The sequence below is a fragment of the Mesorhizobium sp. B1-1-7 genome (assembly GCF_006442705.1).
Taxonomy (GTDB): Bacteria; Pseudomonadota; Alphaproteobacteria; order Rhizobiales; family Rhizobiaceae; genus Mesorhizobium; species Mesorhizobium opportunistum.
The window spans coordinates 55626-275311 of sequence record NZ_VFWQ01000005.1; the positions used below are offsets into that span (position 1 = coordinate 55626).

Sequence of the window (219686 nt, forward strand, 5' to 3'; positions counted from 1 at the left end):
CGGCCATTTGCAGGATCCCACTTCTGGATATCCGGCATTTTAACGATCAAGGGTAAAGGAAAACTCAGCGACCGCGTTCATGCCTGCGGCCGAATTGCGGCGGCGATCCTGCAACAGCCGCGTTTACTGGCAGAACGTGCCGCCATGGCGGCGCGGTTCGAGATCGAGATGGAAATGCAAGGCGTGGTCGGCATCGGCGCCAGGTCCGAGCACGGTCTTGAACGGACCGCAGGCGGCCTTGCGCACGGCGTCGAGGAATTTTGCGTCCTTTTCCGGCGGCGCCGGCCCGACCTCGATCTTCTTGCCGTCCGATAAGGTGAAGCTGGCGATGTCGAGGGCGTTGCCGAAAGCGTGCTCCGAGAGTTTCCTGGTGCCGTTGCGGGGACGGCAGACAAAGGCCGACGCCTGGCTGATCGATTTTAAGTCGGCGCCGAATTCGGCCTTTGCAGCCGGCTGCACGACGTCCGCGGCAAACCGGGCGGCTGCCTCGGCCATCGGGCAGTTGAGCTCGGTGCTGGGGGCAATCGCAATCGACTTGCCCAGGCTCTTCAGCACCAGCGGATAGGGGATCGAGCAGCCGATTTCGGGATTGCTTTCAGCCTTGTGCTCCTCGAATTCGACGCCGAGCGCCTTCAACCGCTCGCGGCAAGCGACTTCCTCCGCCGGCATTTTCGCGTCGGGCAGATCGGCAGAGCGCGGGTCGGGGAGCATCTTCTCGTCGCCGGCATCCGCTGGTTTTTCAGGCGGCGTCGGCGCGACATCAGGCGGCTGAGCCCCTGGTTCGGCGGTGTCGGGCCTTTGTGTCGGGACCGGGACTTCGGCCGGCGGCTCCGGCTCGTTTTCCGTATCGGCGGATGGCTCCGAGGCTGGCGGTCCGGGGTGCGCCTGCTTTTCCTGACGGGACTTATCTTCATTGAACCGACCGGCCGCCCCGGCGGTCTTTGGCACGTCCGCCTTTTGTTCCTCCGTCGTCGCGGCATCGGTCTTCGGCGCGTCCGCGGGACGCGGTTCAGGCACTGGAACATCGGCAGGCGAGGCCTGCCGGTCCTGCGTCTTCCGTTGTGCCTTGTCCGGAGTGATATGGTCCGGGGTGATGTGCCGCTTGCCCCGTGATTTCAGGCGCTGCCTTGCCCGGGGTGCCAGCGGTTGGTCGGCACGCGGTGTCAGCGGCTGCTCCATCCGTGGCGCCGGTCGTCCGTCATGCCTGTGACGATGCTTGGCGTCGGCCGGGGTCACGAGCAAGGTGGCGGCCATCAACGACAACGCCAGTCTGCGAAACAGGGAAAAGCTCAGCGTTGCCATCGCTTCGAAACGGCGCCGGCATGCCGAAGTTGCCTGGAAGGCGCTTTCCCCCGATCACAATCGGTAACCGCGCCGTTACGCGCCAATTGCTTCGAGGCCTTCCTCCAGCCAATCGGCGAGCAGCGGCATGCCGAGCAAGTATTTCGCCGTGCGCCTGTTGGCGCGTTCGCGCGCCGCCGTCACGGCATCGGACCATTCCGCCGCGTCATAGTCGCCGCGGCCGACCCAGGCCAGTGCGATCAGTTCGGCCGCCTCGTCGACATTGAGGTCGTTGATCAGCTCGCGAAATTCCTCTTCGGTCAGGTTCTCCGAACTTTCCTCGGCGAGGCCATCATGATGATGATTGTCGTGGGTGCCGCCGTCGAACTCGATCTCGTGCTCGGCGCCGTCGGCGTAATCCTCGTTGACGGCCGCGCTCAGCGCCTTGGCCTTGAGGATGAACAGGCGCACGGTGTCGGGGCCGATCGTAAGGTCCCAGTCCTTTTCAAGCCGCCGCTGCACGGGCCGTCTCCGTCAGTCGTTTGCCCGGATGATAGCGGATTTGCGGCATCCGTCACCTGATGTTCTCCACGCTGATTTTTTCCGGGATGAAACGCGGACCGCCCTGCGTTAGTATTCTATTCTCACCCCTCCAGGAGGCTTCGATGCATAAAAGAGTGCTGATCCAGGCGGCGGGCGCGCTTCTCGCCCTGCAGTTCATGGTCGTTCCGGTGTTCGCCGCCGGAAGTGGTGGCGGCAGCGACGAAACCGTCACCCAATGCAAGAAGGGCATGGTCTGGGACAAGAAGAAGCATAAATGCGTGGCACCCCAGGAAGGCATGCTGGACGACGACAGCATCTATGATGCCGGACATGCGCTGGCGATGGCCGGGCGTTATGACGAGGCGATCGCCGTGCTCAGCCTCGCCGCCAACAAGCAGGATCCGCGCATCCTCAACTATCTCGGCTATTCGCACCGCCATTCCGGACGCGTCACTGTCGGCCTCGGCTACTACGAGGAAGCGCTGCGCATCGACCCGAACTACACACTGGTGCGCGAATATCTCGGCGAGGCACATCTGCAGATTGGCGACCTAGCCGGCGCTCAGCAGCAGCTGGCGGAGATCGAGAAACGCACCGGCAAGGGCTCGCGCGAATACGGCATGCTGGCCGAGCAGATCGACCATTTCATGCGGAGCTGACCACGCTCCAGGCCATTCCTCGAAGCGGCCGCGATCGTTCGCGGCCGCTTTTTTGTTCACCTGTCTCGTTAGAGCAGTTCCTGGAATTGGCTCCGCAGCCTCGGTTGGATGGCAGCCTCGACGATTTTTGAAAAACCCATTTTTTGGGCGTGAAAAACCCGCTGACATTGCTATATTAGAGCAAATTGCGGTGAGACGGTTCCGTTAGCCCGAGGCTGCCGGACCGTTTTCTTTTTGTACCCAACGACAAGGCTTCCCCCGAAACGCGGGGGTGGTGGCAGGAAAGGTGAGGCATGATGAACAAGGTCCCGATGACAGGCGAGGGGTTCGCGTCATTGAAGGAAGAACTGCGTTGGCGCCAGCAGGAAGAGCGGCCGCGCATCATCGAGGCGATCTCCGAAGCGCGCTCGCATGGCGACCTGTCCGAAAATGCCGAATATCATGCCGCAAAAGAGGCACAGAGCCTCAATGAGGGCCGCGTTAACGAGCTCGAGGATTATATCGCGCGGGCCGAGGTGATCGACGTCACCAAGCTCAGCGGCGAAAAAGTCAAGTTCGGCGCCACCGTCGTGCTGGTCGACGAGGACACCGAGGAAAAGAAGACTTATCAGATCGTTGGCGACCAGGAAGCCGACGTGAAGTCCGGCCGCATCTCGATCTCCTCGCCGATCGCGCGCGCGCTGATCGGCAAGGAAGTCGGCGACGCCATCGAGGTCAATGCCCCTGGTGGTGCAAGGGGCTATGAGATCGTCCAGGTGCAGTTCATCTAGGGGATTAGGCGCGCCGCTGATCTATTCAAGCCGAGGTTTGCGCTGCCCCTCATTGCCCTACCGGGCATTTCTCCCCGTATAGGGACGGGGAGAAAGACGCTGTCACGTATGATTTCGCTAATTTCGGGTTGTAGAAATAGGCGCCAGCGTTGCGGCCAGCCCCTTCTCCCCGTCACTATACGGGGAGAAGATGCCGGCAGGCAGATGAGGGGCGGCGCTGGCCTTTTCAATTGAATTGATTTGAAAAAATCAATTCTTACCAGCCAGAGCAGCGCCCCTACGCGCCAAAAGCCTCTCCGCCTCCGCCACCACCTCGCTCGGCGTCAAACGCCCACCTGGCGGCGCCAATAGCGTCGACGCATATGGCCCGCGAGGGCCTGTCAAACCAGGCTCGGTGGCCAAAAAAACCGCGACCGTCGGCAGGCCGAAGGCGCTGGCGAGATGGGTCAGGCCGGTGTCGGCGCCGATGACCAGCGTCGAGCGGCCGAGGATGGCGGCGATGTCGGCGAGCGGCGATTTCGGTACCACGACCGTGGAGGGCACCGCCCTGGCGATCGCTTCGGCCACGGCTTTCTCGCGCTCGTTCGACCAGGTGGTGACCGGTGTCATGCCCCGCTCGACCAGCAGGCGGGCCGTCCCGATCCAGTCTCCGGCCGGCCATTTCTTGTCCTCACGGCTGGTGCCGTGCAGCAGGAAGGCGGTGTTTGCGCCGATGTTGGCTGGGGTGACCGGCGATGGAACGATGCCGGAGTTGAGTGTCGAAAGATCCGGCTGATAGCCGAGCGCCTGCCCGAACAGCCGCCGCGTCCGCTCTATGGCATGCAGGTTGCGCGGCACGCCGTAGGTGACGTCATAGAACAGCGTTGCCGAAGGTTCGCGCGCGCTGGACCGGTCGAAGCCGGCAATCGGTGCGCCCGCCTGCCGGGCCACAAGGGCCGACTTCAACAGGCCCTGTGCATCGATGACGAGGTCGTATCGGCGTTCGCGCAAGGTGCGGCGCAGCGCGGCCGCCTCGCGCCAGGTGGCGCCGTCGAGCAGCGCCTTGCGCCAGCGCCGGATGGCGACCGTGTGGATCCTGCCGATCGCCGGGTGCAACGCCACGATGCCGGCAAACGCCTCTTCGACGCACCAGTCGAAGGACACGTCCGGCCTGGCGAGGCTGGCGTCCTCGACGGCCGGGAAGGTGTGAATGACATCGCCCATCGACGATGTCTTGACGATCAGCACCTTCATGCCGCCGCCGGAAGTTCCAGCAGGCGTTCCGCCGCTGCCGCGACTTGCCCGACTTCCAATGTCTTCAGGCAGTTGAGATGGCCGAGGGGGCAGATCTTCTGGTGGCAGGGCGAGCAGGACAGGCCGAGCCAGACCAGTTCGCGGCGCTCCGCCAGCGGCGGCGTATTTTGCGGCGAGGTCGAGCCATAGACGGCGACGATCGGCGTGCCGACCCCCGCCGCGACATGCATCAGCCCGCTGTCGTTGGACACCGCGAGCCTTGCCGCCGCGATCAGGTCGATGGCGTCTTCCAGCCGCGTCTGGCCGGCGAGGTCGACGACGCCGGGGGCGAGGCTTGCGATCTCCGCCGTCACGTCGCGGTCGTTCTTCGAGCCGAACAGGGCGACCTTGAGACCCTTGCCCATCAAGTCGCGGGCCAGGCCGGCATAGCTTTCGCTCGGCCAGCGCTTGGCCGGTCCGAACTCGGCGCCGGGCATCAGGGCCACGAATTGCTGTGGCGCGAGCCCGAAACGATCGAGCAGGGCGGCCTGGTTGTTGGCGTCGACGGTCAGGTGAGGGGCGCGGAAGGTGCCACCCTGGGCGAGGCCGAAATAGGCCTGCGCGGTGCGCCGTTTCACGGCCTCGGGCAGCGGCACGATGTCGGTCAAAAGGCCATAGCGCATTTCCCTGAGATGGCCGAACCGCCGTGGAATCCGGGCAAAGAAGGGGATCAGCGCCGATTTCCAGCTGCCCGGCAGGATATAGGCCATGTCGTAGCGGCCGCGCAGCAGGCGGCCGAAGCGGCGGCGATGGGTGAATTCGAGCGCGCCGGGCTTCAGCGGAAAGTCGATCTGCTGGCGGATTTCGGGCATGCGCTTGACCAGCGGGGCGGCCCAGGCCGGCGCCAGCACGTCGATCGCGGCGTTGGGGTGCAGCTCCTTCAGCGCCGAGAACAGGCACTGCGCCATCACCATATCGCCCACCCAGCGTGGGCCGATCACGAGGATCGTTGGGCTTTCAGCCATTCGACATAGTCTCTGACGCCAGTTTCGACGCTCCGGAACTGGCCATTGTAACCGGCCGCGCGCAAACGGGACATATCAGCTTGCGTGAAGCTCTGGTAGCTGCCCTTGAGATGGTCGGGAAATTCGATGAACTCGATCTCGCCTTTGCCGAGCGTGTCGATGACGGTTTCGGCGACGGCGCGGAACGGCTGGGCGCGGCCGGTGCCGCAATTGAAGATGCCGCTCGCGCCGCGCTTCCACAGCCACAGATTGACGTCGGCGACATCGCCGACATGGATGAAGTCGCGGCTCTGTTCGCCAGGGCCGAAACTATCGTAGGCGCCGAACAGTTTCGGGTTTTCGCCACGCTCGACCTGGTTGAAGAGATGGAAGGCGACCGAGGCCATGGCGCCCTTGTGCGCCTCGCGCGGCCCGTAGACGTTGAAGTAGCGCAGGCCCGCGACCTGCGAGTGGTCACTGTCAAAGACGGTGCGCCTGACATGGTCGTCGAAGAGTTTCTTGGAATAGGCGTAGACGTTGAGCGGCCGTTCGAGCGTCGGATCCTCGCGGAACTCGGCGCCGCCGCCATATACGGACGCAGAAGAGGCATAGAGGAAGGGCACGCGCAGGGCCTGGCAGGCATGCAGCAGCCGCTTCGAATAAGCAAAATTCACCTCCATCATGAACTTGCCGTTCCACTCGGTGGTGGTCGAGCAGGCGCCTTGGTGGAACACGGCCTCGATACGGCCGAGCGAGCCGGCCTCGATGCGGGGCAGGAAATCGTCCTTGTCGAGATAATCGGCAATGCCAAGATCGGCGAGGTTGGAGATCTTGTGGCCGTCGGTGAGGTCGTCGACGACAAGGATGTCGTCATGTCCCTCGGCATTGAGCGCGGCGACGATGTTGGAGCCGATCATGCCGGCGCCGCCCGTGACGATGATCATGAAGGCCTCTGGTTGCTTGCGATTCCGGTCCTTATAAGGGAGGCCAGCCGGGCTGTCGACAAAGCAGGTGCAGGGCGACGGCAGGCGAGGCGGGTTGACGTCACGGTGGGGCCGCAAAGCTGCCGCTTCTGTTGGTTCGCCTGCCGGACTGGATCACGAAGGAACAAACGAATGCCGTCGACGGAACTGCTCATTGCGTTTTTCGCCACCACGGCGATCTTCGCCTACATCCCTGGTCCGGCCATGCTTTATGCCGCGGCCCAGACGATGGCGCGTGGGCGCTGGTCGGGGCTGACGGCGGCACTCGGCATCCATCTCGGCGGCTATGTGCATGTCTTCGCCGCCGCCGCCGGCCTGTCGGTGCTGTTCCACGCCGTGCCGCCGCTCTACATGGCGGTCAAGCTGGTCGGCGCGCTCTATCTGATCTGGCTCGGTGTCTCGCTGTTCCGCAAGCGCGCGGACGGTGACACGACGCTGCCCGTCATCGAGCGGAAATCGGCGCGGCGTGCCTTTTTCGAAAGCATCACCGTCGAGGTGCTCAACCCGAAGACCGCGATCTTCTTCATGGCCTTCCTGCCGCAGTTCATCGATGCCTCGGCGGCGTTCCCGGTGTGGCTGCAATTCGTCGTGCTCGGCACCATCGTCAACCTGATGTTCTCCTCGGCCGACATCGTCTGCGTCTTCCTGGCCGGTCTCGTCATCGGCCGGCTGCGGCGTTCGAGCCGTGCGCAGCGCCTCATGCAGCGCGCAGGCGGGGCCGTGCTGGTCGGGCTTGGCGTTCACGTTGCCTTGCAGAGGAGCTGAGCGCCCGGACCGTGCCGGTCACGTCCGGCCGTTGCGCTGCATGGATTTGCGGTATATCGGCAGGCATGAACGATCCGGCCCGTAAATTGACAATTTTCAGCACGACAGAGATCGGCCTTTCCCGCGCGTTGCCAGTGACATGATCAAGCACAATCCGCCTTCTCCCGAACCTTTGCACCGTGCGATCGCGCGTTTCGGCGACGTGACCGTGCTGGTGGTCGGCGACCTCATCCTCGACCGCTTCGTCAACGGCGTCATCGAGCGGATCTCGCCGGAGGCGCCGATCCCGGTGCTGCATGGGCGCGGCGAGGTCTTGGCCATGGGCGGTGCCGGCAATGTCGTGGCCAACATCGTCTCGCTCGGCGCGCGGGCCATCCCGGTTTCGGTGATCGGTACCGATGCGGCCGGCGACAGCCTGGTGCGGATGCTCAGCGAGCTTGGCGCCGAGACAGTGGGGCTTTCGCAGCAGCGCGGCCGCATGACCTCGTCGAAGAGCCGCTTCAGCGCGCTCAACCAGCAGGTGCTGCGTTTCGACGAAGAAGAAATCAAGCCGCTCGGCGACGACGAGCGGGCTGGTCTGGTCGGTCATTTCCGGGATGCGCTCAAGCAGGCCGATGTCGTTATCCTGTCCGACTACGGCAAGGGCATCCTGCTCGACGGCGTCGCCGCAGAGCTGATCGCCATCTGCCATGAGGCGGGAAAGCCGGTGCTGGTCGACCCGAAGGGCCGCGACTATGCCCGCTATGCCGGCGCGACCGCCATCACCCCTAACCGCAAGGAGCTTGGCGAGGCCGTCGGCCATGCGGTGTTCGCCGATGACGAGATCGTCGCGGCCGCACGTGAACTGATTTCCGCGCACGGCTTCGATTTCGTCGTCGCCACCCGCAGCGAAAAGGGCATGAGCGTGGTCAGCCCCGACGAGGCGCGCCACATCGCCACCCAGGCGCGCGAAGTGTTCGACGTCTCGGGCGCCGGCGATACGGTGATCGCGACCTTCGCGCTGGCGCTGGCCGCCGGTGCCGATCCGGTCGCGGCGGCCTCGATTGCCAATGCCGCCGGCGGCGTCGTGGTGGGCAAGCGCGGCACCGCGCGGCTGACGGTGGAGGAACTGACCGGCGCGCTGTTCCGCTCGCATGGACCGACCGCCCACAAGGACGCTATCCTCGATGCCGCATCGGCGTCGCGCATGGTCGCGGCCTGGAAGGCGGAGGGACTGAGCGTCGGCTTCACCAATGGCTGCTTCGACATCCTGCATGCTGGCCATGTCAGCCTTTTACATGCCGCCCGCAGCCAGTGCGACCGGCTGGTGCTCGGCCTCAACAGCGATGCCTCGGTGCGGCGGCTGAAAGGGCCGGGGCGCCCGGTCAACGACCAGCATGACCGCGCCTGCGTGCTCGCGGCCCTTGCCTCGGTCGATGCCGTCGTGGTGTTCGAGGAGGACACGCCGCTGGCGCTGATCGAGGCGCTTCTGCCCGACATCCTGGTCAAGGGCGCGGATTATACGATCGACACCGTGGTCGGCGCCGATGTGGTGCAGAAGGCCGGCGGACGCGTGGTGCTGGTCGATCTCGTCGCCGGCAAGAGCACTACGGGCACGATCGGCAAGCTGCGTGCTGGCGCCACCACGAACTGAGGGTTCCATGTCTGAACTGAACGACTACCTGGTCCGCTCGGCGGCTGCGATCACGGCGATGGTCGAGCGCGACCTGACCGGCGAGATGGAGCGCGCGGCGAGCGCCGTGGTGACCGCGCTTTCAGCAGGCAAGGCCTTCCTGATCGCCGGCAATGGCGGCTCGGCCAGCGATGCCATCCACATCGCCGGCGAATTGGTCGGCCGTTTTCTCAAGGAGCGCAAGGCCTACAATGTCATCGCGTTGCCGGCCAACGCCGCGGTGCTGACCGCCTGGGGCAACGACTACGGCTTCGACACGGTGTTTTCGCGCCAGGTCGAGGCGCATGGCGCGGCCGGCGGCGTGCTGCTGGCGATCTCGACCAGCGGCAATTCGCCGAGCATCCTCGCCGCCGCCGAACAGGCGCGGATGATGGACATGACGGTGATCGGCCTGACCGGCGACACCGGCGGCAAGTTGAAGCCGCTGTGCGACATCCTGCTCAACGTGCCCTCGACCTCGACGCCGATCATCCAGCAGGGGCACCTGTGCCTCTACCATCATCTGTGCGAGGTGGTGGAAGCACGCCTGCATAATGGCTGAGGCGGTAGCGTACCCGCTGACCGAACCGGGCCTGTGGGTCGAGCGGATCGGCGACCGGGTCTTCCCGGGACGCCCGCCGGCGCTGTTCCTCGACCGCGACGGCACCATCAACGTCGATACCGATTACCCCAGCAATCCGGCGGAGATCGTGCTGCGCGACGATATCGTGCCGGCGATCGCGGCCGCCAACCGCAACGGGACCCCGGTCGTCGTGGTCACCAACCAGTCCGGCATCGCGCGCGGCTATTTCGACTGGAACGTCTTTGGGGCGGTGAACGGTCGCGTGCTCGACCTGTTGGGCGACCGGGGCGTGTTCGTCGACATGGTGCTTGCCTGCGCCTATCACGAGGCGGGCGTAGGGCCGCTCGCCGTATCGGACCATCCGATGCGCAAGCCCAATCCGGGCATGCTGGTCGAGGCGGGCAAACGCCTCGATCTCGATCTCCAGCGCTCCCTGATCGTCGGCGACAGACTGGGCGACATGCAGGCCGGACGGCGCGCCGGTCTGGCGCAGGGCTGGCTGGTGGACGGCGAGGCGGCGGCTTTGCCCGGCTTCGCCATCAGGCGCTTGCATGACGCCGATGACCTCGGCGGTCTGCTCGCCGCCATTGAAACGCTCTGCCGGGACAACGGGTCCTGATCCAGGCCTGACCGCTCATGCCTGATCGTTGCGCTCCGAGGCTTCGTAGAGCTTGGCCTCGGTGGCGAAGGAATAGATCATCACCGACATCGAGTAGACGAAGCCGTGCCGGCCGCACAGGAAGTAGCGCTTGGCGAGATAGAATTTCAGGAAGTTGCCGAACGGCGACAGCACCAGCCGCACCAGGCCGGGCTTCTTGCCCTTCTCGACCAGCGTCTTGGCCTTGAGGCCGGAGTAGCTGTTGGCCCGGGCAAGATCTTCCTCGACCGAGATCTCGCGGCGATGCAGCAGCACGCCGTTTTCGATCGTGCCGGTTTCGCCGGGCACACGGAAGGATTCATGCACTCGCGCGGTGAGGTCCATGGTGGCGCCCTCGCGCCGGAAAAGCCGCAGCAGCCTGTTGTGCAGCACCCAGCGATGCGCATAGCCGTAGCCCTTCAGCCAATCGCGGCGGCGGATGTACCAGCCGCCGATCTTGGTGTCGGCAGCCTGCGTAGCGGCCACGATCGACTGCCGCAGCTGGTCGTCGACGCGCTCGTCCGGGTCGATCGAAAGACACCATGGCTGGTTGGCATGGTCGAGCGCGAACTGCCGCTGTCGGGGAAAGCCCGGCCAGTCATTGTGCAGCAGCGTTATCGGGTAGCCCTTGACGATATAGCTTTCCACGCATTCGACGGTGCCATCGGTCGAACCGGAATCGACGATGATGATCTCGGCGCAGAAATCGATGCTTTCCAGGCACGGGCCGATCATATCGGCCTCGTTCACGCAGATGATAAGCGCCGAGACCGGGCTTGCAAATCGAGTCATGGTCCCCTTCCCATGGCGGGCCGTCCCCGGAACAACACTGCTTGCGCTCTGTTCGAGCGTCAGTCGAGCGGCGAAGTCCGGCAGGCCGTCCAGCCTTGTACATCAGCGTCTGTCTGATACCAACGGGGCGCCGGTGTGGCGAAGGCAAGGAATTTGCCGGCGGACAGGCCTTCGCCCGGCCTCAGGGGCGCTCGAATGAGACCAAGCCCTCATCCTTGACCCGGCGGATGGTGAGGGCGGTGCGCACCGTGTCGACATTCGGCGTCGAGGTCAGTTCCTCGATGACGAAAGTCTGGAAGGCGCCGAGATCGCTTGCCACGCAATGCAGCAGGAAGTCGGATTCGCCCGAGACCATCCAGGCGTCGCGCACGATCGGCCAGCCGCGCGTGCGCTCGGCAAAGATGCGCAGTTCGGCATCGGCCTGGTGATGCAGCCCGACCAGGCAGAAGGCGACCACGTCGAGGCCGAGCGCCGGGGCGTTGAGCAGAGCGCGGTAGCCTCGGATGATGCCGGCTTCCTCCAGCCGCTTGACCCGGCGCAGGCAGGGCGGCGCCGAAATGCCGACGCGGTTCGATAGTTCGACGTTGGTCATGCGGCCGTCGCCCTGCAATTCGCGCAGGATCTTCCAGTCGATGGCGTCGAGGTCGGCCTTGAGCGGCATTGGAGGTCTCGATGATCAGAGTGGCGCAAGAATCTTTCGCGATTTTGTAATTAAACGACTTTTGTGTCGACGCCAGCCCTCATCAAGGCGATTTTGGAACGGCAACGAAAAGCGGTCATCGTGCGAATATCCACATAGGCCGAAGCTTTCCGGGGACGACGGCCCGTTCGCCTTGCTGGCGTGGTTGGCAACCCTTACATTAAGCGCGACATTCCACGTCTTTTTCCAAGGCAACACTCCATTGTCTGCCCCGCAGAGGCTTCAAATGACCACCAAGCATGCGCCCGTTCTCATCATCGGTTCCGGCCCGGCCGGCTATACGGCGGCGGTCTATGCCGCACGCGCCATGCTGAAGCCGATGCTTGTCGCCGGCCTGCAGCAGGGCGGCCAGCTGATGATCACCACCGATGTCGAGAATTATCCGGGCTTCGCCGACCCCATCCAGGGGCCGTGGCTGATGGAGCAGATGCTCAAGCAGGCCGAGCATGTCGGCACCGACATCATCAACGATATCATCACCGAGGTCGACCTCAACGTGCGGCCGTTCCGCGCCAAGGGCGATTCCGGCACGACCTACACGGCCGACGCGCTGATCATCGCCACCGGTGCGCAAGCCAAGTGGCTGGGCATTCCGAGCGAGCAGGATTTCATGGGCTTCGGCGTCTCGGCCTGTGCCACCTGCGACGGCTTCTTCTATCGCGGCAAGGATGTCGCCGTGGTCGGCGGCGGCAATTCGGCGGTGGAGGAGGCGCTCTATCTGTCGAACCTCGCCAAGAGCGTGACGGTCATCCACAGGCGCAGCGACTTCCGCGCCGAGCGCATCCTGCGCGAGCGGCTGCTGAAGAAGGACAATGTCCGCGTCATCTGGGACACGATCGTCGACGAGGTCACCGGCCGCCCGGGCAAGACGCCGCTGCCGCCGTCGGTCGAAGGGCTGAAGCTCAAGCATGCGGTGACCGGTGCCGAAACGCACCTCAAGGTCGATGGCGTGTTCGTGGCGATCGGCCACGCACCGGCGGTCGAACTGTTCGCCGGCAAGCTGAAGCAGAAGCCGAACGGTTATCTGTGGACCGCGCCGGATTCGACCCGCACCGACGTGCCCGGCGTGTTCGCGGCCGGCGACGTGACCGACGATGTCTATCGCCAAGCGGTGACGGCGGCGGGCCTCGGCTGCATGGCGGCGCTCGAGGCGGAAAAGTATCTGGCCGGTATCGAGGTGCATCGCGAAGCAGCGGAATAGGGGCCGCTGTAAAACTGTTAAAAAAGCGGCTTGGAAACGCCGTGCAAAAGCCTGATTTTTCATTCAGACGCCAAACAGAACGAGGGGTATCATGGCGTTGGACTGGGACAAGCTACGCGTGTTTCACGCAGCGGCGGAAGCGGGGTCGTTTACGCACGCGGCCGAGACATTGCATCTGTCGCAATCGGCGATCTCGCGGCAGGTCAGCGCGCTTGAGCATGATGTCGGCGTGCCGCTGTTCAACCGCCATGCACGCGGCCTGGTGCTGACCGAGCAAGGCGAAATGCTGTTCCGCACGGCGCATGACGTGCTGATGAAGCTCGAGACCATCAAGTCGCGGCTGACCGAGACCAAGGACCGTCCTTCCGGCGTGCTCAGGGTGACGACGACCGTTGGCCTCGGCGCCGGCTGGCTGACCGAGCGGGTGCAGGAATTCATCGAGCTCTATCCCGAAATCAGCCTGCAGCTGATCCTCGCCAACGAGGAGCTCGATCTCACCATGCGCCAGGCCGACTGCGCCATCCGGCTGCGTCAGCCGCAGCAGCCGGACCTGATTCAGCGCCGCCTGTTCACCGTGCATTTCCACCTTTACGCCGCCCCTTCCTATGTCGCCAAGCATGGGAAGCCGGCCTCGGTCGCGGAGCTCAGGACCCATCGCATCGTCACCTTCGGCCTGCCGGTGCCTTCGCATCTGTCGGAGCTGAACTGGCTGGAGACGGTGGGCGATTTCGAGGGCGGCCAGCGTGTGCCTTCCCTGCAGATCAACGATATCCTGTCGATCAAGCGGGCCGTGCAGGGCGGCGCCGGCATCGCCATGCTGCCGGACTATGTGATCAGCAAGGACTCCGGCCTGGTGCAATTGCTGCCGGAGACCGAGGTGCCGTCCTTCGACACCTATTTCGCCTATCCAGACGCGATGAAGAACCAGGCCAAGCTGCACGTGTTCCGCGACTTCATCATCGCCAAGGCCAGAAGCTGGTCTTTTTAGGATAAGCCGATATTCAGGTGAGGCCGGCCTGCGAACGAGAGCTTCCTGCGCTTCCGGTACTCACGGACGGAAAGTCCGCTCCGTTCCGGTTCTCGGAAGCTGCCGTTCTCGGCTCGGCCTCACCTGAATCTCGGCATATCCTCTGCGGCGCTGCGTCCGCAAGCCGCCTCACCCCCGCCAGGGCGTGAGGCGCGGCAGCCAGCCGGGCACGTTGCGGCGGTAGGTCTCGTATTCTGCGCCATAGCGACGGCTGAGCGTCGGCTCCTCGTAGAGCCTGACGAAGGCGCCCATGATGACCGCGCCGACGGCGGCATAGACGACAAGCGTCCAGCTCGAGAACAGCAGCGCCTGGCCGAGGATGATCGACAGCACCGCGACATACATCGGGTTGCGGACGTGGCGGTAGATGCCGCCGATCACCAGCTTTTCGGTCGGCGCGACCGGTGCTGGTGTCCCCAGCCCCTCCAGCGCAAAACGCCCGAAGGCACGCAGCAGCACGGCGGCCGCAGCGACGATCAGAACCCAGCCGGCAAGCACAAAGCCCGGCACAGCGGACCAAGGCAGGCCCCAGCGATCGCTGAGCAGCCACGGAATCAGACCGGCGACCACGCCAGGTGCCGCAATCAGGAAAATAGCGCTGCCGGCAATCGCCGTGAACGTACGCATTGGCTGGCTCCTTCCGATTGCCTTAGAAATGAACGCCTGCTGCTCACTTCCACGTCATTGCGCGGTTTTGGCATTTCGCGGCGAAAACCGATCGCTATTCGCGATTCCGGTGTGACAATGGCCCGATCGCGCGCTGCAATTCGACGATTCCACTGGTCCTATTGGCGTCGGGAGCGGGTTAGACCACAGCCTGCGTCTTTTTGCATGCGTGTGTTGCAAAATAGATGCTTGTTTCTTGGGCATGATGAGTACATATATAGATCATCTCCTGGGTGCGTTCTCCTCCCATTGGCGCCCTCGAGTGTTCCCCTCTGGAGGTTAGCCTTAACAGGCACTTCCATCAAACTCAGCCGGATCTTCATTGATCCGGCTTTTTTGTTGCCCGCATGCCCCCCAGGGCGGCTGAGAATTTCACCTGAATTGCCGCGTAACAGTGTCATGTAACCTCTGGTAACATGACAAGGGCATCCTCCATCTGTTATGTAGACCATAGGACGCGGTGTGGTTCGGACGGGAGATGGGGGCATCACTCGAACGACCCGGGCTCAGGCGGCTACCGCGTCCGAACCTTTTTGCCGAAGCTCGGCGACTGCATATGCGGCGGACCTGCCGTTTCTCCTCCCAAGAAAACGGTCCGCAAAACAAAACGGCGTCCGGCTCCCCGGGCGTCGTTTTTTATTTCCGCCCCCTCGAATTTCGAGGGGGCGTTATATCAGGATGGAAATCACGCGGCCTTGCCGTTGGCATTCATCGCCTCGTCCGCGAGGCGGCCGGTGAGGTCGGCCATGTGGTCGAATACGGCGCGATAGCTGGCAACGCCCGCGGTTGCCGAGCGCAACTCGATGATCAGGTCGCCGATCTCGGCCTGCGGCATGGTCGCCTCGACGACATCCCATCCCGGCCAGTCGGGCCGCGCGTCATAACCGAGGATCTGGCCGCGGCGTTGCGGGATCAGCGCGATGATCTTCGACGTCGCGTCGGACGGGGTGACGATCTCGACCTTCATCACCGGTTCCAGAAGCACCGGCGAGCAAGCGGCCATGCCTTCCTTCATCGCCAGCTTCGCCGCCATCTGGAAGGCCATGTCGGAAGAATCGACCGCATGGTAGGAGCCGTCAGAGAGGTTGACGGCGACATCGACGACGGGGAAGCCGAGCGGGCCGGACTTCAGGTAGTCGCGCACACCGGTCTCCACCGACTGGATGTAGGTCTTCGGCACCACGCCGCCGGTGATGGTGTCAGTGAACTGGAAGCCCGAGCCGCGCGGCAGCGGCTTGATCTCGATCACCACATCGCCGAACTGGCCATGGCCGCCCGACTGCTTCTTGTGGCGGCCGCGCTGCTGCACCGATTTGCGGATCGTCTCGCGATAGGGCACCGCCGGCGCGTGGCCTTCCACCGGAATCTGGTTCTTGCCCTCGAGCCGCTCGCGCACGACGCGCAGATGCATCTCGCCATGGCCGGACAGTACTGTCTCGGCCGAGTCCTGGTTGTGGCGCAGGTTGAGCGAGGGATCCTCCTCGGCCAGGCGCTGGATGGCCGCCGACATCTTCACCTCGTCCTTGCGCTCCTTGGGACGCAGTGCGAAGGCGAAGACCGGTTGCGGCGGTTCGACATCGAACAGCTGCTTGATGCCGCCCTTGGCCGAGGTCAGCGTCTGGCCGGTCTTGACCTCGTCCAGCTTGCCGAGCGCGACCGTGTCGCCGGCCCTGGCGGCGGTGAGCTTGAACTGATCCTTGCCGAGCATCCGATAGATGCCGGAGACCTTGGCGGTGCCGCCGCCGGGCAGCCAGAGTTCGGAGCCGTCGGCGACCTGGCCTGACAGGATGCGCGACACCGACAACTTGCCGCCATGCGGCGTGTGAATGGTCTTCATCACCTGGGCCACGGTGGCGCTGCCATCCGGTGCGCCGAGCCGCTTGCGGGTCGCCTCGATGTCGGGCGCGTCGTGGCGGATCGTCTTCAGCAGGCGGAGCACGCCATTGCCTTTCTCGGCGGTACCGATCAGCACCGGCGTCACCGCGCCGTCGCGCAGATCGGCCGAGAGGTCGTCGAAGATCGCGTCCTTCGGCGGCTCGATCTCCTCGAGCAGCTGTTCCATCAACTGGTCGTCATGGTCGGCGAGCGTCTCCAGCATGGAGAAGCGCGCTTCCAGCTCGCGCGCCTTGTCGTCACCCGGTATCTGAGCCACCTCGCTCTCGGCATATTCGCGGTAGATGTAGGCGCGCTCCAGCGCCAGGTCGATCGAGCCGATGACGACGCCGTCCTTGCGCAGCGGAATCTGGCGCAGCAGGAGCGGTACCGAACTGGCCGGCTGCAACATCTTCAGCGTGTCGCGCACGCCCGATATCGCCTTGTCGACCTTGTTGAGGAACAGGAGGCGCGGCACGCCGAGATCGTCGAGCTTGCGCATGATCAATTGCAGGGCGGGGATCTTCTTTTCATCGGCCTCGGCCACGACCACGGCGAGGTCGCAGGCGGCCAGCACCGGTTCGGCCTCGAAGGAGAATTCGATCGAGCCGGGGCAGTCGACAAAGGTGATCTGCTCGCCCATGAATTCGGTGGTGGCGATCGTCGCCTCGACGCTCATGGCGTGGGCACGCGCCTCCGGCGAATGGTCGGAAACGGTGTTGCCGGAAGAAACGGGATTTTGTCGGGGAATGGCGCCCGTACGGGCCAATATGGCTTCGAGAAGTGTCGTCTTACCGCTTGCGAAGGGACCGACTATGGCAATGCATTTCGGTCCCGTGCGTCGTCCTCCGGCGCGAGTACCCATGACTGACCTCCACTCAGGCGTTTCCCGTAGGACCGACTGGCATGCATGGTTCAGGCGTGGTCAATCGGTCCTGAGCGGCGGCCGGCCTGTTCGACCGTCGCGGGCGGGGTTCTTTTGGTTTCACCACCTGCCCGAAAGCATCGTCCCACTTGTTTGCCGGCAGGGCAAGAAAAATAGGAATCCACTGCTGCGTCAGGCGTCCTTGCGGCGGCGCGGCAAACGGCCGGTTGCGCCTCGGAGGATATCAGCCGAGAATGCATCCGCGTCAAATGAGAGACGGCGTTTGCCGTCGGTCGCTTCACCACCGGTCCTGGGATTAGACGATGAAGATCATTGCTTGCGGCAGCGTACCCACCATCATCGCACCCGAAAAGTACTTCACCGGTCGGGTTCTGCAGACGCCGATCATCGAGAAGGAGGAGCCGGCGCGGCTGAGGGCGACACTGGTCAGCTTCGAGCCGGGTGCGCGCACATACTGGCACACACATCCGCTCGGCCAGACGCTCTACGTCACCTCGGGTGCCGGCCTTGCCCAGACTTGGGGCGGACCGGTCCAGGAGTTCACGGCAGGCGACGTCATCTCGTTCGCGCCCGGCGAGAAACACTGGCATGGCGCGGCGCCGAAATCGGCAATGACGCATATCGCCATGCAGGAAGCGCTCGATGGCGTCCACGCCGACTGGCTGGAAGCGGTGACCACCGAGCAGTATGGCGGCTGAGGCCGAGCCGGGCTCACAAAAAACCCGGCGTGGAGCCGGGTTTCCGTTGGCCGCGATGATGCGTCCGATCAGGTCAGCGATGCCGTGAAGCGCTGGATGCGCGTGCAGGCTTCCTCCAGAAGGGCATCCGAGGTGGCGTAGGAGATGCGGAAGTTCGGGCCGAGGCCGAAGGCCGAGCCGAACACCACCGCCACGCCCTCGGCCTCGAGCAATTCCGAGCAGAAGGTCTCGTCGGTGTCGATCACCTTGCCGGCCTTGGTCTTCTTGCCGATCAGCTGGGCGCAGGACGGATAGACGTAGAAAGCGCCTTCCGGCGACGGGCAAGAAATGCCGCGTGCCTGATTGAGCATCGAGACGACAAGATCGCGCCTGCCCTGGAAGATCGCCTTGTTTTTGGCGATGAAGTCCTGCGGGCCGTTGAGCGCTTCGACCGAGGCCCATTGCGCGATGGTGCAGGCGCCCGATGTCTGCTGGCCCTGGATCATGTCCATCGCCTTGATCAGCTGGACCGGGCCGGCCGCGTAGCCGATGCGCCAGCCGGTCATGGCATAGGCTTTCGATACGCCGTTCATGGTCAGCGTGCGCTCATAGAGCTTCGGCTCGACCTCGGCGAGGGTCTTGAAGACGAAGTCGCCATAGGTCAGGTGCTCGTACATGTCGTCGGTCAGCGTCCAGACATGCGGGTGCTCGAGCAGCACGTCGGCCAGCGCGCGCAGTTCAGCTTCGGTGTAGGCCGCGCCCGACGGGTTCGACGGCGAGTTCATCAACAGCCATTTGGTCTTCGGCGTGATCGCCTTCTCCAGCACTTGCGGGGTCAGCTTGAAGCCGTTTTCGATCGAGGTGTCGGCAAACACCGACGTGCCGCCGCAGATCGCCACCATTTCCGGGTAGCTGACCCAGTAGGGGCGCGGGATGATGACTTCGTCGCCGGGGTTCAGCGTCGCCATGAAAGCGTTGAACAGGATTTGCTTGCCGCCGGTGCCGACGATGGTCTGCTCGGGCTTGTAGTCGAGATTGTTCTCGCGCTTGAACTTTTTCGCGATCGCCTCGCGCAGCGGCACGATGCCCGAAACCGGCGGATACTTGGTCTCGCCACGCCGGATCGCCTCGATCGCCGCATTCTTGATGTTGTCGGGCGTGTCGAAATCCGGTTCGCCGGCGCCGAGGCCGATGATGTCACGGCCGGCATTTTTCAGCTCGCGGGCTTTCTGCGTCACTGCGATGGTGGCGGAAGGCTTCACGCGGGAAAGGGTGTCGGCAAGAAAGGCCATGACCTTTTGTCTCTCCTGAGAGGATCGGCGCGGCCAGGAGCGGCCGCGGCGCTTCTCATGTCGCATCATTCCGCGCAGTGCAAGCTTTCTTGGCTGTGCCAGGTGGGTCGCGCGGTCAATGAGCTGTGATTGGGAGCCATGATCGGGCGCCGTGATCGGCAACAATAAATTTATTAACGGGCGGTAGAGGCTTGCGTGACAGGATCGCAATCCAATTGCGGAGCGAGGAACCGTGTCGCGCAGCGTCGGGCTTGCCCATATCATCCGTCATGATGACGGCACCTCTACCGGTGTCTGGGGCATTTATACGCTGCAAAGTGCCTTCCAGCCGATCTTCGCCTTCAAGGAGGGCAAGCTGTCGGTCACCGCCTTCGAGGGGCTGATCCGGCCGTTTCGCGATGGCGAGCCGCAATCGCCGATGAGCTTCTTTTCGACTTGTCCGGCCGCCGACCGCCTGCATGTCGAAGCGCTTACCAGGACGCTGCATCTCCTGAACGCCGGCGCCTGCCTGCCGCAGGAGGCATCGATCTTCATCAATTTCGACCCGTCGGTGTTCACCGAGCGGGCGATCGCCGACAATGCCTTGCGCGAAATGCGGCTGGTGCTGCACGAGGCCGGCATCGACCCGGGCCGCGTCGTTTGCGAGGTGACGGAACAGAGGTCGGCGTCGCAGGAGACCCTGCACAGCTTCGTGGCGGCGCTCAAGGGCAACGGCTTTCGCATTGCGGTGGACGATTATGGCGCTGATGAGTCCGACATCGGCCGGATCAAGGAATTGAAGCCCGACATCGTCAAGTTCGATGCGCAGTGGATCACGCAGCTGATGGAGTCCGGTGCCGGCTTCGCGCTGCTGACCACGATGGTGAAAAGCTTCGAAGAGCAAGGCATCCGCACCGTGTTCGAGGGCATCGAGGAAAGATGGCAGCTGGAGCTTGCCGAGAAGTCGGGAGCGTCGATGATCCAGGGCTATGTGCTGGCACGGCCCGAGCTGGCACCGACCAGCTTTCGCGTCTTCGGCAAAGTCCCGCCGGAACCCGTCTCCGCCGCCGAGACCGTGCCTGTCGCGTCGCCCGTTCGGCAAACGGCGCGACCGGTCAAAGCCTTCGGGCGCAGGGTCGCGCCATGAGGCCCGAACGGCGCCGCAATGTCGGCGATGCGATCTTCGTCGACGAGGTCGGCATCGAATTCGGCGTTTATGGCGACTTCCGTCTGCGCAGCGCCTATCAGCCGATTTTCGCCCCGCGCGGCGACAGCCTGCACCCGGTGGCGGTCGAAGGCCTGATCGAGCCGCACCGCGCCGGCCGGCCAGGGTCGCCACGGGTGTTCTTTGAAGGCGTTGCCACACCGGACCGGCTGTTTGTCGAGACCATGTGCCGGGTGCTGCATCTTCGGAATTTCCACATTATCGGCGTCGACGGGCTCGATCTGTTCTTCAACTACAATCCGCTGGTCAACGACCATACCGGGCGGGCGCTGGCCGAGATCCGGCTGATGAGCAGGCATCTGGGCGAACTCGGCCTCGCTCCTCGCATGCTGGTCTGCGAAATCACCGAACAGGCGGCGGACGATGCGCTGCTTGCCCGGCTGGCGCGCGAGATGCGGCGCGACGGCATCCGCATCGCCATCGACGATTTCGGCACCGGCCATTCGACCGAGGAGCGGGTGAGCCTGCTCAAGCCCGACATCGTCAAGATCGACGGCGGCTGGTTCGCGCAGTTCTGCCGCCATGCCGCAGCCGAACGCTTCTTCCGCCCGCTGGTATCGAGCCTGCACGACCGCGGCGCCAAGGTCCTGGTCGAAGGCATCGAGCAATCCATCCACCTGCGCGTGGCGCTCGAAGCCGGCGTCGACCTGCTGCAAGGCTTTCTTCTGGCCCGGCCGGCGCTGGCCGGCACCGTCTTCGAGGAAGCGCCGCTCGTGATCGACGCGCTGCTGGGCCTCGACAACAAGGTCGTGCCGCTCTTTGCCAGGACCTTGCATCAGCGGCGCTGATGGTCGCGCCAAAACAAATCATTGGTTGAGGACGCCGCCGCTGCGATAATCGCCTCTGCAAGGCAGCGCTCGGGGAACGGCAATGATACTTTACAGCATGATCGACAGCGGCAACTGCTACAAGCCGCGCCTGCTGATGGCCAAGCTCGGCCTCGGCTTCACCACGGTCGAGGTGAGTTCGCATACGGGCGACACGCGAAAAGCCGATTTCGTCGCCAAGAATCCGAACGCCATGGTGCCGCTGCTCGAACTCGACGATGGCCGGCGGCTGGCCGAGTCCAACGCCATCCTGCTCTACCTCGCCGAAGGCACGCGCTTCCTTCCGGCGGACAAGTATGAGCGCGGGCTCGCCTATCAGTGGCTGTTCTTCGAGCAATACAGCCACGAGCCCTACATCGCCGTGCGCAAGGCGCTGTTGACCTTTCCCGAAAGGGCCGCGGATGCTACGCCCGAACGGCTGGCGGTGACATTGGAGCGCGGCAACAAGGCGCTTGGCGTGATGAACAGATATCTGGAAAACAACGCCTTCTTCGCCGGCAGCGCCTTCAGCGTCGCCGACATCGCGCTCTATGCCTACACGCACACGGCGGAGCAGGGCGGCTTCCAGCTCGACGTCTATCCGGCGGTGGCGGCCTGGCTGAGGCGGGTGGAAGCAGATCCGGGGCATGTGCCGGTCGGGTGGGTGGGGTAGCCTTCTCCTCTTGAAGGAGGGGCTATTTCAACAGATGGTCGTAATCGGCGTGGTGCCGATCCAGAACCAGATCACATCTTCATTGTTGCGTATGGCAACAGCCCGGTAGTTTTCGTCAACTCGCGCCGACCAATAGCGACCGACCTGTTTGAAATGCAGTGAGGGATGAAAAGGATCGCAACGCAGTCGGGCAAAACGCCTGTCCGCCTTTGCTCTGATTGACGATGGCAGTTTTTCATAAGCCTCCCAGAACGATGGAGAGGCGACGTGGTTCACAGAGGCCGCGTCCGACCAGCGCGATGGTCAGCCAGCGCCTGTTCGGCAAGCCTGTCCAAACGGCCCGCCTTCGCGTCGGCTTCCATCTGCCGGTCCCACATATCCGCCTGGAGCGCCTCGAACCAGGCGGCAAACGCCTTCAGTTCCTCGGGGCTCAGTTCGGCGACGGATTTTTCGATCTGCTCAAGTTTGGTCATGGCCGAATGATACCACTAGTGGGCCAAAAGTACCACCGGTGGGACTATTGCGCCGGCTGCGGCACCCAACCCCAGACAGCAAAAAGGCGGGATAAATCCCGCCTTCCGTGCTTGGTAGCCTGATTGGGAGCGTCCAGTCCGGGCTGGCAGCTATCTGCTGATCCAGTCTGTCGGGTCTTTCCGCTCCGGCGCGCTTCTCGCGCGACCGTCAGTACATCCGTGACTTGCCGCGCGCCCCGAGCTCTCGCCCGGCGCGCGCCATTCGCAAAATCAGGCTGCCTTGCTCAGAGATCCAGCGGACGACTTGCCAGTGCGGCGGTCCTGCTCGATCTCGAAGTTGATCTTCTGGCCTTCGACCAGGGTCGACAGGCCAGCACGCTCGACTGCGGAGATGTGGACGAAAACGTCCGCGCCGCCCGCGTCAGGCTGGATGAAGCCGAAGCCCTTGGTGGCGTTGAACCACTTGACCGTTCCAGTTGCCATAAAAATAGTCCTTGCATTTGCTTTGGTTTGACCAGACCGAGGTCCAGCCGGTGTGCATCGAGATTTTGGAGATAGACGTCAGCAAACGCGAAGATCGCGAGGCCCGGATCGATCGGCCGAAATATCAATGGGCCTGATATAGGCTGCTTTCCGACGAAAAACAAGACTGCGTGAAAAAGCCGTGATCGAGGGGCCGCCCAACGGCCGCCCCAATCTGGTGAAACCGTTGCGGCAGATCGCGCTGTCGGAGGATGGGCGGATCGGGGAGAGGATCATGAAAACCATTCTGCTTGCCGCCTGCCTGACGCTGGTGGCCGCCGAGGCGCAGGCGATCTCGCGCTACGACCCGACGCATATGAGCTGCGGCAAGGTCCAGTCGACGATCGCGCGGCAGGGCGCCGTCATCCTGCGCTATCAGTCGGCACGCGTGCCGGGGCTGCCGCTCTACGACCGCTATGTGCAAAGCCAGCAGTTCTGCACCATGGGCGAGGTGAGGACGCGTGCCTATGTGCCGAGCGCCGACACCAAGTCCTGTCCGGTCTACAACTGCAAGCGGCCGGACAATGAAAGGCGTTTCCGGCGGCGATTCTTCCACAACGACTAGGCCGCTCATCGACTGCAGCGGAGGCTTTCTCAGTTGTTCAACCTGCGCCGCTCGGCGGCATGCGCTTTCATTCGCGAATCTGTTCCATGAGCATGGACACGAACCGCGTCACCTTTTGCGGGCGAAAGCGTGCGGCCGGGTAGACCACGTGAATGCCGCCGGAGGGCAGCGCCCAGTCAGACAGCATATGGACGAGACGACCCTGCGATAGATAGTCGGCGATCAGATAGTCCGGCAGAACCGCCAGCCCGCCGCCGGCGAGCGTCGCTTCCAGGACGGCCGGTGTCGAGTTGATGGAGAACGTCTCGCGCATGGTGACCGTCCGCGGCTCGACATCGCCTCGGGTGAAGCTCCAGGTGAACGGCTTGCGAAGGACGGAATTGGCGACGAGCGGCAAGGAAGCAAGATCTTCCGGTTCGTCCACCGTGACCTTGGCGGCAAAATCCCGTGAAGCGACGAGGATCTGCCGGAAGGTGCCGATGCGGCGCGCCTGCAGGCTGGAATCTTCCAGCCAACCGACCCGGATGGACAGGTCCATCTTGCTGCCGATCAAATCAATTATGGCATCGGAAATGAACAGTTCGACGCCGCAGGCTGGAAATTCCTGTCGAAAGCGGGCGGCGATCGGGGCCAGCACGATCGCGCCATAGTCATTGGACGCCGAAACGCGCAGCACACCCGCCACTTCGGTGTTGCCCTCTGCGACCTCGGCGACTGCCTCTTCAACGTCCCGCAGGATCATGACGCAACGTGCATGCAGAAGGCGGCCTGCTTCGGTCGGCTCGAGCCTTCGCGTCGTGCGCACGAGAAGCGTGGTCTGCAGTTCGGCTTCAAGGCGGGCGACCTGTTGGCTGACGACGGCCTTCGTGATGCCAAGCCGCTCGGCTGCCCGGGTAAACGAGCCCGCGTCGATGACGGTGGCAAAATAGGCGAGGCGGTTGAGGTTGATCGGTTCCATGGGACGCCTTCGATTTATTGTAAGCTGATGGCATACAGTCTGTATTATTATAGATAATTTATCAATTAATCCAACGGGGCTACCTTCCGATCTGTCCTTTCATCAGCGGCGGACCCGCGGATGCCACCGCCACCCGATCCCATTCCATTCAAAGGAGCTATTCGATGTTTACGAGGAGACAGATCATGAAGACGTCATTGGCCCTCGGCGCAACCGCCGTCTTCGCATCCGCGGAGCGCGGCCAGGCCGCCGGCAGCAAACTCGACTGGAAACATTTCCCGGCGGGTCCGAACGGCTTCTTCCGCGCGCCGGTGCTGCTGTCTGGACCGAGCGAGGCCCTGTTGATCGATGGCGGCTTCACCTATCCGGACGGCAAAGCGCTCGCCGAGGCCATCAAGGCCACAGGCAAGAAGCTGACCACCATCTATGTCAGCCAGTCCGATCCCGATTATTACTTCGGCCTGAAGCCGGTGCGGGAAGCCTTCCCGGAGGCAAAGGTGATCGCTGCTTCAGCCACGCTCGAAGCCATCAAGGACAGCGTGGAGAAGAAGCTCGCGGTCTGGGGCCCGCAATTGAAGGAAAATGGCCCTCAGGCGCTGACCGACATCGTCTTGCCCGAGGCTTTCGACGGCCCAACGCTCACGATCGACGGCGAGACGATCGAGATCGTCAATGCCGAAGAAGGACTAGCCAATCGCCGGTACCTGTTCGTGCCGTCGCTCAATGCCGTGTTCGGCGGCGTGATGATCTTCGCGGGTGTTCATGTCTGGACCGCCGACACGCAGACCAAGGAAAGCCGTGCCGCCTGGGTCAAGACGCTGGATGCGGTTGCAGCGCGCCACCCCGCCGTCGTGGTGCCGGGCCATATGACCCCCGATGCCGCGACCGGTCCTTCGGCGGTGGAATTCACCAAATCCTATCTCCTCGCCTTCGAGGGCGAGCTGAACAAGGCGGCCGACAGCGCAGCGCTAAAGGCAGCCATGGAGGCCCGCTTTCCAGGTCTCGGCATGGGCGTTGCCCTCGATATCGGATCCAAGGTCGCCAAGGGCGAGATGAAGTGGGGCTGACGTGGCACCGACCCTCGATCTGATCCGCCGGACTATCGAGGGAACTTCCGAGGAGAACGGCGGCGCCCAATGGCCAAGACAGAAGGTGGATTTCAAGCGGGTGATCGCCGACGGCGACCTTGTCATGACGGAGGTCGTCCAGCCGAAGACGGGCGACATGGCGGAGACCGTCATCGTGGATATTTTCCGCGTCGAGGATGGCAAGATCGCCGAGCATTGGGACGTGATGCAGCCGGTGCCGGCCAATCCGGCGAACAAGCGACCGATGTACTGATGCACGGGGTTCTGATCCAGGCCCCTGCCGCCGGTTCAGAAGCCGAACGAGACCTGCGCCGGCGGCGGCGGGCCGACGCGCACGCCTTCCATGGCCAGCATCCTTTCCTTGGTGACCGAGCCGCCGGGTGCCGAGAAGCCGCCGATCTTGCCGCCGGCGGCCAGGATGCGGTGGCAGGGGATGACCAGCGGCACCGGATTGGCGCCAAGGGCAGCACCCGTTTCGCGCGGCAGGCCGGCATGGCCGGCGCGCTTGGCGAGTTCGCCATAGGTGGTGGTTTGCCCATAGCTGAGCTTTCGCGCCGCGTCGTAGATGGCGAGGCGGAAATCGTCGACGCCGTCGAGATCGACGGGTATGCCGGTGAAATCGACGTCCTCGCCTGTGGCATATGCCTTGATCGAAGCGATCAGGTCGACCACCCATGGTGGCTGGGCCGTGGAGGCGGAAACGCCGGGATGGCGCATCAGCCGCCGCTCCACCGCTTCGCGGCTGCGTTCGGGCAGGCAGAGCCGGATCAGGCCCTTTTCGCTCCAGGCGATGCCCATGAAACCGATCACTGTTTCTAACACTGCGTGGCCGGCTGTGATCGAAGATGGCGTTTCCATGATGCGCTCCTTTCCGCAAAGCGGCGAAATCCGGGATTCCTGCCAGTACATATCAGGAACAATATGGCATCACCGCCTGCGTCTCGCCACCCGAAAACCACCTGATGGCCCTGATTGCCGGTGCTGAATCGCTGGTGTAAGGGATTTCTTAACACCCGACGAACCGGACCCGAGCGCGGCTTGCCAGCAAAACTGAACCTTATCGCGATCGGCGTGATCGTCGCCGCTGCCGGCCTTAGCGGTTGCACGTCGACCTCGCAGATGAAGGCCGCGCCATCCCTGACCGAAACCGCTGAAGTTGCCGGCAGCGATGCAGGCTTCACGGTACCGTTGCCGGACAAGGTTTCGGTGCTGCCGCAATCCTCTGGCATCGTGCCCGTCCAGGCGACCGAACTGACGCCTGGCGTGGCCGCGCCGGGTCTCGATCCCGCTGCCGCGGCGACCGCCGCCTTTGCCGGAGCGACGCCAACCGCGCCGGCCATGCCGGCGGTGATGACCGCCAATGCCTGGCAGGCGCCGCCGCCCACCAAGGCGGGGCAAGCGGCCAAGGTGGCCGAGACATACACGACCGCAGGGCTCATCGTGCCCGCAGTCGCCAAGGGTGGCCTGAAAACCATGCCCGGCGTGCAGCAGGTGGCCTATGTCGTGCCGCAGAATCCGGCTGCCCTGGTGCAGTTCCCGTCCGCGCCGGTCGATCCGGCCGCTCCGGCGCAGGAAGAGCACACAGGCATGCGCGGTGACGTCGACCGGCTGATCGTCAAATACGCCGCCCTTTACCAGGTGCCGGTGGATCTGGTTCGCCACGTCGTCAACCGCGAAAGCACCTTCAATCCCAAGGCCTACAACAACGGCCATTGGGGCCTGATGCAGATCAAGCACGCGACGGCCCGCGGCATGGGCTATGACGGACCGGCCAAGGGCCTGTTCGATGCCGAGACCAACCTCAAATACGCGGTCAAATATCTGCGTGGCGCCTGGCTGGTGTCGGACGGCAATGCCAAGAAGGCCGACTGGCTCTACCAGACCGGCTATTATTTCGACGCCAAGCGCAAGGGCCTGCTCGAGGCGACGGGCCTCGGCACCGACCGCAAACGGCAGCGCCTCCAGCCCGACGCCTGAGCGCGATGCCTGAACCGCGCCCGCCGGCCCCTGACGACATCCGGCTGCGCAAGATCCTCGACGAGACGATCGTTGCACCGCACTGGCCGGAGGGTTTTACCATGCGCTCGTTTGAGCCCGGTGACGCGCTGCCCCTGCATGCACTGCTCGGCGACGTATTCGACGACGGCGCCGACGGCCCGTTCGACGAATGGTGGCCGCGCATATCCGGTGATCCCGAATTCGACCCCGCGCTTTGTTTCCTCGTCATCGACGCCAAGGGCCGGCTGGCGGCGGCGGCGCTTTGCTGGACGCGCGCTTTCGTCAAGGATCTCGCCGTCCATCCCGAGGCGCGCGGCAACGGCGTCGGCGAGGCACTGATGCGGCACGTCTTCTCCGCCTTTCGCGATCGCGGCGCCGACCATGTCGACCTCAAGACCAACACGGTCGAGAACGCCGCCGCCGTGCGGCTCTACGAGCGGCTGGGGATGATGCCCATCGCCTGGGAGGGCTAGCTTCCGATCGGCCCGATCGCTGGTTGGCCGCGATGGCCAGGGAACCCAAAGCGTCGCTTTGCATTCATTGAACGGCGGGGCCTGACGAACTGCCGGCGTGTCCGCGTCGCCCTCAGCATGGAGATTCGCCATCGTGAAGCTTTTCCATGCATTTCTGGCGTTGGCGGTCACCGTCATGCTGGGAACGGTCCCAGTGCGTGCCGTCGAATTGTCGATCGTGTCGGGCGACACCGGCAACGGCATCAAGGTGCTGCGCGAGATCCTCGACCGCTACGAGAAAGAAAGCGGCAACAAGGTCTCGATCGTCGTCATGCCGTCGTCCGGGACCGACCAGTTCGGCCAGTACCGGCTGTGGCTTGCCGCTGGAAACAGCGACATCGACATCTACCAGACCGATGTCATCTGGGCGCCGCAGCTCGCCAGCCAGCTCGTGGATTTGACCGCGGCGACGCGCGATGTCGTGGGTGCGCATTTCCCCTCAATCATCCAGTCGCAGACCGTCAACGGCAAGCTCGTCGCCCTGCCGATCTTCACCGATGCCCCGGCGCTCTACTACCGCAAGGATCTCCTCGACAAATACGGCGCCAAGGTGCCGGCCACCTGGAAGGAGCTGGGCGATACCGCGAAGCTGGTGATGGACAAGGAACGTGCCGCCGGCAATCGCGATATCTGGGGTTTCGTCTTCCAGGGCAATGCCTATGAGGGGCTGACCTGCAACGCGCTCGAATGGGTGATGTCGAATGGCGGCGGCCAGATCATCGAGCCGGACGGCACCGTCTCCATCAACAATCCCAAAGCGGCAGCGGCGCTCGACATGACCAAGGGCTGGATCGGCACCATCTCGCCGCCCGGCGTGCTCGCCTACCAGGAAGAGGAATCGCGCGGCGTCTGGCAGACAGGCAACGCGGTGTTCATGCGAAATTGGCCCTATGCCTATGCGCTCGGCAACGGCGAAGGATCGCCGATCAAGGGCAAGTTCGACGTGGCGCCGCTGCCGGCCGGCACGGGCGAAGGCGCCCGGCCGGTCGCGACGCTCGGCGGCTGGAACCTCGCCGTCTCCAAATATTCGAAGCATCCGGACGCGGCGATCGAGCTGGTCAAGTTCATCGCCTCGCCGGCGATGCAGAAATACCGCACGCTGAAGACATCCAACCTGCCGACCATCCAGGCGCTCTATGACGATGCCGACATCGCCAGGGAACAGCCGATCGTTCCGCACTGGAAGCAGATCTTTCTCAATGCGGTGCCGCGTCCCTCGTCCGCGACAGGGATCAAGTACAACGAGGCATCGAGCCAGTTCTGGAATGCCGTTCACAACACGCTGTCGGGCGACGGCGCCGCCGCTGACAATCTGGCCGATCTCGAAGCGACGCTGACCAGGCTGAAGGGCCGCGGCTGGTGAGCGCGGAGCCGGCAGGCGCCAGCCAGGCCGGGCGCCCGCGCTCGCGGCTGATGGCACAGCGCGTTCGCTCGGCGTGGCTTTTCCTGGCGCCGATGCTGCTGGTGCTGGCCGCCGCGGCCGGCTGGCCGCTTGCCCGCACGGTCTATTTCAGCTTCACCGACGCCTCGCTGGCCGATCTCGACGCGCGCCAGTGGGTCGGCTTTGCCAATTATTTCTCGGTGTTCACAATGCCGAGCGGCCGGGTCCTCCATGACGGCCTGCTGGTCGACCCGGTGTGGTGGCGCGCCGTCTGGAACACGGTGCGCTTCGCGGCGATTTCGGTGAGCTGCGAGACGATCCTCGGCATGATCGTAGCGCTGGTGCTCAATGCCGAATTCCCTGGCCGCGGCATCGTCAGGGCGGCGATCCTGATCCCCTGGGCGATCCCGACCATCGTCTCGGCCAAGATGTGGCAGTGGATGCTGAACGACCAGTTCGGCATCATCAATGTCGTGCTCATCAATTTCGGCCTGATCGACGGCAAGATCGCCTGGACGGCCAGTGCCGAAACCGCAATGGCGGCGGTGCTGATCGTCGACGTCTGGAAGTCGACGCCATTCATGACGCTGCTTATCCTGGCCGCATTGCAGATGCTGCCGCGCGAGATCATCGAGGTGGCGAAGCTCGACGGCGCCAATCCATGGCAGATATTCTGGCGGGTGACCTTGCCGCTGATCCGCCCGGCGGTGATGGTGGCCGTCATTTTCCGCGCGCTCGATGCGCTGCGCATCTTCGACCTGATCTATGTGCTGACGCCCAACAATGTGCACACCAAGTCGATGTCGGTGTTCGCCCGCGAGAACCTGTTCGAGTTCGACAAGTTCGCCTATGGCTCGGCCGCCTCGACGCTGCTCTTCCTGATCCTGGCCCTGCTCACCATCGCCACCATCCGGGTCGGCCGCATCAGCCTGGATGGAGGCCGCTGAAATGTGGCTCCTGAAGCGCACGGCTTTTTACCTGCTGGTTGGGGTAATCGTCTTCGTCGCGGTGTTCCCGTTCTACTACGCCATCGTCACCAGCCTGAAATCCGGAACCGAGCTGTTCCAGGCCGACCTCTGGCCAAAGACGTTCAGCCTCGGCAACTACCGCAACGTGCTGACCGAAGGCAGCTTCGCTCGCAACCTGGTGAATTCGCTGGTCGTTTCGGGCGCGGTGGTGGCACTCTCGCTCTTCCTGGGCGTCACCGCGGCCTATGCGCTGGCGCGCGTCCGCTTCCGTGGCCGCTCGGCGCTGCTGTTCGCCATCCTGTCGGTGTCGATGTTTCCGCAGGTGGCGGTGCTGGCCGGGCTGTTCGAACTGGTGCGCCTGTTCGGCCTCTACAATTCGCTGTTCTCGCTGATCTTTTCCTACATGATCTTCACGCTGCCGTTCACCGTCTGGGTGCTCACCGCCTTCGTGCGCGACCTGCCGGTGGAGGTCGAGGAGGCGGCGATCCTCGACGGCGCGACGCCGTGGATCATCATCACGCGGATCTTCCTGCCGCTGATGTGGCCGGCGCTGGCGACCACCGGGCTGCTCGCCTTCATCGGTGCGTGGAACGAATTCCTGTTTGCCCTGACCTTCACCTCCAACAATGCACAGCGCACCGTGCCGGTGGCGATCGCGCTGCTGTCGGGCAATTCGCAGTTCGAGATCCCGTGGGGCAACATCATGGCCGCGTCGGTGATCGTCACCGTGCCGCTGGTGGTGCTGGTGCTGATCTTCCAGCGCAAGATCGTCTCCGGCCTCACCGCCGGCGGGGTCAAGGGGTGAGGAGCGGAAAGGAACTGTCCACCAAGCTGCCAGTCGGCATCTTGCCTGGATGCTTCCGGTTGCTAAGCTTCGTCTGTATGGGGCTTGTTGAAACCGGAGGAAATATGATGCGGCTTCTGCTTTCCAGCACCCTGACCTTGGCCATCGTGATCCTTGCCGCTCCGCTCACTTCCGGCCCGGCTCGTGCCGCCGCCGACTGCGCCAACGCGCAGGACCAGACCACCATGAACCAATGCGCCGGCAAGGACTTCACCGCCGCCGACAAGAAGCTCAACGACGCCTACAGGCAGATCGAAGGCCGGCTGAAGGACAATGCGGCGTCGAAGAAATTGCTGGTCGACGCGCAGCGCGCCTGGGTCGCCTTCCGCGATGCCGAATGCAAGTTCCAGGGCGGTCCGATCGACCAGGCGGGCACCATCTACCCAATGGTCGTCGCCAATTGCCAGACGTCGCTCACCAACGACCGATTGAGCGATTTCAAGACCTATCTCAACTGTCCCGAAGGCGACATCAATTGCCCGGTGCCGACGGCGCAGTAGCGTTCGTCCGCCCTTGCGGGAGAGGTGGTCCGTCGTCGCCACGCAGCGCGCAAAAATGTCGGAACCGATCGCGACGAAACGTCCTTGGGTCGTAGAGCAACCGCGCCGGGATGCCGGCGCGACGACGCAAGGAGCCCACCATGATCACCTTTCCCAACGAATCCGCCAGATACCGCACCGCCCGCGAAAAGCTGTTGAAAAAGGAAATCGAGCTGCGCCGCGCCATGGAAGCCGTGGCCGAGGCACGCCGCGCGCTGCCGCCGGGCGGGCTGATCCGCCAGGACTATGTCTTCGATGCGCTGGGCGCCGATGGCAAGCCGGCCAAGGTCAAACTGTCGGAGCTGTTCGCGCCTGGGAAGGACACCCTCATCCTCTATCAAATGATGTTTCCCCGCCATCCGCAGGAAACGCGCGATGTCGCCACCAGCGGCGGCACGGCCAAGCTCGCCCGGCCGGACCAGCCATGCCCGTCCTGCACGGCGCTGCTCGACCAGTTCGACGGCGCGGTCGGGCACCTCCAGGCCGCCGGCTTCAATTTCGCCGTGGTGGCCAAGACCGGGCTCGAAAACCTCATTACGCTCGGCCGCGACCGTGGCTGGAGGAACATGCGGCTGGTGTCGTCGGCTTCCAACAGCTTCAAGCGTGACTACAACGCCGAGGATGCCGACGGCGCGCAGATCCCGCTGCTCTCGGTGTTCCACCGCGATAATGACGGCATCCGCCATTTCTGGTCGTCCGAGCTCGGCTTCGCGCCGACGGATCCCGGCCAGGACCCGCGCGCTGTCGGTACCTGCGAGATTCTGTGGAACCTGATGGATTTCACGCCCGAGGGCCGGCCGAACTGGCACGAGCAGCTGCAATATGGCGAGGCGTGCTGCCACTGAGCGACGCCCAAGCGCAACTTCACCGCATCTGCCGCGTTGGACCTTCGAGGATTCGAACACGGGAGAAACCAGATGAGACCCCATCTCACTCTTGCCACGCTTGCCCTTCTGGCCGGCACGCCCGCGGCTTTCGCGCAGCAGGCGACGCCTGCCGACGTGCCGCCGGTGTCGGAAAACAAGGTCGACACCGACACTTTTTCCAAAACGCTGGTCAGCGCCAACCGCTTCGAGATCGAGAGCAGCAAGCTGGCCGAGACCAAGGGTGTCGCAGCCGATGTGAAGGATTTTGCCGAACTGATGATCAAGGACCACACCAAGGCCGGCGAGGATTTCAAGGCGGCGCGCGAAAACAGCCAGACCACGGCGTCGGTCACGCCGGAAGGCCCGCCGCTGCTGCCCAAGGACCAGGCGATGCTCGACCAGCTCAAGGCGCTGGACGGCGACGCCTTCCAGGCCAGGTACATCGCCTTGCAGGCGGAGGCGCACAAGCAGGCGGTGGCGATGTTTTCGACCTACGCCCAGTCCGGCGACGACCCGGCGCTGAAGGAGTTCGCCAAGAAGACGCTGCCGACGCTGCAGATGCACGAGAAGCATGTGAAGAACCTGGCGGCGGCGCATTAGGGGTTCGAGGTGGTCGGGGGGTCGGTGAGCAAAGCCAAAGAACGTGAACTGTTCAAAATCGGCGCTCTACGGGCGCGACGGCAGCGCTTCCAGTGGCGAACCCGGTGCCGCAAGTTGGCTCCGCGCCCGTCGCGAATTAAACTGCGGCCATCACCCGAGGAAGCACCCATGCCCAAGATCGACCTCGCCACCGTGCCCGTCCGCCAAGGCTCCGGCTACCCGGCACCCTTCAATGCCCCCTGCGCCACCCGCACGCGCCGTCGCCTGGGCGATGCCGGCGGCCTCACTGATTTCGGCGTCAATTTGATGACGCTTCCGCCCGGCGGCTGGTCGAGCCAGCGCCACTGGCACAGCCATGAGGACGAACTCGTCTACGTGCTGGAAGGGGAACTGACGCTGGTCGAGGATGGCGGCGAGACGCTGCTCAGGGCCGGCGATAGTGCTGCCTTCGCCAAGAACAACGGCAACGGCCACCATATGATCAACCGCTCGGCGACGACGGCTGTTTACCTCGAGGTCGGCTCGCGCAATCCGGACGACGTCATCACCTGCTCCGACATCGACATGATGAGCCCGAGTTCCGACGGACGGTTCCTGCACAAGGATGGGACGCCGTATCCGGGGCAGGGGTGAGCGAGGTGCCGGCCTTTCCTTCTCCCCCTGTGGGAGAAGGTGGATTGCCGCGAAGCGGCAAGATGGATGAGGGGTGCTCCAGCGGAGTGAGGCGTTGGTGTTTTCTGGTTCGATCTCGTAATTGTTTGACGGTATCGCCAAGCTGGAACACCCCTCATCCGACCCGGCGCTGACGCGCCGTGCCACCTTCTCCCACAGGGGGAGAAGGAAAGAACTGCGCTGGTGTTCGGCCGCTAGCGCGATAAGCTCCCGCCAACCCCAGGGAGTATCACCATGAAAAAAGAAATCATCGAAGTACCCGTCATGTCGGACAAGGTGCGCTCGCTCGGCCTGCCCTGTTCGACCGCGGTGAAGGCCAACGGCTTCGTGTTCATCTCGGCGACGCCGCCGGTGGACATGGTGACCGGCGAGATGGTGCGCGGCGACATCGAGGTGCAGACCGAGGCATCGCTGAAGGCGCTGAAACATTGCCTGGAAGCGGCCGGGACTTCGCTGGAAAATGTAGTGATGGTGCGCATCTACGCCGTCAATTCCGGCTTCTACAACGCGATTAATCGGGTCTATGCGCGGTATTTCAGCGTGAACCCGCCGGCGCGGAGCTTTGTGCCGGTGGCGTCCTGGCCGATGGAGTTTGATATCGAGATTGAATGTGTGGCGGTGGGGTAACACGTTGTTTGGCGGCTAAAATTTGTAGTAGTCTCCCGTTGAGGCAAGGGGACCGACCGTGAATCTCATTCAAGAAATCGAAATTGCTTATTTTCGCAGTTTTTATAAAGTCACTCTCTATAGATGCAATCATCTAAATATCATATTTGGGAAAAATGATGTTGGCAAATCGAACATAGTCAGAGCGCTTAATTTGTTTTTTAACAATAAGACCGATCACATAAATGATTACAATTTTAGCATCGACTTTTCGGATCGACGTCTCTTGGAATCTCAAAACTCTGACGACGTAAGAAAATTTATATATGTAAAAATTACGTTTGCAACACCTAAAAACTACCAAAGGTCCCTTGGAAATAGTTTCTATGTAAAAAGGCAGTGGACTGTCTCTCGTGGCGACGATTACCATGAAGAGGTTTCTTCTCATATTCGAGAAAATCAGAGGCACATTGTCACTAGATTCTTAAACCTATTTAGGTTTATTTATATACCAGCGATAAAAGATCCTGCAATATTTAGAAGCCTCCTATTCAATATCTATGAGACTCTGTCTGATTCCGAGGAGTTTGTGTCCACCGTGGGTGATTTCGCAGGCAGGGTTCAAAGTCTAACAAGCAGCCTTTTTTCGGAGTTGCCCAAAGAGATAGCTCATGAGACTAAAATTTCCTCACCTAGCAGAATGGATGAACTATTCCAAACCTTAGATTTTGAAACAATCAGCAATGCGGGAGGGATCTCAAAATCTCTTACAACGCAAAGAGGTGATGGGATCAAGGCTCGGCATATACCTGAGTTGCTTAATTTCATTTCAAAAAAAGATCGTTTTCAATTTCATATTTGGGGGTTTGAGGAGCCGGAAAACTCCTTGGATTTTGTTGCGGCGGAGGCGGAAGCAGTTCGCCTTCTAAAAATTGCCATGGGTGAAGGAGTTCAGATATTTACCACTACGCATAGCCCCTCTTTCTACAATCTTACTTCCGAAAAGATATCTCGATTCTACGTAACAAGAGATTTGCAAGATGGGAGCGCTTCAATCGTGCAAGGTAAGAATCTTGAGCGATTTGATGCGGCAACTGCAATTGGTGAAGGTTTTTACCTTCCCGCCGTTGCCAAAGCTCTTGAGTCATATTCAGCTCAGCAACTAGAAATAATAAAATTTAAAGAAGAAATTGACGTTGTTCGTGGCGAATTGTTCGAGATAAAATCTCCTATTTTGCTTACCGAAGGCAAAACTGACGAAATGATTCTTACGGAGGCTTGGAAGAGGATTCGAAAAACGAGGCAAACGTTTCGAATAAAAAACTGTGATACCAGCGATGGAAGCAGCGGCGGCGCCGCTGGAGCATCTAAATTGTCTCTTTGTCTGAAGGCACTTGCGGCGGATAATCCTCACGTGGTCATTGGCCTATTTGATCGAGATGAGAGCGGGATAAAAGAATGGAAACTAGATAACAACTTTGTGGCGAACGATCTTTTCTCAGGCGCAAAGTCTTCAAAAAATGGGCGGTCGTTCGGACTTCTCCTACCCATTCCTGATTATAGAAGGTCGTGTGCCGCAAACGAAAACCTGCCAATCGAATTCTTGTTTGCGGATGAGTACCTGACAACGGTCGTTGATGGTCGGCGGCTGGTATTAGCCCCGATGACTGCTTCTAGAAGACTAGGAAGTGAAACAGTTCGGGTGGCGCTGGACGGCGGAACAGAGGTTCAGTTAATTGATGAAGGTTCTAAAATGGCGTTTGCCAACACTGTGGTGCCGCAGTTGCCGGATGAAGCGTTTTCTGCATTTGATTTAGTATTCAAAGCGGTAGAGGCAATTATTTCAGGTGCCGAGAATTCGTCGCCTGCTGCGGAATCGCGAACTAAAGTACTCCGTCCAAGGATCAGACTTTAGACCGGACAAAGACGCCAACTTAGTTATCAGCTAATCACTTACGCAAAATACTCCTGCAGCGGCCTGACCTCGAGGCTCCCCGCCTTCAGCGCCGCGATCGCCTCCGCCACGGCCGCGGCGCCTGACAATGTCGTGTAATACGGCACTTTCTGCATCAGCGTTGCTCTGCGCAGCGACTTCGAGTCCGACACCGCCTTCTGGCCGTCCGTGGTGTTGAAGACGATCTGGACCTGGCGGTTGCGGATGGCGTCTTCGATGTGGGGGCGGCCTTCGAGCACCTTGTTGATCTTTTCGGCGACGACGCCGTTTTCGGCGAGGAAGCGTTGCGTGCCCGAGGTCGCCAGCACCTTGAAGCCGAGGCCGGCGAGGCGCTTGACCGCCGGCAGGATGCCTTTCTTGTCCTCGTCGCGCACCGAGACGAACAGCGTGCCGGAGCGGGGCAGGTCGACGCCGGCCCCTAACTGGCTCTTGGCGAAGGCCAGCGCGAAATCACGGTCGAGGCCCATGACCTCGCCGGTGGAGCGCATTTCCGGCCCGAGCAAGATGTCGACGCCGGGGAAGCGGGCGAAGGGGAAGACGGCTTCCTTGACCGCGATGTGCCCGGGGTTCCTGGGATCGGGCATAGCGCCGTAATGGGCGAAGGCGTCTTCCAGGCTCTCGCCCGCCATGATGCGGGCGGCGATTTTCGCGATTGGTCTGCCGATCGTCTTGGCGACGAAGGGCACGGTGCGCGACGCCCGCGGGTTGACCTCCAGCACATAGACCGTGCCGTCCTTGATCGCATACTGCACGTTCATCAACCCGCCGACATTGAGCGCGCGGGCAAGGGCGGCCGTCTGGCGCTCCAGCTCGTCGACCAGTTCGGAAGGCAGCGAATGGACCGGCAGCGAGCAGGCACTGTCGCCCGAATGGATGCCGGCCTCCTCGATGTGCTCCAGAATGCCGGAGACGAAGGTCGCCTTGCCGTCGCAGAGGCAGTCGACATCGACCTCGATGGCGCCGGAGAGATAGGTGTCGAACAGCAGCGGGTTCTTGCCCAGGAGCGTGTTGATCTGGCCGGTCTTGTCGTTGGGGTACTTCTGCTTGATGTCCTCCGGCACCAGGCCGGGCACGGTGTCGAGCAAATAGGATTGCAGCATGCTCTCGTCATGGATGATCTGCATGGCGCGGCCGCCCAGCACATAGGACGGGCGCACCACCAGCGGGAAGCCGAGCTCGCCGGCGACGAGGCGGGCCTGCTCGACCGAATAGGCGATGCCGTTCTTCGGCTGGCTGAGGTTGAGCTTGTGCAGCAGCTTCTGGAAGCGGTCGCGGTCCTCCGCCAGATCGATCATGTCGGGCGAGGTGCCGAGGATCGGGATGCCGGCCTTCTCCAGTGCGTCCGCCAGCTTCAGCGGCGTCTGGCCGCCGAACTGGACGATGACCCCGACCAGCTCGCCAGAGGCCTGTTCGGCGCGCAGGATCTCCAGCACATCCTCGGCCGTCAGCGGCTCGAAGTAGAGCCGGTCCGAGGTGTCGTAGTCGGTCGACACGGTCTCGGGGTTGCAGTTGATCATGATCGCTTCATAGCCGGCGTCGCGCAGCGCGAACGCCGCGTGGCAGCAGCAATAGTCGAACTCGATGCCCTGGCCGATGCGGTTCGGGCCTCCACCGAGGATGACGACTTTCTTTCGCGACGAGACCTGCGCCTCGTTGGCGAGGCTGCCTGCGAACGGCACTTCATAAGTGGAGTACATGTAGGCGGTCGGCGAGGCGAACTCGGCGGCGCAGGTGTCGATGCGTTTATAAACTGGATGAACGTCGAGCTTTTCGCGAATCTTCTGAATCACTTCGGCGTCGGTCTTCGTCAGCGACGCGAGGCGGGCGTCGGAGAAGCCCATCGCCTTCAGCATGCGCAGATTGACGGCGTCCTGCGGGATGCCGTGCTCGCGGATGCGGGCTTCCATGGCCAGGATGCCGGCGATCTGTTCGAGGAACCATGGGTCGATCTTGCACATGGCGTGCACGTCTTCCAGCGAGGTGCCCATGCGGATCGCCTGCGCCACCATGCGCAGCCGGTCCGGCGTTGGGGTGCCCAAGGCGGCGCGGATGGCGTTGCGGTCGTCGACATGGCTGGCAACTGCCGCCCCGTGGCCGAGACCGGGGATCTCGATCTCGTCGAGGCCGGTGAGGCCGGTTTCCAGTCCACGCAGCGCCTTCTGCAGCGATTCCTGGAAGGTGCGGCCGATGGCCATGACTTCGCCGACCGACTTCATGGCGGTCGTCAGCACCGGCTCGGCGCCAGGGAATTTCTCGAAGGCAAAGCGCGGGATCTTGGTCACCACGTAATCGATCGAGGGTTCGAACGAGGCGGGCGTGGCGCCGCCGGTGATGTCGTTCTCCAGCTCGTCCAGCGTGTAGCCGACGGCAAGCTTGGCGGCGATCTTGGCGATCGGGAAGCCGGTCGCCTTGGAGGCCAGCGCGGAGGAGCGCGAGACGCGCGGGTTCATCTCGATCACCACCAGACGGCCGTCGGCCGGGTTGACGGCGAACTGCACGTTGGAGCCGCCGGTCTCGACGCCGATCTCGCGTAGCACCGCGAGCGAGGCGTTGCGCATCATCTGGTATTCCTTGTCGGTCAAGGTCAGCGCCGGGGCGACGGTGATCGAATCGCCCGTGTGCACGCCCATCGGGTCGATGTTCTCGATCGAGCAGACGATGATGCAGTTATCCGCTTTGTCGCGGACGACCTCCATCTCGTACTCCTTCCAGCCGAGCACGCTTTCCTCGATCAGCACTTCGGTGGTCGGCGAGGCGTCGAGGCCGGACTGGACGATGTCGTAGAATTCGGCGCGGTTGTAGGCGATGCCGCCGCCGGTGCCGCCCATGGTGAAGGAGGGGCGGATGATGGCCGGCAGGCCGACATGGTCGAGCGCCTGGGCGGCGATCGCCATGGCGTGGCTGATATAGCGCTGCTTGCGGTCGCCTTCGCCGAGGTTCCAGCGTGTCTCCAGCGCATCGAGCGCGGTATCGAGATCGGCCGGCTTCTCGGCCTTCAGCGCGGCGCGCTCTGCCTCATGCGTCTTGCGGTCGGCGTTCTTGACGTCGGTGGCGTTGGCCAGCATCGACTTCGGCGTTTCCAGGCCGATCTTGCTCATCGCCTCGCGAAACAGCGCGCGATCCTCGGCCTTGTCGATGGCCATGGCGTCGGCGCCGATCATCTCGACATTGTAGCGCTCGAGCACGCCCATGCGGCGCAGCGACAGAGCGGTGTTGAGCGCGGTCTGGCCGCCCATGGTCGGCAGCAGCGCGTCGGGCCGCTCCTTGGCGATGATCTTGGCGACCACTTCCGGCGTGATCGGCTCGATATAGGTGGCGTCGGCCAGTTCCGGATCGGTCATGATGGTGGCCGGGTTGGAATTGACCAGGATGACGCGAAAGCCTTCTTCCTTGAGCGCCTTGCAGGCCTGGGTGCCGGAATAATCGAACTCGCAGGCCTGGCCGATGACGATGGGGCCGGCCCCGATGATCAGGATCGACTTGATGTCAGTGCGTCTTGGCATGGGTTCGGATTCCGTTCGGCGAGCGGCTTACACGAAAAACCGGGACGGGAAGACCCGGCCGGTTGTGCTTGCGATTCTGGTATCAGGCTAGGAGGGCCTTATAGGGAAGAGTTTTGTCGGATGTAACCCCGAAAATGAGGGGAGGGATTAGGCAGTAGGGATTGGGCAGTAGGCCATAGGAAGCGCTGCTGAACGCTTTTCTTCCCATCTAGTCCCTACTGTCTAACCCCTAATCCCCAAACGCAATGGCATCCGTGATCTCGAAACGCTCGGCCTCGCCGATGCGGATCATGTTGAGGCTGCCCTCGCGGGTGAAGCGGAAATTGCCGTCCGCGTCCGAGCCAGCCGGCCGGCCGGCGTCGAAGGCGATGACGCGCGTGCCGCCATCGGGCCAGGTCACGGTCACTTCGGCCTTGTCGGTGCCCTTGTGCACGACGATTGCCGCGCAGCGCGTCATCGGCTGGCCGACCTTGCGGGCGCAGGGAATCTCGATGCCGCCGCCAGAGGCAAGAGGGTCGGGCTGGGGCGGGAGTTCCGCGACGGTCTGCTTATCGACGGGTGCAGCCGCAGCGGGATCGGCAACCGCCCCGGCCGGCGGGGTCTCAGCCGCCAGAGCCAGGCCATAGGCATCCTGCATGGCGGTCTCGGCAACGGATTTCATCGGCGGTTCGGCGGCGTGGGCCTCCTCGCCCAGCCGTGCCGTCAGATCAGGCGCCGGCGGAGGGGCGGCGGCATCGCCGGCAGGCGCGTCCGCCGCCTGGTCCAGATCGGAAACGGTCGCCGGATTGAGAGGCACGAGGTAGCGCGCGGGTGCCCAGCCGGTGGCCTTGGGATTGTCGGACTCGACCTTGCACCAGGGGTGCCCGTCAATGTCGTTGCAGCCGAGGTTGCGTACGCTTGCGCCGCCGGCCAGGCGGGCCTCGGTCTTGCCGATCGGCGATGGCTTGGCGCGGATATTCAGCAGGTCGTCGGGGGCAAGCCCGGTGACGACCGAAATGAAGTCTTCGGCATGGGCAGGGACAACGGCCGGCCACGCCGCGATCAGCAGCGGAGCGGCAATCAGCGCCTGCAAACTTGTTCGGAGCGTAACTGTGCGCCTCATCATTTGGCCGTGCGCCGATATTCAAAACACCATGCCGCGGCAGTCCCGCCGCATGCCCGGCCGGTTTTATAGGGGACGACGGGCCGCCATGTAAGTCCGAAAATTGTGGCAAAGCTGGTGCCGGTCGATCGCTGGGAAGCCGGCCGCGCGGTCTACGGCATGAAGCCGGTGCGCAAGCCGTGGGCCCATTCCGGCCGTCCCGCCTGCTCGGCGTGCCGTGCGGCCGCCTCGTGGTCGTAGTCGACGGCAATGGCCTCGAAACGGTCGGGCAGGCCGGCGCCGCCCAAGGTGACGATGCCGTAGCGGGCGTGCGGCGAGCCCTGCTCGGAGACATGTGCCGGCGGCGTTGAATCGTCATAGGCAGGGCAGCCGATGCTGCCGGGGTTGAAGATGACCGGGCCATCGGGAACACGGACCAACTCGGCGCGGTGGCTGTGGCCGCACAGCGCAATGCGGCAGGCCGGGTCGAGCGCCTTCAGCCGGCGCCGGATCGCCGCCAGCGGCGCGCGCACCAACTGGCCATCGACGATCGCGTCGGTGAGATATTTCTCGTCATGGTCGGGACGGGCGTGGAAGGCGATGACGCCGGGTGCGATCTCCAGGGTGAGGGGTTGCGCGAGAAGCACCGCGCGCTGCGCCTGCGTCAGCCGCTCCTGCGCGTAGACGTCCGAGGGCCACATCTCGTCATTGGCGGGGTCGGCCGCGACGCGGCGATCATGGTTGCCGCGCACCGTCGGCAGGTTCAGCGCCTGCAGCCTTGCAAACGTCTCGCGCGGCCAGAGCGGGCCGGAAACGCTGTCGCCAAGATTGACGGTGAGATCGGCGCCGCCACGCCGCGCCAAATCCTCCAGCACGGCATCCAGCGCCAGTATGTTGCCGTGGATATCGGCGAGGACGGCTATGCGCATGCGGTGGGCTCCCTTGGCGCGGCCCGTTGGAGGCCTTTCCGGCCCTTCTTCGTTATCAAGCCCCCGCCTTCGTTATCAAGCCCCGGTCGTTGTCATCAGGCTCTTGAGATCGTTCGGGACGGGACCACTGGGCAGCCCAGCCGTGGCTATCGCGGAAGCACTGCATTTGCTAGCGTCCACGCCGTCCCGAAGTTCATATGGGAATATCCGCTTAGACAGCCTCGAAAGGCACCAGGCGATGACCCGCGACCGGATGTTCGCCCACCTGCGCGCTGCCAATGACGTCGCGCGCGACGCCGCCGCGCACGGGCACCATCCTTTCGGCTGTGTGCTCGTCGGCCCCGACGATCGCATCCTCATGGGGCAAGGCAACATCAGCACCGTGCGCCACGCCGAAACCGAACTCGCCCGGCGTGCCGCGGACGCCTATCCGCCGGAATTCCTCTGGTCCTGCACGCTGGTCTCGACCGGCGAGCCCTGCGCGATGTGCACCGGAACGCTTTACTGGGCGAATATCGGCCGGCTGGTCTACGGCTTCGAGGAGACCAAGCTTCTGGAGCTGACTGGCGACCATGCCGACAACCCGACGATGAACCTCGCGTCGCGCACGGTCCTTGCCTCCGGGCAGAAGCCGATCGAGGTCCACGGCCCTTTCCCAGAGATGGAGGAGGAGCTTCTCGCGCCGCATATCGGTTTTTGGCAGCGCTAGGGGCGCCAGAACCTTAGATTACGAGTGGCGGGCTATTTCGCGAAATAGAAGTAGAGCGTCGGGCCGAAAGACGCGGTAGGCCCTTCCAAAAAGTTATCTGGCTGCGTGGCATGTTGCACTGACGACTAGCTGTCCAATCGCCATTTGGTCAATTCTATCGGATACAGGCTTCGGGGGTGCCTTCTGCGTCGCCAGATATTAAGAGATGCAATCAGCGCAAAATATCCGAATATTGCAATCAGGGTCCACGCGACGCCAAGGCCGCTCATACAAGCGGCTACAAGAAGCACAGACGCCACCACGGCCACAGCGTAATATAGGATCGACGCCCAGACGTATTTTTCCATTTGAGAGCTACGCATCGATCACTCCTGGCTCGAAAGTCCGATTCCCGAGAATGTGCTGATCGGGCGACGTAGACTTCCACCCAACTTGGCCATTGGTCAGCCATCCGATCGAGTTTTGAGGCTATGCCGGCACTTCGATGTCGGGGCCGCCGACCGCTGGAAGGGCAGAGTTGCCGGCCGCGGCGATGACACTGTCGAGCAGGCCGGGGAAGCGGGCGTCGAGGTCGACGCGGCGCAGCGTGATCATCCGGTTGGTGCCGACCACTTCGGTGCGGGTGACGCCGGCCTCGCGCAATTTGGCGAGGTGATAGCTCAAATTCGTCTTCGAACCGAGATCGAGGAACCGGCTGCAGTTCAGCGGTACGCCTTCCTTGCTGGCGAGATAGCGCACGATGGCAAGCCGCGTCGGGTCGCCGAGCACGCCGAGCACGATGGGCAGGCTGATCTGGTCCGTATTGGGGTGAGGCAGCGTCATGGCTGGAAACCTAAGCGCAGTTCGGGCCGATTTCAACGCATCCGTCCTCGCCTGCCCGTACACACTGTTTCTCCCGTTTCGACCCGTGCTGACCTTTGTACTGACACAGAGCTGTCAGGATGGTTCAGCTATTTTCCCCTGGCTTCATTGACATCATGCCCTGTTATGTACAATTGTTCAATAACTTTTGAACTAAGGACACTTCCCCATGGACAAGCGTCTCTTCTGGCTCGCGCTCGGATCGTTCACGATCTCGACCGAGGGCTTCGTCATTTCCAGCCTTCTGCCCGATATCGCTGGGGATGCAGGCATTTCCATCCCGCTGGCAGGCACATTGATCACTGCCTTCGCGCTCGCCTATGCGATCGGCACGCCGATCCTGGCGACGCTCACCGGCGAATGGGACCGGCGCCGCGTCATCCTGTGGACGCTGGTGTTCTTCGTCGTCGGCAATGTTACCGCCGCCTTGAGCTCGTCCTTCGAAGTGCTGCTCATCGCGCGCATCATCATGGCGCTGTCGTCGGGCCTGTTCGCGGCGACCGCGCAAGGTACGGCGGTGGCGCTGGTCGATGACCACCACCGTGCCCGCGCCATCGCCGTCGTCGTCGGCGGCACCACGGTGGCCGTTGCGCTCGGCGCGCCGCTCGGTGCGCTGGTGGCCACGGTCGCGGGCTGGCGCGGCACGTTCTTTGCCATCGCCGGGCTCGGCGCGTTGGCCGGCGCGATCCTGTGGTATCGGCTGCCGCGCGGGATCGTCGGCACCAAGCTGCCGCTGAAACGGCGGCTGGCGGCGGCACTGCGTCCCGGCGTCATGCCGATCCTGCTGACGACGGTCTTCGCCCTGATCGGCGCCTTCACCGTCTTCGCCTTTATCGCGCCTCTGGCTATCGAAGGTGCTGGGCTCAGCCCGCTGGCGCTGCCCGGCATGCTGCTCGCCTTCGGCGTCGGCGCCGTCATCGGCAACGTCGCCGGCGGCCAGGCCGCCGACCGCTTCGGCGCGACGCGCACCGTTGCCTGGTCGTTGGCACTGAGCGCGGCGATGCTGGTCACCTTCTCGCTGATCCCGACCTTCCTGCCGCACAACATTGCCGGACCGGCGCTGATGGGCATGATGGTGCCGTGGGGCATTGTCGGCTGGGCGTTCCCGCCGGCGCAGGCCAGCCGCATCATCAAGCTGGCGCCAGATGCTGCCCCGATCGTGCTGTCGCTCAATGCCTCGGCGCTCTATCTCGGCGTGGCGCTGGGCGCCGTGGTCGGCGGCGCCGTGCTGCGCTATGGCGTGCCGGCCGACCTCGGCCTGGTCGCGGCTGCATTCCCGATCGTCGGGCTTGGTATCGTGGTGGCCGGCCGGATGCTGGCCAGGCCAGTGGCGATGCCGGCGGAATAAGGTCTGCGAAAAGCCGTCGGCTGCTTCAGGTGGCCGACGGCAGATTGAAATCCAACGCGGCGATGTCATCCAGCACCGCGCGCAGCTTCGCCGCCTGTTCCTTGCCGACCAGATCCTCGAATCGCCGCTGGGCGACTTCCCAAAGCTTCACGGCCTCATCGAGCTTGACAAGGCCCAACGGCGTCAGCCGGACGCGCTTGATGCGGCGGTCATCCTTGTCGGCGAAGGTTTCCAGGAAGCCGTCGCGGATCAGCGGCTTCAGCGTATGGCCGAGCGCCGACAGATCCATGACAAGGGCAGCGGCAAGGGCGCCCATTGCCGGCTCGTTGCCGACATGGATCTGGTAGAGCAGACCCTGCTGAGTTGCCTTGAGGCCCGAAGGGGCCAGTACATCATCATAGAATTGGCCGAGCTTGCGCGTTGCACGCCGCAGCATGGCGTTGTTGCAAAGGTTAAGGCCGGGCAGGGCGTCTTTCGGCATGATAGGTCCTCGCGGCAGAGACATGATGTCCGTCGCAGCCTGACAAATAATCCCCGTTGAGATCATTGACAAGATAGTGGCATATGCCTACTTCGTTGATAGTGGCATATGCCACTATTGAGTTGAGCGACTTTGGTGAAGGCGAGGGCGATTGCCCACGGAGCCCGGCAACACGGGTCGAAACGAACCAATTGGTCGAAACAAGGAGCAGGATAATGAGTGCAGAAAACAACAAGGGCACGGCGGTCGTCACCGGCGCCTCGTCAGGCATCGGCGCCGTCTATGCCGACCGGCTCGCCGGCCAGGGCTACGATCTTGTGCTGGTGGCGCGACGCGCCGACCGGCTGGCAGAACTGGGGGAAAAGCTGCGCCATACCTACGATCGCAAGGTCAGCGTGATCAGCGCCGATCTTGCAAACGACGATGATGTGCGTCGCGTCGAGCAAGCTGTAACAGCCGACGAGAGCATCACACTGCTGGTCAACAATGCCGGCATCGGCGGTCAGGCCGTCGTGGCCACCGCTGACGTCGACGCGGCCGAGCGCATGATCAAGGTCAACACCATCGCCTTGACGCGCCTAACCCGCGCCGTGCTGCCGGGGCTTTTGGCACGCAACCGCGGCGGCATCGTCAACATCGCCTCGGTGCTCGCCTTCGACACCTCCTTCGGCGGCATCTACAGCGGCACCAAAGCCTATGTCGTCAACTTCACCGAAGCCCTGCACCGTGAGGTCGCGGGCACCAATGTGAAGGTGCAGGTGGTGCTGCCGGGCGCGACCCGGACCGATTTCTGGGAACTTGCCGGCACCGATATCGCCAACGTTCCGAAGGAGATCATCATGACCGCCGACGACATGGTCGATGCCGCCCTTGTCGGCCTGGCCAGGGGCGAAGCCGTCACCGTGCCCGCACTTGCCGATACCGCCAAGCTCGACACGTTCCTCGGCGCCCGGCAAGCCTTCTACGGCAGCCTGCATGCAGACAAGCCGGCGGCGCGTTACGGGGTTTGAAGCCAATGCACATACCTTCTGTGACTGGCGTGACCGATCGGCCCGAGGCTTGACTGCCACGTGGTTCCCCCAATCCGTCGCTGCTTCGCAGCGCCACCTTTCCCCCCTCCGGAGGGAAAGGAAGGGCTTTGCTGGACGAGCGTTGACGGCAAAAAGCCTGGCGCCTTTCCTCTACCCCGTGGATCGGGGGAGAGGTGGCTCGGCGAAGCCGAGACGGAGTGGGGGTCGACCAGCTCAGCATAAGCGCTTTGTAGGGGACAAGCCCCAGGTTCTGCAAGGCCGCCGCGCCCTCAAGCCGGCCGCCACATCGGAATGATCGAGGCGGCCAGCACTAGCGCCAGCACGATGTTGAGCGCGCGCCATTGCCATTCGGTCTTGAGCAGCCGGGCCAACACCATGCCGGCGACGCACCAGACGGACAGCGAGATGGCGGCGGCGAGGCCGAAGGTCGAGCCGAGCAGCAAGGCGAGTTGTCCCGGCCCGTCGGCAAGGGCTGCGAAGGAGGCCGCCGCGCCCAGTCCCATCGCCCAGCCCTTGGGGTTCATCCACTGGATGCCGGCGCCGCCAAGAAAGCTGTTCGGCCTGGCCATCGTCACATCGAGATTGGGTGGCCCGGCTCGGCCGATCTTGAGCGCCAGCCACAGCAGATAGAGCGAGCCGATCACCTTCATCGCCAATTGCAGCGAGGGCACGGCAAGCAGCAGGCCGGCAAGGCCGGCGGCCGCGGCCGCAGTCACGGTGGCGAGGCCGGCGGCGCTGCCGATCATCAGCGGAACCGACCGGCGAAAGCCGAACTGCGCGCCCGAGGCGGTCGACAGGGTGGTGGCGATGCCCGGCGTGGCGGTGGCCACGAAGGCAAACAGGATGAGCGGCAGGATCGGCTGGAGCATGGGGCGTCCTTTGTCGGAGGCTCCATGGTAAACTTGAGCCGATATCAGTAAATGCAATGTTTGCGATGCATGACATTAGCGTTTATAATGCACAGATGATCCGCAATCTCGATACCGCGCTGGTGCGCACCTTCGTCACCGTGGCCGACAAGGCGAGCATGACGGCGGCCGCCAACGTGCTGCATCTGACGCAGGGCGCCGTCAGCCAGCAGGTCAAGCGGCTGGAGGAGACGCTCGGCTGCAGCCTCTTCGAGCGCGACCGGCGCGGCCTGCGCCTGACGCGCTCCGGCGAGCGGCTGTTCGACAAGGCCAAGCGCCTGCTCAGCCTCAACGACGAGATTTGGGCCGAGATGGCGGGAAGTGCTGTCGCCGGCCAGGTGCGGCTCGGCGTGCCCTACGATCTCGTCGGCACCTTGCTGGCGCCGGTGCTGAAGGCCTATGCCGAGACCTATCCGCAGGTCGAGATCTCGCTGGTCTGCGCCTCGTCGCCGGAACTGGCCACGGCCCTTGCGGGAGGAACCATCGACCTTGCGGTGATCGAGGAGCGGGTTGGGCCGACGGCCGGCGAATGCCTTGCCGTCGATCGGCTGGTCTGGGTCGGCGCGAAGGGCGGCGTCGCCCGCGCCAAGCGGCCGCTGCCGGTTTCGATCGTCGCCGACACCTGCGCTTTCCGCCCGGCGGTGCTTTCGGCGCTCAACGAACATGGGCTGGAATGGCGCACGGTGTTCGAGAACGGCAACATCGACGCGACGACGGCGACGGTGCGATCGGACCTCGCCGTCACCGCCTGGCTCGCCTCGACCGTGCCTCCGGACCTCGACATCCTGCCGTTCGAGTCGGGGCTGCCGCCGCTGCCGAATTTTGCCATCAACCTGCATCTGCCAAGGCACGGCGTCGGCCCGGCGGCGCAGGAGTTCGCGCGGCACATACGCGACGGGCTGGCCCGGCGGCCGGTTGCGGCTTGAGACCAGGCAGGAGCTTGGGTTCCTCTCCCCCGTCGATCGGGGGAGAGGTGTCGAGCGAAGCTCGACGGAGTGGGGGTCGATCTTTTTTCGCCTGACTGCCGCTGGCCTCAGTCTTCTTGCCCGCCTGATTGTGCCTGTCTTGCGGTGGTGCGTTTCGCGGAGGGCTTCCCCCACTCCGTCGCCGCTTCGCGGCGCCACCTCTCCCCCCTCCGGAGGGAGAGGAAAGGTGCCAAGTTTTGTTACTTCCAGTTCTTCCGCCGCTCGAGCTCCGCGTCGGATGGCTCCCCCGTGACAAACGAGCCGACCTCGATTTCGCCCGCGCGCTCGTAGGTGGCGATGATGACGCCGGTGCTGGTGGCCTGCGACTTGGCAAGCTTGAAGGCGGCCGGCATCGCGTCATCGCCGAACAGGCGCTTGCCCTTGCCCAGCAACAGCGGGAAGATCATCAGCCGGATCTCGTCGATCAGCCCGTTGGCGAGCAGGGTCTGGATCAGATCGGCCGATCCCTGGATGAGCAGGTCCGGTCCATCCTCCTGGCTGAGGCGGCGCACCGTCGCGATGATGTCTTCCCCAAGCGATTGCGTGTTCTGCCAGGTGAGGGTGTCAGGCCGGTGCGTGGCCACATATTTGGTCGCGGGGTTGAAGGCGTCCGCGATCGGGTCTTTCTGATACGGCCAGTACGCGGCGAAGATGTCGTAGGTTCTGCGGCCGAGGAGCAGGGCGAAGGGCTTGGAGAAGAGTTCATCCATCGCCGCGCCCCCCACCTCGTCAAAGTAATGGAAGGTCCAGCCGCCGAAATTGAAGCCGCCGACCGGATCTTCTTCCGGACCGCCAGGCGCTTGCATGACACCGTCGAGGCTGACGAAGGTGGCTGCGATGATCTTTCTCATTCGAATGCTCCCGTTTCTCCAATCCATGCCGTCGTGGCCGGACTCCAGCCCCAAGGACGGGCGATCGGCGGCCAATCCGACAGGGCACGCGAAATTCCTGGCGGCCCTCCGTCATTTCCGGGCGCGCGGTGCCGCTTCGAGACCTTTCGACGAGAACCAGACGTCGCTGAAGATCGCGGTGGCGGTGCGGTCCGGTGTCCTGTCGCTGGTCAGCCAGATCGAGCGGCTGCGCGTCGCCTCGTCGCGGGTCGGAATTTTTGTGGCAAGCTCCGCAACCGAGGCGCCGAAGCATGGGACGAACCAGGAGCGCATGAAGGGATCGCAGGCGAAGCCCCTGTCGGTACGGGTCACCATCACGGCCAGCGGCACGCGCTCGGCCGGGCGCCAGGGAAAGATCATGCGGCCGCCTGGGCGCAACGCCTCCAGCCATCCGGCCGGAGGGGCGACGACGCCGGCATTGACATAGATGATATCGGATGGCGGCAAGGGCGTCGTCACGGCATCGCCATGGACGACGGTCGCGTTGCCACAGGCTTCGAGATTCTTGCGTGCCAGATCGGCCAGCCTGTCGTCGAGTTCGAAAGCGGTGACGGTGCCGCCAGGTGAAGCCAGCCTGGCCAGCAAGGCGGTGTAGTAGCCGGTACCAGCGCCGATATGAGAAACGGCCTCGCCGGGTTTCGGCGCCAGCTTTCCGATCCACATGGCGTGCAGGAACGGCTCGCCATTGTTGATGCCCTTGTCGTCATCGAGCACCACCAGCACGTTCTGGTAGAGGTGCGCCGGGTCGGCGCTCGGCGTCGTGACCTTGCCGTTGCCGGCGATGATCGTCCACGGCCCTGGGCCGAGGAAGGCTTCGCGCGGCACCTCGGCGAACACCTCTTCCAGGCGCGGGTCTGGCGAGGCGGCATTGGCCGCCATCAGCCGCGCGTAGAATTTCCTGATATCCTCGATATTGCTCATGGCAATGCAGAGATAGCGCGGGCCGGCGATCTGTCGCGGATTACATGCTCAGGAACGTGCGAACTGTCGGTGAGACCTCAGCCGACCCCGAACATCGTATCGTAGAGCAGCTTGAAGTTCAGCACCAGGATGATCGCCGCGACCACCCAGGCAAGGGCCGCGACAGCGCGCGGAATGGCAAGGTTGCCCATCTTCTTCTTGTCGGAAACGAACTGCACCAGCGGCACCACCGCGAAGGGCAGCTGCATGGACAGGATCACCTGGCTGAACACCAGCAGCTGGCCGGTGCCCTTTTCGCCGTAGAGCGCGGTGACGACCACCACCGGGATGATGGCGAGGCCGCGGGTCAAAAGCCGGCGCGCCCAGTTGGGGATGCGCAGGCGCAGGAACCCTTCCATGACGATCTGGCCGGCGAGCGTCGCCGTCACCGTCGAGTTCAGGCCCGACGCCAGCAGCGCCACGGCAAACAGGATGGAGGCGATGCCGAGCCCGAGCAGCGGCGACAGCAACTCGAAGGCCTGGCCGATCTCGGCGACGTCGTGGTGGCCGGTGTCGTGAAAGGCGACCGCCGAGACGATCAGGATCGCGGCATTGACGAACAGCGCCAGCATCAGGGCGATGGTGGAATCCGTCGTCGCCCATTTGATGGCGTCGCGCTTGCCGTTTTCGGTGCGCTCATAGGCACGCGTCTGCACGATCGAGGAGTGCAGATAGAGGTTGTGCGGCATCACCGTGGCGCCGATGATGCCGATGGCGATGTAGAGCATCGCAGGATTGGTGACAATTTCGGAGGACGGCACGAACATCGCATGCAGGATCGTGCCGGCCGGCGGCGCGGCGACGAAGATCTGGATGGCGAAGCAGCTGAAGATGATGATCAGCAGTGCAATGACGAAGGCTTCGAGATAGCGGAAGCCCTTGTTCATCAAGAGCAGCACCAGGAAAGCGTCGAGCGCCGTCAGCATAGCGCCGCCGATCAGCGGAATGCCAAACAGTAGCTGCAGCGCGATCGCGGTGCCGATGACTTCGGCGAGGTCGCAGGCGATAATGGCGAGCTCGCAGGCGATCCACAGCACGAAATTGACCGGGCGCGGGTAGTAGGCGCGGCAGGCTTGGGCGAGGTCGCGGCCGGTGGCGATGCCGAGCCTAGCGGCCAGCGCCTGAAGCAGGATCGCCATCAGGTTGGACAGCATGATGATGAACAGAAGCGTGTAGCCGAACTGCGCGCCGCCGGCGAGGTCGGTGGCCCAGTTGCCGGGGTCCATATAGCCGACCGAAACCATGTAGCCGGGGCCCATGAAGGCGAACAGGCGGCGGAACCAGACGCCCGAACTCGGCACAGCGATCGAGGAATTGACCTCGCGCAGGCTGGGCTGGTCGTCCTCGTCGCGCCTGGCGAACCGCCATGCGGAACGGGAGGCTGTGGCTTCTGCTTCTGACATGGAAAGGCTTTCCGACACGTCCGGGAATATCCATAACCTATGCCATGGCTCAACATTATGCAATAGGCTATATTTCATTGTATGTGCTTTTTATCCGATGCCCCGAAGCGCTGGTGACAGACGCAATTGGGAACGCCGGTTGCGCCTGTGGGGGAATGCAAATAAACGGCCTGAAGAATCAGAGCCCGTGCTATAAAGCAGCAACGGCTAAACTCCCGAGGAGGAGCGCGCATTGGCGCTGAAGAACAGACCGGTCCCGCGCGAGCCACTGCCTGACGCCGACGTCCATTCGGAAGGATTCCGGCAGCAGCGCCAAGCGCGCCGCAGCGCGCTGGTCGAGGATTATGTCGAGCTGATCGCCGATCTGATCGAGGACGGCAACGAGGCGCGCCAGGTCGATATCGCCGCACGACTCGGCGTCGCCCAGCCGACGGTGGCCAAGATGCTGACGCGGCTGTGCGCCGACGGGCTGGTGTCGAGAAAACCCTATCGCGGCGTGTTCCTGACAGAGGCCGGCCGCAAGGTCGCCGAGGAAAGCCGCATCCGCCACCAGACAGTGGAAGCTTTCCTGCGCTCGCTCGGCGTCAGCGCGGAGACGGCGCGCATCGATGCCGAAGGCATCGAGCACCATGTCAGCGCCGAGACGCTGGAAGCGTTCCGCAAGGCGATGACGGCGCGCTGAGCCGCGCCAGCTACGCCCGAGCCGCCGGAACCGTCCGATGTCATGCACGTTGCTCCTGGGAGCGCGCGATGTCGCGCGCCAAGGGAGGAAGCGATGGGCATTGAACAGGCACCGACGGCGAAGGGCAAGCAGGCGGCCAGCGGATTGAAGCAGGCGGCTGCGAAGGACGAGCGCAAGACCGAGGCCGAGATCGGTCACCCCCTGAAGAAGGGAGCGGCGCGTTTCGAAGAGCGTTCGAAAAGCTCGGACGGCAAGAGCGCCGGCGCCAAGCAGAAGGGGTAAGTCCGTTGCGCGATGCAGGGTTGGTTCACTCGCGAACATCCTGCACCCAGCTTCTGGGATGGCCGTCGACGCGGAACTGGAAGATGAAATAGGGCGGAATGCAGGTGCCTTCGCCAGGCTTGGCTTCGGCCAGATCGTCATAGCCGGCGGTGCAGATATAGTCCTCGCGGCAGGGATGCGCCTTGTCGCAGGCGCGCAGGCCGGCGGTCTTGGTGAATTCCCTGGTGCAGAATTTGTGGTCCTTGCCCGAGGCGATGCAGTCGTTGAAGCCGGTTTTGGCCAGCCGGCCGCAGGTGGCCTCGTCGGGAAGCTTGTCGCAGGTCGCCTTGCGCAGCATGCCGCCGGGAAAGCCGCCGGTTTTCTGGTCGGGATTGTCGTAGCGTTGACGCGCCGCGCCATAACCGGCGAGCTTCACCACCGGCTTCTTGTCGCGTGCTGGGTCGATGGCGCAAGCCTTGGCGGTGGCCGGCGAGAGACGGCAATACTGGTCGCTGCCCCATGTTGACATCCTGATCTCGCCGAACTCGACTGGGTCGCCGACCGCGGTGCCCTTCTCGCTGACACAGGTGCCGAAACCCGGGTGGATGGCGCTTTCGTGGACGCCGGCGCAGCGCAGGCCGGCGCCGCAGGTCCAGTCCTCGAAGCTTGCGTCCTTACCGCTATAGCAGATCGAGCCCCAGCCATTGTAGAGGTCGGTGCCTTTCAGCGCCTCGGCATATTTCTGGTCGGGACGGGCGGCGAAACCCCTGGTGAAATCCGGATGACCGCCGGCGGCGAACTGCTCGACAATGGCGCAGCGGCGCGGCAGGTCGGCGAAGAAGACGGCCGAGCCAGGCACGAAGACGGCGTTGCGGCGCGGCTCGCTGGCCGGGTCGGCGCCGGTGTAGTGGAAGCCGGCTATACCGTGCGTCTGGTGACAGCCGGTGCAGCTCATCTCGTTCAGCCGCAAGTCGAAGCCGGCCACGGACTTGATGGTGGCGAGCGTGTTGCCCCGAGCGACATAGTCCTTCAGTGCCTGGTCGATATCGGCATCGTCGACCAGCCCATAGGCGATGTTGTTCTGCGAGCGGCTGAGGCCTCCAGGCGCGACCGAAACGGCGCTTTTGGCCAGGAATTTTTCGTCGATGACCAGCCGGCCATGGTCGAGGTCGTAGATGTTGCGATCGGTGAGCAGCCATTTGGCGAAGGCCGGCTTGTCGGCCAGCACCGTCGTCCGGTCGATCTGGTTCTCCATCCTCGATTCGTAGAAGCTCGAGGTCGTCGGATTCCATTTGAAGATCTTCAGGAGATACTCGGCGTGGCCGCCGAAATCGCGCCGCGTCGAGGCCGACAGCCTGAGCACCTGCATGTTGAGTTCGAGCCGCATGATCTGCGAGGAATTGAGCATGGCGCCCGACAGCGGGCCTTCGCCGGAGCGCAGCCAGGCGGCAAGCTGTTCGGGCGGCAGGTCCTTTTGCCCGGCGGCCAGCCAGCGCCGGGCGACGTCGGCGCAGGAAACATCGGTGGTATCAGGCAGATCCTTCGAGGCGCGGGCCTGCGCCTGCTTCGGCTTGGCGTTGAAAACCAGGCTCATGGTCAACGGCAGGCGCGAGGAAATGCGCTGCGCAGTCTTCCCCCCGATTGGCTTGCCCTTGCCCGGCTTTTCCGCAACCGAATAGTGGAAGCGGTAGATCAGCCTGATCTCGCCGCATTCGGTGTGGCCGAGATAGCCGCGGTCCATGCGGTTGACGATGCCGGTCAGTTCGAGCGTAGAGCCGTCGTCGTCGATGTATTTCGGATTGAATTTCTGGCTGGTGTCCTTCGATTTCGCCATGGCGGCGACATAGGGGTCGGGGCTGGTCTTCGGCTCCTCGGCGATCTCAAGCTTGACCGTGTCGCGCACCGTGGCCAGCGCCGGCACCGAAAACAGGCCGCGATTGTCGACCTCGCGGGTGAGGCCGAGTGCCGGTCCGAGCAGGCGGCTGATCGAAAGACCGTCGCGCTCCAGCGCCTGCAAGGTGGCGGGATCGGTGACGGCAACACTGGAATCGAGCGTCACCGCGCCGGCATCCATAACGCCAAGACAGAGCAGGGTCGCGAGCAGCGACAGGAATCGACCGATCGTCTTCACTCTCACGCACCCCTCCGTTGCGGCGATGCTACAGGCCTTCGCCGGTCCCGGCCAGTGCACTGAAGCCGTCACGCGGGCGCTGCCTCGGCCGCTGAGAAATGCTGTGACTTGGCGCAACCATTGGGATATTTGTCTGGTGGGTTGAGCCGGCCGCACCGGAGCAACGAGGACGTTTACATCACGGGGAGTTGCCATGCTCTGGAAAGGCCGTCGTCAGAGTGACAATATCGAGGACGACCGCAGCGGGGGTGGCGGCGGTGGGCTCGGCGGCGGTGGCGGCCAGTTCCGCCTGCCGATCGGCGGCCGTACCGGCGGCGGCGGCAGCATCTTCCTCGTCATCCTGGTGGTGCTGGCCGGATGGTATTTCGGCTTCGATCCTTCAGCGATACTGGGCGGCGGCGACGGTGGGCTGCTGCCCGGCGGCGGTGGCCAGATCACCGACAACAGCGGCGGCCAGGACAGCGGGACCGCCCCTGCCAATGACGAGATGAAGCAGTTCGTGGCGACTGTGCTCGCCGAGACCGAGGATACCTGGACCGGCATCTTCAAGTCGCAAGGGTTGACCTATGAAGACCCGAAGCTGGTGCTGTTTTCCGGCCAGGTGCGTTCGGCCTGCGGCTTTGCCTCGGCGGCTGCCGGACCGTTCTATTGTCCTGGAGACCACAAGGTCTATCTCGACATGACCTTCTTCCAGCAGCTCGACCAGCAATTCGGCGCTTCCGGAGAATTCGCGCGGGCCTATGTGATCGCGCATGAGGTCGGTCACCACGTGCAGAATCTCACCGGCATCATGGGCAAGTTCAACCAGATGCGGCAAGGCATGAGCGAAGCCGATTCCAACCAGCTGTCGGTGCGCATCGAGTTGCAGGCCGACTGCTTCGCCGGTGTCTGGGCGCACTACACCGGGCAGAAGGGCATATTGGAGCAGGGCGATTTCGAAAGCGCGCTCAACGCCGCCAAGCAGATCGGCGACGACACGCTGCAGAAGAAGATGCAAGGCTATGTCGTGCCGGAAAGCTTCAACCACGGCACCTCGCAGCAGCGGCAGACTTGGCTGGCGCGCGGCTACAAGAGCGGCAAGCTTTCGGATTGCAACACAATGAGCGGTGCAATCTGAGCACTCGATTCACGCCGGTAGCCTGACGGCGAACACGCCGTCAGGGGATGTCAGGATCAAACATTCCTGCCTGTTCCCGCATTGTTCCTTTTTACGGTCTCGCCTATAAGGTGCGTCCGCCCAAGCCCCGGGGCGGACAGAGGAGCTTGACCCGTCATGATCGATCCCAAAACCGCCAGGCGGGGCCTGGCGCTCGTTTTCACCACGCTGCTGCTCGACATCATCGGCTTCGGCATGATCATGCCGGTGCTGCCGGCCTATCTCAGGGAATTGACCGGCGTCAGCATCAGCGGCGCGGCGATCGAGGGCGGCTGGCTGTTCTTCGTCTATGCGGCGATGCAGTTCTTCTTCGCGCCGATCATGGGTGGCTTGAGCGATCGGTTCGGACGGCGGCCGATCCTGCTCGCCTCGGTGTTGACCTTCTCGATCGACAACCTGATCTGCGCGGTCGCGTGGTCCTACCCGATGCTGTTCATCGGGCGTGTGCTGGCCGGCATTTCGGGCGCCAGCTATTCAACGACATCGGCTTTCATCGCCGACATATCGAACGATGAGAACCGCGCGAAGAATTTCGGCCTGTTGGGCATCGCCTTCGGCGTCGGTTTCGTCATCGGGCCGGTGCTGGGCGGATTGCTCGGCACGTTCGGACCGCGGGTGCCGTTCTATTTCGCCGCCGGGCTTGCCTTCGTGAACTTCCTGATCGCGATGTTCTTCCTGCCGGAAACGCTGGATGAAAAGCATCGCCGCCGCTTCGAATGGAAACGCGCCAACCCGGTCGGCACGCTGCTGCAGATGCGCCAGTATCATGGCATCGGCTGGATCGGTCTGGTCTTCTTCCTGATGACGCTCGGCCACATGATGTACCCGGCGGTCTGGTCGTTCGTCTCCAATTACCGCTATGGCTGGAGCGAGCAGCAGATCGGCTTCTCGCTCGGCGCCTTCGGGCTGTGCGGCGCGATCATCATGGGCACGGTTCTGCCACGCGTCATCCCCAGGCTCGGCGAGTGGAGGACGGCGGTCATCGGGCTGACATTCACGGCGGCGAGCGCCTTCGGCTACGCCTTCGCCTCGCAGGGGTGGATGGTCTATGCGGTGATCGTCGTCGGCTGCCTGGAAGCGCTGGCTGATCCGCCGCTCCGGAGCCTCGCCGCCGCCAAGGTGCCGCCGTCGGCACAGGGCGAACTGCAGGGCGCGATGACCTCGATCTTCTCGATCACCTCGATCATCACGCCGCTGCTCTATACGGCGATCTTTTCCTGGTTCACCGGGCCAAGCGCGCCGGTGACTTTCGGTGGTGCGCCCTATCTGGTCGGTGCGTGCTTCCTGACGCTGGCGGTCATCGTCTTTGTCACCAAGGTGGCACGGCCGGCGGCGCGCATAAATGTCACCACCGGCGTCGCCGAAGACGGGGCACAGGTATGAGCCATGACAGCCGCATTGCGCTGACAAAGGACGTGTCGCTGTCGCGGCTGGTCTTCGGTGCCTGGCGCCTGCTCAACGGAGCCGTGCGCCCGGATGCCGATCAAGTCGCAAGACTGATCGGCAGCGCCGTCGATCTCGGCCTGACCAGTTTCGACCATGCCGACATCTATGGGCACTACGAGGTCGAGGCAGCGTTCGGCGCCGGGCTGGCGCGCTGGAAAGGCAAGCGCGAGCGGATCGAGTTGATCTCGAAATGCGACATCATGCTGGCGTCCGCCAACAGGCCGCAAAACCGGTTGAAGCACTACGACACCAGCGCCGCGCATATCACAGCCTCGGTCGACCGTTCGCTCACCAATCTCGGCACCGACTATCTCGACCTGTTGCTGCTGCACCGGCCGGATCCGCTGATGGATGCGGACGAGACGGCGGCGGCACTTGCCGCGCTGGCCAAATCAGGCAAGGCGAGGGCGGTCGGCGTGTCCAATTTCACGCCGTCGCAGTTCGACCTGCTGGCATCGCGGCTGCCGTTTCCCTTGGCCACCAACCAGATCGAGATGTCGGTGCTGAAGACGTCGGCGCTGACCGACGGCAGCCTCGACCACGCGCAGCGTCTCGGCTACGCGCCGATGGTCTGGTCGCCGCTCGGCGGCGGCTCGCTGTTCACCGGCAAGGAAGCGCGCGAGGCGCGGGTGCGGGCGGCACTGGCGGCGGTGGCAGCCGAGATCGGCGCCGGCGATCTCGCCGCTGTCGCCATCGCCTGGCTGCTGCGCCATCCCGCCCGGCCAGTGCCCGGTGCTCGGTTCGATGAACCCAGAACGTTTGGCCACGATGGTCAAGGCGCTCGATATCGTGCTCGACCGCCAGCAATGGTTCGCCATATTGGAAGCCAGCGAAGGCCGGCCGGTGGCTTAGGATCGGGTGTTTGGGGAGCGAGGCTGCGAGATGTTTGCGCTGCCCCTCATCCGCCTGCCGGCACCTTCTCCCCGTATAGTGACGGGGAGAAGGGAGATCCGCCGTGACCTCGCCGCCCTCTTTTGCAACGTCGATAATTGGCGAAATGTTGGCGACGCCGTCTTTCTCCCCGTCACTATACGGGGAGAAATGCCCGGCAGGGCAATGACGGGCGCCGTGGCGCCTCTTAAGCCCGCTCGGCCAGCAATTCCTCGCCGCGCTTTTCGCGGATCAGATTGACGAAGCGGCGGAACAGATAGTGCGAGTCCTGCGGGCCGGGCGAGGCCTCGGGGTGATGCTGGACCGAGAACACCGGGCGGCCGGTCAGCGCTATGCCGCAGTTCGAACCGTCGAACAGCGAGACATGGGTCTCCTCGACGCCGGCGGGTAGCGAGTCGGCGTCGACGGCAAAGCCGTGGTTCATCGAGACGATCTCGACCTTGCCGGTGGTGTGGTCCTTGACCGGATGATTGGCGCCGTGGTGGCCCTGGTGCATCTTGGCGGTCCTGCCGCCCAGCGCCAGCGCCAGCATCTGGTGGCCGAGGCAGATGCCGAACACCGGAATGTCGGTCTTGAGCAGATCCTGGATGACCGGCACGGCATAGTCGCCGGTGGCTTCCGGATCGCCGGGGCCGTTGGAGAGGAAGATGCCGTCGGGCTGCATGGCCAGGATCTCTTCCGAGCCGGTGCTGGCCGGAACCACGGTGACCTTGGCGCCGAGGCCGGAAAGCAGGCGAAGGATGTTGCGCTTGACGCCGTAGTCGATGGCGACGACGTGCATGGAGGGCTCGGCCTGTTCGCCAAAGCCTTCGTTCCACACCCAGGGCGTCTCGCGCCAGACCGAGGACTGGCCCGAAGTGACCTCCTTGGCAAGGTCGAGCCCGATCAGACCCGACCAGGCGGCGGCGCGACGCTTCAGGTCTTCGAGGTCGAAGAAGCCGTCAGGCGCGTGCGCGATGACGGCGTTGGGCATGCCCTTTTCGCGGATCAGCGCGGTCAGCGCGCGGGTGTCGATGCCCGAAAGCGCGACGATGCCGCGCTTCTTCAGCCACTGGTCGAGGTGACCGGCGGCGCGGTAGTTGGACGGATTGGTGACGTCGGCCTTGAACACCGCGCCCACGGCGCCGGCGCGTGCGACCGGGTTGAGGTCCTCGATGTCTTCGCCGTTGGTGCCGATGTTGCCGATATGCGGGAAGGTGAAGGTGACGATCTGGCCGGCATAGGACGGGTCGGTGAGGATTTCCTGGTAGCCGGTGAGTGCCGTGTTGAAGCAGACTTCGGCGACAGCCGAGCCGGTGGCGCCAAGGCCGCGACCCTCGATGACGGTGCCGTCGGCCAGCACCAGCAGGGCTGTCGGCTTTTCGGTGGCCCAGGCGGGGGTCGACGTGGGGGTCAACGCGGGCGTCATCTCGGCCATGTCGGCACTCCTATCAGGCCGCGCGCTTGCAACCGGCCCGTTGGGCCATCCGCGCGGCAAACGGCGCGAAGCGGCGAATTCGCGGCTCCCACGCAGTCAGGCTTCAGTTCATGCAAGGCTGAGTACATAGGGGAAGGGAGCAGGGCGGTCAATGATCATGCGAAATGCGGCGGCGATTTATTTCATCAAGCAATATCAGAGGCTTGCCGCGTGATATGAGGGTTTGCCTTGGCTTGTCCCCGGCGCTATTGTCCGCGCCGGCCGAAGGAGAAAGCATGATGCGCGGAAAAATCGCCGAATCCCTGAAGAGCGCGATGAAGGCCCAGGACAAGCACCGGCTGCCGACATTGCGGCTGATCCAGGCCGCCATACACGATCGCGACATCGCCAATCGCGGCGCCGGCAAGGAACCGGCCAGCGACGAGGAGATCCTGCAGATCCTGGCCAAGATGGTGAAGCAGCGCGAGGAATCGGCCAAGGCGTTCGAGGACGGCAAGCGGCCGGAACTGGCGGCGCAGGAGCGCGGCGAGATGGAGATTATCCGCGGCTTCCTGCCGACGCAGCTCGACGATGCGGCGATCGCGGCCGCGGCGCGCGAGGCGATCGCGGCCACGGGTGCCGCCAGCCAGAAGGACATGGGCAAGGTGATCGCCGCGCTGAAGCAGAAATATGCCGGCCAGATGGATTTCGGCAAGGCAAGCGGCATCGTCAAGGGGCTGCTGCAGTAGGGGCGCTGTCCATCATCCACCTCCGGAGCGATTTCAGCCGACCCGACTTGGTCGCCTCCGAACCCATGTCTTGGAGTTGAAACTCGGATACCGCCGAGTCACCAAATGGCGAGCAGCTTTCGGAACGATCCCGTCGCCTTGCCATTATCACCATGAGGACAGGCTCGGATTGGGGATGCCGCAACGGACCACTCAGATGACCCCGCGTCATCTCCTCAGCCTGCGACGCCAACACGAACATGCCGGAGGAAGCGATGACCGGACGCAGAACCCACGATCAGCAGATGCGCATCATTGAAGAGCGGGAAAATACCAAGAACGCCAGCAAGGATTTCGATGCGAAGGCGGACCTGAAACGGCCGCCAGCGGAACGTGAAGCGCTGCGCAAGGGATCGGACATGAGGACCGACACACCTGATCTCGTCGATCCCGACGATCGCAACATCCTTCGCGGCAAAAATCAGGAAAGCGTCCATCACAAGAACCGCAACTAGGCACCGACCCTGCAACATCTTGGCATGAATTGGAGGCAGCCCATGGCCCGCGGTAGCAAGAAGCACATTGGAGCAGGTTCACAGGGAAAGGCGTCTGGCACAGGTGCCATGACTGTAACGCCAAAGGACAAGCTGGAAGAAAACCAGGTCCTTTCCAATCGCGACAAGGCACAGCATTCCCGGGAACGCGGTCTGGACTCCAAACAGGTCGCGACCGAGCAGCGCCAGGACCATGCCGCAAACCGTTTGCGCGACTGACGCCCCGCAGGGCGCCAGTCCCGGGTCGGCTGGTTGGCGAGCCGCCGGATTCGGTGACGCCGCTACTTGGCGCCGACGCTCTCCGGCCAGAGCGCCTGGATTTCCTTCGGCAGCGCGTCCCGCACCTTGGCCGACTGACCAAGGTCGATATGCCGGGTAAGAACCCGGAACACCGAGCGCGCGGCATCTTGGGGATCGACAGGGCGGATCGATTTCAATTCCTCGTCGATATGCTGCGAGAAATCTTCCAGGGAGCGCGTCTTGTCCGGCTCGGCTGCGGGCCGGTAGTGGTCGTAATAAGCACCGCGCACCAAGAGCGGCAGTTCCGCCCCAAGCTTGGCCGCAAGTCCGACCTGCAGCCTGTCCCTTACGGTCCGCAAGACCGCACCCAATATGTGCCAGGCAATCCGCCGATCCGGCCCATGATCTTTCATGATCTCGTCGAGCCAGATGTTCGTTGTCTGTAGCGTCCTGTCGAAAACATCCAAACCGGTAGCGCTCATCGTCGCCTCCTCGTCAAATCATGTCCGGTCCCGAAACGATGCTTGGGGACAATCGTTTCGTTGTCCGTCGATAAAATTGTCTCGGCGGCTCGGCCAGGCTGCTAAGCGGACACCTCGAGCACGATCTTGCCGCGGACATGCTCGTTTTCCAGCCGTTCCTCGGCCGTGGCGACCTCTCCAAGAGGATAGACAGCCTGCACGAAGGGGGTGACCTTGCCAGCGTCGATAAGGCGGCCAATCTCCGCGAGCTGCGCCGCATTCGGCTCGGCCACATAGGAGACGCCACGCGCCCGATGCAAGTTTGCCTTTTCCTGCGAAGGTTGGGAAAGCGTGGAAACGAGTGTCCCGCCTGGCCTGAGCACCTCCCAGGAGCGGTCCTGCGTGTCGCCCGCGATGAGGTCGAACACAAGGTCGACCTCATCGACGACCTCTTCGAAACGCTGGTTCCTGTAGTCGACCGTCTGATCGGCGCCAAGCTCACGGACGAAGACGAGATCCTCGGCCGAAACGGTTGTCGCGACGAACGCACCCGCGGCCTTGGCCAATTGGATCGCTAGATGACCGACGCCGCCGGCGCCGCCATGGATGAGTACCCTTTGGCCGGATTTGAGGCCTCCATGATCGAACAGGCCCTGCCACGCGGTGATGCCCGCAAGCGGCACCGCCGCGGCTTCGACGTGGCTTAGACGATCCGGTTTGGCGGCCGCCTCCGTCGCCTTGACCACGACGTATTCGGCATTGCCGCCCCGGTCCTGACCAAGCATGGCAAATAGCTCGTCGCCCTTCTTCAGCGTGTGCGCCCGCGTGCCGCATATTTCCACCGCGCCGGACACATCGCGCCCGAGCGTGACCGGCAGAGCCTGGTTCCTCGAACCTTCGCGGATCTTGTAGTCGACCGGATTGACGCTCGCTGCGCGGACCTTGAGCAAAACCTCGTCGTCAAGCGGCTGAGGCAAGGGGACTTGTTCGATGGAAAGAACCTCCGGCCCGCCAAAAGCATGGATACGAACTGCTTTCATATCGACACCTTCTCTGTCACGTATGGCTCGGCTGCGGGTTGCCGTTAGAGACGGAGCGGCCGGTTGCGGGCGCTCCGCGCTCATTTACCCATCATCCGCCAGCCGGCGTTTCCAACGTTATCGGCGATGAGCAGGCGTCATCGGCGATGAGCAGAGCGGTCCTGCTAGGCCGCGGACTGCGTCGGAGGATTCTGATGCATCATCCAGAGCTCGATTGCAGCCAGGACCGCGACCAGAACGCCGATTACAACATGCACACTCATAGCCGTGGTAGCCTGGAATCCAAGCACCCAGGGAGACACGAGTACCCAAAGGCCCACAACGAGGTTCAGCCACTCCTCCCAGACAGCAAAGGCGGCGAGGGCGGCGATCGAAAGTACGACGATCACTATTCCGCTGCCCATGGCATTCTGGGACTGCGTTCCCGACGCGAAGGCGAATAGCCAGGGAGACACGAACAGAATTGCTCCTAGGATCAGATTTGCAACGTCACAAAGCTTGGCGTTTGACCACTGGTTCATGACTTTTCTCCATCAAGCGTGCTTTCCACGCTTCCGAAGCTCAGCTGGTCGGCCTTGAGACCGCCGGTCAAATCGGGGCAAGGCTGCAACCAGACTTGCCGGCCTACTAACTGGGCCGGCTCACTAACTGGGCTGGCTTACTAACTGGATTGCAGTCCGTCGGTTCCACTCGACAAATCTGGAGCGCAGCCAGGCGCGTTTCGGCCCGCTGGATCCGTCCGCGAGGCACAAATGCGATCTTGACCTACGCGTGGTGTGTCCGCGTTCTGGCCGACTTCCGCGCCGCCTGCTTCCTGCCGCGGGTGCCCTTGGTGCGCACTGCCTTGCGTGCGGCGGCGGAACGACCGGATGCACCTTTCGTCTCGGCCGCCTTCTCCGCGGCAGCCGAGCGTTCCTCGGCCGTCCGGCGCGAGGCCGCGCGCTTGGCCTGCTGCGACAGCGCCTCGTGCGATGCCGTGTTCTTCGGCTCGCGCTCAAGCACCTTGGAGACCGCTTTCGAGACTCGCGGCCGCCGTTTCGGCTTGCGTTCGCCCTGGCCAGCCTCATACGCATATTCGGCGCTCTTGCGCGTGCTCTCCTTCACCTTGCCCTTTTCGGGCGGGGGCAGGTCCACGCCTGCCCGTCTCGCCTCGGAAAGTCCGATGGCGATAGCCTGCTGCGTCGAGCGTGCGCCATGCTTCCCCTGGCGGACCTTTTCGATTTCGTCCCGCACAAACTCGCCGGCTTGCGTGCTCGGCGACTTGCCCTCGCGCTTGTCCTCTCGGGCCTTCTCCATGATTTTCTTGTCAGGCATTGTCATCTCTCCCAACTGTGGCGTTGCCGTTCGCGCTATGGTGCGCTCGTCTCAGGTGGTCAACGCGGCGAGGATGCAAATGATCCCAATCGCGGCCTATGCCGATAGTCCTTGGGTTGTCGAAGTCAACGAAGAGCGGTCAGGCGCGGTGCGAGGCGATCGCCGACACCGCGCAGAACCAACTCGGTGGTCCTTCGATCAATATACCGCCACGACATTTGGCTCGTTGGCGAGGTCGGTTTTGACGCGTACGATGGTCCCATCTACGCCCGACAACAGCGATCCACATGTGCTGGGATATAGGCTCGCTGTATAAATGAATGTGGTCGAATTGCCTTCGGTCAAGATGTTGCGAAGCTCGAAATCGCTTGATTTGAGATAGCCGTGCACTTTGAAGAACGCTCCACCATTGTCGTGGGCGAAGGTCGATGTGGCCTCTTTGGACAATGTTTCGCTTCTTGATTGATCGCAGGTCATCTTGGGAGCTGGAGAGCCCGCGGGATTGAAGAGAACGTAAAGTACTGAGGCATTCGCAAACAGTGATGCCATCAGAATGATATTTTTCATCATGGCCGATAATCCAGTTCAGCCTGGGCTTTGATACTGCACGGCCCGTCATTAACGACCGGTTTCCACTTGCACCTTTCGCGACTGGTTGGTCGGCATCTCTCCGGCGGGCCTCCGAGGCTCCAACGCGCGGCGTAGTGCCGGCGCTTCCTGCTGGATATGGTCCCACAGGCGGTTCGCGACCGGGCCGTGCGGGCGGTCGCGGCGGCGCGCCACCACCAGCTCATCGGTGCGGCCCGGCATATGCCGGCCGGCTATGGAACGCAGGCGCCCGTCATGCAACTCGTCCTCGATCAGGAAGCGGGGCAGGTGGCCCCAGCCGAGGCCCTGCAGGATGATCTCTTTCTTCATGCCCTGGTCGGCGACGAGGCATTGCGGCGCGCCTTCGATCAGCGAATAGTTTTGTTGTGGCGAATGGCGGGCGCTGTCGCGCATCACGCATTGGGTGAGTGCCTGCATCTGATCGGGAGTGATCGGCTCCTGGATGCGCTGCGGCAGAAAGCCAGGCGCCACCACGGGAATGAAGGGCACCTTGCACAAATCGACCCATTCCACCCGTGCATCGCCCTTATCGACCCAGTGCAGGATCAGATCGGCTTCGTCATCGAAAAGCCGCTCCCACGGACCGCCGACGGCTTCGAAGTGCAGGTGCAGGCGCGTGCCGGGGCACTGGGCGAAGAACCGTCCGAGCATGCCAAGCACCTGCGGGCGCGGGCAGAGGTCGCCGATCACGACATGGATCTCGCTTTCCTCGCCCATCGAGAGCTGGGCGGCGTGGACACGCAGACCTTCCAGTTCGCGCAGCAGCGCTTGCGCGCGGCGGTGGAACGACAGCCCTGCCTCGGTCGGGCGCACGCGATAGCCGCTGCGGTCCAGGAGAACGAGATCAAGCTGCCGTTCGAGCTTGGCGACGGCGGCGAACACCGCCGGATGCGAGCGGTGCAGCAGGGCGGCCGCCGGCTGAAAGCCGCCGGTGCGGATCACGGCATCGAAACATTGCAAGTCGTGCAAGGTGAATTCGGCCATGTCAGCTTTGACTACAGAGATTGTCCTATCTTTGTAATATCACCAAAAGCCGGCCGCAGCTACGCTTAGCCTCATTCAACGTTCCAGAAGGAATTTCATCATGAGTGAGCTGAAGTTCGTGACTGTCGGCGATGGCACGCGCATCGCCTACCGCTTCGACGGCGACGCCGGAAAGCCGGTGCTGATGCTGTCGAACTCAATCGGCACGACGCTGCATATGTGGGACGGGCAGGTCGGCGAGCTGTCCCGGCATTTCCGTGTTCTGCGTTACGATTTTCGCGGCCATGGCGGGTCGAGTGTTCCGATCGGGGCCTATTCGCTCGACCGGCTCGGCCGCGACGTGATCGAGCTGCTCGATGCGCTCGGCCTTGGACGCGTGCATTTCCTCGGCCTGTCGCTGGGTGGCTTCGTCGGGCAATGGCTCGGCGTCCACGCGCCCGAGCGCATCGACCGGCTGATCCTGAGCAACACCTCGTCGCATCTCGGGCCGGCAAGCTATTTCGACGAGCGGATTGTCTCGGTACAGCAGGCGCCCGACATGTCGGAAACCGCCGAAATGTTCCTCAACAACTGGTTCCCCGCCAAGATGGTGGCGGCCAACGAGCCCATCATCGCGGAATTCCGCACCATGCTGCTGACGATCGACCGGCAAGGCCTGGCGGGTCTGTTCGCCGCCGTTCGCGATGCCGACCTTCGCCGCAGCGTGGCGCTGATCAACCGGCCGACGCTGGTGATCGCCGGCGAGCACGACACAGTGACGGCGGCCAGCCACGGCGAACTGATCGCCGCAGCGGTGCCCGGCGCGAAGCTGGTTGTCCTGCCCGCGGTTCACCTGTCGAACGTGGAGTATCCGGCGGAGTTCATAAAAACCGTGCTCGATTTCCTGCGCTGACCGAGAGTCTACTCCCGTGGTCTGCTGTCTGGCGACGTAGTGGTCCTCACGGCTCCTTGCAGATCGGCACTGGTTGCGACGGTGCCGCCGGATGGTCTTTCTTGTATTGCACGATGATCGGCTCGAGGGTTTTGCGCGGCCAGAATTTCGGCGCGCCGATTTCTTTCAGGCAGGAGGCGTTCCAGTAGAGATCTGTGCCGGACAGCGAATGGCTTTTGGCCGATGCTTGCGCGACGGCGGCGATGTCGCGCGATTCCGGATAGATGTATAGCGTCGTCGGGTTGTCCTTGACCATCGAGATGATCTGCCGCGCATCCGAAGGCGACCAGCTGGTGCAGCCATTGCTGCGGCCGCCGGCATAGTCCACCAGCTTGCCGAACGGCACCAGGCCATCGTGGTCGGCATAGGAGCTGTTCGGGCTTTTGCGCATGCACATGCCGCGCAACACTTGCGCGGCATGGCCGCCGATCACGCGCTGCCTGGCGTTGGCGGCTTCGCCTTCGCCATCGAACTGGATGAAGGTGCGCTGGAAGGCCACGTCCTGCTTCGCGCCGGTGCGGTAGTAGCCCTTGAACGAGGTTTTCGCCTCGCGGGTCATGTAGGCTCCGCCGGCGGTCAGTTCCGAATCCATGGCATTGCCGAAGTTCTTCGCGCAGCGCCTGCCATTTGAAAAATCTACCGTGCCTTTCAGGTTGCGGCCGCCACCATGTCCCGACGAGATGGCGTGAAACGACTGGCTGGCTTCGCACACGACATAATACCGGCGCCCCAGCACGCCGTTGCCCAGATCGCCGGGACGCGTGGCGTCCATGGCAAAGTAGCAGGGGTTCCTGACGGCGCCCTGCGCGACCTTCTTGCGGTAAAGCGCGCGCGCCCGCTCCAGGACCACTTGCGAGATCTGGCCATCGCCGTCGCCGACATGAGCCTGCAGCCAGGCCGGAATATCGGATGGTGCGGCGAACGACCGGACGGCCGTCAAAGCGATGACGACAAGCAACAAGCCGGCGACGATACCCAAAGGGACAGATCTCAACCGCACCGGTTCAATTCTCCTGTCGAAGCCTTGCGAATCCTCGCCGCAAGCAGCCGATCATAAAATGCCTCGCGCCAATCGGCGAAACACATCTTGTTTAGCGCTCCGTCAAATAGGCACGAAGGCGGCGCGCAAAACGTCCGTAGGCCGGGATGCTGGCTCAAGGCTTGCGCCGCTCGACTGCGGATCCAGGGATGTGCGCGATTTTCGATCGCTTGGGATTGCGCTATCATCTGATTCTGGCACGGCCCGCGCCTCCTCCCTCCGCCGGGAAAGCATCATTCATGCGGGGCACTCCGATCACCGAACCGACTGTTCGAGCACAAGGCATGAGGAGGGGTTGCGAAAACTGCTCGCACCAGGAGGTTTTGCGATGATCGCGCCCATCTACCATCTGAAGCGTCAAGCCAGGCTGTTGTCGCGCGAGGCAAAAATCCCGCTCCACCAGGCACTTGACCGTATTGCCGCTCGCGAAGGTTTTGCCGGCTGGAGCCTGCTCGCGGCAAAAGCGGCCGAAATCTCGCCCGCCGCCAGGCTGTTTGCGCGGCTGGCGCCCGGCGACCTGGTCCTGGTTGGCGCGCGGCCGGGCCACGGCAAGACCCTGATGAGCCTCGAACTCGCGGCCGAAGCCATGAAGTCAGGCCATCGCAGCGTGTTCTTCACTCTGGAATATACACAAAGCGATGTGCTCGACCGGTTTCGCGCCATCGGCATCGAGCCGCAGCAGTTCGGCGGACTATTCGAGTTCGACAATTCCGATGCCATCAGCGCCGGCTATATCGTCAAAGTGCTGGGATCGGCGCCGCGCGGCACGCTGGCGGTCATTGACTATCTGCAGCTGCTCGACCAGAAGCGGGAGAATCCCGAGCTGATGGACCAGGTTCGCATGCTGAAGGCCTTCGCACGCGACAGCGGCGTGATCCTGGTCTTCATCTCGCAGATCGACCGCTCATACGATCCATCGGCGAAGCCGTTTCCCGATATCGGCGATGTCCGGTTGCCGAACCCGCTGGACCTGTCGCTGTTCAGCAAGGCGTGTTTCCTCAACAAGGGCGAGATCCGCTTCCAGGCGGCTTGAGCGTTCTCCCGGCCACGGTTAGAGAGCATGGATCATGGTCGAGATCGTCAAACCCGCGCTTGAACATCTGCCGTCCTACAAGGCGGCGCTCGAGCGCGGCTGGTCGCCGGACAATGTGCGGCTCTTGCAGGCGACGCGCGAGCAACTTGCGGCGATAGAAGAGGATCCGGTGGCGTTCCTGGCCAGCCTCGACGATCCTGAGGCGAAAGGTGGCCCGGTCACCTTGCCCGACGGGACGAAAGTGCCACGCCTGCCGGGTTTCCGCCGCTGGATCTGGGACGGCGAGGCCTCGGGCTCGATCGGCTTGCGCTGGCAGAAAGGCACGGCGGACCTGCCGCCGCATGTGCTTGGCCATATCGGCTATGCGGTGGTGCCGTGGAAGCGGCGGCGCGGCTACGCGACCGAGGCGCTGCGGCTGATGCTGGACGAGGCGAGGGCGGTTGGCCTGGCTCACGTCGAGATCACCGCCAAGCCGGGCAACCCGGCGTCGCACAAGGTGATCCTGGCCAATGGCGGCAGGCTGGTCGAGCGCTTCTTCGAGGATGCCGCCTATGGCGGGGCGGAGAGTTTGCGGTTCCGGATCAAGCTGTAGCCGGCGCCATCCTCACCCGTGCTCGTCAGCACACGGCGCGTGGTCGGACAGGGCACGGATGGGGTGGGGGTGGTTGAGGCGCTACTCGGCGGCGGCCGTCAGCGGCGGCGTGGCATTGCTGCGCGCTTCCCAAAGATACGAGGCGAGTGCCACGAGCACGGCGACCAGCATCGCGAAAGTGCCAAGCAGCGGCAGGCTGCGATAGCCGAAGCCGCTGTTCAGCATGGCGGCACCCAGCGACGCCGCCAGCGCGATGCCGACATTGAAGCCGGACGGGATCAGCGAGGAGGCAAGGTTCGACGCGTCCGCGGTCCAGGCCAGGATGCGGGTCTGGATCGGCGTGCCGATGGCGAAGTTGAGGCCGCCCCAGATGACGATCGCCACGATCATCGGCAGCGGATAGGGGCTGACGGCATAGATCACCGCCAGCGTCACCGCCTGTAGGCCAAGCATCGTGATCAGCGAGGGCATCAGTTTCCAGTCGGAGAGCTTGCCGCCGAGGAAGACGCCGAGCGTGGCGCCGACGCCGTTGAGCAGCAGCACCCAGGGCACCACATCCTCGTCCAGCCCGGTGATCTCAAGCAATGTCGGGGTGATGTAGGTGAACAGACCGAACTGGCCGATCATCAGCATCAGCATCAGGATCAGCGAGGTCCAGACCTGCTGGCGCGCCAGCACGCGGACCTCGCGGGCAAGGCCGGCATGCTTCGCTTGATATCCCGTGGTGCGCGGCAGAAGGGCGGCCATGGCAAAAGTTGCCGCGACGCCCAGCGCGCACATCACCCAGAAGGTCGCGCGCCAGCCCCAGATGTTGCCGATCGCGGTGCCCGCCGGCACGCCGATGACGTTGGAGACGGTCAGTCCGGACAGGATGACGGCGACCGCCATGCCACGCTGGTCCTCGCGCACAAGGCCGACCGCCACCACCATGGCGACGCCGAAATAGGCGCCATGCGCGACCGCGACGGCAATGCGCAACAAGAGCATCGAGGTGAAGTCCGGCGCCAGCGCGCAGGCCGCCTGGCCGATGGTGAAGACGATGGCGAGGCCGAGCAGCAAGGTCTTGCGCGAGATCGATTTGGTGGCGAGCGCCAGCAGCGGTCCGCCAATGGCGATGCCGCAGGCGTAGCCCGAGACGAGATAACCCGATGTGGGAACCGAAACGCCGAGCCCCTGCGCCACCTGCGGCAGCACGCCGGCAATGACGAATTCGGTGGTGCCGAAGGCGAAAGCGGCGATGAACAGGGCGATGAGTGGAAGCGACATGGGACAAGCCTTGGCTGGAACGGCCTCAAACCACGGATGGGCCTTGCGGGCAATCCAGAAATTGTGGGCGTGGGTTTAGGTTTTCTTCATCGAGTTCCCGCGCGACACGTGCTCGCAATGCCGGCGTGAAGGCGCCGTAATTCTGGTCAGCGCCACCACAATGGCGTGGAATCATTCCGCACTTGCTTGGCACGAATAATTGCTGGTGCACCCTCTAGGTCTCGCAATAGTGCTGGTATATGTTTATCTGTCGATGTTCGTCGTTGCTGAAATTCATTCTATAAGGAGGGGGATGTGTTAAAGATAAAAAATATTTGGAATTTGCGACGCGTTGATATCGAGCGCGTTGCTAATTTTGTTTGGAAGATGGCCGTTGTAGTATTGGTTTTGAGATTTTTAGCCAGTTTGATCGGTGGTCTACGCTGCGCAAGAGCCCGTAATGGATACCCATAAATGGACGGCGTTCAGCGCCTCTATAAGCCAGATATCGGCTGCGATGACACTGCTGCTTCAGTTGGCGGGTGTGCGCTTTGCCATCGAAGTCGGTCTTCGTCTGGCTGGCGATCCGAAACCGTCATCCACCTCCGATTAAACCAGGACCCGCTAGCGATCATCGGTTGCTGAATATTGATGCGTCAGCGGCGAATGGTTTTGAGGATGCGCTAGCGTTTACCGCGAACACAATCACCCCGCCTTCAACCTCGATCCTGTCAGCAGGCCGCGCTCTTCCAGGACGGGATAGGCCATCGACGCCAGCAGCGAGTTGATCTGCTTCAGGTCGCGGATGGTGTCGAGGTGGATCGAGCTGGTTTCGACGCTCTTGGCGGTACCCTCGCGCAGCCGCAGGAAATGGCTGGCGCTCGTTTCCTTCTCGCGGTCACGCAACTGGTCCTTTTCCAGCACCAGCTGACGGGCGGTTTCGGGATCGCGCGACACCAGCACGTTGAAGGCAAGCCGGGCATTGGCCAGCACCGAGCCGTGGAAGGCGCACAATTCGCTCCAGCCTTCGTCGGTGAATTCCAGGCCGCGGTCGAATTTCTTCTTCACATGCACCAGCATGTTGCGCACGATGATGTCGCCGACCTGCTCCAGCTTGACGCAGGCGCCGATCAGTTCCTGGCAGCGCAGCGCCTCGTCCTCGGTCAGCGGATTCTTGGTGACCTTGGCAAGATAGAGCTTTATGGCCGCGTGCTTACGGTCGACGCGGTCGTCGAGCGCGGCCAGCGCCTTGATCTTGTCGGCGTCGGCGCTCTCGTAGAGCTCGATGATGCGTTTGAGCATGATCTCGACCGTCTCGCACACCCGCACCACCTCGCGCGTGGCGTTGGCCAGCGCCTGGCTTGGCACATCGAGCGCGCTTTCGTTGAGCGCGGAAAGCTCGACGACGTCGAGCGAGGCGGCGGGCGCGGCTTTGGTGCCGAGCGCCACGATCTTCTCGGAAGCGCGATAGACGAAACCGGCCAGCGGCAGGCCGGCCAGCAGGATGATCACGTTGAACAGGATGTGGGCGTTGACGATCTGGTCCGACGCCGTCGCGCCGAGGAAGCCGACATGCGGCCTGAAGATCATGAACAGGACCAGCATGACCAGGGAGCCCAGCCCGCGCATCAGGAGATTGCCGATCGGCACGACGCGCACGGCGGGCCCGGCCGAACGGGTCAGCATCGGCGCGATGATCGAGGAACCGAGATTGACGCCAAGGATGAGGACGACGCCGAGTTCGGGGCTGATCAGGCCACGCCCGGCAAGCGTCGCCATCAGCAGGACCGCCGCGATGCTGGACTGGAACAGCCAGGTGATCAGCGCCGCCAGCAGATAGGCGGTGATGGAATCGCTGGAGAAGTAGTTGATGATGACCGGCATGAGCTGGCTGTTGCGCAACGGCTCCGACGCCTGGCCGATCATTTCCAGCGACAGGATCAGAAGGCCGATGCCGACCAGGATGCGGCCGGTCTGGCGCCAGTCGCGCCGCTCGGTGGCCATGAACATCACCGTGCCGGTGATCAGGCAGAGTGGCACCAGCAGCGTCAGATCGAAGGTCAAGAGCTTGACCACGAGCGCAGAGCCGATCTCGGCGCCGCGCACCGCCAATTGGCCCGCGGCACCCGAGACGATGCCGGAACCAGCAAAGGAACCGACCAGCAGGGTGACCGCGGTCGAGCTTTGCAAGGCGATCGCAAGGCCAGTGCCGGCCAGCACCGCCATGATCGGATTGCGCATGGTGGCGCGCAATTTGTGGCGCAGCACATCGCCATAGGCGCGTTCGACGCCGGTCTTGACCATGCGGGTGGCAAACAGCATCAGCGCCACGGCGCCGGCCAGATGCAGAAGGACGACGGAACCGCTCATCGTGGCACCTGCACGCAGGAACGGGCCGCGATGCGGACAGCACGATGGGCAGGGCGGAAAGCTGGGGTACGAATCATGGTCATGGCAGTCACTGATGATAGCAGGGATAATAGCTGGAATATTTTAGCCGGATAATAAAATTTTGTCGATTTCAAGGGCCCACGGGGGCGCGACGGGCCGTGTCGGAAAATGGACGGAGGCGAAATTGGTTGCATTTCCGGGCCACGGGCGGGACGGCAGTTCGGCCAGCTCCGCCGCGCTTTCGGTGCCTGTCTTTGCGGGACTGTTCAACTCACTGTTCTAAGCTAGCGAATTCATTACATAATTGTAATGATGATGTTCAGTTTCAGTTCATCCATTGACCGCTACTCCTCGGGACATCGACAACCCAAGGAGACTTCCCATGAAACGCATTGTCCTTTCCGCGCTTGCTTTCTCGATGTTGGCCGCCACCTCGCTCACCGGCCAGGCCGCGCCGATCAACGCACCGGTCGCGCCGCAGTCGAATTACACCAAGGTCGACTGGCAGAAGCCGACTCACCGGGATGTCAAGAAGCGCGTCATCCAGAAGCGCGTCTTTCAGAAGAAAGTCATCGTGAAGCGGAACAACTGGCGCAATGGCCAGCGATATTCCGGCTGGAGGCAGCACCAGCCGGTTCGCGACTACGGCCGCTACGGCCTGCGCCGCCCGGGTCCCGGCCAGGAATGGATCCGCGTCGGCAACGACTATGTGCTGGTCGGCATCCTCTCCGGCGTCATCTTCGGCGCGCTCGCCGCACACTAAAGCACCCAGCGCTGGACTTGGAAGGCGGCCCGCAACGGCCGCCTTTCTTTTTGCCCTGTGGAAACCGGGTATGGCCCGTATTGGGGGTCGTCGGATTTCGCCGGCATGATTATATGGTGGCGAAACGAGTTCCCTAAATGCGCTTTCCGCCCGCCTTTCTCGATGAGATCCGCGACCGCGTGCCGATTTCACAGGTCGTCGGCCAGCGCGTCGCGTGGGATCGCAAGAAAACCAATACGTCGCGCGGCGACTATTGGGCCTGCTGCCCGTTCCATGGCGAGAAGAGCCCATCCTTCCACTGCGAGGACAAGAAGGGGCGCTACCACTGTTTCGGCTGCTCGGTCTCGGGCGACCATTTCAAGTTCCTCACCGAACTCGAGGGACTGAGCTTTCCCGAAGCGGTCGAGAAGATCGCCGACATGGCCGGCGTGCCGATGCCGGTCCGCGACGAACGGGAAGAACAGCGTGAGAAGGAACGCGCCAGCCTGACCGACGTCATGGAGATGGCGACAGCTTTCTTCCAGGAGCGGCTGCAGGGACCGGAAGGCGCAAAAGCCCGCGCCTATCTGCGCGACCGTGGGCTGACGCCGGCGACGCAACATTCGTTCCGGCTCGGCTTCGCCCCTGACAGCCGCAATGCGCTGAAGGAGCATCTCGCCGCAAAAGGCGTGCCGAAGGCGGACATCGAGGCCTGCGGGCTGGTCCGCCACGGCGACGATATCCCGGTCTCCTATGACTGGTTCCGCGACCGCATCATGTTCCCGATCCCGGATTCGCGCGGCAAGATCATCGCCTTCGGCGGCCGCGCGCTCGCCGCCGACGCGGTGGCCAAATACATGAACTCGCCAGACACCGAGCTCTTCCACAAGGGCAATGTGCTCTACAATTTCGCCCGCGCCCGCCAAGCGATGGCAAAGGGGGCGCTCGCCAAAGGCGGCACGGTCATCGCCGTCGAAGGCTATATGGACGTGATCGCGCTGGCGCAGGCCGGCTTCGAGAATGTCGTGGCGCCGCTCGGCACCGCGCTCACCGAAAACCAGCTCGAACTTCTGTGGCGCATGGCGCCGGAACCGATGCTGTGCTTCGACGGCGACAAGGCCGGGCTGAAGGCCGCATGGCGGGCCGCCGATCTCGCGCTGCCATCGGTGCAGGCCGGTCGCTCGGCGCGCTTCGCTCTGCTGCCGGAGGGCAAGGATCCCGACGACCTGGTCAAGGCCGAAGGGCCGGATGCATTCCGCGCGGTACTGGCCGACGCGCGGCCGCTGGTCGACCTGTTGTGGATGCGCGAGACGGCGGGCGGCGTCTTCGACACGCCGGAGCGGCGGGCCGAACTCGAGAAGACGCTGCGCGAACTGACCAGCCGCATCCGCGACGAAAGCCTGCGCTATCACTACAGCCAAGAGATGCGCGAGCGGGTGCTGAGTTTCTTCGGCTCCCAGCGGGGTGCCCGGCAAAGCCGTCAGGACTGGAAACCCGGGCAGGGCAAGACGGCCGCGCCCGGCGGGCAGTTCGCCAAGGCTGGCAGCGGCCGCATGGCAATCACCGAAAGCCTCGGCCAGTCGGCGCTGGTCAAGCGCGGCGAGGGGATGTCGGTGCGCGAGGCGACGATCATCGTCGCGCTGGTCAACCACCCGCCGCTGATCGACGAGAATTTCGCCCATGTCGAGTTCCTCGACCTTGCCAATGCCGATCTGCAGCGGCTGCATGGTGCCATCCTCGACGCCATGGCGCACGACATGGCCAATGACCGCCAAGCCGTGGTGGCGACGATCGAGCGTGCCGGCTGCGCCGAGATCTGGGAGCGTGCCGTCGGCCTGATCCGGCGGGCGCGGCAATGGCCGGCGCTGGAGACAGCCGCACTCGACGATGCCCGCGACGCTCTGAACCAGGCGTTGCACTTGCAGCGCAGCGCGCGCACCTTACATAAGGAGCTGAAACAGGCGGAGGCGGCGCTCGAAGCGGATCCCTCGGACGAAAACTTCCGCCATCTGATCGAAATTCAGGCGCAATTCAGGGATGTACAAGCGACGGAAGCGCTGATCGAAGGATTCGGCGTCTCGTCGGGCAGGGCCGGGCGAGCCTAAGTGCAGCTGAGTGCAGGAATGAGAGCGCGGCCATGCCTCCTTAGCGGGCGGGGCGCGCTAAGTCGGGTAATTGATTCGCTTTTTTCATGCGAATCATGCGACAGGCGCTTGACCTTCGGACAGAATGGCGGAATCAGGACGATTCGAAACGTTAACCCGCACCCGCATCGACGGGAATGCAGCGATGTGAGGTACTGGTCACTGGACAGGCAGGCCGCCTGCCACAGATATCAGGGTTAATCTGGACTTAATGCATGTCGCCCAAGAGTGGTCGCCCAAGAGTGGAAACCGGTTTTGGGACAACGGCATGCACCAAACAATAGAGTTGATGCGGTTCGTGGCCCGGTGAAGCACGTTTAGAAAAACGAGCGTATCCGATTTGACTGGTCCGACAGCTTACGCGGCCCCGATGTCCGGCCGCTAGGAGAAGATAAAAACTATGGCGACTAAGGAAAAGGAAGAGGTCGAGACCGAACGCGAAGGCGCCACCGATGGCCCTCTGCTCGACCTTTCCGATGATGCTGTCAAGAAGATGATCAAGGCCGCCAAGAAGCGCGGCTATGTCACCATGGACGAGCTGAATTCGGTGCTGCCTTCCGAGGAAGTGACCTCCGAGCAGATCGAGGACACGATGGCGATGCTGTCCGACATGGGCATCAACGTCGTCGAGGATGACGAGCAGGGCGAAGAAGCCGAGGCCGGCGATACCGCGGCCGATGCCGAGGAAGACGCCAACGAGCTGGCCGAGCAGACCGGCACGGCGGTCGCCGCCACCACGACCAAGAAAGAGCCGACCGACCGCACCGACGATCCGGTGCGCATGTACCTGCGCGAGATGGGCTCGGTCGAGCTTCTGTCGCGCGAAGGCGAAATCGCCATCGCAAAGCGCATCGAGGCCGGCCGCGAGACGATGATCGCCGGCCTATGCGAAAGCCCGCTGACCTTCCAGGCTATCATCATCTGGCGTGACGAGCTCAACGAATCCAAGATCCTGCTGCGCGAGATCATCGACCTGGAAGCCACTTATGCCGGTCCCGAAGCCAAGCAGGCTCCGGTGGTCGAACGCATCGAGGAGGCTCCCAAGGCCGAGGAAAAGCCGCGCCGCGGCCGCGACGAGGAAGAAGACATCACCAATGTCGGCGCCGATACGCGCGGCCTGACGGATGACGACGAGGAAGACGAGGACGAGGCGAGCCTGTCGCTGGCGGCGATGGAAGCGGAACTGCGCCCGCAGGTGATGGAGACGCTCGACGTCATCGCCGACACCTACAAGAAGCTGCGCAAGCTGCAGGACCAGCAGGTCGAGAACCGTCTGGCCGCGGCCGGCACGCTGTCGCCCAGCCAGGACCGCCGGCTGAAGGAGCTGAAGGACCAGCTGATCAAGGCGGTGAAGTCGCTGTCGCTCAACACCGCGCGCATCGAGGCGCTGGTCGAGCAGCTCTACGACATCAACAAGCGGCTGGTGCAGAACGAAGGCAAGCTGTTGCGGCTCGCCGAAAGCTACGGTGTGCGCCGCGAGGAGTTCCTGAAGGAATATCAGGGTTCCGAGCTCGACCCGAACTGGACGCGCGCGATCGGCAATCTGACCTCGCGCGGCTGGAAGGAATTCACCAAGAACGAGAAGGATGCGATCAAGGAGCTGCGCGCCGAGATCCAGCATCTGGCCACCGAAACGGCGATCTCGATCCTGGAATTCCGCAAGATCGTCAACCAGGTGCAGAAGGGTGAGCGCGAGGCCGCGATCGCCAAGAAGGAAATGGTCGAGGCCAATCTGCGTCTCGTCATCTCCATCGCCAAGAAATACACCAATCGCGGCCTGCAATTCCTCGACCTTATCCAGGAAGGCAATATCGGCCTGATGAAGGCGGTCGATAAATTCGAATACCGCCGCGGTTACAAGTTCTCGACCTACGCGACATGGTGGATCCGGCAGGCGATCACCCGTTCGATCGCCGACCAGGCGCGCACCATCCGCATCCCGGTGCACATGATCGAGACGATCAACAAGATCGTGCGCACCTCGCGCCAGATGCTGCACGAGATCGGCCGCGAGCCGACGCCGGAGGAACTGGCCGAAAAGCTCGCCATGCCGCTCGAAAAAGTGCGCAAGGTGCTGAAGATCGCCAAGGAGCCGATCTCGCTCGAAACGCCGGTCGGTGACGAGGAGGATTCGCATCTGGGCGATTTCATCGAGGACAAGATGGCGATCCTGCCGATCGACGCGGCGATCCAGGCCAACCTGCGCGAGACCACCACGCGGGTGCTCGCCTCGCTGACGCCGCGCGAGGAGCGTGTGCTCAGAATGCGCTTCGGCATCGGCATGAACACAGACCACACGCTGGAAGAAGTCGGCCAGCAGTTTTCGGTCACCCGCGAGCGCATCCGCCAGATCGAAGCCAAGGCGCTGCGCAAGCTCAAGCATCCGAGCCGGTCGCGCAAGCTGCGCAGCTTCCTCGACAGCTGAGCTGGGAGTCGGGATTTATCTCCGCGAAGAATTGAGGGCGCCGACTGGCGCCCTTTTTCGTTTCAGGCGGTTGCGCATGAAGCCCTCCGGCGGTGGATCGGTCTCGGATGTCAGCCTGGGATTTCCGCCATGGCCGCGAAGGAGATTGCCGCAATCGGGCGGGTTTTTGAACGGGCTTTCCTTGGTCGCCGACGACTGTCGCCTCAAGCCTGCAAATGATGGCATGAATAGGTGCTTGCGGGACGCTCGTTGCGGGAGGATAATTTCGCGTCGGATGCATTTTCTGGGCGACAACCCGGATGCCCGCCCCGGCGAAGCCGCCGTGCTCCGTGGCCCCGGAGGGAGGTGTGCCATGACGACCTACATCATGCTGATGACCTGGACCGAGCAGGGCGCGAAAAACGTTCGCGACTCGCCCAAGCGGCTCGACGCGGCCAGGAAGCAGCTTGGCGAGATGGGCGGATCGTTCAAATCGTTCTACCTGACCATGGGCGAATACGACATGGTGGCGGTGGTCGAAGCGCCCGACGATGCGGTGCTGGCGCGTTTCGCGCTGATGTTGGCGGCGAGCGGCAACATCCGGACGCGAACGCTGAAGGCCTTCCCTGAATTCGCTTATCGCGAGATCATCACTTCGCTTGGATGAAGCGACCGGCAGGGTTTCCGGAAGTCGACAACCGGGTGCCGGCTTGACGGCGCTTTGCCGCAGGACGGGACGCCTCGCCGTGATAGAATGCGGCGAGGGAGATCGCGATGAGCAATTCTTCGATGTTGGCCATCGGCCTTGCCGCGTTGTCCTTGATGCCGATCCATGCCAGCGCCGCCGCGCAAAAACCGGTCGGCATGGCCAATCCAGCATCCGTCCATTGCGGGGAGGTTGGCGGGCGCCTGACAATCAGGAAGGACAAGGCCGGCAACGAATATGGATTCTGCCGCTTGCCCAACGGGCGCCTGTGCGAGGAGTGGGCGCTGTTTCGCGACGACAAATGCGTCGGGCCGAAGGCGGCCATGCGCGGCAAATGACCATGATAGAACCACACCCTTGCTGACCGTCTGGTACAACACGCGCTGCCCGGTCTGCGATGCGGGCATCGTCAGGCAGAAGCGCCGGCTGATCGAAGCGGTCAAGGCCGGCCGGATCGAATTTCGCGACATCAACCTGGAACCGGCGGCGCTCACCGGATTTGGGGCCTCGCTGGAGGACATCCGCCGCCGGTTGCACGCCACCGACGCGGATGGCCGCTTGCTGGTCGGCGCCGATGTGGCGATTGCCGTGTGGCAGGTGACGCCGGGCGAGGGCTGGCTGGCGGGCCTATTCGGCAACCGGTTGACCTTGCCGCTGACGCGGTTTGCCTACGATCGCTTCGCCGACCTGCTCTATGCCTGGAACCGGCGTAACGGCCGCTGGTAGCGGATTTCCCGTCGCCGCCCGGAACGCCGCAGCCCTGACCCGAAGAGATTGGGCTGGCGGCGCATTTAGATACATCGTAAGATATATCTTGACTCCGCAAGGGCGCGAACCTAATTGAGATATATCGTAAGATAGAACTCAAGGAGCAATCAATGCACAAAGACAATCATTTCGGGCGCGGTCATTTCGGCGAACGCATGTTCATGCACATGGCCGGCAAATTTGGTGGCAGAGGGGGCGGCGGCTTTGGCCCGTTCGGCCATGGCGGTCGCGGTGGTGGGCGCGGTGGCCCGGGCGACATGTTCCGCGCCGGGCGCATTCTGGCCGACGGCGACCTCAAGCTGATCACACTGTCGCTGCTGGCCGAGGCGCCGCGCCACGGCTACGACATCATCAAGGCGCTGGAAGAGCGCACCAGCGGCATCTACAGCCCGAGCCCGGGCGTGGTCTATCCGACCCTGACCTTCCTGGAAGAGGCCGGCTATGCCGTCTCGTCGAGCGAAGGCAACAAGAAGGTGTTTTCCATCACCGAGGCCGGGCAGGCGCATCTTGCCGACAACCGCGAGATGATCGACGGCGTGCTCGACCATCTCGAGCGCTTCGGCCGCAAGATGGCCAAGGCGCGCGACTGGTTCGGCTGGGACGACGATGGCGAGGATCGGCGCGGTGGCCGCGGCGGGCGTGGTGAGCGCTCGGAAACGCGTGACGAATTCCGCGCCATCCGCCACCGGCTGCGCGCGGCGCTCGGCGACATCGTCGATGCCCCGGCTGAAAAGCAGGCCGAGGCGATCGCCATTCTCGAAGCCGCCGCGGAAGCGCTGGAAGCGCTGTCGCACAAGTGACGTAATCGGGCGGCATCGGGCGCCGACTGGGCGAGGATTGGGTTCCTCGCCCCCGCAAAGCGGGGGAGAGGTGGCTCGGCGAAGCCGAGACGGAGAGGGGGAGTGGCTCGACCTCTAACGAATTCTGAGGAAACTCGCCCACGCCGCAGCCCCTCTCCGACCGCTTCGCGGCCACCTCTCCCCCATTACATGGGGGCGAGGAAACCAAGTTCTGCAAAGCCCCAAAAAAGCCCGGGTGACCGGGCTTTTTTCTTCAGGTGTGCCGGCATCATTCCTTGCCGACATATTCGCTGATCAGCTTTTCGTTGCGCGCCTTCTCGATCTTGGCGGTCATCTCGGCCGACAGGCGTTCGTCGGTGCGGTACTTGACCAGGTTCACCAGGCTGCCGGTGAGCAGCAGGATGCCCATGGCCCAGTAGCCCTTGGTCGCCAGGTCGACCGGCGCCAGCCAGAGCGACAGGCCGAGCATGAAATAGGCGGCACCGACCGAAGCGGTGTTGAACATGATGTAGGTCTGATTGGCGTTCATTGGTGTTCTCCATTGGTTGGTGATGTCGATGGAACAAGGTCTGGAAGGCTGTTTTTCAGTTGATGGTCTTCAGGCGCTCGAGCACGTCCTTGGCGCGCACCTTCATCGCCGGGCCGTGGCCGGCATCGGCAAGGCGGTCGCGGATCGCTTCGTGACGCAGCTCGCCGTCGATCTCGTCGAGGATGCCGGCCTCCTCGAATGGGTCGCTGCCGGCCTTGATGCGGGCCAGAAGCTCCTCGGCGTCGTTGAGGCTCGCCGACTGACCGATCGACCTGACGAGGCGCGACTGCGCCTTGCGCTCGGCATCGATGGCCCGGGCCGAGATCATGCCCTGGTTGAGGTCGATGATGCGGCGATGCACCCGCTCCACCGAAACGCGCATCCGCAACGTCTTTTCGCCAAGGCTCGGCACGGTGGCGCGGCGGACCTCGCGTTCATTCTCCAGCTCGGCGACGGCCGTGGCACCGCTTTCGGCCAGCCCGTTGTTGCCGGCGGCGAGCGCGCTGATCGTGCGTGTTTCGAGATCGGCGTGGCGGCGGTCGAGCTGGCCGAGACTGGCCTGTTCGGCACGCTGGCGCACGATCAGCGTGGCCAGTGTCTGCTTGGCGGCGGCAAGTCCCGCCTCGGCGTCGCGGATGCGCTGCGCCAGAAGGTCGATGGCGAAGCGATCCTTGAGGCCGTCCTCCGCCCGTGCGCTGGCGCCGTCGAGCAATGTCCTGATCAGGCTAAGCATGGTTCTTCTCCCTTCGAATTTTGGCGTGAACATTGTTCACGAAGCCAGCATAGCAGGAGATGAACATTGTTCAAGGTACTTTTGAACGCTGTTCACGAAATCCCGAATATGGTAAAGGAGGGAAGGTCGGGGGCGAAACAGCATGCCGATCCCGCAAGGCAAGCGCATTCACAAGGACTGAAATGGCACTGGACAAGGAAGAGACGGGCGAGCGGGTGCTGGCCATTGCCGAGGCGCTGCTCAACGAAGGCGGCATGGACAATCTGAAGGCGAGGACCATCGCCGAGCAGGCGGGCATCTCGGTCGGCTCGGTCTACAATCTGTTTTCCGATCTCGACGGTGTGCACCGTGCCGTCAACATGCGGCTGCTCGACCGACTGGGCGCCGCGGGGTCGGCGGCGATGGCCGATCTCGGCAAGCGAGGCATCACCGACGTGCGGCAACGCCTGCTGGCGCTGGCCGGCGCCTATGTGCGCTTTGTCGAGGCGCATCCCGGCAGTTGGCCGGCACTGCTTGCCTTCAACAGGCGTCGCCCGACGCTGACCGAGCCGGATGCCTATGAAGCGCGGCTCGACCAGTTGTTCGAGATCATCTCCGGCGTGCTCACCGGCGGTGACTTGGACCTCGACGACGATACGCGCCGCATTGCCGCGCGCACACTATGGTCAAGCGTGCATGGCATCGTCACCAGCGGCTATGCGGCGAGATCCGTGCGCGGGCAGGCTGACGAGATCGACCGGCAGATCGAGCTTCTGGTCTCCGTCTTCATCAGGGGGCTGGAACGCGGCGGCACATTCGCGCATGCTGGGACAACAGCGTCGTGAATCGCGAACAAGCTGCGGTTTGCAGGGCGAATAAGGAGATTTGAGCGATGTCTTTTCTGAAACGTCTTTTCGGCGGCGGCGGGGGCGAGGCGACCGAGCCCACGAGTGCGGCACCGGCCAAGCAGGTCGAGCACAAGGGTTTCCTGATCAGCGCCACGCCCTACAAGGCCGATGGCCAGTACCAGACCTGCGGCGTCGTCTCCAAGGAGGTCGACGGCGTGGTCAAAGAACACAAGTTCATCCGCGCCGACCGCTTTGCCGGGCTCGACGACGCCGTCGACATTTCGATCAAGAAGGGCATCCAACTGGTCGATGAACAGGGCGAGCGGATTTTCGGATAGGGTGCAGACCGCGGCGTTGCCGTCGGGCCAATCAGGACGGACCTACCAAAATCTAGGCGCTGTGCACTGATGGTCCCATCGGGGTCGGCGGAGCCGCGAATCTGTGCTAAGCCGCCGCCAAACAAACCAGAGGACGACACCCGTGAGCGAACTGACCGTGGCCGAGGCGACCGAAAATATCTATGCCTCGCTGCGGGCGGACAATGCCGAAATCGACGCGCATATCGCGACGCTCAAGGCAGCGCTGACACGAGAGGGGATAAAAGAGGCGGTGTTCGATCCGACCAAGTTGGCGCAAAGCAACCGATCGGGCCGCAAGCTGATGCAAGCTTATTTCAGGCAGCGCGGCGTGAGCGTGAAGTTTTCGGACTAGCCGAACCGCGGGCGGGGCGATCGCCACGGACGATGAGGCCGATGAACGGCCAGTGGCAGTTCGCGTGAGCGTCGAACATCATCACGCCCAGCCAAAACACACACCGGCCGAGGTCTCATCCCGGCCGGTGCGCAATCCAGACGGTTGCTATCCGCGCTTTTCGATGACCGCGTAGAGCACGTTGCGGTTCTCGCCGAAGAAGACCCGCGCCTCGACCGTGTTGCGATCGACGCTGGCGTTGACGACGTTCCACATGTCGACCTCGGAGCGCAGCAGCAGCACCCAGTCCATGAACATTTCCCGGTACCCGGCATCGGGGTTGCCTTCCGCGTAGTTGGCGAACAGGAACGTTCCGTTCGGCTTCAGCATCTGAAGGCAGGTCTTGGTGAGTTTCACGGCGACGTTGTGCTGGAGGTAGTCGTAAAGGCCGGAGGCGTAGATGAAGTCGAACTTGCCCATCTTGTGGCCCCTGGTGAGCACGGTCCGCACCGAGCCGTCGACGGCTTCGATCGCGGTGCCCTGGAAGTCGCGCGCGATCAACCCGACGCTCTGAGGATCCTGATCGAGCGCAACCCAGCGCTTGAGGCGGCCCTCGGCCAGGGCGACGGAGCGATTGGCTTCACGCAAATGACCGGCCGCGATTGCCAAGACCTCGGTCTGCGGTCCGCTCTTGGCTGCAATCTCGTCGACATAGCGGGTCAAGAGATCGCGCCGTTCCCGTGCCGCGACGCATGACGGCACGTCCTGGGTATGGGTGTATAGCGCCTTGCCGATCTCCGAGGCGTTGGCCACGCTCTCGGCCACGTGCGGATCACAATAGATGTAGTCGAGCAACTGCGCGTCGCCGGCATAGCCCCTGGGCTTGTTGAAGGACCACCGCGTCAGCGGGTCCTCGAGAAAATATTCCAGGATCGGATGGTTCTGCGCCACCGGTATCAAGGCTTGCCAGACGTCGGGATGGAGCCTGGAACGCATCGCTTCGAGAAGCGACATCAGACGGCGAATGATCTCGGCAGGATTTTTTCCCTGTTCGATCTGCTGATGCGCCGTGTGGAGAACGAGCGCCAGCTCGACGCGAGCGGTTTCGAACGCTTCGCCATGCTGCTCGGGCCTTCCGCGGCGCAGGCTCCCGGCGATCATTTCGGCAGTAATCAGGCTTTTGCCGTCAAACACAGTTTGCACACCAAGACTCCATAGTTAACAGTCAGTTAACTTATTACGTAGAATGCTTGGTTTGCCAATGTCGGCTCGCGGGCATTTTATAGTTATGATTAATTTCCCGCTAACCATCTTGGGTCGTTGGGTGCCGTCCAAGTCGAATTCCGGGTTTGAGTTAACCGAAACTTGTGCTGCACGATTGCATGATTTTGTGCATCGCAATCGCTGTCGCGTCCTGAGGAGCCGGCCCGCGTGGGGGCAGAAACGAGAAGAGAGGCCGGAACGCTTGACCCCCCTTCCCTGGGGGGGATCGCGAGCGAACGCGTGTCGCCTGGACTGGCCGACATAGCGCATGCGGAGCCGTTCGAACCGCGCTACGAACTGGGCCCCTACGAACTCCGAACCCTCTACCGCACCGAAGCCCAGGCGAAGCGAAGAAAGGAAGCCAGACCGGGGCTTTGGATCGCTGTTGCCATCTACGTCCTGTTCTCCCTAACGGATCTGCTGCTGATCCCGGATGTGGCTGCCCGTACGATCGCGGCGCGCTTCGCGGTTGGCTTGACCGCGCTTCTGATCCTGGAAGGACAGCTTCGCCGGCGAGCCGCGACGGGATGGCTTGACGTGACTTGCGCCGCGGCCATCATCTTTGGCTATGTCGGCTGGTTGTGTCCGGCAGTCATGAGCGCAGACAAGGAGAGCGTCTCTTACTATATGGTCTTCGGCACCATATTCATGATGAGCGCCAATCTATTTTTTACATTCAGGTTCAAGATCTCCATCATAACCTCCACTATAATTTTGTGTATATTGTACGTCGTAAATTATTACATGCCCTCTACACCTGTGTACAAAATGGTATTTGCGACTTTCTACATATCGTGTTTCGCATTCACGTCATATGTGAACTGGAAACTGAATGAGGAGCGCTACAACGTCTTCCTGAACGCGTTGGAAGCCAGAATTCAGCACAAGGAAGCCACCGAACGCGGCAAGGCCCTGCTGAGACTGTCGCGGACCGATCCGCTTACAGGTCTGGAGAACCGGCGGGCGATCGACGAGAAGCTGCGCGACTACTGGAACGACTGGCAAAAGCTTGGCACCGGTTTTGTGGCGATCCTGATCGATGTGGACTTCTTCAAGAAATTCAATGACTGCTATGGCCATCAGGAGGGGGACCGCTGCCTGATCCAAGTCGCCAACGCCCTCAGCGACATGATCAAGCAATATAATGGTTCGATCGGCCGCTATGGCGGCGAAGAATTCATCGTGCTTGCCCGCATGGAGAAGAAAGACCAGGTCGCGGATCTTGCGGAAGCCATCTGCCGCACGGTGGAGAACCTGGCGATTGCCCACGAGTTGCGGCGAGACGGCATCTCGATCGTGACGGCGAGCGTTGGCGCCGCCTTCACCAGGAAGCAGACTGGCGCCAAGCTGGAGAAGATCATCCACGAGGCCGATCGCGCGCTCTATCTGGCAAAGGCCGGCGGTCGAAATTGTGCCCGGCTGTTCGATCCAACGGACCCCCAGAGCAGCGACGAGAGCGAGAACCTCGCGGCCCTGCTGAAGATCGCGATCGGGCAGGATCTCGTTTCACTCGTCTATCAACCAATCAAGGACGTCGCCTCAGGCCGGGTTGAAGCCGTGGAGGCGCTGATGCGCCTCAAGATGCTCGACGGCACATTGGTTCCGCCGAGCCTGTTCATTCCCGTCGCGGAACGGACCGGGTCGATTCTGGAACTCGGACGCTGGGCCATAAGGACGGTATGTGCCGAACTCCTGGCGGACGATCACGTCCGTCTCGTCAGTGTCAACGTCTCTCCGATCCAGCTCAAGACACCTGGCTTCGCCGCGTCCGTCGCGACCATTCTGGGCGAGACCGGCGTGACCGGCAACAGGCTGGCCTTCGAAATCACCGAAGGGCTGGAGATGGAGATGCACTCGGATATCCTCCGCTGCATCAGCGACCTGAAGCTGCTGGGGATCAAGATCTGGCTCGATGACTTCGGTACCGGCTTCGCTGGCCTTTCGTGGCTTCGCCTGATCGATTTCGACACTGTGAAGATCGACCGCTCGTTCCTTCACGACTGCGCCACGCCGAACGGCAAGGCGATGCTGCAGGACATTATTGCCCTGGTGCGAAATCGCGGCCACAAGATCCTGGTCGAGGGCGTGGAAACCGAAGAGCAGATGGCCCTCATGCGTGAGTTCGGCATCGACAAGGTCCAGGGCTTCCATGTCGGCCGTCCCGTCCCCGCCGCAAACGTCCAGGCAAACCGGGCCGTCCAAAGACGGCCATTCACGGTCCTCAAGTCGGCATAACAATGCCATAGGCCCTTGGCGAAGACTGGCTTCGCCAAGCGCCCCGCAACGGTTCCTGTCCGCCCTTCTATGCTGTCCGGAGCTGTCTTTGCGGCAGCGGCGGGAAGGCGATCGCTATGCCCGCGGCACCGAGGCCGATAAGGGCCGAGCCGATGAACAGCCAGTGGTAGTTGGCATAGGCGTCGAACACCATGCCGCCGGCGAGCGGTCCCAGCGCCATGCCGAGGCTGGACAGCATGGTAGCGGCGCCGAACACGGTGCCGAGGATGCGCTGGCCGAAATATTCGCGCGCCAGCACGGCGTAGAGCGGCATGACCCCGCCATAAGTGGCGCCGAAGATGACCGCCAGCATATAGAACTGGTCGAGCTGGCTGATCGAGAGATAGGCGGCAATGACGATCGCCTGGATCACGAGGCCCGCGATCAACACCGGCTTGACGCCGAGCCTGTCGGCCAGCACGCCGTAGAGAAGCCGGCCGCCAAGCCCCGCGAGGCCCTCGACGCTGTAGATCGAGACCGCCGCCATCGGAGCGACGCCGCACAGCATGGCATAGCTTACCATGTGGAAGATCGGGCCGGAGTGCGCGGCACAGCAAGCGAAGAAGGTCAGCCCCAGCACGATGAATTGCGGTGAGCGCAGCGCCTGGCCGACCGTCAGGCCGGCGCCTTCGGCAACCGGCGTGGAGCCGGCGGTGGCCGGGGCGGGTTTTGGCGGCTGGCGCACCAAAAGCACCGCCGGCAACAGCAGCACCCAGGCCATGATGCCGATGTCGAACATGGCGGTGCGCCATTCATAGGCCGAGATCAACCAGCGGGCGAAGGGCGAGATCGTCATCGGTGCGACACCCATGCCGGCCGAGACCAGCGAAACCGCAAGGCCGCGATTGGTCTCGAACCAGCCTGTGGTCAGCGCGATCATCGGCGCGAAGAAGGCGCTCGCCGCGAGACCGACGAGCACGCCATAGGTGATCTGAAAGGCCAGCAGGGAGCCGGCGCGGCTGGCCAGCACCAGCGCCAGTCCGAGCAGCACCGCACCGATCGCCACCACGAGACGGGCGCCGAAGCGGTCCGACATGGCGCCCCAGGCGAAGCCACCAAGGCCCATGACCAGGAAGTTGAGCGTCATGGCGCTCGAAATGCCGGCGCGCGACCAACCGGTGTCGATCGCCATCGGCTCGAGGAAGATCGCCAGCGAAAACATCGTGCCGATGGCGACACAGGACATCAGCGCGCCAGCCGCGACGATGACCCAACGATAGGAAAGGCTCATGTTTCTTCTCCCAGCCGGGAGCAGGATCGATCTTTCGATGCCGCCCGGCAATTCCGGTTGCGTCCGAAGGACGTCCGAGCCGCGATCAAATCGACATTCCAAATGGAATTTTTTCTGGGATCAGGTGATGGGCAGGCTGGGGCGCCTAGAGATGCTGGCGGATGAAGGCTCCCACCATGTCGACGGCTTCGCGCGCTGCCTGCAACTGGGCAAGGTTGGAGGGAAAGACATGCGTCATGCCTTCCCAGATATGCAGCGCCGCCTCGTCACCTGCGTTCGACGCTGCCTCGACAACGCGGCGTGAATCGTCGAGCAGGATCTCGTCATAGCCGACATGGACCAGCAGCGGCGGCAGGCCGCCCAGAGGCTGATAGAGCGGCGAGGCGCGGGGATCGGTAGGATCCGCACCCTTGAGATAAAGGTCGGCCGCTTTTTTCAGCTCGTCGCGTTTCACCAGCGGATCGGATTCTGCTCTCGTCAGCATCGAGCCGCCGGCCAGCGCAAGGTCGGTCCATGGCGACATCAGCGCTGCGCAACGGGGCATGACGCTGGTGCCTTGCCTGGCTTTGGCGGCCACCAGCGCCAGCAAAGACAGAGCAAGGCCACCGCCGGCCGAGTCGCCGGCCATCGCGATCGCCTCGTAGCCCATGTCGCAAAGGCCGTTGAACGCGGCTTGGGCATCCTCGACGGCGGCAGGGAAAACATGCTCCGGCGCCAGCCGGTAGTCGGGAATGAAGGCTGGCGCGCCGGCGCGTTGCACGATCTGGCTGACGAAGTTGCGATGACCGATGGCGGAGCCCAGAACATAGGCGCCGCCGTGCAGGTAGAGGATCGCGGCGTGTGTTGCCTCGGTCTCTGGCCGGCACCACCAGCCCGATACCACTCCGACCGTCGCCCTCTCGAAGCTGACGCCGTCGGCGGCAGGCGTGTGTTGCATCAGGTCTTCGAAAGCCGGGCGCGACACCGGCGAAAACTCAAGCGCGGGCAGCGTGGACAGCATCGTGCGCATCGCCTGCATGACCGCGCGGTCGCGCTCGTCCTCGGGGTGGATTTCAACGCTCATAACGGGCCTGCCCGGATTACGGCTTGAGAAGTTCGGTGCGGAATTGCGGCGCGAGCGCCGCGGCTTTGGCGAGGAAGGCGCCGAATTCCGCCGGGCTGAGTTCCGGGGCGGCGGCAGTGCGACTCTCCACCGGTGTGCCGACTTGGGCGAAAAACTTCTCCTGTCCCGCCGGCGCGCACAGACACAGCATGCGCACGTCCGTGCCCGAGACATTGCGGAAGGAATGCGGCGCGTTGGCAGGGATGTTCACCGTCATGCCTGCCTTGGCCACGCTTTTTTGGCCACGGAAGGTGAATTCGATCTCGCCTTCCAACAGGTGAAACGTCTCCTCGAAATCGTGCCGGTGGGGACCGGGACCGCCGCCGTCGGGAACCTTCATGTCGATGAGGCAGAAGCGCCCAGCCGTCTGCGCGCCGAAAAGCAGGATGGTGTAGGTGTCGCCCACCACCGCCAGATGCTGGAGCGACGGATCGTCGGGATCGACAATCGACAACTGGCGGTTGGGATCGTCGGCAGGGATTGTAAATTCAGGCATGTCTGATCTCCAGGGTCGGCGAGGCTCCCAGCCTTCTGTCAGTGGTAGCTGCTGGCTGGTGCCAAAGCACCAAAAAGCTCGTTCGACCGGCTGGACTCACTGTCCCACGGATGGAACAGTCGCCGGCATGATCGATCTCAACGATTTGCGCGTCTTCGAAAGAGTGGCGGCGACCAGCAGTTTCTCGGCGGCCGGCCGCGCGCTCGGCCTGCCGAAGTCGACGGTCAGCCGCAACATCGCAAGGCTCGAGCAGCAACTGGGTGCGCGGCTGTTCCAGCGTACCACCCGCGCGGTGATCCTGACCTCCGCCGGGGAGGCGTTGCAGGCACGTTGCGTCGACCTGATGGCGCGGATTGACGAGACGGTTGCCTATGTCGAGGGCCTGAGCGGCGAGCCGCGCGGCCTGCTGCGGGTCAGCGCCGGGATCGGCTTCGGCATTAACGTCCTGTCGCGGCACCTGCCCGAATTCCTTGCCCGCTTTCCCCATGTCGACGTGTCGCTCGACCTGACAAGCCGCGACCTCGATCTTGTCGCCGAGCGGGTCGACGTGGCGATCCGGATGGGGCCGCTGCCGGATTCCGCACTGGTGGCGACACGCCTTGGCAGCGTGCGCCGCTGCCTCGCCGCTGCGCCGGACTATCTCAGCCGGCACGGCAAACCGCTGACGCCGGCCGATTTGTCAAAGCATGAATGCATCGAGATGCCCCGCGGCGATGGCCGGATGCGGACCTGGCATTTTTACCGGGGCGGCGAGATGGCCGCGGTCGATGTCCACAACCGGGTCAGCGTCAACGATGCGTTGACCATTCATCAGCTCGTCCGCAACGGCGCGGGTCTGGGCGTGCTTTCCACCTATCTCTGCGTCGACGATTTCGCCGAAGGCCGTCTCGTCCCGCTGCTCGCCGATTGGGACATCGCACCGGTCGAGGTCAATCTCCTCTTCCCGAGCAAGCGCGAGTTGTCGCAAACCGTGCGCAGCTTCGTGGATTTCATGCGCAAGGTTTCAGTCCCCAACGAGCACTGGCAAGGCGGCATCGTCGCGACGGGCTGATGCCGGTATTCTCCCGCCTTGCGGGGCACCTCAGATCGGCAGTTCCAGCGTATATTTGACGGTCTGGCTGGGGACGTCGGTCTTGACGTTCTGGACGCCCTTGATGCGGCTCAGATGCTCCGACTGGAAGCGGCGATAGTCGTCGATGCTGTCCGCCACGATGCGCACCATGGCGTCGCAGTCGCCGAGCATCAGGTAGCATTCCATGACCTGGGGCAGCTTGGCCACTTCGGTGGCGAAATGCTCGATCGTGTCCTCGTCCTGCGCCTTCAGCCAGATGCGGGTGAAGAAGGTGAGGCCCTTGCCGATGCTGGCCGGATTGAGCACGGCGACATAGCGGTCGATGACGCCGGCCTCCTCCAGGAGCTTCACGCGGCGCAGGCAAGGCGAGGGCGACAGGCCGACTTCATTGGCCAGATCGTTGTTGGCCATGCGGCCGTCGCGCTGCAGTGCGCGCAGGATGCGCTTATCGATCTCGTCAAACTTCATGGTGTCGAATTCCATCTTTTTTGGCATCCGTGACATTCAGTGCCAAAAATAGATGGAATGCGACGATGTTCGCAACCAAATTGCGGAGGGATGTGGGTATCGTTGCCCTTGGCATCACGAGAGTTCAAAGGCAGGGAAGCGGCGGCCGCGAGGCCGGCCGACGGCAAGGCATGAGCATTTCCGGGACATGAGCATTTCACAGACAGTCGAAGCGGCGGGCGACGGTTCGGGATCGGAGTTCCGCCGGGGCGTGACATCCTGCGCGCCGGTGCTGCTCGGTACTATTCCCTATGCGCTGGTGCTCGGCGCGCAGGCCACGCAGAAAGGGCTGAGCACGGTCGAGTTGTCCATGATGACGGGGCTGAACTTCGCCGGCGGCTCGGAATTCGCGGCGATTCAGTTGTGGACGTCGCCGCCGCATATCCTGCTCATCGTCGCCATCACCTTCCTGGTCAACAGCCGTCATCTGCTGATGGGAGCGGCGCTGGCGCCGTTCCTGCGCGACCTGCCGCGGCGCAAGGTGTTTCCGGCACTGTTCTTCATGTGTGACGAAAGCTGGGCGCTGGGCTTGACCGATGCCAGACAGCGCACTGCTGCCGGCATCACGCCGGCCTTCAGCCCGCGCTACTACATGGGTGCCGCACTGGCGATGTATCTGACCTGGGTGGCCTTCACCACGCTGGGCGCCTTGCTTGGCCCGATGCTTGGCCATGTCGAGACCTACGGTTTCGACATGGCGTTTCCGGCGGTCTTCCTGGTGCTGATGCGCGGCATGTGGAAGGGAGTGGCGGCGGCACGGCCCTGGCTGGTCAGCCTGGTTGTCGCCGCACTCATCTATCTCTTCGTTCCCGGCGCCTGGTACGTCGCGGCGGGTGCGGTGTCGGGGCTGGTCGCGGCCTGGCTGATGGCAGGTGACGCATGATCGATGGGGCGACCCTTTTGACCATCGTGCTGATGGCCGGCGTCACCTATCTGACGCGGATCGGCGGCTATTTCGTGCTGCGCAACCGCACGCTTGGCGCGCGTGCCACGGCGGTGATGGAGGCGGCACCCGGTTGCGTGCTGATCTCGGTCATCGCGCCGGCGTTCGTGTCGCGAAATCCGGCCGATCTCCTGGCGCTGGCCATCACCTTTGTCGCCGCGACGCGGCTGTCCATGCTGCCGACCGTGCTGATCGGGGTCGCCGCAGCGGGCCTGCTCAGGCATTTCATCGGCTAGAAAAAGCGGTGCGCTCACAGGGTTCGCGGCCACTGTTGGGCGACGTGTATGACGGTCAGTATTTCGACGGCATCTCGGCTTACGCGATAGGGAACGATATAGGGAATATCGACCAAAACGAGTTCTCGCGTCGCCTTGATCCGCCCAACGCGGCCCATGGCAGGCTGTTCGATGAGCAACTCCGCCGCGGACAAGATGCGCGCAATCACACGAGCAGCGGCTTCGGGGTTGTCTTTCTCGATGTGCGCGCCGATTTCATCAAGCCGACGCAGCGCCCGCTTGGTCCAACGGATTGTCTTGCCGCTCATAATCAGCGCGCGGGCTTGATATATTTTCCAATCACGGCCGCGAGTTCTTGGGCATTAGCGAATTCACCGCGCTCGGCCTCGGCCAATCCGGCCTCTATCTCCGCGAGCTGCCACTCCTGTCGGGCTACAAAGTCTTCGATGGCCTGGGCTGCCATATAAGAGCGCGAGCGATCGAGCTTTTCGGCGAGCTGGTCCAGCCTATTTGCCGTGTCATCGGGCAGGCGTACGGTAAAAGCTGTCATGACAACGATCCACCTAGGTTCACACTGATTGTCAGCGAACCAAGGGCGGTTCGTCAAGCCGCGCGCCAAGGGATCGGGCGCTCCGCCCTGTCTAAATCCGAAAAGCGAGCGAGAAGGGCTGCCATTGGACAGCGAGAAAGGGCAGGCGCCAAAGCGTCTGCCCTTCAATTCGAGCCTTCCCTTAGGCGGCTGTCGCGACATCCCGGCTTGCCGCCACCACGGCATCCACCTTGGCGGTCGCCTTGGCCAAAGCGGCCGCCACCGCGTCGGGGCCCATGCTGACTCCTTCGATGCGGATGACATCGACATCGGTCATGCCGAGGAAGCCGAGCACGCCGCGCAGATAGGGAACCGCGTGATCGAACTGCACGGCCGCACCTTCGGAATAGACGCCGCCCGAAGCCAATACGACATAGACCTTCTTGCCGGTGACGAGGCCCTTGGGCCCGTTTTCACCATAGGCGAAGCTCCTGCCGGAGCGGGAAATATGGTCGACCCAGGACTTCAGCGTAGAGGAGATGTTGAAGTTGATGAAGCCGGTGGCCAGGATGACCGTGTCGGCGGCGAACAATTCGTCGAGCACGACGTCGGAGACGCCGACGACCTCGGCCTGGCGCTGGGTGCGGGCTTCAACGGGCGTGTAGATGCCGGTTGCATAGTCCGCATCGATATGCGGCAGCGGGTTGGCGACGAGGTCGCGCACGACAAGCGTGTTCGAGGGATCGGCGGCGACGAGCTTCTCAGCGAATTCGGTGGCGATGCGGGTCGAGTGCGAGGCAGCGCCGCGCGGGCTCGAAGTGACGAGAAGAATGGACATAGCGGGTCTCTCCAGTGGAATGAATTGTCCCGCCACATATGGGGCTATCGATCCATCGGATAAACTGGTATATTTTCTATACGATCCATCAATAAAATAGATATCGTCATGCAACCCAATCCGACACTCGACCAGCTGCAGATCCTTGTCGCCGTAGCCGACACCGGGAGTTTCTCGGCCGCCGGCCGCAAGCTCAACCGGGCTCAATCCGTCATCAGCTATGGCATCGCCAATCTCGAGGCGCAGCTTGGGCTTAAGCTGTTCGAGCGCGAGGGCACGCGCGAGCCGCAACTGACCGAGATCGGCCGGGCGATGCTGGAGGATGCAAGGCGCATGATTGGCGTGCTGCAGCGTATGCGTTCGCGCGCCGACGGCCATCATCACGGGCTGGAAGCCGAGGTGGCGCTCTCGGTCGATGCGTCGTTGCCCTCATCGGTACTGGTGCGGGTGCTGAAGGCGTTCGAGATGCAGTTTCCGACCGTGATGCTGCGCCTGCATATCGGCACGCTCGGCCTGATCCCCGATCATGTGGTCAGCGGACAGGCCGATCTCGGCATTGGCGGCTTGCTGGGCGATGTCGACGTGCATCTGGTGCGTATCGGCTTCATGTCGATCGTGCTGGCCGCAGCCCCCAGCCACCCGCTGGCGCTGCTGCCGAAACCGCTGGCGCTCGAGGATGTGCGTGAACACACCCAGCTTGTCGTGACCGATCAGTCCGAACGCACCAAGGGACGCGATTTCGGGGTCTTCGCCTACCGGACCTGGCGTCTCACGGATATGCGCACCAAACACATGCTGATGCGCGAGGGCCTCGGCTGGGGCGGCCTGCCGCGCTGGCTGATATCAGACGATCTGGCAAGCGGCCGGCTGGTGGAAATCGACCTTGAACCCTTCAGCGAGGTGCGCTCGCCGCTGTTTGCCATGCATCGCAACGACACCAGCCCGAAGCCGGCGGCCGCCTGGCTGATCGAGCGGTTCAAGCGCGGGCTTGGCTGCTTCAACGAGTTCGAGCCGGGTGAGGTGCCCGCGGAAGAGCCGGAAACGTCCAACGCGCAAGGGTGAGCTCGGCGATGGCCGAACGAGGACGTCAGGCCGCAACAAGGCATTGCCGTTCCCTTGTTGGCAGCCGGCTTGGCACCCGGCGCCTCAAATAGATTGCGATCGAACTCTATCTCTGATATAAATGTCGAACGAAATCTAAATTAGAGGTCGACATGAGAGTGAGCCGTGCGCAGGCGGAAGCAAATCGCGAAGCGGTGATCGACGCCGCGAGCCGGCTTTTTCGAGAGCATGGCTTCGATGGCATCGGGCTGAAGGACCTGATGAAGGGCGCCGGCCTCACTCAGGGTGGGTTCTACAAGCAGTTCGAATCCAAGGACGATCTGGCCGCACAAGCATCGAGGCGGGCGATGGAGCACGCGACCCGGAGATGGTCGGCCGCTGCCGCCGCAAGCCCTGACCCGCTCGAGGCTGTGATCGGTTTCTACCTTTCACCCGGACATCGCGAAACGAAGGGCGAGGGTTGTCCATTGGTGGCGCTTGGCTCGGACGCGGCGCGTCAAAGCGAGGAGGTGAGAGAGCCATTCCAGGATGGCATCGCGGCTCACCTCGAGATTCTCGACCAATTGATACCTGGGGCCGAGGGACCGGGAGACCATCGCAAAGCCATGGCGGTGCTGTCGCTCATGGTGGGTGCTGTAACGATCTCCCGCATACTGAAAGATGAGGAGATGTCGCGGCGTTTTCTCAGCGCTGCCGCTGGCGAGGTCAGGCAAATTGCGGCTTCGCGGGAATAGCTCCGCTCCGGTACGCACTGCGCACGTTTGACGACCTCGCGGCGCGCCATTCGCCGAAATGAACAAGCGGTGATCGCGATGTGGTCGCCACGACGCTGTCGCGCGAAGGGGATCCAACAGAATGACAACCGGAGTAAACATGCGTCGTATCGTTATTACAGGCATGGGAGCAGTTAGCCCGCTCGGAGCCAACGTGGCGACTTCCTGGTCCCGCCTCTTGGCTGGTCGCTCGGGCATCCGGAGGCTTGCGGACGATGTTGTGGGAGACCTGCCGGCAAAGATCGGCGCAACGGTTCCCTCCCTGCAGGAAGACCCCGAAGCCGGCTTCGACCCAGACACCGTCCTGGCCCCGAAGGAACAGCGCAGGGCAGACCGCTTCATCCTCTTCGCACTGGCGGCGGCGGAAGAGGCGCTGTCCCAGGCGAAGTGGAAACCAGTCTCGAACGATGACAAGGCCCGTACCGCGACGATCATCGCTTCGGGTGTCGGAGGATTTCCGGCGATAACCGAAGCTGTGAGAACCGTCGATCAGCGCGGTGTTCGGCGTCTGTCGCCATTCACCGTGCCATCGTTCCTGGTGAACATGGCCGCGGGACAGATTTCCATCCGATACGGCTTCAAGGGACCGCTTGGCGCTCCGGTGACGGCGTGCGCGGCCGGCATTCAGGCGATCGGCGACGCGGCGCGTCTTATCCGCGCCAATGAAGCCGATATCGCGGTGTGCGGCGGAACCGAAGCCTGCATGAACGCGGTCAGTCTCGGCGGTTTCGCCGCGGCACGCTCCCTCTCGACATCCTTCAATCACCGTCCCGATCAGGCCTCCCGTCCGTTCGACATGTTGCGTGACGGCTTCGTCATGGGTGAGGGGGCCGGTGTCCTGGTCGTCGAGGCATTGAGCCACGCGCTCGCGCGTGGCGCCAAGCCGCTCGCCGAGCTCGTCGGCTACGGCACGACGGCGGACGCTTATCACATCACATCGGGTCCCGAGGATGGCGACGGTGCGCGCCGAGCCATGGAGATCGCGATCAGCCAAGCGGGCATTTCGGCACGGGACGTCCGCCATCTCAATGCGCACGCGACCTCCACGCCGGTCGGCGATGCCGGGGAGATCGAGGCGATCAAAAGGGTCTTTGGCGCGGATTTCAGCATAGCTGTCAGCGGGACAAAGGCGGCGACCGGACATCTGCTGGGAGCGGCCGGCGGGCTTGGCGCCATCTTCACGATCCTGGCGCTCAGGGATCAGGTCGCACCGCCGACGCTCAATCTGACTGCCCCCGATCCGGCCGGCGACGGGATCGATTTCGTCGCAAACCAAGCCCGGCCAACGGAGATGGACTACGCGATCTGCAATGGCTTCGGCTTTGGAGGGGTCAATGCCAGTGCGTTGTTCCGGCGCTGGACGGACAAGTCATCCAGCGCGAGCGCCGAAGGATCCTCCGGCTCAGATTGCCCCTGACCGCGCCCGCGCATGCCGCATTTCAAGAACACAAATCCAGCTCAAAGAAAGAAGCGAATTCCATGAACAAGATCAATCCCGGCGTCGCCCTGGTGACAGGGGCATCTTCCGGCATCGGCCGCGCTACGGCTGATGCCTTGCTAAGCGCGGGCTATCGCGTATTCGGAACCAGCCGTCGCACGGCCTCCACGCAATCCGACGGCGTTACCATGCTGACCTGCGACGTGACCGATGATGGGTCTGTCGCGAAACTCGTCGATGACGTCCTGGCCAAGGCCGGACGCATCGACCTGCTCGTCAACAATGCCGGCATGGGTCTGTTTGGGGGTGCGGAGGAGTCCTCGACCGCCCAGGCCCAGGCGCTGTTCGACGTGAACGTCTTCGGCGTCTTCCGTGTGACCAACGCGGTGTTGCCGGCAATGCGGCGCCAAGGGAAGGGCAGAATCGTCAATCTGAGTTCGGTACAGGGGTTCATCCCAGCCCCCTATTTCGCGCTCTACGCGTCGACCAAACATGCCATCGAGGGGTATTCCGAATCGCTCGATCACGAATTGCGCCCGTTCGGCATTCGCGTTTCGCTGGTGGAGCCGGCCTACACCCGTACTTCATTCGAGGACAATCTCGCCGCCCCCGATCAGTTGCTCGATATCTATGACTCCGCGCGCTCCGGCATGACCATGGCCGTGCGGAAATCGATGGAAAAAGGCGATGCGCCCGAAGTGGTGGCGGCGACGATCTTGGCCGCTGCGGTCGATCCCGCTCCGAAGAAGCGCTATGCGGCGGGAAAGATGGCGCGCCAGGTCAGTTTGCTGCGCCGCTTCGTCCCCGCATCCGCATTCGACAAAAGCCTGAGAAGGCAACTCGGGCTGCCGGTCTGAGACGGGCGTTGGTTTACCGCTGTTTCGAAGGAAACGATGAATCGCGTCAGGCGCGGGACAGTCCGTCGATCAGCGCCATGAGAACGGCGCGATAGTCCTCGGTCGAGGCGCCGGCCTCGATGGCAAGTGCCGCGCGGTCGAACGCAGCAGCAAGCAGCGCGGTCAGTGCTTCCGCCGGCAGTCGTGTCATCGTGTTGGCGCGCATCGCCGCAACCAGGCCCTCGCGCAGCGCGCGGTTGCCGTGGCGGTTGTCGATCGCGTCCATGGCGGCGCGGCCGAGCACGGCAGGGCCGTCGAGCAGCAACAACCGCGTGCGGCCGGGCACGCGCATGGCGGCGAGATAGGCGTCCGAGCCGGCGATCAATGCATCGCGGGCTTCCAGCGAGGAAGGGGAGGCGCGATCGATCTCGTCGGCCACTGCCTGCGCCTCCTGCCCGACCACGGCGGCAAACAGCGCCTGCTTGTCGGCGAAGTGGTGATAGAGCGCGCCACGCGTCACGCCGGCGGCGGCGGCGATCTCCGGCGTGCCCGTTTCGGCGTAGGATTTTTCCGTGAACAGTTTTCGCGACGCCGCGATCAGGTCGGCGCGCGTCGCCTCGGTGCGGTCGCGGTTGGAGCGGTGCGCGGATTCTCGTTGCATACATGCAGCCTGTATGTTAATTCAATTTACATGCAGACTGTATGTTAGTTGACGGGAGAAGGAAAGATGAAGACCACGAGCTATTATCCGGTGCTGATGACCGGCGACGTCGCCGGCACGGCCGGCTTCTATGTCGAGCATTTCAGCTTCAAGCCGCTGTTTGAAAGCGACTGGTACGTGCACCTCCAATCCGTGGAGAGCAGCAGGGTCAATCTCGGCATCGTCCAGGGCGACCATGAGACGATCCCGCAGGAGGGACGCGGACGCACATCGGGCCTGCTGATCAATTTCGAGGTGCGCGATCCCGATGTGGTCTACGAACGAATTCTTGCCGCCGGGCTGCCGATCCTGCGAACGCTCCGCGACGAACCTTTCGGCCAGCGCCATTTCATCACCAAAGACCCCAATGGCGTGCTGATCGACGTGATCAAGCCGATCCCGCCCAGCGAGGAATTCCTGGCACAGTACGCGCAGGGCGCGGCGGGAGCATAGCGCTGCCTGGCAGTACTTGTCGGGAGGCGGGACGCAGGAGCCGTGGCATTGCTTTTCTCGCATCCGCGAAGCAAAGCGCCGGATGCCATAAGATCGTTTGTGATTTTCAAGTCACGGGTGACGTTGCCGCCGCCTCGACTTTCCCCAACGGCAATAATCCTTGCAGAGAACCTTCTTTGCCTGTTGTATTGTTCCAATAATGGCGTCGGGGGAGGCCATGGCCAAGGACTTCGAGACGGTTCTGCAGTTGGAGCATCGTTCGATCATCCGTCGCCGCAAGGCGCTTGGAGTAAATGTCGTTCCAAGAGATGCAACCGGGGGCAAGCCTGATTCCGTCGCCAAAGGGAATCCGGCGTGGCTGTTCGGTGTCGCGCTTTCGGGTGGCGGGATAAGATCGGCTTCGTTCTGCCTCGGCGCACTTCAGGCGCTTGACCAGTACAAGCTCACATCCCGCATCGACTATCTGTCGACGGTCTCGGGGGGTGGCTATATCGGATCGGCAATGGTCGCCGATATGACACGTCAGGAGCTCAAGCAAGCGAGGGAAGGCAAGGACGCGCATCTCGCTTTTCCCTTCGCCTCGGGCTCCCACGTGCATGACGTGCATGACAACAAGCTCGTCGGCCATATCCGTGACAACAGCCGTTTCCTGGCGCCGCGCGGCTTCCGCGACATCACGCTGTCGATCGGCATCCTGATGCGCGGCTGGATGGTGAATTTTCTGTTGTTGCTGACGCTGATCCTGCCGCTGGCGACATTCGTCATCCTGACGAACCCGACCACGGACCACCTTGGGCACAGCATCATGCTCGACGTCGCCAACTGGCGGTTCGGAGACGATTGGGGCCAGACGGGATGGACTGCCAGCCTGCGCTCGATGGTCGCTAATCCTTTCGTGCTGTCCCGCTCGGCTCTCGTGGTTTTCGCCGTCTGGCTGGTTGCATGGGGGCTGCGGCGATCCTACTCCGACAGCTACGCCACCGCGCGCAAGGGCGAACATCTGGAGCAAGACAGCCTCTGGGCCAAGGATGGTCGCACCCTGCTTTTGGTGACGGCTGGCCTGTTTCTGATCGAAGTTCAGCCCAAGATCATTCTGTGGCTGATCGAGGTGACCTCACCGAAATTCGGCCATCGGCAGACGACATTGGAAACGCTCAAGGCGTTGATCACGGGTGCCGCAGCCATCGTCACGGCCACTGCGGCCTTCAGGGGTATGTTGATTTCCTGGGTACAGAAAGCTCTCAACTCGCCGAAGATCGGCCACCAGATCCGCGGTTATCTGGCTCGCGCGGCATTCCTGGCACTCGGCCTTGCCTTGCCTCTGCTCATCTATGGCTTCTTTCTGCTCATCACCCTTTGGGGCATCAAGATATCTCCGATCACATTTCATGGGTTCGATGTATCGTGGATATTTGGCCGTGCCACCGGCTATGCCTATGGCCCAGCCTGGCTAACGGCCAACAACCATATCCTGTTTACCGTGCTTGCCCTTTGCATGGCGGTGTTTCTTGCGGGGCGGACCTTTGCGGTTCGCTATCTCGTCGACGACCTGGAGCCTGGCCGGCTCAGCAGCTTCTTTGCCGCGATGGTGCATGACTATAGCGGGTCGGTGGTCGCCAAAGTATTGGGGGTCGTGGCGGGTTCCGTCGTTTTCGCGGTGGCCGCGAGAATGGCTAAAGATGTCTGGCAGGCGGACGAATTCACGGTGCTGCTCAACTATCTGGCCATCACCGTCATCGTCATAATGGTGGCCTTCAATTTCACCGAGAACGCCAACGGCCTGCACCGCCTCTACCGCGACCGGCTCCGCTGGGCGTTTCGCCTTGGCGGCAGCGAAGGTCAGGCTGACATCGCGTTGAAGGACCTCGGTGTAAAGGCGCCCTATCTGCTGATAAACAGCACATTGAACGTCCGCCGCGCCAGACAGGCCGCCGATCCTCCGAGAAAGTCTTTCACTGCCAGCGCCATTCGATGGCTGGGAGCAAAGATTGCCGCGGCTATAAGATTAGAGGCCTGGTGGGGCGGGCCGGACATCGTCCTGTCAGGTCCTCACCGGTCTCCGGCGCCGGCAGTTGTCAGCCTGCCGTTGGCGGATCCGAGCAGGCGAGGACGCAATGCCGAGTTCTTTCTGTTTTCAAAACATTTCGTCGGCAGTGAATCAACCGGCTACGCGACCTCTGCAGCGATGGCCAGGGAAGAGGGACAATTGGATCTCGCGGCGGCCGTGGCGATTTCGGGCGCCGCCATTTCCTCGAGCATGGGGCGCATCAGTCTTGGCCTGCTAGGGCCGACGCTGGCTCTGCTCAACCTGCGACTGGGCTTCTGGCTTCCCAACCCGAGCGGGGTCGCATTGCAAAAGGAGCGTGCCAAACCGGGCTGGGCTGTGACTGAAGAGGATTCTTCCCGGCGGAGCTGGGAGGACATATTGCGGCTGTATCTTCTCGCCGAGGCGACGGGGCAGTTGAGGTCGGACAGTTCGCGGGTCTACATCACTGACGGCGGCCATATCGACAATATCGGCCTCTACCAACTGCTCAAGCGCAAATGCAAGCTGATCATCGTGGTCGATGCCGAAGCCGATGCCGGCATGAACTTCGGCGCCTTCACCGATGTCCAACGTTTCGCCAGGATCGATCTCGGCGTGCGCATCTCGCTCGACTGGCGGCCAGTCAGGGATGCGGCGCTGGTCCGTGATGCCGACCGCAACAAGATCATCCCGCCGGAATCGGAGCTGCATCTCAGGCATTTCGCGGTCGGCAAGATCCTCTACGAGAACGATCCTGTCGAAGGGATCCTTCTCTATGTCAAGGCGTCGGTGACCGGCGACGAACCCGACTATGTTCTCGACTACGAGCGTCGTTACCCGCTTTTCCCGAATGAGCCGACGAGCGATCAGTTCTTTTCGGAAGAGCAGATGGAAGCGTACCGAGCTCTGGGGTTTCATGCCATGGATAGAACTCTGCGCGACAAGCAACTGCCCAACGGCGCCAAAATTTACGACGTCGTGCAGACCGATCTCGTCACCGTACTGAAGAAGCGCCTTGGCAAAGACGTAGGAGATATCGACAAGTGAGGCCGTCAGCCAGCCCGCGCCACCGGCGTCACCGTCACCTGGCTGATGCCGGTGCGACGCACCACGGTGCATAGCGTCTCGCGGCCGATGCGCTCGGCGTCGAGCATGCGTACGAGATCATCGACACCAGTGACCGGGCGGCCGTCGATGGCGGCGATGATGTCGCCCTCCTTGAGGCCTGCCCTGGCCGCCGGGCCGTCCTTCTCGATGCTGCGCAGGCGCACCGCCGTCTTGCTCGACACTTGCGACAGCAGCGCCGCGCGGCGCGGCAGGTTGACGGTGTCGGCCGAGATGCCGATGAAGGCGCGGCGCACGCGGCCGAAGCGGATGATTTCCGAAATGACGAACCTGGCGGTGTTGGAGGCGACCGCGAAGGCGATGCCTTGCGCACCGTGGATCATGGCGGTGTTGACGCCGATGACCTCACCGGCCGACGACACCAGCGGCCCGCCGGAATTGCCCGGATTGAGTGCCGCGTCGGTCTGGATGACATCGTCGATCAGCCGGCCGGTCGAGGCCCTCATCGAGCGGCCGAGCGCGGAGACGACGCCCGAGGTGACGGTCCATTCGAAGCCGAGCGGGTTGCCGATGGCAATGGCGATCTGGCCGCGCCGCAGCCGCTTGGAATCGCCAAGCGGCGCGACATCGACGAAGCTGCCGTCGGCGCGCACCAGCGCGATGTCGGTGTCGGGGTCGCGGCCAAGCACGTGGCCTTCGCTGGAGGCGCCGTCGGGCATCGAGACGCGCACCGTTCTGGCGTCGCCGACAACGTGGAAGTTGGTGACGACCAGCCCGTCCGGCGCAATGACGAAGCCGGAGCCGTGGCCGCCCTGGCCGCCGACGCGCTCGATGCGGCAGACGGCGGGACCGATGCGGTCGACCGCGTCCGCGACGGTCATCGAATAGGCGTCGAGCAATGTATCGTCGGGTTCGAATTTGGCGGCGGCGAGGGCCATGGAAGGGCTCCGTGTTTCAGGCGTGGCGATGCCTTTTTTCTTTAGGTGCCGTTCTCCCGAAACCGCTGAGCACTTTTGGGCGACACGCACTATATGTGCGGAGCGGCCGGAAGCGCCGCGACCTGACCAGATGGCCAGTCAAACCGGCAACTAGCCGTCAGGCGAGTACCTTCCAGCGTGCTGCCGCGCGATATCTGGGACATGCAAGAACCCAGGAGGCCATTATGAGCGATTTCAATCTGAGTGCGTTTTCCCAAGCCATTGCCGATCTCGCCGCCAAGGCGGCGCCGGCAATGGCGAGCTTCGCCACGCACCATCACCGCACGGCAAGCGCGTTCCATTGGGGCGACGGCTATTTCGTCACCGCCGAGGAGGCCGTCGAGGCGGGCGAGGAGATCGAACTGACGCTGGCCTCAGGCGGGACGGTGAAGGCCGAGCTGGTCGGCCGCGATCCTTCGACGGGCGTTGCGTTGCTGAAGCCCGCAGATACCGCCACGACGCCTGTACTTGCCAGGGCCGATGCCGTTCGGCCTGGGAACATCGCCATAGCCATCGGCAGCAGCCAGGGCTCGGCGCTCGCCGTATCGGGCTCGGTCGGCGAAGTCGGTCCGGCCTGGCGCTCTATGCGCGGCGGCACCATCGACCGGCGCATCAATCTGGCCATCGGCGCCGGCGGCCGTTTCGAGGGCGGCCCGGTGCTGGACGCCAAGGGTGCGCTGATCGGCATGCTGTTGTTCGGGCCCCGCGGCCACGCGCTGGTCATGCCTTACGAGACGATCGAGCGAGCCGTTGCCACCTTGCGCGAAAAGGGGCATGTCGCGCGCGGCTATCTCGGCGCCGGCCTGCATCCGGTGCGTGACCGCGACGCCAAGGGCGCGATGGTGATGAGCCTCGACGACAGTGGCCCCGCCAAGGCCGCCGGCCTGTCCCTGGGCGACATCATCGTGGCGTGGAACGGCGAGACCGTGCACGGCCCGCGCGACCTGATCCGCAGGCTCGGGCCTGACAGCGCCGGGGTTTCTGTAACCCTAGGCGTGGTGCGTGGCGGCGAACAGCGCGATGTGACATTGACCATCGGCGAAAAACCGCTGAGCTGAGAGGATCGATGGAAACGCTCGCCGGCGATCGGATCATGGCGGACGGCGCCGCCTCGCGGCGGCTGGTGGTGCTGGTCGCGCTTGCCGATGCCGCGCGCGCCGAGCATCTGGCCGCCTCGCTTGCCGCCTCCGATGACCTGCTGCCGGTGGTGGCTGCCGGCGGCAGGGCCGATGTCGCCATCGTCGACGAGAGGAGCGGAGATGCCGTGCCAACGTCCATGCCGCGCGTGCTGCTGTCGGGACGTGCCGGCGGCGAACGGCCTGCCGGCGAGGTGTTTGCCGTCATGCCAACGGACGCGGACGATTTGCTGATCGCCGCGGCGGCACGGCTGGCGGCGGCCGGCTATCGCGTTTCGGGCGATGGCAGGGGCGGACGGCATGAGGATTTCCATGCCGGCGAGAGCGAGCCGTTCGAGGATGAAGCGGACGAGCAGGCCACCCGGCCCGCGCTGTCGCCCCGCGAGGCGGAAGTGCTGGCGCTGCTTGCCGAAGGCGCGCCCAACAAGGTGATCGCACGCCGGCTCAACATTTCCGTGCACACGGCGAAGTTCCATGTCGCCGCGATCCTGATCAAACTAGGGGCGGCCAACCGCACTGATGCCATCGCCATTGCGATGCGGCAGGGGCTGGTGCTGGTTTGATATTGCTCAGACCGCCGGTTCGATGTCGGTCAGCCGGAAGTCATCACCCTTGAAAAGCAACGGCATGGCTTCGAGCCGCGCTGTGGCGTAGGCGATGCAGTCGCCGAAGTTCAGCGCAGCCGGATGCCGGCCCTTGCCATAGCGGAGGAATGCCTGGCGGGCGACAGCCGCATGGTCAGCTGTGAACGGGACTGTTTCGATCGAGGCGGTGTGCAGGAAGCTGTCGAGCCGATCCAGGATTTCATCTTGCCGGCCGCCCGCAAGTACCATGGTCGTTTCGAGAAAAGTTGGGGCCGGCAACAGCCGTCTGTTGGCCTGCGTGATCGCGAGCACGAAACGTTCATACGCTGGCTCGAGACGCAGAATGGCGACCAGGACCGAGGAGTCGATGATCATTTCGTCGGGATTCCAAACTCGTCGTAACCGAGGATTTCGTCGTCAGTCATCGCATTTTCGCGTTTTGGGACTTTTCCGGCGCTTTCGGAAATCGCAAGCAATCTCTGATACAGGTCGCTGGTTTCTTCACGCGGCACCAGCCGTTCGCGCGCCACTTCACGCTCGAGGCTCTGACGAATAGCCTCTGTCACAGACACGCGACGGCGGCGGGCGAGTTCGCGCGCCAGTTGCTCGACTTCCATGTTCTTGATCGAAAGCGCCATTCTATATTCTACCTGTTTGTATAGAATATATACCGGACTTCCGCCAAATCCAACAGATGATCCGACTAGCCTCCGCAGCGTCACCATCGCCTTCCGTGGCAAGCACTTGTATCCCGCCGCGCCACAGGCAAGGATCGTGAAAAGAACCAGTTCAGGCGGAGGAAAAATGTCGCTCAAGGGAAAGACGCTGTTCATCTCCGGCGGGTCGCGCGGCATCGGCCTGGCGATCGCGCTGCGCGCCGCGCGCGACGGCGCCAATGTGACGATCGCCGCCAAGACCGCCGAGCCGCATCCGAAGCTGCCGGGCACGATCTACACCGCGGCTGAAGAGATCGAGCAGACCGGCGGCAAGGCGCTGCCAATGCTGTGCGACATCCGCGAGGAGGCGCAGGTGGCCGAGGCCGTAGCAAAGACCGTGGAGAAATTCGGTGGCATCGATATCTGCGTCAACAATGCCAGCGCCATCCAGCTTACCGGCACGCTGGAGACCGACATGAAGCGCTACGACCTGATGCATCAGATCAACACGCGGGGCACCTTCCTGGTGTCTAAAATGTGCATTCCGCACCTGAAGTTAGCCAGCAATCCTCACATCCTGAATCTGGCGCCGCCGCTCGACATGAAGGCCAAATGGTTCAAGAGCCACGTCGCCTACACCATGGCCAAGTTCGGCATGTCGATGTGCACGCTGGGCATGAGCGCCGAGTTCGCCAAAGACGGCATCGCGGTCAATTCGCTGTGGCCGATCTCGACCATCGACACGGCGGCGGTGCGCAATCTTCTGGGTGGCGCGACGGTGGCGGCAATAAGCCGTTCGCCCGACATCATGGCCGATGCCGCGCATGCCATCTTCATGCGGCCGTCACGCGAGACGTCAGGCAATTTCTACATCGACGAGGAGGTGCTGCGCGCCGAGGGCGTCAGCGACTTTTCGGTCTACGCGCCCGGCGCGACCGGGCCGCTGGCCGGCGACTTTTTTGTGCCGGACGAGGTGTTTGCGAATTCCAATACGAAGATCAGGACGACCTTCTAAAGATGCCTTAGGTAGTCCATTCGCTGATGCAAAATGCGTACAACGTCGATTGATCGATCGGCAATTCGCAAAAAAAGTACATGAGAGCCAACGGCATACTTCAACAGACCAGGGCGAATATTCTCCGCGTTTTTTGCCATCGCCGGAAATTGGTCTATCAAATTTATGATTGAGCGAATGGTGCGGATATAGGCCTCCGCCCGCTCGGCTCCCCATTCTTTCAGGGAGTGATCCCAAATCTGGTCGAGATCTGCTTTCGCTTTCGGCGAGAACCTGACGGTTCGCTTCATCCACGCTTCTTCGACTCTAGAAAAGCGTCGAAGTCGAACGGCTCTGGATCGCCTGACATATCCCCTTCATCTATGGCAAAGCGGAGTTGCTCCAGCTTTAGCTCTTGCTCTTCCAAAAGACGAAGGCCGGCTCGAACGGTTTCGCTTGCCGACCCAAAACGGCCATTCGCTATCTGCCGCTGGATAAAGGCGTCGTACTGATCGCCTAGGGTGATGGAGGTGTTCTTGGGCATGGCGGGTCTCCAATACCAATAGATGGTATCAACTTACCCGAATGCCAGCAAGCACTCGGATGAGCGAGGCTTCACGCCAGGTCCTTCTTGCCGCTTCATGGGCTGGTTCCGGTGGTTCTCTCGTCGGTGCTGGACCCGTATTTCGGTCAGCTCGCCGCGGTCTGCGAGGCAAATCGCGGCAGCAAAAAACCCCGCCGGAGAGGGCCGGCGGGGCTCAGTGCGTCCCGCTGGAGTCGGGACGGGGCAGGGAACGCCCAGTCATGAATCTGGGGTAGGCTGCCTCACGTTTCAATGAGCCGGACCTGATGCCCGGACAATTCTTGTTGACCCCGGGCTGTCGTCCGCATTCCCGCCCATCCCGGTCCTCCGGGATGGGGCCTTGTTGCCGATCTGATTCCAGAAGCCGGCTCAAGCTCCTGGAAATACAGATTTAATGGACCATGATCTTTCCGGATCAGGATCAGTTGTTGCTGGCCACCGGCGCCACCAGCGGGGTGATGCGGCGGATCGCAACACGCCGGTTCTCTCGGTTGGGCGCCGAGGTGTCGACTTTCAGATACTCCTCGCCATAGCCCTGCGTCGTCAGGTTCTCCGCCGGGATGCCGAAGGCGTTGGTCAGTGCTTCGGCAACCGCTTCGGCGCGGCGATCCGACAAGGCCAGGTTTGCCTCCGGCGTGCCGACGGCGTCGGTATGGCCTTCGATCAGGAAGGTTTCGGCCGGGTTCTTCTTCAAAAGCTTCTCCATGGCGTCGGCGACGCCTTGCAGCTTCTGCACCTCGGTATCGGAGATCGAGGACGAGCCGAATTCGAAGTTCAGCGTGTCAAGGTCGATGCGCCGCGCAATGTCGCGCACGCGCGCCGAACGCTTGACCTCGTTGATCGAATAGAGACGCTGGACCCGCTCCACCGGCGGCTGTTCGAGGAAGGTGTAATAGTCGTCGTCGCTTTCGACATCCTCTGAATCGAGGATGTAGTCCCGGCGCGGGATGGTCAGCCGCATCGGCGGCAGGTCATCGCCGGGATCGCGCCAGTCGTTTTCATCCTCATAGTGCCGCTCGTCGACATAGCTCAGCACATATTCGCGTCCGTCCGGCGCAATGCGCGAACGCTGGATGACGTCGCCATAGCGGTTGCGGATGGTGACGATCCGGACACCGTTGTCACGTTCGACGACTTCCCGGGTGCGATCGCCCGACAGATCCTCATAGTACACATTCCTGGCGCCGCGGGTCATGCGCGGGGCATCATTGCTTTGGACGAATGTCTGGTTGTTGAACTGCAGGATGACGCGGTCGCCGAGTTCCCTGACGACATTGACGCCTTTCGGACGCTGGCGGTCGCGGACGTTCTCATCGGGTGCACGCTCTACGCGCTTGCCCTTTTCCTCCGTCACCGGGGCGATTTTTTCAGGCTGGATTGCCTGTTGGGCCGACTTGTCGTCGGTGGGCGGCGGACCTTGGTCGACAGGAGCGACCACGGGCTTGCGGCCCTGATCGGCACCTTGCTGAGCGTTTTGGCCACCATTCTGCTGCTCGCTGTTCTGCTGCTCGCCATTCTGGTTGGCCGGTTTCCTGCCGCCCTGGCCGTTTTCGCCGCGACCCTTGCGTCGGGCATCCTTCTGGCTGTCGAGAATAGGGGCGGCGTTCTTGTCAGCGGGTGCCTCGCCCTGCACGGAGGTTTCGCCCTGGACAGGCGCGGCCTTGCCGCCGGTGGCAGGCTGTTCACCCGTCGCCGGCTGTTCGCCAGTCTGCTGCTGTTGCCCATTTGCGGGCTGCTCGCCGTTTGCAGGCTGCTCCGCGGCCGGCTTCCTGCCGTGCTTCTTCGTCTTGTCCTGGGGTTGTTCGCCCTGGGCCGGAGCCTGTTCGCCCTGGGCGGGAGCCGGTTCGCCGGCAGGGGCCTGCTCCGCCTTGGGTGTCGGTTGTTCGGCCGGAGCTTCCTTCGGGGTGGGTACGGGCGCGGCCTCTTGCTGGCCCTGCTTGTGCTTCTTGCGCGGGTTCTCGCCTGGCTGGTTGTCGTTGGCAGGGGCTGCCTCGCCGGCCGGCGCCTGCTCGGTCTGCTGTTGCTGCTGGTCGCGCTTTTTCTTGCGCGGCTGCTGCTCGTCCGTGGCGGGGGCTGCCTCACCGGCTGGCGCCTGTTCGACCTGTTGCTGCTGGTCGCGCTTTTTCCTGCGCGGCTGCTGCTCGTCGGTGGCGGGAGCGGCTTCGCCGGCGGGTGCCTGTTCGGCCTGCTGCTGCTGGTCGCGCTTTTTCCTGCGCGGCTGCTGTTCGTCGGTGGCCGGAGCAGCCTCGCCGGCGGGTGCCTGTTCGGTCTGCTGCTGCTGCTCGCGCTTCTTGCGCTCAGACTTCTGTTCCCCTTGCTGTGCGCAGGCTTCGGCCGATTCGCCCTCGGCGCAAGCCGCCTGGGCCAGGACCAACGGTACGGTGCCGCGCTGCATGGAGCCGAACGCGGCACTTCCCTGAAGCGGGGATGCGCCCAACGGCGCGGATGCCATCAACAGGCCAAGTGCTGTGCCTGCCAGAATCCGTGGTTGGCGTTTCATCGAAATTTCTCCTTGTGGGGTCCCATCCCTGCCCAAACCTTCATCATCCATATTGGTTCCGGTTTGCGGGCATTACCGGCAACGAAGGACGATTGACCGGCGTTTTGAAGGCAACTTCATGTTTTTCCTATGGTGGGGCGGCTTTGGCGGCGATCGCGGTGCTTGACCTCGGCGTCCGCTGGGGCCACATCCCCAAAATGGAAACGCCGTTCTGGAAAACAAAGACGCTGGAAGAGATGAGTCCGGCCGAGTGGGAGTCGCTCTGCGACGGCTGCGGCAAATGCTGCCTGTCGAAGCTCGAGGACGAGGATACCGGTGAGATTTACTGGACCAGCGTCGGCTGCCGGCTGTTCGACGCGCAGACTTGCCGCTGCGCCGACTATGCCAACCGGCTGGCGCGCGTTCCCGATTGCGTCGGCCTGACGCCACAGAACGTGCGCACCATCAGCTGGCTGCCCAGCACCTGCGCCTACCGGCTGGTGGCAGAGGGCCGCGACCTCTATTGGTGGCACCGGCTGGTGTCGGGCAGTGCCGAGACCGTGCACGAGGCCGGTATCTCGATGCGCGGCCGCGTCAAGGCGAGCGAGACCGAGCTCGCCGAGCCTGAGGATTATTTTGACTATATGCTCGACGAGGAGCCTTGAGGCTCATAACCGCAAGGCGCGCCGGAGGCATGAACCGAGGCGGGGCGTTTGGGGGGGCATATTGGTGGAGAACCGGCGAAGCTTTCCCTTTCCCGCCACATGAACCGCAGATGAACGGCGAGTTCGTAAATAGTTCAGACAGGCCAGTGCATTCTCCCACCATCGGTTTCACCAGGACGGGCGCAAGTCCGCAACAAGGAGAGAGAACCATGTACACCACGATCAAGACGGCGGCCCTTTCGGCCCTGATCGGCCTCGGCACGCTGGCGGCCATTCCCGCCCATGCCGACAGCCTCTATCTCGGCTTCGGCAACAACAACGACCCGCGCTTTGGCGTCTACGCCGGCGACGACGGCTACCGCCATCGCCGTGACGAGCGCCGCGACGACTGGCGCGGCGACGGCTGGCGCCGTGGCTGCTCGCCGGACCGGGCCCTCGACAAGGCCGAGCGCATGGGGCTGCACCGCGCCCGCATCGTCGACGCCAACCGCCGTGTCGTCAAGGTCATGGGACGCCAATATGGGGACCGGGTCGTGATCGTGTTCGCCAACGAGCGCGGTTGCCCGATCATCAACCGCTGAGCGGGAGGTCTGGTCGTAGCGGCATGATCCTCTGCGAGGGTTATGCCGGGAGACACGACCTCCGGGAGGTCGGTCTGGAGTAGCGGAGCCCCTTTCCCAATCGGACGGGTGCGGCTCGACAAAACCCCGCGGGAGCGATCCCGCGGGGTTTTTCATGCGCTGGCGGATAATCCCACGGCCGGGCATGGGCTCGGCCAATGGAATCACCGGAACCGGCTACTTCAGTTCGAACGTAACGGTGACCTGGACGTTGTAGGCGTTTTCGCCAGCTTGTACCGGAGCCGCGCCGGCCGCGGCATCGAAGGCTTTGGCGTTGATCGGCATTGGTGCCGGCCTGATGTTCTGATCCGTGATCTCGAGTACCCGGCCGAGGCTGACGCCGGCCGCCTCGGCGAGCGTCTTGGCCTTCGCCATGGCGTCGGCGACCGCCTTCTTGCGTGCTTCGGTGACGGTGGCCGCCGGATTGTCGTTGGTGAAGGCGATGCCGCCGCCCTGGTTGACGCCGAGCGACACCGCCTTGTCGAGGATCTCGCCGGTCTTGTCGACGTCGCGCACGCGCACCGACAGCGTGTTCGTCACCTGATAGGCGACGAGTTCGGCCTCCTGGCTGCCGTCCGGCTTGTTGGTGTAGTTGTAGCGCGGATTGATCTGGATGCCCGCGGTCTGCAGATCGCGGTCCTTGATGCCGGCCGCCTTCATCGCAGCGATCACGGCGGCCATGGCGTCGTTGTTGGCGTCGAGCGCCGCGCGCGCGGTCTTGGCCTCGCGCATGACGCTTAGCGTCAAAAGGGCCAGGTCGGGGGCAATGGTTGCTTCGCCTTCACCCGACACGATGATATGCGGCGGCGTCGGCAAATCGGTGGCTCCAGCCATCGCTGGAAAAGCGACTGCAGCGGCGAGCGCGAGGGGCAAAAGGTGTTTGGTCATGAAAATCTCCTTGGTCTGCGATCAGGTCGCAAGCGTCGCGTAGAGCGCGATTATGGGTTGATTTGGGCGATCTGCGGAAGCCCGTCGGGAAAGCCTTGTGCCGCGATGCGAAAAACATTAATCCAGCGCGCGTGGGGCCTGTAGCTCAATGGTTAGAGCCGGCGGCTCATAACCGCTTGGTTGGGGGTTCGAGTCCCTCCGGGCCCACCATTATCGTTATTTATCAGTGAGTTATAGGGTGGTTCGCCACGAGGTTCGCCAACAGGTTCGCCAAGCATCGGCTTGCGCGTGACCAGCCGCACGACTCGATCCATGCCCTGGACCGCCAACCGTACCTGCGATGCCTCGCGCGAATAGAGCTCCGCATGATCGATATCCTCGTGCCCGAGCACGTCCATCATCTGCCTGGTCGAGGCCTCGGCCTCCGCCAGATAAACACCGAGCGATTTCCTCAAACCATGCAGGGTAAGGCCCTTCGGAAGACCGGCAAGCTTGCACCAATGCGCCATCATTCCAGTCAAGGACTTGGCGGAGAAGGGCTGACCATAGGCGTTGACCAGGACGGTCTCGCCGCGCCTGTCAGCCGCATCCAGGATCTCGGACAGCATCGGTGTGATCGGCACGAACAGGCGTTTGCCGCCTGTTCGTCCCTTGTTCTTGCCCTGAACAATATCAAACCCGTCGAAGTGACGCTCGACGCCATCGATGAAGACACGGCGGGTGACCCTCTGGTCCCAGCGCAGGCCCGCGACGTCGCCGCGGCGGTTGCCCAGCCAAAGCGCCAATCCGTAACAAGTGCGTGCCGCAGTGCCGAGCTGCCAACGGTTTTCAAATCGCGCCATCGCCTCGCGCGACCAGGCTTTCCAGCCGGCATAGGCCGGGCGCCACTCGACTGCCGCAGTGGGGTCGATTTCAATCCAATCTTGCCGCAGTGCGACATAGACCAGCTTGCGTATGCCCACCAGCAGGTGCTTGGCCTTATGGGGTGTGGCTATGAAGCGCCCAAGAAGCTCCTCAATATGGATACGTCTAAGGTTCTTAACCGGTACGTCGCGCCAGATAAGGGGGTGATCTGGGACCACCCGCAGTTCTAGAAATTCTTCAATCAGCCGCATGTTCTTGCGTTTGCTGGCTTCGTCAAGCGCCAACCACTTGACCGAGATCTTCAATCGTTGAAAGGCCGCTCCAAATGTGCCGGGCAGGGCGGCTCCAGGCATTTGGACGACAGGGGCCTTGGGGACTTTCCGGCCTTCGACCGCTGCCTGGTACGCGTCCTTGAATCCCGGCTGATTGGGAGCAGGCAGACTAACCGCACGCTCTTTCGTCCGATAGCGCCACCGCAGCTTGCCGTGGCGATCAGTGTAGGAGGAGAGGCCGGGATATTTGTCGGTCATGGCAGAATGAATCTATTCCCTGCGATGATTCCCTTGCAACAGGAAGTCGACGATATTCTCGTCATCGTCTCCGGGCAGCGCGGTAAAAGCCGCTTCGAGTTTGAGCCGATCCCATATTATGCGGCCGTCAACTTTCTTCGGCTTCGGCATGCGGCGGTCAGCAACCATTTGGTCGAATTTGGTTATGCCCACGCCAACATATCGAGCCGCTTCTTCGCGTGGGAGACCCCGAGGAGGATAGGAAAGGGTGTCGCTTTTCATGATCTCGCTGCCTGCATGCACCGCCTTTGTGCGCGGGCTTTCAGAGATCAAAGTCTGGATTGTATCAGGTAGCGCTGGAAGGGATCCGATCCAACTGTGCGGCGAATTGCGGTCAGCGCGTATGAATAGGACGGTTTGCTGATTGCAATGTACGAGTTCAAGGGGTCGAGGAGGAGCGCTACAAGCGTCCGCACATGTGCTTGCTCACTCCATGTCCGGCACGTCGCCATTCACAAACAAGGTTTTTGGCGGGCCGTAGTCGCCAAGCGCCGGATCGGCATCCCGGCTCCAAGCAATGACGCCTACGTGCTTGCCAGCAAGTGCTTTTGCAATCCGAATAGCCCGCTCTTCGCTTTGCTGGTCAGTCGGGCCGTACATCGGAAATAGCTCCCCATCGTCGCCTCGATCGAATGCGACGACAACAATGAGCTTCGGCTTTTTCTGCTCCGATACCACTTGGGTCGACATTGAGTGGCCTTTCTCATTTGAGGGGCGCAGATCCGATTTCAAGCGCGTCGATCGCGTCGAGCACCGCTTGGCGCTTCGGCTCAATCGGCTCGTTCGGCTCGAAGCCGGCGAGCGCCAGCGACGAATAGGCAATCGATACCGCGTCGACGAGCTCTCCTGCCTTCGACCCGTCCGCCATCTCGGCGGTAGCGGCGAGCGCCAATAGGAAGGGACGGTCGTCATGGAATTCCCGTTGACCGTCTTCTTCCACAACGATGGCACGTATCCGCGCTAGCGCAGTGGCGCGATCGGCAAGCTGCGTTTCTGGATCATGCAGCAACTGAAGGCCGTCGACGCCGTGTCTCTTCTCGTCCGGCCAACCTTCACAGCAAGCCTCGATTGCCGCGTTGCTGGCGGCCCACCATGCCTCGGCGGCGACATAAACTTCTTCAGGAGGCTCCTGATCAGGCGGGAATCCCGCGTCGTCCCAGCCTTCGACTGCAAAAGAGCTTTCGGCGGCTTCTTCGGCAGTGATGCCGATGCGCTCGAGCACGGCCCGCGCGGCTTCTAATCCACGCTGCTTTTCTTCAGGGGCGGCGCCCCTGGCGTCCATCAAAATGTCCATAACCGGGGTCCCTGTGGGCTGTCACGCGAACAGTGAACAAAAAGAGAACGAAGAGTCAAGCCACCCCTCAACCCCTATGCGTTTCATGGATCGCTATCCACTCCGGGGTTATGCATGCCGAGTCAGCTTCATATGGCGCCCTTCGCCGGGGGCGGTCGGTCCCGCATCCCGCCTCTCGGCGGCGCTATGCTGATGCTCCTTCGGCCGCCCTGTTGAACCGGTCTCAGGGCCACGAACCTGCTCCAGCACCGAACTGATTTGGCCGCAATGACGGTCATTTCGGTGCTTCCGCCTTGTACGCCGTTTTTCATTTGGTCGGGAGAGCAGGGGCTCTCCCGACGAAGAGTTAGAGGATGGGGCGAAAACTCTTGCGTTCATAGCCAAAAGAACATAACAGGAACGCGATTGCCGCGCAACCGCCGAGAAACGGGTGACCCATGTGCAATGACTATCGGCTGATGGTGGACGTCGCTTCGATCGTCGAGGACTTCGCCGATCTCAAGATCAAGATCCGCTTCAGCGAAGGCGCGCCCAACATTGCGGCGCGCGAGGATATCAAGATAACGGATATCGGGCCGATCATCCGCACGGTCGACGGCGCACAGGGCGAGGGTGATCTGGTCCAGCGCCGATGGAGCTGGCCAGGGCAAAACAAGCGGCCTGTCTACAATTTTCGATCGGATGGTCGCGAGTTCGCGTCGAACCGCTGCCTGATTCCGGCCGATGGCTTCTACGAGTTCACCGACCCGACGGAGAAGGGCAAGAAGCGCAAGGACAAGTGGCTCTTCACCAAGCGCGACGAGCCGATTTTCTGCATCGCCGGGATCTGGCGTGAGACCGATGATGTCGGTGAAGCGTTCACCATGCTCACGATGGAGCCCGGTCCGGACATCGCCCCTTATCATGACCGTCAAATCGTCATTCTCGAGCGGAAGGATTGGGCCGAGTGGCTCGATCCGTCGGTCTCCGCCAAATCATTGATCAGGCCGCTGCCGGCACGGACATTGTCGTTCGAGCAAGTCGGTTAGCTGGACCGTTGGCTCATTCCAATGGCATACGCGGAGCGTGCACCTAGTGAAGTGGGGCGGACCAGACCAGCCAATTGAGTCACAGCATAGCTTCCCTCGCCGTCGCGCGTGGTCGGCCGATCCTCTTGGACGGGCGCCTGCGCTTTGCCAGATAGGAAAGCAGAGCCGGCAAGCGCATCGCGTTGAGGACTCGTTTCGCAGGGACGCCGCCCTTGCGCGCCATCTCAACGCCCCAGTGCATGTAATCGAGTTCGCGAATTGAATGAGCATCCGGGTTGATACTGAAGATGCAGCCGTAGTCGAGTGCCTCCTGATGCCAGCGCCAGTCGAGATCAAGACGCCATGGATGTGCGTTGACTTCGACGGCGACGCCAAATTTGGCGCAGGCTCGCAGAACTTTGGCGATGTCGAGATCATAGCCCGGGCGTCGCAACAGCTGGCGGCCTGTCATATGGCCGATGATCGTCGTTCGGGGATTGCCGATCGCCTCGATGAGCCGATCGGTCTGCTCCTTCTTGGGCAGTCTGAAGCGGCTGTGTACGCTGGCGATCACGAAGTCGAACTGCTCCAGGACATGGTCCGGATAGTCGAGCGAGCCGTCTGCCAGAATGTCAGCCTCAATGCCTTTCAGGATGCGGAATTTCTCACCATAGCGCCGGTTCAACCGGTCGGCCTCGCGATGCTGTTCGGTTATTTCCTGCAGCGAAAGGCCACCCGCATAGTGAGCGGACTGCGAATGATCAGCGACACCAAAATAGTCGAACCCGCGCTTGCGCGTGGCTTCGGCCATCGCTTCGAGCGTCTCGGTGCCGTCGGACGCTGTCGTATGGGAGTGCAGGATGCCCCGCAGGTCCTGGTCGCGAACAAGGACGGGCAGCTCGTGGATGGCCGCCCGTCTGATCTCATCCCTGCCTTCGCGCAGTTCGGGCTCGATGAACTGCAGGCCCAAGGTGTCGTAGATTTCCTCTTCTGTCGCTGAGGCGACGAGCTTTCGGCCGCGATAGAGCCCGTCACCCTTCAGGATAAATCCCTTGTCGGCCGCGACCCTCTTCAGCTGCGTGAGGTGATCTGCCGAACCGGTCGCGTCGAGGAGCCTGGCGCCAAAATGTTTCTTGTCGGTGATGACAACCCGCAGGGTCGCATCACCGACCTCGGCCGGCTCCTTGCCTTGCGCTACCAGCGCGAAGGCGGAAACGAGCTCGCACCCGCGCCGGAATTCACCGGCGATCTCGACGCGGGAGAACTCCGGATGTTCTTGCTGCAACGATGCCATTGCATGCTCAAGGAGAGCAGCGGCCTTATGGAGATGAAGCTGTGTCTGACCGCTTCGCGCGATAGCCAGGTTCTCCAGGATCTTCGTCTGAAGCGCGGCGCCAAGCCCCTTGACCGGCCTGATGCGATCTTCCTTCGCCGCGGTTTCGAGCTCCGCCAGCGAACTCACGCCGAGCGCCTCATGAAGCTTCAATATCTTGTCGGCCGAAGACCAGGAACGGCAAACAGTTCCATCACGCCTGCCGGCACCTCTTCCCGCAATTTATCGAGGCTTGGGTGCGTGCCGGTCTGATGGAGCTTCGTGACGATGTCCGCGATGGCGTCCCCGATCCCCGGGATACTGGTGAGCGCGCCGGCGGCGATGATGCGATCAAGCGGTTGGGAGAGTGCCGTCAGGCTGTCAGCGGCACGTAGATACGCCCTTGTGCGATAGGGATTACCGCCACGCAGGAATGTCCTATGCGCGTATTCCCTCAGTAGATTGGCGATGGTCCTCGTGTCGGTGTTTGCCATTGCTTCAGGCAAACGAGGCCGGTCTTGGCAAGTTCCAAAGAATCCTTGGCCCCGATGGCGCGGCGTTGGAAAAACGGGCGTGGATTCCGCGGCCCGCCGGGCGCTACAGATGTGGCAGGGATTGGTCAGCGCGCCCCCAGCCCGCCAAAGCCTTGGAAGCCGCTCGTTTCTTCAATTCGGGTGCGTCGCCGATATGGAAATGAGAGGGTGCATCGATGGTCTTCATCTCAGCCCAGGTGATCGGCGCCGCCACGGGAGCACCCGGCCGGGTTCTCGCGCTGTACGGCATGATCGCGGTCGCCCCGCGCTGGTTGCGCAGATAGTCGACGAAGATGCGACCCTTGCGGCGGGCCTTCGACAGCACCGCCGTGAAATGGGCGGGATCGCTCTGGGCGACCGCCTGAGCCAGGCGAGACGCGAAATCCTTTACCTCCGGCCATTCTGCCTTGGGAGTCAGCGGAGCGATCACATGCACCCCTTTGCCGCCCGTCAGCATCGGGAAAGTCGTCAGCCCCAATGATTTGAGGATGTCGCGGAACTGAAAGGCCGCCGCGCGGACGGCTTCAAAATCCAAGCCTTCATCGGGGTCCAGATCGAACACCAACCGGTCGGCCTTTTCGACGTCCTCGATGCGGGCTCCCCATCCATGCAGCTCAATGGTCCCCATCTGGACGCAGGTCATCAGCCCGTCGGCGTCGTCCAGATAAAGGTAAGGCTCTTCGTGTCCGTCCTTTTCAGTGATCCCGACGTGGTGGACCTTGTCGCCAAAGCTGCCGGCGTCGTGTTTTTGGAAAAAGCACTTCTTCGCGCGGCCCTGCGGGCAGCGGACCAGACTGATCGGCCTGTTGCCGACCCAGGGAAGCATGACCTCGGCGAGCTCGGCGTAATGATCGGCTAGCTGTCCCTTGGTGATGTTGGATTCCGGGTAGATGACGCGGCCGCGATTGCTGATCACGATCGTGCTGGTTGCCGGCGACGTCAGGGTTGCCGTGCGGTGTTCCGTCTCGAGCACGACGGCCCCCGGCTTCTTGTCCTCGCGCAGGCCAAGATAGCTTGGATGACGCAGCGTTCCTTCATTGGTCATCTCGGTGAACGCGATCTCGGCGACAAGCTTGGGACGCAGCCAGTGGGCGCCGCGAACCTCCGCGCGCGGCGCATCGACCGTGGCGGCTTTCTGCTCGAGCGGCGCCATGGTCTTCATCAACCGGGCCATCTCGGCGGTATCGAAACCGGTCCCGACCTTGCCGGCATAGCGCAGCTTTCCGCTATCATGGACGCCGAGAATCAGGGATCGAAACGCGCGATCCTTGTCCGACGGCGTCCAGCCGACGAGCACGAATTCCTGACGTTTGATGCACTTGATCTTCAGCCAGCTGCCGTCCCGGGCTCCGACATAGTCCGAATCCGCGAGCTTGGAGATTACCCCTTCCAGGCCGGCGTCGCAGAAGCGGTTCAGCAATTCTTCTCCACGCCCTTGGATATGATCGGAGTAGCGAAAGATGGGGTTTCCGGCCGGCAGGATTGTCTCCAGTTTCTCCTTGCGCTCCAGGAGCGGGAGCCTCGTCAGGTCTTCGCCGTCGAGCTGCAGCAGGTCGAAGGCGAAATAGTCAATGCTCGCCGGAGCACCTTTCAATGCGTTCTGAAGCGCCTGGAAACTGGATCGTCCCTCGGTGTCGGTGACGACGGCCTCTCCATCGATAAGCGCCGAGCGAACCTTGAGCTTGCGTGCCTCGGACAGGATCGAGGGAAAGCGGTCGGACCAGTCGAGACCGGAGCGCGTATAGGCGCGCGCCTCTCCGCCACCCACCGCGACGAGAATGCGGTAGCCGTCGTATTTCATCTCGTGAATCCAGCGATCGCCAGGGGGAACCGTGTCCACCAGTTTTGCGAGCTGGACAGGCCGGAAGGCAGGTGGCGCGAGTTTGGCCGCGCCCCGCGACGCTGGCTTCGCAGGGGGAGTTGAAGATCCTCTAATCGTGGCGCGACGCGACGCTGACTTGCTCACCGAATTGACTCTCACCAAACCCAACTGTCCGACGCGCCATTCCCGACGCGCGGCCTATTTCTTTAGTTTCTGCGCGGCGGCATTGAGCTTGTCGCGATCGTTGCCGACCCGCTTGATGAGCGCCTCGGCCTGATCTTTGCCGATGCCGTGCTTGCGAGCGAAGTAATTGACCTCGTAGCCTTCATCGCCGGAGACTTGCCGACGGTCGGCGGCGCCTCGCTTCGATTTGTTGTCTGCCATTGTCGGCTCCTTGCTTCCATAGCTGCGACGTCACGACGTTCGACCTGTAACGTTTTGGGTCGTCTTGCGATCCTGAGCCGGCAAGAAATTCAGCGGCGCGCCGGAGAACCAGCGTCCTCACTTCATGTTGTCGATGTGCAGATCCGGAATGTAGAGGTCGCGGCGGCGCAACTTGGTTAGCTCGCGCGGGCCGGGCGCCGAGCCACCATTGCGGACCAGGTGGCGGTCGCCTCATGCCGACGTGATAAGGGCTTGCTACAGCCTCTGCCAAGCGACATCGAAAGATATCTTGGAGACCCGGTGGCTTGATCTTCTTGCATGGGCCGCCATTTCCTCCCTCTCCCAGTTCGCGGACTGCACCAACGACCTCTCGAACGGGCTGATCTGGCCGAAGGACGGCTGAAGCCTCGAGCGCCTATGCCGCAATGGCGCAGCGCGCGTTTCTTCCCCTGGGCAAGCCCATTCCTCGCGGAACCAAGAAACGCGCGCCTGCGCCATCCTCCGCTTCGCTGCGGTCGCAAGCGATGCGGCCGCGGTCGCCTCCGGCCTCACGATCGCCATCGAGGTCGCATGGTGCGGGCTCGGAAACGAGAAAACGGAGACTGAAAATGGCTACCATCGGCACTTTCAAGAAGACCAATGCGAACGAGTTCACCGGCGAGATCGTCACCCTCAGCGTCCAGGCCAAGGGCGTGCGCATCGTCCCCGACACAAGGGCCAGCGGCGAGAACGCTCCAAGCCACCGCGTGGTGGTCGGCAAAGCCGAAATCGGCGCCGCCTGGTCCAAGCGCTCCAATGAGGGCCGCGACTATCTCGGGCTCAAGCTGGACGATCCGAGCTTCACCGCTCCGATCTACGCCAACCTCTTCGCCGACGAGGAAGGCGAGGGCCACAGCCTCATCTGGTCGCGCCCCAACCGCCGCAACGGCGAGTAACAGTTAAGCCAGCCCGTTCGACTTCGGTCGGACGGGCTTCGGCATCTGACAGCTGGCCTCAGCGGCGGAGCCGCGATCACCTGCTCTTTCGCAACAGAATTCCGTTGCTGGGCAGTACTTCGATGCCAGCTCTCTCAAGCGCATTCACGATCGCTAATATATTGTTTGCGATTGGAGTCCGAGCGCCGCGTTCGAAATCAGCGATTGTCTGCCTTGCGACGTTTGCCGCCCGGGCCAAATCATCTTGGCTCCATCCCAACATTGCACGCGCACCACGGCACTGTTCGGCGCTGAAATTCGCCGCCCTATCGCCAATATTCTGATTGACCTCAATCAATTTGTATATTATCCCTGCCTCGAACTTGCGGTCGAAGAGGGTGCGCAAACACCCTTTTCGACCTGACCAAACGCCAAGCTGTGTGGAGCTCGGATCATGGCTGATTCCGACAATACCACGACTTTGCCTTCCGTCACGCTGGGATGGGAGCTCGATCTCCGTTGACCGCAGAGCGTTCTGAGCCTTCTGCTGACCATGCAGCCGAAGATCAGCCGCAGGCCGATCCAGCGCTTGTCCTGTCCCTTGCCTGGATCGACGCTCACGTTGGGATGCTGGCCTCCTGTGTCCGGCAGCAGCAGGCTGAGGAGGGGTTCCTGGAGAGCGGCGCGCTCTTTCCTGTCGGCGAAGTGATTGGGCGCGGGGAGGGGGCTTGCGCCGACCGCGACTGTCCTGGTTTCCTGAAGGAAGAGCAGGATGCCGCTGAAAAGGCGGATGCCTTATTGGCTCAGATTGCGGCGACGCCTGCCCAATCTTTTGCGGGTGTCGTGGCTAAGCTCGCGGTCATCCTTCGTGAGGCAAGTGACAACACAGACCTCTGCGAATTTCCGTTGCCGCATATCCGCTCTGCTTTGGCCGATCTAAGGCGCCTCACGCACGAAGCGACAGGCAACGAGCCTGCCGGCTGGCCCGCAGGCGACCAGTCGATCAGCGCGCTGTTCGAGCAGCCTGCGTCATCGTTCGCCGCCTGGCGCGCCTTCGGTGCCTGGAGCCAGGGCAGTGATGATGCGTATCGCGCGTGGACGGACACTTTCAAGACACTGCAAGGCGCGAGCTAGTAGACATCGCAAAAATCTCCACTTGATCGCTCAGCTCCGAGATCGCTATTCGTCCCTGCGTCAATGACGGAATCCAAGGATTTCGTTCAACGCTTCGTCCCCCTATCAAATACTTGAGAAGGGAAGAATGCGGATGAAGCCGGATACATCGCAATGGCGCGACCCACAGGCATATGCATTCGTCAAAGGCGCCGCCCCCGATGCGATCGCCTGGGAGTTCCTGCGACGTAATCCCCAGTATCAGCAGGACTTCGCCGCCTCCCGATCGGCCAAGGCGATGCACGCATTGCGCAAGCGCTGGGGTTTGCAATTTCGCAGCGAGACCTGATCAGTCCGCCGTCGAGCAGCCCGTCTATTGGGCGCCTCAGGTCGACCCTGGGGTCGTGACCCTCGTCGAGGTTCCGCGGGATCTGGGAGCGCAACAGGGCATCGCCTTCGATGTCCCCTTGGCCGCCGGCCGCCTTGACGAGGTCGGCCTTCACATGCGCTCTTCGCCGGGCGGCACGCAACTGGCGCTCCTCCGCGACGCGAAGCCAGGCGAAACCCTTGCCGCCATCATCCCGCTCGACGACATGGCGCACGACCGGCTCCAAGCGATCGAGCGTTTCATCCGCTCTATCCACAGGCAACACGTTCCCGACGCCCGCTTGACCACGGCCCAGCGCCGGCGCCTAGGCCACATGCTGCGATGCCTTGATGGTCGCGCCCAGCAGGCGTCCCATTTTGAAGTCGCGACCGCCTTGTTCGGTCCGCGGCTGGTCAGCGCCGCCGACTGGCACGACTCCACTTTTCGCTACCAGACATATCGCCTCGTGCGCGACGGGCTGAGCATGGTCGAGCGCGGCTATCGCCAATTGCTGCGCGCGCGGCGGCGTCATCTCTGACGAGTGCCGGTCGAGTTGTCCGCCTACTTGCGCTGTTTGCGAGCCGACGCCTACTCTCATCCTGAAAAGAATGGCAGCTTTGCGCCCCGTGTCGGCTGTTGAGATCAAATTCGCCGTTTCATCAAAGCAGCCGTTCGGCTTGGGCGACATGATGTCCGGGATTGGCCCCAAAGCGGACACGGGTCCATAACTTCCCACCCCTTTGCCGCGCCAGCCGTCATACCCGCGACGATCAGGTCGAATATTTCGACCCGACGCGGTTTTTTGTTGGACAGATTTCGTGGCTTTCGAGGGTTTGAGTGTTGCCAGGGAGCTGAGTCCGCATCTCCCAGGCGACGCGGCAATAATGGGTTACGACAATACAGCCTTTTGCGATCTCAGTATCACCTGGTCGAGTTCGATGATGCTGCAGCCATAGGCAGGGAGCGACAGCTTACCGCCGCGAATTTTGCCATCGCCGAGCAAATCCTTGCCCGCGGGGACATTGCCGATGCTTGCCGGCTCGCCCAGCGTGTTGAGGATGAACAGCAGGCGGCGGTCCTTGCTCTCGCGGATGGTCGCTTCGACGCCGGCCGGTATGTCGGCGATGAGCGGCACGATACCGGCGGGCGCCAGAACCTGATCGGCCAGCACCTCGACCAGAGCATCGCTGAGGTAGGTGCCGAGGTAGATCACATTGCCCTTGCCGACTTTGCGCGAAGTCATCGCGGCTTGGCCCTCGGCGAAGCGGCTGGCCCAGTTGCCGATAACCTCGGTGCCGGGCGCGACGTTAAGCAGCTCATAAAGATGCGCCGCCGTCACCTGCGCATTCCCGATCTTGAGCTCGTATTGGCGGCTCGCCGACGACGCGGGCAGCTTCTTGCGCACCGTGTTGGCGCCGAAGCGGCCGCCATGCTCGAACAGGCCGTCGCCGCCGATCGGCGTCAGCAACCCGAACTCCTCGACCGTGATCCCGGCCAGCGCCGAGAGCGTCTTGCCCGGAGAGGTGTCGCGGATGACGTGATTGTTAACGTCGCGCGACCCGGTGCGGCCGCCCAGGATTACCGTTCCACCCGCCTTGGCGAAGGCCTCGATCCGCGCCGTCCACGCATCGGTCCATTTCAGCCAATGCGGCACGTAGAGCGCCTTGAGCTTGCTGAGATCATCCTCGGGATGGATGAAGCCGCAGGCGATGTTGTGGCGGTAGCAATAGCGGTGCAGCAGCGTCGCGTCGTCCTGCGGGCTCGGCAGGCCGACGGGGTAGGAGCGGTGCATCTCCTGATTGTCGAAATCTGATCCGGCGATGCCCAAATCCATGCGCACATGCGTGCCGAGGATCTTGTCCTTGAGCGCCGTGACCTCGCCCGCAAACTGCTTGGCCTCGTCATAGCGCCGCCGCGGGATGTCGTCGTGATCGATGATGCCCATCCAATAGATCTCGGCGCCGAAATGCGCCGGCCGCCAGCGGAAGAACATCACGCCATCGGCGCCGCGCGCCACCGACGTATAGGCCATGCGGCGCATCTCGCCGGGTTCGGGCGTCAGCGTCGAGATGTTCGGCTGCGCACCGAAGCCCGATTGCTGCTCGGGCACGATGAAGTTGCCGGTGAAGCCGCGGCAGATGTCGAGATGCAGCGCCTGCACCTCGCCGACGCCGCCGACCCGCTGCATCTCGTCATAGAGATGCGGGTAGATGTCGAAGCCGAGAAAATCGAGATCGGTCGAGAACTCGCCGCGGAAGTCGATGTCGTCGATCCGCCCCAGATTGTGGAAGACGAACCAGTCTGGATTGGTGGCGCGCAGGATCAACACTTGATCGTGCTGGAACCGCGCCGTGACGAAGGCGAGGAAGCGGTGATAGTCGACCACATGGGTCGGCCCGACCGGGGCTGGGGCGTAGTCGAGCGGCAGCACCACTTGATCGAAGTCGTCGTAGGCGGTGGCCCAGAAATGCCCGCCCCACGCATCGTTGAGCGCGGCGATGGTCTTGTACTTGTCCTTGAGGAAGGCCTGAAACTCGGCCAGAGTCACCGGACCGTAGGACAGCGATCCAGAGGTATTGAGCTCATTGTCCGTCTGCCAGCCGATGATGTGTGGATTTTCGCGATAATGCTGAGCCATCGCTTTGGTGATGCGCTTCGAATGCTTACGGAACACTGCGCTCGCAAGATTGGCATGCTGGCGCGAGCCATGGCTCATGGCGCGGCCATTGGCATCGACGCGCAACACTTCGGGATAACGCGCCGTCAGCCAGCGCGGCGGCGTCGCCGTCGGAGTGCACATGATGGTCTTGATGCCAGCCTTGCCCAGCACATCTATGGCGCGGTCGAACAAATCGAAGTCGAACGTCCCCTCATGCGGCTCGATAATGTGCCAGGCGAATTCCGCAAGCCGCACCGCGTTGAAGCCCGCGGCCGTCATGCGGTCGGCGTCGCGCTGCCAATAGCTCTCATCGACATGCTCGGGGTAATGTGGGCTACCGACGAGGAAAGTGTCGGTCGCGATCGGCCGCCAGACAGAGAGCGGCGCGGATTTCAAGGCAGTCGTCATAGTCGCAAAACTCCAGGCGATAATCTATTTGATGGCGCCGGCGGTGAGGCCGCCCTGCCAGAACCGCTGCAGCAGCAGGAACACCACGATGACCGGGATGATGCTGACCAGCGCGCCGGTGATGATGATCGAGAACAGCACCTGTCCGCCGCCACCGCCCTGCTGCGCGAGCTGATACCAGGTCGCAAGGCCCACCGTGATCGGCTGATACTCCGGCGAGCGCAGCACGATCAGCGGCAGGAAGTAATTGTTCCAGGTCCCGACGAACGAGAGCAGCGCCACGGTCACCATGCCCGGCGCCACCAGCCGCAGCACGATGGCGCGGAAGATCACGAACTCGCCGGCGCCATCGAGACGCGCTGCGTCGAGCAGTTCGTCGTCGACGCCCTGCTCGATATAGACGCGCATCAGATAGACGCCGATCGGCGAGATCATCGATGGCAGGATCACGCCCAGCGGATTGTCGCTGAGTCCCGAAAGTGCCAGCAGCAGGAAGGTCGGCACGACGAGGGCCGTCTGCGGGATCATGACAGCGCCCAAGACCAGCGCAAACAGCAGATTGCGGCCGACGAATTTGAATTTGGCTAACGCATAGCCTGCCGCGGTAGCCAAGATCGCGGCACCGAGCCCGGCGACGGTCGAATAGAGCAGGCTGTTGAACATCCAGCGCATGAAGACGCCGTTGTCGCGCGCCAGCAGATCGCTCAGATTCTGCCAGAGGTTGAACTCGGTGCCGAAGCCGAAGCCGAACGTGGTGAACAGGTCGCCATTCGTCTTCGTTGCCGACAGGACCAGATAGACCAGCGGCATGAAGCTGTAGAGGAGGAACAGTGACAGCAGCAGCGTGAGCATGATCCGCGAGCGCCGCCTTTCGCCGGGCCGGCGCCTGGCAGCTTCGAAAGTGGCGATGTCGGTGGTCGCAGTCATCATTGCTCCGGCCGACGGCGGTTGGCGATCAGGGTGAAGATGTAGGAGGCACCGGCGATCACGATGCCAAGCACGAACGAAACGGCGGCCGCATAGCCATACTGCTGGTTCTTAGTCGCCAGAGAATAGGCATAGAGGTTCGGCGTGTAGCTCGAATTGATGGTGTTACTGGCGAGCGCGCGCATCAAGTACGGCTCATTGAACAGCTGCAGTGTGCCGTTGATCGAAAAGATGATGGTGAGCAGGATCGCCGGCCACAGCAGCGGCAGCTGGATCATCCGCGCAAATTGCCAGGGCGAGGCGCCGTCCATCCGCGCGGCCTCGGCGAGGTCCGACGGGATCGCCTTCAGCGCGGCGTAGTAGATCACCATATTGTAGCCGACATATTCCCACGTCACGATATTGGCCAATGAGAAGATCATCGCGCCCGGCGACAGGAAGTCCGGCGGCGGCAGGTTGAACGCCTTGGCCATCTGCGTGAACGGGCCGAAGGTGGGGCCGTAGAGATAACCCCAGATGATCGTCGCGATTACGCTCGGCACAGCGTAGGGGAGGAAGAAGCCGAGCCGGAAGACTCCCTTGGCATAGACCTGACCACGATCGAGCACGATGGCGAACAACAACGCCAGGGCCAGCATGATCGGTACCTGCACGATGCCGAACAGAACGAGGTTCCACACGCCGCCCCAGAATTTGGCGTCGTCCGCGACCTTGATGTAGCTGGCTGCACCCGCGAACTGTCGTCCGCCCACAAGCGTGTCGCGGTAGAGGCTCATGTAGAACGCATAGACTAGCGGCGCGATGATGAAGGCGATAAACAGCAGCATGAAGGGCGCCAGGAACAGATAGGGTGCGAGCCTTCGTGACGTAAAACCGCCCAATCGCGCTGGGTACGTCGCTGCGGTTGGCGAATTCGACATTGCCATGGGTCCTCCGTCCGGCAAGATGAAGAGATCGGGCGCGCCGATCAAGGCGCGCCCGGCCGGTGCCCGGGAGGAGTTAGGCCACGGTGAAGCCTTGGTCCTTCGCGTAGGTAACCACGGCGTCCTGGACGCGGTCGAACGCATCCGACAGCGTGCCCTTGCCGCTGATCGAGGCGCCGAATTCATCGGACATCGACTGGTAGAGGAAGCCCTGGAACGGGCTCCACTCAAACGGCGCCACGGCACTCGCCGATTTGGCAAACACTTTGTTCACCTCCTGGCCGCCGAAGAATTCCGGCTTGGCGCTCGCCCATTCCGGGCTCGACAGTAGCGCGTTGGTACAGGGGAAGAAGTTTTGCTTGGTGGTGTAGAGCTTTGTGGCTTCGGGATTCGTGTTCAACCAGATCGCGACTTCGGCGGCCTCGGGCAGATGCTGGGTTGCTTTCATCACGGCCAGCGATGAGCCACCCCAAGCGCCAGTCACGAACTTGCTCGCGTCCCACTGCGGCAGATCGGCGGCACGCCATTTGCCCACGCTGGTCTTGGCGACCGAGGTCAGGAACAGCGGACCCCAGCCCGCAGCGAGCCAGGTGGCATAGCGACCCGAGTCGAGGCCGGTGTACCACTCATTGTTGAAGCCCGGCTTGGTCTCGATAACACCCGCGATGATAAGGTCCTGCCAATAGGCGGCGAAGTCCTTAGCAATCTTGTCGTTGATCCTGATCACGAGCTTGTCGCCATCGCGGCTAACCGGCTTCCAGCCCATCGGCCACAACAGGCCCAAGACCCAGTCGGCGTTGGCTCCGAACGGCGCGTCGGTCATGAACACAGTCGGATCGGCCGCATGGATCTTTTTGCCCGCATCGGCAAACTCGGCCCAGGTGGTGGGCGGCGTGATCCCATGCTTGTCGAAGATGTCCTTGCGATAGAGCATCGCCATCGGACCGTAATCCTGCGGCGTGGCGTTGACCACATCGCCCATGGCGACCTGCGCCCATAGGCCTTCGGGGAACTCGCCCTTATGGGCATTGGCGTACTGGCCGATGTCTGCGAGGGCGTTGACCTGGCGGAAGCTCTCGAGGTGCTGGTATTCGATCTGGGCGACGTCCGGGAGGCCGCTGCCCGCCTGCAGGCCCGCGCGGAGCGCGTTATACAACGGATCCCCCTGGCCGGGATTCACGAGGTCGATCTGGATGCCCGGATGCGCGGCATTGAACATGTCTGCCTCAAGCTGGAGATCCGGCACCCACGACCACACAAGCACCTTGACGGGCTCGGCACCGCGAACTGCCGCAGGCAGACCCGCTACCGCGACGCTCGCACCCGCAACTTTCAAGAAGTCACGACGCTGCATCATCCGCCCAAGCGGATTGAAAATCTTCGTCATTGAAGTCCTCCCACGAAAGATACGCTCCCACACGACGTAGGGCGCGGTTTTTCTTTCAGTTAGAAACTTAATGCCGACATGCGGTCGCTGTCAATTGCGATCGATTGATCTGTAGTCGGCCATCACGAGGCTGTCGGCAGGGTTGAGGGTCGTCGCATCGAGCACCAGACGCACCGCGCCCAGAACGATATCGCGGTGGCCCAGCGCGCCCATCACGAGGCTTGGCGGGTCATACACATTGCCCTTGAGGCGGTGCCGCAGCACATCGAGCACCAGATCACCGCCGCCGACGATCCGGCCCGCCAGTACGATGATTTCCGGGTTCATGAAGGCAGCAACACTGCCCACCGCCATCGTCGCATAGTCGAGCAACTCGGTGACAACCGGCGCGATTTTGTCCGCCTGCCGGTCGGTGACTGCGGCCAGGGTGAGCTTTCCCGCCGCATACTGGTTGTTGGCCTCTTCGAGCATCTTGGTCGCCTGTTCGGGGATGCCGAAAAAGCGCAGTGATTGCTTGTCGCCCAGATGTTCGAACGGCCGCCCGGTGAGGAGTGGGTCATCGAGATACCAGCCGAGCTCGCCCGCCGCATGCGAGTGCCCGCCATAGAGCTTGCCGTCGATGACGACGCCCGCGCCGGCGCCGGGCCCGATCGAGAGGCTCACGACGCTGTCGGCGCCACGCCCAGCCCCAAATCCCCATTCGCCCACGGCGGCGAGGTTGCGCCCGTTTTCGACGACGATGGGCATCTGAAAATGCTCGCTGAGCCGCGCCCGCAACGGCATGTCGCGCCAGCCGAGACCGAGCGTCAGCACCACTTCGCCCGCCGGCTGCCTGACGATCGAGGGCAGGCCAATGCCGATGCCGCGAATGGTCTGGCCGCGCGGATGGGGGGCCGCCATCAGCCGGCTGATCAGGCCGACCAGCTTCTCGAAATTGCGCTCGCCATCATCGTCGGCGGTCTCGTGCATTTCGGTCTGCACGACGCCCTCGAGATTGGCCACGGCGCCATAGAACTCGCCCTTGCCGGCCTCGATGCCGACGATCGCATGCGCCGCGCCGCGGAACTTGATGCGTGCCCGGGGACGGCCCCGGACATTGGCCTCGTCAAACCCGTCATACGCCACCAAATCCTCGGCAATCAGATCCTCGATCACCCGCATCACCGTCGGGATGCTGATGTTCAGTCGCTCGGCGAGGCTCGATGGCGAAATCACCCCTTCGGTGCGGATCAAATCCACCACGGCCGAACGATTGAGTCGGCGTAACAGGCTCGACGTCGTGGGCTGGCGCTTCATTCATGGACCAGTTGCAAAAGGCCGGCGGACCGGCAACGAGCGTCGGCATAGACCAGAACCGTGCCAGAGTCCGCCTTTTTCTGATGACGCCCAACGTCGGTTGTCGCTCCGCAGTGCAAGCTATCGCGGTAGCCCGTTCGATGACTACGGCGATCCGTCGCGTGCGCCCGAGCCCTCCGGAGCATGCGCTTACTCGTGCAAATGACTGACTCCGGGTTGCTTCAATCGGTTACGAGCTCGTCCGCCTTTGACGCGCAACCAACATCAATGACCTTTTTTGGCGCAAAGCAGTGCGCACCACACTCGACGTAAGGGTCGGCGTTCTTGCCAGTCATCTTGAAGCTGCGAGGCCGTTAACGGCACCAAACCAGACATACTCGGTACGCCGCCGTGTGCTGGCGCTAGCTTTCATTCAAGTCACGTCAAACCGTTATCGGCGGACATCTCGGCCAGCAGTTCGCTTCATTCTTGATAGCCAGTGCGCGGTTCCCTCCTCCTTCATTTCAAAGAGCGCACCAACGACCTCTCGAACGGGCTGATCTGGCCGAAAGACGGCTGAAGCCTCGACCGCCTATGCCGCAATGGCGCGTCGCGCGTTTCTTCCCCTGGGCAAAGCCCATTCCTCGCGGAACCAAGAAACGCGCGCCTGCGCCATCCTCCGCTTCGCTGCGGCCGCAAGCGATGCGGCGGCGGTCGCCTCCGGCCCCGCGATCGCCATCGAGGTCGCATGGTGCGGGCTCGGAAACGAGAAAACGGAGACTGAAAATGGCTACCATCGGCACCTTCAAGAAGACCAATGCGAACGAGTTCACCGGCGAGATCGTCACCCTCAGCGTCCAGGCCAAGGGCGTGCGCATCGTCCCCGACTCCCGGGCCAGCGGCGAGAACGCTCCAAGCCACCGCGTGGTGGTCGGCAAAGCCGAAATCGGCGCCGCCTGGTCCAAGCGCTCCAACGAGGGCCGCGACTATCTCGGGCTCAAGCTCGATGATCCGAGCTTCACCGCTCCGATCTACGCCAACCTCTTCGCCGACGAGGAAGGCGAGGGCCACAGCCTCATCTGGTCCCGCCCCAGCCGCCGCAACGGCGAGTGAACTGGCAGACGCCTCGCCCCGAACCGGGCGAGGCGTCTTCTGCCGGTGACCGCAGAAGCGTTCCGCGCCGCCGGCTGCCATCACCGGGCTCCCTGTCATCCGATGCTTTGTTTGATGTGCGATGGCGTGGAGATGGTTGAGCGCGGCTATCACAATTGCTGCGCGCGCCGGCGCGACTGCCTGAGGTCTTTTGGCGGTGCGAAATAGCGCCCTTCAATTGCGCACCTGATCACCGTCCCCACGCTCCTCCATCCTGGCCATCGATCGCCGTTCAATCGCGACGACGCCAAGGAGACACCTCATGAACACCGACGCCGCGCCATTGCCGCCGCGCTACCTGCGCACTTCGGAAGCTGCGCATTTCCTCAGTCTTTCTGCGCGTACGCTGGAAAAGCACCGCACTTATGGGACCGGGCCAGCCTATCGCAAACTCGGCGGCCGCGTCGTCTACGCCGTCGATGACCTCCACGCCTGGGTCCAGCGCGGCGCGATGACGTCGACATCCGATCCGCACGGCTCGGTGCTGCCCGCCAAGCCTCAAGCCGCCCGCCTGATCGCCTATGCCGGGCGCGAAAGGCGCTAAGCTCGCTGGTCTCCCCTATGTCGGCACGACCACGTCAACCGTCGGAACGCGGGCAGCTTGATCTATTCCACGCGCTGCCCGGTGTCGTCGCCCCACGCGATGCGCAGGATCTAATGGCCTATCCCTTCTTCTCCCTCGCCAAATCCAGGCGCATCGCGCCGATCGACTTTCGCGCCGGCGATGTGGCGATCCGTGTCGAGGCGATGCCCGACCATGGCATGGCGACAATCTGGGATGCCGATATCCTGATCTGGGCCGCGAGCCAGATCGTCAGCGCGCGGGACGCCGGATTGCGCACGTCGCGCCTGATGGCCGCCACGCCATACGAAATGCTCACCTTCGTCGGCCGCGGTGTCTCGAAGCGAGACTATCTGCGCCTCAAGGCCGCGCTCGATCGCCTGCAGTCGACAAGCGTCGTCACCTCCATCCGCCAACCCGCCGAAGGCCGGCGCCATCGCTTCTCGTGGATCAACGAATGGCAGGAGCGCTTCGATCGAAACGGTCGTCCTCTCGGCGTCGAATTGATTTTGCCGGATTGGTTCTATCGCGCCGTTATGGTCGAGTTTCCAGGCGGAATCGTGCAAGGCGAGATGCCGCCCATCTTCGTCATCGGCCCGGACGGCGAGGCCCAGATTGCCAACAGCCGAGTCTACCAGAACACCCTGATCGTCGACCGTCTCTTTGGCGCGGCGGAACTGCGGCTTGGCAGTGGCAAGCGGCAACAGACCGTCAGGATCGTTCGCACCGATGCCACGAAGAGAGGTCTGTGGATGTCAGGCAGCAACGCGGCGCGGAATGCAAAGAACGCCTTTCGTCAAAGGGGAGGGGAGCAATCATGAGCGAGAACGCAACCCCGGCTGCCCCCATGCAGCTTCGCGCCGATCCGCCGCGCGTCACGCGGCTGTCGCGCAAGGTGCTCGCCGGTATCGGCTTATGTGCATCGCTTGGCGTCGGCGGCGCGCTGATCTACGCGCTTCGGACGAGTGAAGCCAGCAGGCATGGCGACGAGCTCTACTCGACGTCCAACAGGCAGCCCGCTGACGGACTGGCCACCCTGCCGCGCGATTACACTGGTCCCGTTCTGGGGCCGCCGCTGCCCGGCGATCTCGGCCGGCCGATCCTAGACGCCCAGAACAAGGGACAGCCCGTCGTGCCGCCGATCATGGCGACACCAATGGTTGATGAGCCAGAACAGCGCCGGCGAGCCGAAGAGGAGGCGGCCCGAACCTCGCGTGTCTTCTTCCAGACGGGGCAATCAACGGCGGCGATGGTCGAGACCCCGACCGCAGGAACTTCTCCTCCGACTCTTGGCGGCGCCGAACTTGCCGGTCAGATCGGCCAGTCGACCACGCAAGATCGTCAACTTGGCTTTCTGAATGCGGCCACTGATCGGCGCACCGTGGCGCCGGATCGCGTCACGCCGCCGGCGTCGCCCTACGTGCTCCAGGCAGGGGCTGTCATCCCGGCGGCCCTCATCACCGGTATCCGTTCCGATCTGCCCGGTCAGATCACCGCCCAGGTCACTGAAAATGTCTATGACAGTCCAACAGGTCGCTCGCTGCTGATCCCGCAAGGGACGCGTGTCATTGGCCAGTACGACAACGGCGTCGGCTTCGGCCAGCGGCGCGTGCTGCTTGTCTGGAACAGGCTGGTCTTTCCCAACGGACGCTCCATTGTTCTTGAACGCCAGCCTGGCTCTGACGCCCAAGGCTATGCCGGACTTGAGGACGGCGTCGACTATCATTGGACCGAGCTGTTCAAGGCGGCCGCACTTACCACGATGCTCAGCGTTGGCGCGGAGGCCGGCTCGTCCGGGCAGGAAAGTGACCTCGTGCGCGCCTTGCGCGGCGGCGCCGCCGACAGCCTCAGCCAGGTGGGCCAGCAGATCGTCCAGCGCCAACTCAACATCGCACCGACACTGACGGTACGGCCGGGCGCGAATGTGCGTGTCGTTGTTACGCGCGATCTCGTGCTCGAACCCTACAGAGGCTGAAAATGGCCAAGCTGAAACTCGGTCCGATTGCAGACGACAAGCCGGTTAAGCTCACAGTGGAACTGCCGGCGCCGCTGCACCGCGATTTGGTGAAATACGCAGAAGTCCTTGGGCGCGAAACCGGGCAGCCTAATGCCAGTCCATCGCGCTTGATCGCGCCGATGCTTGAACGGTTTATCGCAACGGATCGCGGCTTTGCCAAAGCAAAGAAGGAGGAGCCTTAGATTGCTGACGCCTCCCGGTGATTCAGCGGGGGTCTGGTCAAGGGGGAGCAGCGTTCTATTCCCGGGAATCCGGGCCGCGTAACATTCAAAAGCTACGAGGTCGTCGCCATAGACCGAAGCCTTGTCAACGACCATCAGACGCGAACATGAATATCCAGCGACAGCCTCGTCCTATCGCCGCGCCCGCTCGAAGGCGTGGTGTAGAAAGTCGAGACACTGCGGGTATAGGATGTCCGGGTTGACGACGCTCACCCAACGCATGCGGCCGTAGTGGGGGTGCGGGAAGAAACTATCCCGAATTGCATAATCGAATTGGGACGCGTCCAGGGCCTTTCGCGTCACATGATTTGGAAACAGCGCTTCAAATTCGCCCCGGCTGAGTCCCATGTTGAGTCGAAAATCTCCCTCAGCGTCCAGCTTGGAAAAAGTGTCATAGTCACTGTCGCGTGTAACGATCGTGGCAAAGGGCATTGTCCGTTCCTGGCCTCTGAAAAAGAACAAGTCGGGGGTGGTGGTGTCGATGTGTAGATCTGACCCCAATGCGAGGATGTCCTGCTTTACGGTGTCAAGCGGTATGGGCATAAGACTCCTCCCGTTTAGCCAAAGTTGGTTAAACCCATAGCTCGCTTAGCCAAATTTGGCCATAGAGATTATCGACGAGATTGGGAGCATAATATGAACGTGATCCGGCTTCTGGTTTATGGCGCCATCCGGGAACTCGGCGCTGCCCATGGCTATGCCGTGCGCCGCCAGTTGGACAATTGGCATGTCGAAACCTGGGCCAAGGTGCGCTCGGGTTCGGTCTACCACGCAATCGGACAGTTGCAGAAGGAAGGCAAGCTTGTCGAGCGCGGGCGGGAGGACGGCGAGCGCGGCGCGGACCGGACTGCCTTCGCGTTGACGCACGATGGCGAGGCGGAGTTTTTTGGCCTCCTCGAAGAAGCCTTGGGCAGCTTTGAGTTGACCCACTTGAGCGCCGGGATTGCGTTTCTGGACCTGCTGGCACCTGAAAGGGCCCGCATGCTGCTGGTGGCTCTTCATGATAGGCTGACGGCCAATCGCGACCACCTGACGCGTCTCGCGGCAGCAACAACGCGACAAAAAACGGCGCCTCGCACCTCCGACCTGCTCGAACTTTGGATCGGCTACCTGGAAGTCACGGCGCGCGCGGTGGATCAACTCAGTGCGGATTTCGCATCAGACGGGACAGCCGAAACCAAGGCTCATGCCGGAGGGCAGGCGAAATAGACGTTCAGGAAACCGTAGAGTTCCTGGATGCTCAGGACCGGCTTCGCGCGCTCCTTCTCCTCGTCGAAATCGTCACGGTGCTCGTGCGTGGATTCAGTCGATCCCGGAAGCCGATGAATCTTTCGACCAAGAATGGCGAAGAGATGTTCCTCAGCGCCTTTTTCCCATGGCCGTCCCTGTAGGCCTTCAGCCCAAAACCGAGTTCGCGCGCCGCTCCCTGTGAGGTTTGCCACCGCGTTCGAGAATGCGAGTTTCCCTTGGTGGATCGCAAGCGGCTACGCGACCGACCTTTCGTCGGAAAACAACTTCGACGGCCCTAAGGGCCAAATGCGGCGTTGACGCCAACGGTACCGGATAATATCATTTCTGCATGGTCGAGAAGGATACCAATATTGTCTCCCGGTTCGCCGGCATCCCAGAAGGCGGGATGCCGGGACATCGGCCGTTTTAATATCGACAGCGGAACGATACCTAGGCCTCGCCGTTCGTGGACGAGGCTTTCCGCATGACCTGTGCCTCGTCCCATCACGTTTTGATGGAGTTATCATGGCACAAAATATCTACGACGATCCGAACTTCTTTTCTGGCTATAGCCAGCTTCCCAGGCAAGTTCAGGGCCTCTCCGGCGCTCCCGAATGGCCCGCGATACGCGCTCTACTTCCTGACTTGGCCGACAAACGGATCGTCGACCTTGGTTGTGGTTTCGGCTGGGCTTCTCGCTGGATGCGCGAACAGGGCGCGACATCCGTTCTCGGGATCGATTTGTCCGAGAACATGATCTCGCGTGCACAAGCGAACACGAGTGACAATGCGATCACTTACCGCACCGCAGATCTCGAAACGCTTGAGTTGCCCGAAGCAGCGTTTGATCTCGCTTATAGCGCCTTAACATTTCACTATATCCGCGATTTCGAGCGCCTCGCTCGCATGGTTCATCAGTCGCTCGTGCCTGGAGCGGATTTCGTCTTTATCATCGAGCATCCGATTTTCATGGCGGCCGCCCACCCGCGATGGATCAAAGATGAGAACGGTCGGAAGACCTGGCCTGTGAACCGCTACGCTGTTGAAGGCGAGCGCCGGACCGACTGGTTTGTAAAAGGAGTGGTCAAGTATCATCGGACCGTTGGTACGACACTCAACGCATTGATTCACGCCGGATTTACAATCAAAGCCGTGGAAGAGTTCGCGCCATCGCTGGAGCAAATCAGAGAAAATCCAGCTTTGGAGGAAGAATTAGAGAGGCCTATGATGCTTCTCATATCCGCAAGGCGGTAGCACATCGGAGTTCTTGTCTGATGTGCTGATCACGAGGAGGTTCCAATGGGGCGGGCCGGCGAACCGGAGGAGATTGGACCCCTCGCCGTCTATCTGGCATCGCCGGCTCGAGTTATGTGACGGGTGCGAGTTTCGTTATCGACGGCGGCTACACTGTTTGGTGATTGTTTGTAAATGAAGGTCGCAAGCTGCTCGGAGGTCAGCCGTCTGTTGGGGCCTCTCGGCCATGTGGACGAGAATGTGCAGGGTCGAGGAAAGCCGGCCGTTGCGTTTCATGTAACTTAGTCAGTTACGATTCGCGCCGATGTCAAACACGCACCTGCGCTCATGCGGACCAGCGGGAATGCCTAGAGCAATTCCAGGAAAAGCGTGAAAGGTTTTCCGTCAGGAATTGCCTCAAAACAAAGAGTTAGAGCGGTTTGCCGCTTCCGTCAAACGGTGAACGGCGCTAGGCGGGCAAAGCGCGGAAACTCATCCGAAAGCAGGCGCCGTTCGGCCTGCCGTCGAGGATCTCGATACGCCCGCCATGCACTTGCATTATCTCCTGCACTAGGTTCAGGCCGAGCCCGGCGCCGTGATCCTGCGGGCGCAGCCGGTAGAAGGGCTCGAAGACGCGTTCCCGCTCGCTCAGTGGAACGCCGCCGCCTTCGTCCCGCACCTCGATGACGGCGGGAGCTGCAATGCTGACGGTGATCTTGCCCGAGCGGCCGCCATGTTCGATGGCGTTCTGGACGAGATTAGTCACGGCGCGTTCGATCGCGGTGCGGTCGCCGGAGGCGAAAACTGTTTCTCTTTCGGGTTCGAACGACATTTCGTATCCGGCCGAAAACGCCATCGGCGCGAGGTCGACAATGACGCTGCGCGCAATCGCCACAAGGTCGACCTTTTCAAAAGAAGTGACCTGTCGGTCGAGACGCTGCAGGTCGAGCAGCTGGTCGGTCAGCGTCGAAAGCCGCGCGGCGTCCTGCAGCAGCCGCGCCCGTTCCGGTGTCGCCGGCAGCGCGGCGAGGCGCGTGTTGAGGATGGCGACCGGTGTTCGCAGTTCATGCGCCGCGTCGGTCAGGAAACGCTTGTGGCGCTCATAGCCCTTGTCGAGGCGCGACAACGCCGCATTCACCGCCTTCACCAGCGGTGCCACCTCCAAGGGCACGTCCTTCAGCGGCAACTGCGCGCCGCGCTGGTCGACGTCGATGCGCCCCGCCTCGGCCGCCGCATGGCCAAGGCCCGAAAGCGCACCGCGCACCACCCAGGGTGTGGCGAACAGAGTTGCCATTGCCATCAGCCCGGCAAGCGGCAGTATCCCCTGCAGGAAAAATTGCGGCGCCTGTTGGAGCACCCGCATGAGCGAAAGCCCGCCCTTGGTGCCGGTGAAGATCTGGACATTGCCTGCCGCCGTATCGGTCCAGCGGATCTTTCCTCCGGGCGGCGCGGCTTGCCCGATCGCCTGGTCGATACGGGCATCGCTGATGGTGTCCAGCAGTCCGGCGAAGGGCCGGAAGATGGTCGGCACCGTTCCTTCCTGCAGCCGCTGCCCTTGCCTGTCGCGAATGATGAACCAGAGGTCCGGAACCCCAGATCGCAGCTTTGCCATATCCGGCGTCTCGTTGAGAACCAGCTTGCCGCTGGCATCGCGTGCCACCGCATCCGCCAGCACGTCCATTGTGCCGTCCTCATAGTCGTGCGGAATGAGACCCGTGGCCAGCATGGCTCCAAGAATGCCGACGATGATCAGTGTCAGCATCGCGCATTGCAGCAACGCGATGCGCAGCACCAGGCTCCATTTCAACGAACGCGGGCGCTTGATTGTCATGTCGTCTCGCGCAGGAGGTAGCCGACGCCGCGAATGCCGTTGATTGTCACGCCGCCGTCGGCGAGTTTTCGGCGCAGGCGCGAGACATGAGTGTCGAGCGCGTTGGACTGGATCTCGTCGTCGAGGCCGAACACCGCTTCCATCAGCGCCTCGCGCTGCACCATGCGGCCGGTGCGCCGCATCAGGGTTTCCAGCACCAGGAGTTCGCGGCGCGGAAGGCTGAGCGGCTCGCCACGGATCGACACCTCGCGATGCCCGACATCGAGCACCAGATGGCCGGTGCGGATGAATTGCGACTGCATCGGTACCGGACGCCTGAGCAGCGCGCGCAACCGAGCCAGCAATTCCTCGAAGGCGAAAGGCTTTGCCAGATAGTCGTCCGCGCCCATGTTCAGCCCGTCGACCTTGTCCGACGTGTCGCCCTTTGCCGTCAGCACCAGCACGGGCGTGGTGTTCTTTGCTGCGCGCAGTCTGGGCACCAGCGACAGCCCGTCGCCATCCGGCAATTGGCGGTCGAGCAGGATGGCGTCGTAGCTGTCGGCGGCAACGAAGCCCTCCGCCTCCAGCAATGTGCCGGCGTGATCGACCACCATGTCGTGACGCTCAAGCGCGGCGCGCAGCGCCGAGACCATCTCGGGTTCGTCTTCGACCATCAAGATACGCATGCACCATCCTTGATAACGACATAGCCATGGCGCTACCGCGCCAACATTGCGCAAACATGGCAAAGCCGAATGATCGAACCCGGCAAGAGTTTTCTTTGCATCCGCGATATTGCGCAATGCCCATGCAATCCAGTCGCGCCAAACAGCGCCAGTCGGCAGGAACCGCCCATGCCGGCATCAAGGCGTCGGACCCGACTGCGCAACAGGTTCGGGTCCGACGCTGAAACGAAATCAAATGGCCGCACCAAACTGATTGTCGCGCTGCTGTCCGGATTGAGGTTAGCTATGTCTGCAAATGATGCTCTGTCTTTTCTCATGGCGTGGATGGTGGCGCCGTTCAGGATAGGCTCCGTCACACCGTCCAGTTCCAGCCTGGCGGCATTGATGACGCGCGATATCGGTCCCGACACCGGCCCCGTGCTGGAGCTTGGTCCGGGAACCGGCCCGTTCACCCGGGCGCTGCTGGCGCGCGGGGTGAGGGAAGAGGATTTGACGCTGATCGAGTCCGATTCGGATTTTGCCGCATTGCTCAAGCGGCGCTTTCCCGCCGCCCGGGTCTTCGAAATGGATGCCGTCGGTCTGCGCCATCTGTCGCTATTCCAGGGGCCGGCGGTCGGCGCCGCCGTCAGCGGGTTGCCCTTCCGCCTGATCTCGCCGCGCAAGACGCTCGCCATTCTCGAAGGGGTTTTCGCAAATCTTCGCCCGGGCGGCGCGCTCTATCAGTTCACGCTCGGCCGGCGATGTCCGTTCGACCAGTCGTTGCTCGATCGGCTCGATCTGGAAGTCACGCGGGTTGGCCATACCTTTCGCAACTTCCCGCCGGCGACAGTCTATCGCATCGCCAGCATCAAGACGCTCAGCATCTATGACTGGCGCTTCGCATGACGGGGGCGCTGGCGGCAATCCTCGGCTTCGGTCTGTTGGGCGTCTTCTGCCTCGCCTTCACCGAAAAGCTCCTGCCAATCCCGCCCTCGCACGTGCTGCTGCTGTTCCTCGGCATGACCGCGGCGCCGCATGGTTCGACGCTGGCGATCCTGCTGCTGGTGACGACGCTTGCCTCCACCAGCGGCTGCCTTGTCTGGTATGCGGTCGGGCGCCGGATTGGACCTGACCGTGCCGACAGGCTGATCGAGCGCTTCGGCAGATATGTCTTCCTGCGCCATGCGACCTACCGCAAGCTCGGCCAAGCCTACCGCCGCAATCACGTCCGGGTCTCCCTGTTGGCGCAGTTCACCCCGACGGTGCGCAATTACCTGCCGATCGCAGCCGGCGCGCTCTGGCTGCCGGCCTTACCCTTTGCGGCCGCGACGCTGCTCGGCGCCACGCTCTGGAACGCCGGCTTTCTCACCACCGGCTATCTGCTGCGCGGCAGCGGCCAGGACCCGTTCACGGTGGGCCTGCGCATCATTGTCATTGTCGTGGCCCTGGAGACGGCCTTCATGCTTGCGCTGCGCTATGGCCCCGCATGCCGGCAGCGCATCAGGCAGGTGCTCGGCTGAGCGCCAGCTCTCCGGTCATGGGATATGCTCTGCCGTCGGCTTTCCTTCGCTTCCGCGCCGGTGTTTGGTCCGGCCATGGCCTTCACCATCCGTCAGCTGCAGTTCTTCATCGCCATGACCGAGCAAGGCCATAGAGAGAATACGAAGGAAACGGCGAACCATCCCCTAACATGCTGATTTCCAAGGAAACGTTGACCCTCAGCGAATAGCATAATCGTTATTCGTCAACGGCTTACGAAGCGGTTCGCCTAAATTGATTCAAGAAGCTGATCCGGCCGCTCGTTGACCGCATGTTCTACCGAATGGCAGCAATGCGCCGCATGTCGGTTATTCCAGCTATCCGGTTCGGTCCCCACGCAGACACGGCTTGCGCCAAGGCAAATCGCGGCCGCACTGCAGAGGCTCTAACCGAAACGGTTGATCGATTGGCCTCGCTCCCCGGGCCGGAGCGCAAAGAGGCCGCCCTCATGCCCGCGCGATTCAAGATCCTCGGCGGTCATGGCAAAGCGCGCCGAGGTGATGAACAGAATATCGAGATCGGCACCGCCGAAGGCGCAGCTCGTTGGCCAAGAGCAGGGCAGTTCGACAATTCGATCCAGTCGGCCGTCGGGCGCGATGCGGGCAATGCAACTGCCGCCCGCGACCCGGCAGTTCCAGATGTGACCTTCGGCATCCATGCAGGAGCCGTCCGGCAAACCGCGCTGGAAATCGCCGAAAAGCAGTCGCCGATTGGTGAGCCGCGAAGAGCCGCTGTCCCAGGCATAGCTGTAGAGTTCGTTCTTCATTGTGTCGGCGGTGATGAAGCGACCGTCCGGTGTCCATGCCATGGTGTTGGTGATGCCGAACCGGTCGTCGGACAGGCGCGTTACGACGCCATCCGGAGCAACCCGAAAAAGCTGTCCGGCCTCCTGCGTGATGGCGACGGGAGCATCATCGGGTCCGATGTTGTTGGCCATCGTGCCGATCCAGAACGAGCCATCGGGCGCGACGACGCCCTCGTTCAGCCGGATGTCGGGCCTGTCCGGCTCGATGGTCGCAATCGTTCGGAACGTCCCGCCGAAATCCCACAAGGCAATCTCGTTCCTGAGGCCGACAATTGCGCCTCCATCGGCGCGCAGGCCGATCGAGGTGACCAGATCGTGCGTCTCCCAAGACTCGTGAGCCAGGGTCAGCGGATCCAGCCGGTGGATCCTGCGGCCGATAATGTCGATCCAGACCAGCCGGTTGCGGCGGTCGTCCCAGACCAGGCTCTCGCCGACGACGTCGCGCGCATCGAAGAGCAGGCCAGCATTCATGTCGTGCATGCGGTTCCTCCAGGCGAGCGCATCCAGAAACGCACTTGACACATATCTTTCCCATGAACTAACAACAATTAAATAATAACCTGTCATACAGGTTTCGAGGGGACAACATGCAGGCTCCGACGGAAACGACGGGTGAACCGAATCCCGGCCTAGTGATCACGGCGATCCAGGCGATCACTCAGCACATCCGCACCGCGGGCCTTGCGGCGGGCGATCCGCTGCCGAGCGAAGCGGCCATGACACGCCAGCTCAATGTCTCGCGAACCGTCGTGCGCGAAGCGTTCCGATCGCTTTCGGCAATGCGCCTGATCGACATGAGCGCCGGGCGCCGCGCCACCGTGGCCAAGCTCGATACCGGCGCCATGTCGATGGTGATCGAGCACGGCATCACCACGCAGCAGATCAGCGTCCATCAGGTCTATGATGTCAGGCGCACGATCGAGATGCGCACGGTGGCGCTCGCGGCGCTCCGCCGCACCGAGGCGGAAGCCGCCGCAATCGCGCAATCCGCCAGATTGATGCGAGAGAATTTCCAGGACCCCGTGATCGTCATGGAGCACGACATTGCCTTTCACGAGGCGATCGCGGCGGCTTCGCACAACCCGGTCTTCTCGCTGATCGTCACCGCCTTCAGCGGGGTGACGCGCCGCACCTGGGTGATCGGCTGGCGAACACGCTCTTCCAGCGAAGACCAGCTCAAAATGATCAAGGGGCACGAGGACATAGCCGAGGCGATCCTCAAGGGCGATCCGCGCCTCGCCGCCGAGCACATGGCGCAACATTTCGACAAGAGCGTCAAGGCGCTCCTCGATGCGGGAATCGCCTGACATGAAGATCACCGCGATCGAGACCATTCGCATCGAGGAGCGGCCCAACCTTCTCTGGGTCGAGGTCCATACCGACGAGGGCATCACCGGGCTCGGCGAGACCTTCTTCCTGTCGCGCACTGTCGAGGCGTATCTGCACGAATATGTCGCGCCCCGGGTGATCGGCCGCGATCCTCTAGAAATCGACCTTTTGTCCGCCGACCTGGTTGGTTATCTCGGGTTCCGCTCCAGCGGCGCCGAGGTGCGCGGCAATTCGGCCTTCGACATCGCCCTGTGGGACATTTTCGGCAAGGTCACCGGCCAGCCGATTGCGCAGCTTCTGGGCGGCTTCAGCCGGCGCTCCATCCGCACCTACAACACGTGTGCCGGCACCGAATACATCAAGGACGCCAAGGGCCAGACGACCGCCAATTACGGCATCGGCGCCGGGCGCGACTACGACGATCTCAACGGCTTCCTCAACCGCGCCGGCGAGCTGGCCGAGGAACTGCTCGAGGACGGCATCACGGCCATGAAGATCTGGCCGTTCGATCACGCCGCCGAAAAGACGCGTGGCAACGACATTTCGGCGGCAGATTTGAAATCCGCGCTGCAGCCATTCGAGAAGATCCGCCGCGCCGTTGGCGACAAGATGGACATCATGGTCGAGTTCCATTCCATGTGGCAGCTGCTGCCGGCCATGAAGATCGCCCGCGCGCTGAAGCCTTATGCCACCTACTGGCACGAGGACCCGATCCGCATGGACAGCCTCGGCGACCTGAAACGCTATGAGGCGGTCAGCCCGGCGCCGATCTCGGCCTCCGAGACGCTGGGCAGCCGCTGGGCGTTCCGCGACCTGCTCGAAACCGGGGCTGCCGGCATCGTCATGCTCGACATCTCCTGGTGCGGCGGCTTGTCGGAGGCGCGCAAGATCGCCGCGATGGCGGAGGCCTGGCGACTGCCCATCGCGCCGCATGACTGCACCGGTCCGGTTGTGCTCGCCGCCTCGACGCATCTGTCGCTCAATGCGCCCAACGCGCTGGTCCAGGAGAGCGTGCGCGCCTTCTACCGTACCTGGTACCGAGACCTCGTGACGGCGCTGCCTGAAGTGAAGAACGGCATGATCACCATACCGCCGGGACCGGGCCTGGGGCTGGCGCTCAACCCTGACCTTGGCAAGGTCTACACCGTCCAGCGCCGCGTCTCGAACAAGACCGACATCTAGAAAATCCAAAGGGAGGAATTGAAATGAAAAAACTGACTGCAACACTTCTGCTTGGCGTCGCTCTTTTCGGCGCCCAGACCGCCGCGCGTGCCGAGGGGCTGAACATCGTTTTCACGCACCATTCATCGGCATCGAACACTTTCTGGCAGGCGGTGAAGAAAGGCTTTGACGACGGCTGCGCCAAGGTCGAGGCCAATTGCAACATGGTCTTCACCCAGACCGAGGGCTCGATCGAACAGCAGGTCGCCAACATGCGCGCAGCCCTTGCCGCCAAGCCCGACGCGCTGCTGACCTCGATCGTCGACGACCATGCCTTCGATGACGTCATCAAGGAGGCGCGCGATGCCGGCGTGCTGGTGATCGCCGTCAATGTCGACGACACCGAAGGCGCCAAGGGCAACGCGCGGCAGGCTTTCGTCGGGCAGGGCTTCAAGCCGGCGGGCTATTCGCTCGCCAAGGCCATTTCGGAAAGCTTCCCGAAGGACGGCCCGGTCAAGGTGCTGGTCGGCATCTCGGCGCCCGGCCAGAACTGGTCCGAGAGCCGCGGTGCCGGCGTGATGCAGTTCCTCGAAGAATACAAGGCCGCGCACGCCGACCGTGACGTGTCGTGGGAGCGCATCGACAGCGGCACCGACCTTGCCATCACCTCCGACCGCGTCGGCGCCTATCTCAACGCCCATCCCGACACCACCGCCTATTTCGACACCGGGTTCTGGTGCGCCGGCGTCGCCCGTGTGCTGGCCGATCGCGGCGTAGCGCCAGGCAAAGTCCTGCTCGGTGGCTTCGACCTGGTGCCGGAAGTGCTGCAGCAGATGCAGAAGGGCTACGTGCAGGCACTGGTCGACCAGCAGCCCTACATGCAAGGCTTCATGCCGGTGATGGAGGCCTATCTCAACAAGAAGATCGGCCTGGCGCCTTCCGATATCGACACCGGCCAGGGCATCGTGCGGCCCAACGCGGCTGATGCGATCATGGCGCTCTCGGCCCAGGGGATGCGCTGACTGCGCGGTGCCAATGAGCGACTTTCCATCGGCGGCGGCCGCGCGCCGCCGATGCGTCAACAGAAGTTCGAATTCCTGGAGCCTGACGTGAAGCGTCTGTTCAAGACCTATCTCGAGAAGCCGGAGCTGGCCGGTCTGATCCTGCTCTTGCTGCTGATCGTCGTGTTCCAGATCCGCTCGCATGGCGTGTTCCTCAACCAGGACAACCTGCGCGGCATTCTCGGCATCCTGCCGGAGGCGGGGCTTGTTGCCATCGGCGTCACCATCCTGATGATCAGCGGCGAGTTCGACCTCTCCGTCGGCTCGGTGTTCGCGCTGATGCCGATGACGATGGCGGTGCTGATGGTGCATGGCGCCCCGTTCCCGCTGGCGCTGCTCGCCGGACTGCTTGTCGCCGCGGCCATCGGCTTCGTCAACGGCTACATCACCATCCGCTTCGCCATACCGAGCTTCATCACCACGCTCGGCATGCTGTTTATGGCGCGCTCGCTCACCGTCGTCGTCTCGGGCGGCTTTCCGCCGCTGCTCCCGGCCGATCTGCCGAACTGGCTGTTCACCTCCTTCGTCGGCCCCGGCAACATGTTCCGCATGTCCTTCCTGTGGTTTGCCGGCATTGCGGTGCTGACCTCGCTGATGCTTTCGCGCACGAATTTCGGCAACTGGATCAAGGCCACCGGGGGCTTCCCGCCGGCCGCCGCCGCGATGGGCATCCCGACCGCCAGGGTAAAGATCATCTGCTTCATGCTCTGTTCGATGCTCTCCGGCTTCGCCGGCATGCTGCAGGTGCTGCGGCTCGGCTCGCCCTTGCCTTCGATCGGCGAGGGCATGGAATTGCAGGCGGTGGCCTCCGCCGTTATCGGCGGCGCTTCGCTCGCTGGCGGAATCGGCACCGTCATGGGCGGCATCATCGGCACGACGCTTATCCGCGTCATCGACAACGGCCTCGTGCTCAGCCATGTCGACGCCAATTGGTTCAAGTTCGCCATCGGCTTCCTGACCATATTCGCCGTCGTCGCCAATGCCTGGATGCGCAAGCGCGCCAAGGCCATCAAGATGGAGGCTTGAGCGATGGCCGACGCGATCATCTCCGTCCACAACCTTCACAAATGGTATTCCGGCGTCCATGCGCTGAAGGGGGTGACACTCGACTTCACCCGCGGCGAGGCGCTTGGACTGGTCGGCGACAATGGCGCCGGCAAATCGACCCTCATCAATATCCTCTCCGGCGTCCACACGGCGGACAAGGGCGAGATCAAAGTCGAGGGCAGGACAGTCCGCATCGCCAAGCCGCGCGACGCGATGGATCTGGGCATCGAGACGATCTACCAGTACAATTCCATGGTGCCGACCATGTCGATCGCCAGGAACCTGTTCATTGGCCGCGAGCCGACCCGGTTTTCGGTCCTCGGGGTCGGCTTGCTCGATCAGAAGAAGATGGCCAGCGAAAGCATCAGAGCAATTGCCAATGTTGACCTGCACCTGCGTTCGCCAGATGCTCTTGTCGGCGAGCTTTCGGGCGGCCAGCGGCAGGGCGTCGCCATCGCCCGGGCGATGCATTTCAAGTCGAAGGTGATGATCCTCGACGAGCCGACCAACCATCTCTCGGTCAAGGAGACGAGGAAGGTGATCGGCTTCGTGCGTGGCCTGAAAGAGCAGGGCATCACCGGCGTCTTCATCAGCCACAACATGCATCACATCTTCGAATGCTGCGACCGCGTCGTGGCGATGGCGCGCGGCGAAATCGTGCTGGACAAGCGGGTCGCGGAGACGTCGATCGATGAAGTCCACAGCGTTCTGTAAAAGGTGGCGGCAATGACAGTCCTTGCCGATCGGGTCGTGCTCCTGACCGGGGGCCTTGGCTCACTCGGCCGGGCCCAGGCGGTGACGCTGGCGCGGGCCGGCGCGCGCGTGCTGGTGCTCGACCGCCCCGACAGTGAGGATGGGGCAGGAATTGCTTCGGCGCTGACAGCTGAGGCAGACGGCGACATCACTTTTGTCGGCTGCGACCTCAATCGGCTTGCGGAGGCGGAGGCAATGGTGGCGGCGCTCGCGGCGAGGCAAGGCGGCATCGACGTTTTGATCAACAACGCCGCCCTTATCATCAACCGGCCGTTCGAGGAATTCTCGCTGACCGAGTATGAGGACCAGATCCGGGTCAACTCCTCGGCCGCCTTCGCACTGGCGCGGGCCTGCGCGCCGGGGATGAAGGCGAAGGCCTATGGCAAGATCGTCAATTTCTGCTCGATCACGCTCAACGGCCGCTGGGACGGCTACGTGCCCTATGTCGCTTCCAAGGGCGCAATGCTCGGCCTCACCAAATCACTGGCGCGGGAGCTCGGGCCGCATGGCGTCAGGGTCAATGCCGTATCGCCGGGCGCCGTGGTTTCGGAGGCCGAGGCGCGGGTGTTCGGCGACCGGCTGGCGCGATACAACGACTGGATCCTGGAGAACCAGGGTCTCAAGACGCGCATCGAGCCGCATCACGTTGCCGATCTCGTACTGTTCCTCGCATCTCCCGCCTCGGACATGATCAGCGGGCAGAACATCGCCATCGACGGCGGCTGGTAAGGGATGGCCGGCCTGCTGGAGCTGCGCGACGGCCGCGCCCGTCTTGTGCTGGCGCCAGAGAAGGGTGCCGCCATTGCGCGCTTCGACGCGCTGGTCGGCGATGTGCCGGTGCCGTTGCTTAGGCCCGGTGATGGCACCGGCACCTCGGGCTGCCAGCTTCTGGTTCCCTGGTCGAACCGCATTTCAGGCGGCGGCTTCGAGTGCGACGGCCGTTTCCATGCCGTCGAGCCGAATGTGCCGGGAGAGGCCTTTCCGATCCATGGCGACGGGTTTCAGAGGGAGTGGCGGATTGCCGGCTGCAGCGCCACCGAGGCGGAATTGGTCCTCGACGCCGGTGGGATCGGCCCCTACCGATACGAGGCACAGGTTGTCTATGCGCTACATGACGGGGTGCTGGATGCCAGCCTCACCGTGCAGAATCGTGCCGGCATTCGCCTACCTTATGGCCTCGGCTTTCATCCATGGTTCCCACGCCGAGCTGGAACGACGCTTGAGGCGAAGGCGGCACGTGTCTGGCTGGAGGACGAACGTCATCTGCCGGTCGGCATAGCGCCTGTGGCCGATTACCCGGAGTGGGATTTCTCGCGACCCTCTTTGCTGCCACCAAGCTGGGTGAATAACGCATTCGGTGGCTGGGACCGTCACGCCGCGATCATGCAGCCAGAGGACGGTATCACCCTCTCGCTCACGGCTTCGTCGCTACTCGATGTTTTCATCCTCTATTCGCCTTCGACGGATGCCGGATACTTCTGCTTCGAACCGGTTTCGCATCTGGTCGACGCGCACCACAGCGGGGGCATGATGCGGCTCGAAGAGGGCGCCACCATGAGCGCCAACATTAGGATGGGCTGGAGTCATATCGGTTGATGTTGGCTGAAACACAATCATCAATCGAGCACGGACCCTATCTCTGCTGTCGTGTACAATGCCTGCTTCGGGCTGCGTGTCCGAGTTGAGCCGGATGGCGGGAAAAATCCTGTCCAAGAGCGTATTGGTTGGGTCGAAAGCGGACATCGCGGTCACCGACTTCTTCCGGTCCGACTATTCGCCAGGATCGAACTCACCTTTGAATAGGACTGTCGCGACCGGTCCAAGCGGATTGGCAATCCGGCTCTCCAGGATTTCGACGAGTTTGCGTCCGACCCCCGCTATGTCCACGAAATGAACGCCGATCTTCGCCGGCAGGAAGCGTGCCAGTCGCGTGCTGTCCCGAGTGACAATGTGGATGTCGCTGCCTGGCACAAAGCCTCTTCTGCCAACAGCGTGTAACGCCCCTAAAAGGCCCAGTTCGTTGGCGCATGCCAAGCCTCTCGGCGGATCTGACGACGCCAGCAGGCGATCGAACCAGGCTGCGCTCGATTCCACCGTGAACATGCCGTGCCCGATCAGCGACTGGTCTATCGGAATACCGGCCTCTGCCATCGCCCTTCCATAGCCGGCGAGACGCATGGTGCTCGCCTGATCCTCCGGAACGAGGAGCTGCAGCGCAATACGTTGGCAGCCCTTGTCCATGAGCCGTCGGGTTGCCTCGTAGGCAATCTGTTCATTGTCGATATCGACATAAGGATACGCGGTATCCAGGTCGGTTCTTCCAAACGCGACGAATGGGATGCGTTCATCCAGCAGCAGCTTGACGCGCGGATCACCCGACACCAGGCGTGTGATGATGAGGCCGTCCGCGCTATGCGCCTGAAGCAGGCGCTGCACGCTTTCGACCGGGTCATCGTCGGGCGTGGTGGAATAGATGGATAGACTATAACCCGCTCTCCTCGCGGCCAGCGTCATGCCCTCGACCAGAGGGAGCTTCGCCAGATCGGAAAGGTAGTCGCGCGTTTCCATCGGTAGCACTGCCGTCAAGGTCAGGGTTCGTCCGGTTTTCAGCGCGCGACCATGATGGTTCGGGACATAGCCGACCCGCTTCGCCACCTCCTTGACGCGCGCCGTGGTCGAGGGATGCACTTCCGGCCCGTCCTTGAGAGCCCGCGATACCGTGGTCACTGAAAGGGAAAGTTCCGCCGCGATCTGTTTTAGATTGGACATTGTCGCCTGAATTCATTTGCGAAAGCGCCGGCTGATTTTGCAGAGCGTCGCAACGTTACCGGATTCCAACTCACGGTCAATCCAAGCTCTTGCTAAAGCAACTTGACTCCATTGTCTTTGGATGCAATCGTAACGTTACGATTAACAAAAATAGCTCATTTGAGCGACGTTTCGATGAGTCCTAGGGAGGAGAACCTATGTCTTGGCTGCGCATTTCCTTGGCCGCAATCGCGGTCACCGTTGCCTTGCCCGTTTCGGCCCAGACGGTCACCATCACGACCGCAGGCGGTGATTATGGCAACGCTATAAAGGAGGCCATGTGGGCCCCCGCTGCAAAAGAGCTTGGCTATGATGTCCGCGAGGAGACGCAGAGCGACGGCCTGGCAGCTCTCAAGATGCAGGTCACCTCGGGCGCGGTCTCGACAGACATCATCCACCTGGGCTCGCCGGAAGGCGCGCAGGCGGCCGCACAGTCGCTGCTGGAGCCGCTCGACTACAAGATCATCGATCCAAAGTCCGTGCCGGACGGCGCAAAGTCCGACTACTGCTATCCGTTCGACTCTTATGGCACCGTCATGTCGTGGAACACCAAGACCTATGGCGAGAACCCGCCGAAGACCTGGGCGGAGTTCTGGGATGTCGCCAAGTTCCCGGGCCGTCGCGCTCTCCGCGCCAATGCGCAGGATCTGATAGAGATCGCGCTGCTCTCCGACGGCGTGGCGCCGGCCGACGTCTATCCCGTGCTCAGCACGCCGGAGGGTCTGGATCGCGCCATCAAGCGGCTTGAAGCGATCAAACCGAATGTCTCGGTCTGGTGGACCTCGGGAGCGCAGTCCGCGCAGTTGCTGAAAGACGGCGAGGCGGATTTGCTGGTTACTTGGAATGGACGAGCCCAGACCGTGAAAGCCGATGGCGGCGCGGCCGACTACACGTTCAAGGGTTCCGTCATCGGCACGGACTGCCTGGCGGTGCCGAAGGGGGCGCCGAAAAAGGAAGCGGCCATGAAGCTCATCGCGGCGATGACACAGCCCGCCCGCGTGGCGAAGCTGACCGACTTCATCGCCTATGGACCGGTCAATCCTGCCGGCTATGAGGGCGGCCTTATCCCCAAAGACCGTCTTAAGACCCTGGCGACCGCGCCTGAAAACGCAGGCACTTCGGTGTTCTCAAATGCCAGCTGGTGGGTCAAGAACGGCGAGGTCGCCCAAAAGGCCTTTGATGAAATGATGAACCGCTGAGTCTTGAATTCGTCAGCTTCCAAAGCTGGAGCCCGTCATGAAGTCGCTCCCGATCACCATCGACGGCGTGCGCAAGACCTATGGGTCTTATGTCGCGCTGGATGATGTTTCGCTCGACGTTCAGGCTGGCGAATTCCTTACGCTGCTAGGGCCGTCCGGATCGGGCAAGACCACGTTGCTCATGGCCCTGGCCGGTTTTGTCCGGCTGGATCGCGGTAAACTCTTGTTGGGTGATCGCGACATCACCCGCCTGGCCCCCAACAAGCGAGACATCGGCATAGTCTTCCAGAACTATGCCCTGTTTCCACACATGAGCGTCCTGGCAAATGTCGAGTATCCGTTGGTGCTGCGCAAGACGCCGAAAGCTGAGGCCCGCCAGAGGGCGCTCGACACTTTGGCCCGCGTGAAGCTCGAAGGTTTGGCGGAGCGCAACATCGCCGCATTGTCCGGCGGCCAGCGCCAGCGGGTGGCGTTGGCGCGGGCGATCGTCTTCGAGCCACGCGTGATGCTGATGGATGAGCCGTTGTCGGCACTCGACAAGAATCTGCGCGAAACCATGCAGTACGAGATCCGGCGTCTGCACGATGATCTGGGGATCACCACGATCTATGTGACGCATGACCAGCGCGAAGCACTGATCATGTCAGATCGGATTGCGGTGATGAATTCCGGCCGCATCCAGCAGATCGACACCCCACAGCGGATTTATGATCGTCCATCGACACGCTTTGTCGCGGAGTTCATGGGTGAGGCCAACATCGTGGCCCCGGGATCTGTGCGCAGAATCGACGGCGCCGACGTGTCGCGCGAAGCATTGATGATCCGCGCGGAAAGCTTTCATCTTGATGCGACCCTCGTCGGGCGAGACGGAGTGGCGCTTGAGGGAATGCTGCGCGCCAAGGCGTTTCGCGGTGAGAACTGGCTTTTGACGCTGACGCTTGACGGCGGGCAAGAAGTCCTTGTCTGCATTCCGGCGGCGCTGGCCAGTGACTGCGCCGAACTTGCCGCCGGTCAGCGGGTGACCGCCTATGCACCAGCAGCGAAAGTTCACGCGATACCGGGAGCGGTGCCGTGACCTTCCTTGCCGATCCTGCTCTCGCAGCAGACGCTCGACGCGAGCGGCGGTTCTTCCTCTCGCTTTCACTGCCTGCGCTGTTCATCGTAGGACTGGCGGCGATACTGCCCATCGCCTGGATCATCCGGCAATCCTTCCTCACCACGGCGGGCGAGTACACCGTCGGCAACTACGAGAAGGTGCTTTCGAGCGGTCTGACATGGTCGGCGCTGGTCACAACCCTTGAACTGTCCCTGGGCACGCTGGCGATCTGCATTCTTCTCGGCACCCCTCTGGCGCTCGCCCTGGCCAGCACCAGACCAAGGGTGGCCAATTTGCTGATGGCCTTCGTCATGCTGCCCTTGTGGACCTCCATTCTGGTGCGCACCTATGGCTGGCTCGTCCTGTTGCGGCGCGATGGCCTGATCAACGCGGCTTTGACGGGTTCAGGCCTGACGGCCGAGCCATTGCCGCTGGTCTACAACTTCACCGGAACGCTCATCGGCATGGTTCACTACATGCTGCCGCTCTTTCTGCTGCCCGTTTATGCCGCGATGCGCGATATCGACGCCAACCTTGTTCGCGCCTCGGCGAGCATGGGAGCCACACTTGGGCAAACCATCCGCACCGTCATCCTGCCGCTTTCGACCGGCGGCATCTTTTCGGGCTCATTGATCGTCTTCATCTACACCATAGGCTTTTTCATCACGCCGGCGGTGCTTGGCGGCGGCAAGGTAAATCCACTGTCCACCCGGATCGAGCGCACGCTATCGACGTTCCAGGATTGGGGCTCGGCGAGCGTCCTGGGCATTCTGCTGCTCATCTTGATGGCCTTGGTGGGGGTGATGTTCCTGGCTGCGGGGCGGCTGATTGCCGGGCGCAAAGTCGGTACAGCCCATGCTTGAAGCCTATCCAGACAACAGGCTGGCCCGTATCCTCCTGTGGAGCTTTTGCGCGCTCATATTGGCGTTCCTGATGCTGCCGACGCTGGTGGTCGTGCCGCTCTCTTTTTCAGCGTCCGATCTCCTTGAGTTTCCGCCGCGCGCATACTCGTTGCGCTGGTACGAGAATTTCTTCGGTTCGGCGACATGGATGGCCGGGCTGAGGACGAGCCTGATCCTTGGGACATTGACGGCGACGCTCGCAGTGCCCCTGGGGCTGCTGGCCTGCATCTCGACCAACCGGCTCGGCGGAAGGACCGCCTTGGCCATTCAGGGCGCTCTGCTCACCCCGTCCATCGTGCCGGGCATCCTGCTTGCGATCGGTCTCTTCTTTGTGCTCGCGGCGCAACGTCTGGTCGGAACGCTGTTCGGCGTGCTGGTCGGGCATGTGGTGCTGGCCATTCCTGTCGCCTGCATTGTGTTGTTGCCGGCCCTGGCCCGCTTTGACTGGAACCAGGTGCAGGCGGCGCGAAGCCTCGGCGCAAACTGGGCGAGAGCCATTGGCGGAATAATCGTCCCGCAGCTTCAGATCAGTCTCTTGTCGGCCACGTTGATGGCCTTCCTGACTTCACTGGACGAGTCCGTTATTTCGATCTTCGTCGCCAGCGGTCAAAACAGCACGTTGCCGAAGCTTATGTTCCTGTCGCTGCGCGATCAGATCGACCCGACCATTGCGGCGATCTCGACATTGTGGACCGTCATCGTCTTGGTCGCCGTCCTGATCGTGAGCCTTCGCCAAAAATCATGACCGAGACTGGAAACATGCCGACAAATCATCACGCAGCCGTTGCTCCGGCGTGTCATTCAACGGACATACCCCAGGTGGGGTTGGCGATCATCACCGGCTCGGCCAACTGGGGGCTTGCCTTCCCGGAAGATGTTAAATTCGAGAGTGTGCGCACCTTGCGGCGCGACATGAGTTTTGAAACGCCTTTCGGTCGCAGCGACAACTGGAAGCTGCTCGAGTTCGATGCGTCGATTACCGTCGAGGGCAAAATGAAACGTGCGTTGTGCATGTATTCGCACGGCAATCCCCGCGACCATATAGACCATTCCTGTCATCGCCGCGCGTTCTGGGTCTTGATGGAAGCGGGTGTGAGGCAAGTGCTGTCCTGCTCGACCATCGGCGCCGTCAACAAGGCGATCAAGCCCGGCGACATGGTCGTGAACGCCGATATCATCGAACTGACCCAGACCCCGTTTTCACTGCTTCCCGGCCGCCAGAGCTTCGATTGCTCGGGCAAGCAGATCGTCTGCCCAAGATGTGCGGCGGTTCTGGTCGAAACCGCCCGCCGTCATTGGCCAGCCGAATGCCGCGTTCATGGCATCGAGCAGCAGTTGGTCGCTGGCCACTGCTACGGTCCGCGGCTGACCACCCCAGCCGAAGCCTTGGCGTTTCGAAACCTGGGGGCGGATGTGCTCAACCATTCGATCGCCCCTGAGGCCACCTTGTCGCGCGAGATAGGCGCGTGTTTCGTGCCTCTTGCGTTCGTGACCGCAGGTTTCAACGACTATATGGACCGCAATCGCCAGGCATTGCTGCAGGAAGACGTGTTGCCGAGCCTCTCTATGACAGCCTCGCGGGTTGCGCTGGAGACCGCGGCACGTCTTCCGGCTAATCCTGAATGCTCTTGCCACGGCTTGAAGTCGCCCCAACCGGCGGAGCGGTCTACCCGGTTCTGAAAAGCAGCGACAGAGTCTGCATCGTTCACTCGCGACGATGCTCGCGCCGAACTGAGAGTCCGCTTTTGAAGGTCCCATGCCCGAAACGTCCGGGCTGCTTCCGCCCCATTTCTTGGCGAACCATCCGCTAGCGTATTTACTGTAGAAAACACTGACCCTCGGCGACCAACATATCTTTATTTGTCGATGGGTTGCGAAGCGGTTCGCCCAAATTGATTCAAGAAGCTGAGCCAGCCATTTACTTACGCCCCGTTGGCAGCTTTGCGCCTCATTCCGGTAGTTCGGGATGCCTTTGCCACTACCTCCTTCGCCAGCTCATGGGTTCCGACAGCGCCTGCATAACGTGGAGCTCAAAGGCGCCGGGCGCGTGGCTGGCCTCGGCCAACTGCCATGCATTCCACTCTCGGGCAATGCTGCCCTCGGCCAGAAGCACCGCGCGGTTGCACAGGCCGGGAACTGCTTCGACTACGTGGGTGGAGATGATGACGGCTTGGTGGCCGCTCGCCGCCGACGCAAGGATGACGCGTTTGACCTCGAAGGCGGCAAGCGGATCAAGGCCGTTCAGGGACTCGTCGAGGATCAGCAGCGGTGGCGCACCGAGCAGAGCCGCGGCAATAGCGATCTTGGCCTGCGTGCCGAGCGAATATTCAGCGATTAGCCGGTCGATCCAGCGCTTGAGCCCGAGCCGTTCGGCGACATTGACGCCAGGCCAGTCGTCTTCGGCGCAGCCGCGGATCGAGGCGACGAGCTGGAGATACTGCCGCCCGGTCAACGCCACCGGCAGATCGGATGGATCGATGGCGAGGCCGAAGCCCGACTTGGCGCGCTCCGGTGCATCGCCAAGGTCGACGCCGTTGATCACTACACTTCCCGCGAGCGGCCGGATCTGCCCGCTGATCGCTCTCAGCAAGGTGGACTTGCCTGAACCATTTGCGCCAAGCAGGCCAAGGATGTCGCCCCGGCCGAGCGAGAGACCGATGCCGCTGACGACCGCGTGGCCACCGTAGCCGGCGCTGAGCCCGCGAACCGCGAGGATCTCGGCAGGATCGATGCTGCTATCCATGGCGATATCTCCGTTGCGCCCGGTGCCACAGGAACAGGACAAGGGCGGCAAAGCCGATCAGCACCGTGCGCCCATATTCGAGCGATTCGTAACCGGTATAGGCGATGGCACTGAGGAAGCTCAGCGCGGCGACGAACGGCGCGGTCATGAAATAGGCGGCGAACACTGCATAGGCGCCGTTCAGCGCCAGCAGCCAGAAGCCAGTGGCGAGCGGCATCGCCCAGGCCGATGGCTCCGCCGCCAGGGCAGCACCTGCCGGCATGAGAAAGAAGGCGAGCGACAATTGCAGGGGAAGCCGCGCCAGGCGCAGCCATGCCCTGACGAAACCGATTGGAGCCGTGCGCAGCACCGACGAGCCGAGCGGATGGAACCGCGCGCTCAGCATGAAGACGAGAAGGCCGCCGGTCAGGCCGGCCATGGCCGCCGGCACGGCATCGTGATGAACGAGGCTGATCGCTGCGGAAAGGGCCGCGACGATGCCGAAGAAGACGGCCGCGCCCACCAGTCGCCAGGACGGGCGCACATGGCCAGCCGGCAGACCCCACGCCCAGCTGGAGAGCCAGGCTGGTGCGGAACGATCGAAGGCGCCGAGCCAGGGCCGGCGCCCGCTTGGATCCCTCGCCAGATCGGAATTGCTGATGCGGACCAAGTCGCGAGCGCTCCGCAGATGCAGCGCGGCTGTCGCGCAAAAGCCGGCGCCAAACAGGATCGCGGCGCCGAGACCCCAGGCCGGCGCCAGTGGCTTGACGATGACGAAACAGCCAAGGCCCACCGCCGCCGCCGCGACGACGAAAGCAATGGGAACGCCAAGCGTAAATGCCGCCACCGCTGCCATGCGCCGGCGCTCCCGAAGCGACAGCGGCAATGCCTTCAGGAAAGGCGCGAAGGCACGCGACAGGCAAAGTCTCGCTAGCGCGTTGCCAGCGGCACCGCCAAGAATGAGAAGCGCGCCCGGCAAACCAAGCAGCCACAGCGCCTGCTCCTGCCGCAGCGTGGCCGCCCCCGCCTGCAACGCGACAACGATGTCTGCGATGGCATAGGCAAGCAGAGCGCCGCCGCCGAGCCCAATCCAGGCAAGGTCGCGGCGGCGCATCGAGCGCAAGCCAGCCAAGAGCTCGCGCCGGAGCAGAGTCAGAACAAGCCTGTCGTGCCGCATTGTTCCATCTTCGCGATCGCAAGCCGGTTGGATATCGACATAGGTCGGCGACGATTGTGCCGCCAGTAGGGCCGTCGCGCCTCAACCTCCCACGGCGGCCTTGGCGTTGACATTCTTTAGCGCGGCCAGGAGATAGTCCTGCATGGTCGCCTGCAGGTTGGTCGTTGCGCTGCGCACCGCCGCCATCGCGTCCTTCACCGCCGCTTCGTCAAAGGGTTTGGCTGTTTGTGCCGCCGCCAGATTGGCGCGCGCGGCACGCAGCTCGCGCAGGGCCTGGAAGGTGCGCGCGCGGTTGTCGCGCAGAATGCCGCGGAACTCCTTCCTCACCTCCGGGGGATAGTTGCTGGCAATCTCCGACAACAGCACGCGCGCCGCCGCGCCCTGGCGCAGGCCGTGCATGGCATAACCGACCAGGAAGAAGTTGACGGCGAGCGAAAGGGTGAGCAGCACCAGCGTCGCCGTCCATATCCAGGAACGCTTCAAAGCGAGCCCTCCTCTGCCGGATCATCCGCGACACCGCCGCCATCGGCCAGCGACGATCCCGACGCCAGCGCCAGAAGCTCCGTATCGGAGGGATCGTCCTGCAGCCGCGCCACCTGGTAGCCTGCCAGCGTCGCCGCCACGAGCGCGCCAGCAACCCAGGCCGCGAACCCGGCCGGACCCAAGAGCAGGCGCGGCAGGAAGGACGGCCGGATCGAGCCGGCTTCGATGCGAGCCAGCACCTTGCGCGCCAGCGCCTGATCGTCGCCATCGGCCAGCGCCGCCTCGAGCACGAGGAGATCGAGCGCTGCATCCGGGTCGTCATTCCGCTCCGCTGCCATCAAGGCCAGCGCCTGCTGGCGGAAAGGCGCCGGCCATGCCTCGGCGGTATCGCCGAAGCGGCGCCTGCATCGTTCAAATTCGTCCCGTGTCATGAGGACTTCCTTTCACGGCCCACGGCCACCATTGCCAAATGATCCTTGAGTGCGCGCCGTCCGCGCACAAGCAATTGCTCGGCCGAGCCGACGCTGCTGCCCATCACCTCGGCAATCGCCGCGATGTCGAGGTCGCCGACGGCCCTCAGCAGCACCGCCATGCGCTGCCGTTCCGGCAGGCGCGAGAGCCCGTCGCGCACGATCGCCAGCTCCTGCCGCGCCACGGTCGTTGCTTCGGCATCCGCCTCCGGCGACGCGATGTCGTCCCTTATGTCGTCCAGCCCGATGAAACTGCGCAGCGCCCTGCGTCGACGCTGGTCGATGCAACGGTTGGCGGTGATCCGGTAGAGCCAGGTCGAAGCCCGTCCTCTGGCCGGATCGAAACGCGCGGCCTGTTTCCAGACGGTCACGAACACCTCCTGCACCACATCCTCGGCATCGGCGGCATTGCCGAGATAGCGCGCGGCAAACATCCGCAGCCCACGGCCATGGCGGGCGATGAGCTCGGACAGCGCGCTTTGGCTGCCCGCTGCGACGCGCGCCAGAAGCTCATCGTCGCAATGGGGCTCCTCATGTCGCACGGCGGCGCACATCCACGGACGAGACTGCTGGTTGGGCGAATCCGAAATTCGCATCGATCAGGAGAAGCACAGAAACGAACTTCGGATTCAAATCCATCACACCAGATGTCAGCGCCGCCAGCGGCGGAAGCCATGGACCGTGTTGCCGTTCGGGCCGGTGAAGCTGCCGGCCGAGCGGCCGTGGAACGGCCCGCGCGCCGACATCCGTTTTCCCGAAAAGGACTGCCCATTCGGCCCGGTGCCAGAATAGCTGCGGGCACAGCGGTCAACAACGCCTCCTATGCATTTTGAGTTGGACGTGTAGGTGCCACCATTGGGACCGGTGCGGGTGGTCGAGCCGGTATAGACGTTGCCGTCCTTGCCAACGCTGCGGCTGATCTCGCCGCCATGCTCCGTCGGGCGCTGCCACTCCTCGGCCGAAGCCGGCGAAGCTGCCGACCAGGCAAGCATCGCACCGAGACAGAACATCGGAATTTTTACCGAAGACAACATGTCGTACTCCTTGTTTTGTAGAGGAATGAGAGCTGCCGATCATCAGTTGGCGTGGTCGGCGATCAGCTTGCGGACAGACGCGATCTCGTCGCCCGAGAGCTTGCCGTCACCGTCCCGGTCCGCGAGGTCGAACAAAGGCATGCTGCTGGCGAATTCCTGTTCAGAGACCTTGCCGTCGCCATTGGCGTCCATGCGCCGCCAGCGGCTGCCGAGCCGCGCCTGCGCGGCATCTGCCCGATCCATGATGGCATCGCGGGCGCTTTCGATCTCCTTCTCGTCGATGACGCCATCGCCATTGCGGTCGAGCCGCCTGAACAGGCGCTCTCGCACGGCTGTCATCTCATCCTTGGAGATGGCGTCGTCGCCATTGGTATCGATCCGTTGCAGGATGCGCTGGCCCGGCATGTCCTGTGCCTGCGCCGCGCAGAGCGGTGCAAGCCCGACGAGCAAGGCCGCAATCAGTACTGAGCGTTTCATGTTGATGTCCTTTCAGTGTCAGGCCGCGGGGGCGACTGCTGACCGATACGCAGCGAGAGCCGGGCTCCTACGCTCGACACTCAAGATTCTTTGCCGGCCTTGAATTTTCTGTCGCGGCGGGGATAGGCGGCTGTGCTGGCCGCACCTCGAAAAAATCATCTCGCTTTGCGTAGGACCACCACAGGCGCTGCGTAGAAGGCTCTGCAAGGACGGTCCGCGGCGGACCATCCGACCCAATGCGGAGATCAATATGAACAAGATCGTCATGGCCTTTGCCGGCCTGCTTCTTGGCGCGGGTAGCGCCTGTGCGGCGGACAGCGGTGCCAGGGAACTCTTCCGGCGCATGGACACCAACGGCGACCGCAAGCTCGAATTCAGCGAAATCCAGGCCGTGCGGGCGCAGATGTTCGACCGGATGGATGCCAACCACAATGGCTTGCTCGACGCGGGCGAAGTGCGCGGGGAAGTGGAACGGGTGAAGTCGAAGCGCGACTTCCAGGCCACGCAATTCGTCGGCTTCCAGGCCCAGGCCAGCCGCATTGACCGCAATGGAGACGGTAAGATTTCGCGCGACGAGTTTGCCGCCTTCATTCCCGGCCGGTTGCTGCAGGCGGACAAGAACGGCGATGGCGCGCTTTCGATTTCCGAACTGCGTGCGCTCCGACGTCAGTAATCCCCGAACCCTTCGACCCCATCCAACAGGAGTGAAAAGATGAAACGGACAATCACGGCGTTTTGCGGTTTGATGATTGGCGCCACCGGGCTCGCCTCGCCGGCCGAGGCCTTGCCTGTCGTGCCGGCCTCTGCCCCGGCGTCGGTCGCCACAGCGCCGACGCCAGTCTGGTTTCGGCGTGGCTTCTACGTCGTTGGCGGCGGATACTACTACAATGGCTATCGCGGCTATGTCCGCGTGCGGCCAGGCTATCGCTACTACAATGGCTACTGGTTCCCGGCAGCCGCCTTTGCCGCCGGTGTCGCGGCGGCGACCGTCGCACCGGTAGCACCAAGTCCGAAGATCCGATTGGAAGCAGCGCATGTGCGCTGGTGTTTCGAGCGCTACGTCTCCTACCGCGCCTGGGACAACAGCTACCAGCCCTATAACGGTCCTCGCCAACAATGTTGGTCGCCCTATAGTTGAGGGCTCTTCGCTGAGAGCCTTCAACCCTTTCAAGGCAGCATAGGAGATGACCATGATCGACAACCGCTCGATGCCCACGAGCACGGTCATACCGGTGCTTTCGTATCCCGATGTCGAGACGGCCAGCCATTGGCTTTGCGGGGCCTTCGGGTTCGAAATACGGCTGATGATCGGCAATCACCGTGCCCAGCTCGGCTTCGGAGACGGCGCCGTCGTTGTCACAGAATTGAAGTCTGGCGGACTGACGCGGACAGGTGGGCCATTCGCAGTGATGGTACGCGTCGAGGATGTCGACGCGCACCAGAGCCGAGCCGCGAGGCATGGCGCAGTTATTCTCAGCGGCCCAACGAGCCATCCCTATGGCGAGCGTCAATATTCCTGCCGTGACCTCGCCGGCCACAATTGGACCTTTTCGCAGTCGATAGCTGATGTAATGCCCGACGACTGGGGTCGCATCGTCGTGGAAAGCTCAAACGATCCTGATATGGAGAGCTGACACCGATCTGCAGCAGCGACAGTCCATAAGCTTTGGATCGCGACGCCGTCACGACTTGCTCAACGGCTAAGACCAACCTCATCGTGCAAGTGACTGCAGCTTGATGACCGTCTTCGAGTTCTGCCACCGGGAGAAGCATTCACGAAAGCTAGCCTTCCTACGATGGCGTCATGTCGGTGCTCGCGTATTGCGATTAATGGGTAATCAGCGACGATCTCGACCTAGAAGGCTTACGCGACTGCGGTACTAGCGCCGGAGCACCACGCCCACGCTAAGCTGGATGCCGCATCGATGTTTCCCGGTCGGAAGCTGCTGGTCTGCTTCCGGCGCCATTGCGGCCGCGCTCGTAGCGCAAAATGTAGATTGACCCTTCTATAACTGACTCAGCGCTTGCATGGAAACTGGATGATGAGCCTCCGGGCCCACCAGAACTAACCTTTAGAGCTCTGATTTTATTGCGCTTTTTGTAAATGGCTCACAACGTGGACTCGAACCTCCTGTCGGAACAGTCCGCTTGGGACAAACTGCCGTCTCATAGGCACGAGAGTTCGACCATTCCAGCAGCTGGGAGCACCGGGTCGGCAGAGATTTCTGAGCGAGTTCCCGATTTTCTTCAGCCAGTTTATGGGCCTTCCGAGGACTCAAGATCGCGCAGCCGCATTCGCCACGATGAAGACCGAATAGAGCGACTGCCGTGCCGTGATGAACAGGCGGTTGCGCTTCGGGCCGCCGAAGGTGAGGTTCGCAACCGTCTCCGGAATGTGGATCTTGCCGATCAACGTGCCGTCGGGGTCGAAGCAATGGACGCCATCGCCAGTGCCTGCCCAGACGCGGCCAAACGTATCCACCCGGAAGCCGTCGAACAGGCCAGCCGTGCAGGTCGCGAAAACGCCGAGTTCCTTGAGCGCGGCGTCCTCGACGGCGAACTTGCGGATGTGCCGCGGCCCGTCCTTCTGATGCGTGACGCCGGTGTCACCGACATAAAGGATCGTCTCATCCGGCGAGAAGGCGAGACCGTTGGGCTTCGCCATCGTCGAGACGACGCGTGCCACCGCGCCCCTTGCAGGGTCGGCACGGTAGACGTGGGAGCCCTCGATCTCCTGCTCGGCGCGGTCGCCCTCATAATCCGTCGTGATGCCGTAGGGTGGATCGGAAAACCACACCGTGCCGTCCGATCGTACCACCACATCGTTGGGCGAATTCAGCCGCTTGCCCTCGAAACGATCAGCGATCACCGTCATCGACCCGTCATGCTCGGTGCGGGTGACGCGCCGCGCCCGGTGCTCGCAGGTCACCAGCCGCCCTTCGGTGTCGACTGTATTGCCGTTGGCGTTGCTGGACGGCGCCCGGAACACCGAGACGGCTCCATTGGTGTCGTCGTAGCGCATCATGCGGTCATTTGGGATGTCCGAAAACACCAGATATCGCCCAGCCGCGAACCAGGCCGGACCCTCCAGCCAGCGCCCTCCGGTCCACAGCCGCTCGACCGCCACGTGGCCGACGAGGCAACTCTCGAACCGCTCGTCGAAAACCTCGAAACCAGCGCCCTCGATATCTCCGAACATGCCTTGTCCTCCATGAAACCGGCCTATCGTTAGCCTTCGCTGCCAGGCATTTTCAAGACTTGACCTGCAAAAATGTTAGCGATAACATCGGTCCCAATTCAGTCCGTTTATTTTGGCTTGGGAGGGCCATGGATGCGGCCCAAGCTCATAGAATTCATCGACATCTCCAAGCGCTTCGGCGGCACCCTGGCGTTGAAGTCGGTCTCGCTCGATATCCACGAGGGTGAGATCGTTGCGCTGCTGGGCGAGAACGGCGCCGGCAAGTCAACGCTGATCAAGACGCTGGCCGGCATCTACAAGCGCGACCAGGGAACAATCCGGTTTCGCGGCGAGGACTACCACCACCGCCCGCCGGGCCCGAACCAGCCGCAGAAGGTCGCCTTCATCCATCAGGATCTCGGCCTCATCGAATGGATGACAGTGGCCGAGAATGTCGGCATGGCGCAAGGCTTCTCGCGCCGCTCTGGCCTGATCGACTGGCGCGACACAGAGCGTCGCGCCGAGAGCGCCCTGGCCCTGGTCGGCTGCGCCTTCGATCCGGCGACGCGCGTCCAGGATCTTTCCCGCACCGAGAAATCGCTGGTGGCCATCGCCCGCGCGCTCGCTACCGAAGCCGACGTGCTGGTGCTGGACGAGCCGACGGCAAGCTTGCCCGCGGATGAGGTCGAACGCCTGTTCCAGGCACTGCGACCGTTGCGCGAGCGCGGCGTTGGCATGATCTATGTCTCGCACCGCCTGGATGAAGTGTTCCGCATCGCCGACCGGGTCGCCGTGATGCGGGACGGCCGCATGGTGGCGGTCGAGCCGGTCGCCGAGACGACGCCGCAGGAACTGGTCGATCTCATCGTCGGCCGCCCGGCGCACCAGATGTTCGCCAAGTCGCGCTGGCAGGACGGACCCGAGCGGCTGAAAGTCGAGGACCTGCGCTGCGGCAGTATCGGACCCGTCCACTTCGAGGCGCGGTCCGGCGAACTTCTCGGATTGGTTGGCCTGCGTGGTGCTGGACAGGAGGCCGTCGGCCGCGCGCTGTTCGGCGCCGAGCCTTTCGTCGGCACTATATCGCTCGACGGCAAACGCCTCGACCTGTCCTCGGTCGGTGCAGCCCTTGCCGCCGGTGTCGGCTTGATTGCGCGCGACCGCACCGAGGAGTCGGTGGCGCTGTCGCTGTCCGTGCGCGAAAACATGTATCTCAACCCGTCCGCCGCCGGCCGCGGGCTTTTCTCCTTCATGACGCCGGCGCGGGAAAGCGAACTGACGCAGGAACTCGGTACCCGGCTCGGGCTGCGGCCCAACGATCCGCATCTGCCGATAGAGGCGCTGTCAGGCGGCAACCAGCAGAAGGTGGTCGTCGGCCGCTGGCTGGCGACAGGGCGCAAGCTGCTGATCGCCGAGGATCCGACGGCGGGTGTCGATGTCGGCGCCAAGGCCGAAATCTATCGGCTGATCGCGGCAGCCGTCGAAGCCGGGCTGGCGGTCGTCGTCGTTTCCACCGATTTCGAGGAAGTCGCCCATATCTGCCATCGCGCGCTGGTCTTCTCGCACAACCGCATCGTGCGAGAACTGGCCGGCGATGCCTTGACGACTGCGGCGCTTATCCATGCCGCCTCCGTGTCCGAAGCCGCCTGAGGAGTATCCATGAACTCGATCAAATCGACGGCGCTGGAGCCGACCCGCTCGGAACTCTCCGGGCTCAGCTTTGGCCAGAAGGCGGCACGCTATCTGCCGGTCTACGGCCTGCCGATCCTGACGCTGCTGCTCATCCTGCTGTTCTCGCTGCTCCTGCCGCGCACCTTCCCGACGCTGCTGAATTTGCGTTCCATCGTCTCCGACAAGGCGATCATCGCCTTGCTGTCGCTGGCGGCGATGATCCCCATGGCTTCGGGCCGCATCGACCTGACGGTCGGCTACGGCATCGTGCTCTGGCATATCCTGGCCATTAGCCTGCAGACCGCCTTCGGCATCCCGTGGCCGATCGCGGTGCTGATCGTCCTGCTGCTCGGCGTCGTCACCGGCTTTATCAACGGCCTGCTGGTCGAGGTGGCGCGCATCGATTCCTTCATCGCCACGCTCGGCACCGGCACCGTGCTTTATGCTTTGGCCATGTGGTACACGGGCGGGCGCCAAGTCGTCGGCGTGCTTCCCGAAGGCTTTCTCGCCCTCAACGGCACGATGCTGTTCGGCCTGCCGATCACCGGCTACTACGTCATCGTCCTGGCGCTGGTGATGTGGCTTGTGCTCGAATACATGCCGATCGGGCGCTACCTCTACGCCATCGGCGCCAATCCCAAGGCCGCCGCGCTCAACGGCATACCGGTGCAGAAATTCGTCATGGGCGCCTTCGTCGCCTCCGGCGCGATGACGGCGCTTGGCGGCGTGCTGCTCGCCTCCAAGCTTCGCATCGGCCAAGCCAGCGTCGGCCTCGAATATTTGCTGCCGGCGCTCGTCGGTGCCTTCCTCGGATCGACCACCATCAAACCCGGCCGCGTCAATGTCTGGGGCACGATCATCGGCGTCGTCATCCTCGCCGCCGGCATTTCCGGTATCCAGCAATTCGGTGGCTCGTTCTGGGTGGAGCCGCTCTTCAACGGCGTCACCTTGCTCGTCGCGATCGGCATTGCCGGCTACGCGCAGCGGCGCCGGGGCGCTGTCGTGCCGCCTCCACCAGCCGCCAGCCAACCAACAAAGACAAATGACAATGCTTAATGGGAGAAGAAACATGCATCGCAGAACAGTCCTTCAGCTCGGCGTCGCCTGCCTGGCGCTTGGCATTGGCTCCAACGCGCTGGCCGACCCGATGGCCGACGCCAAGGCGGTGGTCGACAAATATGCCAGCAAGGTCGACAAATGGGATGGCCCGACGGCCGGACCGAAAGGTGCGGCCGGCAAGACGATCGTGGTGCTTGGCGCCGATATGAAGAACGGCGGCATCCTTGGCGTCACCAAGGGCGTCGAGGAAGCAGCCGCGGCCCTTGGCTGGACCGTCAAGACACTTGACGGCGCCGGTTCCATCGGCGGTCGCACCGCGGCCTTCGGCCAGGCGCTGGCACTCAACCCCGACGGCATCATCATCAACGGCTTCGATGCCGTGGAGCAGAAGCCGGCGCTGGAGCAGGCCAGGGCAGCCAAGATTCCGATGGCGGCATGGCATGCCGCTCCGACGGTCGGCCCGATCGACGATCTCGGCATCATCGCCAACGTCTCGACCGATCCGATGGAAGTGTCGAAGGCTGCCGCCGACTGGGCTTTCGTGAACGCCAAGGGCAAGCCCGGCGTCATCATCTTCACCGACTCGACCTACCAGATCGCCATCGCCAAGGCCGACCGCATGAAGAAGGAAATCGAGGATCTCGGCGGCAAGGTGCTCGAATATGTCGACACGCCCATCGCCGAGACCTCGCAGCGCATGCCGCAGCTCACCACCTCGCTGCTGCAGAAATACGGCGACCAATGGACTCACTCACTGGCGATCAACGATCTCTATTTCGACTTCATGGGACCGTCACTGGCGGCGGCCGGAAAGTCGGGCACCGACGCGCCGATAAACGTGGCGGCGGGCGACGGTTCCGAATCGGCCTACCAGCGCATCCGCTCCGGCCAGTTCCAGAAGGTGACGGTTGCCGAACCGCTGAACCTGCAGGGCTGGCAGCTCGTCGACGAGCTCAACCGCGCCATGGCCGGCGAGAAATGGTCGGGCTACATCTCGCCGCTGCATGTTGTGACGTCGGACAATGTCGAATTCGACGGCGGGCCGGATAACCGCTTCGATCCGGGCAACGGCTACCGCGACCAGTACAAGAAGATCTGGGGCAAATAGGCGCCGATGAGTACCTCTGCAAACGGGCAGGACGGTCAACGGCCGGCGGTCAACCCGCCGGCCGTTGTGTTTCGCCTGGGTTCAGGCTGTATGACGCGCGATCACCTTCGGCGTCATGCCGACGACCACCCGGTCGTCAGGCGCCCGGCGCCCGTTGAGCAGGTCGAGCACGAGATCGGCGACACGGATGCCGATCTCGTGCGCCTCGACATCGATCGTGGTGATCGACGGCACCGACTGCTCGGCGAGGTCATAGGCGCCGAAGCCGGCGATCGCGACATCCTCGGGGACGCGGATCCCGCGCCGCAGGCATTCCATAAGCGCACCGAAAGCGGAAAGATCCGAAACGCACATCACCGCCTGCGTGTCCGGCCAGCGCGAAATCATCTCGACCATGGCGGTGGCGCCCTCGCGCATCGATATCGGCGGCACGCCGGAGGCAATGATGCGCGAGCCATCGAGACCGCGTTCCTGCAGTGCCGCGACGAAGCCGCGCCGGCGATCGAGGCCACGCGTGTCGCGCGATGTGTCACCGCCGATGAAGCCGAGCCTTGAATAGCCACGTGCGACAAAGTGGTCGACCATCAGCCGTCCGGCCTCGGCGTTGGAAAAGCCGACGACATGACCGATCGGATCGGCCGGCAGGTCCCAGGTCTCCACCACCGGGACGCCGGCATTCTCGAGCATCTTGCGGCAGCGTGGCGTGTGCCGTCCGCCGGTGACGATGATCGCCTCCGGCCGCCGCCGCAGCAACTGGCCGACCAGGCGCTCTTCCTCCTCGACATTGTAGTCGGTGAAGCCGAGCAGGATCTCCAGCCCGCTGTCGCGCAGGCCCTCGGTCATGCCGCGCACCGTGTCGGCGAAATTGGCGTTGTTGATCGAAGGTATCGTCACCGCCACAAAACCGGACCGGCGCGACGACAGGTTGGCGGCGATGCTGTCGAAGACATAGCCGAGTTCGTCCGCGGCCCGTATGATACGGTCGCGCGTGTCCGCGCTGATGGAGGTATCACTCTTGAAGGCGCGCGACACGGTCATCGTCGAGACGTTGGCGCTACGCGCGACATCGGCCATGGTCGGACGTTTTGGCGAAGGCTGCATGGCCATACGTTATCGATATCACTGCTGAATGCAACGCACCGTCGCGGGTTACGAGAAGGCGATCTGAACCTTCATCGCCTGGCTGCGGTCGTTGGCGATTTCGAAGCCTGACAGCGCCTCGGCGAATGCCACGGTGTGGGTGATCAGAGGCTTCACGTCGATGAGCCCCTTGCGCATCAATTCGACGCCCACGGCGAACTCCGGATGGAAGCGGAACGACCCGTTGATGGACAGTTCCTTGGCGGTGACCACCGACATCGGCAGTGCCATCTCCGCACCACCAAGGCCGAGCTGAACGATCGTGCCGCGCGGCCGCAGCGCCGCGATGCCCAGCGCCAAAGCAGCGGCGGCTCCTGAACATTCATAGAGAATGTCGAACGTGCCCTTGTCGGCGAAATAAGGCGCTAGCCCATCCGGATCGGTTCGTGTGTTGATCGTGCTGTCGGCGCCGGCACGCGTGGCCATGGACAGGGTAAAATCAGTGATGTCGACGGCGACGATCTCGGCGGCGCCCGCGCGGCGCGCGCTGAGGATCGACAACAGGCCGATCGGCCCACAGCCAGTCACCAGCACACGCTTGCCCAGCATCTCACCGGCCCTGCGCGTCGCGTGGAGACAGACCGCCAGCGGCTCGGCCATCGCCGCTTCGGCAGCACTCAACCCATTGGCCGGCACGCATTGCGGTGCGTCCGCCACAAGCATTTCGCGGAACGCGCCCTGGATATGCGGGAACGGCATGGCGCTGCCATAGAAGCGCATGTTGAGACACTGGTTGTGCATCCCTTCCCGGCAGTACCGGCAGCTGTAGCAGGGCCGCGACGGCGAGACCGCGACCAGCTGGCCTGGCCGCAGTCCGTCGACGCCGGGGCCGAGCTTTTCGATGACGCCGGAGACCTCATGGCCGAGAATCATCGGCTCTTTGAGGCGCACCGTTCCGAAGCCGCCATGATTGTAGTAGTGCAGGTCGCTGCCGCATATGCCGCCGGCGGCGAGACGCAGCAGCACCTGTCCCTGACCCGGCGCCTCGACCGGCCGGTCCTCGATGCGCAGGTCCTTCGCGGCGTGGATGACGATCGACTTCATGGTCAGTAGACTCCTCGGGCAATTCCAGGAAAAATGTGCAGCGGTTTTCCGTCCGAATCCGCGTAAGACAAGCCTAAAGCACCGGCGTGAGCAGCGGCTGGCCGGCGAAATGGGCGGCAAGATTGTCGCGCACCAGTTTGCCCATGGCCTTGCGCGTTTCGATGGTGCCCGACGCATGGTGCGGCTGCAGCAACACATTGTCGAGCGCCAGGAAGCGCGGATTGAGCTTCGGTTCGCCCTCGAACACATCGAGCGCGGCGGATCCGAGCACCTTTGCCTCGAGCGTGTCGAGCAGCGCATCCTCGTCGATGTTGGATGCGCGCGAAATGTTGATCAGCATGCCGTCCTCGCCGAGTGCCGCAAGCACATCCTTGTTGACGACGTGGCGCGTCGCGGCCGACGCGGCAAGCGTCACGAACAGGAAGTCCGAACGCCTCGCCAGCTCGACCGGATCGGCGACGAACGTCCAATCCGGGGCGAAGTCCTTCGGCGCGACGTCGCTGTAGGCGATGTCCATGCCGAAGCCCGCGAGACGCTTGGCCACCTCGTAGCCGATGCGCCCAAGACCGAGCACGCCGGCCCGCCGGCCCCAGACGCGGCGCTTGAGCGGGTAGAGGCCCTTCGCCGCCCAGCTGCCGTCGCGCACCCAGCGTTCGGCGCCGATCACGCCGCGCGACAGGCACAGCATCATGGCGATGCCGAGATCGGCGACGTCGTTGGTCAGCACGTCCGGCGTGTTGGTGACGCGCACGCCTCGCTCCCGGCATGCCGCGAGATCGACCGCATCGAAACCGACGCCGTAGACGGAAACAACCTCAAGCGAAGGGCAGGCCTCGATCATGGCGCGGTTCGCGCCGAGCTCGCCACGCGTGGCTATGCCGCGCACCTGCGGTCCGATCTCGGCGAGGAAAGCCTGCTTGTCATCAGCCGCGAAATAGCGGTGCACTGTAAAGGCTTCATTGAGCGGCTCCTCGTCCCATGCGGGGTAGGGTCCAACCTGAAGGATGTGAGGCCGCTGCATCGGTTTTCGCTCCAACTGACTTGACAACAATGTTATCGATAACATAACAACATTCAACGACGAGAGGCAATCGGAAAATGTCGTCCACACTGTTCGATCTCACCGGGCGCGCGGCGCTCGTTACCGGCTCCTCGCAAGGCATCGGGTTCGCTTTGGCCAGGGGACTGGCCGAAGCCGGCGCCAAAGTGGTCCTCAATGGCCGCGACGGGGCAAAGCTCGCCGAGGCTGCGGCGCGGATAAAAGGGGCGGAGACACTCGCCTTCGACGCCACCGACCATGACGCGGTCCGCTCCGCCATCGACAGTTTCGAGCTGTCCGGCGGGCCGATCGACATATTGGTGAACAATGCCGGCATGCAATTCCGCACGCCGCTCGAGGACTTTCCCGCCGACGCGTTCGAACGCCTGCTGCAGACCAATGTCGCCAGCGTCTTCCATGTCGGCCAGGCCGTCGCCCGGCACATGATCCGTCGTGGGCGCGGCAAGATCATCAACATCGCCAGCGTCCAGACGGCGCTTGCCCGCCCCGGCATCGCGCCCTACACAGCGACCAAAGGCGCGGTCGGTAATTTGACCAAGGGCATGGCGACCGACTGGGCCAGGTTCGGCCTGCAATGCAACGCCATCGCGCCCGGCTATTTCGACACGCCGCTGAATGCCGCACTGGTCGCCGATCCGGCATTCAGCGCATGGCTTGAAAAGCGCACGCCGGCCGGTCGCTGGGGCAAGGTCGAGGAGCTGGTCGGGGCCTGTGTCTTCCTCGCCTCCGACGCGTCATCCTTTGTCAACGGACATGTCCTCTATGTCGATGGCGGCATCACAGCGTCGATCTGATCAGCCCCGCCGCATGGTCATCATGGGCGTTGCGGGGTCGGGCAAGACAACGATCGGCGAGGCACTCGCCCGCGCGATCTCGGCGACCTATCTGGATGGTGACCAGCTGCATCCGGAGGCCAACATCGCCAAGATGAGCGCCGGCATTCCGCTTGCCGACAGCGACCGGTGGCCGTGGTTGGCAAAGGTCGGCGAAACCCTGAGGCCAGGCACAATGCCCGTCATCGTCGGCTGCTCGGCGTTGAAGCGCGCCTATCGCGATTTCATCACCGAACGGGCCGGCGCGCCGGTGCTGTTCATCTATCTCGACGGTTCGCGCGAACTGATTTCCCGTCGAATGCGGGAACGCACCGGCCACTTCATGCCGACCAGCTTGCTCGACAGCCAGTTCGCGACACTGGAGATACCAGGCAAGGACGAGAACGCGATCAGGGTGGCGATCGACGCGCCGCTCAAGGAGATTGTCGCGGAGATAACAACGAAATTCGAGGAGTGGCCGTCATGACCAACAAAGTCGCACTGATCGGCGCCGGTGCCATGGGCGGGGCGATCGGTGAGCGCCTGCTTGCCACCGGCAATCGCCTCGCCGTCTTCGATCTCGACAAGGTCAAGGTCCAGGCGCTGGTCGCCAGAGGCGCGACCCCCATGACAAGTGCGGCCGAGGCCGCTGGCGCGTCCGACTATGTCATCCTCAGCCTCAATTCGGCGGCGATCGTGCGCCGCGCGGTGTTCGGCGACGGCGGCGTGGCGACTGGAGCCAAGCCTGGCACGCTGATCATCGACATGTCGTCCATCGAGCCCGATGCGACGCGCCAGCTCGCCGCGGACGCATGCGAGAAGGGTTTTCGCTGGGTCGACAGCCCGCTCTCGGGCGGTGCGCCGAAGGCGCTGACCGGCGAGTTGACACTGATGGCCGGCGGCGAAGAGGATGACGTCGAGGATGCCCACAATGTGCTGCGCGATGTTGCGGCCAACTACACCCATATGGGTCCGGCGGGCGCCGGCCAGACGACCAAGCTGATCAACCAGGTGCTGTGCGCGCTGAACTTCATGGCGGTGGCGGAGGCGACGCGGCTGGCGCTGGATGCCGGCGTCGACGTGCTGAAGATCCCGCAGGCGCTGAGGGGCGGCCGCGCCGACAGCGCCATCCTGCAGGAATACCTGCCGCGCTTCGCCACCCGCGATTACCGCCGCACCGGCCGCATCGACAATATGGTGAAGGACCTCAATGCCGCGCAGGATCTGGCGCGGCGGACACACACGGCGATGCCGCTGACGGCCGTCTGCGCCGAGGTGCACAGGCTGCTGACAGCCGCCGGACTGGGCGGCGAGGATCAGGCCGCATTGATGGAATTTTTCCAACGCAAGGACGAGGACGGCAAATGATCACGCGCTACGCACTGTTTGAAGGCAAGGTGAAGGATGGCCAGACGGAGGCGTTCCGCCGGGACGTGATCGAGACTGTCCTGCCGAAATGGAAGGCCTTCCCCGGTGCGCTACACGTGCGCGTCAGCTTTGCCGAGAAGCGCGACGACGGCGCGCCGGAATTTCCAATGATCCTGGCCATCAATTACCCCGACATGGCGGCCGTCGACGCGGCCCTTGCCAGCCCCGTCCGCGCCGAATCCCGCGCCGCGACCGAGGCGGTGCTGGGCAGATATTTCGAGGGCCGCATCCACCACCACGTCACCATCGCCAACGAGTTTCCGCTAGCCGGAGATTAGCCCCCTATCATGGGGAATTTTCGACCCGGAAAACACCCGTATTGCTATCGAGGCGGCAGCGGCTGCGCGGATGTCACCGGTTGCTTTCTTCAGGCTGTGCGGGCGAAGCGATCGACCCTGAAATCGTCGAGCGGTGTTTCGCAACGGTCGGTCATGATGAGCTCGGCCATGGCATCGCCCACGCCCGGACCGAGCTGGAAGCCATGTCCGCTGAAGCCGAAGGCGTGGAACAGGCGTGGCGTCGTCGCCGAGCGTCCCATGATCGGCAGCATGTCTCTGACATAACCCTCGCAGCCGGACCACGTGCGGATGACCGCGACCCGCGCGATTCCCGGCAGCAACCGTGCGACGGCGCGCAACTGCGTCGGCAGGCGTATGGGATCCGCGTTTGCATGGCCAGGATCCAGGTTAACTGCCACCCTTTCGGCCGCTCCGCCGAAGACGATGTTGCCTCGCTCGACCTGACGCAGATAGGCGCCATGGTCCTTGTTGCGCGTCCAGATGCCGACCACCGGCAAGATACGATGCGGCAGCGGCTCGGTCACGCCCATCTGCGGGCCACGGGCGTCGAGCGGAACCGCTTCGCCGAACTGCGCGGCGATGCGCGCGCCCCAAGCACCAGCGGTGTTGAGCAGACACTCGGCGGCGAATGCACCTTTTGAACTGGCTACAAGGAAGCTGGAGCCTGTGTGCCGGATCGTCTCGACCTCAGTCGCCTCGGCGATTTCCGCGCCCAGTTTGCGGGCGGCCTCGGCGAATGCCGGTGCGATCAGCCTCGGATTGCCGCTGCCGTCCTGCGGCGAGAACGACGCCGCGATCGCCTCGGCACCGAGACCGGGAAAGCGGGCACGGATCTCGGGTGGGCCGAGCTCCTCGAGGTCCAGCCCCCAGGGCCGCGCCGCCTCGGCATAGGCCCGCATGTCGGCGAGGCTATCTTCATCGAAGATCAGCCGGATATGACCGGTAGCGCGGAATTCCACGTCGCGGCCAAGCATTTTTTCGGCCTCGCCCCACAGCCTGAGCGAGCGATGGGCCAGCGGAAGCTGGGACAGATCACGCCCCGTGCGCCGAATGTTGCCGAAGGAGGCAACCGTTGCTCCTGTGCCGATCCGATTGCGCTCGATCAAGGTAACGCGCGCGCCGCGCCGGGCCAGGAAATAGGCAGAAGCCGTTCCCATCAGTCCGCCGCCCAGCACGATCACATCCATGGCGCGGCCTCTTGCAAAACAGCACTCTATCCTTTGACTGATCTTGTCCGCGCCGTGGCATTGCGTCAAAGATGGGTTTGGACAGGACCCATAAGCTTTACCTATGGAGTGGCAATGCGGGCCCGGCAGCTCGAAGTGTTCATCGCCGTCATGCGCGCGGGCACCGTGACCGCCGCGGCGCGGATGCTGAACATCTCCCAGCCCGCTTTGAGCCAGATCCTGCTCCACACCGAAGACGAACTCGGCTTCACGCTGTTCGAGCGGGTTAAGGGCCGGCTGCGGCCGACCCCGGAGGCGCTCGAGATCTTCCCTGATGCCGAGAGGTTGTCGGCGGGGCTTGAAGGCTTGCGCCGCAAAACCACCGATCTGCGTCTGGGCCGGGCAGGGCTGGTGCGGGTCGCCGCCTCACCGCCGCCGGCCATGGCGATCTTGCCGCGCGCGTTCACCAAATTCCGGGCCCAGCATCCCAACATAATGTTGCGCGCTCATAGCGCGCCGATCGCCGCCATCGTCGACATGCTGCGAGCGGGCGACGCCAGCCTCGGCGTGGCCATGGACGACCGGCTCCCTCCGGATATTGAGGCGGAAGTGATCGGCAGCGTCGGTTTTGCTTGCCTGCTGCCGACCGGGCATGTGTTGGCCGGGAAAACCGAGCTGACACTCGCCGATCTCGCAGGCGAGGAATTGATATCGTATCGGGGCAACACCCGTCCTGCCGACGAACTGGCCCACGCTGCACGCGCGCAAGGTGTGACGCTTTCGCCGTCGCTCGAGATCGACGTATCCATCTCCGCGGTCGGTTTTGTCCAGGCCGGTCTGGGCATCGCCCTGGTCGACGCGCTGCTGCCTTGGCATCAGTTTGCCGGGCTTGCGGTCAGGCTGCTCGCAAATGGGCCGGAATTTCCGATTGCGCTGCTCACGTCTCGCACACGGGCACTTTCGCGGGCCGATGAGCTGATGCGCGACCAGATCCGCGCGGCCTGTGCCGCCGTGCTGGGTTAGCGTCGCTCGAAAGCATAAGCAAGGCTTATATCCTTGCTCATCATACGTCTTGGACCCTGGCCATCCTGTCGTGTCAGCTTTGGTTGGCAGACAGGAAGGGACGCATCATGGATGGTGCCATCGCGGCGGACGAGGCGCGGAACGAAGCCGACTGGAAGGTCGGCGTCGATATCGGCGGCACATTCATCGATTTCTGCGCGCTGGAAGCAAATTCTGGGCGCGTGGCCTCGCTGAAAGTTCTGACGACGCCAGAAGATCCGGGCGCCGAACTGATGACGGGCCTCACCCTTCTGGCCGAACGCGAAGGCTTTGATCCCAAACGCATGACGCGCTTCGTGCATGGGACAACGGTCGGCATCAACACCATCATCCAGCGCAAGGGCGCACCGCTGGCGCTGTTCACCAATGCCGGCTTCGAGGACGTCATCGAACTGGCGCGATTGCGAATGCCGGACATGTATTCGCTGTTTTGCTCGCGGCCGGACCCGCTGATCTCGCGCGACATGGTGTTCGGCATTCCGGCCCGCATGCGCGCCGACGGAAGTGAATCCCAGGCACCGGACATGGCGGTGGTGGCCAGCGCGGTGGCCGCGGCGAAAGCGGATGGGGCGCAGGGGATCATCGTCTCCTTCCTCCATTCCTGGCGCAACGCCGCGCAGGAGGCTGCCGTCAAGGCGACGATCGCGCGTCACGCTCCCGACCTCTTCGTCTTCTCTTCGGCCGAGGTGTGGCCGGTCATCCGCGAATACGAGCGCGGCTCGACCGCCATTCTCAATGGTTATGTCCATCCGCGCGTCTCGGGCTATTTGACGGCGCTGGAAGAGCGGCTGAAGGACCGCAGCGTGCCGGCCCGCCCGATGCTGACGAAGTCGAACGGCGGGCTGATGAACGCCGCCGAAGGCAAGCGCGCCTGCGTGAACATGCTTTTGTCGGGAACGGCCTCCGGCGTCATCGGTGCCTCATGGCTGGCGCGTCAGGCCGGCGAAGACCAGGTTCTTACCCTCGACATCGGCGGGACCTCGGCCGACTTCGCGCTCATCATCGGTGGCGAGGCGCAGTTCGGCACCGGCGAACTGATCGGCGAGTTTCCGCTCCATATCCCCTCGGTATCGGTGAGCTCGATCGGCGTTGGCGGCGGCTCGATCGCCAGCGTCGACGCGCAAGGGGTGCTGCGGGTTGGGCCTGAGTCGGCCGGTTCGACTCCGGGACCGGCATGCTACGGCCGCGGCGGCCAGCGGGCGACGGTGACCGACGCCATGGTGGTGTGCGGATGGCTCGGTCACAGCGAGATGGCCTATGGCCAGCTCCGCATCGATACCGGACTGGCGCATCGCGCGGTCGGCGAGCTTGCCGCCCGGCTCGGCCGCCCGATCGAGCAGACGGCGCAGGCGATCCTCGACATTGCCGTGTCGGAGATGTTCGTCGAGGTCGAGAAGCTTGCCTCGCGCGCCGGCGTCGACTTGCGCGATTTCACGCTGATGCCGTTCGGCGGCGGCGGCCCGATGCTCGGCGCCTTCCTTGCCCGCGAACTCGGGATGAAACGCGTCATGGCGCCCCGCCGGCCCGGCGTGGTGTCGGCGCTGGGCGGGCTGGTTGCTGATCTGCGCGGAGACTTCATTCGCACCATCTTCAGCCCGCTGTCGGACATGTCGCTTGCCGGAATTGGCGAGGCCTTCGAGGCTCTGGCGCGTGAGGGGCGCGACTGGCTTGCGGCGCAAGGTCATGACGGGGAGGCGGAGCTCAACCTCTCCTGCGACATGCGCTATGTCGGACAAAGTTATGAGATCGAGGTCGTCCTTCAGCCGCAATGGCTGACGGACGGGAATGCGGTCGCCATCGCACAGGGCTTCCACCTCACCCATGAACAGCTCTACGATTTCCACGACCCGGACGGCGAGATAGAACTTGTGAATGTCCGGCTGTCCGCCATAGGCGCGGGGCCGAAACTCTCCCTCCCGGAGGCCGAAGAAGTGGAAGTTGCGGCCATCCCGGCGCGCCGGCTCCCGGTCTATACGGGCCTGAACGTCGAGACCGTCGACCTCTACGAGCGGCAGGCCCTCGTAGCCGGCAGCAAATTCCACGGTCCTGCCGTGGTCGTGCAGGAAGACACCACTTTTGCCATTCCCGCGGGAGCGCAGGCAAGGGTCGACCGTCACCTCAACCTTTTGCTGACGTTCCCGGAGTAAAGCCATGTTTGACCGCACGAACCTTCAGGTTCTGGCCAACCACGCCCGCGCGGCCGCCGAGAACATGGCCCATACGCTGCACCGCACCGCGCACTCCGCCTTCGTCAAGGAGACGCAGGATTTTACAGTGATGCTGATGGACCGTTCAGGCGCGACCTTCGCCGTGCCGATGGAACTTGGGGCCACCTGGTATCCGGGGCTTTCATATCACCGCGCGATCGCGATGGTCGACGACTACCGGCCGGGGGACGTTGCGTTCACCAACGATCCCTATTCCGGCCACGTCGCCACGCACGCGCCCGACACGCATCTGTGGAAGCCGGTCTTCGTCGACGGCGAGATCGTCGCCTGGACCGGAGGGCATATCCACAACACCGACATGGGCGGCGCGGTGCCGGCTTCGCTCAGCAGGGCGCTGACCGAAATCCATCAGGAAGGTATCCGCTTTCCACCCATGAAGCTGGTGAACGAAGGCGTCTTCGATGAGACGATCCTGCGGATCATGAGCACCAATGTGCGCAAGCCCGACCTCAACATCGGCGACATCAAGGCGCTGGTCGGCGCGCTCAACACCGGCGAGCGCAAGATCCAGGCGATGGTGAAGAAGTTCGGCAAGGCCGGCTTCATCGAGGGCGTTTCCGCGCTTCTCGACCATGCGGAGGCGCAGGCGCGCGACGTGCTGCGCGCCATGCCGGACGGCACATGGCAGTTCGCCGATTATGCCGACGAGGATTCGGTCGAAGCCAATCCTTGCAGGCTGAAGCTGACGCTGACGATCAAAGGCGACGAGGCGGTGCTCGACTTCACCGGCTCCGATCCGCAGCTCGGCTCCTCGCTCAACGTGCCTTCAGGCGGCGACCCGCGACACACCATGCTGCTGGTGGGCGTCTATTACGTGCTTTACACGCTCAACCCGAAGATACTGCTCAATACGGGCCTCACCAGGCCGTTTACCTGCATCACGCCCGAAGGTTCGGTGCTCAATCCGGTCCATCCCGCTGCTGTGGGCATGCGCTCGCTCACCTGCGCCCGGCTGCGGTCGGTCATCTTCGGCGCCTTCTCGCAAGCGGTGCCGGAGCGCCTGCCCGCAGCACCTGCCGGCAACAACTGCATCGTCAATGTCATGACGACGGACGAGCGGACCAGCAAGACTGTCATCACGGCGGTGAATCCCGTAGTGGGCGGCGGCGGCGCGATGCCGCATCGCGACGGGACCAATGGATCGGGCGCGGATGCCGCCTATCTCAAGAACACGCCGATCGAGATCACCGAGACCGAGACCCCGGTCGAATTCGTGAAATACGGGCTCGCGAGGGACAGTGGCGGTGCAGGGCGCTGGCGCGGCGGCCTGGCGACCGAGATGGCTTTCCGTGTCTTCGCCCCCGACTCCAGGATCACGGCGCGCAACCGCGACCGCAGCTTCTTTCGTCCGTGGGGCGTGCTGGGCGGCAAGGCAGCCGGCCTATCGGACATGATCGTCAACCCAGGGACCGAGCACGAGCGGCGGCTGGGCAACATCGACACTGCGGTGCTGCAGCCTGGTGACGTGCTCGATATCCGCTCCGCCGGAGGCGGCGGGCGCGGCGATCCGCGTGAGCGCGAGCCCTGGCGCGTCGCGCAGGATGTGCGGCGTGGCTATGTCACGCGAACGGCTGCCGAGCGCGACTATGGGGTCGTCATCCGTGACGGCGAGGTCGACGTGCAGGCGACGGAAAGACTGCGTGCGCGGCAGGGACCAGCCGTCGGCCATTTTCATTTCGGTCCGGAGCGCGATGGCTACGAAGCGCAGTGGACGCCCGCGGCCTATGACCTGCTGACCGCCATACTGCGGGACTTGCCGATCCACTGGCGGTTTTTCGCCAAGACGGAGATATTCCGTCGCATGAAAGGGCGCTCGGGACAGGAAGGCGTCCAGGCTGCGTTCGATGCGGTCTGCGAACGGTTCCCCGAACTGCCCAGTCCTCGCACCGTGCGAGAGGCAGCGGAATGATCACCGCCGGCCGCATCGTCCGGCTGGCCGAGCGCGACCGCGCAGTGGTGCATTTCTTTCTCGACGGTGAGATGCGCGGCGCCCTTGCGGGTGACACCGTGCTGACCGCCATGCTTGCATCAGGACATGCATTGCGAAAATCCGAGTTCGGACCCGAGCCGCGTGCCGGCTTCTGCCTGATGGGAGCCTGCCAGGATTGCTGGGTATGGCAGGACGAGGGACCGCGCATGCGGGCGTGCTCGTCACTTGTCAGTCAAGGCATGCGGTTGCGCACGACGCCACCGGAGAGCTGGCCGTGAGCGAGACCTCGTCGCCGCGGATCGTGATCGTGGGCGCCGGTCCGGCCGGCATAAGGGCGGCCGCGACGCTGGTCGAGGCGGGACTTCATCCGGTGGTGATCGACGAAGGCAATCGCGCCGGCGGCCAGATCTATCGCCGGCCACCTGATGGGTTCGTCCGCACGCCCGAGCAGCTCTATGGGTCGGAGGCGGCGAAGGCGCGCGCGCTGCATGCGCTCTTCGATCGGTTGGTGGCAGACGGGCGGCTTACCCATTGCGCGGACAGCTCGGTCATAGCAGTGCATGAAGGTCGGCTGCAGATGCTGGGGGAGGGCGGCGTGCAGCTAGTCAGCTATGATCGTCTGATCCTTGCCACCGGCGCATCCGATCGTGTCGCTCCGGTCCCCGGCTGGCAGAGCGCCGGCGTCTACAGCCTTGGCGCGGCGCAGATCGCGCTGAAGGCGCAGGGCGTCGCGCTCGGGCGGCGCATCGTGCTCGTCGGATCGGGGCCTTTGCTGACGCTGGTCGGCACTCAGCTCATCAAGGCTGGAGCGGATGTGGCGGCGGTGCTCGACACCTCCCCCTGGCGCCAGCAGATGCGGGGGCTCTGGGACCTTGCCGCCCGGCCGTTGGTCGCGCTGCGCGGTCTGGCCCTGCGGGCGAGGCTCGGCGGCCGCTACCATGCGGGCGTGAAGCTCGAACGGATCGTCGCCGACGGAAAGGGGGTCTCAGCGATGTGCTGGCGCGACGCCGGCGGAAGGCAACACCTCACGTCATGCGACACGATAGGCATGGGCTGGCATTTGCGGGCGGAGACGCATCTCGCAGACTTGGCGGGATGCGCCTTCATTTATGACGAGCAGTGGCGGCAATGGCTGCCAAAGACCGACCGGATGGGCCGCGCCGGCGGCGGAGTCTATCTTGCGGGCGATGGAGTTCGTCTTCTGGGAGCAGATGGCGCGGAGATCGCGGGACGCCTTGCCGCGGCGGCGTGCCTTGCCGATCTCGGATTGCCGGCGCCTTCCCTCGGTGCCGATCTGCGCAAGCTCGCGCGGCTCGAACGCTTTGCCCGTGGCCTGGTTCGCGCCTTTCCCTGGCCGGCGGCGATGGCGCGGGCACTCCCGGACGACGCGGTCGTCTGCCGCTGTGAAAACGTGACCGCCGCGGCCGTGCGCCAGAGCTCCGATTTCGGCGGCAGCGAAGCCAACAGGGTCAAAGCGCTGTCGCGCGTCGGCATGGGACGATGCCAGGGGCGCTATTGTCAGTTGGCCGCCGTCGAACTCATCGCGGCGCAGACCGGCTGCACGCCTGGCGCTGTCGGCCGGTTTCGCGGGCAGGCGCCTGTCCGCCCGGCGCCTGTCGGTGCCTTTCTGCAGGACGGCTCATGGCGTCGCGGAGACCATGTCTAGATGTCGCAATGTATCGTGCCTTAGAAGTCGGCAACTTTCCCCCAGGCTGAAGCGTCGAAGCGCCTGGGATCGTAGGATTGCGGATCGACGATCGGTTTGGAACCAGTCATCAGATCGGCGACGAGATGCCCGGCGCCGGGTCCGATGCCGAAGCCATGCCCCGAGAACCCGGCAGCCAGGAAGAAACCCGGAACAGTGTTGATCTCGCCGATGGCAGGCACGCCGTCGGGCGTGCTGTCGATGTAGCCGGCCCAGCTTGCGCTGATCCTGGTCTGGCGCAGTGCCGGCAGCAGTTCGAGCGCCCGGGCGTGGGCCAGGCGGATGGTCGCCTGGTCCGGAACCGGATCGAGGATGCGCATCCGCTCCATCGGCGTCGGCTGATCGAGCCGCCAGTGTCGGAGCGTTTCGTGGCCCGAGCGCATGCCTTGCAGGCCGCCCGGCGCGAGGCTGCGCCACCGCTTCAGGAACATGGCCAGGAACTGGGAGGAGAAGCGCAACTGCTGCGGCGTCACGTCCACACGGCCGCGTCCACTTATGGCGAGCGTGTAACCGCCGTCGCCGCGACGCGTGACCGAGACCCCTGCCGTATGCAGCGCATCAGGCAGACCCTCGGCGCCTGGCGAGACGGAGAGGATGGAGGAGCGGATCGACGCCTGCGGAAAACGGAAACCGAACTGCCGGCAAAAGGAAGAGGCCCAGGCGCCGCCGGCCAGCACCGCCACCTTGGTGCGGATCGTTCCGCTTTCGGTGACCACACCACTCAGTCGTCCGCCTTCGGTCTCGATACCGCGCGCGGCGCAATTCTGGTGCACGGAGCCCCCGAGCTTGAGGATGGCCCGGGCAACCGCGGGCGCGGCCCGCGACGGATCCGCGGTGCCGTCGGTCGGCGAGAACACGCCGCCCTTCCAGGTCCGGCCCGTGGCGCGGCCCCGCTCGCTGGCCTCGGCGCTGTCGAGCATGTGCGTGGTGACGCCGGCCGTCCTGGCGAAGTCACGCCAACGCACCCAGCCAGCCAGTTCCGCATCGTCATTGCTGAGATAGAGCAAGCCGCACCGCCGAAAGCCGGTGTCTTCATCTGTCTCTGGGGCAAAGCGCTGCCACAGATCGAGGCTGCGCGTCGCCATGGGCAACTCGCGCGCGTCACGGTTCTGCTGGCGGCACCACCCCCAGTTCCTTGAGGACTGCTCGGCGCCGACGCGTCCCTTTTCGACAAGCGCGACCTTCATGCCGCGCCTGGCCAGGTAATAGGCCGCGAAGATGCCGACGATGCCGCCGCCGATCACCACCGCGTCCGCGGTCCGTGGCAGTTCGCCGGATGTCTCGATTTGCTGCAGTGGTGCGCGCATGGTCTCTCTGCCTTGACGCGCCAATCTACCGTGTTGTGCAGGCAGCCGGTGCCGCAGTTGACGCTGAAGCAGAATTTTATTCCGGCAGCCTGGGCGAAATCGGGAGCCGCTGCGTTTCAAGCGCTGTCCGCTTGGATGGACAGGCCTACGGGCTGTGGTAGTGTCAATGCCAATGAGCAAGGCAGCATTTTGTGCTACGGCCTGCGTTCTGCGGAGACGACCGTGAAACTGGATCGGATCGATATCAAGATTCTGTACGAGTTGCAGAAGAACGGCCGCATCACGAATGTGGAACTGGCTGATCTGGTGCATCTGTCGCCAAGCCCATGCCTGATGCGGGTCAAGAAGCTCCAGTCGGAAGGCTACATCGAAGGCTATTCCGCGCAGGTCAATATCGGCAAGCTCGGCCAGACGCTGACCGTGTTCACCGAAATCACCTTGAAGAACCATCGCCAGGTGGACTTTGCCCGCTTTCTCGCCGTGGTGGAGAAGATCGACCAGGTCATCGAGTGCCACCTCGTGTCGGGCGGCTACGACTATTTGATGAAATTCGTGACCGCCGGCATAGCCGAGTACCAAACTATCATGGAGCGGTTGACCGACATGGATATCGGCATCGACAAGTATTTCAGCTTCGTGGTGCTGAAGTCGCCCATCATCAAGGCGCACATGCCGCTGCCCAGCCTGTTTCCGAGGTAGTCAGCGATGGCCTTGCGCGCGCTGCATTTGTCGCCTGCAGCCCGCTACAAGATGTCCGGCCCCAATATCGGGTGCAGTGCCTTCAATTCGATTTGCATCTCGGCGATCATCCAGGCGCAGATGTCGGACACGACAGGTCGTAGCGGCCTTGAGCGCGGGGCAATCAGCCGATGGATCCGGCCCGTCTTGATCTGCCTGTCCGAGGCCGGGACAAGGGTTCCCTGAAGCAATGCCCTTGAAACGTTGCTGAGCCAGCCGAGCGCCACGCCTTCCCCGTTCATCGCGGCTTGAAGCACGACGGCGTAGTCCGAGAATTCGAGCCACTTTGCCCTGCTGGTCTTGCGGTCCGCCACACTGCCCCAGGCGTCCAGCCATTGCTCCTTGGCGTCGGTCAGGTGAAGCAGGGCATGACCTTCCCCGGTTCCGGCATGGATCAGCCGACCGTGGGCCGACAAATAGGATGGGCTGCACACCGGAACGATGATCTCAGGCGAGAATGCCCAGTGGTGATAGTGGGGGTCGTCATCGGTCAGGATTCTCGTGGCCAGGTCGACATTCTCGGCGGGTCCTCGCAGAACGCCCGCGGTCAGTTCGAACCTCAGATCGACGTCGGGAAACCTCGTGTTGAAAGCCCCTAACCTGGGAACGAACCAATAGGTTGCCAGAGAACTCGAAAGGGAAAGGGTGACCACCGGCTTTGCAGCGCTGTTCTGCTTGATCCTGCGGATCACTTCCGCGATGCCGTCAAATCCCTCCCGCACGGCCGAATAGAGCACACGTCCGTCCGGGGTCGGGGTCAATCCCGTTGGGCCTCGTGTGAAAAGAGGCACACCAAAATCGGCCTCGAGTTGGGCAATGCTGCGGCTGATCGATGGTTGCGTGACGTTGAACTCGCGCGCCGCGGCCGTGAAGCTACCCGACCGGACGGCAGCTTCGAAGACAAGCAGTCCGCGCGCGGAGGGAACGAGTTTTGCAAAACCAGCCATGCGTCCAGCGTATAGGCACCCCAACCATTTTCAAGCTTTCTATGAGCTCGGAAATGGCGAACTATAACCCTGATGAATGGCCGGAGCAGAACATGAAGACAGCGGCATCCCAAGCGGGCAGCACATCCAGCGATCCTCTGCTTCAGCCGTTTCGGCTCAAGGGTCTGACGCTGCGCAACCGTGTCGTCAGCACCAGCCATGCCTCGATGCTGGACGATGGCGGCCTGCCGCTCGAGCGCTATCAGCGCTACCATGAGGAGAAAGCGCGCGGCGGCCTTGCGATGACCATGGTGGGCGGCTCGGCCATGACGTCGCCCGATTCGAGCTGGGGCGGCGGTCAGTTGGACCTTTCCACCGACCGCATCGTGCCTCATCTCCAATCGCTATCGCAGCGGGTGCATCGCCACGGCGCCGCCGTCATGTGCCAGGTCTCACACCTTGGCCGGCGTGCCACCGCCTATGCAGGAAACTGGTTGCCGCCGGTGGCGCCGTCACGCGTTCGCGAGACGAGAAACCGGAATTTTCCGAAGGAGATGGACGCCGCGGACGTCGACAGGATCATCAAGGATTACGCCAGTGCCGCAAGGCGCTGCCTGGACGGCGGTCTGGATGGCGTCGAAACCGTCACCGGCGGCCATCTGATCGGTCAATTCCTCTCGCTCAGAACCAACAGGCGCACGGATGGATTCGGCGGTTCGCTGGAAAACCGCGCGCGCTTCGGCCTGATGGTTCACGAGGCGATCCGCCGCGCGGTGGGCGACGATTTCGCCGTCGGCATCCGGTTCGTGATCGACGAGGCGGCCAAGGACGGATCCGATTTCGACGAATGCCTTGCTTTTGCCAGGCTCTTCGAACGGGAAGGTCATCTCGACTTCTTCAATTGCATTTTTGGCCGCATGGACACCGACCTGTCGCTGGCTGAGCAGAACATGCCCGGCATGTTTAGCCCGAGCGCTCCGTTTTTGCCGCTGGTCGGGCAGTTCAAACGGGAAACCAGACTGCCCGTGATCCATGCCGCAGCGATCCGGGATATAGCGACAGCGCGGCATGCCATCCGCGAAAACCTTGTCGACCTGGTCGGCATGACTCGGGCGCATATTGCCGACCCCGATATCGTCAACAAGATGATGCGCGGCGAAGAAGAACGCATTCGCCCGTGTGTCGGGGCGTCCTACTGCCTATACAAGAAGGTGCAGTGCATTCACAACCCGGCCAGCGGCCATGAAACGATCATCAGCCATACCATCGTGCGGGCTGAAACGCCGAAACGGGTGGTCGTGGTCGGCGGTGGTCCGGGTGGGATGGAAGCGGCAAGGGTTGCTGCCGAGCGCGGCCACCGAGTGAGCCTGCTCGAAGCCGGAGCGCGCCTTGGCGGGCAGGTGCTCGTCGCGGCCTCGGCATCCGATCGCAAGGATCTCATCGGCATAGTCGACTGGCGCGTCGACGAACTCGCGCGCCTTGGCGTGGAAGTCCGTCTCAACACCTATGCGGACGCAGAAATCGTCCTTGCCGACCAACCGGATGCGGTCATCGTCGCCACCGGCGGCGTTCCCGATATGGAAAGGCTGGAGGGCGCCGAACATTGTGACAGCGTCTGGGACGTCCTGACCGGGGTCGTGCCGGCGAAAGACGATGTGCTCATCTACGACGAGACCGGACGCCAGGCCGCAGTTTCCTGCGGCCTGCATCTTGCCCGTCCGGGGCGCGTGATCAGCCTGGCCATAGCGGACGACACGTTGGCGATCGAGACGCCCTATCCGGACAGGGTGAGTTTTCGCAAACGCGCCGCGGAAAGCGGCATCCGCGTCGTCAGCGATGTGCGCCTGGTCAAGGCCGCGCGCCAAGGCAACGGCATCGCCGCCACGTTCCGGCACGAGCTCACCGGTGCGGAAACGGAAATGACCGCAGCCCAACTCATTGTCGAGCGCGGCACGGTGCCCATGGAGGATACCTATCAGGACTTGCGGGCGCGCTCAGCCAACAACGGCGTCACCGACATAGCCCTGATCACGGGCACGGAAACCAGGCGGGACAATGGTCCGCAAGCTGCCGGATCATTCGTCTTGCACCGCATTGGAGACGCGGTTGCCAGCCGGGACATCTACTCGTCGATCTATGAGGCCTACCGGCTCTGCTCGCAATTGTAGATGGGCCGTGAAACTCGATCGAATCGACATCAAGATTCTCTACGAGCTGCAGAAGAACGGCCGCATCACAAATGTGGAGCTGGCGGAACGGGTCAATCTCTCCCCCAGCCCATGCCTGATGCGGGTGAAGAAGCTGCATGCTGAAGGCTATATCGTACGCTATTCGGCGCAGATCGACATCGCAAAGCTGGGGCGGACGCTCACCGTCTTCACGGAAATTACGCTCAAGAACCATCGCCAGATCGACTTCTCGCGTTTCCTTGCCGCCATTGACAAGGTCGATGCGGCCGTCGAATGCCACCGCGTTTCCGCCCGCTACGACTATCTGACGAAATTTGTCGCCGCCGGCATCGGCGAGTACCAGGAGATCATGGAGCGGCTGAGCGACATGGATATCGGCATCGACAAGTATTTCAGCTTCGTGGTGCTGAAGTCACCTATCGTCAAGGCCCACATGCCGCTGCCCAGCCTGTTTCCGATGTAGTCGAAGCGGCTCACCGTTCCCGTAAAATGCTGAGCCGCTCTAGCGATGGCCGTATTGGCTGACCAGCTCGGGGTCGCGGACGAGGCCATCGAGCCAGGTCGGATCGAGCTTCGGCACCGAGGAGAACAGAAGCTTGGAATAGGGGTGGGTGGGCGCCTGCAGCCTGTCGGGCGTGATCTGCTCCACCCGCTCGCCATTGTACATGACCATGATCTCGTCGCAGATCGCTTCGACGACGGAGAGGTCGTGGCTGATGAAAATGTAGGAAAGGCCCAACTCGCGCTGCAGTTCCTTGAGCAGTTCGATCACCGCGGCCGCCACCACCGTGTCGAGCGCCGAAGTGATTTCGTCGCAGATGATGAGCTTGGGGCCGGCCGCCAGGGCGCGCGCGAAGTTCACGCGCTGCTTCTGGCCGCCCGAGAGTTCCGACGGGCGGCGGTAGCGCAGCGTTCTCGGCAGGCGAACCATGTCGAGCAGTTCGTCGACGCGCTTCGAGCGCGCCTGCCTGTCGAGCCCGTGATAGAACGCCAGCGGCCGGGCAATGATGTCCTCCACGGGCTTGGCCGGATTGAGCGCTGTGTCGGCATACTGGAACACGATCTGCATCTCGCGCAGCTGGTCCTGGCTGCGTTTCCTGGCGGTGCGCTCCAGCTCCCTGCCGTCGAAGACGATGTCGCCGGCCGCTGCCGGATGGATGCCGGCGATGACGCGCGCCAGCGTCGATTTTCCGCAGCCGGATTCGCCGATGACACCGAGATTGCGCCCCTTCTCGACGATCAGGCTGACGGTATTGACAGCGCGGATAAGCGGCAGTCCGTCAGCCCGTATCGCGCCATAGCCGGCTGTCACATTGTCGATGCGCAGCAACGGCTTCGCGCCGGCATCGGCGTCCGCATGCGCTTGCCGCGGTTTCGGCTCGAAGGCAGCCAGCAGTTCGCGTGTATAGGGATGCTGGGCAGCCGAAAGTATCTGAGCCGTGGTGCCGGCCTCCTGCACTTCGCCGCCCTTCAGCACCACAATGCGGTCGGCGATCTGGGCGACGACCGCGAGGTCGTGGGAAACGTAGACCCCCGCTATTCCGCCCGCCCGCATGACCGACTTGAATGCCTTCAGCACGTCGATCTGCGTCGTCACGTCGAGTGCCGTCGTCGGCTCGTCGAAGATCATCAGCTTGGGATCGCCGATGAGCGCCATGGCCGCCGAGAGCCGCTGCAATTGCCCACCCGAAACCTGGTGCGGGTAGCGCGCGCCGATCCCTTCCGGATCCGGCAGCGACAAGGCCCGGAACAGCTCGACCGCGCGCTTTCGCGCCTGCTCGGGGGACATCAGCCCGTGGATGCGCGTAACCTCGATCACCTGCTCGATGATGGTGGACGAGGGGTTGAAGGAGGCGGCAGCACTTTGCGGTACATAGGCAATGTCGGTGCCGCGCATCCTTGCGCGCTGCTTTTCGGAAAGTGCCGCCATGTTCTTGCCGTTGACATTGATCTGGCCGCCGGCGATCCGGCAGCCAGGCCGCGCATGGCCCATCAGCGAGAGTGCGATCGTCGTCTTGCCGGAACCGCTCTCGCCGATCAGAGCGACGATCTCGCCATCGGCGATGTCGAGGCTGACGCCCTTGATGATTTCGACGACACGACCCGAGTCCGTCGTCGCCTCGATCCTCAGGTTCCTGACTTCGACGAGATTGCTCATGCGTCCCTGTCCCTGATCTTCTGCGGCAGGTTGTCGATCAGCAGGTTGACGCTGATGGTGAGGCTGGCGATCGCCAGCGAGGGAACGATGACGGCGGGCGCGGCGAAGGGCAGGCCGCCTATGTTCTCGCGCACCAGCGCGCCCCAGTCGGCGAGCGGCGGCTGCAGACCGAGCCCGAGGAAGGACAGGCCGGAGAGCAAGAGCACGATGAAGACGAAGCGCAGGCCGAAATCGGCCAGCACCGGGCGGATGATGTTGGGCAGGATCTCGGATCCGATGAGATAGGCGGTGCTTTCGCCACGGACGCGAGCGACGGTCATGAAGTCCATGCTGTTGATGTTGACGGCGAGCGCCCGCGCGAAACGGTAGGCGCCGGGGATATAGATGACGGCGAGCGTCATGATCAGCGCCGGGATCGACGAGCCGACCGCGGCGACGACGACAAGGCCGAACAGCTTGCTGGGGATGGAGTTCATCGCATCGAGAAAACGGCTAAGGCAGGTGTCGAGCCAGCCGCCGGTGACGGCCGCGATCATCCCCAGCACCACGCCGCAGAAGCAGGCGATGGCCACGGCGGCGAGCGATATGCCGACGGTGTAGCGCGCCCCCATCAGCACCCGCGAGAGCATGTCGCGGCCCAGATAATCCGAGCCGAGCCATAGGCCCTGTCGCATCGGGCCGAAATAATCATCGTCGACGATGTCGCCGATCGAATGGGGAATGATATAGGGCGCGAAGATGGCGATCAGCGTCCACGCCAGGATGACCAGCGCGGCCACCACGCCCACGAGATTGTAGCTGCGGCCCAGGAAGGACCGTCGCGAAGCTGCCACGCGCGCCATCGTCACCTGAGCCTCGGGTTGGACATGATGGCGATGATGTCGGCGACGGTGATGAGCAAGAGGTAGCCGAGGCAGAAGATCATCGCGCAGCTCTGGATCAGCGGCAGGTCGCGGGTCGCGACCGCATCGACCATCAGCTTGGCGATGCCGGGATAGTTGAAGATCGTCTCCACGATGATGACGCCGCCGACCAGATAGGACAGCGACAGCGCAACCGCGTTGACGATCGGCCCGAGCGCATTGGGAAGCGCGTGCTTGAGCACCATGCGGCCGCGTGAGGCGCCTTTGAGAAGCGCCATCTCGACATAAGGCGTGGACAGTGTCTCGATCACCGCGGCGCGGGTCATGCGGATCATCTGTGCGGAGATGACGAAGGTCAGCGTGATCACCGGCATTGCATAAATGCGTACGAGGTCGGTCAGCGTATGCGCCTCATTGACCGAGGACAGCGCCGGCAGCCATTTGAGATAGACGGCGAAAAGCAGGACCGCCAGAGTCGCCACCATGAACTCCGGCACCGAGATGACGCCGATCGAAAGTATGGTGACGGTGCGATCGTAGAGGGAGCCGCGCAGCATGGCGGCGGTGATGCCCAGCGTCAGGGCCAGGGGGACCGAGAGCAGCGTGGTGATGCCGGCGAGTTCCATGGTGTTGACGAAGCGCCCGCCGATCAGCGCCGCGACCGGCATCTCGTTGGCATAGGAAGTGCCGAGATCGCCGTGGAGCAGGCCGAGAAGCCAGCGCAGGAAGCGAAGCATTGCCGGATCGTTGAGATGCATGGCCTCGCGCAGGCCGGCGACCGCTTCGGGTGTCGCCGCCTGGCCGAGCAGGATCGACGCGGTGTCGCCGGGCAGCATGCTAGTGGCGAAAAAAACGGCGAACAGGACGATCAGAAGTGTGATCACCGCGATTGCCAGCCGCTTTAACACGAGGTTTAGAACCCCAGACGTCATGAAAGCGCTCCTGCGGTTGCGTTCGGCCAAGCGATGTTGCGCAATAAGGTGCCAGGGACCGGCTGTCCGATCCCTGGCAGGCGCCTCTCAGGCTTCGAGCCAGAGATATTCCGCCATTGCGTAGCCCATCATGCCACCGAGCGGGTTCGCCTCCAAACCCTTCACCTTGCTGGAGAGGGCATCGACGTTGGAAATGTAGGCCGGGATGATGGTGCCGGCCTCCTCGGAGACCATGGTCTGCATGTGGCCGTAGATTTCCTTGCGCTTGGCCTGGTCGAGCGAGCCGCGCGCCTCGATCATCAGCTTGTCGAACTTCTCCGACTTATACTGACTTTCGTTCCACGGCGCGTTGGAGGCGTAGAGCAGCGAGAACAGGATGTCCGGCGTCGGGCGTGGGTTGATGTTGCCGAAATGGACCGGCGCCTTGAGCCAGTAATTGTCCCAATAGCCGTCGGACGGGACGCGCTGGACGTCGAGCTTCATGCCGATGTCGGCGCCGGCGGCCTGGATGATCACCGCCATGTCGATCGACGAGGTCGCGGCGTCGGAGGCGATCACGGGAATGGACTGGCCGAGCAAGCCCGACTTCTGGAAGTGGAACTTGGCCTTGTCGGGGTCGAACGCCTTCGGCTTGAGGTCGGCATTGTGGAAGATGTTCGCCGGCGAGACGGGCTGGTCGTTGCCGACTTCGCCGAGGCCGCGCAATGCCGATTTGACGATCTGCTCGCGGTTGACGAGGTATTTCATGCCGGCCACGAAGTCGGCCTTGTTGCCCGGATCCATGTCGAGCCGGATGTTGAGGTCGGTGTAGTTGCCCGAGGTGGTTTTCGACAGTTCGAAGCCTTGCTGCCCGCCGATGAGCTTCATCGCGCGCGGATTGATGGAGGCGGCGAAATTGATGTCACCGGACAGCAGGGCGTTCACGCGGGCGCTGTCATCGCTGATGGCGATGAATTCGAAAGAGTCGAGATAGGGCTGGCCCGACTTCCAGTAGTTCTTGTTCTTGGTGACGACCGACCGCACGCCCGGTTCGAACGTTTGCAGCACGAAGGCGCCGGTGCCGTTGCCCTTGGAGAAGTCGGTGGTGCCATCGGCGACGATCATGAAGTGATGCAGCGCCAGGATGGTCGGGAGGTCGGCATTCGGATCGGCCAGCGTGATTTCCACGGTCGACTTGTCGACCGCCTTGAAGCCGGTCATCTGCGCGGCGATCTTGGCGACTTTGGAACCGACCGCCGGATCGAGATGACGCTTCATCGAGAAGACGACGTCGTCGGCGGTGAGGGCCTTGCCGTCGTGGAAGGTGACGCCCTTACGCAGCTTCACGGTCCAGGTCTTGGCGTCCTTGCTGTCGAAGCTTTCGGCCAGCTCCATCTGCGTGACGCCATCCTTGTCGAGGAAAGTCAGGCGATTGTAGAGCGAACAGCAGCGGACATAGTCGGTCGACAGCGACGCCTTTGCCGGATCGAGCGTGTCGGCGGTCGAGGACGACCAGCCAGCCGCCTTGAAACTGCCGCCGGAAACCGGCGTGGCGGCGACGGCATTGGTGGCGCGGCCAAGCACCACGCTGCCCGCGGCAACCGCAGCGCCGCCGGCCAACAGCATCTTGAGGAGTTCGCGGCGGCTCGCGCCCCGCCGAATGGCATTTTCGACCATGGCATCGTCTGCGCTGGTCCAGTTCGTGATGTTGTCGGTCATATCATTCCCCTTTTCGTTTGTTTTCCGGCTTGCTCGTCTTGACGCGGCTTTCCGGGTTGGGCTCAGGTTCGTTGCTTCAGGCTTTCCCGCACGGCGGCGGCAAGGGCCGCCATTGACGTGAAGTGGTAGTCCGGCGTGGTGAAGCGCTCGGGCTCGATCGTGCCGCCATAGCCCTTCTGGGCGTGCCGGCGCTCGATCCAGCAATTGGTCATGCCAAGCGCCCGGGATATGCCGATATCGTGATACTGGCTTTGCGCGACGTGCAGGATGTCCTCCTTGCTGTCGCCCCTTGAGGCGACGAAATCGAAGACCTTCTGGAAAAAGGCCGGGTCTGGTTTTTCCGTGCCTGTATCGTCGGCAGTGAAGGTGGCGAAAAAGGGCGATCCGAGTTGCTTCTCGAAATGATCGAGCGCCCAGCGCCGGGCATTGGTCATGGCAATCAGCCTGTGCGATTTTGCAAGCTTCGCCAATGCAGCCGCGCTGTCGGGGAAGCCTTGCCAGACGCTGGCGGAGTCCCGCAGGCGCATGCCGTATCTTTCCTCGGCCGGCAGGCCGAGCCGTGGTGCGATGACCCTGTAGACACGCACGAGATCGTCCGGGAACAGGCCTGCATCGGGCATGTAGCGGGCTTGCCGGTAAAGGCTCAGCGCTTCCTCGCCGTCGAGCGGAACGCCGGCCTCGGCGGCAATCCCGGCCAGGCAGGTCGTGATGCCGCCTTCGAAATCGATCAGCGTGCCGACCACATCGAAGGTCATGTATTTGAATTCGCTAAAGCCCCTGGCCAAGACTGGGTCTCCTCTGCACGCGGCCGAATTGCATGTGTTGAACAGAACAAAATTCCGTGCTGTCCGGGGCGTAGGCCTTTTTCGAAGGCCCGGAAATCCGGGCTTTCTGGCCTTGTCTTATCAACAGTCTGGCACTTCCCCCGCGCTGGATTCGCCGAAAAGACGTGAGGGGGCGGCACAAAATTGCGAAATCGTCTGCCCCGGCGCTATTTCGAAACGCAGGGTATTCGTCCGCGGTCATGCCATTGCCTGACGGACATCGGGATCGTCCAGTGTCTGGTCGAGCGTCCGGCGCGTGCGCTCGATGATCGCGTCGATGTCGGCGTCGGTGCAGCAGAGCGGTGGTGCATAGCCGATAACCCCATGCGCAAAGGCACGGATGATCAGGCCGTTGTCCCACGCCCTGTCGAAGACGCGCCGCGCCGGCATGGCCGACGCCGGAAACGGGGTCTTCTTCTGTTTGTCGACCACCAGTTCGATCGCGGCAAGCATGCCGCGGCCGCGCACGTCGCCAACGAGCGGGTGGTCCCTCAGGCCCTCCAAGCCCGCCATCAGGCGAGCGCCGGCCTTGATGCCGTTCTCCAGCAGGCCGTCTTCGTAGAGCTTCAACACTTCAAGCGCGACGGCGGCGCTGACGGGGTGGGCGGAATAGGTGTAGCCGTGACCAACGGCCGAACTGCCCGCGCCGTCGGCGATGACGTCGTAGACATGATCGGCCATGAACACGGCGCCCATGGGAACATAGCCCGAAGTCAGCCCCTTCGCGGTCGTCATGAAATCGGGAACGATGTCCTCATCGGTGCAGGCGAACAAGGGTCCGGTTCGGCCGAAGCCGGTGATCACCTCGTCGGCGATGAACAGGATGCCGTACTCCCGGCAGAGCTCGCGCATCGCCTTTATCCAGCCTTTCGGCGGGACGATGACGCCGCCCGAACCTTGGATCGGCTCGGCATAAAAGGCAGCGACCCGCTCCGGTCCGATTGCCTCGATCTTGGCCTTCAGCGCGGCGCGTGATGCGGCGATGATCGCATTGCCGTCCTCGCCCACCGGGTTGCGGTAGGGATAGGGGGAGGTGATCTTGTGCTGCCATTCAAAGGGAACGCCAAAACCGGCGTGAAAGGCGGGCAGCGCGGTCAGGCCCGCGCCGACCACCGATGACCCGTGATAGCCCTGCTCGATGGAAATGAACTGGTCGCGTTGCGGCTCGCCTTTGGCATTCCAGTAGTAGCGGACGAAGCGGATCGTGCTGTCGACCGCGTCCGACCCGCCGAGCGTGAAATAGACGTGATTGAGGTCGCCTGGCGCGCGCTCGGCCAGTTCCGAGGCGAGGCGGATGGCCGGCTCCGAGCCGAGGTCGAAATAGGCGGTGGCGTAGGGGAGTTCGCGCATCTGCCGGGCCGCAGCCTCGACGATGCTGTCATGGCCATAGCCGGCATTGACGCACCACAGCCCCGCGAAACCGTCAACGAGTTGCCGGCCTGACGCATCGGTCACGGTCGCCCCCTTCGCCGATTTCAAGACGCGCACGCCGAGGGCCTCATGGCCGCGGTATGATGAGACCGGATGGATGAGGTGGGCGCGATCGAGTTCGATCAGGGAATTCGCGAGCATTGTTGTCCTCCTAGCCGAGCGCCTGGTTGGCGAGGGCGTAAACTTTTGGCTTGGTCTGTTCCGCGACGCTCTTGGGCGGACGGTCCATGGCCACGCCTCCGCCGACATGGGTGAGGCCGATTTCCTCGAGCCAACCGGCAATGCCGGTCCTGCTGTCGGTATCCACGCGCAGAAAGGCGCCGGGGCGGTTCGCGGCGAAGAAGGTAATCAGGGCCTTCGCGGTGTCAGCGCTTTCCGCGATGACCGGTCCGATCACCTCACCGCGTCCGAACGGGCGGATTGCGGCATAGGCTTCAATCACGCCGTGGCGGCCGATGATTGCGAATTGGCCGCGCTCGGCCAGCGCATCGATCAGGGTTTGCCGGTCGGCGCCATAGGCGTTGCGGTCCAGCGCCTTGATGTCCGGCAGCTCGTCCATGCTTGCGGCTTCCACTCCATCCGGCACGCCGAGCGCTGCAACCGTACCTTGATGCTGCCGGATCGTGCCGGAGGGCACAAAGCCCAGTTTCTGGTAGAGAGGCATGCCGTCATTCGTCGCGACGAGCCGCAGCGGACGGTCGCCGGCAAGGGCGATGGCCTGATCCATGAGCCGGCGCCCGAGCCCCTTGCCACGCACGTTCCTGTCGACGATCACCATGTTGATCATGGCGCAGTCCGCGCCATAGGGTGTCACCAGGATGGTTCCGGTGACACGGCCCTGGTCGTCGAGCGCGACCGCGCCGCTCGAGAGCTGCAGCGCCATCTGCCAGTCCTGCGGCCGATGCGGCCAATTCTCCTGGCGAGAAAGCGCCACGGCTCCCTCGATATGGTCCGGCCCGAAGTCCTGAATCTCGATCTCGCCCTGCTGCATGAGGCATCCTTCCGTCTGCCCTCAAGTCTCGACCATTGTCGCGTCGCAAATCGTCTGAAGGCTTCGGCCTCGGCGGTATCTTTCGCCGTAGCGCAAGCGGTGCGCCGCATCTTGTGCTGGCGCCCGCCACGGCGGAGGCGCTTCACGTCACGCGCGGCGCCGCGTTCGACACACCAGATGCCACAGCGTGCCAAACCGGATGGTGGATACGGAACTTTCTGCTTTCGGGAGGGCGATTTCGGTCAGGTGGGTCGCCACCACCTGTCCTATGATGAAATGCTTCCCAACGCGAATGTGCTTCCACTGGAGATCGACGGACATGGCTTCTTTCAGGCCCAAATATATTACCTTCGACTGCTACGGTACGTTGACCAATTTCCAGATGGCGGAAGCGGCGCGAGACCTTTACGGCAGCCGGCTCGACGAACCGCGTATGCAGGAGTTCATCAAGAACTTCGCCGCCTATCGGCTCGACGAGATCATGGGTGACTGGAAGCCTTACGCCGACGTTGTCCACAACGCGCTCGAGCGGGCCTGCAAGCGCAATGGTGTTGCCTTCAGCCCTGACGACGCCAGGATGGTCTATGAACGTGTCCCGACCTGGGGGCCCCATGCAGATGTCCCAGCCGGCCTAGCTAAGGTCGCCAAGGAAATTCCGCTGGTCATCCTGTCCAACGCCATGAACGCGCAGATCATGTCCAATGTCGAGAAGCTCGGCGCGCCGTTCCATGCCGTCTACACGGCCGAGCAGGCGCAGGCTTACAAGCCACGGTTCAAGGCCTTCGAATATATGTTCGACAGGTTGGGCTGCGGCCCGGAAGATATTCTTCACTGCTCGTCCTCGTTCCGCTACGACCTGATGTCGGCACATGATCTCGGCATCACGAACAAGGTCTGGGTCAATCGCGGCCACGAACCGGCAAACCCTTACTATGGCTATGTCGAGATATCAGACATTTCGGGTCTCCCGGGAGTGGTCGGGCTTTGAAACAGGCGGATCGTCGATGAAATTGATCTCCTACTGGCACGATACCGCCCCTGTCTTTTCCGGCGGAGCGCAAGGCCCGGTCGAGGGGCACTATGATGCCGTCATCGTCGGTGGCGGCTTCACCGGTCTCGCTGCGGCGCGCCAACTGGCGAAGGCCGGCGCGAAGGTGGCGGTGCTGGAGGCGCAGCGCGTGGGCTGGGGCGCATCCGGCCGCAATGGCGGGCACCTGAACAACGGCCTCGCTCACAGCTACCTCTCTGCCAAGGCGGAACTCGGCAAGGAACGCGCGATCGCGCTCTACCGCACGCTCGACGACTCCGTCGACACCATTGAGGCGCTGGTTGCCGAAGAGGGCATCGACTGCAATTTCCGCCGCGCCGGCAAGCTGAAGCTCGCCTCCAAGCCGCAGCATTTCCAAGCGATCGCCCGCAATTTCGAAGCCCTCCATGCGGAAGTGGATCCGGATACGGCGCTGCTGTCGGCGGTCGACCTCAAATCCGAGATCGGCTCGCCCTTCCACGGCGCGATGCTGTCGAAGAAGAGCGCCATGATGCATATGGGCCGCTATGTGGCAGGCCTTGCGACAGCCGCCGCCCGCCACGGCGCCATCATCCACGAGAATGCGGCGGTGACCGACCGCAAGCAGGTCGGTGGCATCCATGAGCTGACGACCTCCCGCGGCCGCATCAGCGCCGACAATGTGCTGGTAGCGACCGGCGCCTATACCACGCCGAATTTCAGCTATTTTCGCCGCAGGATCATCTCCGTCGGCAGCTTCATCATCGCCACGCGGCCGTTGAGCGACGCCGAGATCACTGCCACCATGCCCGGCAACCGGACATGCGTCACCTCGATGAATATCGGCAACTACTTCCGGCTTTCACCGGACAGGCGCCTGATCTTCGGCGGTCGCGCGCGCTTCTCGGCGACTTCGGACCAGCGCTCGGATTCGAAGAGCGGACAGATATTGCAGGGGGGCCTCGCGGCGATCTTCCCGCAGCTCGCCAAGGTCGAGATCGACTATTGTTGGGGTGGGCTGGTCGACATGACCAAGGACCGTTTTCCGCGGGCCGGCTATCATGACGGGGTCTGGTACGCGATGGGCTATTCCGGCCACGGCGCGCAGCTTTCCACCCATCTCGGCATGGTCCTGGCCGATGCCATGCTCGGCCGCGAAGACCGCAATCCGATGAAGGGGCTCAAGTGGCCTGCCATTCCCGGTTATTCCGGCAAGCCCTGGTTCCTGCCGATGGTCGGCCTCTATTACAAGGCGCTCGACCGGATCCAGTGAGCTTCGATACGGTCCGCTTTGGGCTCTCAGCCAAATGGCCTCAGCTGAGCCCGCCCATGTGGAAGCTCTTCATCTCGAGATATTCCTCGATGCCGACCTGCGCCCCCTCACGGCCGAGGCCGGACTGCTTGACGCCGCCGAAGGGGGCGACTTCCATCGAGACCGAGCCGGTGTTGAGCCCCACCATGCCGAACTCCAGCGCCTCGCCGACGCGCCAGGCGCGTTTCAGGTTCTCGGTGTAGAAGTAGGAAGCAAGCCCGTAGGGCGTGCCGTTGGCGAGCGTGATCGCCTCCTCTTCCGTCTCGAACCGGAAAAGCGGTGCGACCGGGCCGAACGTTTCCTCACCGGCAAGCTGCATGTCCTTCGTGGCGCCGGTCAGCACCAGCGGCGCGACATATTGAGGACCGTCCGGCAATGCCGGCCTCGTTGTGATGATCGAAGCACCCTTGGCGAGCGCGTCCTGGACATGGCGGTTGATCTTCTCGACCGCCGCCATGTTGATCATCGGCCCGATGGCGACACCGGCTTGAGTGCCCGGTCCGACCGTCATGGCGTTGACGCGAGCGGAAAGCTTGGCGGCGAAGGCTTCGTAGACACCGGCCTGGACGAGGATGCGGTTGGCGCAGACGCAGGTCTGTCCGCCATTGCGGAATTTCGAGACAAGCGCGCCCTCGACGGCGAGATCGAGATCGGCGTCGTCGAAGACGATGAGGGGCGCGTTGCCGCCGAGTTCGAGGCTGAGCCGTTTGACAGTATCGGCCGCGCCGCGCATCAGCAGCGAACCGACCCGCGTCGAGCCGGTGAAGGAGATCTTGCGAACGGTCTCGTTGGCCATGATCTCGTTGCCGATCTCGGCCGGCATGCCGGTGACGATGTTGATGACGCCGGCAGGGATGCCCGCGCGTTCGGCAAGCACGCCGAGCGCCAGCGCCGAATAGGGCGTGAACTCGGATGGCTTGATCACAACCGTGCAGCCGGCGGCCAGCGCCGGCGCGACCTTGCGGGTGATCATCGCGTTGGGGAAGTTCCACGGCGTGATGATGCCGCACACACCGACCGGCTCCTTGAGCACGATGATACGCCGGTCCGGCGTCGGCGAGGGGATGGTGTGGCCGTTGATGCGGCGTGCCTCCTCGGCAAACCATTTGACGAAGGACGCCCCGTAGCGGATCTCGCCTTTGGCCTCGTCCAGCGGCTTGCCCTGTTCCGTCGTCAGGATCAGCGCGAGATCGTCCAGATGCGCCAGCATCAGGCCATGCCAGGCCTCCAGGAGGCCAGCGCGCTCGGCGTTGGTCTTCTTCTTCCAGCCAGCATAAGCGGACGCCGCGGCCTCGATGGCCGCCCGGGTCTCATGACCGGCCATGTCGGGCACCGTGCCGATCGCGCATTGAGCAGCCGGATCGACAACATCGACCGTCTTGCCGGAGCCGGCAGCGACCCATTTGCCGTCGATCAGGCCGGCTTCGCGGAAGAGACTTTTGTCTTTGAGATTTTTCATCGAAAACGACCTTGCAATCAGGAGAGCGCTGCGACGACGGCGGCCGTGATGGCCTGCGTTCTGTCTTTGCCCGGAATGGTTCCAATGCCGCGCGCGGTTGTCGCCTCGACCGCTTGCATGACCCGCCCGGCTGCGGCCGCTTCGCCGAGATGGTCGAGCATCATGGCGCCGGACCATATAGTGGCGATGGGATTGGCGATGCCCAGATGCGCGATGTCGGGCGCCGACCCGTGCACAGGCTCGAACATGGATGGTGCCGAGCGGTCGGGATTAATGTTGGCCGAGGCGGCGTAGCCGAGCCCACCCTGGATCGCTGCGCCGATGTCGGTCAGGATATCGCCGAACAGGTTGGAGGCGACGACCACGTCGAGGCTCTCCGGCGCCATGATCATGCGCGCGGCGAGCGCATCGACATGATAGCTGGTGACATCGACGTCAGAGTACTCCGCAGTCAGCTTTCGCGTGATCTCGTCCCAGAACACCATCGAATATGTCTGCGCGTTGGATTTGGTGACGGAGGCGAGCTTGCCGCGCCGTGTCCGCGCCTGCTCGAAGCCGAAGCGCAGGATGCGCTCGACGCCGGCGCGGGTGAAGATCGAGGTTTCCACCGCGACCTCGTCCAGAGTGCCTTGATGCACGCGCCCGCCGGCGCCCGAATATTCGCCCTCGGTGTTCTCGCGGATGCACAATATGTCGAAGCTCTCGGCACGCAGTGGGCCCTTGACGCCCGGCAGCAGGCGGTGCGGCCTGATGTTGGCGTATTGCACGAATGCCTTGCGGATCGGCAGCAGCAGGCCGTGCAACGAAACGGAATCCGGGACCTCCGCCGGCCAGCCGACGGCGCCCAGAAGAATGGCGTCGAAGCCGCGCAAGCTCTCGATGCCGTCTTCGGGCATCATGCGGCCGGTATCCTTGTAGAATTTGCAGGACCAAGGGAACTCGGTTCCCGTCAAGGCAAAGCCCGCGTGTTTGGCTGCGGTCTCCAGCACCGTCCAGGCGGCGGCGGTCACATCGCGGCCGATGCCGTCACCGGGGATCAAAGCGATCAAGTAGGGCTTCATCGGCATCTCTCTAGAGGCTGATCAGGACGCTCTTGGTCCTGCGGTTGGCGAGATAGGCCTCGCGGCCGAGATCCTTGCCGATGCCGGAGCGCTTGTAGCCGCCGGTCGGCAGGATATGGTCGCGCGAGCGGCTGTAGCGGTTGATCCAGACGGTGCCCGCTTCGAGCTTGCCTGCCAGACGGATCGTGCGGGACAGGTCGGCGGTGAACAGGCCGGAAGCCAGCCCGTAGGTTGGATGGCTGGACAACGCCAGCGCCTCTTCCTCGGTCTCGAAGGTCTGGATGGTGAGGACCGGGCCGAAGATTTCCTCGACGATCGCCGGATTGGCCTGGTCGACATCAGAGATCAGCGTCGGCTGGTAGAAATAGCCGGGGCTGTCCATGACGCCGCCACCGGTCAGGCATTCGCCGCCGGCCTCGATCGCGGACCGCACGATGCTGTCGACACGGGCCCGCTGCCGTTCCGAGATAACAGGCGAATACTGCGTCGCCTCGTTCCAGGTCGGGCCGGGCCGCACCGCCTTCATCCTCTCCAGGATGGCAGCCGTCAACCTGTCGGCCACGCTCCTCTCGACGATCAGGCGCGTGCCGGCGACGCAGGCCTGACCGGCATTGAAGGTGACGCTGCCGGCGATGGCCGTCGTGGCCTTCTCCATATCGGCATCGGCAAAGACGATCTGCGGGCTCTTGCCGCCGAGTTCCAGCGTCATCGGCTTGACGCCGGTGCGAGCGACGTTCTCCATGATCGCTGAGCCGGCGCGGGTCGAGCCGGTGAACGAGACCTTGGCGATCTCGGGATGGCCGGTCAGTGCCGTGCCGGTCGTCGGGCCGTCTCCCAGCACGACGTTTATGAGCCCTGCCGGCAGGCCCGCCCTCACGGCGAGTTGCGCCATGTAGACTGCCGAGAAGGGTGTCATTTCCGACGGCTTCAGAACGACCGCATTGCCCGCGGCCAATGCTGGACCAAGCTTCCATCCGGCCATCGAGATCGGGAAATTCCAGGGCGTGATCGCACCGACCACGCCATAGGGCTCGCTCATGATCATGCCGAGAGTGGCGTCGTCGGTCGGCACGAGCTCGCTGCCTTCCTTGTCGGCGAACTCGGCAAAGAAGCGGATCTGCTCGGCGGTGATGGCGATATCGCCGGCAACGAGCTGGCCGACGGGCCGGGTGGAGCACAGCGCCTCGATCCTGGCCAGCGTTTCGGCCTCCGCCTCGATCAGGTCGGCCCAGGCCTGGAGCGCCTTCGTCCGTTCGCGCGGCCGAACGCCGCCCCAGTTGCTGGCCTTCAGCGCCGCCTTGGCGCTTTCCACCGCACGATTGACCATATCGACGCCGGCCACGGGGCAGCCGGCATATGCCTTGCCATCCGACGGACGGCGCATCTCGATGGCACTCTCGGCCGCGATCATCTCCCCGCCAATGAAATGACCGACGGGAAGCGAGACGGTATCCGGATCGAAGCTCAAGCCCATGGTACCCACTCTGGAATATTCTGCAGAAGCCTAGCGCGGGCTCTGGCGCAGCATGCGCCGTTCGACGATCGGTCGCGGATGATTGTTGTGTGCCGGCGATGACAGACGGCAAAATCTGTTGCGGAGGCCGGCGCCTCCGCCCTCCCGTTACCCTACGGTCACGTAGATCTTGCGTACCGTCTCAATGGTCTTCCAAACCCCGGTGAAGCCAGGTTTCATCACGAAGCTGTCGCCGGCGCGATAGGTCACCGGCTTGCCGCCGTCGGGCGTGATTTCGATCAACCCGGAGAGGATGTGGCAGAACTCGAAAGTCTCGCCTTTGATCGAGCGCGTTTCGCCGGGCGTCGCCTCCCAGACGCCGGTATGGACGAGGTCGCCCTTGGCGACATCCTGCGCCCAGGTTTTGAAGCCAGGGTCGCCGGAAATCAGCCGTTCGGGCAGCGCCGCGGATTCGCGCGGCTGGAAGACAGGTCTGGTATCGACGGTCTTGAGCAGGGACAAGGGATGGCCTTTCATGTTGGAGGATCTTGGCTTGATGTGTCTTTGTCCCAGAACCGCTGCACACTTCCGGGTGAGATGCACTTAGTAGCCGCGCGACCGGTCGACGAGCCCGATGGGATCAAGACCGGCGCGGTAACGCCTGATGTTTTCGACAACCGCCTTTGCTGCGCTGGCGGGCTGGGTGACGCTGGCGACATGCGGGGTCAGGATGACCTTCGGATGCAACCAGAACGGATGACCTGCCGGCAGCGGTTCGGGATCGGTGACGTCGATCATCGCCGCCGAAAGGTGGCCGCTGTCGAGCGCGGTGACGAGGGCTTCGTCGTCGAGCTGCGGCCCGCGGCCGGTGTGGACGATTGCCGCCCCCTCAGGCAGTTGCGCAAACAGGCCGGCATCGAGCAAACCGCGCGTCTCCTCGGTCAGCGGCAGCAGGCAGATCAATATGTCGCTGACGGCGAGCATCTCGCTCAGCCCGGGCTCGCCATGGTGGCAGGTCACGCCCTCGATCCGCCGGGGCGAGCGGCTCCATCCGGCGAGCGGAAAGCCGAAGGGCTTCAGGCGGTCGAGGACGGCTTGGCCAAGCTGTCCGAGGCCGAGCACGCCTATCCGGCGCGCCCCGGCCTGGAGCTGCGCGATGTCAGCCCATTCGCCGGCGCGCTGCTGCGCGAGATATCCAGGCAGGTTGCGGTGGAGCGCGAGTACGGCCAGCGTCACATATTCCTGCATCATGCGCACGATGCCTTCCTCGATCATGCGCACGACCTTCACGTTCGCAGGTACCGCATCGAGGCGAAATTGGTCGACGCCGGCGCCGATGGAAAACAGGATTTCCAAGTTCGTATAAACAACGAGATTGTCCGGCACGGTCCAGCTGATCAGATAGCGCACGGCGTCGGGATCGACCGTCGCGGCATCCATCGTGATGGGAACATCCGGCAGTTCTGTCGCGAATACCTCGCAGAAGATCGCGCCGCGGCGTGCATCGGAATTGAACAGGAATGTCATTCCGTTCCTCTCATGCCGCGCAGCGGACGCCCAGAGCCTCGATCACTCGCTGACAGGCGGTGAGTTCGCTGGCAAGGATGTATTCGTTAGGCTTGTGGGCGCGGTCTATGTCGCCGGGTCCGCAAATGATCGCATCGAGCCCGGCGGCCTGGTAAAGTCCGGCCTCCGTGCCGTAGCTGACGGCGGCGAGCGGCGCTTCGCCGGTCAGTTCGCCCAGCAGTGCCGCAAGCGCCGTATCCTGAGGCAGCGACAGCGCCGGATAAGCGCTCATCGGCCTCCACTCGATACGAAAACCGTCGGCCACGAGGGCCTCTGCCCGCGCCTTGACCGGCGCGAGCAGGCTTGCCGGGTCGACACCAGGTATGGCGCGTGCCTCCAGGTCCAAAGTGCAGGTGTCGGGGATGATGTTGACCTGATGTCCGCCTGCCACGACGCCCGCCTGCAGCGAGGAGTAGGGCGGCTCGAAGGCGGCATCGAACGGACCGTGTGTCAGCCGCTCGGCTTCGCTCACGGCGGCGCTCAGCGCATAGGCCATGGCATGGACGGCGTTGAGCCCGAGATCGGGCCTCGAGGAATGGCCCGAGCGCCCGTTGACGATCACCCGGGCGGCGGCCTTACCCTTATGGCCGCGCACGGCGCGCATGCCGCTCGGCTCGCCGACGATGACGCCCAACGGCTTCGCGCACAATTCGGGAAGGTGGGCGATCAAATGCGGCACGCCACGGCATCCGACCTCCTCGTCGTAGGAAAAGGCGAGGTGGATAGGCCCGGCAAGGCGCAGTCCCGTCAGCGCGGGCACGGCCGCGAGTGCCGCGGCAAGAAACCCCTTCATGTCCGTGGTGCCGCGTCCATAGAGCCGTTCGCCCTCCTTGCGCAGTGCGAAAGGGCTCGAACTCCATTGCGGCTCGCTGGCGGGAACGACGTCCATATGGCCGGACAGGATATAGCCGGGGACATCGGCGGGGCCGATCGTCGCGAAAAGATTGGAACGATCGCCTTCCGGCCCCGGAAGCACGGTGACCTGAACTCGGTGTTCAGCGAGATAGGTCTTGATCCAGCCCGCGATATCGCCGTTCGGCCTGCCGGCGACCGTTGGAAAAGCGACGAGACGATCGAGGATGTCGAAGACGTCCATTCCAGTCCTCAAAACGTTCGGGTTCGCCGGGATCGGAGCCGTCGACCATATGCTGCTAGATTTCCAGAGAGAGTGTGTGCATTCTTTCGCGATTGCGTGCCGAAAGCTGAAATGTTTCAGTTGAATCTTGCGTTGCCGCGCGGCTTTCGAGCTGATCGTACCGGTCCGCTCGTTTAGCGTTGGCGGGCAGAGGGTGGCTGTCGTTGTGCCGCGCTCGGTAGGACAATCTTGTAGGGGCATGGACTTGAAGCCGTCCGGAAGCTTGAAAATCGACACTTTCTCGATGCGGATCGGCGACATCGAAGGCGTCGAACTGGACCTCTTGCACGCACACTCGCTCGCCGTGGGATGGCCGCATCGCGCCGAGGACTGGCAGTTCCTTCGCGAAATGGGAGACGGGTTCGTGGCGCTCGACGAGATCGGCCGCGTTCTCGGCTCGGCCATGTGGTTCGCGCATGGTGCCGATTTCGCCACAGTGGGGATGGTCATCACCTCGCCGCGATTGCAGACGCTGGGGGCGGGGCAATGGCTGATGAAGCGGGTCTTCGAGAAGGTCGCCGGGCGCGATCTGCGCCTGAATGCAACGCGCGCGGCAAGGCGGCTCTATCTCTCGCTCGACTTCCAGCCGGAGAAGACCGTCTATCAATGCCAGGGCATCGCCAGCTTGCAGATGACGGGCAGGCCGGCAAATATTCGAGGCGATGTCCGAAGTTTGGGCGAAAATGACATTGCCGCTGTGATCGCGCTCGACGCGGCCGGGTTTGGCGTGAGGCGGGCGGCGCTCATCGAACGGCTTTTCGCACACTCGGCCGGCTATGGTCTTTTCAAGGGCGATACGCTGAGCGCTTTCGCGCTCTGCCGGCCGTTCGGGCGGGGCCATGTCGTGGGACCGGTCGTGGCGGTTAGCGACGCCGACGCGTTGGCGGTCGTCCGGCCGCACGTGGCCGACCATTCGGGGTCTTTCCTGCGCATCGACACCCATATGGACAATGGCGAGTTCGCCGCCTTTTTGTCGCACAGCGGAATGCCGGTATTTGACACGGTGGTGACCATGTCGCTGGGCAAACGCATTGCCGCTGTTCCTTACGGCAGCTCGTTGAGGACCTATGCCTTAGCAAGCCAAACCCTCGGGTAGTTGCCTTCTGTCGCGCAACGGTATCGGCTTGGTCGACCCTGGTTTTATCAATTGCTCGCCTAGGGTGGTCCGCATGGTGTTCTATCCCACCTTGGCCACAGAAAGCGGCCCGTTCGCTCGCGGCCCATTTCGGTCATTCACTACCAGGAGTTCCTGGCGACCTGGGGCTACATTGGCGATATCTCGAAGCTCGTAACCAGTCGTCTTCTTGGTCCTTTGGTTCGCCAGACCATACGAGAGAATACGAAGGAAACGACTTGGCGAACCATCCGCTAACGTTTTCGGTAGAAATTGGCAGCCCTCAGCGACCAACGTAATCCTAATATTTACGGGGCGGTTCGCCGAAATAGAAGCTTCTCGATCTCCAAGCGAGTTTCATTGCTCGCCTCCCGTGGCTAATCTGCCAACGGCGTTCGGTCGCACGGCGTTATTCCTTTACCGCGCCGGTCATTGAGGAAACGTAGTGCTCGACGAAGAATGAATAGAGCACCACCACCGGCAAGGACCCGATCAGCGCGCCGGCCATCAGCGCGCCCCACTCATAGACATCGGAGCGAACCAGCTCGGTGAGCACGCCGACTGGCACCGTCTTCTTTTCGGACGATTGAATGAAGGTCAACGCGTAGATGAACTCGTTCCAGGATAGCGTGAAAGCGAAGATGCCGGCGGAAATCAGGCCAGGGACTGACAGCGGCAGCACGATCTTGGTGAGGATCTGCCAGCGGCTCGCACCGTCGATGAGAGCACATTCTTCCAGTTCGAACGGGATCGAGCGGAAATAGCCCATCAGCAGCCAGGTGCAGAAGGGGACGAGGAAGGTGGGGTAGGTGAGGATCAGCGCGAACGGGGTGTCATAGAGGCCGAGGTTGAACACCATCAGCGATAGCGGGATGAATAGAATCGAAGGCGGCACAAGATAGGCCAGGAACACTGCAAGGCCGACCTGCCGCGCGCCCGAGAATCTCAGGCGTTCGATCGCATAGGCCGCCAGCACCGCTGCCAACAGCGACAGGAAAGTGGCGGCGGTCGAGATGATGATCGTGTTGAGCAGCCAACCAGGATAGGAGGTCTCGAACAGCAGATAACGTACGTGCTGCAATGTCGGGTGATCAACCCAGAACGGGTTGTAGTTCACGTAGTCGGTCATCTCGGCATTCGGCTTGATTGCCGTGATCGTCATCCAGTAGAAGGGAAACAGGAGCACGATCATAAACACCAGAAGCGGCAGATAGACCGTCACAACCCGACGGGGCAGGCTTTGCAAATAGCCCATGCCGCCTTCATCGTTGTTGATGCGTTCCGCTTGCTTGATCGCGGCCATGTCAGTCTCCGCCGCCTTGCTGCCATTTGCGCCGTTGCAAGCCGAAATAGCTGAACAGGATCGCCGCCAGCAGGAAGGGGATCATGGCGACGGCGATTGCCGCGCCTTCGCCGAGTTGGCCTCCGGAAATGCCGCGCTGGAACGATAATGTCGCCATCAGATGAGTGGCGTTTACCGGGCCGCCACGAGTGAGCACATAAATCAGTTGGAAATCGGTGAAGGTGAACAGCACTGAGAAGGTCATAGTGATGGCAATGATCGGCGTCAGCAGCGGCAGGGTCACGTAGCGGAACAACTGCGACCGACTGGCGCCGTCGAGGGTGGCGGCCTCGTATAGCGATTGCGGGATGGTCTGCAGACCCGCCAGCAGAGTGATGGCGACGAATGGAATGCCGCGCCAGACGTTGGCGGCAATAACCGACGCGCGCGCATTGGTCGGGTCGCCGAGGAAGTTGATGCGATGATCGATCAGTCCCATCTGCTGCAGCGCCCATGACAAGATCGAGAACTGCGAATCGTAGATCCACCAGAAGGCGATCGCCGAAAGCACCGTCGGCACCACCCAGGGCAAAAGCACCACTGCACGAAAAAAGGACTTGAAGCGAATGTTCTCGTTGAGGATGAGCGCCAGCCAGAGCCCGAGCGCAAATTTCAGGATCGAAGCGCTGACGGTGTAGAGCAGCGTGTTGAAGACCGAGAGCCAAAAGACGCTATCGCTCCACAGATACTCATAGTTCTCAATACCTACGAAGACGCCAGGGCGGCCGATGCGCGCATCGGTGAAACCGAGCCAGACACCAAGCCCCAGCGGGTATGTCAGGAAGACCAGCAGCAGCACCGCCGCCGGCAGCATGAAGCCGAAGCCCAGGACATTTCGGCTTTCGGCCAGACGCGACAGGATTGATGGGCGCGGCCGAACCGCAGCGGACGTCACGGCCATGGGCGGCTCCTTACGAGGTCTGGTTGCATGGCGACGCAAGCCGCCGTCCGAAACCGACCGGGCAGCATGATCCGCGGCCCGGCTCGGCTAGGGTCAAACGCGATAGTAGCGGTTGGCCCGCTTTTCCGCCTCTTCCATCGCTTCCTGCGGCGTGGCCTGGCCTGTCACGGCCTTGGCGAACATGTCGACCAGAACATAGTCGGCCATGGTGGCCGCCGAGGCGTAGCCGAGCGGCCCGGCATAGCCGTTGGGACGCAGCGTCTCGGAGGCTTTCGCGTATGCCGCATTGTTCGGATCAGCCTTCCAGACCGGATTGTTGGCGAAGGCTTTGAGCGTCTGGCAACAGTAGCATGCCGAGGAGGTGATCCAGTCCGACATTTGCGGATCCTCGAACATGAACTGCAGATAGGCTTTCGCCGCGTTGGGGTAGGGCGTGTAGTTGAAAATGACGGCCGTGGTCACCTGGAACAGCTCGACGGATTTCCCGACCGGACCGATCGGCATGTTGGTCGTGCGCATGTCCTTGGCAATGTCGGTCAGCTTCGGATCATTGTCCTTGTTGACCTTGGCGGTGTTGTAGACGGAAATCCCGTTGGCGATGACGCTCACTTCGCCGGCGAGGAAGGCCCGGTTGTTGTTGACGTCGAGCCAGCTTTCGGTTCCGGGGATGAAGGTCTTGTAGAGCTCCTGCGCATACTGGATCGCCTTGAGCGTCTCGGGGCTGTTGATCGTGACCTTGCCTTTCTCGTCGACCATCTGGCCGCCATGGCTCCACAGCAGCCAATGCGCATAGTTGTTGCCGTCGCCGACGCCGTGGCCATGGGTAAAGCCGGCCGGATGACCTTTGGCCTTGAGCGCCTTGCAGAGCTCGAGGAAGCCGGCCGTGTCCTTCGGAAACTCCGAGAAACCGGCCTCCTTCACCCAGCTTTCGCGGTAGACGATGGCGTTGCCGATGGTGGCCAGAGGCAGGCCCACGAACTTACCCTCGCGCGTCGCATATTGTTTCGGCCCGTCATACCAGCCGCCATATTTGTTGCCGAGATAATCGCCCAGTTCCGACACATCGAGCAGCTTGTCGGGGTACTGGTGCGGATCATCGAACCAGACGAACATCAGGTCCGGACCCGAGCCGACATTGGCGGCGACCGCAGCCTTGGGCCGAATGTCTTCCCAACTCTCCTTGTCGACGCGGACCTCCACCCCCGTTGCTTCCGTGAACCGTTTGGTGTTTTTCAGCCACTGGTCCTCGTCGCCCTGCACGAAAGGCGACCAGCGCAGCAGTCTGAGCTTCGCGCCATCCTCCGGTTTGTACGTCAAAGCCTCCTTGGCGAAGGCCGGAGAGCCGACGAACCGGCTCCCCAACGCGCCGGCGGCGGCGCCGGCCGTCGTACGGATCACGTCGCGTCTGGTGAATCTCATGCTCGTTTCCTCCTGTGTTTTCCTCGTTGCGTGTTGCCCTACTGCTGCGGGAGGCTCATGCGCTTGCCGGTTTCGCCGTGAAAGAGATGAACGAGACCAGGTTCGACCGACAGCCGGATGGTTTCTCCCGGCGCGAAGGAATGGCGTTCCCGAAAATTGGCGACGACATCCTCGCCTCCCGCCGTCCGGCCTATGATCTGTACTTCCGAGCCGGTTGGCTCGATCACCACCACGGTGACCGCAATCCCATTGTCGCCGAGCCGCAAATGCTCTGGCCGTATCCCCAGCACGACAGGCTCGCCATTGCCGATGGAGAACGGCGCGGCCAAAGGCACCGAAATCCCTCCCGCGCCCTGAAAACGCGGCGTGCCTTCGGTCAGGATTGTTCCCTTGAGCATGTTCATGGCGGGAGAGCCGATGAAGCTTGCCACGAACAGGTTGTTCGGGCGGTCGTAGAGCTCCAGCGGCGACCCGATTTGCTCGACCATACCGTCGTGCATGACCACAATCTTGTCGGCCATGGTCATGGCCTCGATCTGGTCGTGCGTGACATACACCGTCGTGGTCTTCAGCCGCTGGTGCAACTCCTTGATCTCGGCGCGCATTTGCACCCTGAGCTTGGCATCGAGATTGCTGAGCGGCTCATCAAACAGGAACACCTGCGGATTGCGCACGATCGCGCGGCCCATGGCGACGCGTTGACGTTGGCCGCCTGAAAGCTGCCGCGGATACCGCGACAGAAGCGGAACAAGCCCAAGGATTTCTGCTGCCCGACCGACGCCTGCATCGCTCTCCGCCTTCGGAACGCCCTTGAGCATCAGCGAGAACGCCATGTTCTCCGCAACCGTCATGTGCGGGTAGAGCGCGTAATTCTGAAAGACCATGGCCACGTCGCGTTCCTTAGGAGCAACGTCATTGACGATCCGGCTGCCAATCGAGATATGGCCCCGCGAAATCTTTTCCAGACCGGCAATCATCCGCAGGAGCGTGGATTTCCCGCAGCCGGAGGGCCCGACGAGCGTGACGAACTCGCCGTCTTCGATATCGACGCTGACGCCATGCAGAACCTCAGTGGCCCCGAAGGATTTGTAGACATCGCCAATCGCGACAGCCGCCATCGAACTCCTCCCGATGGTTCCTGCGAAAACGTCGCGAGGAGCCGTTGTATCAGGCGTGGCTTGAAACGGATGCCGGCAGTGCGGCGATCCACCACTTGCGTCGGCGACGTCTGCCTCCAGATCCCCGGTCACGCGACTCTGAAACGGTAGCGCTACCAAATCCGCCTGTAAAGCGGGCATGCAGGAACCGCAGAACAGCGGGTCTATGGTCCAAATCCGTGGCCGAAGGGCGCCATCTTGGAACTCGGCTGCGGCCAAGTTGGTGGAAGGTGACCGGCCCGCTGGAGTATCGTCAAATCCTTGCGCGGCGACTGAAGCAGCTGATGACGGATGGAGCGGCCATTACCGTGGCATCGCCCATCCGCCTCGCTGATCAGGGCAAGACCACTGTTGCCGCTCTCGCGTGGCAAGAGACGCGGACTGACGATATACGTGCCCACTACTCCGAACCAATGACCAGCGCCAAGGTCGCTGCCGCTGAGAAGGAAACTGAAAATGTCCTTGCATAGGATCGCGGTGATCGGTGGCGACGGAATCGGCCCCGAGGTGGTTGAGGCCGGCGTCGAGGTGCTGGAGACCTTGGCTGCCGCGGAATTCGGTCTTGCCTTCGAGTTCAAGCGCTTCGATTGGGGCTCGGACTATTATCGCCGCAATGGCCGCATGATGCCGCAGGATGGGCTTGCTCGGCTTGAAAATTTCGACGCGATCTATTTCGGCGCGGTTGGCGACCCGGAGCTCCCCGACGACATCACGCTATGGGGCTTGCGCCTGGCGATCTGCCAGGGGTTTGACCAGTATGCAAATGTGCGGCCAACGCGCCTTCTGCCCGGGTTGACAGGCCCGCTGCGGCCCGACCTCGGCCAACAGATCGACTGGGTGATCGTACGCGAGAACAGCGAAGGCGAATATGCGGGGGTTGGCGGTCGCGCCCATCGTGGATTGCCCATCGAAGTCGGCATGGACGTTGCTGTCTTCACCCGCGCCGGTATTGAGCGTATCGCCCGTTTTGCCTGCGATCTTGCCTTGTCGCGCCCTCGCAAGCTGCTGACCGTCGTAACCAAATCGAACGCACAGCGCCATGGCATGGTGCTCTGGGACGAAGTCGTGCGCGAAGTAGTCCACGGCTACCCAGGGCTGACCGTTGACTGGATGCTGGTCGACGCCATGACGCAAAGAATGGTCAACAGGCCCGGCAGCGTGGACACTGTGCTGGCGACCAACCTGCACGCCGACATCCTGTCTGATCTGGCGTCGGCGCTTGGGGGTTCGCTGGGAATCGGCCCAACCGCGAACATTGAACCGTCGCGCACCCGCCCATCGATGTTTGAGCCGATCCATGGCTCCGCATTCGACATCACCGGCAAAGGCATCGCCAATCCGCTTGGATCGTTCTGGACGGCAAGCCTGATGCTCGACCATCTCGGCGAGCACGCCGCGGCGCGGCGCCTAATGGTAGCGATTGAAATCGTCACCGGCCGGGGGGAGCATCTCAGTCCGGATCTTGGGGGGATGGCCCGCACCGCCGAGGTCACCGCTGCAGTGATTGCGGCGCTGTCAGGTCTAAACAGCACGAGTTCATCTCCGCCGGTCGGATAGACAGTCACGGTTGCTCGCTTGCAAGTCGCATGACGAGATACCCTACATAAGGTGCTTGGGGTTGGTGACTGTCGGCCGCGGCTTGCGAGATGCGGTCCCAAGCAGGCGCGTGGAGCACTCCTGGCGGCATGCCCAGCGCCACGGGAACGATGGCGGGCTGGGCAGCGAGACTGTCGAGTCCGCCATGGCTTGGTTCGATTCCTCGGAATCGAGGACACCTAGGAGGATGCATTGCGCCGGTCGGCGAAGATCGCCGCTCGGTTGACCGCGTCGCAGCAGGGCCACCCCTTGTGCCGCCGGCTCGGGAGTGGGCTCGTGTTTTCACCTCACCGGCGCGACAGGCAAGGAGAGATCGAGCGCATAGACGATGTTGGGAAACGGCGTCACGATGCCGGCCATATAAATCAGCTTCACCGTTGCCCGACAGCTGACGTCGCAGGCGACCGCTTCGAGATTGTGGTGTCGCCACAAGCCGACTCGAGCCTCCGGCAGAAGGCGATCACGGCTTCTCGCACCGACCTCGATCACGTTCGTCCTCGACCGCGGCGGGCGGACGCTGATGCGGGATGTAAGCATGTTGCCCCCGCAGGGCGCAGGTCTGCGTGCCTGATGCGCCGTGAGACCGATCGCAACGCGGCGGCAAAATCCTGTCCAATTCACCTGCGGTCAGTCAGTTTTCAATAACGTTTACGGGCTAGGCTCAGTCTGGTTTTGTTGCTTTCGGAGGAGCAACTAACCGGAGGAGCCCAGCTTGGCATCAAAACCAGCGAAGAAGGCGGGAGAAGATTCGGAGTCGGTAGGGCTTGCCGCATTGGCCAAATTGGCAAGGACTTCCTACGAGGGCCGCCAGTGCGATCTGGACGCTAAACTTCAAAGTCTCGAAGCCCAGGCCCTACGGTTTGCGACTGTCATTGATAATATCTCCCAAGGTATCTGTTTATTTGATCCCGAGGAGCGGTTGATATTATCGAACCCTCGGTATTCTGAAATTTACCGGGTGCCGCCCGAGCGTCTTGTCCCGGGCATCACACTGCGGGAGATCGTGGTGCACCGCGTCGCCGCAGGGACATCCGCAATGTCGGTCGACGAATATCTTGCTTTGGCCAGATCAGTTAATTCAGGTGCGATATCGCGAACGTGGGCTGCCGATCTTGCCGACGGACGAACGGTGCAAGTCTATCATCACCCTATGCCGGACGGCGGTTGGGTTTCGACCCACGAGGATGTCACCGAGCTAATCGCTACACGCCAGATAGTCGACGAGCGGATATCGCTGCAGACCTTGATCGACTGGGTACCCGATTACCTTTGGGTCAAAGATTCGGAAAGCCGCTTCATTGTGGCCAATAGGGCGCTCGCAGCCGACAGCGGGCGCGAAACGACCCGCGACATGATTGGATTGACAGACTTCGATCTTCACGCCCCCGAGCTTGCGAGCAAATTTCGAGCCGACGAATTGAGTGTTCTGCAGACGGGGCAGCCGATGATCGATGAGGAAGAATTCGTTGTCGATCGTTCAGGGGCGGGCAAATGGCTTTCCTCAACCAAGGTACCGTTGCGTAACGACCGAAATGACGTCTTTGGCCTGGTCGGCATTGCTCACGACATAACAGGCCGCAAGCGGGAAGACATGCTCCGCACCGGGCAGGCAGAAATCCTTGAGATGATTGCGACCGGCGCGCCGCTGGACGACGTGCTGGACCGCCTGATGCGTCTCATGGAATCACAACTCACGGGGATTCTGGGTTCGGTGCTGCTCCTCGACAAGGAGGGCCGGCATCTGCGGCACGGCGCGGCGCCGAGCTTGGCGGAAGGGTACATAAATGCCATCGATGGAGTCGCCATCGGACCCAAGGTCGGATCTTGCGGGACCGCTGTGTTTCGACGCGAACCGGTTGTAGTTGCCGACATCATGCGAGATCCTCTCTGGGACGATTATCGCGACCTGGCGGAGAGGTACGGTTACCGCTCTTGCTGGTCCACCCCGATAGTTTCCCACCAAGGCGCTGTTCTGGGTGTCTTTGCAATGTACTCCATGACGGTTCGTGAGCCCGCGGAGGCCGAGACCCGTCTGATCAACTTTACCACTCGCATCGCCGGCATCGCCATCGAGCGCAAGAAGGCGGAAGACCAGATCCACTTCATGGCCAACCATGATGTGCTTACCGGACTGCCCAATCGAGCCTTGCTTCAGGACCGACTTTCGCAGGCGATTTTACACGCCCAAAGATATGATCGCTGGGTTTCGGTCGTCTTCATCGATCTGGACAATTTCAAGCTCATCAATGACACGCTCGGCCACAACGCAGGCGACAGGCTGCTCAAAACAGTCGCCGAACGGATGGTGGGGTGCATCAGTTCGACCGATACTATCGTTCGACTTGGTGGTGACGAGTTCGTCCTTGTGCTTTCGGATCAACCGAAGAACGTCGACCTCATCGCAGAAACGCTGCAGAAACTCCGTACGGCAATAGCGGAGCCACTTCAATTGGGCGACCATTGCGTAAGGGCGACAGCAAGCATCGGTATCGCAACTTACCCAAAAGATGGAAAAGCCCCGGAAAGCCTCGTGGCCAATGCCGATGCTGCAATGTATCGGGCGAAAGCGGTCGGGCGCGACAACTTCCAGTTCTATGCTCCGGAGTTCAACACCAGGGCTCATGAACGCTTCTTATTGCAGGAAGAGCTTCGAACTGCGCTGGCTCGATCACAGTTCGAGCTCTTCTATCAGCCGCAGATAGATCTCCGATCCGTGCAGATCGTGGCCGTAGAAGCGTTGATACGCTGGAACCATCCAGCACACGGGGCGATGGCCCCAGTTGGCTTCATCCCCACGGCCGAGGAGACAGGCCTGATCGTGCCCATAGGCGATTGGGTCCTGCATGAGGCTTGTCGGCAGAACAAGGCTTGGCAAGATCTCGGATTGGAGCCGATCACCGTTTCCGTGAATGTCTCGGCTCGCCAATTCAGCGAAAAAAACCTGGTTGAACGTGTCGTTCACGCGCTCAGTGAGAGTGACCTGGAGGGCTGCTATCTCGAACTTGAACTCACAGAAAGCCTGATCATGCAGGACGTCGGTCTGGCAGTCACAACGATGAACAAACTCCAAAGCTTAGGGGTTCAGATTTCGATCGACGATTTCGGCACAGGGTATTCAAGCCTGAGTGCTCTCAAGACATTTCCAATCGCACGGCTAAAAATCGACAAGTCGTTTATCGACGACGTCGCCACGAACGAAGACGATCAGGCGGTCGCGAGTGCCGTCATATCGCTCGGTCAAAAACTGAAAATGAGAGTCATTGCGGAAGGAGTCGAGACTGACGAGCAGGTGGCGTTTCTACGCAAAAACAATTGCGATGAGATGCAGGGTTATCACTTCAGCAAACCGGTATGCTCACGAGAGATCGAAAGGTTGCTGGAGAGCCGCAGCAGATAGCTCAGATTGCGTTGATCGCCGACGTCGACCGAAAAAGGCTTCAGCCCTCACGTGATGGCGACCCATGCAGGAGTGAGTGGCGGCGGTCGCGATGCGGGTCATCCCGCCTGACTGCTCGGCCCAGGGTCTTTCAACATTTGAGGCCCGACGGTAGGCGCCGGAAGCGCGTGACGCCGTTGCCTCCCGGATCATTGCCAACACGTAGCCGGCGTCAAAGACGAGGCTGAACTTGTGCCGCTTTCAAAGCAACCGCTGGGCCGTTAGCTGGAGGAACAGATTGGCAGTCGTTAAGACCAGGAGTGCTGGAAACTCGGACCCATGAGATACGTAGTCGCCTCGCTGTTCGGCGCCCTATTATTGTTCGGGTTCATCGCCTTGGCCGGCGCCGGCCACGGCTGGATCGCGGGCGCGTTCAGTTGTCTGCCATTAGCTGCGGTCTCATTTGCCGCTTGGCTCAACGCACTGCGCACCGTGCCTTCGCTCAATGTCGCTAACGGACTGCTTGTTACCCCATGCGTCGTGCTGGTGGGCACGGCATACGGCACGCTGTCGGAAGGCACGGGCTACTTCCTTGGTTATTGGCGCCTGCAAGGTCCCCTGACCGGGTCGATTATCGCTCTCATTTATTTCAACTGGATATTCGCTTACGGGTTTTCATGGTGGCGGCGGCGTGCCTCATCCAGCATCGGAACCTGACCCAAACGCAAGCTTATGGTCGCGTGGCAAAGCGACGGTCTGGCCCGAAGCATCGGCCATGACATGAATTTCAGTCACGGAGGTAATACAGCTACTGTTCACAGACGCCACGGCGTCCCAGCGGCCGCGACCTGCCGCCGCTGGCTGGTTCGGCGTCGGCTCTTCATGGTGCTGCATCTTCTCGACAGCGCGACCGCCACCGCTTTGTCTTTGGTGGGGGGCTGCAAATCAATTCGGCGCTAACCAAACTGTTGGCGTAAATTGCGTCGCACGAGCAGCGCGTTTTAATGAGGCGGGATGCGATGCACTGGCAAGCTTTCTGCTGCCTGCACTCTGCTGAAGGGCGAGACTGTGGGCTTGAATTGGCTCAGACCTGGGCTTGAAAGCCGTGGAGGACTGCCATATCCTTTGCACAAGAAATCTGGCTCTCACTATGGGTAGGATGAATTCTGTGGCCAAGGCACTCAAGATCCCCCAACGGAACGGACCTCTCATCTTGTCCTATATGGACCGGAACGGGAAAATTGCGATCGGACAGGTGGCGGATGGGTTTGGCATGTCCAAGAGCCAGTTGGCCCAAACCGCTGGTCTTGCTCGCGAGACCCTGTATCGGCCGGAGCGCAGCGCTGCGGTAAAAACACAGGGGCGTCTGCGGGAGATGCTCGAGATTATCAGTCGCGTGACGGATTGGGCGGGCGGCAAGGAGCAGGCGATGGCCTGGTATCGCGCTCAGCCGCTTCCAGCATTCGGCGGACGCACGGCTGAGGCGCTGGTGAAGGACGGCAAGGCCGTTGCGGTCCGTGATTATCTCGATCACATGGCCGTTGGTGGCTTTGCGTGAAGTTCGTCGGAACCTGCTATCGGGCGCACGATCCACGTTGGGCATTTAAGCCCACTTCCGGTGCAGGAGCAGCGATCAGGGGGGCACGATTCAACCCCAAAGGTGTGCCGGCGCTCTATCTGGCGTTAACCTTGATGACAGCGATCAAGGAAGCCAACCAGGGCTTCGCGCAGCGGATCGACCCCTGCGTGCTGTGTTCGTATGAGGTCGACTGCGGCGACATCGCGGATCTGACAACGAAAGAGACGAGGGGAGAATTTTCTGTCGCGCTCGAAGACATGGGCTGCGCCTGGGCGACGGCGCTTAGCGACGGGGAGCGCCCGGCGTCCTGGTCCGTCTACGACCGGCTGCGGCCTCGAAATATTGCCGGCATCGTTGTCCCAAGTTTCGCGCCGAGCGCCGAGATGGAGGGTCGCAACCTGGTACTTTGGGACTGGGGTCCGGATCTGCCGCACAAGGTAGCTGTATTCGACCCGAGCGGTCGGTTGCCCAAGGACCAACTATCCTGGCGGTAACGCACTCTCGCTCATCCGGACGGCAGGGGGGCTTTCGCCCTACAGGTCTGATAGTTTGGTGAGGTTGACACAAAAGCAATCGCGTCTGTGCCTCGCCAAGTCAAATCTCGGGTACCTCAGATCTTCCACTCCCGGGATGAAAGCAGCCAGGACAGGTAGGGAGCTAAGGCGCTGCGGGCGAGCGCGGTAGCAGACTCTCAGCGATGCGCGCTGCAACGGCGGCAACGACCCACAACCAGGGCGGGTTCTGCCACTGAGTCGAGCGGTGCTTGTGCAGTGAGAGCCCCGAAAGCGGTGGGGCTCGATTTGGTTTGCAATCACCCCTCCAGCTTTCTTGCGTTCCGCTGCAGCGTCTTCATCACTGCTGGTCTCCTCGATCAGGTCGCGATTGTGTCGAAGAGGAGTGCTGCTTGGCGCGGTACTGATTTCATAAGCTGCCCTATCGGAAACCCCTGTTGCGAGCCCGGATATTCCACCGTGTCCTGTCACGGGTCCCGGCTGGCTGGTGCTCCTTTGACGCCAAGAACCTCGCTGGCCCACCAATGTTCCCGCGCTTAATCAACCCATCGCTGATCGAAGTGACAGTGGCGCCCGCCCGTCATATTCGCGTGTAGGATGTAGGTTGCCAATTTCCTGAAACGCTCGGGGCAGCAGCAGAGGTCGGAGTATTGGAGGGCAATACCGCTTGGCTTGCTGGGCACGTTTAGTGCCCTTCCTGGCTCGATCTCTTCGCGCGGTGCCATCACCTGGGCAGGTCACCTATCATCGAGTTTAACGGCACAGTTGCTCATTGCCCGCCGTCCTTGGCAGCGGGCGCCTTTAACGGTCCAGAAGTTTTCCTGGCGTACAGCAGGTTCATGAAACCGCTACGGCATTTTGGCGAACCAACCCGCCGTCTCTTCCTCTTGAGAACGGCTTTGCCCATCACCGTGGTGACGCTGATAGTTGCGATCGTCACCGCGGGACTTTTGCTGTGGTCGGCTATCCAGACTGACCGTGTTGCCGTGTCGCGGCAAAAAAGCCTGGTTGCGCTGATCGTATCCAACCTGGAGAGCGGAGTAGCGCATGACCAGGAGAGCGTCACGGTTTGGGACGATGCGGTCAACGCGCTGCGGAGCCGCGACGCAAAATGGATCGACACCAATCTCGGCAGCTGGATGCACACTTACTTTGGCCACGACCAGGTCTACATTCTCGACGCCAATGACGCGCCAGTCTACGCATTCGTCGACGGCTCTATTGTCGCTTCCTCCAGCTACCGTTCCGCAAGCCCGATGACAGCGCCTCTTGTCCTCAATCTTAGGGCAAGATTGAAACGTGAGGACACCGATGGAGTGACGGAGCAGGTGCTCACGGTAGGTGCCTCCGACATGGCCGTCATCTCGGGCCACCCCGCCATTGTGAGTGTAAAGCCGGTCGTTTCCGACAGTGGCCACATCGCGCAAATACCAGGGGAGGAGTTCCTGCACGTCGCAATTCGATATCTCGATGGCAGTCTGCTTACCTTGCTGCGCCAGGATTATCTGCTCGAGGGCGCGCGTTTCTCCTGGCTCAACAAGCTCGCCTCGGCAGAGGCATCTTATCCCCTCGTCGACCGATCTGGCTCGACCATCGGCTTCTTCGTCTGGCAGCCATACCGGCCCGGGACCTTCGTTCTCTTTCAACTGGTTCCAATTCTGGTCGTCTTGTGCGGGCTGGTTCTGGGCGGCGTCATTGTGGCTCTCAGAGCGTTGCGCAGGCGAACTTTGAAGCTAATTGAATCGGAAGATCGAATCTTTCAACTCGCCCACAACGATCTGCTTACCGCGCTGCCCAATCGCGGGCAATTCAACGACCGTTTGGCCGACGCGCTGTCGCGGCTGCCTTCGACGGGCGAGCAACTGGCAGTTCTTTACCTCGACCTGGACAGGTTCAAGCAGGTAAATGATACCTTCGGTCACCCGGCCGGCGATGAGCTGCTTAGGGAGTTTGCAGACCGGTTGAGGCGGCTAACCACCGAGGCAGACACGGTCGCGCGCCTGGGTGGCGACGAATTCATCATCATCAAGCGTTCGGTCGCAGGCGAAGATGAGGTCAGGACGTTATGCGAACATTTGCTCGAGTCCGCGCGCCGGCCATTCCAGGTCGCCGGAGCTCAGGTCTTTGTGGGGGTGAGTGTTGGCGCAGCGTTTGCTCCAAGGGACGGATTGGAGTGGGTAGAGTTGGTGCGTAAAGCCGACGTCGCACTGTATCACGCCAAGGCTCGGGGCCGCAGCAGCTATGCATTCTTCGCAACCGAGATGGACCAAACCCTGGCAATGCGCAAGGGTCTCGAACAGGACCTGCGCAGTGCTTTGCAAGCGCCCGGCCAGATTCAGGTCTACTACCAGCCGCTATACACCGCAGACACAAACCGGATGGCAGGTGTTGAAGCGCTTGCCCGCTGGTCGCATGTGGAGCGTGGTTGGGTTGCGCCCGACTTGTTCGTACCGTTGGCCGAAGAAATGGGACTGGTTGAACAATTGGGCGAACTGGTTCTCCGTCAGGCGTGTCTGGATGCGGTACACTGGCCAATCGAGACATTGGCGGTGAACGTCTCGGCTTTGCAATTGAACAATCCGAGCTTTGCCATGAAGGTCACGAGCATCCTGCTGGAGACCCAGATGGACCCTCGACGGCTTGAACTCGAGGTCACCGAAAGCACGCTGTCTCAGCACCGGACTGAATGCCAGCAGAACGTCGAAGCATTGCGCAGCATCGGCGTACGCTTTGCTCTTGATGATTTTGGGACGGGGTTCTCCTCACTTGGACGCCTGCAGACCCTGGAAGTCGACCGGATCAAGATCGACCGAAGCTTTGTGCAGGGCTTTGGTCACTCAAATGGAGACGAGGCTATTGTTCAGGCGATAATTGACCTGGCCCGCGCCACTGGCCTCAGCACCACGGCGGAAGGTGTGGAGACGGACAGCCAACGCAATTTTCTGCGCAAACTCGGCTGTGACCAGCTACAGGGATTCTTGCTGTCCAGGCCCGTGCCCAAGCAAGAGATCGAGAATCTCACAACGGGCGCAACAAGGCGCGCTTCCGCCTGAGGCCGCCGAATGCGGGTTCGGGTGACCCTTAACGGGCTTGTGGCAGGCGATGCGGTTCTGGCACTCGGTCAAAATCGGCCAGCACATTTCCTGGCCGAGAGGAGCTGAGCACCCGTCGCCCAGAACCTCCACTTTGTGGTTGCGCCTGCCTGCCATGCCGTTTTCCATAAAAACTTTGCCGCGTTGCTTGTCACTCACTCTGTTGATGTTCCAATCTCCGGGCTGCCGGTGCCGACGGATAGCTCGCGAGCACCGTCTCCAGGCGAGCCAGGCGGGCCTTTTGGGCGTTCAGCTCATAGCCGGAACGCCATGCGCTTCTCCCGGGTCGTGCGTCTCTGCATTGATCGATTTGAAGCAGCGAGATGCTGAGGCGGACCGCGTCGATCTCTTTGACGAGCGCGGCCATCACCGGTTTGCGACTATGCATGGCCATACTTGCTGTACGAGGGTGGCGCAAAACGTCAAGCAAGAGGAAATGTTCCCTGGCCGCGTGTGGCGGCGGAATTTGCCTGGCATCTGGCCTTTGCCGGGCCGCGAACATCGTGCACGCCGACCAGTCGGCATTCTTGCCAAGTCGGTCCGAGGCCGCCTGGCCTGTCGATGGACCTGGTTAACGAGATGGCTATCGCCAAAGTTTGCGCCTCACGTCAGATGAGACTTGCGCCATCAGCCCCGACGATGGCCGGCGACGGGCGGCCCGAAGCAAAGCGGTCTAAGCACGGCCCGGGGCGGCAACAGCCCTCTTGTATTGGAGCTCACTTTAGCCTCGGCCTAGCGGCGTGATGACTCTCCCGGTTCGTCGCATTCTTCGCAGGCGGGACAGTGCACCAGGGCGGTGCCGGACATGGAACAATGCACTGGCGGTCTGGTTTGATAGGCAAGCACTGAGAGCTGGTACTCGGGCTTTGCGGACAGACGGAAAGGAACTGAATATGTCGAGATCTTCCTACCCAAGCGGGCCGGGCAACAAAGGCAAGGTCGACAACGCTCCTGACGGATCTCCAGAACAGGATCCCGTGGAGGGTCGCGCGAAACAATCGACCGCGAACTCGAACGGACAGACGTCAAGGACGGCTCCGACGAAACCGAACGCCTCCGCAGAGATTTGGGACGACAGGTGAAGGAGGAGACGAACTTGCCCGGGCGGGGATCGGCCTGACAGGGTGAATAGTTCGCTGGAATGCATACGAGCACTGGCCGGCTTGGGTGGGCATGCTGGTCGCCCGAGCAGGTCATATTCATTTTTACTAAAACTCCAGGAACCGATTGCTGCTATCCGATTTGACTCCGGTCAGGGAGTCGCAAGTGCATGCGTAAACCGGAAGGCCAACTCGCTTTCATCGCGTTCCAATCGCCAACGCTGGTTCTAAACACGCCCGAGGAGGCCGACTGGCTGCATGAAATCAAATATGACGGCTACCGGACGGAGCTTGTCGTCGAGGGCAGGCAGGCACGCGCATTTACCCGCCGGGGCTACGACTGGTCGCACCGCTACAAGCGGATTGTTCAGGCGGCGGCGCAGCTGCCCGTCGAATCCGCGATCCTCGATGGCGAAGCCGTTGTTCTGGGCAGCACCGGCCTGCCGGATTTTCAAGCTC

General features: G+C 62.9%; 224 protein-coding genes, 1 tRNA gene and 6 pseudogenes (2 of these 231 cut by a window edge). 124 read left to right on the plus strand and 107 right to left on the minus strand.

Annotated elements, in window-relative coordinates; all coding sequences use genetic code 11:
* The 3 genes from FJ978_RS09495 to FJ978_RS09505 form a co-directional block, all read right to left on the minus strand.
* A protein-coding gene (locus FJ978_RS09495) for an extensin family protein (protein WP_140571982.1) crosses the window boundary here: on the minus strand, nt 1–7 show its 5' portion. Its footprint begins 800 nt before the window's first position; the window shows 7 of its 807 coding nt (coding positions 1–7); it begins with the start codon at nt 5–7; its stop codon lies beyond the left edge, outside the window.
* Nucleotides 8–123: 116 nt separating this feature from the next.
* Entirely contained in the window at nt 124–1179 is a 1056-nt protein-coding gene (locus FJ978_RS09500) for an extensin family protein (protein ID WP_181176771.1), read from the minus strand.
* 198 nt (nt 1180–1377) lie between these two features.
* Nucleotides 1378–1803, minus strand: a complete 426-nt coding sequence (locus FJ978_RS09505) for a DUF3775 domain-containing protein (RefSeq protein ID WP_023779878.1) — start codon at nt 1801–1803, stop codon at nt 1378–1380.
* Between the two features lie 143 nt (nt 1804–1946).
* Between FJ978_RS09505 and FJ978_RS09510 the strand changes: the two genes are divergently transcribed.
* Both FJ978_RS09510 and greA read left to right on the plus strand, forming a co-directional pair.
* Nucleotides 1947–2483: a tetratricopeptide repeat protein gene (locus tag FJ978_RS09510; protein WP_013893566.1), complete on the plus strand. Its 537-nt coding sequence runs from the start codon at nt 1947–1949 to the stop codon at nt 2481–2483.
* A gap of 296 nt (nt 2484–2779) precedes the next feature.
* A complete protein-coding gene (gene greA, locus FJ978_RS09515; protein WP_023767588.1) occupies nt 2780–3253 on the plus strand; it encodes a transcription elongation factor GreA in 474 nt (157 codons plus the stop codon).
* A gap of 249 nt (nt 3254–3502) precedes the next feature.
* On the opposite strand, the gene waaC is transcribed toward greA, so the two are convergent.
* The 3 genes from waaC to rfaD are packed head-to-tail and all read right to left on the minus strand — an operon-like array spanning nt 3503 to nt 6413.
* On the minus strand, nt 3503–4486 hold the full coding sequence (waaC, locus tag FJ978_RS09525; RefSeq protein ID WP_140571984.1) for a lipopolysaccharide heptosyltransferase I: 984 nt from the start codon (nt 4484–4486) through the stop codon (nt 3503–3505).
* The gene (waaF, locus tag FJ978_RS09530; RefSeq protein WP_140571986.1) at nt 4483–5490 is read right to left on the minus strand and encodes a lipopolysaccharide heptosyltransferase II; all 1008 of its coding nucleotides are present in this window, start codon (nt 5488–5490) and stop codon (nt 4483–4485) included. Before waaF ends, waaC begins: the two co-directional genes overlap by 4 nt.
* Nucleotides 5463–6413, minus strand: coding sequence for an ADP-glyceromanno-heptose 6-epimerase (gene rfaD / locus FJ978_RS09535; RefSeq protein WP_140571988.1), 951 nt, complete (start codon nt 6411–6413; stop codon nt 5463–5465). The genes waaF and rfaD overlap by 28 nt, the downstream gene beginning before the upstream one ends.
* A 171-nt stretch (nt 6414–6584) precedes the next feature.
* On the opposite strand from rfaD, the gene FJ978_RS09540 reads away from it, so the two are divergent.
* The 4 genes from FJ978_RS09540 (at nt 6585) to gmhB (ending at nt 10070) form a co-directional block, all read left to right on the plus strand.
* Nucleotides 6585–7217, plus strand: coding sequence for a LysE family translocator (locus FJ978_RS09540; protein ID WP_140571990.1), 633 nt, complete (start codon nt 6585–6587; stop codon nt 7215–7217).
* Nucleotides 7218–7356: 139 nt separating this feature from the next.
* Nucleotides 7357–8850 carry a D-glycero-beta-D-manno-heptose-7-phosphate kinase gene (gene rfaE1 / locus FJ978_RS09545; protein ID WP_140571992.1) on the plus strand — a complete coding sequence of 498 codons (1494 nt, stop codon included), beginning with the start codon at nt 7357–7359 and terminating at the stop codon, nt 8848–8850.
* A 7-nt stretch (nt 8851–8857) separates the two neighbouring features.
* The gene (locus tag FJ978_RS09550; protein WP_013893573.1) at nt 8858–9430 is read left to right on the plus strand and encodes an SIS domain-containing protein; all 573 of its coding nucleotides are present in this window, start codon (nt 8858–8860) and stop codon (nt 9428–9430) included.
* Nucleotides 9423–10070, plus strand: coding sequence for a D-glycero-beta-D-manno-heptose 1,7-bisphosphate 7-phosphatase (gene gmhB / locus FJ978_RS09555; protein ID WP_140571994.1), 648 nt, complete (start codon nt 9423–9425; stop codon nt 10068–10070). Before FJ978_RS09550 ends, gmhB begins: the two co-directional genes overlap by 8 nt.
* Before the next feature lie 15 nt (nt 10071–10085).
* Here the strand turns inward: gmhB and FJ978_RS09560 are convergent, their stop codons facing one another.
* Both FJ978_RS09560 and FJ978_RS09565 read right to left on the minus strand, forming a co-directional pair.
* Nucleotides 10086–10880, minus strand: a complete 795-nt coding sequence (locus FJ978_RS09560; RefSeq protein ID WP_140571995.1) for a glycosyltransferase family 2 protein — start codon at nt 10878–10880, stop codon at nt 10086–10088.
* A gap of 181 nt (nt 10881–11061) precedes the next feature.
* Nucleotides 11062–11541: an Lrp/AsnC family transcriptional regulator gene (locus tag FJ978_RS09565; RefSeq protein ID WP_140571996.1), complete on the minus strand. Its 480-nt coding sequence runs from the start codon at nt 11539–11541 to the stop codon at nt 11062–11064.
* A gap of 265 nt (nt 11542–11806) precedes the next feature.
* Here FJ978_RS09565 and trxB point away from each other — a divergent pair, with 265 nt between their 5' ends.
* Nucleotides 11807–12781, plus strand: a complete 975-nt coding sequence (gene trxB / locus FJ978_RS09570; RefSeq protein WP_140571997.1) for a thioredoxin-disulfide reductase — start codon at nt 11807–11809, stop codon at nt 12779–12781.
* Nucleotides 12782–12872: 91 nt separating this feature from the next.
* Nucleotides 12873–13769, plus strand: coding sequence for a LysR family transcriptional regulator (locus FJ978_RS09575; RefSeq protein ID WP_013893578.1), 897 nt, complete (start codon nt 12873–12875; stop codon nt 13767–13769).
* A gap of 168 nt (nt 13770–13937) precedes the next feature.
* On the opposite strand, the gene FJ978_RS09580 is transcribed toward FJ978_RS09575, so the two are convergent.
* Nucleotides 13938–14435, minus strand: coding sequence for an isoprenylcysteine carboxylmethyltransferase family protein (locus tag FJ978_RS09580; protein ID WP_140571998.1), 498 nt, complete (start codon nt 14433–14435; stop codon nt 13938–13940).
* A 724-nt stretch (nt 14436–15159) separates the two neighbouring features.
* A complete protein-coding gene (locus tag FJ978_RS09585; protein ID WP_140571999.1) occupies nt 15160–17211 on the minus strand; it encodes an elongation factor G in 2052 nt (683 codons plus the stop codon).
* Between the two features lie 323 nt (nt 17212–17534).
* Between FJ978_RS09585 and FJ978_RS09590 the strand changes: the two genes are divergently transcribed.
* A complete protein-coding gene (locus FJ978_RS09590) occupies nt 17535–17930 on the plus strand; it encodes a cupin domain-containing protein (RefSeq protein WP_140572000.1) in 396 nt (131 codons plus the stop codon).
* Nucleotides 17931–17998: 68 nt separating this feature from the next.
* On the opposite strand, the gene FJ978_RS09595 is transcribed toward FJ978_RS09590, so the two are convergent.
* A complete protein-coding gene (locus FJ978_RS09595; RefSeq protein ID WP_140572001.1) occupies nt 17999–19201 on the minus strand; it encodes a pyridoxal phosphate-dependent aminotransferase in 1203 nt (400 codons plus the stop codon).
* 232 nt (nt 19202–19433) lie between these two features.
* On the opposite strand from FJ978_RS09595, the gene FJ978_RS09600 reads away from it, so the two are divergent.
* The 3 genes from FJ978_RS09600 (at nt 19434) to FJ978_RS09610 (ending at nt 21884) form a co-directional block, all read left to right on the plus strand.
* Nucleotides 19434–20327, plus strand: a complete 894-nt coding sequence (locus tag FJ978_RS09600; protein ID WP_013893582.1) for an EAL domain-containing protein — start codon at nt 19434–19436, stop codon at nt 20325–20327.
* Entirely contained in the window at nt 20324–21193 is an 870-nt protein-coding gene (locus FJ978_RS09605; protein ID WP_140572002.1) for an EAL domain-containing protein, read from the plus strand. Before FJ978_RS09600 ends, FJ978_RS09605 begins: the two co-directional genes overlap by 4 nt.
* A gap of 82 nt (nt 21194–21275) precedes the next feature.
* Nucleotides 21276–21884, plus strand: a complete 609-nt coding sequence (locus tag FJ978_RS09610; protein WP_013893584.1) for a glutathione S-transferase family protein — start codon at nt 21276–21278, stop codon at nt 21882–21884.
* 22 nt (nt 21885–21906) lie between these two features.
* Here the strand turns inward: FJ978_RS09610 and FJ978_RS09615 are convergent.
* From FJ978_RS09615 to FJ978_RS09625, 3 genes and pseudogenes are all read right to left on the minus strand, one after another.
* Nucleotides 21907–22160, minus strand: a pseudogene (locus FJ978_RS09615) (hypothetical protein).
* Nucleotides 22157–22357 (minus strand): hypothetical protein, encoded by a 201-nt coding sequence (locus tag FJ978_RS09620; RefSeq protein ID WP_013530089.1) that lies wholly within the window; start codon nt 22355–22357, stop codon nt 22157–22159. The pseudogene FJ978_RS09615 and the gene FJ978_RS09620 overlap by 4 nt, the downstream one beginning before the upstream one ends.
* Nucleotides 22358–22627: 270 nt before the next feature.
* Complete coding sequence (locus FJ978_RS09625; RefSeq protein WP_010910991.1) at nt 22628–22840, minus strand: cold-shock protein; 213 nt, start codon at nt 22838–22840, stop codon at nt 22628–22630.
* A gap of 274 nt (nt 22841–23114) precedes the next feature.
* Between FJ978_RS09625 and FJ978_RS09630 the strand changes: the two genes are divergently transcribed.
* The gene (locus tag FJ978_RS09630) at nt 23115–23444 is read left to right on the plus strand and encodes a hypothetical protein (protein ID WP_041164629.1); all 330 of its coding nucleotides are present in this window, start codon (nt 23115–23117) and stop codon (nt 23442–23444) included.
* Nucleotides 23445–23511: 67 nt separating this feature from the next.
* On the opposite strand, the gene FJ978_RS09635 is transcribed toward FJ978_RS09630, so the two are convergent.
* On the minus strand, nt 23512–24402 hold the full coding sequence (locus tag FJ978_RS09635; protein ID WP_013893587.1) for a LysR family transcriptional regulator: 891 nt from the start codon (nt 24400–24402) through the stop codon (nt 23512–23514).
* A gap of 164 nt (nt 24403–24566) precedes the next feature.
* Between FJ978_RS09635 and FJ978_RS09640 the strand changes: the two genes are divergently transcribed.
* The gene (locus FJ978_RS09640) at nt 24567–25469 is read left to right on the plus strand and encodes an MBL fold metallo-hydrolase (RefSeq protein ID WP_181176764.1); all 903 of its coding nucleotides are present in this window, start codon (nt 24567–24569) and stop codon (nt 25467–25469) included.
* Nucleotides 25470–25539: 70 nt separating this feature from the next.
* Nucleotides 25540–25743, plus strand: a pseudogene (locus FJ978_RS09645) (nuclear transport factor 2 family protein); the annotation flags it as partial.
* Nucleotides 25744–25778: 35 nt separating this feature from the next.
* On the opposite strand, the gene FJ978_RS09650 reads toward FJ978_RS09645, so the two are convergent.
* The gene (locus FJ978_RS09650) at nt 25779–26348 is read right to left on the minus strand and encodes a methylated-DNA--[protein]-cysteine S-methyltransferase (RefSeq protein WP_140572004.1); all 570 of its coding nucleotides are present in this window, start codon (nt 26346–26348) and stop codon (nt 25779–25781) included.
* A gap of 180 nt (nt 26349–26528) precedes the next feature.
* Between FJ978_RS09650 and FJ978_RS09655 the strand changes: the two genes are divergently transcribed.
* From FJ978_RS09655 to FJ978_RS09705, 11 genes are all read left to right on the plus strand, one after another.
* Nucleotides 26529–27467, plus strand: coding sequence for a lytic transglycosylase domain-containing protein (locus FJ978_RS09655; protein ID WP_140572005.1), 939 nt, complete (start codon nt 26529–26531; stop codon nt 27465–27467).
* Nucleotides 27468–27472: 5 nt separating this feature from the next.
* Nucleotides 27473–27961, plus strand: a complete 489-nt coding sequence (locus FJ978_RS09660) for a GNAT family N-acetyltransferase (protein WP_140572006.1) — start codon at nt 27473–27475, stop codon at nt 27959–27961.
* 175 nt (nt 27962–28136) lie between these two features.
* Nucleotides 28137–29363, plus strand: a complete 1227-nt coding sequence (locus FJ978_RS09665; RefSeq protein ID WP_181176770.1) for an ABC transporter substrate-binding protein — start codon at nt 28137–28139, stop codon at nt 29361–29363.
* Between the two features lie 50 nt (nt 29364–29413).
* Nucleotides 29414–30328: a sugar ABC transporter permease gene (locus FJ978_RS09670; RefSeq protein WP_140572146.1), complete on the plus strand. Its 915-nt coding sequence runs from the start codon at nt 29414–29416 to the stop codon at nt 30326–30328.
* Between the two features lies 1 nt (nt 30329).
* Nucleotides 30330–31154: a carbohydrate ABC transporter permease gene (locus FJ978_RS09675; RefSeq protein ID WP_140572008.1), complete on the plus strand. Its 825-nt coding sequence runs from the start codon at nt 30330–30332 to the stop codon at nt 31152–31154.
* 107 nt (nt 31155–31261) lie between these two features.
* Complete coding sequence (locus tag FJ978_RS09680) at nt 31262–31693, plus strand: lysozyme inhibitor LprI family protein (protein WP_140572147.1); 432 nt, start codon at nt 31262–31264, stop codon at nt 31691–31693.
* Between the two features lie 140 nt (nt 31694–31833).
* The gene (locus tag FJ978_RS09685) at nt 31834–32577 is read left to right on the plus strand and encodes a DUF899 family protein (protein ID WP_140572009.1); all 744 of its coding nucleotides are present in this window, start codon (nt 31834–31836) and stop codon (nt 32575–32577) included.
* A 72-nt stretch (nt 32578–32649) separates the two neighbouring features.
* Complete coding sequence (locus FJ978_RS09690; protein WP_140572010.1) at nt 32650–33198, plus strand: DUF4142 domain-containing protein; 549 nt, start codon at nt 32650–32652, stop codon at nt 33196–33198.
* Nucleotides 33199–33366: 168 nt separating this feature from the next.
* Nucleotides 33367–33831, plus strand: coding sequence for a cupin domain-containing protein (locus FJ978_RS09695; protein WP_140572011.1), 465 nt, complete (start codon nt 33367–33369; stop codon nt 33829–33831).
* Nucleotides 33832–34104: 273 nt separating this feature from the next.
* Nucleotides 34105–34497, plus strand: a complete 393-nt coding sequence (locus FJ978_RS09700; RefSeq protein WP_140572012.1) for a RidA family protein — start codon at nt 34105–34107, stop codon at nt 34495–34497.
* A gap of 58 nt (nt 34498–34555) precedes the next feature.
* Nucleotides 34556–36391 carry an AAA family ATPase gene (locus tag FJ978_RS09705; RefSeq protein WP_140572013.1) on the plus strand — a complete coding sequence of 612 codons (1836 nt, stop codon included), beginning with the start codon at nt 34556–34558 and terminating at the stop codon, nt 36389–36391.
* Nucleotides 36392–36429: 38 nt separating this feature from the next.
* Here FJ978_RS09705 and carB read toward each other — a convergent pair whose 3' ends face one another.
* From carB to FJ978_RS09720, 3 genes are all read right to left on the minus strand, one after another.
* A complete protein-coding gene (carB, locus tag FJ978_RS09710; protein WP_140572014.1) occupies nt 36430–39933 on the minus strand; it encodes a carbamoyl-phosphate synthase large subunit in 3504 nt (1167 codons plus the stop codon).
* Between the two features lie 229 nt (nt 39934–40162).
* Entirely contained in the window at nt 40163–41038 is an 876-nt protein-coding gene (locus FJ978_RS09715; protein ID WP_140572015.1) for an SH3 domain-containing protein, read from the minus strand.
* A 149-nt stretch (nt 41039–41187) separates the two neighbouring features.
* Nucleotides 41188–41943 carry a metallophosphoesterase family protein gene (locus tag FJ978_RS09720; RefSeq protein ID WP_140572016.1) on the minus strand — a complete coding sequence of 252 codons (756 nt, stop codon included), beginning with the start codon at nt 41941–41943 and terminating at the stop codon, nt 41188–41190.
* A gap of 238 nt (nt 41944–42181) precedes the next feature.
* Between FJ978_RS09720 and FJ978_RS09725 the strand changes: the two genes are divergently transcribed.
* Nucleotides 42182–42652: a nucleoside deaminase gene (locus FJ978_RS09725; protein WP_140572017.1), complete on the plus strand. Its 471-nt coding sequence runs from the start codon at nt 42182–42184 to the stop codon at nt 42650–42652.
* Nucleotides 42653–43120: 468 nt separating this feature from the next.
* On the opposite strand, the gene FJ978_RS09735 is transcribed toward FJ978_RS09725, so the two are convergent.
* A complete protein-coding gene (locus tag FJ978_RS09735) occupies nt 43121–43474 on the minus strand; it encodes a helix-turn-helix transcriptional regulator (protein WP_013893608.1) in 354 nt (117 codons plus the stop codon).
* Nucleotides 43475–43682: 208 nt separating this feature from the next.
* On the opposite strand from FJ978_RS09735, the gene FJ978_RS09740 reads away from it, so the two are divergent.
* The gene (locus FJ978_RS09740) at nt 43683–44861 is read left to right on the plus strand and encodes an MFS transporter (protein WP_140572019.1); all 1179 of its coding nucleotides are present in this window, start codon (nt 43683–43685) and stop codon (nt 44859–44861) included.
* Between the two features lie 25 nt (nt 44862–44886).
* Here FJ978_RS09740 and FJ978_RS09745 read toward each other — a convergent pair whose 3' ends face one another.
* Nucleotides 44887–45342, minus strand: a complete 456-nt coding sequence (locus tag FJ978_RS09745) for a MarR family winged helix-turn-helix transcriptional regulator (protein ID WP_140572020.1) — start codon at nt 45340–45342, stop codon at nt 44887–44889.
* A gap of 215 nt (nt 45343–45557) precedes the next feature.
* Between FJ978_RS09745 and FJ978_RS09750 the strand changes: the two genes are divergently transcribed.
* Entirely contained in the window at nt 45558–46352 is a 795-nt protein-coding gene (locus tag FJ978_RS09750; RefSeq protein WP_140572021.1) for an SDR family oxidoreductase, read from the plus strand.
* 290 nt (nt 46353–46642) lie between these two features.
* On the opposite strand, the gene FJ978_RS09755 is transcribed toward FJ978_RS09750, so the two are convergent.
* Complete coding sequence (locus FJ978_RS09755; RefSeq protein WP_013893612.1) at nt 46643–47242, minus strand: LysE family translocator; 600 nt, start codon at nt 47240–47242, stop codon at nt 46643–46645.
* A 56-nt stretch (nt 47243–47298) separates the two neighbouring features.
* Between FJ978_RS09755 and FJ978_RS09760 the strand changes: the two genes are divergently transcribed.
* Nucleotides 47299–48207, plus strand: a complete 909-nt coding sequence (locus FJ978_RS09760; RefSeq protein WP_181176763.1) for a LysR substrate-binding domain-containing protein — start codon at nt 47299–47301, stop codon at nt 48205–48207.
* Nucleotides 48208–48446: 239 nt separating this feature from the next.
* Here FJ978_RS09760 and FJ978_RS09770 read toward each other — a convergent pair whose 3' ends face one another.
* From FJ978_RS09770 to FJ978_RS09780, 3 genes are all read right to left on the minus strand, one after another.
* Entirely contained in the window at nt 48447–49097 is a 651-nt protein-coding gene (locus FJ978_RS09770; RefSeq protein ID WP_140572022.1) for a dihydrofolate reductase family protein, read from the minus strand.
* Nucleotides 49098–49208: 111 nt separating this feature from the next.
* Nucleotides 49209–50057 (minus strand): protein-L-isoaspartate O-methyltransferase, encoded by an 849-nt coding sequence (locus tag FJ978_RS09775; RefSeq protein ID WP_140572023.1) that lies wholly within the window; start codon nt 50055–50057, stop codon nt 49209–49211.
* A gap of 77 nt (nt 50058–50134) precedes the next feature.
* Nucleotides 50135–51499: an Nramp family divalent metal transporter gene (locus FJ978_RS09780; RefSeq protein ID WP_140572024.1), complete on the minus strand. Its 1365-nt coding sequence runs from the start codon at nt 51497–51499 to the stop codon at nt 50135–50137.
* 232 nt (nt 51500–51731) lie between these two features.
* Here FJ978_RS09780 and mntR point away from each other — a divergent pair, with 232 nt between their 5' ends.
* Both mntR and FJ978_RS09790 read left to right on the plus strand, forming a co-directional pair.
* Nucleotides 51732–52181: a manganese-binding transcriptional regulator MntR gene (mntR, locus tag FJ978_RS09785; protein WP_013893617.1), complete on the plus strand. Its 450-nt coding sequence runs from the start codon at nt 51732–51734 to the stop codon at nt 52179–52181.
* A gap of 93 nt (nt 52182–52274) precedes the next feature.
* Nucleotides 52275–52463: a hypothetical protein gene (locus FJ978_RS09790; protein ID WP_013893618.1), complete on the plus strand. Its 189-nt coding sequence runs from the start codon at nt 52275–52277 to the stop codon at nt 52461–52463.
* A 25-nt stretch (nt 52464–52488) separates the two neighbouring features.
* On the opposite strand, the gene FJ978_RS09795 is transcribed toward FJ978_RS09790, so the two are convergent.
* Complete coding sequence (locus tag FJ978_RS09795) at nt 52489–54579, minus strand: hypothetical protein (RefSeq protein ID WP_140572025.1); 2091 nt, start codon at nt 54577–54579, stop codon at nt 52489–52491.
* A 187-nt stretch (nt 54580–54766) separates the two neighbouring features.
* On the opposite strand from FJ978_RS09795, the gene FJ978_RS09800 reads away from it, so the two are divergent.
* The 3 genes and pseudogenes from FJ978_RS09800 to FJ978_RS09810 all read left to right on the plus strand — a co-directional run bounded on the left by FJ978_RS09800 (nt 54767) and on the right by FJ978_RS09810 (nt 58027).
* Nucleotides 54767–55690, plus strand: coding sequence for a neutral zinc metallopeptidase (locus tag FJ978_RS09800; protein ID WP_013893620.1), 924 nt, complete (start codon nt 54767–54769; stop codon nt 55688–55690).
* Nucleotides 55691–55846: 156 nt separating this feature from the next.
* A complete protein-coding gene (locus FJ978_RS09805) occupies nt 55847–57112 on the plus strand; it encodes a TCR/Tet family MFS transporter (protein WP_140572026.1) in 1266 nt (421 codons plus the stop codon).
* A pseudogene (locus FJ978_RS09810) lies at nt 57109–58027 on the plus strand (aldo/keto reductase). The gene FJ978_RS09805 and the pseudogene FJ978_RS09810 overlap by 4 nt, the downstream one beginning before the upstream one ends.
* 226 nt (nt 58028–58253) lie before the next feature.
* Here FJ978_RS09810 and carA read toward each other — a convergent pair.
* On the minus strand, nt 58254–59483 hold the full coding sequence (gene carA / locus FJ978_RS09815) for a glutamine-hydrolyzing carbamoyl-phosphate synthase small subunit (protein ID WP_140572027.1): 1230 nt from the start codon (nt 59481–59483) through the stop codon (nt 58254–58256).
* Nucleotides 59484–59758: 275 nt separating this feature from the next.
* Here carA and FJ978_RS09820 point away from each other — a divergent pair, with 275 nt between their 5' ends.
* The 3 genes from FJ978_RS09820 to FJ978_RS09830 all read left to right on the plus strand — a co-directional run bounded on the left by FJ978_RS09820 (nt 59759) and on the right by FJ978_RS09830 (nt 60963).
* Nucleotides 59759–60211, plus strand: a complete 453-nt coding sequence (locus FJ978_RS09820) for a GatB/YqeY domain-containing protein (protein ID WP_013893624.1) — start codon at nt 59759–59761, stop codon at nt 60209–60211.
* A 254-nt stretch (nt 60212–60465) separates the two neighbouring features.
* Nucleotides 60466–60705, plus strand: a complete 240-nt coding sequence (locus tag FJ978_RS09825; protein ID WP_140572149.1) for a hypothetical protein — start codon at nt 60466–60468, stop codon at nt 60703–60705.
* 42 nt (nt 60706–60747) lie between these two features.
* Complete coding sequence (locus tag FJ978_RS09830) at nt 60748–60963, plus strand: hypothetical protein (protein ID WP_140572028.1); 216 nt, start codon at nt 60748–60750, stop codon at nt 60961–60963.
* Between the two features lie 62 nt (nt 60964–61025).
* Here the strand turns inward: FJ978_RS09830 and FJ978_RS09835 are convergent, their stop codons facing one another.
* The 6 genes from FJ978_RS09835 to FJ978_RS09860 all read right to left on the minus strand — a co-directional run bounded on the left by FJ978_RS09835 (nt 61026) and on the right by FJ978_RS09860 (nt 65392).
* Nucleotides 61026–61466, minus strand: coding sequence for a DUF2267 domain-containing protein (locus tag FJ978_RS09835; protein ID WP_140572029.1), 441 nt, complete (start codon nt 61464–61466; stop codon nt 61026–61028).
* A 101-nt stretch (nt 61467–61567) separates the two neighbouring features.
* Nucleotides 61568–62569: an NADP-dependent oxidoreductase gene (locus FJ978_RS09840; RefSeq protein ID WP_246678097.1), complete on the minus strand. Its 1002-nt coding sequence runs from the start codon at nt 62567–62569 to the stop codon at nt 61568–61570.
* 80 nt (nt 62570–62649) lie between these two features.
* Nucleotides 62650–63006, minus strand: a complete 357-nt coding sequence (locus FJ978_RS09845) for an SPW repeat protein (RefSeq protein ID WP_140572030.1) — start codon at nt 63004–63006, stop codon at nt 62650–62652.
* A gap of 244 nt (nt 63007–63250) precedes the next feature.
* Nucleotides 63251–63799 (minus strand): DUF6496 domain-containing protein, encoded by a 549-nt coding sequence (locus FJ978_RS09850; protein ID WP_140572031.1) that lies wholly within the window; start codon nt 63797–63799, stop codon nt 63251–63253.
* A 198-nt stretch (nt 63800–63997) separates the two neighbouring features.
* A complete protein-coding gene (locus tag FJ978_RS09855) occupies nt 63998–64369 on the minus strand; it encodes a hypothetical protein (protein WP_140572032.1) in 372 nt (123 codons plus the stop codon).
* A 48-nt stretch (nt 64370–64417) separates the two neighbouring features.
* Nucleotides 64418–65392: a LysR family transcriptional regulator gene (locus FJ978_RS09860; protein ID WP_140572033.1), complete on the minus strand. Its 975-nt coding sequence runs from the start codon at nt 65390–65392 to the stop codon at nt 64418–64420.
* A gap of 100 nt (nt 65393–65492) precedes the next feature.
* On the opposite strand from FJ978_RS09860, the gene FJ978_RS09865 reads away from it, so the two are divergent.
* Nucleotides 65493–66284, plus strand: a complete 792-nt coding sequence (locus FJ978_RS09865; protein ID WP_140572034.1) for an alpha/beta fold hydrolase — start codon at nt 65493–65495, stop codon at nt 66282–66284.
* A 46-nt stretch (nt 66285–66330) separates the two neighbouring features.
* On the opposite strand, the gene FJ978_RS09870 is transcribed toward FJ978_RS09865, so the two are convergent.
* Nucleotides 66331–67323, minus strand: coding sequence for a hypothetical protein (locus tag FJ978_RS09870; protein ID WP_013893634.1), 993 nt, complete (start codon nt 67321–67323; stop codon nt 66331–66333).
* Between the two features lie 367 nt (nt 67324–67690).
* Between FJ978_RS09870 and FJ978_RS09875 the strand changes: the two genes are divergently transcribed.
* Together FJ978_RS09875 and FJ978_RS09880 are read left to right on the plus strand one after the other, a co-directional pair.
* The gene (locus FJ978_RS09875) at nt 67691–68395 is read left to right on the plus strand and encodes a DNA helicase (protein ID WP_013893635.1); all 705 of its coding nucleotides are present in this window, start codon (nt 67691–67693) and stop codon (nt 68393–68395) included.
* Between the two features lie 34 nt (nt 68396–68429).
* Nucleotides 68430–68987, plus strand: a complete 558-nt coding sequence (locus FJ978_RS09880; RefSeq protein WP_013893636.1) for a GNAT family N-acetyltransferase — start codon at nt 68430–68432, stop codon at nt 68985–68987.
* Nucleotides 68988–69068: 81 nt separating this feature from the next.
* On the opposite strand, the gene FJ978_RS09885 is transcribed toward FJ978_RS09880, so the two are convergent.
* Nucleotides 69069–70253, minus strand: a complete 1185-nt coding sequence (locus tag FJ978_RS09885) for an MFS transporter (RefSeq protein WP_140572035.1) — start codon at nt 70251–70253, stop codon at nt 69069–69071.
* A gap of 439 nt (nt 70254–70692) precedes the next feature.
* On the opposite strand from FJ978_RS09885, the gene FJ978_RS32760 reads away from it, so the two are divergent.
* A complete protein-coding gene (locus tag FJ978_RS32760) occupies nt 70693–70845 on the plus strand; it encodes a hypothetical protein (protein ID WP_181180394.1) in 153 nt (50 codons plus the stop codon).
* Nucleotides 70846–70937: 92 nt separating this feature from the next.
* Here the strand turns inward: FJ978_RS32760 and FJ978_RS09890 are convergent, their stop codons facing one another.
* Nucleotides 70938–72602 (minus strand): Na/Pi cotransporter family protein, encoded by a 1665-nt coding sequence (locus FJ978_RS09890; protein WP_013893638.1) that lies wholly within the window; start codon nt 72600–72602, stop codon nt 70938–70940.
* Between the two features lie 403 nt (nt 72603–73005).
* Here FJ978_RS09890 and FJ978_RS09895 point away from each other — a divergent pair, with 403 nt between their 5' ends.
* From FJ978_RS09895 to FJ978_RS09930, 7 genes are all read left to right on the plus strand, one after another.
* Entirely contained in the window at nt 73006–73386 is a 381-nt protein-coding gene (locus tag FJ978_RS09895; RefSeq protein ID WP_140572036.1) for an RcnB family protein, read from the plus strand.
* A gap of 137 nt (nt 73387–73523) precedes the next feature.
* Nucleotides 73524–75470 (plus strand): DNA primase, encoded by a 1947-nt coding sequence (dnaG, locus tag FJ978_RS09900; protein ID WP_140572037.1) that lies wholly within the window; start codon nt 73524–73526, stop codon nt 75468–75470.
* 439 nt (nt 75471–75909) lie between these two features.
* A complete protein-coding gene (gene rpoD, locus FJ978_RS09910) occupies nt 75910–77934 on the plus strand; it encodes an RNA polymerase sigma factor RpoD (RefSeq protein ID WP_013893641.1) in 2025 nt (674 codons plus the stop codon).
* 352 nt (nt 77935–78286) lie between these two features.
* Nucleotides 78287–78580 (plus strand): GYD domain-containing protein, encoded by a 294-nt coding sequence (locus tag FJ978_RS09915; protein WP_013893642.1) that lies wholly within the window; start codon nt 78287–78289, stop codon nt 78578–78580.
* Between the two features lie 107 nt (nt 78581–78687).
* Entirely contained in the window at nt 78688–78957 is a 270-nt protein-coding gene (locus FJ978_RS09920) for a DUF333 domain-containing protein (protein ID WP_013893643.1), read from the plus strand.
* 19 nt (nt 78958–78976) lie between these two features.
* Nucleotides 78977–79345: a DCC1-like thiol-disulfide oxidoreductase family protein gene (locus tag FJ978_RS09925; RefSeq protein WP_013893644.1), complete on the plus strand. Its 369-nt coding sequence runs from the start codon at nt 78977–78979 to the stop codon at nt 79343–79345.
* A 152-nt stretch (nt 79346–79497) separates the two neighbouring features.
* A complete protein-coding gene (locus tag FJ978_RS09930) occupies nt 79498–80187 on the plus strand; it encodes a PadR family transcriptional regulator (protein ID WP_140572039.1) in 690 nt (229 codons plus the stop codon).
* A gap of 268 nt (nt 80188–80455) precedes the next feature.
* Here FJ978_RS09930 and FJ978_RS09935 read toward each other — a convergent pair whose 3' ends face one another.
* Nucleotides 80456–80716 (minus strand): YiaA/YiaB family inner membrane protein, encoded by a 261-nt coding sequence (locus FJ978_RS09935; RefSeq protein ID WP_023779112.1) that lies wholly within the window; start codon nt 80714–80716, stop codon nt 80456–80458.
* 55 nt (nt 80717–80771) lie between these two features.
* Entirely contained in the window at nt 80772–81449 is a 678-nt protein-coding gene (locus tag FJ978_RS09940; protein WP_140572040.1) for a PspA/IM30 family protein, read from the minus strand.
* Nucleotides 81450–81631: 182 nt separating this feature from the next.
* Here FJ978_RS09940 and FJ978_RS09945 point away from each other — a divergent pair, with 182 nt between their 5' ends.
* From FJ978_RS09945 to FJ978_RS09955, 3 genes are all read left to right on the plus strand, one after another.
* A complete protein-coding gene (locus FJ978_RS09945; RefSeq protein WP_140572041.1) occupies nt 81632–82273 on the plus strand; it encodes a TetR/AcrR family transcriptional regulator in 642 nt (213 codons plus the stop codon).
* 47 nt (nt 82274–82320) lie between these two features.
* Nucleotides 82321–82614 (plus strand): HlyU family transcriptional regulator, encoded by a 294-nt coding sequence (locus FJ978_RS09950; protein ID WP_140572042.1) that lies wholly within the window; start codon nt 82321–82323, stop codon nt 82612–82614.
* 142 nt (nt 82615–82756) lie between these two features.
* A complete protein-coding gene (locus FJ978_RS09955; protein ID WP_140572043.1) occupies nt 82757–82987 on the plus strand; it encodes a hypothetical protein in 231 nt (76 codons plus the stop codon).
* A 147-nt stretch (nt 82988–83134) separates the two neighbouring features.
* Here FJ978_RS09955 and FJ978_RS09960 read toward each other — a convergent pair whose 3' ends face one another.
* Nucleotides 83135–84169 carry a class I SAM-dependent methyltransferase gene (locus tag FJ978_RS09960; protein WP_140572044.1) on the minus strand — a complete coding sequence of 345 codons (1035 nt, stop codon included), beginning with the start codon at nt 84167–84169 and terminating at the stop codon, nt 83135–83137.
* A 228-nt stretch (nt 84170–84397) separates the two neighbouring features.
* On the opposite strand from FJ978_RS09960, the gene FJ978_RS09965 reads away from it, so the two are divergent.
* Nucleotides 84398–86464 (plus strand): GGDEF and EAL domain-containing protein, encoded by a 2067-nt coding sequence (locus FJ978_RS09965; protein WP_181176761.1) that lies wholly within the window; start codon nt 84398–84400, stop codon nt 86462–86464.
* Nucleotides 86465–86531: 67 nt separating this feature from the next.
* On the opposite strand, the gene FJ978_RS09970 is transcribed toward FJ978_RS09965, so the two are convergent.
* From FJ978_RS09970 to FJ978_RS09980, 3 genes are all read right to left on the minus strand, one after another.
* Nucleotides 86532–87734, minus strand: coding sequence for an MFS transporter (locus FJ978_RS09970; protein WP_140572045.1), 1203 nt, complete (start codon nt 87732–87734; stop codon nt 86532–86534).
* A 145-nt stretch (nt 87735–87879) separates the two neighbouring features.
* Nucleotides 87880–88797, minus strand: a complete 918-nt coding sequence (locus tag FJ978_RS09975; RefSeq protein ID WP_140572046.1) for an alpha/beta hydrolase — start codon at nt 88795–88797, stop codon at nt 87880–87882.
* 16 nt (nt 88798–88813) lie between these two features.
* A complete protein-coding gene (locus tag FJ978_RS09980) occupies nt 88814–89332 on the minus strand; it encodes a cupin domain-containing protein (RefSeq protein ID WP_140572047.1) in 519 nt (172 codons plus the stop codon).
* A 127-nt stretch (nt 89333–89459) separates the two neighbouring features.
* Between FJ978_RS09980 and FJ978_RS09985 the strand changes: the two genes are divergently transcribed.
* The gene (locus FJ978_RS09985; protein ID WP_181176760.1) at nt 89460–90383 is read left to right on the plus strand and encodes a LysR family transcriptional regulator; all 924 of its coding nucleotides are present in this window, start codon (nt 89460–89462) and stop codon (nt 90381–90383) included.
* 30 nt (nt 90384–90413) lie between these two features.
* Here FJ978_RS09985 and FJ978_RS09990 read toward each other — a convergent pair whose 3' ends face one another.
* Entirely contained in the window at nt 90414–90872 is a 459-nt protein-coding gene (locus FJ978_RS09990; RefSeq protein WP_140572152.1) for an Lrp/AsnC family transcriptional regulator, read from the minus strand.
* A 187-nt stretch (nt 90873–91059) separates the two neighbouring features.
* Here FJ978_RS09990 and FJ978_RS09995 point away from each other — a divergent pair, with 187 nt between their 5' ends.
* The gene (locus tag FJ978_RS09995) at nt 91060–91794 is read left to right on the plus strand and encodes an AzlC family ABC transporter permease (protein WP_013893658.1); all 735 of its coding nucleotides are present in this window, start codon (nt 91060–91062) and stop codon (nt 91792–91794) included.
* Nucleotides 91791–92090, plus strand: a complete 300-nt coding sequence (locus FJ978_RS10000) for an AzlD family protein (protein WP_140572049.1) — start codon at nt 91791–91793, stop codon at nt 92088–92090. The genes FJ978_RS09995 and FJ978_RS10000 overlap by 4 nt, the downstream gene beginning before the upstream one ends.
* A gap of 14 nt (nt 92091–92104) precedes the next feature.
* Here FJ978_RS10000 and FJ978_RS10005 read toward each other — a convergent pair whose 3' ends face one another.
* From FJ978_RS10005 to FJ978_RS10015, 3 genes are all read right to left on the minus strand, one after another.
* Nucleotides 92105–92398 carry a type II toxin-antitoxin system RelE/ParE family toxin gene (locus FJ978_RS10005; RefSeq protein WP_140572050.1) on the minus strand — a complete coding sequence of 98 codons (294 nt, stop codon included), beginning with the start codon at nt 92396–92398 and terminating at the stop codon, nt 92105–92107.
* Between the two features lie 2 nt (nt 92399–92400).
* Nucleotides 92401–92640, minus strand: a complete 240-nt coding sequence (locus FJ978_RS10010; protein ID WP_140572051.1) for a CopG family ribbon-helix-helix protein — start codon at nt 92638–92640, stop codon at nt 92401–92403.
* A 181-nt stretch (nt 92641–92821) separates the two neighbouring features.
* The gene (locus tag FJ978_RS10015) at nt 92822–93457 is read right to left on the minus strand and encodes an FMN-dependent NADH-azoreductase (protein WP_140572052.1); all 636 of its coding nucleotides are present in this window, start codon (nt 93455–93457) and stop codon (nt 92822–92824) included.
* Nucleotides 93458–93565: 108 nt separating this feature from the next.
* Here FJ978_RS10015 and FJ978_RS10020 point away from each other — a divergent pair, with 108 nt between their 5' ends.
* The 4 genes from FJ978_RS10020 (at nt 93566) to FJ978_RS10035 (ending at nt 97587) form a co-directional block, all read left to right on the plus strand.
* Nucleotides 93566–94519, plus strand: a complete 954-nt coding sequence (locus FJ978_RS10020; RefSeq protein WP_013893661.1) for a LysR family transcriptional regulator — start codon at nt 93566–93568, stop codon at nt 94517–94519.
* Nucleotides 94520–94671: 152 nt separating this feature from the next.
* Nucleotides 94672–95253: a TetR/AcrR family transcriptional regulator gene (locus FJ978_RS10025; protein WP_013893662.1), complete on the plus strand. Its 582-nt coding sequence runs from the start codon at nt 94672–94674 to the stop codon at nt 95251–95253.
* 139 nt (nt 95254–95392) lie between these two features.
* On the plus strand, nt 95393–96709 hold the full coding sequence (fabF, locus tag FJ978_RS10030) for a beta-ketoacyl-ACP synthase II (RefSeq protein ID WP_140572053.1): 1317 nt from the start codon (nt 95393–95395) through the stop codon (nt 96707–96709).
* A 62-nt stretch (nt 96710–96771) separates the two neighbouring features.
* Nucleotides 96772–97587, plus strand: a complete 816-nt coding sequence (locus FJ978_RS10035) for an oxidoreductase (protein ID WP_140572054.1) — start codon at nt 96772–96774, stop codon at nt 97585–97587.
* A gap of 46 nt (nt 97588–97633) precedes the next feature.
* Here the strand turns inward: FJ978_RS10035 and FJ978_RS10040 are convergent, their stop codons facing one another.
* Nucleotides 97634–98227, minus strand: a complete 594-nt coding sequence (locus FJ978_RS10040) for a TetR/AcrR family transcriptional regulator (protein ID WP_140572055.1) — start codon at nt 98225–98227, stop codon at nt 97634–97636.
* A gap of 66 nt (nt 98228–98293) precedes the next feature.
* On the opposite strand from FJ978_RS10040, the gene FJ978_RS10045 reads away from it, so the two are divergent.
* Entirely contained in the window at nt 98294–98719 is a 426-nt protein-coding gene (locus FJ978_RS10045; protein WP_140572056.1) for a VOC family protein, read from the plus strand.
* Between the two features lie 217 nt (nt 98720–98936).
* Nucleotides 98937–101792, plus strand: a complete 2856-nt coding sequence (locus FJ978_RS10050; RefSeq protein WP_246678098.1) for a patatin-like phospholipase family protein — start codon at nt 98937–98939, stop codon at nt 101790–101792.
* Between the two features lie 5 nt (nt 101793–101797).
* Here FJ978_RS10050 and FJ978_RS10055 read toward each other — a convergent pair whose 3' ends face one another.
* On the minus strand, nt 101798–102748 hold the full coding sequence (locus FJ978_RS10055; protein ID WP_140572058.1) for a trypsin-like peptidase domain-containing protein: 951 nt from the start codon (nt 102746–102748) through the stop codon (nt 101798–101800).
* 224 nt (nt 102749–102972) lie between these two features.
* On the opposite strand from FJ978_RS10055, the gene FJ978_RS10060 reads away from it, so the two are divergent.
* Nucleotides 102973–103845, plus strand: coding sequence for a S1C family serine protease (locus FJ978_RS10060; protein WP_140572059.1), 873 nt, complete (start codon nt 102973–102975; stop codon nt 103843–103845).
* 8 nt (nt 103846–103853) lie between these two features.
* Complete coding sequence (locus FJ978_RS10065) at nt 103854–104486, plus strand: helix-turn-helix transcriptional regulator (RefSeq protein WP_140572060.1); 633 nt, start codon at nt 103854–103856, stop codon at nt 104484–104486.
* Between the two features lie 6 nt (nt 104487–104492).
* Here the strand turns inward: FJ978_RS10065 and FJ978_RS10070 are convergent, their stop codons facing one another.
* Complete coding sequence (locus tag FJ978_RS10070) at nt 104493–104882, minus strand: type II toxin-antitoxin system VapC family toxin (protein WP_013893670.1); 390 nt, start codon at nt 104880–104882, stop codon at nt 104493–104495.
* Nucleotides 104879–105145, minus strand: a complete 267-nt coding sequence (locus FJ978_RS10075) for a type II toxin-antitoxin system VapB family antitoxin (RefSeq protein WP_140572061.1) — start codon at nt 105143–105145, stop codon at nt 104879–104881. The genes FJ978_RS10070 and FJ978_RS10075 overlap by 4 nt, the downstream gene beginning before the upstream one ends.
* 166 nt (nt 105146–105311) lie before the next feature.
* On the opposite strand from FJ978_RS10075, the gene FJ978_RS10080 reads away from it, so the two are divergent.
* Nucleotides 105312–106178, plus strand: a complete 867-nt coding sequence (locus FJ978_RS10080; RefSeq protein ID WP_140572062.1) for an NAD(P)-dependent oxidoreductase — start codon at nt 105312–105314, stop codon at nt 106176–106178.
* Here FJ978_RS10080 and FJ978_RS10085 read toward each other — a convergent pair.
* From FJ978_RS10085 to FJ978_RS10095, 3 genes are all read right to left on the minus strand, one after another.
* Nucleotides 106175–106468, minus strand: a complete 294-nt coding sequence (locus FJ978_RS10085) for a type II toxin-antitoxin system RelE/ParE family toxin (RefSeq protein ID WP_140572063.1) — start codon at nt 106466–106468, stop codon at nt 106175–106177. The two genes, FJ978_RS10080 and FJ978_RS10085, sit on opposite strands and share 4 nt — an antisense overlap.
* The gene (locus tag FJ978_RS10090; protein WP_013893674.1) at nt 106465–106701 is read right to left on the minus strand and encodes a type II toxin-antitoxin system ParD family antitoxin; all 237 of its coding nucleotides are present in this window, start codon (nt 106699–106701) and stop codon (nt 106465–106467) included. Before FJ978_RS10090 ends, FJ978_RS10085 begins: the two co-directional genes overlap by 4 nt.
* 460 nt (nt 106702–107161) lie before the next feature.
* Entirely contained in the window at nt 107162–109240 is a 2079-nt protein-coding gene (locus FJ978_RS10095) for an OmpA family protein (protein ID WP_140572064.1), read from the minus strand.
* Between the two features lie 197 nt (nt 109241–109437).
* Here FJ978_RS10095 and FJ978_RS10100 point away from each other — a divergent pair, with 197 nt between their 5' ends.
* Both FJ978_RS10100 and FJ978_RS10105 read left to right on the plus strand, forming a co-directional pair.
* Nucleotides 109438–109884 carry a YcgN family cysteine cluster protein gene (locus tag FJ978_RS10100; RefSeq protein WP_140572153.1) on the plus strand — a complete coding sequence of 149 codons (447 nt, stop codon included), beginning with the start codon at nt 109438–109440 and terminating at the stop codon, nt 109882–109884.
* A gap of 209 nt (nt 109885–110093) precedes the next feature.
* Nucleotides 110094–110465, plus strand: a complete 372-nt coding sequence (locus FJ978_RS10105; RefSeq protein ID WP_140572065.1) for a hypothetical protein — start codon at nt 110094–110096, stop codon at nt 110463–110465.
* Nucleotides 110466–110681: 216 nt separating this feature from the next.
* On the opposite strand, the gene FJ978_RS10110 is transcribed toward FJ978_RS10105, so the two are convergent.
* The gene (locus tag FJ978_RS10110; protein WP_140572066.1) at nt 110682–111392 is read right to left on the minus strand and encodes an SIMPL domain-containing protein; all 711 of its coding nucleotides are present in this window, start codon (nt 111390–111392) and stop codon (nt 110682–110684) included.
* A 134-nt stretch (nt 111393–111526) separates the two neighbouring features.
* Here FJ978_RS10110 and FJ978_RS10115 point away from each other — a divergent pair.
* Nucleotides 111527–111602, plus strand: a tRNA-Ile gene (locus tag FJ978_RS10115).
* A gap of 191 nt (nt 111603–111793) precedes the next feature.
* On the opposite strand, the pseudogene FJ978_RS33490 reads toward FJ978_RS10115, so the two are convergent.
* From FJ978_RS33490 to FJ978_RS10135, 4 genes and pseudogenes are all read right to left on the minus strand, one after another.
* Nucleotides 111794–112786: pseudogene (locus tag FJ978_RS33490) on the minus strand (tyrosine-type recombinase/integrase); the annotation flags it as partial.
* A gap of 12 nt (nt 112787–112798) precedes the next feature.
* Complete coding sequence (locus FJ978_RS10125; RefSeq protein WP_140572067.1) at nt 112799–113047, minus strand: hypothetical protein; 249 nt, start codon at nt 113045–113047, stop codon at nt 112799–112801.
* A 204-nt stretch (nt 113048–113251) separates the two neighbouring features.
* Nucleotides 113252–113515, minus strand: coding sequence for a hypothetical protein (locus FJ978_RS10130; RefSeq protein WP_140572068.1), 264 nt, complete (start codon nt 113513–113515; stop codon nt 113252–113254).
* A 13-nt stretch (nt 113516–113528) separates the two neighbouring features.
* Complete coding sequence (locus tag FJ978_RS10135) at nt 113529–114119, minus strand: hypothetical protein (RefSeq protein WP_140572069.1); 591 nt, start codon at nt 114117–114119, stop codon at nt 113529–113531.
* A gap of 437 nt (nt 114120–114556) precedes the next feature.
* Between FJ978_RS10135 and FJ978_RS10140 the strand changes: the two genes are divergently transcribed.
* Entirely contained in the window at nt 114557–115147 is a 591-nt protein-coding gene (locus FJ978_RS10140) for an SOS response-associated peptidase (RefSeq protein WP_140572070.1), read from the plus strand.
* A gap of 79 nt (nt 115148–115226) precedes the next feature.
* Here FJ978_RS10140 and FJ978_RS10145 read toward each other — a convergent pair whose 3' ends face one another.
* From FJ978_RS10145 to FJ978_RS10155, 4 genes are all read right to left on the minus strand, one after another.
* The gene (locus tag FJ978_RS10145) at nt 115227–116612 is read right to left on the minus strand and encodes a PHP domain-containing protein (protein WP_348640301.1); all 1386 of its coding nucleotides are present in this window, start codon (nt 116610–116612) and stop codon (nt 115227–115229) included.
* The gene (locus tag FJ978_RS33495) at nt 116609–116932 is read right to left on the minus strand and encodes a hypothetical protein (protein WP_348640302.1); all 324 of its coding nucleotides are present in this window, start codon (nt 116930–116932) and stop codon (nt 116609–116611) included. The genes FJ978_RS10145 and FJ978_RS33495 overlap by 4 nt, the downstream gene beginning before the upstream one ends.
* Nucleotides 116933–117035: 103 nt before the next feature.
* Complete coding sequence (gene ligD / locus FJ978_RS10150; protein WP_348640303.1) at nt 117036–118952, minus strand: DNA ligase D; 1917 nt, start codon at nt 118950–118952, stop codon at nt 117036–117038.
* 39 nt (nt 118953–118991) lie between these two features.
* A complete protein-coding gene (locus FJ978_RS10155; RefSeq protein ID WP_140572071.1) occupies nt 118992–119177 on the minus strand; it encodes a DUF3606 domain-containing protein in 186 nt (61 codons plus the stop codon).
* A gap of 608 nt (nt 119178–119785) precedes the next feature.
* Between FJ978_RS10155 and FJ978_RS10160 the strand changes: the two genes are divergently transcribed.
* Complete coding sequence (locus tag FJ978_RS10160; RefSeq protein WP_113190782.1) at nt 119786–120112, plus strand: DUF736 domain-containing protein; 327 nt, start codon at nt 119786–119788, stop codon at nt 120110–120112.
* Between the two features lie 76 nt (nt 120113–120188).
* Here FJ978_RS10160 and FJ978_RS10165 read toward each other — a convergent pair whose 3' ends face one another.
* Nucleotides 120189–120374, minus strand: a complete 186-nt coding sequence (locus FJ978_RS10165) for a helix-turn-helix transcriptional regulator (RefSeq protein WP_140572155.1) — start codon at nt 120372–120374, stop codon at nt 120189–120191.
* 236 nt (nt 120375–120610) lie between these two features.
* Here FJ978_RS10165 and FJ978_RS10170 point away from each other — a divergent pair, with 236 nt between their 5' ends.
* The 4 genes and pseudogenes from FJ978_RS10170 to FJ978_RS33130 form a co-directional block, all read left to right on the plus strand.
* Nucleotides 120611–121225 (plus strand): hypothetical protein, encoded by a 615-nt coding sequence (locus FJ978_RS10170; RefSeq protein ID WP_246678100.1) that lies wholly within the window; start codon nt 120611–120613, stop codon nt 121223–121225.
* Nucleotides 121226–121358: 133 nt separating this feature from the next.
* Nucleotides 121359–121553: a DUF6499 domain-containing protein gene (locus FJ978_RS10175; RefSeq protein WP_140572072.1), complete on the plus strand. Its 195-nt coding sequence runs from the start codon at nt 121359–121361 to the stop codon at nt 121551–121553.
* A 55-nt stretch (nt 121554–121608) separates the two neighbouring features.
* Nucleotides 121609–122109, plus strand: a complete 501-nt coding sequence (locus FJ978_RS10180) for a DUF2285 domain-containing protein (RefSeq protein WP_140572073.1) — start codon at nt 121609–121611, stop codon at nt 122107–122109.
* Nucleotides 122110–122389: 280 nt separating this feature from the next.
* Nucleotides 122390–122455, plus strand: a pseudogene (locus FJ978_RS33130) (hypothetical protein); the annotation flags it as partial.
* A 5-nt stretch (nt 122456–122460) separates the two neighbouring features.
* Here the strand turns inward: FJ978_RS33130 and FJ978_RS10190 are convergent.
* From FJ978_RS10190 to FJ978_RS10210, 5 genes are all read right to left on the minus strand, one after another.
* Nucleotides 122461–124638: a beta-galactosidase gene (locus tag FJ978_RS10190; protein WP_140572075.1), complete on the minus strand. Its 2178-nt coding sequence runs from the start codon at nt 124636–124638 to the stop codon at nt 122461–122463.
* A gap of 24 nt (nt 124639–124662) precedes the next feature.
* The gene (locus FJ978_RS10195) at nt 124663–125565 is read right to left on the minus strand and encodes a carbohydrate ABC transporter permease (RefSeq protein ID WP_181180395.1); all 903 of its coding nucleotides are present in this window, start codon (nt 125563–125565) and stop codon (nt 124663–124665) included.
* The gene (locus tag FJ978_RS10200) at nt 125565–126485 is read right to left on the minus strand and encodes a sugar ABC transporter permease (protein WP_140572076.1); all 921 of its coding nucleotides are present in this window, start codon (nt 126483–126485) and stop codon (nt 125565–125567) included. Before FJ978_RS10200 ends, FJ978_RS10195 begins: the two co-directional genes overlap by 1 nt.
* A gap of 79 nt (nt 126486–126564) precedes the next feature.
* Entirely contained in the window at nt 126565–127875 is a 1311-nt protein-coding gene (locus tag FJ978_RS10205) for a substrate-binding domain-containing protein (RefSeq protein ID WP_140572077.1), read from the minus strand.
* A gap of 90 nt (nt 127876–127965) precedes the next feature.
* On the minus strand, nt 127966–129171 hold the full coding sequence (locus FJ978_RS10210) for an ROK family transcriptional regulator (protein WP_140572078.1): 1206 nt from the start codon (nt 129169–129171) through the stop codon (nt 127966–127968).
* Between the two features lie 765 nt (nt 129172–129936).
* On the opposite strand from FJ978_RS10210, the gene FJ978_RS10215 reads away from it, so the two are divergent.
* The 6 genes and pseudogenes from FJ978_RS10215 to FJ978_RS10235 all read left to right on the plus strand — a co-directional run bounded on the left by FJ978_RS10215 (nt 129937) and on the right by FJ978_RS10235 (nt 133063).
* Entirely contained in the window at nt 129937–130263 is a 327-nt protein-coding gene (locus FJ978_RS10215; protein ID WP_140572079.1) for a DUF736 domain-containing protein, read from the plus strand.
* A 301-nt stretch (nt 130264–130564) separates the two neighbouring features.
* Complete coding sequence (locus FJ978_RS10220; protein ID WP_140572080.1) at nt 130565–130846, plus strand: helix-turn-helix domain-containing protein; 282 nt, start codon at nt 130565–130567, stop codon at nt 130844–130846.
* Nucleotides 130847–130863: 17 nt separating this feature from the next.
* Nucleotides 130864–131403: pseudogene (locus FJ978_RS10225) on the plus strand (replication initiator protein A); the annotation flags it as partial.
* Between the two features lie 33 nt (nt 131404–131436).
* The gene (locus FJ978_RS33135) at nt 131437–131685 is read left to right on the plus strand and encodes a TrbG/VirB9 family P-type conjugative transfer protein (RefSeq protein ID WP_246678108.1); all 249 of its coding nucleotides are present in this window, start codon (nt 131437–131439) and stop codon (nt 131683–131685) included.
* Nucleotides 131682–132839: a TrbI/VirB10 family protein gene (locus tag FJ978_RS10230; protein ID WP_140572081.1), complete on the plus strand. Its 1158-nt coding sequence runs from the start codon at nt 131682–131684 to the stop codon at nt 132837–132839. The genes FJ978_RS33135 and FJ978_RS10230 overlap by 4 nt, the downstream gene beginning before the upstream one ends.
* Before the next feature lie 2 nt (nt 132840–132841).
* Nucleotides 132842–133063: a DUF2274 domain-containing protein gene (locus tag FJ978_RS10235; protein WP_013893997.1), complete on the plus strand. Its 222-nt coding sequence runs from the start codon at nt 132842–132844 to the stop codon at nt 133061–133063.
* 171 nt (nt 133064–133234) lie between these two features.
* Here the strand turns inward: FJ978_RS10235 and FJ978_RS10240 are convergent, their stop codons facing one another.
* Complete coding sequence (locus FJ978_RS10240; protein WP_013893998.1) at nt 133235–133645, minus strand: DUF6194 family protein; 411 nt, start codon at nt 133643–133645, stop codon at nt 133235–133237.
* Nucleotides 133646–133738: 93 nt separating this feature from the next.
* On the opposite strand from FJ978_RS10240, the gene FJ978_RS10245 reads away from it, so the two are divergent.
* Nucleotides 133739–134311: a PadR family transcriptional regulator gene (locus FJ978_RS10245; RefSeq protein WP_013893999.1), complete on the plus strand. Its 573-nt coding sequence runs from the start codon at nt 133739–133741 to the stop codon at nt 134309–134311.
* Nucleotides 134312–134857: 546 nt separating this feature from the next.
* Nucleotides 134858–135586, plus strand: a complete 729-nt coding sequence (locus tag FJ978_RS10250; protein WP_140572082.1) for a class I SAM-dependent methyltransferase — start codon at nt 134858–134860, stop codon at nt 135584–135586.
* Nucleotides 135587–136034: 448 nt separating this feature from the next.
* Here the strand turns inward: FJ978_RS10250 and FJ978_RS10265 are convergent, their stop codons facing one another.
* Together FJ978_RS10265 and FJ978_RS10270 are read right to left on the minus strand one after the other, a co-directional pair.
* Nucleotides 136035–137396: a HAMP domain-containing sensor histidine kinase gene (locus FJ978_RS10265; protein WP_140572083.1), complete on the minus strand. Its 1362-nt coding sequence runs from the start codon at nt 137394–137396 to the stop codon at nt 136035–136037.
* Nucleotides 137393–138061: a response regulator transcription factor gene (locus FJ978_RS10270; protein WP_140572084.1), complete on the minus strand. Its 669-nt coding sequence runs from the start codon at nt 138059–138061 to the stop codon at nt 137393–137395. Before FJ978_RS10270 ends, FJ978_RS10265 begins: the two co-directional genes overlap by 4 nt.
* Nucleotides 138062–138346: 285 nt before the next feature.
* On the opposite strand from FJ978_RS10270, the gene FJ978_RS10275 reads away from it, so the two are divergent.
* Both FJ978_RS10275 and FJ978_RS10280 read left to right on the plus strand, forming a co-directional pair.
* Nucleotides 138347–138946: a methyltransferase domain-containing protein gene (locus tag FJ978_RS10275; protein ID WP_140572085.1), complete on the plus strand. Its 600-nt coding sequence runs from the start codon at nt 138347–138349 to the stop codon at nt 138944–138946.
* A complete protein-coding gene (locus FJ978_RS10280; protein ID WP_140572086.1) occupies nt 138943–139560 on the plus strand; it encodes a DedA family protein in 618 nt (205 codons plus the stop codon). Before FJ978_RS10275 ends, FJ978_RS10280 begins: the two co-directional genes overlap by 4 nt.
* 404 nt (nt 139561–139964) lie before the next feature.
* Here FJ978_RS10280 and FJ978_RS10285 read toward each other — a convergent pair whose 3' ends face one another.
* The gene (locus FJ978_RS10285; RefSeq protein ID WP_140572087.1) at nt 139965–140864 is read right to left on the minus strand and encodes an SMP-30/gluconolactonase/LRE family protein; all 900 of its coding nucleotides are present in this window, start codon (nt 140862–140864) and stop codon (nt 139965–139967) included.
* A 107-nt stretch (nt 140865–140971) separates the two neighbouring features.
* Between FJ978_RS10285 and FJ978_RS10290 the strand changes: the two genes are divergently transcribed.
* The 7 genes from FJ978_RS10290 (at nt 140972) to FJ978_RS10320 (ending at nt 147331) form a co-directional block, all read left to right on the plus strand.
* A complete protein-coding gene (locus FJ978_RS10290; RefSeq protein WP_013894005.1) occupies nt 140972–141691 on the plus strand; it encodes a FadR/GntR family transcriptional regulator in 720 nt (239 codons plus the stop codon).
* 1 nt (nt 141692) lies between these two features.
* The gene (locus tag FJ978_RS10295; RefSeq protein ID WP_140572088.1) at nt 141693–142895 is read left to right on the plus strand and encodes a mandelate racemase/muconate lactonizing enzyme family protein; all 1203 of its coding nucleotides are present in this window, start codon (nt 141693–141695) and stop codon (nt 142893–142895) included.
* A 23-nt stretch (nt 142896–142918) separates the two neighbouring features.
* On the plus strand, nt 142919–143896 hold the full coding sequence (locus FJ978_RS10300) for a sugar ABC transporter substrate-binding protein (protein WP_140572089.1): 978 nt from the start codon (nt 142919–142921) through the stop codon (nt 143894–143896).
* 87 nt (nt 143897–143983) lie between these two features.
* A complete protein-coding gene (locus FJ978_RS10305) occupies nt 143984–144961 on the plus strand; it encodes an ABC transporter permease (protein WP_140572090.1) in 978 nt (325 codons plus the stop codon).
* A 3-nt stretch (nt 144962–144964) separates the two neighbouring features.
* A complete protein-coding gene (locus FJ978_RS10310; RefSeq protein WP_140572091.1) occupies nt 144965–145696 on the plus strand; it encodes an ATP-binding cassette domain-containing protein in 732 nt (243 codons plus the stop codon).
* Nucleotides 145697–145708: 12 nt separating this feature from the next.
* Nucleotides 145709–146464, plus strand: coding sequence for an SDR family oxidoreductase (locus tag FJ978_RS10315; protein ID WP_140572092.1), 756 nt, complete (start codon nt 145709–145711; stop codon nt 146462–146464).
* 3 nt (nt 146465–146467) lie between these two features.
* Nucleotides 146468–147331: an aldose 1-epimerase gene (locus FJ978_RS10320; protein WP_013894011.1), complete on the plus strand. Its 864-nt coding sequence runs from the start codon at nt 146468–146470 to the stop codon at nt 147329–147331.
* 174 nt (nt 147332–147505) lie between these two features.
* Here the strand turns inward: FJ978_RS10320 and FJ978_RS10325 are convergent, their stop codons facing one another.
* Nucleotides 147506–148504 carry a LacI family DNA-binding transcriptional regulator gene (locus FJ978_RS10325; protein ID WP_013894012.1) on the minus strand — a complete coding sequence of 333 codons (999 nt, stop codon included), beginning with the start codon at nt 148502–148504 and terminating at the stop codon, nt 147506–147508.
* A 197-nt stretch (nt 148505–148701) separates the two neighbouring features.
* Here FJ978_RS10325 and FJ978_RS10330 point away from each other — a divergent pair, with 197 nt between their 5' ends.
* From FJ978_RS10330 to FJ978_RS10350, 5 genes are all read left to right on the plus strand, one after another.
* Nucleotides 148702–149742 (plus strand): ABC transporter substrate-binding protein, encoded by a 1041-nt coding sequence (locus FJ978_RS10330; protein WP_013894013.1) that lies wholly within the window; start codon nt 148702–148704, stop codon nt 149740–149742.
* Between the two features lie 37 nt (nt 149743–149779).
* Nucleotides 149780–150817: an ABC transporter ATP-binding protein gene (locus FJ978_RS10335; RefSeq protein WP_013894014.1), complete on the plus strand. Its 1038-nt coding sequence runs from the start codon at nt 149780–149782 to the stop codon at nt 150815–150817.
* Nucleotides 150814–151701 (plus strand): ABC transporter permease, encoded by an 888-nt coding sequence (locus tag FJ978_RS10340; protein ID WP_013894015.1) that lies wholly within the window; start codon nt 150814–150816, stop codon nt 151699–151701. The genes FJ978_RS10335 and FJ978_RS10340 overlap by 4 nt, the downstream gene beginning before the upstream one ends.
* Entirely contained in the window at nt 151694–152485 is a 792-nt protein-coding gene (locus FJ978_RS10345) for an ABC transporter permease (RefSeq protein ID WP_013894016.1), read from the plus strand. Before FJ978_RS10340 ends, FJ978_RS10345 begins: the two co-directional genes overlap by 8 nt.
* A 74-nt stretch (nt 152486–152559) precedes the next feature.
* Nucleotides 152560–153420, plus strand: a complete 861-nt coding sequence (locus tag FJ978_RS10350; protein ID WP_224729718.1) for a 5'-methylthioadenosine phosphorylase — start codon at nt 152560–152562, stop codon at nt 153418–153420.
* 298 nt (nt 153421–153718) lie between these two features.
* Here FJ978_RS10350 and FJ978_RS10355 read toward each other — a convergent pair whose 3' ends face one another.
* The 7 genes from FJ978_RS10355 to FJ978_RS10385 form a co-directional block, all read right to left on the minus strand.
* A complete protein-coding gene (locus FJ978_RS10355) occupies nt 153719–154483 on the minus strand; it encodes an ABC transporter ATP-binding protein (RefSeq protein ID WP_013894018.1) in 765 nt (254 codons plus the stop codon).
* Nucleotides 154476–155594 carry a hypothetical protein gene (locus FJ978_RS10360; protein WP_246678101.1) on the minus strand — a complete coding sequence of 373 codons (1119 nt, stop codon included), beginning with the start codon at nt 155592–155594 and terminating at the stop codon, nt 154476–154478. Before FJ978_RS10360 ends, FJ978_RS10355 begins: the two co-directional genes overlap by 8 nt.
* 126 nt (nt 155595–155720) lie before the next feature.
* On the minus strand, nt 155721–156122 hold the full coding sequence (locus tag FJ978_RS10365) for a periplasmic heavy metal sensor (RefSeq protein ID WP_013894020.1): 402 nt from the start codon (nt 156120–156122) through the stop codon (nt 155721–155723).
* Nucleotides 156119–156553: a hypothetical protein gene (locus FJ978_RS10370; RefSeq protein ID WP_013894021.1), complete on the minus strand. Its 435-nt coding sequence runs from the start codon at nt 156551–156553 to the stop codon at nt 156119–156121. Before FJ978_RS10370 ends, FJ978_RS10365 begins: the two co-directional genes overlap by 4 nt.
* Nucleotides 156550–157134, minus strand: a complete 585-nt coding sequence (locus FJ978_RS10375; protein WP_245265095.1) for a sigma-70 family RNA polymerase sigma factor — start codon at nt 157132–157134, stop codon at nt 156550–156552. The genes FJ978_RS10370 and FJ978_RS10375 overlap by 4 nt, the downstream gene beginning before the upstream one ends.
* Before the next feature lie 108 nt (nt 157135–157242).
* On the minus strand, nt 157243–157626 hold the full coding sequence (locus FJ978_RS10380) for a hypothetical protein (RefSeq protein ID WP_013894023.1): 384 nt from the start codon (nt 157624–157626) through the stop codon (nt 157243–157245).
* Between the two features lie 42 nt (nt 157627–157668).
* Nucleotides 157669–158103 (minus strand): EF-hand domain-containing protein, encoded by a 435-nt coding sequence (locus FJ978_RS10385; RefSeq protein WP_013894024.1) that lies wholly within the window; start codon nt 158101–158103, stop codon nt 157669–157671.
* Between the two features lie 265 nt (nt 158104–158368).
* On the opposite strand from FJ978_RS10385, the gene FJ978_RS10390 reads away from it, so the two are divergent.
* The 3 genes from FJ978_RS10390 to FJ978_RS10400 are packed head-to-tail and all read left to right on the plus strand — an operon-like array spanning nt 158369 to nt 159737.
* Nucleotides 158369–158776 (plus strand): EF-hand domain-containing protein, encoded by a 408-nt coding sequence (locus FJ978_RS10390; protein ID WP_246678102.1) that lies wholly within the window; start codon nt 158369–158371, stop codon nt 158774–158776.
* Between the two features lie 39 nt (nt 158777–158815).
* Nucleotides 158816–159241 carry a BA14K family protein gene (locus FJ978_RS10395; protein ID WP_013894026.1) on the plus strand — a complete coding sequence of 142 codons (426 nt, stop codon included), beginning with the start codon at nt 158816–158818 and terminating at the stop codon, nt 159239–159241.
* Nucleotides 159242–159293: 52 nt separating this feature from the next.
* Complete coding sequence (locus FJ978_RS10400; protein ID WP_013894027.1) at nt 159294–159737, plus strand: VOC family protein; 444 nt, start codon at nt 159294–159296, stop codon at nt 159735–159737.
* 641 nt (nt 159738–160378) lie between these two features.
* Here the strand turns inward: FJ978_RS10400 and FJ978_RS10405 are convergent.
* Nucleotides 160379–161302 (minus strand): SMP-30/gluconolactonase/LRE family protein, encoded by a 924-nt coding sequence (locus FJ978_RS10405; RefSeq protein WP_140572094.1) that lies wholly within the window; start codon nt 161300–161302, stop codon nt 160379–160381.
* Nucleotides 161303–161434: 132 nt separating this feature from the next.
* Here FJ978_RS10405 and FJ978_RS10410 point away from each other — a divergent pair, with 132 nt between their 5' ends.
* The 3 genes from FJ978_RS10410 to FJ978_RS10420 are packed head-to-tail and all read left to right on the plus strand — an operon-like array spanning nt 161435 to nt 165116.
* On the plus strand, nt 161435–162928 hold the full coding sequence (locus FJ978_RS10410) for a sugar ABC transporter ATP-binding protein (protein WP_013894029.1): 1494 nt from the start codon (nt 161435–161437) through the stop codon (nt 162926–162928).
* Between the two features lie 9 nt (nt 162929–162937).
* Nucleotides 162938–164005: an ABC transporter permease gene (locus FJ978_RS10415; protein ID WP_140572095.1), complete on the plus strand. Its 1068-nt coding sequence runs from the start codon at nt 162938–162940 to the stop codon at nt 164003–164005.
* A 13-nt stretch (nt 164006–164018) separates the two neighbouring features.
* Nucleotides 164019–165116 (plus strand): substrate-binding domain-containing protein, encoded by a 1098-nt coding sequence (locus tag FJ978_RS10420; protein WP_013894031.1) that lies wholly within the window; start codon nt 164019–164021, stop codon nt 165114–165116.
* An 81-nt stretch (nt 165117–165197) separates the two neighbouring features.
* On the opposite strand, the gene FJ978_RS10425 is transcribed toward FJ978_RS10420, so the two are convergent.
* From FJ978_RS10425 to FJ978_RS10435, 3 genes are all read right to left on the minus strand, one after another.
* Nucleotides 165198–166217 (minus strand): LacI family DNA-binding transcriptional regulator, encoded by a 1020-nt coding sequence (locus FJ978_RS10425; RefSeq protein ID WP_246678109.1) that lies wholly within the window; start codon nt 166215–166217, stop codon nt 165198–165200.
* 48 nt (nt 166218–166265) lie between these two features.
* Nucleotides 166266–167300 (minus strand): L-idonate 5-dehydrogenase, encoded by a 1035-nt coding sequence (locus tag FJ978_RS10430; protein WP_023769175.1) that lies wholly within the window; start codon nt 167298–167300, stop codon nt 166266–166268.
* Between the two features lie 73 nt (nt 167301–167373).
* Nucleotides 167374–168321 carry a 2-hydroxyacid dehydrogenase gene (locus FJ978_RS10435; protein ID WP_140572096.1) on the minus strand — a complete coding sequence of 316 codons (948 nt, stop codon included), beginning with the start codon at nt 168319–168321 and terminating at the stop codon, nt 167374–167376.
* 77 nt (nt 168322–168398) lie between these two features.
* Here FJ978_RS10435 and FJ978_RS10440 point away from each other — a divergent pair, with 77 nt between their 5' ends.
* The 4 genes from FJ978_RS10440 to FJ978_RS10455 are packed head-to-tail and all read left to right on the plus strand — an operon-like array spanning nt 168399 to nt 170878.
* Nucleotides 168399–169154: an SDR family oxidoreductase gene (locus FJ978_RS10440; RefSeq protein ID WP_140572097.1), complete on the plus strand. Its 756-nt coding sequence runs from the start codon at nt 168399–168401 to the stop codon at nt 169152–169154.
* A gap of 13 nt (nt 169155–169167) precedes the next feature.
* Nucleotides 169168–169659, plus strand: a complete 492-nt coding sequence (locus FJ978_RS10445; RefSeq protein WP_041164127.1) for a gluconokinase — start codon at nt 169168–169170, stop codon at nt 169657–169659.
* Nucleotides 169656–170540 carry an NAD(P)-dependent oxidoreductase gene (locus FJ978_RS10450; protein WP_140572098.1) on the plus strand — a complete coding sequence of 295 codons (885 nt, stop codon included), beginning with the start codon at nt 169656–169658 and terminating at the stop codon, nt 170538–170540. Before FJ978_RS10445 ends, FJ978_RS10450 begins: the two co-directional genes overlap by 4 nt.
* A complete protein-coding gene (locus FJ978_RS10455) occupies nt 170537–170878 on the plus strand; it encodes a hypothetical protein (RefSeq protein ID WP_013894038.1) in 342 nt (113 codons plus the stop codon). The genes FJ978_RS10450 and FJ978_RS10455 overlap by 4 nt, the downstream gene beginning before the upstream one ends.
* An 89-nt stretch (nt 170879–170967) precedes the next feature.
* On the opposite strand, the gene FJ978_RS10460 is transcribed toward FJ978_RS10455, so the two are convergent.
* Nucleotides 170968–172086 (minus strand): FAD-binding oxidoreductase, encoded by a 1119-nt coding sequence (locus FJ978_RS10460; RefSeq protein WP_140572099.1) that lies wholly within the window; start codon nt 172084–172086, stop codon nt 170968–170970.
* A 114-nt stretch (nt 172087–172200) separates the two neighbouring features.
* Here FJ978_RS10460 and FJ978_RS10465 point away from each other — a divergent pair, with 114 nt between their 5' ends.
* The 5 genes from FJ978_RS10465 to FJ978_RS10485 all read left to right on the plus strand — a co-directional run bounded on the left by FJ978_RS10465 (nt 172201) and on the right by FJ978_RS10485 (nt 178951).
* Nucleotides 172201–173088, plus strand: coding sequence for a LysR family transcriptional regulator (locus FJ978_RS10465; protein WP_013894040.1), 888 nt, complete (start codon nt 172201–172203; stop codon nt 173086–173088).
* 107 nt (nt 173089–173195) lie between these two features.
* Nucleotides 173196–175274, plus strand: a complete 2079-nt coding sequence (locus FJ978_RS10470) for a hydantoinase/oxoprolinase family protein (RefSeq protein WP_140572100.1) — start codon at nt 173196–173198, stop codon at nt 175272–175274.
* Between the two features lie 4 nt (nt 175275–175278).
* Entirely contained in the window at nt 175279–177264 is a 1986-nt protein-coding gene (locus tag FJ978_RS10475; protein ID WP_013894042.1) for a hydantoinase B/oxoprolinase family protein, read from the plus strand.
* The gene (locus tag FJ978_RS10480; RefSeq protein WP_013894043.1) at nt 177261–177563 is read left to right on the plus strand and encodes a (2Fe-2S)-binding protein; all 303 of its coding nucleotides are present in this window, start codon (nt 177261–177263) and stop codon (nt 177561–177563) included. The genes FJ978_RS10475 and FJ978_RS10480 overlap by 4 nt, the downstream gene beginning before the upstream one ends.
* On the plus strand, nt 177560–178951 hold the full coding sequence (locus FJ978_RS10485; protein WP_013894044.1) for an FAD/NAD(P)-binding oxidoreductase: 1392 nt from the start codon (nt 177560–177562) through the stop codon (nt 178949–178951). Before FJ978_RS10480 ends, FJ978_RS10485 begins: the two co-directional genes overlap by 4 nt.
* A gap of 20 nt (nt 178952–178971) precedes the next feature.
* Here FJ978_RS10485 and FJ978_RS10490 read toward each other — a convergent pair whose 3' ends face one another.
* Nucleotides 178972–180297 carry an FAD-binding oxidoreductase gene (locus FJ978_RS10490; RefSeq protein ID WP_013894045.1) on the minus strand — a complete coding sequence of 442 codons (1326 nt, stop codon included), beginning with the start codon at nt 180295–180297 and terminating at the stop codon, nt 178972–178974.
* A 222-nt stretch (nt 180298–180519) separates the two neighbouring features.
* On the opposite strand from FJ978_RS10490, the gene FJ978_RS10495 reads away from it, so the two are divergent.
* Complete coding sequence (locus FJ978_RS10495; protein WP_031250456.1) at nt 180520–180996, plus strand: Lrp/AsnC family transcriptional regulator; 477 nt, start codon at nt 180520–180522, stop codon at nt 180994–180996.
* Nucleotides 180997–181040: 44 nt separating this feature from the next.
* Here the strand turns inward: FJ978_RS10495 and FJ978_RS10500 are convergent, their stop codons facing one another.
* Nucleotides 181041–181982: a LysR substrate-binding domain-containing protein gene (locus tag FJ978_RS10500; RefSeq protein WP_013894047.1), complete on the minus strand. Its 942-nt coding sequence runs from the start codon at nt 181980–181982 to the stop codon at nt 181041–181043.
* 53 nt (nt 181983–182035) lie between these two features.
* Between FJ978_RS10500 and FJ978_RS10505 the strand changes: the two genes are divergently transcribed.
* Both FJ978_RS10505 and FJ978_RS10510 read left to right on the plus strand, forming a co-directional pair.
* The gene (locus tag FJ978_RS10505) at nt 182036–184129 is read left to right on the plus strand and encodes an NADH:flavin oxidoreductase (RefSeq protein ID WP_245265096.1); all 2094 of its coding nucleotides are present in this window, start codon (nt 182036–182038) and stop codon (nt 184127–184129) included.
* 7 nt (nt 184130–184136) lie between these two features.
* Nucleotides 184137–184613: an Lrp/AsnC family transcriptional regulator gene (locus FJ978_RS10510; RefSeq protein WP_013894049.1), complete on the plus strand. Its 477-nt coding sequence runs from the start codon at nt 184137–184139 to the stop codon at nt 184611–184613.
* Nucleotides 184614–184652: 39 nt separating this feature from the next.
* On the opposite strand, the gene FJ978_RS10515 is transcribed toward FJ978_RS10510, so the two are convergent.
* From FJ978_RS10515 to FJ978_RS10550, 8 genes are all read right to left on the minus strand, one after another.
* Complete coding sequence (locus tag FJ978_RS10515) at nt 184653–186308, minus strand: ABC transporter ATP-binding protein (protein ID WP_013894050.1); 1656 nt, start codon at nt 186306–186308, stop codon at nt 184653–184655.
* Nucleotides 186305–187150, minus strand: a complete 846-nt coding sequence (locus FJ978_RS10520; protein WP_013894051.1) for an ABC transporter permease — start codon at nt 187148–187150, stop codon at nt 186305–186307. The genes FJ978_RS10515 and FJ978_RS10520 overlap by 4 nt, the downstream gene beginning before the upstream one ends.
* Nucleotides 187151–187152: 2 nt before the next feature.
* Nucleotides 187153–188103, minus strand: coding sequence for an ABC transporter permease (locus FJ978_RS10525; RefSeq protein WP_140572101.1), 951 nt, complete (start codon nt 188101–188103; stop codon nt 187153–187155).
* 87 nt (nt 188104–188190) lie between these two features.
* Complete coding sequence (locus FJ978_RS10530; protein ID WP_013894053.1) at nt 188191–189801, minus strand: ABC transporter substrate-binding protein; 1611 nt, start codon at nt 189799–189801, stop codon at nt 188191–188193.
* Between the two features lie 62 nt (nt 189802–189863).
* Nucleotides 189864–190586: an HAD-IA family hydrolase gene (locus FJ978_RS10535; RefSeq protein WP_013894054.1), complete on the minus strand. Its 723-nt coding sequence runs from the start codon at nt 190584–190586 to the stop codon at nt 189864–189866.
* Nucleotides 190587–190823: 237 nt separating this feature from the next.
* Complete coding sequence (locus tag FJ978_RS10540; protein ID WP_013894055.1) at nt 190824–192197, minus strand: aspartate aminotransferase family protein; 1374 nt, start codon at nt 192195–192197, stop codon at nt 190824–190826.
* A gap of 10 nt (nt 192198–192207) precedes the next feature.
* Nucleotides 192208–193047, minus strand: coding sequence for a GNAT family N-acetyltransferase (locus FJ978_RS10545; protein ID WP_013894056.1), 840 nt, complete (start codon nt 193045–193047; stop codon nt 192208–192210).
* A 147-nt stretch (nt 193048–193194) separates the two neighbouring features.
* Nucleotides 193195–193368 (minus strand): hypothetical protein, encoded by a 174-nt coding sequence (locus tag FJ978_RS10550; RefSeq protein WP_224729596.1) that lies wholly within the window; start codon nt 193366–193368, stop codon nt 193195–193197.
* On the opposite strand from FJ978_RS10550, the gene FJ978_RS10555 reads away from it, so the two are divergent.
* Together FJ978_RS10555 and FJ978_RS10560 are read left to right on the plus strand one after the other, a co-directional pair.
* Nucleotides 193367–194035: a haloacid dehalogenase type II gene (locus FJ978_RS10555; RefSeq protein WP_013894057.1), complete on the plus strand. Its 669-nt coding sequence runs from the start codon at nt 193367–193369 to the stop codon at nt 194033–194035. The two genes, FJ978_RS10550 and FJ978_RS10555, sit on opposite strands and share 2 nt — an antisense overlap.
* 16 nt (nt 194036–194051) lie before the next feature.
* Nucleotides 194052–195326, plus strand: a complete 1275-nt coding sequence (locus tag FJ978_RS10560; protein WP_013894058.1) for an FAD-binding oxidoreductase — start codon at nt 194052–194054, stop codon at nt 195324–195326.
* A 40-nt stretch (nt 195327–195366) separates the two neighbouring features.
* On the opposite strand, the gene FJ978_RS10565 is transcribed toward FJ978_RS10560, so the two are convergent.
* The 6 genes from FJ978_RS10565 to argE all read right to left on the minus strand — a co-directional run bounded on the left by FJ978_RS10565 (nt 195367) and on the right by argE (nt 202000).
* On the minus strand, nt 195367–196824 hold the full coding sequence (locus tag FJ978_RS10565; RefSeq protein ID WP_013894059.1) for an NAD-dependent succinate-semialdehyde dehydrogenase: 1458 nt from the start codon (nt 196822–196824) through the stop codon (nt 195367–195369).
* Nucleotides 196825–196841: 17 nt separating this feature from the next.
* Nucleotides 196842–197885, minus strand: coding sequence for a tartrate dehydrogenase (locus FJ978_RS10570; protein ID WP_013894060.1), 1044 nt, complete (start codon nt 197883–197885; stop codon nt 196842–196844).
* A gap of 10 nt (nt 197886–197895) precedes the next feature.
* A complete protein-coding gene (locus tag FJ978_RS10575) occupies nt 197896–199359 on the minus strand; it encodes an aldehyde dehydrogenase (RefSeq protein ID WP_013894061.1) in 1464 nt (487 codons plus the stop codon).
* Between the two features lie 147 nt (nt 199360–199506).
* Complete coding sequence (locus FJ978_RS10580) at nt 199507–199860, minus strand: cupin domain-containing protein (RefSeq protein ID WP_041164678.1); 354 nt, start codon at nt 199858–199860, stop codon at nt 199507–199509.
* Between the two features lie 81 nt (nt 199861–199941).
* Nucleotides 199942–200865, minus strand: coding sequence for a glyoxylate/hydroxypyruvate reductase A (locus FJ978_RS10585; RefSeq protein ID WP_013894063.1), 924 nt, complete (start codon nt 200863–200865; stop codon nt 199942–199944).
* 10 nt (nt 200866–200875) lie between these two features.
* A complete protein-coding gene (argE, locus tag FJ978_RS10590) occupies nt 200876–202000 on the minus strand; it encodes an acetylornithine deacetylase (RefSeq protein ID WP_013894064.1) in 1125 nt (374 codons plus the stop codon).
* 238 nt (nt 202001–202238) lie between these two features.
* On the opposite strand from argE, the gene FJ978_RS10595 reads away from it, so the two are divergent.
* Nucleotides 202239–203135: a GNAT family N-acetyltransferase gene (locus tag FJ978_RS10595; protein WP_140572160.1), complete on the plus strand. Its 897-nt coding sequence runs from the start codon at nt 202239–202241 to the stop codon at nt 203133–203135.
* Nucleotides 203136–203562: 427 nt separating this feature from the next.
* On the opposite strand, the gene FJ978_RS10600 is transcribed toward FJ978_RS10595, so the two are convergent.
* From FJ978_RS10600 to ugpC, 4 genes are all read right to left on the minus strand, one after another.
* Entirely contained in the window at nt 203563–204456 is an 894-nt protein-coding gene (locus FJ978_RS10600) for a carbohydrate ABC transporter permease (protein ID WP_140572102.1), read from the minus strand.
* 1 nt (nt 204457) lies between these two features.
* The gene (locus tag FJ978_RS10605; protein WP_013894067.1) at nt 204458–205396 is read right to left on the minus strand and encodes a sugar ABC transporter permease; all 939 of its coding nucleotides are present in this window, start codon (nt 205394–205396) and stop codon (nt 204458–204460) included.
* 93 nt (nt 205397–205489) lie between these two features.
* Nucleotides 205490–206815, minus strand: a complete 1326-nt coding sequence (locus FJ978_RS10610) for an ABC transporter substrate-binding protein (RefSeq protein ID WP_013894068.1) — start codon at nt 206813–206815, stop codon at nt 205490–205492.
* 38 nt (nt 206816–206853) lie between these two features.
* Entirely contained in the window at nt 206854–207933 is a 1080-nt protein-coding gene (gene ugpC, locus FJ978_RS10615) for a sn-glycerol-3-phosphate ABC transporter ATP-binding protein UgpC (protein ID WP_013894069.1), read from the minus strand.
* A gap of 495 nt (nt 207934–208428) precedes the next feature.
* On the opposite strand from ugpC, the gene FJ978_RS10620 reads away from it, so the two are divergent.
* A complete protein-coding gene (locus FJ978_RS10620) occupies nt 208429–209529 on the plus strand; it encodes a tartrate dehydrogenase (protein WP_140572103.1) in 1101 nt (366 codons plus the stop codon).
* Between the two features lie 321 nt (nt 209530–209850).
* On the opposite strand, the gene FJ978_RS32765 is transcribed toward FJ978_RS10620, so the two are convergent.
* Complete coding sequence (locus tag FJ978_RS32765; protein ID WP_167313555.1) at nt 209851–210000, minus strand: hypothetical protein; 150 nt, start codon at nt 209998–210000, stop codon at nt 209851–209853.
* A gap of 280 nt (nt 210001–210280) precedes the next feature.
* On the opposite strand from FJ978_RS32765, the gene FJ978_RS10625 reads away from it, so the two are divergent.
* The 5 genes from FJ978_RS10625 to FJ978_RS10645 all read left to right on the plus strand — a co-directional run bounded on the left by FJ978_RS10625 (nt 210281) and on the right by FJ978_RS10645 (nt 218088).
* Nucleotides 210281–212965: an EAL domain-containing protein gene (locus FJ978_RS10625; RefSeq protein WP_013894072.1), complete on the plus strand. Its 2685-nt coding sequence runs from the start codon at nt 210281–210283 to the stop codon at nt 212963–212965.
* Between the two features lie 318 nt (nt 212966–213283).
* On the plus strand, nt 213284–213661 hold the full coding sequence (locus tag FJ978_RS10630; RefSeq protein WP_013894073.1) for a hypothetical protein: 378 nt from the start codon (nt 213284–213286) through the stop codon (nt 213659–213661).
* Between the two features lie 451 nt (nt 213662–214112).
* Nucleotides 214113–214502, plus strand: coding sequence for an MbcA/ParS/Xre antitoxin family protein (locus FJ978_RS10635; RefSeq protein WP_013894074.1), 390 nt, complete (start codon nt 214113–214115; stop codon nt 214500–214502).
* Entirely contained in the window at nt 214499–215017 is a 519-nt protein-coding gene (locus FJ978_RS10640; RefSeq protein WP_013894075.1) for an RES family NAD+ phosphorylase, read from the plus strand. Before FJ978_RS10635 ends, FJ978_RS10640 begins: the two co-directional genes overlap by 4 nt.
* A gap of 857 nt (nt 215018–215874) precedes the next feature.
* A complete protein-coding gene (locus FJ978_RS10645) occupies nt 215875–218088 on the plus strand; it encodes an EAL domain-containing protein (protein WP_013894076.1) in 2214 nt (737 codons plus the stop codon).
* Between the two features lie 190 nt (nt 218089–218278).
* Here FJ978_RS10645 and FJ978_RS10650 read toward each other — a convergent pair whose 3' ends face one another.
* Complete coding sequence (locus FJ978_RS10650) at nt 218279–218494, minus strand: hypothetical protein (protein ID WP_245265097.1); 216 nt, start codon at nt 218492–218494, stop codon at nt 218279–218281.
* A gap of 903 nt (nt 218495–219397) precedes the next feature.
* Between FJ978_RS10650 and ligD (FJ978_RS10655) the strand changes: the two genes are divergently transcribed.
* A protein-coding gene (ligD, locus tag FJ978_RS10655; RefSeq protein WP_013894078.1) for a DNA ligase D crosses the window boundary here: on the plus strand, nt 219398–219686 show its start. 1478 nt of this gene lie beyond the right edge of the window; only the first 289 of its 1767 coding nucleotides appear in the window; the start codon lies at nt 219398–219400; its stop codon lies beyond the right edge, outside the window.

What these genes read in the sequence shown, in the direction of transcription:
- FJ978_RS09500 (WP_181176771.1), bottom strand. Translation starts at nt 1,179, where the DNA reads ATGGAGCAGCCGCTGACACCGCGTGCCGACCAACCGCTGGCACCCCGG.
- FJ978_RS09510 (WP_013893566.1), top strand. Translation starts at nt 1,947, where the DNA reads ATGCATAAAAGAGTGCTGATCCAGGCGGCGGGCGCGCTTCTCGCCCTG.
- greA (WP_023767588.1), top strand. Translation starts at nt 2,780, where the DNA reads ATGAACAAGGTCCCGATGACAGGCGAGGGGTTCGCGTCATTGAAGGAA.
- waaC (WP_140571984.1), bottom strand. Translation starts at nt 4,486, where the DNA reads ATGAAGGTGCTGATCGTCAAGACATCGTCGATGGGCGATGTCATTCAC.
- waaF (WP_140571986.1), bottom strand. Translation starts at nt 5,490, where the DNA reads ATGGCTGAAAGCCCAACGATCCTCGTGATCGGCCCACGCTGGGTGGGC.
- rfaD (WP_140571988.1), bottom strand. Translation starts at nt 6,413, where the DNA reads ATGATCATCGTCACGGGCGGCGCCGGCATGATCGGCTCCAACATCGTC.
- FJ978_RS09540 (WP_140571990.1), top strand. Translation starts at nt 6,585, where the DNA reads ATGCCGTCGACGGAACTGCTCATTGCGTTTTTCGCCACCACGGCGATC.
- rfaE1 (WP_140571992.1), top strand. Translation starts at nt 7,357, where the DNA reads ATGATCAAGCACAATCCGCCTTCTCCCGAACCTTTGCACCGTGCGATC.
- FJ978_RS09550 (WP_013893573.1), top strand. Translation starts at nt 8,858, where the DNA reads ATGTCTGAACTGAACGACTACCTGGTCCGCTCGGCGGCTGCGATCACG.
- gmhB (WP_140571994.1), top strand. Translation starts at nt 9,423, where the DNA reads ATGGCTGAGGCGGTAGCGTACCCGCTGACCGAACCGGGCCTGTGGGTC.
- FJ978_RS09560 (WP_140571995.1), bottom strand. Translation starts at nt 10,880, where the DNA reads ATGACTCGATTTGCAAGCCCGGTCTCGGCGCTTATCATCTGCGTGAAC.
- FJ978_RS09565 (WP_140571996.1), bottom strand. Translation starts at nt 11,541, where the DNA reads ATGCCGCTCAAGGCCGACCTCGACGCCATCGACTGGAAGATCCTGCGC.
- trxB (WP_140571997.1), top strand. Translation starts at nt 11,807, where the DNA reads ATGACCACCAAGCATGCGCCCGTTCTCATCATCGGTTCCGGCCCGGCC.
- FJ978_RS09575 (WP_013893578.1), top strand. Translation starts at nt 12,873, where the DNA reads ATGGCGTTGGACTGGGACAAGCTACGCGTGTTTCACGCAGCGGCGGAA.
- FJ978_RS09580 (WP_140571998.1), bottom strand. Translation starts at nt 14,435, where the DNA reads ATGCGTACGTTCACGGCGATTGCCGGCAGCGCTATTTTCCTGATTGCG.
- FJ978_RS09585 (WP_140571999.1), bottom strand. Translation starts at nt 17,211, where the DNA reads ATGGGTACTCGCGCCGGAGGACGACGCACGGGACCGAAATGCATTGCC.
- FJ978_RS09590 (WP_140572000.1), top strand. Translation starts at nt 17,535, where the DNA reads ATGAAGATCATTGCTTGCGGCAGCGTACCCACCATCATCGCACCCGAA.
- FJ978_RS09595 (WP_140572001.1), bottom strand. Translation starts at nt 19,201, where the DNA reads ATGGCCTTTCTTGCCGACACCCTTTCCCGCGTGAAGCCTTCCGCCACC.
- FJ978_RS09605 (WP_140572002.1), top strand. Translation starts at nt 20,324, where the DNA reads ATGAGGCCCGAACGGCGCCGCAATGTCGGCGATGCGATCTTCGTCGAC.
- FJ978_RS09610 (WP_013893584.1), top strand. Translation starts at nt 21,276, where the DNA reads ATGATACTTTACAGCATGATCGACAGCGGCAACTGCTACAAGCCGCGC.
- FJ978_RS09620 (WP_013530089.1), bottom strand. Translation starts at nt 22,357, where the DNA reads ATGACCAAACTTGAGCAGATCGAAAAATCCGTCGCCGAACTGAGCCCC.
- FJ978_RS09625 (WP_010910991.1), bottom strand. Translation starts at nt 22,840, where the DNA reads ATGGCAACTGGAACGGTCAAGTGGTTCAACGCCACCAAGGGCTTCGGC.
- FJ978_RS09630 (WP_041164629.1), top strand. Translation starts at nt 23,115, where the DNA reads ATGAAAACCATTCTGCTTGCCGCCTGCCTGACGCTGGTGGCCGCCGAG.
- FJ978_RS09635 (WP_013893587.1), bottom strand. Translation starts at nt 24,402, where the DNA reads ATGGAACCGATCAACCTCAACCGCCTCGCCTATTTTGCCACCGTCATC.
- FJ978_RS09640 (WP_181176764.1), top strand. Translation starts at nt 24,567, where the DNA reads ATGTTTACGAGGAGACAGATCATGAAGACGTCATTGGCCCTCGGCGCA.
- FJ978_RS09650 (WP_140572004.1), bottom strand. Translation starts at nt 26,348, where the DNA reads ATGGAAACGCCATCTTCGATCACAGCCGGCCACGCAGTGTTAGAAACA.
- FJ978_RS09660 (WP_140572006.1), top strand. Translation starts at nt 27,473, where the DNA reads ATGCCTGAACCGCGCCCGCCGGCCCCTGACGACATCCGGCTGCGCAAG.
- FJ978_RS09665 (WP_181176770.1), top strand. Translation starts at nt 28,137, where the DNA reads ATGCTGGGAACGGTCCCAGTGCGTGCCGTCGAATTGTCGATCGTGTCG.
- FJ978_RS09670 (WP_140572146.1), top strand. Translation starts at nt 29,414, where the DNA reads ATGGCACAGCGCGTTCGCTCGGCGTGGCTTTTCCTGGCGCCGATGCTG.
- FJ978_RS09675 (WP_140572008.1), top strand. Translation starts at nt 30,330, where the DNA reads ATGTGGCTCCTGAAGCGCACGGCTTTTTACCTGCTGGTTGGGGTAATC.
- FJ978_RS09680 (WP_140572147.1), top strand. Translation starts at nt 31,262, where the DNA reads ATGCGGCTTCTGCTTTCCAGCACCCTGACCTTGGCCATCGTGATCCTT.
- FJ978_RS09685 (WP_140572009.1), top strand. Translation starts at nt 31,834, where the DNA reads ATGATCACCTTTCCCAACGAATCCGCCAGATACCGCACCGCCCGCGAA.
- FJ978_RS09690 (WP_140572010.1), top strand. Translation starts at nt 32,650, where the DNA reads ATGAGACCCCATCTCACTCTTGCCACGCTTGCCCTTCTGGCCGGCACG.
- FJ978_RS09695 (WP_140572011.1), top strand. Translation starts at nt 33,367, where the DNA reads ATGCCCAAGATCGACCTCGCCACCGTGCCCGTCCGCCAAGGCTCCGGC.
- FJ978_RS09700 (WP_140572012.1), top strand. Translation starts at nt 34,105, where the DNA reads ATGAAAAAAGAAATCATCGAAGTACCCGTCATGTCGGACAAGGTGCGC.
- carB (WP_140572014.1), bottom strand. Translation starts at nt 39,933, where the DNA reads ATGCCAAGACGCACTGACATCAAGTCGATCCTGATCATCGGGGCCGGC.
- FJ978_RS09715 (WP_140572015.1), bottom strand. Translation starts at nt 41,038, where the DNA reads ATGATGAGGCGCACAGTTACGCTCCGAACAAGTTTGCAGGCGCTGATT.
- FJ978_RS09720 (WP_140572016.1), bottom strand. Translation starts at nt 41,943, where the DNA reads ATGCGCATAGCCGTCCTCGCCGATATCCACGGCAACATACTGGCGCTG.
- FJ978_RS09725 (WP_140572017.1), top strand. Translation starts at nt 42,182, where the DNA reads ATGACCCGCGACCGGATGTTCGCCCACCTGCGCGCTGCCAATGACGTC.
- FJ978_RS09735 (WP_013893608.1), bottom strand. Translation starts at nt 43,474, where the DNA reads ATGACGCTGCCTCACCCCAATACGGACCAGATCAGCCTGCCCATCGTG.
- FJ978_RS09740 (WP_140572019.1), top strand. Translation starts at nt 43,683, where the DNA reads ATGGACAAGCGTCTCTTCTGGCTCGCGCTCGGATCGTTCACGATCTCG.
- FJ978_RS09745 (WP_140572020.1), bottom strand. Translation starts at nt 45,342, where the DNA reads ATGCCGAAAGACGCCCTGCCCGGCCTTAACCTTTGCAACAACGCCATG.
- FJ978_RS09750 (WP_140572021.1), top strand. Translation starts at nt 45,558, where the DNA reads ATGAGTGCAGAAAACAACAAGGGCACGGCGGTCGTCACCGGCGCCTCG.
- FJ978_RS09755 (WP_013893612.1), bottom strand. Translation starts at nt 47,242, where the DNA reads ATGCTCCAGCCGATCCTGCCGCTCATCCTGTTTGCCTTCGTGGCCACC.
- FJ978_RS09760 (WP_181176763.1), top strand. Translation starts at nt 47,299, where the DNA reads ATGTTTGCGATGCATGACATTAGCGTTTATAATGCACAGATGATCCGC.
- FJ978_RS09770 (WP_140572022.1), bottom strand. Translation starts at nt 49,097, where the DNA reads ATGAGAAAGATCATCGCAGCCACCTTCGTCAGCCTCGACGGTGTCATG.
- FJ978_RS09775 (WP_140572023.1), bottom strand. Translation starts at nt 50,057, where the DNA reads ATGAGCAATATCGAGGATATCAGGAAATTCTACGCGCGGCTGATGGCG.
- FJ978_RS09780 (WP_140572024.1), bottom strand. Translation starts at nt 51,499, where the DNA reads ATGTCAGAAGCAGAAGCCACAGCCTCCCGTTCCGCATGGCGGTTCGCC.
- FJ978_RS09790 (WP_013893618.1), top strand. Translation starts at nt 52,275, where the DNA reads ATGGGCATTGAACAGGCACCGACGGCGAAGGGCAAGCAGGCGGCCAGC.
- FJ978_RS09800 (WP_013893620.1), top strand. Translation starts at nt 54,767, where the DNA reads ATGCTCTGGAAAGGCCGTCGTCAGAGTGACAATATCGAGGACGACCGC.
- FJ978_RS09805 (WP_140572026.1), top strand. Translation starts at nt 55,847, where the DNA reads ATGATCGATCCCAAAACCGCCAGGCGGGGCCTGGCGCTCGTTTTCACC.
- carA (WP_140572027.1), bottom strand. Translation starts at nt 59,483, where the DNA reads ATGGCCGAGATGACGCCCGCGTTGACCCCCACGTCGACCCCCGCCTGG.
- FJ978_RS09820 (WP_013893624.1), top strand. Translation starts at nt 59,759, where the DNA reads ATGATGCGCGGAAAAATCGCCGAATCCCTGAAGAGCGCGATGAAGGCC.
- FJ978_RS09825 (WP_140572149.1), top strand. Translation starts at nt 60,466, where the DNA reads ATGACCGGACGCAGAACCCACGATCAGCAGATGCGCATCATTGAAGAG.
- FJ978_RS09830 (WP_140572028.1), top strand. Translation starts at nt 60,748, where the DNA reads ATGGCCCGCGGTAGCAAGAAGCACATTGGAGCAGGTTCACAGGGAAAG.
- FJ978_RS09835 (WP_140572029.1), bottom strand. Translation starts at nt 61,466, where the DNA reads ATGAGCGCTACCGGTTTGGATGTTTTCGACAGGACGCTACAGACAACG.
- FJ978_RS09840 (WP_246678097.1), bottom strand. Translation starts at nt 62,569, where the DNA reads ATGAGCGCGGAGCGCCCGCAACCGGCCGCTCCGTCTCTAACGGCAACC.
- FJ978_RS09845 (WP_140572030.1), bottom strand. Translation starts at nt 63,006, where the DNA reads ATGAACCAGTGGTCAAACGCCAAGCTTTGTGACGTTGCAAATCTGATC.
- FJ978_RS09850 (WP_140572031.1), bottom strand. Translation starts at nt 63,799, where the DNA reads ATGCCTGACAAGAAAATCATGGAGAAGGCCCGAGAGGACAAGCGCGAG.
- FJ978_RS09855 (WP_140572032.1), bottom strand. Translation starts at nt 64,369, where the DNA reads ATGATGAAAAATATCATTCTGATGGCATCACTGTTTGCGAATGCCTCA.
- FJ978_RS09860 (WP_140572033.1), bottom strand. Translation starts at nt 65,392, where the DNA reads ATGGCCGAATTCACCTTGCACGACTTGCAATGTTTCGATGCCGTGATC.
- FJ978_RS09865 (WP_140572034.1), top strand. Translation starts at nt 65,493, where the DNA reads ATGAGTGAGCTGAAGTTCGTGACTGTCGGCGATGGCACGCGCATCGCC.
- FJ978_RS09875 (WP_013893635.1), top strand. Translation starts at nt 67,691, where the DNA reads ATGATCGCGCCCATCTACCATCTGAAGCGTCAAGCCAGGCTGTTGTCG.
- FJ978_RS09880 (WP_013893636.1), top strand. Translation starts at nt 68,430, where the DNA reads ATGGTCGAGATCGTCAAACCCGCGCTTGAACATCTGCCGTCCTACAAG.
- FJ978_RS09885 (WP_140572035.1), bottom strand. Translation starts at nt 70,253, where the DNA reads ATGTCGCTTCCACTCATCGCCCTGTTCATCGCCGCTTTCGCCTTCGGC.
- FJ978_RS32760 (WP_181180394.1), top strand. Translation starts at nt 70,693, where the DNA reads ATGGATACCCATAAATGGACGGCGTTCAGCGCCTCTATAAGCCAGATA.
- FJ978_RS09890 (WP_013893638.1), bottom strand. Translation starts at nt 72,602, where the DNA reads ATGAGCGGTTCCGTCGTCCTTCTGCATCTGGCCGGCGCCGTGGCGCTG.
- FJ978_RS09895 (WP_140572036.1), top strand. Translation starts at nt 73,006, where the DNA reads ATGAAACGCATTGTCCTTTCCGCGCTTGCTTTCTCGATGTTGGCCGCC.
- dnaG (WP_140572037.1), top strand. Translation starts at nt 73,524, where the DNA reads ATGCGCTTTCCGCCCGCCTTTCTCGATGAGATCCGCGACCGCGTGCCG.
- rpoD (WP_013893641.1), top strand. Translation starts at nt 75,910, where the DNA reads ATGGCGACTAAGGAAAAGGAAGAGGTCGAGACCGAACGCGAAGGCGCC.
- FJ978_RS09915 (WP_013893642.1), top strand. Translation starts at nt 78,287, where the DNA reads ATGACGACCTACATCATGCTGATGACCTGGACCGAGCAGGGCGCGAAA.
- FJ978_RS09920 (WP_013893643.1), top strand. Translation starts at nt 78,688, where the DNA reads ATGAGCAATTCTTCGATGTTGGCCATCGGCCTTGCCGCGTTGTCCTTG.
- FJ978_RS09930 (WP_140572039.1), top strand. Translation starts at nt 79,498, where the DNA reads ATGCACAAAGACAATCATTTCGGGCGCGGTCATTTCGGCGAACGCATG.
- FJ978_RS09935 (WP_023779112.1), bottom strand. Translation starts at nt 80,716, where the DNA reads ATGAACGCCAATCAGACCTACATCATGTTCAACACCGCTTCGGTCGGT.
- FJ978_RS09940 (WP_140572040.1), bottom strand. Translation starts at nt 81,449, where the DNA reads ATGCTTAGCCTGATCAGGACATTGCTCGACGGCGCCAGCGCACGGGCG.
- FJ978_RS09945 (WP_140572041.1), top strand. Translation starts at nt 81,632, where the DNA reads ATGGCACTGGACAAGGAAGAGACGGGCGAGCGGGTGCTGGCCATTGCC.
- FJ978_RS09950 (WP_140572042.1), top strand. Translation starts at nt 82,321, where the DNA reads ATGTCTTTTCTGAAACGTCTTTTCGGCGGCGGCGGGGGCGAGGCGACC.
- FJ978_RS09970 (WP_140572045.1), bottom strand. Translation starts at nt 87,734, where the DNA reads ATGAGCCTTTCCTATCGTTGGGTCATCGTCGCGGCTGGCGCGCTGATG.
- FJ978_RS09975 (WP_140572046.1), bottom strand. Translation starts at nt 88,797, where the DNA reads ATGAGCGTTGAAATCCACCCCGAGGACGAGCGCGACCGCGCGGTCATG.
- FJ978_RS09980 (WP_140572047.1), bottom strand. Translation starts at nt 89,332, where the DNA reads ATGCCTGAATTTACAATCCCTGCCGACGATCCCAACCGCCAGTTGTCG.
- FJ978_RS09985 (WP_181176760.1), top strand. Translation starts at nt 89,460, where the DNA reads ATGATCGATCTCAACGATTTGCGCGTCTTCGAAAGAGTGGCGGCGACC.
- FJ978_RS09990 (WP_140572152.1), bottom strand. Translation starts at nt 90,872, where the DNA reads ATGAAGTTTGACGAGATCGATAAGCGCATCCTGCGCGCACTGCAGCGC.
- FJ978_RS09995 (WP_013893658.1), top strand. Translation starts at nt 91,060, where the DNA reads ATGAGCATTTCACAGACAGTCGAAGCGGCGGGCGACGGTTCGGGATCG.
- FJ978_RS10000 (WP_140572049.1), top strand. Translation starts at nt 91,791, where the DNA reads ATGATCGATGGGGCGACCCTTTTGACCATCGTGCTGATGGCCGGCGTC.
- FJ978_RS10005 (WP_140572050.1), bottom strand. Translation starts at nt 92,398, where the DNA reads ATGAGCGGCAAGACAATCCGTTGGACCAAGCGGGCGCTGCGTCGGCTT.
- FJ978_RS10010 (WP_140572051.1), bottom strand. Translation starts at nt 92,640, where the DNA reads ATGACAGCTTTTACCGTACGCCTGCCCGATGACACGGCAAATAGGCTG.
- FJ978_RS10015 (WP_140572052.1), bottom strand. Translation starts at nt 93,457, where the DNA reads ATGTCCATTCTTCTCGTCACTTCGAGCCCGCGCGGCGCTGCCTCGCAC.
- FJ978_RS10020 (WP_013893661.1), top strand. Translation starts at nt 93,566, where the DNA reads ATGCAACCCAATCCGACACTCGACCAGCTGCAGATCCTTGTCGCCGTA.
- FJ978_RS10025 (WP_013893662.1), top strand. Translation starts at nt 94,672, where the DNA reads ATGAGAGTGAGCCGTGCGCAGGCGGAAGCAAATCGCGAAGCGGTGATC.
- fabF (WP_140572053.1), top strand. Translation starts at nt 95,393, where the DNA reads ATGCGTCGTATCGTTATTACAGGCATGGGAGCAGTTAGCCCGCTCGGA.
- FJ978_RS10035 (WP_140572054.1), top strand. Translation starts at nt 96,772, where the DNA reads ATGAACAAGATCAATCCCGGCGTCGCCCTGGTGACAGGGGCATCTTCC.
- FJ978_RS10040 (WP_140572055.1), bottom strand. Translation starts at nt 98,227, where the DNA reads ATGCAACGAGAATCCGCGCACCGCTCCAACCGCGACCGCACCGAGGCG.
- FJ978_RS10045 (WP_140572056.1), top strand. Translation starts at nt 98,294, where the DNA reads ATGAAGACCACGAGCTATTATCCGGTGCTGATGACCGGCGACGTCGCC.
- FJ978_RS10050 (WP_246678098.1), top strand. Translation starts at nt 98,937, where the DNA reads ATGGCCAAGGACTTCGAGACGGTTCTGCAGTTGGAGCATCGTTCGATC.
- FJ978_RS10055 (WP_140572058.1), bottom strand. Translation starts at nt 102,748, where the DNA reads ATGGCCCTCGCCGCCGCCAAATTCGAACCCGACGATACATTGCTCGAC.
- FJ978_RS10060 (WP_140572059.1), top strand. Translation starts at nt 102,973, where the DNA reads ATGAGCGATTTCAATCTGAGTGCGTTTTCCCAAGCCATTGCCGATCTC.
- FJ978_RS10065 (WP_140572060.1), top strand. Translation starts at nt 103,854, where the DNA reads ATGGAAACGCTCGCCGGCGATCGGATCATGGCGGACGGCGCCGCCTCG.
- FJ978_RS10070 (WP_013893670.1), bottom strand. Translation starts at nt 104,882, where the DNA reads ATGATCATCGACTCCTCGGTCCTGGTCGCCATTCTGCGTCTCGAGCCA.
- FJ978_RS10075 (WP_140572061.1), bottom strand. Translation starts at nt 105,145, where the DNA reads ATGGCGCTTTCGATCAAGAACATGGAAGTCGAGCAACTGGCGCGCGAA.
- FJ978_RS10080 (WP_140572062.1), top strand. Translation starts at nt 105,312, where the DNA reads ATGTCGCTCAAGGGAAAGACGCTGTTCATCTCCGGCGGGTCGCGCGGC.
- FJ978_RS10085 (WP_140572063.1), bottom strand. Translation starts at nt 106,468, where the DNA reads ATGAAGCGAACCGTCAGGTTCTCGCCGAAAGCGAAAGCAGATCTCGAC.
- FJ978_RS10090 (WP_013893674.1), bottom strand. Translation starts at nt 106,701, where the DNA reads ATGCCCAAGAACACCTCCATCACCCTAGGCGATCAGTACGACGCCTTT.
- FJ978_RS10095 (WP_140572064.1), bottom strand. Translation starts at nt 109,240, where the DNA reads ATGAAACGCCAACCACGGATTCTGGCAGGCACAGCACTTGGCCTGTTG.
- FJ978_RS10100 (WP_140572153.1), top strand. Translation starts at nt 109,438, where the DNA reads ATGGAAACGCCGTTCTGGAAAACAAAGACGCTGGAAGAGATGAGTCCG.
- FJ978_RS10105 (WP_140572065.1), top strand. Translation starts at nt 110,094, where the DNA reads ATGTACACCACGATCAAGACGGCGGCCCTTTCGGCCCTGATCGGCCTC.
- FJ978_RS10110 (WP_140572066.1), bottom strand. Translation starts at nt 111,392, where the DNA reads ATGACCAAACACCTTTTGCCCCTCGCGCTCGCCGCTGCAGTCGCTTTT.
- FJ978_RS10125 (WP_140572067.1), bottom strand. Translation starts at nt 113,047, where the DNA reads ATGAAAAGCGACACCCTTTCCTATCCTCCTCGGGGTCTCCCACGCGAA.
- FJ978_RS10130 (WP_140572068.1), bottom strand. Translation starts at nt 113,515, where the DNA reads ATGTCGACCCAAGTGGTATCGGAGCAGAAAAAGCCGAAGCTCATTGTT.
- FJ978_RS10135 (WP_140572069.1), bottom strand. Translation starts at nt 114,119, where the DNA reads ATGGACATTTTGATGGACGCCAGGGGCGCCGCCCCTGAAGAAAAGCAG.
- FJ978_RS10140 (WP_140572070.1), top strand. Translation starts at nt 114,557, where the DNA reads ATGTGCAATGACTATCGGCTGATGGTGGACGTCGCTTCGATCGTCGAG.
- FJ978_RS33495 (WP_348640302.1), bottom strand. Translation starts at nt 116,932, where the DNA reads ATGGCAAACACCGACACGAGGACCATCGCCAATCTACTGAGGGAATAC.
- FJ978_RS10155 (WP_140572071.1), bottom strand. Translation starts at nt 119,177, where the DNA reads ATGGCAGACAACAAATCGAAGCGAGGCGCCGCCGACCGTCGGCAAGTC.
- FJ978_RS10160 (WP_113190782.1), top strand. Translation starts at nt 119,786, where the DNA reads ATGGCTACCATCGGCACTTTCAAGAAGACCAATGCGAACGAGTTCACC.
- FJ978_RS10165 (WP_140572155.1), bottom strand. Translation starts at nt 120,374, where the DNA reads ATGTTGGGATGGAGCCAAGATGATTTGGCCCGGGCGGCAAACGTCGCA.
- FJ978_RS10175 (WP_140572072.1), top strand. Translation starts at nt 121,359, where the DNA reads ATGAAGCCGGATACATCGCAATGGCGCGACCCACAGGCATATGCATTC.
- FJ978_RS10190 (WP_140572075.1), bottom strand. Translation starts at nt 124,638, where the DNA reads ATGACGACTGCCTTGAAATCCGCGCCGCTCTCTGTCTGGCGGCCGATC.
- FJ978_RS10195 (WP_181180395.1), bottom strand. Translation starts at nt 125,565, where the DNA reads ATGACTGCGACCACCGACATCGCCACTTTCGAAGCTGCCAGGCGCCGG.
- FJ978_RS10200 (WP_140572076.1), bottom strand. Translation starts at nt 126,485, where the DNA reads ATGTCGAATTCGCCAACCGCAGCGACGTACCCAGCGCGATTGGGCGGT.
- FJ978_RS10205 (WP_140572077.1), bottom strand. Translation starts at nt 127,875, where the DNA reads ATGACGAAGATTTTCAATCCGCTTGGGCGGATGATGCAGCGTCGTGAC.
- FJ978_RS10210 (WP_140572078.1), bottom strand. Translation starts at nt 129,171, where the DNA reads ATGAAGCGCCAGCCCACGACGTCGAGCCTGTTACGCCGACTCAATCGT.
- FJ978_RS10215 (WP_140572079.1), top strand. Translation starts at nt 129,937, where the DNA reads ATGGCTACCATCGGCACCTTCAAGAAGACCAATGCGAACGAGTTCACC.
- FJ978_RS10220 (WP_140572080.1), top strand. Translation starts at nt 130,565, where the DNA reads ATGAACACCGACGCCGCGCCATTGCCGCCGCGCTACCTGCGCACTTCG.
- FJ978_RS33135 (WP_246678108.1), top strand. Translation starts at nt 131,437, where the DNA reads ATGCCGCCCATCTTCGTCATCGGCCCGGACGGCGAGGCCCAGATTGCC.
- FJ978_RS10230 (WP_140572081.1), top strand. Translation starts at nt 131,682, where the DNA reads ATGAGCGAGAACGCAACCCCGGCTGCCCCCATGCAGCTTCGCGCCGAT.
- FJ978_RS10235 (WP_013893997.1), top strand. Translation starts at nt 132,842, where the DNA reads ATGGCCAAGCTGAAACTCGGTCCGATTGCAGACGACAAGCCGGTTAAG.
- FJ978_RS10240 (WP_013893998.1), bottom strand. Translation starts at nt 133,645, where the DNA reads ATGCCCATACCGCTTGACACCGTAAAGCAGGACATCCTCGCATTGGGG.
- FJ978_RS10245 (WP_013893999.1), top strand. Translation starts at nt 133,739, where the DNA reads ATGAACGTGATCCGGCTTCTGGTTTATGGCGCCATCCGGGAACTCGGC.
- FJ978_RS10250 (WP_140572082.1), top strand. Translation starts at nt 134,858, where the DNA reads ATGGCACAAAATATCTACGACGATCCGAACTTCTTTTCTGGCTATAGC.
- FJ978_RS10265 (WP_140572083.1), bottom strand. Translation starts at nt 137,396, where the DNA reads ATGACAATCAAGCGCCCGCGTTCGTTGAAATGGAGCCTGGTGCTGCGC.
- FJ978_RS10270 (WP_140572084.1), bottom strand. Translation starts at nt 138,061, where the DNA reads ATGCGTATCTTGATGGTCGAAGACGAACCCGAGATGGTCTCGGCGCTG.
- FJ978_RS10275 (WP_140572085.1), top strand. Translation starts at nt 138,347, where the DNA reads ATGTCTGCAAATGATGCTCTGTCTTTTCTCATGGCGTGGATGGTGGCG.
- FJ978_RS10280 (WP_140572086.1), top strand. Translation starts at nt 138,943, where the DNA reads ATGACGGGGGCGCTGGCGGCAATCCTCGGCTTCGGTCTGTTGGGCGTC.
- FJ978_RS10285 (WP_140572087.1), bottom strand. Translation starts at nt 140,864, where the DNA reads ATGCACGACATGAATGCTGGCCTGCTCTTCGATGCGCGCGACGTCGTC.
- FJ978_RS10290 (WP_013894005.1), top strand. Translation starts at nt 140,972, where the DNA reads ATGCAGGCTCCGACGGAAACGACGGGTGAACCGAATCCCGGCCTAGTG.
- FJ978_RS10295 (WP_140572088.1), top strand. Translation starts at nt 141,693, where the DNA reads ATGAAGATCACCGCGATCGAGACCATTCGCATCGAGGAGCGGCCCAAC.
- FJ978_RS10300 (WP_140572089.1), top strand. Translation starts at nt 142,919, where the DNA reads ATGAAAAAACTGACTGCAACACTTCTGCTTGGCGTCGCTCTTTTCGGC.
- FJ978_RS10310 (WP_140572091.1), top strand. Translation starts at nt 144,965, where the DNA reads ATGGCCGACGCGATCATCTCCGTCCACAACCTTCACAAATGGTATTCC.
- FJ978_RS10315 (WP_140572092.1), top strand. Translation starts at nt 145,709, where the DNA reads ATGACAGTCCTTGCCGATCGGGTCGTGCTCCTGACCGGGGGCCTTGGC.
- FJ978_RS10320 (WP_013894011.1), top strand. Translation starts at nt 146,468, where the DNA reads ATGGCCGGCCTGCTGGAGCTGCGCGACGGCCGCGCCCGTCTTGTGCTG.
- FJ978_RS10325 (WP_013894012.1), bottom strand. Translation starts at nt 148,504, where the DNA reads ATGTCCAATCTAAAACAGATCGCGGCGGAACTTTCCCTTTCAGTGACC.
- FJ978_RS10330 (WP_013894013.1), top strand. Translation starts at nt 148,702, where the DNA reads ATGTCTTGGCTGCGCATTTCCTTGGCCGCAATCGCGGTCACCGTTGCC.
- FJ978_RS10335 (WP_013894014.1), top strand. Translation starts at nt 149,780, where the DNA reads ATGAAGTCGCTCCCGATCACCATCGACGGCGTGCGCAAGACCTATGGG.
- FJ978_RS10345 (WP_013894016.1), top strand. Translation starts at nt 151,694, where the DNA reads ATGCTTGAAGCCTATCCAGACAACAGGCTGGCCCGTATCCTCCTGTGG.
- FJ978_RS10355 (WP_013894018.1), bottom strand. Translation starts at nt 154,483, where the DNA reads ATGGATAGCAGCATCGATCCTGCCGAGATCCTCGCGGTTCGCGGGCTC.
- FJ978_RS10370 (WP_013894021.1), bottom strand. Translation starts at nt 156,553, where the DNA reads ATGACACGGGACGAATTTGAACGATGCAGGCGCCGCTTCGGCGATACC.
- FJ978_RS10380 (WP_013894023.1), bottom strand. Translation starts at nt 157,626, where the DNA reads ATGTTGTCTTCGGTAAAAATTCCGATGTTCTGTCTCGGTGCGATGCTT.
- FJ978_RS10385 (WP_013894024.1), bottom strand. Translation starts at nt 158,103, where the DNA reads ATGAAACGCTCAGTACTGATTGCGGCCTTGCTCGTCGGGCTTGCACCG.
- FJ978_RS10390 (WP_246678102.1), top strand. Translation starts at nt 158,369, where the DNA reads ATGGCCTTTGCCGGCCTGCTTCTTGGCGCGGGTAGCGCCTGTGCGGCG.
- FJ978_RS10395 (WP_013894026.1), top strand. Translation starts at nt 158,816, where the DNA reads ATGAAACGGACAATCACGGCGTTTTGCGGTTTGATGATTGGCGCCACC.
- FJ978_RS10400 (WP_013894027.1), top strand. Translation starts at nt 159,294, where the DNA reads ATGATCGACAACCGCTCGATGCCCACGAGCACGGTCATACCGGTGCTT.
- FJ978_RS10405 (WP_140572094.1), bottom strand. Translation starts at nt 161,302, where the DNA reads ATGTTCGGAGATATCGAGGGCGCTGGTTTCGAGGTTTTCGACGAGCGG.
- FJ978_RS10410 (WP_013894029.1), top strand. Translation starts at nt 161,435, where the DNA reads ATGCGGCCCAAGCTCATAGAATTCATCGACATCTCCAAGCGCTTCGGC.
- FJ978_RS10415 (WP_140572095.1), top strand. Translation starts at nt 162,938, where the DNA reads ATGAACTCGATCAAATCGACGGCGCTGGAGCCGACCCGCTCGGAACTC.
- FJ978_RS10420 (WP_013894031.1), top strand. Translation starts at nt 164,019, where the DNA reads ATGCATCGCAGAACAGTCCTTCAGCTCGGCGTCGCCTGCCTGGCGCTT.
- FJ978_RS10425 (WP_246678109.1), bottom strand. Translation starts at nt 166,217, where the DNA reads ATGCAGCCTTCGCCAAAACGTCCGACCATGGCCGATGTCGCGCGTAGC.
- FJ978_RS10430 (WP_023769175.1), bottom strand. Translation starts at nt 167,300, where the DNA reads ATGAAGTCGATCGTCATCCACGCCGCGAAGGACCTGCGCATCGAGGAC.
- FJ978_RS10435 (WP_140572096.1), bottom strand. Translation starts at nt 168,321, where the DNA reads ATGCAGCGGCCTCACATCCTTCAGGTTGGACCCTACCCCGCATGGGAC.
- FJ978_RS10440 (WP_140572097.1), top strand. Translation starts at nt 168,399, where the DNA reads ATGTCGTCCACACTGTTCGATCTCACCGGGCGCGCGGCGCTCGTTACC.
- FJ978_RS10445 (WP_041164127.1), top strand. Translation starts at nt 169,168, where the DNA reads ATGGTCATCATGGGCGTTGCGGGGTCGGGCAAGACAACGATCGGCGAG.
- FJ978_RS10450 (WP_140572098.1), top strand. Translation starts at nt 169,656, where the DNA reads ATGACCAACAAAGTCGCACTGATCGGCGCCGGTGCCATGGGCGGGGCG.
- FJ978_RS10455 (WP_013894038.1), top strand. Translation starts at nt 170,537, where the DNA reads ATGATCACGCGCTACGCACTGTTTGAAGGCAAGGTGAAGGATGGCCAG.
- FJ978_RS10460 (WP_140572099.1), bottom strand. Translation starts at nt 172,086, where the DNA reads ATGGATGTGATCGTGCTGGGCGGCGGACTGATGGGAACGGCTTCTGCC.
- FJ978_RS10465 (WP_013894040.1), top strand. Translation starts at nt 172,201, where the DNA reads ATGCGGGCCCGGCAGCTCGAAGTGTTCATCGCCGTCATGCGCGCGGGC.
- FJ978_RS10470 (WP_140572100.1), top strand. Translation starts at nt 173,196, where the DNA reads ATGGATGGTGCCATCGCGGCGGACGAGGCGCGGAACGAAGCCGACTGG.
- FJ978_RS10475 (WP_013894042.1), top strand. Translation starts at nt 175,279, where the DNA reads ATGTTTGACCGCACGAACCTTCAGGTTCTGGCCAACCACGCCCGCGCG.
- FJ978_RS10480 (WP_013894043.1), top strand. Translation starts at nt 177,261, where the DNA reads ATGATCACCGCCGGCCGCATCGTCCGGCTGGCCGAGCGCGACCGCGCA.
- FJ978_RS10490 (WP_013894045.1), bottom strand. Translation starts at nt 180,297, where the DNA reads ATGCGCGCACCACTGCAGCAAATCGAGACATCCGGCGAACTGCCACGG.
- FJ978_RS10500 (WP_013894047.1), bottom strand. Translation starts at nt 181,982, where the DNA reads ATGGCTGGTTTTGCAAAACTCGTTCCCTCCGCGCGCGGACTGCTTGTC.
- FJ978_RS10505 (WP_245265096.1), top strand. Translation starts at nt 182,036, where the DNA reads ATGGCGAACTATAACCCTGATGAATGGCCGGAGCAGAACATGAAGACA.
- FJ978_RS10515 (WP_013894050.1), bottom strand. Translation starts at nt 186,308, where the DNA reads ATGAGCAATCTCGTCGAAGTCAGGAACCTGAGGATCGAGGCGACGACG.
- FJ978_RS10520 (WP_013894051.1), bottom strand. Translation starts at nt 187,150, where the DNA reads ATGGCGCGCGTGGCAGCTTCGCGACGGTCCTTCCTGGGCCGCAGCTAC.
- FJ978_RS10525 (WP_140572101.1), bottom strand. Translation starts at nt 188,103, where the DNA reads ATGACGTCTGGGGTTCTAAACCTCGTGTTAAAGCGGCTGGCAATCGCG.
- FJ978_RS10530 (WP_013894053.1), bottom strand. Translation starts at nt 189,801, where the DNA reads ATGACCGACAACATCACGAACTGGACCAGCGCAGACGATGCCATGGTC.
- FJ978_RS10540 (WP_013894055.1), bottom strand. Translation starts at nt 192,197, where the DNA reads ATGCTCGCGAATTCCCTGATCGAACTCGATCGCGCCCACCTCATCCAT.
- FJ978_RS10545 (WP_013894056.1), bottom strand. Translation starts at nt 193,047, where the DNA reads ATGCAGCAGGGCGAGATCGAGATTCAGGACTTCGGGCCGGACCATATC.
- FJ978_RS10555 (WP_013894057.1), top strand. Translation starts at nt 193,367, where the DNA reads ATGGCTTCTTTCAGGCCCAAATATATTACCTTCGACTGCTACGGTACG.
- FJ978_RS10550 (WP_224729596.1), bottom strand. Translation starts at nt 193,368, where the DNA reads ATGTCCGTCGATCTCCAGTGGAAGCACATTCGCGTTGGGAAGCATTTC.
- FJ978_RS10560 (WP_013894058.1), top strand. Translation starts at nt 194,052, where the DNA reads ATGAAATTGATCTCCTACTGGCACGATACCGCCCCTGTCTTTTCCGGC.
- FJ978_RS10565 (WP_013894059.1), bottom strand. Translation starts at nt 196,824, where the DNA reads ATGAAAAATCTCAAAGACAAAAGTCTCTTCCGCGAAGCCGGCCTGATC.
- FJ978_RS10570 (WP_013894060.1), bottom strand. Translation starts at nt 197,885, where the DNA reads ATGAAGCCCTACTTGATCGCTTTGATCCCCGGTGACGGCATCGGCCGC.
- FJ978_RS10575 (WP_013894061.1), bottom strand. Translation starts at nt 199,359, where the DNA reads ATGGGCTTGAGCTTCGATCCGGATACCGTCTCGCTTCCCGTCGGTCAT.
- FJ978_RS10585 (WP_013894063.1), bottom strand. Translation starts at nt 200,865, where the DNA reads ATGACATTCCTGTTCAATTCCGATGCACGCCGCGGCGCGATCTTCTGC.
- argE (WP_013894064.1), bottom strand. Translation starts at nt 202,000, where the DNA reads ATGGACGTCTTCGACATCCTCGATCGTCTCGTCGCTTTTCCAACGGTC.
- FJ978_RS10595 (WP_140572160.1), top strand. Translation starts at nt 202,239, where the DNA reads ATGGACTTGAAGCCGTCCGGAAGCTTGAAAATCGACACTTTCTCGATG.
- FJ978_RS10600 (WP_140572102.1), bottom strand. Translation starts at nt 204,456, where the DNA reads ATGGCCGCGATCAAGCAAGCGGAACGCATCAACAACGATGAAGGCGGC.
- FJ978_RS10605 (WP_013894067.1), bottom strand. Translation starts at nt 205,396, where the DNA reads ATGGCCGTGACGTCCGCTGCGGTTCGGCCGCGCCCATCAATCCTGTCG.
- FJ978_RS10610 (WP_013894068.1), bottom strand. Translation starts at nt 206,815, where the DNA reads ATGAGATTCACCAGACGCGACGTGATCCGTACGACGGCCGGCGCCGCC.
- ugpC (WP_013894069.1), bottom strand. Translation starts at nt 207,933, where the DNA reads ATGGCGGCTGTCGCGATTGGCGATGTCTACAAATCCTTCGGGGCCACT.
- FJ978_RS10620 (WP_140572103.1), top strand. Translation starts at nt 208,429, where the DNA reads ATGTCCTTGCATAGGATCGCGGTGATCGGTGGCGACGGAATCGGCCCC.
- FJ978_RS10630 (WP_013894073.1), top strand. Translation starts at nt 213,284, where the DNA reads ATGAGATACGTAGTCGCCTCGCTGTTCGGCGCCCTATTATTGTTCGGG.
- FJ978_RS10645 (WP_013894076.1), top strand. Translation starts at nt 215,875, where the DNA reads ATGAAACCGCTACGGCATTTTGGCGAACCAACCCGCCGTCTCTTCCTC.
- FJ978_RS10650 (WP_245265097.1), bottom strand. Translation starts at nt 218,494, where the DNA reads ATGGCCGCGCTCGTCAAAGAGATCGACGCGGTCCGCCTCAGCATCTCG.